The sequence below is a fragment of the Palleronia sediminis genome, from assembly GCF_004358695.1.
GTDB lineage: Bacteria > Pseudomonadota > Alphaproteobacteria > Rhodobacterales > Rhodobacteraceae > Palleronia > Palleronia sediminis.
In genome coordinates this window covers 109,304-328,792 of the sequence record NZ_SNAA01000001.1, presented here as the reverse complement: position 1 = coordinate 328,792, position 219,489 = coordinate 109,304, and the positions used below count along the sequence as shown (strand labels likewise).

The window sequence follows — 219,489 nt, the reverse complement described above, 5'->3', positions numbered from 1 at the left end:
TCTGCGTGCGGTAGCCGTCGACATAGACCAGCGTCGCCAGCACCCCCCAGATGAGAAGCGGCAGGATCAGCAACGTCTCGGCGACATAGGATCCGGCCTCGTCGCGGCGGAACCGACGCAGGCGGTGCGCGATGCGGGACGGCATGCTCATGGCTCGTTCACGTAAAAGGTCGTGGCAAAGATCGGCACGCCGCCCTTGCCGGGGCGGATCATGCCCGCGCCGATCCCCGTGCCGGGCAGGATCGGGTCATAGAGGATGCAAAACCGCAGCATCATCATGTCGTTCTTGCCGCCGCGCCGGTAGGACAGCACGGGTTGCACCTTTTCCGAGCGGTCGATGCAGGTCGGGCGCGTGGCGGGGGGGGTAAAGGTCGCGGGATCGACCACCGTCATCTCGAGCATCATGTTGTCGGCGCATCCGGGCAGAACCAGCGCCTCTCGGCAGACGGCCGCCTTGAGCTTGTCGGGCGTGTCGAGCCCGGCATAGCCCAGCCGCAGGTCGCGCCCGACCTCGTCGATCGCGCGCTCGAGCATGACCCGCCTGAGTTGCATCGACCCCGCCTCCATCCCCGTGAGGAAGGGCCACAGGATCAGCGGGAACATCAGCGCCATCTCGACGGTCGCGCTGCCGCGGCAGTCCCGCAGGAATTGGCGGAACGCGCGGATCACTGGCTCAGCCTCAGCTGGTTGACGGTCGAGGCAATGGCGCTGAAGGCGGTGACGATCTCGGTGCCCTTGGCGCGGAAGAAATGGTTCTCGGAGGTGGCGCAGTTCTTGACCTTGACGGCATGGTTGTCGGTCGTCTCGAACGCGACGCTGAAGATGATGACGCCCTTTTTCTTGATCTCGGTGCACATCTGTTCCATCCGGCTGTCCTTGGTCCCGCCGCCGATGACGACCATCGCGGCGTTCAGGAACTCGTTCTCGCGGGTGCTGTCGCCGTCGCGGTCCCACTGGCGGGCATAGCCGTAATCGGCGAACCAGTCGGTATTGGCGTGCTTCCAGAGCTCCTGCCAGGTCAGGCGGACATCGCTCCCGGCGGTCTTGACGGGGGGCAGTTCGCCGCCCGCCCAGTCGACATCCCAGTTGTCGGTCCGCGGGCCGGAGCATTGCCAGCCGCCCCACCAGGTCCACCAGCAATTCTGTTCGACCTTGCGCTCGACGAACTCGGTGCCGCCTTCGGATTTGCGGGCCCATTTCCGTTCATGGGGCAGCCACCAATGCTCGTCCGCATCGCGGTTCTCGTGATCGCTGTCGTATTGCGGGACAAAGACCGAGTGGATGCGCTTGCCGTCCACCCAACGGGCCCAGACATTCGAGAGATTGTCGCCGGCATAGGCGGGGTTCATCATGTGCTGGCTCGTATTCGCACCGTCCGTCATCAGCACGATGACCTTGACCCGCGTGTCGTCGTAATCCCATGGCCGGCCCTTGAACTTGGCGGCCACGACCTTGTCATCGACGAGGCCATCGACGACCTCCTCCATTCCGGGGTCGAGGAAGGCCGCGCCCCATTTCAAACCGATATCGCTCGAGGTGTTGCCGTCATCGGTCATGGCGTTGATATGCGCCTTGAGCACGGCCGGATCGTCACCCAGGATCAGCGCCCTGGACGCCGCGTCCGACCGGCAGCCCCAGCGCCGCGCCCTGTAATCGCCCGAGTTGTAGGCGGTCGACCAGGGGTCGAACCGCGCCGTCTGCCAGATCACGCTGTCGTCGTCGAGCGCGGGCGTCGAGAAGTCGGTGGACCGGAAATCGACGCAGGCGCTGTCGTCATGCGACTGCTGCACCTTGTTCATGTGTTTCAGGACATTGGCGCCGATATTGACCTGCTCGGCATAGGGCACGATCGAGATCGAGGTCTTGCCGCGCAGCGTGCCGTCGGTTTCGGTCGGGATCATGCGGTCCACGAAATCGACGGCGGCCTTCTTGAGGTTCTTGAGCCGCGAATTGCTGCCCATCGATCCCGACACGTCGAGCACCATCGACACCTCGATATCGCCCACATCCTCGCGCGCGGTGCCGCCCACCAGCGCGGGGATCCGGTCGATCCCCACGGCGGGCAGGAAGATTGTCGAGACATCGGTGCTGGCCTCGGCGGTGACGATCTTGGAGTTGAAATTGGTCACGACCTTCACGTCGTCGAGCCTGTCGGAGATGCCCGCCTTGGCGAAATGGTCCCGCACCACGGCCTTGGCGTCGAGCTGCTGATTGCGGTCGGCGGCGGCGAGGACGGCGGCGTCGAGCGTGTTCTGCATCATCACGCGGTTGTAGTCGTGACGCATGATGTCGACCGACAGCCCGCCGACGAGGATGATGGCGAGAAACAGAAGCAGCCCGACGATGACGAAGGATCCGTCCTCCTCGTCGCGGAACCGCGCGAGCCGCCGGGCGTACGCGGGCGCCTGTCCGGTCCGGATCGTCGGTTGCGTCGGTGTCATGTCGTACCCTTCCCGCAAGGCGCGCCGCATGGCGGCGCAACGGTCAAAGGCCGGTCTGACGCGGTTCCATGGCGGATCGGCGGCGGTTCTGCGGCGCCCGCGGGGCAGGGCCCGCAGGCGTGGCGCCAATCCGGTCGGAAGGTCGGGATCCGGCCCTTCAGTCCGCCAAGAACACCCCAGAATTGCGGCAGCTTTTCGGCGCGGGCAGGACGAGGGCGCGGCATTGGCCATGCGTGGGCGACGATTCAGGCGCCTCGCGCCGATCGTTGCCCCGCGCAAACGAAAAGGGGCCGCCCAAAGGCGACCCCCCTCCCGAGCCTCGCGGCCCGGATGCGTCGGTGATTACATGTCGCCCGAGGGCATCAGCACCGAGTCGATCCCGTGGATCACGCCGTTCGAGGCCTCGATATTGGCGATCTGCACGGTCGCGCCGCCCACCGTCACGGTGTCGCCGTCGATGCTGACCTCGAGCTGCTCGCCATTCACGGTGTCGAGCATCTGGCCATCGGACAGGTCGCCCGACATCGCGGCGCCCGGCACGACGTGATAGGTCAGGATCGAGGTGAGCTGATCCCGGTTCTCTTCCTGGAGCAGCGTGTCGACGGTGCCGTCGGGAAGCGCGGCAAAGGCGTCGTTGGTCGGGGCGAAGACGGTGAACGGGCCGTCGCCGTTCAGCGTCTCGACGAGGCCGGCGGCCTCGATCGCGGCGGCAAGCGTCGAGAAGTTCTCGTTGCCCTGCGCGGTCTCGACGACGGTCATGCCATCCTGGGCAAAGGCCATGCCCCCGGCAACGGTCAGGGCAGCGGTCGCGGCGATGAAGGTTCTGCGGATCATTGGTCTCTCCTGATGTCTGGCAAGCCCTGTCCCGGGCTGCGATCCACGACATAGCGCCGCCCGGCGGGTGTCGAGCGGGTGCGGCCAAACATCGCCGGTGGCGCTTGCCCGGAGGCGGCTTTCCGCGCATCATCGCGCCGCCGACCCCTGGAACCGGAGATTTCGCCCATGTCCCGCGTGCTGCTGCTGCTTCCGGCCCTCGCGCTCTCGGCCTGCGTGGGCACGGCCCCCGACACGCCGCCCGTCGCCGCCCCAGCGGCCCCCGGCATCGAGGATGTCGCCGCGGCGATGAACGCACGCGCGGGCACCGCCTTTACCGAGGACCTGACATTCGCCGGCGCCTCGGTGGTCGAGGGGCGGCTGCTGATGCGGATGGCCCATGGCGACGCGGCCTCCGAGTTCACCGAGGGCGAGCGGAGCGATTACGCCCGCCGCTTCGACACCGACTTCGCCGCGAGCCTCTGCGCGGCCGAGGCGACGCGGACGCTGATCGAAAGCTCGGGCGGGGTCGCGGTGCGCGTCACCTCGAGCGACGGCCAGCCGCTGGCGCAGGGCACCATCGACTCCTGCTGAGCGGCGCGCGGCGCTGGACACGGCCCCGGCGCGGGCCGATATTCGGGGCATGAGTCTGCCCCCCGGTTTCATGGACGAGCTTCGCAGCCGCACCAGCCTCGCGCAGGTGGTCGGCCGCAAGGTGACGTGGGATCAGCGCAAGTCGAACCAGTCGCGCGGCGATCTCTGGGCGCCATGCCCGTTCCACCACGAAAAGACGCCGAGCTTTCACGTCGATGACCGCAAGGGGTTCTATTACTGCTTCGGCTGTCACGAAAAGGGTGACGCGGTCAACTTCGTCATGGCGACCGAGAATGTCGAGTTCATCGAGGCCGTGCGCATCCTTGCCGACGAGGCCGGGCTCGCCATGCCCGAGCGCGACCCCCGCGCGGCCGAGAAAACCGACCGCCGCGCCCGCTTGATCGAGGTTTGCGAGGCCGCGCTGCGGTTCTTCGGGATGCAGCTTCGCGCGGGCGGGGGGGCGGCGGCGCGCGCCTATTTTTCGGGGCGGGGGCTGGACGACGCGGCCTGCGCGCGCTGGGATCTCGGCTTTGCCCCCGATGGCTGGCGCGGCCTCTACGACCACCTCACGGCCCAGGGCGTGGCCGAGGACCTGATCCTCGCCGCGGGGCTCGCCCGGCGGCCCGAACGGGGCGGCCAGCCCTATGACGTGTTCCGAAACCGCATCGTCTTTCCCATTCGCGATCCGCGCGGGCGTTGCGTGGCCTTCGGCGGGCGGGCGATGGACCCGTCCGACAACGCGAAATACCTCAATTCCCCCGAGACCGAGATCTTCGACAAGGGGCGGATGCTCTACAACCACGCCCCCGCGCGCGAGGCGGCGGGCAAGGGCGCGCCGCTGATCCTGGCCGAGGGCTACATGGACGTCATCGCGCTGTCCGAGGCGGGGTTCGGCGCGACCGTCGCGCCGCTCGGCACGGCGATCACCGAGCCGCAATTGCAGCTCCTGTGGCGCATCCATCCCGAGCCCGCGATCGCGCTCGACGGCGACACGGCTGGCCAGCGGGCGGCGCTGCGGGTGGTCGACCTGGCGCTGCCGCTGCTCGAGGCGGGGCGGTCGCTGCGGTTCTGCCTGATGCCCGCGGGGCAGGACCCCGACGACCTGTTGCGCGCCGGCGGCCCCGCCGCGATGGAAGACGTGCTGGCGGCCTCGCGCCCGATGGTCGATCTGTTGTGGCAGCGGGCGACCGAAGGCCGCGTCTTTGACAGTCCCGAACGCCGCGCCGCGCTCGACGCCGATCTGCGCGCGGTGCTGGGGCGCATCCGCGACGGCGCGGTGAAGCGGCATTACGGCGACGCCTTCAAGGAACTCCGCTGGAAGCTCTTTCGCCCCCGCGGGCCCGACCGGCCCGACGGGCGCGGGCGCGCCGCATGGCGCAAGGGCCCCGAGCCGGGAACCGGCGCGGCGCGCGTGTCCGACCTGGCGCAGGGTGGCGACGTGCAGGCCATCCGCGAGACGGTGGTTCTGGCGCTGATCCTCAAGTTTCCGGCGCTCTTGCCGCGGTTCGAGGCGGCGCTGGCCCGGATCTCCTTCGCCGAGGCCGGGCGCGACCGCGCGATGCAGGCCCTGCTGGCGGTCGCCGCCCCCGAACCCGGTGCCTGCCGCGACGCGGTGGAGCGGGCAATCGGCGTCGCCGCCCTTGAAAAGCTGCTGGCGGCGCGCCATCTGGCGATTCTGCCTGCCTTGCGGGGCGACGATCCCGATCTCGCGGCGCAGTGCCTGGCCGAAGAACTCGCCAAGCTGACCGCGCGCCACGGGGCGGAGCGGGAGCTTGTCGAGGCGCTGGAGGATATCGCGCGCGTTCCCGACGAGGCGCTGACATGGCGTCTGCGCAAGGCGCGCGAGGCCATCGCCGCGGCTGAGCGTGCCGAGTCCGAGGATCGCTCCGAGATCGAGCGCGCGGCAAACGGTGCGCGGCTGAAAAAGGACGAGAAGGACGCGCTCGACGGCCTGTTGCGGCGAATCGGCTTCGGGGGCGAATCATGATGCCGGATGGCCCGGCTTGTATGGGCCATCCCCGGCAAGTTTGTTATGGGTCGGCGAGGCCCGGTTGTGCGAATCACTGATTCGCCGCTGTGATTCGCCGGGGTCCGGGGACAGTCCCGGCGACGAAAGGGGAGTGCCGGATGGCGACCAGGGAAACCACCGAAGATCGCAAGCCCGACGAGTCCGATGGCGAGGTCATGCTCGACATGAGCCAGACCGCCGTCAAGAAGATGATCGGCGAGGCGCGCGAACGGGGCTACATCACCTATGACCAGCTCAACCAGGTGCTGCCGCCCGACCAGGTGAGCTCCGAGCAGATCGAGGACGTGATGTCGATGCTCTCGGAAATGGGCATCAACATCATCGAGGAAGAAGAGGCCGAGGACGGCACCAAGCCCTCGACCGAGATCGCGACCACCTCGGGCTCGCGCGATGTCGCCGTGTCCTCGACCGAGACCGAGAAACTCGACCGCACGGACGACCCGGTGCGCATGTACCTGCGCGAGATGGGGTCGGTCGAACTGCTCAGCCGCGAGGGCGAGATCGCCATCGCCAAGCGGATCGAGGCCGGGCGCAACACGATGATCGCGGGCCTGTGCGAAAGCCCGCTGACCTTTCACGCGATCACGATCTGGCGCGACGAGCTCCTGAACGAAGAGATCCTGCTGCGCGACGTGATCGACCTCGAGACGACCTTCGGGACCCAGATGGGCGAGGGTGACGAGGCGCCGGTGGTCGGCAATCTCGACGCGGCCGCCTCGGCGCCGGCGGGCGGGCAGGCGCGCGGCCATGCCGAGCCCGAGCTCGACGCCGACGGCAACCCCATCGCCAAGAACGACGACGACGAGGACGAGGACGAACAGGCCAACATGAGCCTCGCCGCCATGGAGGCGGCGCTGAAACCGCGCGTGCTCGAGATGCTCGACGTGATCGCGGACGACTATACCCAACTGTCCGAGATGCAGGACCTGCGCATGTCGGCCACCCTCAACGAGGATGGCCGTTTCTCGAAATCCGAAGAGGCCCGCTATCAGAAGCTGCGCGGCGAGATCGTCGTTCTGGTCAAGGAGCTGCACCTCCACAACAACCGGATCGAGGCGCTGATCGACCAGCTTTACGGCATCAACCGCAAGATCATGTCGATCGACAGCGCCATGGTGAAGCTCGCCGACCAGGCCCGCATCAACCGGCGCGAGTTCATCGACGAGTATCGCGGCGCCGAGCTCGATCCCACCTGGATCGAGCGGATGTCCGAGAAATCGGGCCGCGGCTGGCAAAGCCTGCTGGAGCGGTCGCGCGACAAGCTCGAGGAGCTGCGCGGCGAGATGGCGACCGTCGGCCAGTATGTCGGCGTCGACATCTCGGAATTCCGCCGCATCGTGCAGCAGGTCCAGAAGGGCGAGAAAGAGGCGCGTCAGGCCAAGAAGGAGATGGTCGAGGCGAATCTGAGGCTCGTCATCTCGATTGCCAAGAAATACACCAACCGCGGCCTGCAATTCCTTGATCTCATTCAAGAAGGCAATATCGGCCTGATGAAGGCCGTCGACAAGTTCGAGTATCGCCGCGGCTACAAGTTCTCGACCTACGCGACATGGTGGATCCGGCAGGCGATCACCCGCTCCATCGCCGACCAGGCGCGCACGATCCGCATCCCCGTCCACATGATCGAGACGATCAACAAGCTGGTGCGCACGGGCCGCCAGATGCTGCACGAGATCGGGCGCGAACCGACCCCCGAGGAACTGGCCGAAAAGCTCCAGATGCCGCTCGAAAAGGTCCGCAAGGTGATGAAGATCGCCAAGGAGCCGATCTCGCTCGAGACCCCCATCGGCGACGAGGAGGACAGCCAGCTCGGCGATTTCATCGAGGACAAGAACGCGGTCCTGCCGCTCGATTCGGCCATTCAGGAGAACCTGAAGGAGACGACGACCCGCGTTCTGGCCTCGCTCACCCCGCGCGAGGAACGCGTTCTGCGGATGCGGTTCGGCATCGGGATGAACACCGATCACACGCTCGAAGAGGTCGGCCAGCAGTTCAGCGTCACCCGCGAACGCATCCGCCAGATCGAGGCCAAGGCCCTGCGCAAGCTCAAGCATCCCTCGCGCTCGCGCAAGCTGCGGTCGTTTCTCGACCAGTAAAGTATGGGGTCCGGGCCGCGCGCCCGGACCCGGTTCGCCACACCGTTAAGGTGTCGTTCAGCCTGTCGGGCGAGCGTGCTTGACAGGATGGATCAAAAGGCGAACGTTCGGGGCGATCCGATTTCGCTGGAACCGCCCCGATGCCCGACATGCCCGTGACCCTGCCAGATGCGATCCTTGTGGGCGCGATCCTCGCCCTTTGCATCGCGCTTGTCGCCCTGTGGCGGCGGGGGGCAGGGATGCAGGCCCGTTGCGACGGGCTTATAGCCGATATCGCCGTGAGAGAGGCGCGGCTGCGAGACGCCGCCACCCGGTCCGAGGCGGATCGGGACCGGATCGCGCGTCTCGATCGCGACACCGCCGGGTTGTCGGCCGATCTGCGCGGGCTCGAGGCGCGGCTGAAGGATGCCGCCGCCGAACGCGACCGCGCCGCCCGCGAGGCGGCCGAGGCCCGCACCCGCGTCGAAGACGCGCTGGCCACCGCCCGCAAGCGGAACGACGATCTCGGCCGCGAGAACGAGGGGCTCAAACGCGACATGGCCGCGCGCGCGCAGGCCCACGAGAAAGAGGTCGCGTTGCTCAAGGAGTTGCGCGAGGACATGACCGGCCGCTTTGCCGCGCTGGCCGACGAATTGCTCAAGACCAACGGCGAGACCTTCGGGAAAACCAATCGCGAACGGATGGAGGCGCTGCTTGCCCCGATGCGCGAGCAGGTCGACCATTTCCAGCGCGAATTGCGCGAGGCGCATACCCACGCCGCCAAGGACCGCGAGCGCCTCAAGACCGAGATCGAACAGCTCTCGCGCCGCTCGGAACAGGTCAGCCAGGAGGCGGTCGCCCTGACCCGCGCGCTCAAGGGCGAAAAGCAGAAACAGGGGGCCTGGGGCGAAATGGTGCTCGAACGGCTTCTCGAGGATTCGGGCCTCACGCGCGGGCGCGAATACGAGACGCAGTTCCACGTCGCGGATCCCGATGGCGGACGGCGCCGGCCCGACGTGGTCGTGCGCCTGCCCGCGGGCAAATGCGTGGTGATCGACGCCAAGGTGTCGCTGGTGGCCTACGAGGCCGCCGTGAACGCGCCCGACGAAGACGAGCGTTCGCGCCAGTTACGCGCCCATGTCGCTGCCGTCCGCGCGCATATCGACGCACTGGCCGCGCGCGATTATGCCGCGATGGTCGACGGATCCGTCGATTACGTCCTGATGTTCATGCCGGTCGAGGGCGCGCTGGCCGCGGCGCTGGAACTGCAGGGCGACCTGACCGCCTATGCCATTGCGAAACGTGTCGGCATCGCCACGCCCACGACCCTGATGATGGCCCTGCGCACCATCCAGCATGTCTGGGCCGTCGAGAATCGGCAGCGTAACGCCGAGGAAATCGCGCGGCGTGCGGGCCACCTGCACGACAAGATGGCCGGCGTGATCGAGGCTTTCGACAAGGTGGGCACCCATCTCGGCCGCGCGCAGGAAGAGCATACCAAGGCGCTCGACCGGATGGCGCGGGGATCGGGCAACGTGTTGGGGCAGTTCGACAAGCTCCGCCGCCTCGGTGCCCGCACCAACAAGGAAATGGCCGTGGGCTTCGACCCCGAGGATGACGATGCGGAGGATGGCGACGATGACACCCCGCCCCGCGCCATCCCCGCCCGCACCGAGGCCGCCGAATGACCCGGCCCGCTTCGCCGGCCCTCCGGCGGGCGGCCCCCGCGATCAGGTGCGGTTCGCCTGGTTCCGGTCGGCCGTCGTCCCAGGCCCGGTCGGCTTGCCGTTATCGTCGTCATCGGGCGGGGTCGGGGCCGCGCGCACCGGCGCCTTTCGCGGCATGGGCGTATTCGTCGCCTGTTCGGGGTCGTTCGTGGTGCCGCGCGTATGCGCCGGGTGGTCGTCGTCTCTGTCGTGATTGGACATTCGCTCTCTCCTTGGGGATCACGGAACGAAACGCACACCCGCGCCCTTTCGATCCACGTTCAACGGAGATCCCCCATGCGCCCGATCCGCGTCGCCGCCGCCTTCGCCGCCCTGATCTCGACCGCGCTCCCGGCCCAGGCCTGGACCGCGCGCAACGGAATGGCGGTCGAACCGCTTTCCCCGTCGAGCTTTTCCGTCGCCTGGACGGGCCGGGCCGGGGCCCGGAATTTCTGGTGCGCGGCCGGGGATTACGTGACCCGCAACCTGACCCTGCCGCCCGCCACCAAGATCTATCGCTATTCCCCCCCGATCCGCCAAAGCGGGGAGGGCATCGTTTTCGGCCTCGATCCGGCGCGGGCCACGGCGACCGGGCTGATCCGGCTTCAGGGCGGGCTCGGCGTGACCGCTGCCCATGCGCGACTTCTTTGCGAGCGGCCGCAGGATGATTGACGAGATCCGCGTGACGACCCGCGGCCCCGGATTTTACGAGATCACCGACCGCGTCGCGGCGTCGGTTCCCCCGCGCGACGGCGTGCTTACCCTGTTCGTGCGGCACACGTCCTGTTCGCTCGTCATTCAGGAAAACGCCGACCCGGATGTGCAGCGGGACCTGATGGGATGGATCGACCGGCTGGTGCCACGCGCGGATGAGCCCGACATGCGCTGGGTGCGCCACCGCGCCGAAGGGCCCGACGACATGCCCGCCCATATCAAGGCCGCGCACCTTCCGGTCAGCCTGTCGATCCCGGTCGATGGCGGCCGGATGTGCCTCGGTACATGGCAGGGCATCTATCTATGGGAACATCGCGACGCGCCCCATGATCGCCGCATCGCCCTTGCCTTTCCCTGATGCCGCAGGCGCGTCTGCCTAGTTTTGCGGCATGAGAAAGACCTCGCGGATGGCCGCACGCTCGGGCGCGGTCAGCGCGTGCATGACGGCATCGGCGACGTCCTCGGGTTTGAGCTTGTCGGGCTGGCCTTCGTCGAAGAACGGCGTGTCGACCATTCCGGGCGCGATCACGGTACACCGCCCGCCCCATTCGCGCATCTCCTCGGCAAGGTTGCCGGCATAGCCGTGGACGAACCACTTGGTCGCGCCATAGATCGAGCCGGCGATATGGCGCCGTCCCGCCGCCGATCCGGTCAGCACCATCGTCCCGCGCGTCTTTTTCAGCTCGGGCAAGCTGGCGCGCACGGTCCAGAGCAGCCCCGTCACGTTCAGCGCGACCATGCCCGCGATGTCGTCCGCATCCCCCTCGACGATCCCCGGCCTGGCCATGCCGCGCCCGGCATTGGCAAAGGCCGCGTCGAGCCCGCCGAATTTCTCGACCGCCCGCGCCACGGCCTGCTGCTGCGCGGCGAGGTCCGTCGCATCGCCGGGCAGCGCGAGGGCCTGCGCGCCGATCTCGTCGGCCAAGGCGCGCAGCTTGTCCTCGGACCGCGCGAAAAGCGCCACGTTCCAGCCTGCGGCGGCGGCATGGCGCGCGGTTTCGGCGCCGATTCCCGACGATGCCCCGGTGATGAAAAGCGTTTTCGTCATGCGACTCAGTCCTTTCGATGATTGAGACCTCGGAACGTGGTCGCTTTGCATCGGTTCTCAAGCCCCGTATCTAGCGCGGGGGATTGCGCCCTACCCAATCGGCGGGGGGCGGCCTATGGTGATAGCGGTCGGAGGCCCGGCCGAGCCGAGGGAGGGTTCATGCGCTGCCCGTTTTGCCTGAACCAGGATACGCAGGTTAAGGATTCGCGTCCGGCCGAGGAAAACGTCGCCATTCGCCGGCGCCGTCTTTGCCCGGCCTGCGGCGGCCGGTTCACCACCTACGAAAGGGTGCAGCTTCGCGATCTCGTCGTGGTCAAGACCAGCGGCCGGCGCGAGGATTTCGACCGCGACAAGCTCGAGCGGTCGATCCGCATCGCTCTTCAGAAACGCCCGATCGAGCCCGAGCGGATGGAGCAGATGATCTCGGGCATCGTGCGTCGCCTCGAGAGCATGGGCGAGACCGACATCTCCTCCAAGCTGATCGGCGAGATCGTCATGGAAAGCCTCGCCCGGATCGACACCGTGGCCTATGTGAGATTTGCGAGTGTTTACAAGAACTTCCAGGCCGCGGACGATTTCGACCGCTTCGTGAGCGAATTGCGGCCCCTGGCCAAGCCCGAGGGGTGAGCGGCCAAGACGATGCGCGCCACATGGCCCATGCGCTGGCGCTTGGCCGTCGCGGGCTTGGGCGCGTCTGGCCCAATCCGGCCGTGGGCTGCGTCATTGTTCACGATGGCCGGATAATCGGGCGCGGCTGGACGGCCGATGGTGGCCGGCCCCATGCCGAGACCCGCGCCCTGCAGCAGGCCGGTGCCGCCGCGCGTGGCGCGACAGCCCATGTCACGCTCGAGCCCTGCGCGCATCACGGCCGCACGCCGCCCTGCGCCGAGGCACTGATCCGGGCGGGCGTCGCGCGGGTCGTCACCGCGCTCGAGGATCCGGATCCGCGCGTGTCGGGCAAGGGGCACGCGATGCTGCGCGCCGCGGGTGTCGAGGTCGCGACCGGCTGCGGCGCCGCGATCGCGCGGCGTGATCAGGCGGGGTTCTTGTCGCGCGTGACCCGAGGCCGCCCGATGCTGACGCTCAAGCTGGCCGCGACCCTGGACGGGCGCATCGCCACGGCCAGCGGGGAATCGCGCTGGATCACCGGACCGGCCGCGCGGATGCGGGTGCACGCGATGCGCGCGAGCCATGATGCGGTGCTGGTCGGCGGTGGAACGGCGCGCGCCGACGATCCGGCGCTGACCCTGCGCGGTTTCGGCGATGCGCCCCAACCCGTGAGGGTGGTGGCCGCGCGCAAGCTCGACCTCGATCCCCAAGGGCGGCTCGGCACGGGTGTGGCCCCGACCTGGCTCTGCCACGGCGCGGAGGCACCCGCGGACCGCCGCGCGGCCTGGGCCGCGAAAGGCGCGCGGCTTATCGAACTGCCCGTGCGCGGCGGGCAGCTCGACCCGGTGGCGATGCTCGAGGCGCTGGGCGCGGCCGGGCTGACGCGCGTCCTGTGCGAGGGCGGCGCCTCGTTTGCCGCCGCCTTGATCCAGGCCGATCTCGTCGATCGGCTCGCGCTGTTCTCGGCCGGCATCGCGATGGGGGCCGAGGGGTTGCCGGCGTTGGGCGCGCTCGGGCTCGGGCGCCTCGCCGATGCGCCCCGTTTCCGCCTTGCCTCGGTCGAGCAGGTGGGGCCCGATACGCTCAGCCAATGGGACCGCGCCTGATCGGCTCAGCCGCGCCGCCATAGATGCGCCTGGCCCGCAAACGCGCCTTGCAGCTTGGCCAACGCGCGGTTGCCCGGGCCGGGCCGGGGCAGGGGGCCGTGCCCCAGCCGCCGCGCCACGACCTCGACCGGGCAGGGCAGGCCCGTCACCGGATCGCGGTAGCGCGGATAGCCGATCAGCGCGGCATGGGCGAGACCTTCGAGCGTCGGGCCGGGGCCGCGACGCGGAGGCGCGGGCATCAGGTCGCGGGTCAGGCCCCAGCCGGCATAGAACGGCATCCCGAGGCATGTGACCGGGACACCGCGCAAAAGCGCCTCGAACCCTAGCGCCGAGGTCATCGTCCATACCTCCTGCACCTGTGCAAGCAGCGCCGCGGGGTCGGCTTGGGTGGCGACGATATCGGCCGCCCCCGCCGTGATCTTGCCGGGGCGCAGGCCCGCCTCGACATCCGGGTGAGGCTTGTAGATCAGCACCGCGTCGGGGTTCGCCTCGCGCGCGGCGTTTAGAAGCGCGGCGTTCGTGGCCACCGCTCCGCATCCCAGGCGGATCGATGCGTCGTCCTCGACCTGCCCGGGAACGAGGATGCGCCGCCCCGTCGGCAAAGGGGGCAGTGCGCCACGAATGTTGTATTTCGTCAAGTTTTGCGCGATCAAATAGGCAATCAGCCGTCGCCCACGTTCGATTTCGTCAATCGGTAGATCGGGGCTTTGCGCGATCAGCGTTTCGAGATCGCTTGGCGCGGCGGGGTCGTAATAGATGCCGGTCGCGTCGCGAACGAGCGAAAGCGGCGGCACCAGGTCCGCGCCCAACCCGCGTGACCGCAGAAACCCGTCCTCGACGCGAAAGACCCACGGCGCAGAGAGGTCGCCCGCCGCCTTGCCCGCCCAGACCAGAACGGGACGGTCGAGATCGGCGGCAAGCCGCGCCGCCGCCCCCGTATCGGCAAAGCGCAAAGGGCGCACGCCGCCAAAGAAGGCCTGCATCGGGCGCCGTTTCCACAGGCGCATCCCGCAGGCGACATAGCCGTGCCGATCCTCGCGCCAGGCACGGGCCTGCGCCTCGAGCGTGTCGATCACCTCCTCGAGCGCGCAAAGCCGGTCCTCGAACGGATCGTACCAGGTCGGATGCTCGATCAGCGCGGCGGCGACGAGTTGGGCGCGGGTGAGTCGCCTTTCGCGCCGCGCCACGGGCGTTTCGTCCTGCGTCAGGCCCCAGCCCGCATAAAAGGGCTGTCCGAAAATGCGCGGTCGATGCCCCGCCAGGATCGCCTCGAACCCCATCTGCGACGAGACGGCATAGACCGCGACCGCCCCTTCGAGCAGCGCCCAGGGGCTTGCGGGCGCGTCGAAAAAGATCGTTCGGGGATCCAGATCGCTTGCGCTTAAATGCCCGGCGCGATGGCCTCCGGCGGTCTCGGGATGGGTCTTGATGACGATGCGCGCGCCGGGGTTCTCGATCCGGGCAAAGGCAAGCATTTCGCGAAACCGATCCGCGTCGGCATTGCTCAGCCGAACCGACGCATCCCCCCGCGTCTGGTCGATCACCAGAACATAGCCCGGTTCGGGCATGCCGAGATCGGGCAGGACGGCGGCGTATTTCGTCAGGTGCAGGCGGCGGATCCGGTCGATGGCCGTGCGCGCGCGGTCGAGAATCGCCGTGTCGTCCAACGGATCGCGGGCCAGCATCCGCTCGAGCGTCGAGGGCCTCCGCGGGTCGTAATGCGCGCCGCCCGTGGTGTCGATCATCACCCCCAGCGGCGCCTCGCCCGCCCGGCCGGGATGCAGAGACCGCAGGAACGCATCCTCGATCCGTACCAGCGGCGCACCGCTTTGCCGCGCCACCCGCTCGCCCCGCCATGCGGTCGGCGCGTGGCCCCAGACACCCACGGCATCGCCGTCGCGGGGCCAGCCGGTGCGGATCTGCCAGCCGACAAGCTGCAGGATGCGCCGGATGCGACGACGCGCGAACCCGCCGTTATAGACCCGCAGCCGCCCCGGCGCGGTCGCCGTCACTGCCCGGCCGAGGCCAGCCCGCCCGCCGCGCCGGTGAACCCGGTCAGCGCCGAGAGCGTTTTCTGCCACTGAACGTAAGGCGCCTCGGTCACATAGACGGTGTCGCCATCGCGGATCGCGAAATCGCGCGCCTCGAACATGCCATTGGGGCGCGTCAGATCGAGCACATAAACCATGCGCTGCGCCCCGGTGAGGTCGGTGCGGCCCAGCACCTGCTCGGCGATCTCTTCGGGTTCGTTGCGGAAAACGAACACCCCCGTCGGGTCGGCAAGCACCGATGACAGCCCGCCCACCAACGCGATCGCCTCGATGGCCGAGATCGTCTGCCGGTCGAAGGGCACGAGCTGTTGCGCCCCGGTCGCGCCCAGCGCGGTGAACGACCGTTCATCCTGCTCGACGAGGATCTTGTCGCCGTCGCGCAGGGCGATGTCATAGCGGGGGTGCGAATAGAGATCCTCGAACCAGATCTTGCCGTTCTGCCCGCCGCGCGACACGGTGATCTGCGCCACGTCCTGCGGAATGGCGAGGCCCCCGGCGCGGGCCAGCATCGCCGAAAGCGTACGCGTCGGCCGCTCGATCGGATAGACGCCCTGTCCGCCGACGCCGCCCACGACCGACACCGTCGCGCCGTCGCCCGCGAGCCTGCGGACCAGCACCTGCGGGTCGGGGGTCTGGCTGCCCAGCCGGTCCGCGATCAGCCGCCGCACCGCCTCGGGCGAATTGCCCGCCGCGCGGATACGCCCGGCATAGGGCACGAAGATGAAGCCCGCACCGTCGACCTGCACCTCTTCCAGGGTGGTGGCGGGCGCGCCTTCGGGGACGAGCAGCCCGTCCTCGACATTCTCGTAGATCGTCAGCCCCAGCGTGTCGCCGGGCCGGATCGTGTCGGGCCCCAGCACGCCCGCATTCAGAAAGCTACGCGAGAACCCCAGCGTCGGAAAGATCGAGGTCGCGCGGGTGACGCGCGAATTGACCGAAACGATGAAGGCATCGCCCTGGTTCTGCACCGAGCCCGCAAAGATCTCGCGCTTGTTCGGGCCAACCCGCGGCAGGCCGCAGGCGCTGACCGTGGCGGCCACGGCCAGGATCGCGAGGCCCAGCGCCCAGCGCGATTTTTGGATGTTCACTGCCCGGTCTCCTCGACCTTGTTGCCTGCCGTTTCTTGGTTTTCTTTTGACGCTAGAGCCTGCATCGCGAAAAATCCAGTCTGGCGGGCAGGTTCGGGTCAGTTGATGGCATGAAGCTGTTGCCGTGGCGCCGCGGTTCCCAGTTCGAGCGCGCGATAGGGATCGTCGGGGGCGAGCATCATGTCGACCACCTGCCGCAGCAACTGGCGTCGACCGGGCGCCGAGTAAAAGCTGCCGGCGATCTGGCTCGTCTCGAGGAGATAGTGGCGATAATCGCGATAGGCCCGGCCGTCGGGGCGGGTCGGGGCGCGAAAGAACTCGGGCAGGGGCTGGGTCGAGACGAATTGCGGCTTGGCATAGACCGCGCGGCCGAACACCTTGAGCGGCAGGCCCCGCCACAGAACCTGCTGCGCGGCGGTGGAGTTCACCGTGACGGCCGACCGCGCCTGGTTGAGGATCTGCGCAAGCTTGCCGCCGCGAACGTAATGGACGCGGTCGGCCACCCCGTGGCTGCGCGCGAGCGCCCGGATCTGGCGGCGCTGGTCGCCGCGCCCATCCTCGAGCGGATGCGCCTTGAAGACGAGATGATGATGCCCCGGCGCGCCGCGGGCAAAGCCCTCGACCACGAGCGACAGGAACTCCGCCCCCGTGGCGAACCCGGAATGGTGCTGGAAATTGCTGTCATGTTCGAGCTGGAGCAGCGCCAGATGGTAAGGAAAGCCCCCGTTGGTGATGCGGCGCGTCGCGATCTTGCGGTCGATCCAATGGGCGGGCATCAGAAGCAGGCGTTTGAGATACAGCAGGAATTCCTCGCGCACGGTCTGCGCGCGGTGCGGGCGGAAATTGCGGAACCGCCCGTTCCCCAGCAGCACGAACGCATGGTAAAGCGCGCCGTAAAAGACGTGCTGGCGCATGTCGCCCCAATGCGCGGGCGCCACCGGCAGCTCGGCCTCCGCCCGGCGGAGCGCCTGCTGCATCCGGTCCACCCCGATCTCCATCAGGTCGGAATTCCCGTTGGAGCCGCCGCGTTCGTAGGTGACCCAATAGGGGCGGAGGTAGCCCTCTTCGAAGACATGGATACGCAGTCCCCTGGCCCGCGCGATCTCGACCGCGCGGGCATGGATGGGCCGCGTGTCGCCGTAGAGCACCAGGTCGGTGATGCCGAGCCTGTCGACAAGGCTCGAGAACCCGCGCGGCCAGGCATCGGCGGGCCCGTCATAGGGGATGAAGCTGTCTTTGCCGGGCCAGAACACCCGGTCGCCGCGGTTGAACCCCACCCGCCAGCACCGTGCGCCCGCGCGGCGCAGCATGGCGCCCAGCCGGGCGAAGAAAGGCCCGTGCGGCCCCTGGAGGAACAGGAAATGGCGGTCGGTCGTCGTCATCTGGTCGCCCGTCTGGCATCGCGCCGCTATCATTGCCCGGAAATCCGGCGATTCTTTGGCGTATTCCCGCGCCCGGTCTTGCCCGCCCGCCGCCTCTTGGCGATACCCGACCGAAATCCCCCGCACAAAGGAGTGTCGGATGTTCACCGGCTTGATAACCGATATCGGCGAAATCCTCGAGGTCGCGCAATCGGGCGATCTGCGCGCCCGGATCGGATGCGCCTATGACGTCGGGGGGATCGCGCGGGGGGCGTCGATCGCCTGCGACGGGATCTGCCTCACCGTGATCGCCACCGGCACCGAGCCGCGCAACTGGTTCGATGTCGAGATCAGCGCCGAGACGGTCGCGCGCACCGCACTTGCCACGCGGCCCTGGACCCGCGGGCGGCGGGTGAACCTCGAGCGGTCGCTGCGGGTGGGCGACGAGCTGGGCGGCCACATCGTTTCGGGCCATGTCGACGGGGTCGCGCAGGTGGTATCGCTGCGTGACGAGGGCGGATCGACGCGCTTTACCCTCGACGCGCCCGAGGCGTTCGCGCGGTTCATCGCGCCCAAGGGCTCCGTCGCGCTGAACGGGACGTCGCTGACCGTGAACGAGGTCGACGGCACGCGGTTCGGCGTGAATCTCATCCCCCATACCAAGGCCGTGACGACCTGGGGCGAGCTGGCCGAGGGCGACCCCGTGAACCTCGAGGTCGACACGATGGCGCGCTACGTCGCGCGTCTGCGCGACATGGCCTGACCCGTCGCCTGTACCCGCCCGTTCCATCCCGACCGCCCTTACCGTTTCGTCACCGTCACCCTGGCGGGCAGATGTGAATGAAAGGTGAACATTTCCTCGCTCGCGCGGAAAAGATCGCGCACCCCGTTCACCTGACGTTAAGGCGCGTCTGCGATACCGGTGTCGCGCGCAGATGACGACAGCAAGACGACGGGGGCGGTCCGGCCTGGCAATCGGTCCGTCCGCCCGAGATTTTCACCGGTGGGACGATCGGCCGGGGGTAGCGCCCCGCCACTGTTCTTGCGCCGCAGAGGTGGCGCCACCTTTCCTCGCTTACGGGCGATCCGGTCATCGGGTCGCCCGACCCGAAACGCCCCGACGACATGCGTGCCGGGGGAACGCACCGCGTCGCGGATGACCGTCGCCTCTGGCCTTCGCCGTGGCGACCGGCTATCTGCGCGCGCATGGACGATATCAGTTATACCGACGCCATTTCCTCGATCGAGGAAATCATCGAAGACGCCCGCAACGGGCGGATGTTCATCCTTGTCGACCACGAGGATCGCGAGAACGAGGGGGACCTGGTCATTCCTGCCCAGATGGCCACGCCCGATGCCGTGAACTTCATGGCGCGCGAGGGGCGGGGGCTGATCTGCCTCGCGCTGGAATCGGCGCGTTGCGATGCGCTGGGGCTGCCCCTGATGGCATCGAGCAACTCGTCGCGGCACGAGACCGCGTTCACCGTCTCGATCGAGGCGCGCGAGGGGGTGTCGACCGGCATCTCGGCGCATGACCGCGCGCGCACCGTCGCCGTCGCCATCGACGCCGCGACGCAATCGGCCGATATCGCCACGCCGGGCCATGTGTTTCCGCTGCGCGCGCGCGAGGGCGGCGTTCTCGTCCGCGCGGGCCATACCGAGGCGGCGGTCGATATCTCGCGGCTTGCCGGGCTGAACCCCTCGGGCGTGATCTGCGAGATCATGAACGAGGACGGAACGATGGCGCGGCTGCCCGATCTCGTGGCTTTCGCGCAGCGTCACGGGCTCAAGATCGGGACGATCAGCGATCTGATCGGTTATCGTCGGCGCCACGACAACCTCGTCCGGCTGAGCGCCGAGCGGCAGGTGACGTCCGCCTTTGGCGGCGACTGGTCCATGCGGATCTACACCGACACCACGCAGGGCGCCGAGCATATCGTGCTGGTCAAGGGCGATGTCTCGGGCGACGATCCCGTGCCGGTGCGGATGCACGCGATGGACCCGCTGCAGGATATCGCGGGGATCGGCCCAGCCGGCGTGGCCGATGAGTTCCGCGGCGCCATGCGCGCCATCGCCGCCGAAGGTCGCGGCGTGCTGGTGCTGCTGCGCGACCTGACGATGCGCATCGCGAATGACGATGACGTGTCGCCACAGACGCTGCGCCAATACGGGCTCGGCGCGCAGATCCTTAGCGCGCTGGGGCTCAACCGCCTGATCCTGCTCAGCAATTCGCCCAGGCCCCGCATCGTGGGGCTCGAGGCCTATGGCCTCGAGATCGTCGATACCCGCCGCATCCCGGAGGATCGCTGATGGCCGGCCAGTCGCATTACGAACTCCCGGCCCCGCGTTTCGACGAGGCGCCAAAGCTGCTGATCGTCGTTGCCCCCTACTACCGCGATATCGCCGATGCGCTGGTCGCGGGCGCGCGTCGGGCGCTCGACGCGGTCGGGGCCACGCATGAAACGGTCGAGGTGCCCGGCGCGCTCGAGATCCCGACCGCCATCCGCATCGCCCAGCGGACCGCCGATTTCGACGGTTTCGTGGCGCTGGGCTGCGTGATCCGCGGCGAGACGACGCATTACGACACGGTCTGCAACGACAGTTCCAGGGCGCTGACGCTGCTGGGGCTCGACGGGGGGTGCATCGGCAATGGCATCCTCACCGTCGAGACCTACGAGCAGGCCGAGGTGCGGGCGGGCCCGCAGGACAAGGGCGGAGGCGCGGCCAACGCGGCGCTGCACCTGATCGCGCTGTCGCGACGCTGGTCGGGCGCGCCCAAGGGCATCGGGTTCCGCACCGGCGGCGAGGGCTAGGCCATGTCGGGCGACAAGCGCCAGATGAAATCGGCGGCGCGGCTTTATGCCGTTCAGGCGCTGTTCCAGATGGAGCATTCGCAGCTTTCCATCGACCGCGTCCGGGCCGAGTTCGAGACCCACCGCTTTGGCGCCGTCTACGAAGAGGGCGAGATGGCCGAGGGCGATGTCGACCATTTCCGCGCCCTGCTCGAAGGTGCCGTGTCGCGCCAGAACCACATCGACCAGATGACCGACCGCGCGCTCGTCGCCAAGTGGCCGATCGACCGGATCGACCCGGTATTGCGCGCGCTGTTCCGCGCCGCGGGCGCCGAGATGGCGACGATGCCCACCCCGCCCAAGGTCGTGATCGTCGAGTTCGTGGGGATCGCGCAGGCCTTCTTTCCCGAGGGCAAGGAACCGAAATTCGTCAATGCCGTTCTTGATCATATGGCCCGGCAAGCACGACCCGAGGCCTTCACGACCTGATCGCCCGGAGACGTCACCATGTCACATGCTACACGAATCCTGCCCCTTCTGACCGCCGCGCTCGCCGTCATGGCCGGGCTGGCCGGTGCCACCCTGGGCTTTGCCTCCCTGCTGGTGGTGTCGTTGCTCCTCGTCGCCAATGCCGCCGCGCGGACGCCCGAGCGCAAGCCGGTGCGCATCCGCACCGACCGCAAATAACGCGGATACGGCGTCGCGGCCTTGGGCCGCGGCCTCGCTTTCAGGTTTGATCGAGAGCCAGTCGCGAGGCATTGGCCGTAACGGTTGGGATCGCCTGTAAATCTTTTCAGATCGACCTGCTCAAACCTGCCGGTGGGATGGGCAAACGGCGGGACCACGACAACCGTGGGGATCGCGAATTCCCGAGGACCTGTATATACAGGTGGGCGTCAGGTAGCCGGACCACGGCCCGACCAGAGCCAACTCCCTCGGAATTGCTTAAGGCCACCGGAATTGCTCCCTTCACGAGAAGCGCAGTGCCCGCCTGCGACCACAGGTAGACCCGCCCGTGCCCCGCGACAAGGGGTGGCGGCGCGGTCTTTGCATCGCCCCGGCCGGATCGCCCGTAGCCGCCGGACGAATTGGGTATTTATCGAAGAGAAGACGAGAAACTTGCGGCGCGTTTATGTTTCGTTCACAGTTTGCGGATGAGTATGACCCTTGAGACGGATGCGATCCGCTCGCGCCCCGGCCAGCTTTTGGCCCGTGGTGTCGTGCGCCACCTTTTCGGGCACGGCTTTGTCTGCGTGGAGGAGTTGGTGCCGTGTCCGGGGCTGCGCGTCGATGTGATGGCGCTGGGCCCGAAGGGCGAGATCTGGATCGTGGAGTGCAAGTCGTCGCGCGCGGATTTCATGGGCGACGTTAAATGGGAGGGCTATCTGCAATGGTGCGACCGGTATTTCTGGGCCGTCGATGCCGAGTTTCCCACGGATCTGCTGCCCGAAACGAGCGGGCTGATCGTCGCCGATGCCTATGATGCCGAGATCCTGCGCATGGGCTGCGAGGCGCGGCTGCCGCCCTCGCGCCGCAAGGCGATGGTGCAGCGATTCGCGACCCATGCGGCGCGGCGGCTTCAGGCGATGCGTGATCCGGGCCTGGTGCTGGGCTCGTGACGCGTCAGCGTTTCTTGCGCGCGATCGCGCGCGCCCGCGCGGCCGAGGCGCGAATCTCTTCGGCGATCTCTTCGGCCTCGTCGGGCTCGAAATCCATCGGCACTTCGAGCCCCGGCCCCTCCACGTAGATGCGCACCATGCCGGCATCGGTGGGTCCGATCTGCAGGTTCGCCTCGATGTTGCTTTCGTCGTTGATGCCCAAGGGAAACGCTCCGTTGCGGGGGATGCCGAGGGCCTAGCGCGCGGGCGCAATCGCCGCAAGTCGCGGGCGCGGACGGGGTTGCATCGTTTCGCGCGAGCGACTAGATCGGCGCCGAGTGCCGCCTTAGCTCAGTTGGTTAGAGCGCCTGATTGTGGATCAGGAGGTCCCCCGTTCGAGCCGGGGAGGTGGTACCACCCCCATCCTCGCTCACTCCCCGTCCGTCTCGATGACGATGCGTTGCGTCACGCGGCGTCCCCCAGGGTCGAGAATCAGGATCTCGCCCGCATCGGTGACGACGGCCAGGAATCCGCGGCCGCGGGTGAATGCCTCGACCCGCGTGCCATCGGGCAGCGCGATGCCGGCGGGCAGGGGGGGCGCGGGGCGCGGCAGGCGCGTCCAGAACAGCGCCACGATCGCCACGATCCCCGCGATGGAGGTTGCGATCAATACGATCACCAGCCATTTCAGCGCCACGAGGCCCCTGTCGGCCGCCGGAGGTTCGTCCATGCCCCAGACCCTCGTTCACGTCGTCATCGCGGCCGATCCACCGTCCCGCCTTGATAAGGCGCTGGCCCGCGATGTGCCAGAGGCCGCCCATCTGAGCCGCTCGCGCCTTGCCCGGCTGATCGAGTGCGGGGCGGTCAGCCGGGGCGGTGCCATGCTGACCGATCTGCGCGCGCGCGTGGCCGAGGGCGACATCATCGCCGTCGCGGTGCCCGACGAGGTCGACAGCCACATGGCGCCCGAGGCGATCGCGCTGGATGTGGTGCACGAGGATGACGACCTGATCGTGGTGAACAAGCCCGCCGGCATGGTCGTCCACCCCGCGCCCGGATCGCCCGACGGGACATTGGTGAACGCGCTGCTGCACCATTTCGGCGAGGGACTCTCGGGCGTCGGCGGCGAACGCAGGCCCGGCATCGTCCATCGTATCGACAAGGACACCAGCGGGTTGCTGGTCGTGGCCAAGACGGACCGGGCGCATCACGGGCTTGCCGCGCAATTCGCGGCCCACACGGCGCAGCGGCGCTATCTCGCGATCTGCCACGGGGTGCCGGATGCCGGATCGGCGCGTCTGCGCGGCACGCGCGGCGTTTCGGTCGAGCCGGGCGGCACGATCAAGATCACCTCGGGGCTCGACCGCCATCGCCATGACCGCCAGCGCCAGGCGGTCACGTTCACGGGGGGGCGGCATGCGGTGACGCGCCTTGTCACCGAAGAGGCGCTTGGCCCGGCCGCGCTGGTGTCCTGCCGGCTCGAGACCGGGCGCACGCATCAGATCCGGGTGCATATGCGCCATATCGGGCATCCCCTGATCGGCGATCCGGTCTATGGCGGTGCGCGCCGCGCGCCGGGTGGCCCCGAGCCGGTGCGCGCGGCCCTTGCGGGGTTCGGGCGACAGGCGCTGCATGCCGCGACGCTGGGGTTCGAACATCCCGTTACCGAAAATGCCATGCATTTCGAATGCCCCTTGCCGCCCGATATTGACGGTTTGCTAAGCCTCCTGCGTCACAACCGCGTGTAGCTGCCGACAAAGCGTCGCGCGGGCGGACCTGCCGGGGCAGGGTGCCCATTGACGGATCGAGAGGGTGAACTTGAACTGAACCGATCGGTTCACCACATAGGATGCAACGGGCCCGAATAGGCCCCGATTGGAGGGATCATGGCAAGCTACGCGAACCTACCGGCGCCGTCCCCGGAACAGGGTCTGAACAGGTACATGCAGGAAATCCGGCGTTTCCCGATGCTGGAGCCGGACGAGGAATACATGCTGGCCAAGCGCTGGGTCGAGCACGAGGATACCGAGGCCGCCCACCGGCTGGTGACGAGCCATCTGCGGCTCGCCGCCAAGATCGCGATGGGCTATCGCGGCTACGGGTTGCCGCAGGCCGAGGTGATATCCGAGGCCAATGTCGGCCTGATGCAGGCGGTCAAGCGGTTCGACCCCGAAAAGGGGTTCCGCCTAGCGACCTATGCGATGTGGTGGATCCGCGCCTCGATCCAGGAATATATCCTGCGATCCTGGTCGCTGGTGAAACTCGGCACGACCAGCGCGCAGAAAAAGCTGTTCTTCAACCTGCGCAAGGCCAAGAACCGGATCGGCGCGCTCGAAGAGGGCGACCTGCGGCCCGAGAACGTGGCCCGGATCGCGAACGATCTCGGCGTGACCGAGGACGAGGTGATCTCGATGAACCGGCGCATGGCCGGGTCGGATGCCTCGCTCAACGCGACGATCTCGAACGATGGCGAGGGGTCGGCCCAGTGGCAGGACTGGCTCGAGGACGAGGGCGCCGACCAGGCCGGCGATTATGCCGAGCGGGACGAGCTCGAGACGCGGCGTGCCCTGCTGACCGACGCGATGGATGTGCTGAACGACCGCGAAAAGGACATCCTGACGCAGCGGCGGCTGCTCGACCAGCCGATCACGCTCGAAGAGTTGTCGGGGCAATACGATGTCAGCCGCGAACGCATCCGCCAGATCGAGGTGCGCGCCTTTGACAAGCTGCAAAAGCGCATGACCGAGCTTGCAGGTCAGAAGGGGATGCTGGAAGAGACCTGACGGAAGGAGGCGCGCGCGGGTCGAGGCGCGCGTCCCCCGCCCCTGATCGCCGACGATGCCGGAGACCCGTTCGTGGAGCATCTGATCCCGCTCCTTCTGGCCGCGTTCGTCGTCGGCATGTCCAAGGGCGGGCTGGCCGCGGCCGCGGCGCTGACCGTTCCCGCGCTCGCGCTGATGATGAACCCGGTGCAGGCCGCCGCGGTCCTGCTGCCGGTCTATATCGTCACCGACTGGGTGGGGGTCTGGCTCTACCGGCGGCATTGGTCGGGGCGCAACCTTGCCATCCTCGTGCCGGGGATGCTTGCCGGGACCGTGATCGCCACGCTGGTCATCCCCTTCACCCCCGAATGGGCGCTGCTGGCGGTGACGGGGGGCATCGGGCTTTGGTATGTCGCGCGCCGCTGGACGGCCCGCGCGCCCGACGCACAGGCCGGCGCGGCCGTGGGGCCGGGGCTGTTCTGGGGGGTGCTGACGGGGATCGCGTCCTTCATCACCCATTCCGGGTCGCCGCCCGCGCAGGCCTACCTGATGCCGCAGCAACTCGGGCGGCTGACCTTCGCGGGCACCATCGCCATTGCCTTTGCCATCGGCAACCTCGCCAAGCTGCCCGGCTACTGGGCGCTGGGTCAGCTCGACGCGCTGGATCTGCGGCTGACGGCCTTGCTGGTCGTCTCGGGGATCGCGGGCACCTTTGCGGGGCGGGTGGTGACGGGCAGGCTTTCGGACGACCAGTATCGCCGCGTCATCGAGCTCTTGCTGCTGGTGCTGTCGCTGCTCTTGCTGGGCAAGGCGGGGTGGTCGCTGATCCGACCCGGCGGCTGAGGCGTCCGCCCGAAACCCCCGGCGCTAGAGGATCACCCGCGGCTCTGGGCGGCCGGGGCCCAGTCCGCGCAGTGCGAAGGTCCGGCCATGCGCCGCGTTGCGGGTCAGGTCGGGCTGCGACAGCTCGGCCGCCGCCGAGGTGACGAGCAGCGTGGTATAGCCCGGTCCGCCAAAGACCGGGCAGCTCGACTGCGCCGCGGGCAGGGGATGCGAACCGCACTGGCGCCCCTCGGACGAGAACACCGCCACCCGCCCCGAACCCCACAGCGCCAGCCACAGGTTGCCGGCCGCATCCGTCACCATGCCGTCGGGGTTCACGCCCGCCGGGCGCAGGTCGATCAGCGGCTCGGGCTCGCCCAGGGGCCAGCCCTCGGCGTCGAGCCGCCAGCGCATGACCTGCCGCGTCGGCGTATCGGTGAAATAGGCCACCCGCCCCGAAGGCGCGAAACAGATCGCGTTGGCGATGGCGATGCCATCGCGCAGCCGGGTCAGTTGCCCCCGGAAATAGCGATAGATCGCGCCCGCGCCGCCATCGTCCCCGATGCGCATGGTCGAGCACCAGAACCCGCCATGCGGATCGGCCCGCCCGTCATTGGACCGGCTTGCCGGATCGTCGGCCTCGAGCGGGCAGAGCGGTTCCTGCGTGCCTGTCTCGAGATCGAGCAGCCGCAGATCCGTCGCGGTCGCCACGATCACCCGGTCGCGATCCACCCAGCCCATGGCCGAGGCAAAGCTGTTAAAGCTCCATATCCGCGTCTGCCCCGCCTCGCGCGACATAAGCCGCATCGACAGGATGTCGAACCACATGAACCGCGCCCGGACGGGGTGCCAGAACGCGCCTTCGCCCAGCAGGCAGCGCGTCGCGTCGAAGGTGCGCGCGACGCTCACGGGGCGACCGCGTCCCAGGCGGCAACGACGCGCGCCGCGCGGGCGGCCACCGTTTCAGGCGCGTCGCCGGGCCGGTAGAGTGCGCCGCCCAGCCCGAAACCCGTGGCGCCCGCCGCGCGCCACGCGGCGAAGTCGGGCGGCTCGACCCCGCCCACCATGTAAAGCGCGGTTCCAGGCGGCAGCACCGCGCACAGGGCGCGCAGCCCGTCCTGCCCCATGCGAAAGGCGGGAAAGATCTTGAGCGCGGTGGCCCCGGCCTTGAGCGCGGCGAAACACTCGGTCGGGGTGAGCGCGCCGGGCAGGCTGACGAGCCCGGCCTCGAGCGTGGCCGCGATCACGCGGGCGTCGCAATCGGGCGACACGATCAGCCGCCCGCCCGCATCCGCGACCTGCGCGACCTGCGCGGGCGACAGGACCGTGCCCGCCCCGATCTGCGCGCGGTCGCCATGGGCCTGCGCCATGGCCGCGATGCTGTCCAGCGGGTCGGGCGAGTTCAGCGGAACCTCGATGCGGGTGATGCCGGCGGCGATCAGCGCCGCGGCCACCGGGGCCGCCTCGGCGGGCGCGATGCCGCGCAGGATGGCGATGAGCGGCCGGCTCATCCCGCCGCGGAAAGCGTGGCATAGGCCGCGGCGAGGCCCGCGCGGGTCGCGGCCTCGGCATTGACGCGCAGCGGTGCCGCGCCCTGCAGCGTGAGCGCGGCGGCGTAGGGGCCGGTCAGCCGCCCCGCCCCCAGCAGCGCGACCCGCATGCCCAGCCAATAGGGCCGCGCCGAGGCGAGTTCGGCCCCGATCAGCAGCCCCGACAGCCGCGCCCGCGCGGCCCCCGGCGCGAGCCCGTCCAGCAGCGTCTCGGCGCGGATCGCGAACAGCATCCGCGCGATGGCCTCGGGGCGCGACAGCGCCTCGGTCACGCCCTGCGCGAACCCGTCCTCGTCCCAGTCCGGGCCGCCCGCGACATGGCGCAGCACGGTATGTTCGGACAGGGCGGCAAAGAGCTCTCCGGTCATGGCGGTCTGAAAGGACACGACCTCTCCGGCGCTGATGCGGGCCCATTTCGTATGCGATCCGGGCAGGGCGATCACCCCGTCGAAATCGGGAGTCGTGGCAAGGAACCCGGCGATCTGGGTCTCTTCGCCGCGCATGACATCCGCGGGGCGGTCCTGTTTCAGGCCCGGCACGATATGCAGGGCGATCCGCGGGTCGCGCGCGGGCGCGCGCAACAGCCGGTCGGACAGCGGCGTGCAGGGAACGGCGCGGTACGGCGCCTCGGCCCAGCCCTCTCGCGCGCCCAGCATTCCGCAGGCGATGACGGGTGTGGCGGGCCCGAGGCTCCAGTCGCGCACGAGTGTCATGAGCGCGCGTTCGAACAGGTCGGGCGTCGCGAGCGGGGCCGAGGCCGCCACGGCCTCGCCCAGCACGGTGTCGTCCGCACCCATGGCCCAGGCGCGCAGGTTCGTCGTCCCCCAGTCCACCGCGATCCAGGTCGGGTCGATCAAATCGTGTTCCCCCTCGGGGCATGTCGAGCGATCCCCAGCATGGGGCCGGCCCGCGCGCGCGGCAACCCCGCGCGACCCTTTCCACGCCGCCCGGCGCCTGATTATCTGGCGTCAACATGGGGGAGGGGGACGCATGGCGCTGAAATTCGCCGAAAGCCTGTCGCGGCTCGGCACCGAATCGGCCTTCGACGTGCTGGCGCGGGCCGCGCGGCTGTCGCAGGCCGGGATCGATATCGTCAATCTGGGGATCGGCCAGCCCGATTTCCGCACGCCCGAGCATATCGTCGAGGCGGGGGTGCGGGCGCTGCGCGACGGCGCGCATGGCTATACCCCGGCCAATGGCCTGCCCGCCCTGCGCGAGGCGGTGGCTGCCGACCTGCATCGCCGCCACGGGGCCGAGGTCGATCCCGGCCATGTCGTCATCGTGCCGGGCGGCAAGCCCACGATGTTCTTCGCCATGCTGATCTTTGGCGAGCCGGGCGCCGAGATCCTCTATCCCGATCCGGGCTTTCCGATCTATGGCAGCGCCATCCGCTATAGCGGCGCGACGGCGGTGCCCTATCCGCTGAACGCGGCGGGGGGCATGTCGGCGGATGACGTGCTGTCGCGCCTGACCCCGCGCACGCGGCTTGTCGTGGTGAACTCGCCCGGCAACCCGACGGGCGGCGTCACCCCGGCGGCCGAGATCGACCGCCTCGTCGCGGGGCTGGCCGGCCGCCCCGACGTGGCGATCCTGTCCGACGAGATCTATTCGCGCATGCTCTATGACGGGCAGGCGCATGTGTCGCTGCTGAATTATCCCGAGATCCGCGACCGGCTGATCGTGCTGGACGGCTGGTCCAAGACCTATGCCATGACGGGCTGGCGGCTGGGTTTCGGCATCTGGCCCGCACCCTGTCTCGAGCCGGTGACGCGGCTCTGCATCAACGACCATTCCTGCGTGAACGCGGCGACCCAGGCCGCGGGCATCGCCGCGCTCGAGGGGCCGCAGGACGCGGTCGACGCGATGATGCGGGCCTTTGCCGCCCGGCGCCGCCTGATCGTGGACGGGCTGAACGCGATACCGGGCCTGCGCTGCGCCGAGCCGGGCGGCGCGTTCTATGCCTTTCCCGACATCACCGGTACGGGGCTGTCCTCGCGCGACTGCCAGGACCTGCTGCTTGACGGGGCGGGGGTCGCGACGGTGGCGGGCACGAGTTTCGGCGCGCGGGGCGAGGGGTTCCTGCGGCTGAGCTATGCCGCCTCTGAAGGCGCCATCGAGGATGCGCTGGAGCGGATCGCGCGGGCGCTGGCCGGGCGCGGCGGCTGAGCCGGACGCGCCCCGCGCGCGGCCGGCCCGCGGGGGCCGTGCCGGACGACATGGGTATTTGGGAAAGAGAAGATCCGGGCGGTCAGATCAGCGTGGCGAGAAATTGCAGCGCGTAGAGCGTGCCCATCCCCGCCACGATGGCCGCGACCACCGAGATGCGCCAGCCGGCGGCGAAGGCCGCGAGCGCCGCCACGAGGCGAAGCGGATCGAAGGCGCCCTGCGTCGCCTCGGGCCAGAGCACCAGCGGCGTGACCAGCGCGGGAAAGACCGCGACGCCCACGTATTTCAGATGCCCCAGCAGCCATTCGGGCAGGGGCCGGTCGCCCAGCAGGCCGAGGAACGAGAACCGGATGGCGAAGGTGCCGAGCCCCAGCAGCACGATCACCGTCCAGGCCAGCGCATCGGGAATCGCATCGGCCGCGGGCAGGGTTTCGGGCGTCATGGTGCCGCCCTTTCGCGCCGGGCGAGCCAGAGTTCGCAACGGCGGCCCGCGATCATCGCCAGCAGGGCGGCGATGATGATCCCGAGGCTCCACGGCACCCAGGCGAAGGCGATCGCGCCCAGCGCCGAGACCAGCGCCGCGAGGATATGCGGCCCCGTGCGCAGGAGCGGCGCGAGCAGCGCGATGAAGCAGACCGGCACCGCGAAATCGAGCGAGAGCGCGGCCGGCATCGCCCGCCCGATCACCGCCCCGATCAGGGTGAAGGCGTACCAGAGCGGCGCGATCAGGCTCATTCCGCCGAAATAGAAAGCGACGCGCGCCGAGGGGCCCAGCGGCGGATCCTGCTCGTATCGGCGGATCGCCACGGCAAAGGCCTGGTCGACCATGAGATAGGCCACCGCCGCGCGCACCCCGCGCGAGGCATGGCCCAGATGCGGCACCAGCGCGGCGGAATACATCGCCATGCGCAGGTTCACCGCCAGCGAGGTCAGGAGCACGATGAATACCGGGGCCTGGTCCTGCAAGAGCGCCAGCGCCGTGAACTGCGAGGCCCCCGCGATGACCAGCACCGACATGGCCATGGCCTGGAGGATGTCGAGCCCCGCCTCGCGCGCGACCACGCCGAAGAGAAGCGAGAAGGGCACGATGATGAGGATGAAGGGCGCGCAGGCCCAGAACCCCTCGATAAAGGCCGCGCGGACCCCCGTCGCGGCCGCCTCCGCGCGGGGGGCGTCGCCGCCGGGGCCGGGCGGCAGGGGGGCGAGATCGGTGCGGGACATGGGCGGGCCTCGGGCGACGCGGCGAAACAGGGGGCGGCCGCGCAGGCGCGCCGCGCGCCCCTGCTACACCCAAGCGCGCCGCCGGCTCAAGCCGCAAGGCCGATCGCGGGCCGGGGGCGCGAGGGGGGGGTTGCCCCGGCGCGGCGCGGCGGGTCAGATTGCCGCGAGTTGGAAACGGAGAGCATCGCCATGAAACTCTTGCGATACGGGCCTGTCGGCGCCGAACGTCCGGGCCTGCTGGATGCGGGCGGGCAGGTCCGCGACCTGTCCGGCGAAATCGCCGATATCGACGGCACCACCCTGTCGCCCGAAAGCCTCGAGCGGCTGCGCGGGCTCGATCCGGCGGCGCTTCCGGCGGTGCGCGATCCGGGCCGGATCGGCGCCTGCCTCGGACATGTTCCGAACTTTCTCTGCATCGGGCTGAACTATACCCGTCACGCGGCCGAGTTCGGCGCGCCGCCGCCCGACGAGCCCATCATCTTCAACAAGTCGACATCCTGCATCTCGGGCCCGCACGACCCGCTGGTGATCCCGCCCGGTGCGCGCAAGCTCGACTGGGAGGTCGAGCTTGGCATCGTGATCGGCTCGCATGCCTATAATGTGTCCGAGGAGGACGCGCTGGCCCATGTCGCGGGCTATTGCGTGGTCAACGACGTGTCCGAGCGGGATTTCCAGCTCAAGCACGGGGGGCATTGGGTCAAGGGCAAGTCGGCGCCGGGATTCGGGCCGCTGGGGCCGTGGCTCGTCACCGCCGACGAGGTGCCCGACCCGCAGAAGCTGGCGCTGTCGACCAAGGTCAATGGCGAGACGATGCAAAGCTCCAACACCGACGACATGATTTTCGGGGTGGCGCGGATCGTGTCCTACATGAGCCGTTTCATGGCGCTGCTGCCGGGCGACCTGATCGCCACCGGCACGCCCGAAGGGGTGGGCATGGGCCATCGCCCGCCCCGGTTCCTCAAGCCGGGCGACCGGATCGAGATCGCGATCGAGGGGCTGGGCACGCAGCACCAGGCGGTCGAGGCGGCGTCCTAGCGGGCGTCGAGCAGCCGGGCGAGGGCCGGGACGACCGTTTCGGCGGCCTCGGCCGACAGGTCGGCATCCATGGTCGAGACCGTGACCGTGGCGCGCGCCGCGCCGACGGTGAGGATGGCGCGTGCCATGCCGGGACGCATCACCTCGAGCGCGACGCCGGCCGCGGCGTCATCGGCATCGGTCACGGGCCGCCCCGTCTCGAGCGCGAGCGCCGCGCGGAACCTGTCGCAGAAGGCCGCCGGAAAACCCGCGGGGAGTTGGTTCGCACCATCCGAGACGGTGCAGCGCAGCGCCAGCGGATCGCCCGCGCCGGCGCCGGCCTCGCCGCAGGCGGCAAGGGCGAGCACGAGGGCAAGGGGGGCGGGGCCGCGCAGCATGGGCGCGAGGCTAGCGCGCATCGGCCGGGCCGCCAAGCCCCGCGCGCCCGCGGCGGACAGGGTTGCGTCCGGGCACGGGGGCGGGCGATGTATCGCCCGAGCGTGGCGGGGTCCGGCCCCGCGCGTGGCCATCCTGCCGACCCCGCGAGATCCGTCGACCCCAAGCCCGAAAGACCGCCCGTGCCGTTCATCCTGCGTTCGTTCCTGGTCATGGCCCTCGCCCTCGGCGCCGCTGCCGCGCGCGCCGAGACGGTGACGGTCTTCGCGGCGGCGAGCCTCAAGACCGCGCTCGACGAGATCGCGCCGGGTTTCGAGGCCGCGACGGGCCACGATCTGCGGCTGTCCTATGCCGGGTCCTCGGCGCTGGCGCGGCAGATCGAGGCGTGCGCGCCGGCCGATATCTTCATCTCGGCCAATCCCGACTGGATGGACCGGCTCGACGCGGCGGGGCTGCTGGCCGCGGGCACGCGGGCCGATCTCCTGACAAACCGTCTGGTCCTGGTGGCCCACGGGGCGGAGGCCGCGCCGCTCGCGCTCGGGCCGCGGATCGGCGCGCGGCTGGGCGAGGGGCGGCTCGCCATGGCGCTGGTCGACGCGGTGCCCGCGGGCATCTACGGGCGCGCGGCGCTGCGGTCTCTGGGGCTGTGGGACGATCTCGCGCCGCGCGTGGCGCAGGCCGACAACGTGCGCGCGGCGCTGCTGCTGGTCGCGCGGGGCGCGGCGCCGCTGGGCATCGTCTATGAAACCGATGCCCTTTCAGAGCCGCGGGTGAGCGTCGTGGCCACCTTTCCCGAGGACAGCCACCCCCCGATCCTCTACCCGGCCGCGGCGCTCGAGGGGCGCGACGGCCCCGCCGCGCGGGCCTTCCTCGCCCACCTGTCGGGCGAGCAGGCCGGCGCGGTCTTCGCGCGGCTGGGCTTCGGCCGGCCCGGAGGCTGAGCGTGCAGCCCGTCGGCCCCGAGGTCTGGGAGGCGGTGCGGCTGTCGCTGCGTGTGGCGTTCTGGGCCACGCTGTGCAGCCTGCCGCCGGGCCTGTTCGTGGCCTATGCCCTCTCGCGCTGGCGGTTTCCGGGGCGGCAGGTGCTCAACGCCGCGGTGCATCTGCCACTGATCCTGCCGCCGGTCGTGACGGGCTACGCGCTCTTGATGACGTTCGGCCCGAACGCCCCGCTGGGGGCGGCGCTGGGCGAGATCGGCATCGTCTTTGCCTTTCGCTGGACCGGGGCGGCGCTGGCCGCGGCGATCATGGCCTTCCCGCTGATGGTGCGCGCCATGCGGCTGTCGCTCGACGCGGTCGATCCCCGGCTCGAACAGGCGGCGGGCACGCTGGGCGCTTCGCGGTTCTGGGTCTTTGCCACCGTGACCCTGCCGCTCGTCGCGCCGGGCATCGTCGCGGGCGCGGTGCTGGCCTTTGCCAAGGCGATGGGCGAGTTCGGGGCCACGATCACCTTCGTGTCGAACATTCCGGGCGAGACGCAGACCCTGCCTACGGCGATCTACGCCTTCTTGCAGGTGCCGGGGGGCGAGGGCGCGGTGCTGATGCTGGTTGCGATCTCGGTCGCGGTCTCGGTCGGCGCGCTCCTCGTGGCCGAGGGCGTGTCGCGCCGCCTCGCGCAAAGGGTGGGCGGCGCATGAGCCTGTCGGTCGATGTCACCCACGCCTTCGACGGGTTCGCGATCGCGGCCCGGTTCGACGCGCCGCCGGGGATCACCGTGCTGTTCGGCCGCTCCGGTTCGGGCAAGACGACCATCGTCGACGCGGTCGCGGGGCTGCTGCGCCCGCAGGCGGGGCGGGTGACGCTCGAGGGACGGGTTCTGCTCGATACCGCGGCGGGGGTGTGCCTGCCCCCGCGCAAGCGGCGTCTCGGCTACATCTTTCAGGAGGGGCGGCTCTTTCCCCATCTCAGCGTCGCGCAGAACCTCGCCTATGGGCGCTGGTTCGCGGGCGCGCGGGCCGATGCGGGCGACGCGCGCGTGATCGAGATGCTGGGGCTGGGGCCGCTGCTCGCGCGGCGCCCCGGTGCGCTGTCGGGCGGCGAGAAGCAGCGCGTGGCCATCGGGCGGGCGCTGATGGCGCGGCCGCGGCTGATCCTCGCCGACGAGCCGCTGGCCGCGCTGGACGAGCCGCGCAAGGCCGAGATCATGCCCTATTTCGAGCGGCTGCGCGACGAGGTGGCGGTGCCGATCCTCTATGTCAGCCATTCCGGCGCCGAGGTCGCGCGGCTGGCCACGACGGTTGTGGCGCTGGGCGAGGGACGCGTGTTGCGCCAGGGCGACGCGGCCGAGGTACTGGGCGATCCGCGCGTCACGCCGCTGGGCGCGATGGCGGCGGGGGCGGTGATCGAGGCGCGGGTGATCGCCCACCACCCCGACGGGCTGAGCGAGCTCGACGCGGGCGGCAACCGGCTTTTGCTGCCGGCGGTGGCCCAGCCCCCCGGCGCGCGGCTGCGGGTGCGGATCGCCGCGACCGACGTGATCCTCGCCACGGGCCGCCCCGAGGGGCTCTCGGCGCTGAATATCCTGCCCGCGGTGGTCACGGGCCTGCGGCGCGGCACGGGGCCGGGGGTGATGGTGCAGCTGCAGGCGTGCGAGGCGGTGCTGCTGGCGCGCATCACCCGCCGCTCGGCCGAGGCGCTGGGCATCGCCGAGGGCGCCGCGGTCCATGCCGTGCTCAAGGCGATCGCGGTGGCCAAGGACGCGGTGGGCGAGCCCGGACCGGCCGGCGGGCGATAGGGGGCGGGGCGGGGCGCCTGTCGCGGCCGGGGCTTTGGGGTATTTGGAAAGAGAAGAAAAACGGGCGCGGGTGACGGGGATGTGAGCGCGCGTCCGGGCCGAACCGGTTGATCGCCGCCTCCGATGCGGTTTGGTGCGGGGACAGCATGTCAGCGAGGCCCCCCATGATCCGATCCGCCCCCATCGCCCCCGCCATCGCGCTGGCCGCTGCACTTGCCGCGCTGGCGCCCGGAGGCGCCGCCCGCGCCGCGCAGCTTTCGTTCGACGGCGACTGGGCCGAGCAGGGGCTGTTGCGGCTCAGGACGAACGAGTACGCGCCGCGCGGCGACAGCCTCGGGGTGGTCTCGGAGGGGACGGTGTCGATCCTCTATCGCCGGCTCGGTGCCGCGATGGGCGGGGCGCGCATGGCCGCCTGGGACTGGGAAGTGACGGAATCGGTTCCGCCGACCGATTTGCGGGTCAAGGGCGGGGACGACCGCAATCTCGCGATCTATTTCGTCCTCGCCACGCCCGAGGCCGCGGACGCGTTGCGCGACGCGCCCCTGCGGCGGTTGATGGGGGCCGAGGGCGTGCGGCTGCTGATCTACACATGGGGCGGGCCAGAGGACGCGCGGGGCACGTCCTTTCCCAGCCCCTATTTCGACGGGAAGGGCCAGACCGTCGTGATGGAGCCCGCGGGCACCGGGCGCGCCTCGGCCCGCGTCGATCTGCGCGCCGATCTCGACCGCGCCTTCGAGGGCGCGTTCCCGGTCCTGCTGGGGGTCGCCGTTTCGGCCGATGCCGACGATACCGACAGCCGTGTCGAGGCCGTGATCTCGAACCTGACGCTGGAGTGAGCGCGCGCGCCCGTCAGGCGCCCAGCCAGCGCCGTTCGTTGGTCTCGATCGCGGCGATCCGCTCGGCCGTCCTGGGGTGGCTGAGCAGCCAGGCGGGGGTGCCGCCGGCATTGCCGGTCAAGCCGTCGAGCTTGGTAAAGAGCGATTTCTGCGGCCCGGTGCCGATGCCCGACTTGATGAGCAGCGCCGAGGCGTATTCGTCGGCCTCGTACTCGTCCGAGCGCGACAGCCCCGCCGCCAGCATCGAGGTCAGCGCGTTGGCGATCCAGATGCCGATGCCGGGGATGATGCGGCCCAGCACCAGCATCAGCGCCGTGCGGATCGCGTTCTGTCCCGAAAAATCGATCATCCGCCGCCGCGAATGGCCCAGCGCGACATGGCCCAGCTCGTGCGCGATGACGCTGGCCAGTTCCTCGGCCGCGACCTCGCCCCGGCGATAGGCCTCGAAAAAGCCGCGGGTGATGAAGATCCGGCCGTCGGGCGCCGCCAGCCCGTTGATCGGCGCGACCTCGTAGATATGCACGCGGATGCGCGGTAGATCGAGCGCCTGCGCCATGCGGTCGGTCAGGGTCTTGAGCCTGGCGTCGGCCAGTTCGGTGCTTTGCTCGTCGAGCTGCTTTTTCGTGCGCCAGACCGAGAACCGGTAGCTGACGAGCGCATAGGCGATGGCGAGCAGGATGGGGGCGAGCTTGAGCATGACGCCAATATGGGGGCGCGCGCGGCCCGCGAAAAGCCGTGCCGCGCCCGCGGAAGGGGGGGCGGGCAATCTGCCGCCCCCCGATGCGCGGTCCGGCTCAGGCCAGCTTGGCGTCCATCGTGATCGTGGCACCGGCCAGCGCCTTGGAGACCGGGCAGCCTTCCTTGGCGGCATTGGCGGCCTCGTGGAACTTGTCCTCGGAGGCGCCGGGAACGGAGGCGGTCACGTCGAGATGGATCTTGGTGATGGCAAAGCCGCCCTCGACCTCTTCGAGCGAGACGGTGGCCTTGGTGTCGATATTCTCGGGCTCGAGGTCATGATTGCCGAGGATCATGGAGAGCGCCATCGAGAAACAGGCGGCGTGGGCCGCGCCGATCAGCTCTTCGGGGTTGGTGTTGGTGCCGTCCTCGAAGCGCGACTTGAAGCCGTAATTCTGCCGGTCGAGCACGCCCGTCTCGGTCGAGACCGTGCCTGTGCCCTGTTTCAGGCTGCCTTTCCAGTTGGCGGTTCCGTGCTTGTTGATCATCATGCGCTCCTGTCGGTGGATGGGCCGCGGATGCGGCGGGACTGGCCTGCGACCTAAGCGGGTGCGGCGCTGCGTCAATGCGCGCGGGGCCTTGCGCGAAACCCCGCCGCGCCATCTGTCAATCCGCACCGGGATCGGGCAGGATGCCGCAAAAGACGTGAACGGGGCGAGCATGATCCGCGAATTGCAGACCGGCCAGAGGCCGCGCCGGGCGGATGCCGGGCGGCCGGGCCCCGCGGCCCGTCCCTGGCGCGGCCCACAGGCGCCCGGCACGCCCCCTTTCCCGGCTGAGGACCTGCGCCCGTGAGATTTGCCGCTTTCGCCCCCGCCCTGGCGCTTGCGCTGGCCGCCTGCGCCGCGCCGCCGCCGCCCGATGGCGGGCGCCGCCCCGAGGGGCCGTCGATCCTGCCCCCGATGAAAACCTTTGCCACCCATCGCGTCACCCGGCCGCAACGGTCGAACACGGCCATCGCGCGCGATTTCCTCGATCTCAGCTTCATGCTGGAATCGGGCAAGGCGCTGCCCGTGTTCACCCGGTTCGAGGGGCCGATCACCCTGCGCGTCACCGGCCAGCCGCCGCCGACATTCGAGGCGGATCTCGCCGACCTGCTGCGGCGGTTGAGGCGCGAGGCGCGCATCGACATCCGTCGCATCGCCCCCGATGCCGAGGCGTCGCTGACCGTGGCCATCGTGCCGCGGCGCGATTTGCAGCGCGCGGTGCCGCAGGCCGCCTGTTTCGTCGTGCCGCGCATCGGCTCATGGGCCGAGTTCGCGGCGAACCGCCGGGCCGAGACCATCGACTGGACGACGCTCGAGACGCGCGAGCGGATCACGGTGTTCATCCCCGCCGACGTGCCCCCGCAAGAGCTGCGCGATTGCCTGCACGAGGAACTGGCCCAGGCACTGGGGCCGCTCAACGACCTGTATCGCTTGCCCGACAGCGTGTTCAACGACGACAATTTCCACACCGTTCTGACCGGGTTCGACATGCTGATCCTGCGCATGACCTATGCGCCCGAGCTGCGTTCGGGGATGACGCGCGACGAGGTGGCGGCGCGGCTGCCGGGGCTGCTGGCGCGGCTGAACCCCGCCGGCGCGCGCCGGGCCGAGCCGCAGCAGGCCGAGACGCGGCGCGACTGGATCACGGCCATCGAAACGGCGCTTGGCCCCGGAACCTCGGATCGCAACCGCCGCGCGGCGGCCACGCGCGCGGTCGAGATCGCGCGCGCCTCGGACTGGAACGACAACCGGCTGGCCTTCTCGCTCTTTGCGCTGGGGCGGCTGTCGCTCGGGGTCGATACCGATCTCGCCCTCGCCTCGTTCCTGCAGGCGGGCGGGATCTATGCCGCCGATCCGGCGACCGAGCTGCACGAGGCCCATATCGCGATGCAGCTTGCCGCCTTTGCCCTGTCCTCGGGGCAGGCGGGGGCGGCGCTGGCCATAGTGGACGACAATCTCGACGTGGTCATGCGCGCCGAGAACGCCGCGCTTCTGGCCACGCTGATGCTGGTCAAGGCCGAGGCGCTCGACATCATGGGGCGCACCCGCGAGGGGCTGCGCCTGCGGACAGAGGCGCTGGGCTGGGCGCGCTATGGCTTCGGCTCGGACAGGGAAGTGCTGCGCCGCATGGGCGAGATCGCCGCGATCTCGCCGCTGGCCCGCGGCATGGAGGAAGACGTATGATCGTGATCGCAGGGGCGCTGGGCGGCGCCGTGTTCGGCTGGCGCAACGCCGCGCGGCAGGGCGGCACCCGCGCCGACAAGCTGCAATACGCGGTGGCCACGGCGATCGCGGGCTCGTTGCTGGGCTTCGTGCTGACGCTGATCGTCGACCGCCTGCTCTGACCCGCGCCGCCTTTTTCGCGACGCAGCGTCATGCCCCTGCGGCACCCGGCCGCGGGCGGCGTGCGAGCGTGCCGCAGCGCGGCGGGCGGGGGGCATATCGCGCGTGACAGGACCGGTCCGGTCGGCTATGTGGACGCCACGGACAAGGGGAGTAAGGCGCATGGCCGATATGCACGGCGCCGAATGGGGAGAGTGCGACATGAAGGTGGAAACCTTCCTACGTGACGATTACCGTCCCGCCGAGGACGAGCCGTTCATGAACGAGATGCAGCTCGAGTATTTTCGCCGCAAACTGTTGAACTGGCGGGCCGATCTGCTGAACGAGAGCAAGCTGACCATCGAGGGTCTGCAAGCCGGAACCCGCAACATTCCCGATGTCGCCGATCGCGCCAGCGAAGAGACCGATCGCGCGCTCGAGCTGCGCACGCGCGACCGCCAGCGCAAGCTGGTCTCCAAGATCGACGCCGCGCTGCGCCGCATCGAGAACGGCGAATACGGGTTCTGCGAAGTGACCGGAGAGCCCATCTCGCTCAAGCGGCTGGACGCGCGGCCCATCGCCACGCTCAGCCTCGAGGCGCAGGAGCGCCATGAGCGCCGCGAGAAGGTTCATCGCGAGGACTGAGCGGCCGGGCGCGCCGGGGCTCGGGCCGCAGGCGCGCCGCTATCGCGGGGCCGGCGGCCCCGCGTTCCGCCCGCAAGGGGGCATGAGACGATGAGCGACGTCACCGTGATCGGTGCGGGCATCGCGGGGCTCGCCACGGGGCTGGCACTGGCCCGGCGCGGACTCGACGCCGAAATCCACGAACAGGCGCCCGAACTGGGCGAGGTCGGCGCGGGGCTGCAACTCAGCCCCAACGGCATGGCCGTGCTCGACGGGCTGGGCGTGGGCGAGGCGATCCGCGCCGTGTCGGTGCGCAGCCGCGCCGTGGTGCTGCGCGCGGGCGGCGACACGCTGCTCGGCATGCCCCAGCCGACCGAGTTCCGAATGATCGCGCGCCCCGCCCTGGTCGAGGTGCTGGCCGCGGCCGCGCAGGACGCCGGCGTGCGGATCGTGCTGGGCCGCCGCACCGATCCCGACGCTGTGCCCACGGGCGCGGTGGTGGCCGCCGACGGGCTGCGCTCGGGGTTGCGCGCGGCGTTGAACGGGCCGGGCGCGCCGCGCTTCAGCGGACAGGTCGCATGGCGCGCGACGGTGCCCGGCGACGCCCCGCCCGAGGCGCATGTCTTTACCGCGCCGGGCCGCCACCTCGTGCGCTATCCTCTGGCCGGGGGCCGCGTGAACCTCGTCGGCGTCGAGGAACGCGGCGCCTGGACCGAGGAGGGCTGGCGGCTCGAGGGCGATCCGGCCGCGTTCCGCGCGGGCTTTGCCGGGCTCGCCCCCGAACTCGCGCCTCTGCTCGACCGGGTCGAGACGGTGCATGTCTGGGGGCTGTTCCTGCACCCGGTGGCGCGGGTCTGGCAGGACGGCCGCCGCGCGCTGGCCGGCGACGCCGCCCACCCGACGCTGCCTTTCCTCGCGCAGGGCGCCAATCTCGCGCTCGAGGATGCGTGGTGGCTGGCCGCCGCGCTGGCCGCGCCCGACCGCGCGACGGGGCTGCGCGACTACGAGGCCGCCCGCCGCCCCCGCGCCGAGCGTGCCATCGCCGCCGCCGCGGCCAACGCGCGCAACTATCACCTGGGCGGCGCGCGCCGGGTGGCGGCCCATGCCGCGCTGCGCGCCGTGGGCGCGGTGGCCCCCGGCGCCATGCTGCGGCGTTTCGACTGGCTCTACGGGCTGGACGTGACGCGCGAACGCCCGCTCGATCACGCCTGATCGAGCGCGGCGACGATGCCGCCGAAATCCTCAGCCTTGAGCGACGCGCCCCCGACCAGCGCGCCGTCGACATCGGCAACGGCAAAGATGTCGCCCGCGTTCGCGGATTTGACCGATCCGCCATAGAGCAGCCGCATCGCCTCGCCCTCGGGGCCGAACCGGTCGGTCAGGGCGGCGCGGATATGGGCGTGAACCTCGCCGATCTGCTCGAGCGTGGGCACCTTGCCGGTGCCGATGGCCCAGACCGGCTCGTAGGCCACGACGATCGCCGCCCCGGTCGCGTCGTCGGGCAGGGACCCGGCAAGCTGCCCCGAGATCACGTCGAGCGTCTCGCCGCCCTCGCGCTGCTCCAGCGTCTCGCCCACGCAGACGATGGCGACCAGCCCCGCCGACAGCGCGGCCTGCGCCTTGGCGCGCACCGTCGCGTCATCCTCGCCGTGATCGGCCCGCCGCTCGGAATGGCCGAGGATGACATGGCTCGCCCCCGCATCGCGCAGCATCCCGGCCGAGATGTCGCCGGTATGCGCGCCCGAATCCGCGGCGTGGCAATCCTGTCCGCCGACGGCGATGGGTCCGGCGCGCTCGGCCATGCGCGCGATCAGCGTGGCGGGCGGGCAGATCAGGATCTCGCACCGCGCGTCGGCGTGATCGCGGGCGAGGGTGTCGATCTCGGCCAGCATTGCGGATGTGCCGTTCATCTTCCAGTTTCCGGCGGCGAGCTTGCGTCTGGCCATGGGTCTCTCCGATTGACAGGTGCGATTCGACACGCAACCTAAGGAGCGCGCGGCCAATGGTAAAACCCCGCGCGCACGCCCATGACCGGAGCAGGCCCCATGCGCGCCACCGATATCCCCGAGATCGATGCCCGCGACCTCGTGCCGGGGGCGCCGGGCCGCGCCGCGGCACTGGCCGACCTGGCGCGGGCGGCGCGCGTCTCGGGGTTCTTCACCGTCCATTCCACCGCGATCGACGCCGAGGAGATCGCCGGGGTGCTGGTCGAGCTGCGCGCGTTCTTTCACGCCCCCGAGGCCGAGAAGTCGCGCATCGACATGGCGGCGACGGGGTCCAACCGCGGCTGGGGCGCGCCCTTGGGCGAACGGGTCGATCCGGGCTCGAACCCCGACTACAAGGAAGTCTTCGACATGGGGTTCGAGCTTGCGCCGGGCGATCCGCTGGCCGCGCGCGGGCTCAGATACTACGCGCCCAACCGCTGGCCCGAGGGGCGCCCGCGGTTCCGCGCGACGCTCGAGCGGTATTACGCGCGCACCATGGGGGTCTCGATGACGCTCCTGCGCGCGCTGGCCGAGGCGCTGGGCGCGCCGCGCGACCATTTCGACGGCCGGTTCGACCGGCCGATGGCGCTGTTGCGGGGCAACTTTTATCCCGCACGGCCCCCCTGGGCGGGCGAGCGGGATTTCGGCATCGCGCCCCATACCGATTACGGCTGTCTGACGCTTCTGGCAGGCGACGGGGTTCCGGGGCTCGAGGTGCAGGGGCGCGCGGGCGACTGGCGGCCGGTCACCTCCCGGCCGGGCGCCTTCGTGGTCAATTTCGGCGAGATGCTCGAGATCTGGACCGCGGGCGAGGTGCGCGCGACGCCGCATCGCGTCATCGGATCGGAGGCCGAGCGGATCTCGCTGCCGCTCTTTTTCAACCCCGACTACGACACCGACATATCGCCGCCCGGATCGGTCACGCCGCGGCTCGCCGGCGAACACCTGTCGCGCCGCTTCGACGAGACCTACCTGCATCTCGATCCCACGGCCTGACGGGCGCGCCCGCGCGGTCGGTCGCGACGGGGTATTTGAGAAAGAGAAGAGACTGGCGCGGCGCGTGTCGACTCTTCTCTTTCCAAATACCCGATGGCGAGCGGGGTCGTTTCCGGCGGGGGCTCAGCCTTCCTCGCGCTGTCCTTCGGCGATATCGCGCATCACGTCGAGCGGGACGTAGCCGCGCACCATCTCGTTGCCGAAGATGAAGCTGGGGGTGCCGTTGATCTCGAGCGTCTGGCCCAGCGCGCGGTTGGCGGCGATTTCCTCGGTCACTTGCGGGGCCTCCATGCCGCTCTGGATCTCGTCCCAGTCGAGCCCCTGGTCCTCGCCGAGATCGGCGAGGTAGTCGGGCGTGATGTCGCTCGAGGTCAGCATCATCTCGTCATGGACGGCCTTGTAGGCCTCGTCTCCGGCGGCGCGGCGCACCGCGATGGCAAAGCGCGAGGCCAGCATCGACTGTTCGCCGAGGATCGGGAACTCCTTGATGATGAAGCGGATGTTGCCGTCCGAGGCCAGCAGTTCCTCGACCTCGCCGAAGGCGCGTTTGCAGTAGCCGCAGCGGTAGTCGAGGAACTCGACCACGGTCAGGTCGCCCTCGGGATTGCCGCCGACATAGGACACCCCATCCTCGAAGATGGCCGCCGAGTTCGACGCGATCATGTCGGCCCCGGCGGCGGCCTGTGCCTGCTGTTCGCGCTGTTCCAGCACGCCAAGCGCCTCGATCAGCACCTGCGGGTTTTCCAGCAGGTAGTCGCGGACCTCGGCGCCGAAGCTCTCGCGCTCGGCCTCGGTCATGGCGTCGATGTCGAAGGCGGCGGCGGGGCCGGCGGCGAGCGCGAGGCTCAGGGCGAGGGGTCTCAGCATGGGCGGCGCTCCGGTCTGGGCGGGAATGGATTCGCGGCAGAGCCTTCCCCGATCGCGGGCGCGCGATCAAGTCGTCTGTCGGGATCGTGATGGCGCGCCCGTCGGTCGCCGCGCGATTGACGGGGCCGGACAGGGCGGGCAGGGAGGCCCGCGACAGCAAGGAGCGGAGGGCGGCATGCGACAGTCGAGCCGGGGCCGGGTGGACCCCTTCATCGTCATGGACGTGATGGAGCGCGCCCGCGCCGCAGAAGCCGCGGGGCGTCACATCGTCCACATGGAGATCGGCCAGCCCGGCACGCCCGCGCCCGCGGGCGCCCGTGCGGCGCTGGTCGCCGCGATGGAGGAGGGGCCGCTGGGCTATACCGTCGCGCTGGGCCTGCCGGCGCTGCGTGCGCGGATCGCGCGCCATTACGGCGAGTGGTACGGCGTCGATCTCGACCCCGCGCGGGTCGTCGTGACGGCGGGCGCCTCGGCGGCCTTCGTGCTGGCGTTTGCGGCCCTGTTCGACGCAGGACAACGGGTCGGGCTGGGGCTGCCGGGCTACCCGTCATACCGCCATATCCTCAAGGCGATGAGCCTCGATCCCGTCTGTTTCGAGACCGCCGCCGCGGACCGGTTCCAGCCGGTGCCGGGGGGGCTGCCCGCCGATCTCGCGGGGTTGATCCTGGCCTCGCCCGGCAACCCGGCGGGCACGATGCTGTCGCGCGAGGGCCTCGGCGCGCTGCTCGAGGCGGCGCGGGCGCGCGCGATCTCGGTGGTGTCCGACGAGATCTATCACGGCATCGATTACGGCACGCGCGCGGTCAGCGCGCTTGAGCTCGGCGACGATGTCTACGTGGTCAATTCGTTCTCCAAGTATTTCTCGATGACGGGTTGGCGGATCGGTTGGCTGGTGGTGCCGCCCGATCATGTCCGCGCGGTCGAGCGGCTGGCGCAGAACATGTTCATCTGTCCAAGCCACGCGGGGCAGGTGGCGGCGCTGGCGGCCTTCGACTGCATGGCCGAGCTCGAGGCGACCCGCGCCACCTATGCCGCGAACCGCGCGCTCATGCTCGAGCGTCTGCCGGGCGCGGGCTTTCCCGATTTCGCGCCGCCCGACGGGGCCTTCTACGTCTATGCCGACGTGTCCCACCTGACCGATGACAGCCTTGCGCTGTCGGCCGAGATCCTCGACCGCGCGGGGGTCGCGGTGGCGCCCGGCGTCGATTTCGACCCGGTGCGGGGGCGGCACATGCTGCGCCTGTCCTATGCGGGCGCGCCGGACGAGATCGCGCTGGGGCTCGACCGTCTGGCGGAATGGGTCTCGACACGCGAACGACGTGGATAAACCGGGTTTCGCCATCGGCGGGTTCTTGCTAGTCTGACCGGATACGGGGCGTCAGATCCCGGTCGGGCAGATCAAGGCTTGGGCACATGTTCAGACGTTTGGCTATGGCCGCGCTGGCGAGCTTCTGGCTCGGACAGGCTGCGGCCGCGCAATCCGGGGCGCAGGACGCGGAGCGCATGACCGCGCTGGCGCGCATCGACGTGGCCGCGAGCCGAATCGAGGATTTCGGATCGAATCTGCTGGTCGACCTGGCGCTGAGCCAGCCGGTGCCCTGGCGGGTCTTTACCCTGGACGAGCCGCGCCGCCTCGTCATCGATTTCGGCGAGGTCGATTTCGCCGGCACCACCCTGACCGAGATCGTCGCCGCCGACATGGTCAGCGGCGTGACCACGGGCCGGTTCCGCGAGGGCTGGTCGCGGCTGGTGCTGGCGCTGGCCGGGCCCATGGCGGTCGAGACGGCGGGGTTGTCGACCGGGGGTCCGGGCGGAATCGCGCGGATGAAGCTGCAACTCGCCCCCGTCACCGCCGAGGCCTTTGCCCGCGACGCGGGCCCCCCCGACAGCGTGCTGTTCGGCGCCGGCGACGATGCCGAGGCCGAGGGGGCTGCGGCCCCGATCGAGCCGATGCGCCGCCAGTCGGGCGAGCGGCCGCTGCGCGTGACCATCGACCCCGGCCATGGCGGCATCGACCCCGGCGCCGAGGCCGAGGGGGTCAACGAGGCGGATATCGTGCTGGCCATCGCCAAGCAGCTTGCCGCCGCGCTCAAACGGCTGGGGATGGAGGCCACGCTGACGCGCACCGACGACGTTTTCGTACCGCTCGAGCGGCGCATGAGCATCGCGCGCGAGGCCCGGTCCGACGTGTTCCTGTCGCTGCATGCCGACGCGCTGGACGAGGGGCAGGCATCGGGGGCGACGGTCTATACGCTCAGCACCGACGGCGCCGACGAGGCCTCGCAGAAGCTGGTCGAGCGGCACGAGCCCGACGACCTGCTGACGGGGCTCGACCTGATGGCCGCGGGCGACGAGGTGGCGCTGGTGCTGATGGAGATGGCCCGCGCCGAGACGCTGCCGCGTTCGGAACGGCTGGCCGACGAGATCGTGGCGGGGCTCGCGCGCGAGACGGGCGACCTGCACAAGCGGCCGCGGCTCAGGGCCGATTTCTCGGTGCTCAAGGCCGCCGATATCCCGTCGGTGCTGATCGAGCTGGGGTTTCTCTCGAGCGCCGCGGACCGCGCGCGGCTGGCCGACCCGATGTGGCGGCAGGCGGCGGTGAACGGCATCCGCGCGGGCATCGAGAACTGGTCGCGCTATGACGCCATCCAGGGGCGCCAGCTGCGCCAGTAGGCGGCGCGCCCCTCGCGCGGCCTTCACGCGCGCGTGTCATCGGCGGTGCGCCGCCGGTTCCGGTTTTGATTTCGTAACCCCTCGCATGTATGAGGGGCCATCCCCGGCACGCGGCCCCGCCGCGCCGGCACCGGCCTCGGGAGCCCTGACTTGATCCGTTTCGTCCTTTCCATCCTCGGCGGGATCTTCACCCTTCTCACGCTCGGTGTCATGGCCGCGGCGATCGGGATCGGGGCGATCTTCTGGATCTACGGGCGCGATCTGCCCGATACCGACCAGCTTGCCCGCTATACGCCCCCGACGATCAGCCGCATCTATTCGCGCGAGGGGCGCATCATCGACGAGTTCGCCAAGGAACGCCGCCTGTTCACCCCGGCCGAGGAAATCCCCGAGCTCGTGAAAGAGGCGTTCATCTCGGCCGAGGACAAGAATTTCTACACCCATCAAGGCTACGATCCGCGCGGCATCCTCGCCGCCGCGCTGGACGCGGCGCAGGGCGGCGCCGTGCGCGGTGCCTCGACCATCACGCAGCAGGTGATGAAGAATTTCCTGCTGGGCGGCGAGCGGTCGGCCGAACGCAAGGTCAAGGAACTGATCCTCGCGGCGCGCATCGAAAAGACGCTGAGCAAGGACGATATCCTCGAGCTCTACCTCAACGAGATCTTCCTCGGGCAGAACAGCTTCGGCGTCACGGCCGCGGCGCAGACCTATTTCAACAAGCCCCTGACCGAGCTTTCCGCGCAGGAGGCCGCCTATCTCGCCGCGCTGCCCAAGGCGCCCTCGACCTATCACCCGGTGCGCGCCAAAGATCGCGCGCTCGAGCGGCGCAATTTCGTGCTGCGCGAGATGTTCGAGAACGGGTTCCTGACCGAGGACGAATACCGCACGGCACGCGAGGCGCCGCTTTTGACGGTGCAGAACGGCGATCTGCCCGGCTTCAAGGAACAGCTCCCTCCGCGCGACTATTTCACCGACGAGATCCGCCGCCAGCTCAGCCGCGATTTCGGCGAGGGCGAGTTCTTTTCGGGCGGGCTGAGCGTGCGCGCCACGCTCGACCCCGAATTGCAAAAGGTCGCCGCGGCGAGCCTGCAGCGCGCGCTCGAGCAATACGACCGCGGGCTGGGGCGCTGGCGCGGCACGGGCAAATCCATCCCCGCCGAGAAACTGGACGACTGGGAAGAGGCGCTCGGGGATGTAAATGTCGCCCGCGACATCGAGCTCGACAGCCCTTGGCGCCCCGCCGTCGTGCTGGACGTGGCCGAGAACACCCTGAGCCTCGGCATCGAGGGCGAAGGCGAGGGCACCGTGCCGCGCGACGATATCTCGTGGATCAAGGGCGATTTCTTCGACAATTTCGAACGCGGCGACGTGGTGCATGTGCGCGCGATGACCTCGGACGAGGATGGCAGCTTCATCCGCTGGACGCTGCGGCAGGTGCCCCGGGTCGAGGGCGCGTTCATGGCAATGGATGTCGATACGGGCCGCGTGCTCGCCATGCAGGGCGGGTTCAGCTACCAGCATTCGGTGTTCAACCGCGCGACCCAGGCCACGCGCCAGCCCGGATCGAGCTTCAAGCCCTTCGTCTATGCCGCGGCGCTGGATTCGGGCTTTTCGCCGGCGACGATCGTCGTCGACGCCCCGATCGAGATCAACACGCCGCAGGGGCTGTGGCGGCCCAAGAACTACTCCAACCGGTTCTACGGCCCGACGCCCCTGCGCACCGGGATCGAGCAGTCGCGCAACCTCATGACCGTGCGCCTCGCGCAGGAGGTCGGGATGGACGTGGTGGCCAGCTACGCCGAACGCTTCGGCGTCTACGACAACATGGGGCCGTTCCTCGCCAATTCGCTCGGCGCGGACGAGACGACGCTCTACAAGATGGTCGCCGCCTACGCGATGTTCGCCAATGGCGGCGAGCGGGTCGAGCCGACGCTGGTCGACCGGGTGCAGGACCGCTACGGCAAGACGGTCTATCGCCACGACCGCCGCGAGTGCCTCGATTGCGGCTCTGCGACGCTGCAGGCGGGCATGGCCCCGCGCATCGTGTCCAACCGCGAACGCGTCATGGATGCGATCACCGCCTACCAGCTCACCTCCATGATGAAGGGCGTGGTCGAACGCGGCACCGCCCGCGGCAAGGTCAATCTCGGCGTGCCGGTGGCGGGCAAGACCGGCACGACGAACGACGCCAAGGACGTGTGGTTCGTGGGCTTCACCAGCAATATCGCGGCGGGCTGCTATATCGGCTACGACCAGCCGCGTAGCCTCGGGCAGGGTGCCTCGGGCGGGGGCATGTGCGCGCCGGTCTTCGACCGCTTCATGAAGGCCGCGACCGAGAAATACGGCGGCGGTCCCTTTGCCGTGCCGCCGGGCGGCACCTTCATCAAGATCGACCGCTTCACCGGTGCGCGGCTCAGCGACGGGGCCAGCGGCAAGAACGTGGTAGCCGAGTATTTCCGCCTCGGCGAAGAGCCGGTCTTCGGCGTGGCCTTCGACGGGGGCTTTGCCATGGGGGCCAACCTGCCCCTCGTCGAAGAGGTCGGCGGCAACAGCGGGCAGGCGGTGCGCAACGCCACCGGCCAGCAGGTCGTGATCCCCAAGAAAAAGGCGACCTTCGGCACGCTCAGCTCGGGCGGGCTCTACTAGCGCCGGTTGCCGGAGCCTGCGGGCGTTGCTAGATCGTCACCACATTCAAGGAGCCCGCCCATGCGCGCAGAGACCCAGTCCGTGATCGACGCGATCGAGAATTCGCTGATGCTGCTGCGTCAGCGGATGGATTGGGAAACCGCGTCCTACCGCCTCGAAGAGTTCAACGCCCGCGTCGAGGATCCGACGCTCTGGGACGATCCCGACCGCGCGCAGGTGCTCATGCGCGACCGCCAGGCGCTGGTCGACGCGATCGAGCGCTACGAGACGATGGCGCAGGAGCTGTCGGACAACCGCGAACTGATCGAGCTGGGCGAGGCCGAGGGCGACGACGACGTGGTGTCCGAGGCCGAGGCCGCGCTCAGGGATCTGCGCGACCGCGCGGGGGCGGCCGAGATCGAGGCGCTGCTGAACGGCGAGGCCGACGGCAACGATACCTTTCTCGAGATCAACGCGGGCGCGGGCGGCACCGAAAGCTGCGACTGGGCGGCGATGCTGGCGCGGATGTATGTGCGCTGGGCCGAAAAACGCGGCTACAAGGTCGAGCTGCAATCCGAAAGCGCGGGCGACGAGGCCGGCATCCGCTCGGCCGCCTACAAGATCAGCGGGCCCAACGCCTATGGCTGGCTCAAGACCGAATCGGGCGTGCACCGCCTCGTGCGCATCTCGCCCTATGACAGCGCCGCGCGGCGCCATACCTCGTTCAGCTCGGTCTGGGTCTACCCGGTGGTCGACGACAATATCGACATAGAGGTAAACCCCGCCGATATCCGGCTCGACACCTACCGCTCGTCTGGCGCGGGCGGCCAGCACGTCAACACCACCGATTCGGCCGTGCGGATCACCCATATCCCCACCGGGATCGTCGTCACCAGTTCCGAGAAATCCCAGCACCAGAACCGCGATATCGCGATGAAGGCGCTGAAATCCAAGCTCTACCAGATGGAACTGGAACGGCGCCACGCCGCCATCAACGAGGCCCATGAACAAAAGGGCGATGCGGGCTGGGGCAACCAGATCCGGTCCTACGTGCTGCAACCCTACCAGATGGTCAAGGACCTGCGAACGGGCGTCGAGACCAGCGACACCCAAGGCGTGCTGAACGGCGCGCTCGACCAGTTCATGTCCGCGACGCTCGCGCTCGACGTGACCGGCAAGAGCCGTGCCGAGGCCGAGGCCGACGCCTGACCGCGCGACCCCGGCGCCGGTCCCGGCCGCGACCGCGGCGACCGGGTATTTGTGAAAGAGAAGAGAGAGAGAGGGGGCGGGGCCCCCGGCAGGGCCTCGCGCACGCGCGGCCCTTCTCTGTTTCCGCAAATACTCATCCCCGGCCGGCCATCCCGCGGGGCCGGGACGAAAACGGGCGCCCCGAGGGACGCCCGCCACATATCCGGCCGATGCGACGTCTCAGGCGTCGCCGCCCTCGCCGCCGCCCGAGGAGCCCGCACCCATCGGCCCGGCACCCGCGCCCTGGCTGCCCGGCGTGCTGGCCGGTCCCGCCGGCGGGGCCGAGCGGCCGGCGCTGCCGCTCGTGTTGAGCGGGTCGTCGCGCCGCGCGACCGAGCCCTCGAAATGGGCGCCGGATTCGATGGCGATGGTCTTGTGGATGATGTCGCCCTCGACCCGCGCGGTCGCGGTCAGCCGCACCTTGAGACCGCGCACCCGGCCGACGATCCGGCCGTTGATGACCACGTCATCGGCCATGACCTCGCCCTTCACGGTGGCCGATTCCCCGATCGTCAGCAGGTGGGCGCGGATATCGCCCTCGATATTGCCCTCGATCTGGATGTCGCCGGTCGTCTTGATGTTGCCCTTGATGACGAGATCGGTCGACAGGATCGACGCGGGCGGTTTCGCCTTGGAGGAAGAGGACGGCATGTCGCTGGGCGTTTTCTGCGCGGTCATGGAATTCTCGCTGGAAGGTTTGGAGACGGCCTCGCCGCCGCGTTTGGGGCCGGGCTCGTTGATCTTGCTCTTAGAAAACATCTTGCGCTGCCTTGATGTAGGTCATCGGGTTGACGGGCCTGCCGCCAACGCGGACCTCGTAATGAAGATGGGTTCCGGTCGATCGGCCGGTATTCCCCATAGCACCGATCCGGTCCCCGCGCGAGACCCTTTGGCCTTTCTCGACATGGATGGCGGACATGTGCGCATAGCGCGTCTCGATGCCGAACTCGTGCTGGATCTTGACCAGGTTGCCGTAACCCGACTGCCGCCCGGCGAAAGTCACGACCCCGTCGCCGGTGGTGTGGATGGGCGTTCCGTGGGCGCCGGCGAAGTCGGTGCCGTTATGCATCCGCCCCCAGCGGCGGCCGAATCCGCTGGTAAAGCGGAAGGACGACTGGACCGGCAGCGCGAAGGGCGCCTTTTCGGCCGCGATGCGATAGAGGTTCATGCGGTCGAGCTTTTCCAGCAGGGCGTTGGCGCGTTCCTCGTCGGGATCGGGGCCTTCGCCCTTGGTCGAAAAGCGCATCGGGGTCAGCGGGCCGCCCTGGCCCGAATAGCCGCGCCGCACCGTGTCGAGCAGCGATTGCGTGTCGAGCCCGGCATTGCGGAACATCTTGTCGAGCGGCTCGACCGAGATCGACAGCGCCTCTTCGAGCTGTTCGAAGATCTTGTCGTTGCGGTCCTGCGCCAGCCGCGCCTCGAAGACGAGATCCTGCGCGAAATCGGCGGATTCGTCGGCGTGGAGCGCCATCGCGTTCCGCTCTTCGGCGGTGCTGTCGAGGGCCGAGGCGAGGATGTCGATGGTGGCCTGGAACTCCTGCACGCGGGCCAAATCGCTCGCCCCGTCGCCCTCGCCGGCCAGCGCCGCGGCCAGTTCGCCGCGGGCGGCCCGCGCCTCGTCGCGCGCGATCACCGCGTCGCGCAGGTTGGCATAGGCGATCTCCATCCCGCGCTCGAGCTCTTCGCGCCGGGTTTCCGAGGCGAGCAGCTCCGATTGCATGGCGCTGATCCTGGTCAGCGCAGCCGAGAAACGGCCATGCGCGGCGTCGGCGGCGGCGATGGCCGCGTCGCGCTCGGTCGAGATCTCGTTGAGGCGGCTTTCATAAAGCGCCTGTTCGCGCGCGGCCTGGTCGCGGAAATGGCCGGAGCCGATCGAATCCATCAGCACCACCGCCGAGGCGATGATGGTCCAGCCGACGAGGACGGCACTGCCCGTGAGGGCGAAGAACTGGGTGGCGGGCGAGAGTCGGACGAAACGTGTTTCGGTATCGGAGCGGAGGAACAGGCGTCGTTCCGGAAAGGCGCGGAACAACGCGGCGCCAAATCGTCCAGTACCGTTCGACACGTGGCAAATCCTCTTGCTGTCCCGGTTTTCGACGGCGACCTCTGGGACGCTCGTTGGGGGCCTGACTACCGGCCCGGTCCGCGATCCGCAACGATTTTGGGCAAGAAGGGGGCCGATCACGGCCATCGGGGGGCATGTCGGCGGATATTTGCCCAAGTTCCGCCCCGTCATGCGCAAAGCCGCGCAGCGCGCGGCGGGGGCCTGCGGTCAGGTATCGCCCTCGGTTTCGATATAGATGACCGTGCCGCAATGCTTGCAATGGCTGGCGTCGCGGTCGTGCAGGCTGAGCCCGCAATTGGGGCAGGGCTGCTCGATCTTGGCGGGGCGATAGATCGCCTGGATGAGGTTGAGGAAGAACCCCACGCCGAACACCATGATGAAGATCGTCATGATCCGCCCGATCCGGTCGGTCAGGACGATATCGCCGTAGCCCGTGGTCGTCAGGGTCGTGATCGTGAAATAGGCCGCGTCCACATAGGTGTTGAGCGCCGGGTTGCGGTCATGTTCCCAAACCCAGACGAGGCTGGTCACGACAAAGACGAAGACGACGAGATTGGCCGCCGCCAGCGACACGCGCGAGTTGATCGAGACCGAGCGGAAGGCGCGGTCGATCTCGTGGGCGAGCCGGTAGCTGCGCACCAGCCGCAAGAGCCGCAGCACCCGCAAAAAGGCGAGGTTCGATCCCGCGACGATGGGCGCGGCGAGCGATATCAGCACCACGATATCGGCGAGGTTGGCCAGGTTGAGAAAGAACCTGGCCCGGTTGCCGGCGATGACGAAGCGCGCGGCGAGATCGGCGCCCACCACGATCCCGATGGCGATGTCTGCGGCAAGGATGGCCACGCCCATCTCGGCGGTCGCGGTGAACAGGAAATAGCCGACCGTCGCCACGTCGAAGATCGCCAGCGCGGCGCGGAACCGTCGCGGCCATGGGGCATCGGCCTCGTAGAGGCGGCGGATGCGGCCGCGCAGGCTCACAGGGCGCGGACGGCCTCGAGCACCTCGTCGACATGGCCCGGAACCTTGACCTTGCGCCATTCGCGCAGCACCCGCCCGTCGCGGCCGATCAGGAAGGTCGAGCGCTCGATCCCCATGAAGCTTTTCCCGTACATCTGTTTCTCGGCCCAGACGCCGTAGCGTTCGCAGACGTCGCTCTCGGCATCCGACAAAAGCGCGATCCTGAGCCCGTGCTTGTCGCGGAACTTGTCGTGTTTCGTCACCGGATCCTTGGACACGCCGAGGATCGTGGCGCCCGCGGCCGCGAAATCGTCGGCGCGCTCGGTAAAAGCGATGGCCTGCCTGGTGCAGCCCGAGGTGTCGTCCTTGGGGTAGAAATAGAGGACCACCGCACCGTCGATATCCGACAGGGCGACCTCGCCGCCGCCATCGCGGGGCAGGGTGAACTCGGGGGCGGGCTGGCCGGTCAGATCCATCTGGCATGTCCTTTCGGTGAAACGGGCGGCGCGGATACGCGCGGGCCGGAGCTTAGCGCCGCGGGGCGCCGTCGCAAACGTGTCTCGCGCAGGCAGGCGGTTTCTGCAATGCTGGCGCGCAGGGCGACCGGAACGGGCCATGCGAGCAGACCACCCCAGACCTTCCCCGCGCAGGACGTGGCGGCAGCGCCATGTCGCCGCGCTGCGCGTGACGCTGGGCCTTGCGCTGGGCATGGCGCTGGGGGTGGCGGCCATCGTCGCGGCGCTGGCGCTGAGCGAGACGCGGCTCACCGTGCCGCCGCGGCTGACCGACCGCATCGAGGCCCGGATCGACGCGCGGCTGGCCGGCATGGCGGTCGAGCTCGGTGCCATCGAGATCGGCATCGACCGCAGTTTCAAGCCGCGTCTGTGGCTGGGCGGCGTCGGCCTGCGGGCGGCGGACGGGACGCGGATTGCGGGGTTCGGCGACGTGGGCGTGGCGTTCTCGCCGCGCGCGGCGCTGTCGGGGCGGATCGCGCCGCGGGTGCTGCGCGTCAGCCGCGCCGAGCTCCTGGTGCGCCGCGATGCCGATGGCGCCTTCGAGCTGCGGTTCGGCGGGGGCGGCACGTTTCGCGCCGACAGCCCGGCCGCGATCCTCGCCGCCGCCGAGGCGCTGCTCGACCGCCCGCCGCTCGACCTGATCGACGAGATCGCGCTGGCCCACCTGGCCGTCGCCTTCGAGGACGCGGCCAGCGGCCGGGTCTGGCAGGTCACGGGCGGGGCTGCATCGCTGACGCGCGACGCGGCGGGGCTGCGGCTGGGGATGGAGGCCGAGATCTTCAACGGCTCGGACGACCTCGCCCGGCTGGATCTGTCGCTCGAGACCGCCGCACGCGACGACGGGGCGCGGTTGGGGCTGAGGCTCGAGGGGTTCGCCGCGCGCGACCTCGGCGACCTGGTGCCCGCGCTGCGCGGGCGGATGCCGCTCGACGCGCCGATCTCGGGCGCGCTCGACGCGCGGCTGGACGCGTCCGGGGCGATGGGCGCGCTGTCGGGTCGGCTCGACCTCGGGGCGGGCCGGGTGACGCCGGGCGGCGCCGCGCCCTTGCCCTTCGAGGCGGCCGACCTGGCCTTTTCCTACGATCCCGCCGCCGAGCGGATCGAGATCGAGGCGCTGCGCCTGCGCGCCCGCGCCGCCGAGGCCGATATCACGGGGCGGGTCTATCTGCGCGATCGCGTGGCGGGGGTGCCGCGCGCGGTGGTGGCGCAGATCGCGCTCGAGTGGCTGCGGCTCGCGCCCGGCCTCTTTCCCGAGGCGCTCGAGGCCGCGGGGGGGCTGGCCGACCTGCGCATCTCCTTCGATCCGTTTACCCTGACGCTGGGGCAGGCGGCGCTGCCCGATCCGGGCGGCGACCCGGCCCGAACGATCCGCGCGCGCGGCCGGGTCACCGCCGGCCCCGACGGCTGGGAAGGCGGGCTCGACCTCACCGCCGAGGCGCTGTCGGTGGCGCGGCTGCCGGGGGTGTGGCCCTTGCCAGCCGCGCCCCGCGCGCGCGACTGGGTGGCCCGGAACCTCGTCTCGGGCGAGGCGCGCGACCTGACCGTTGCATTGCGCCGCGCGCCCGGCGCGAGGGATATCGCGACCGGGATCAGCTTTGCCTTTCACGCGGCCGAGGCGCGCGCGGTGGGGTTCCTGCCGCCGATCACCGGGGGCGCGGGGTATTTCACGCTGGGCGAGGACCGGCTGGCGCTCAGGCTCGACGCGGGCACGATGACGCCGCCCGGCGGGGAACCCGTCGCCCTTGGCGGATCGACCTTTGCCATCCCCGACACCCGCGCGCGGCCCGCCCGCGGCGAGATCGCGCTGGCCGCCGCGGGGCCGGTCGGGTCGATCCTCGCGCTGCTCGACGCCGAGCCGATGTCGCTCTTGACGCGGGCCGGGCGGGGGCCGGACCTTGCCACGGGGCGGGCCGAGCTTGCCGCGACGGTGTCGGTGCCCCTGCGCCCCAACCCGCCGGGCGCGGCCATCGAGATCGCGGCCAGCGGCGACCTGTTCGACATCCGTTCGGAGCGGGCGATGCCCGGCCGCGTGCTGACGGCCGAGCGGTTGCGCCTTGCCGTGGGCGACGGGGCGCTGTCGCTCTCCGGCGCGATGGAGGTCGAGGGCGTGCCCTTTACCGGCAGTTTCCGCACCGCCTTTGCCGGGCCCGAGCGGGGGACCGGCCGGGTCGCGGGGCGGGTCGCGCTGAGCCCCGAGGGGCTGGCGCGGTTCGGGGTGGGCCTGCCGCCGGGGCTGGTCACGGGCCGGGGCGAGGGCGATCTGACCATCGAGCTGCGCCGCGACCGCCCGCCGCGCCTGACGCTCGAGACCGACCTGCGCGGGATCGGGATGCGCATCGCCGGCGTGAACTGGGCCAAGCGCCCCGACGAGGGGGGGCGGCTGAGGCTCGAGGGGCGGTTGGGCGAAAGCCCGCGCTTCGACACCTTTGCGCTGGACGCGCCGGCGCTCTCGGCGCGGGGGCGCGTGACCTTCGCGCCCGGCCCGTCCTTTCGCGCGCTGCGGCTCGACCGCGTGGTGCTGGGCGACTGGCTGGACGCGCCCGTGACCATCGAGGCCCGCGCGGGCGGGCCGCCCGCGATCCGGGTGCCGGGCGGCAGCATCGACCTGCGCCGCGCCGATCTGGGCAAGGCGGGCGGCGGCGGCGGCGGCGATGGCGGGAGCGGGCGCGGCCCGGTGGTGCTGGCGCTCGACCGGCTGCAACTGACCGATACGGTCGCGCTGACGCCCGCGCGGGTCGAGATCGCGCCGGGCGCGGCGCTGCAGGGGACGTTCCGCGGCAAGGTCAATGGCGGGGTCGAGATCGACGGGCAGCTCGAGGGCGGCGCGCAGGGCACCGCGATCCGCATCACCTCGCGAAGCGCGGGGGCGGTGCTGCGCGACGCGGGGCTTTTGAGCAACCTGCGCGGCGGCGCGATGGAGATCGTGCTGCGCCCGACCGGCATCCGCGGCGCCTACGACGGACGGGTCAGCGTGGATACCATCGTGCTGCGCGACGCCCCCGCCATCGCCGAGCTTCTGGCCGCGATCAGCGTCGTGGGGCTCGTGGACCAGTTGCAGGGGCAGGGAATCATCTTTGACCGGGTCGAGGCCGAGTTCCGCCTGACGCCCGATCTGGTGACGATCTACCGCTCGTCGGCCACGGGCCGCTCGATGGGGCTGTCGGTCGATGGCAGTTTCGATCCGCGCCGCAAGCTGATGGACCTGCAGGGGGTGCTTTCGCCGCTCTACCTCGTCAACCGGATCGGCGCGATCTTCACCCGCCGGGGCGAGGGGCTGTTCGGGGTCAATTTCACCTTGCGCGGGCCGGTCGATCGGCCGCAGGTAGCCGCCAACCCGCTCTCGATCCTGACCCCCGGCATGTTCCGCGAGATCTTTCGCCGTCCGCCGCCCGAACGTCCCGGCAACTGAAGGCCCGCCAGACCCGTGAAACTCAGCGATTTCAATTTCGACCTGCCCGAAGAGCTGATCGCCACCCGGCCCGCGCGGCCCCGGTCCTCGGCGCGGATGCTGGTGGCCGACGGCGCGCGCATCGCCGATTGCCGCGCCATCGACCTGCCCGAGTGGCTGGCCCCCGGCGATCGGCTGGTGCTCAACGATACCCGCGTCATTCCCGCGCGGCTGACGGGGCGGCGCGACCGGGCAGGGGCGGCGGGCGCGCGGATCGAGGCGACCCTGCTCGAGCCGCTGGCAGACGGGGCGTGGCGCGCGCTGCTCAAGCCGCTTCGCAAGGTGCGCGACGGCGAGACGCTGGTCTTTTCCGACGCGCTCTCGGCGGTGGTCGAGGGCCGCGAGGAGGGCACCGCGCGGCTGCGCTTCGACGCCGAGGGCGACGCCTTCGACGCGGCGCTCGAACAGGCCGGGGCGATGCCGCTGCCGCCCTATATCGCCGCCCGCCGCCCCGCCGATGCCCGAGATCACGAGGATTACCAGACGATCTGGGCGCGCCGGCGGGGCGCGGTGGCCGCCCCCACCGCGTCGCTGCATTTCGATGCCGCGCTGATGGCGGGGCTGGCCGCGCGCGGGGTCGATCTGACGCATGTGACGCTGCATGTGGGGGCGGGCACCTTTCTGCCGGTGAAGGTGGACGACATCGCGCAGCACCGGATGCATGCCGAATGGGGCGAGGTCACGCCCGAGGCGGCGGCGGCCATCGCCGCCACCCGCGCGGCGGGCGGGCGGGTGATCGCCGTGGGCACCACCGCACTGCGCCTCGTCGAGACGGCGGCGCGCGAGAATGGCGGGCGGATCGGCTCCTGGACGGGCGAGACCGACATCTTCATCACGCCGGGGTTCCGGTTCGCCGTGGCCGACGGGCTGATGACGAATTTCCACCTGCCGAAATCGACGCTGATGATGCTGGTCTCGGCCTTCATGGGGGTGGAGCCGATCCGCCGCATCTATGCCCATGCCATCGAGGAACGTTACCGGTTCTTCAGCTATGGCGACGCCTCGCTCCTGCTGCCCGGGGACAGGCCCGCGCGCTGATCCGCGGGGTCTTGTGCGGGTGCCCGGCCGGGCATGAGTATTTGTGGAAACAGAGACCGATGGGCAGGAGCGCGCCAATCGGTCCCGCCCCGCGCGCGATGAGGCTTGCCCATCGGGCGGGGGGGTGACATTGGCCGCGCGAACGACACGCGATGTCGGGAACGGGCGCGCGGCGCGCGCCCGGCCGTGCGTCATGTCCCGACCGACCGGAAGGAAGCCGCGATGATCTCAGTGCTGACGGGAACCTGGCCGCTCTTTCTCGGAATGGGGCTGCTCATGGTGGGCAACGGGATGCAGGGCACGCTGCTGGGCGTGCGCGGCGAGATCGAGGGATTCTCGACCTTCGAGATGTCGCTGGTCATGTCGGCCTATTTCGTGGGCTTTCTCGGCGGCTCGCAGCTTGCGCCGGGGGTCATCCGGCGCGTGGGCCATGTCCGCGTCTTCGCCGCGCTCGCCTCGCTGATCTCGGCGGTGCTGATCCTGTACCCGTCGCTCGATTACGCCTGGTCCTGGATCGCGCTGCGCATCGTCATCGGGTTCTGTTTCTCGGGGGTCTATGTCACCGCCGAGAGCTGGCTCAACAACTCGGTCACGAACGATAAGCGCGGACAGGCGCTGTCGGTCTACATGATCGTCCAGATGACGGGGATCGTCTCGGCGCAGGCGCTGGTCGTGACCGGCGATCCGTCGGGCTACATCCTGTTCATCGTGCCCTCGGTGCTGGTGTCGCTGTCCTTCGCGCCGATCCTTCTGTCGGCGACGCCCACGCCGGCCTTCGAGACGACCAAGCCGATGAGTTTCCGGCGGCTCTACGAGTCCTCGCCGCTGGGCTGCATCGGGATGCTGCTGTCGGGGGGGATCAACTCGTCGCAATTCGGCATGGCGGCGGTCTACGGCACGCAGATCGGGCTGAGCGTGCCGCAGGTCGCCACCTTTGTCGGCGCGATCTACCTGGGCGGGCTGCTGTTCCAGTATCCCATCGGCTGGCTGTCGGACCGGATCGACCGCCGCGCGCTCATCATGGCGTCGGGCGCGGTGGGCGGCATCGCCTGCGCGGCGGCGGTCGCCTCGGACGGCTCGCCCACCATGCTGATCGCCATGGGCTTCGTGCTGGGGGGCATGGCCAACCCGCTCTACGCGCTGCTCATCGCCTATACGAACGACTATCTCGACAACGAGGACATGTCGGCGGCCTCGGGCGGTCTGATCTTTCTCAACGGGCTGGGCGCCATCGCCGGCCCCATCGCCACCGGCGCGCTGATCGGGCTGTTCGGGCCGCCGGGGTTCTGGGTGCTGCTGGTCATCCTGTTCGGCGCCATCGCGCTTTATGCCGCGTGGCGGATGACGCGGCGCGCCGCGGCCGAGGATCCGGGCTCCTATGTCGCGATCAACCCCGGTGCGACGACCGTCGCGCTGACCGTGGCACAGGAATGGGTCGCCGATCAGCAGGAGGCCGAGGAGAGCAGCGAGGACGGCGATACTCCGCCGGCGCCGACGAATGCGGCTTGAAGCTTCACCATGCTTGCAATTCCATACGGTTGCGTCACCCTGCCGCGGGGGACGGCCATGCGAGGAGACATTGCGATGTCCACACCCGACGAGGTTCTGGGCTTCTGGCTGGACGAGGTTGGACCGTCCGGCTGGTATAACGGGTCCGAGGCGCTCGACGCCGAGATCCGCGACCGTTTTCTCGGCGACTGGGAGGCGCTGCGCGCGGGGGGGCTGTCGCTGTGGCTGACCGCGTCGCGCAGCGCGCTGGCCTATATCATCGTGGCCGACCAGTTCCCGCGCAACATGTTCCGCGACGATCCGCGGGCTTTCGCGCTGGATGCGATGGCGTTGTCGGCGGCCAAGGTCGCCATCTCGCGCCGCTGGGACCTGCGCATCGCCGAGCCGGAGCGGCAGTTCTTCTACTTGCCGTTGATGCATTCCGAGAACCTGTGCGACCAGGATCGCTGCGTGCGGCTGATGTCGATGCGCATGCCCGAGACGGGGGCCGAGAACCTGCTGCATGCGCGCGCGCATCGCGAGGTGATCCGCCGTTTCGGCCGGTTCCCGCATCGCAACGCCGCGCTCGACCGGCCGATGCAGCGCGCCGAGCGCGTCTTTCTCAATGCGGGCGGCTATGGTGCCCTGCTGCGCGACATGAAGGCCGACGCCTGAGCGAACGGCCCGCGAACCCGGCCGGGGCGACGGGGAGGCACCCGGCCGCCCCGGTCCGCGCATGAGGGGCGGCACCCGCTGGGGGCTGATCCTCGCCGTCTTCGTGGCCGGCCTGCTGGGGGCGGGGCAATTTGCCAAGATCGCGCTGGCGCTGCCCGCCACGGCCGAGGCCTACGGCCTGCCGGTGGCGGGGATCGCGTTCCTCGTGTCGATCACCGGGATCGTCGGGATCGCGGCGGGGGCGCTGGCGGGCGGGGTGGTCGCCGCGCTCGGCCCGCGCCGGGTCATGCTGGGCGCGCTCTGGTCGGGCGCGGCCCTGTCGCTGGTGCAGGTCGCGCTGCCGCCGCTCTGGCTGATGACGCTTTTGCGCATCGCCGAAGGGGTCAGCCATCTGGGCATCGTGGTCGCGGGGCCGACGCTGATCGCCGCCGCCGCGGGCGATCGCGACCGCCCGGTGGCCATGGGGATCTGGGCGATGTTCTTCGGGCTGGCCTTTGCCGCGGCGGCGATCCTCGTGCCGCCGCTGGTGGCGGCGGGTGGGCTGGCGGCGGTATTCGCGCTGCATGCCGGGGCGATGGCGCTTCTGGCCGCGATCCTCGCCGCCATGACCGCGCGGCAGGCGCGCCGCCCGCTGGTGCTGCGCCCCGTCGCGGTTCACGCGGCGATCTACGGGCGGGTCGACCGGGCGTTGCCGGGGGCGTGTTTCGTCTTTTACACCTTCCTGTTCGTCGCGCTGATCGCGCTCTTGCCGGATCTGCTCGGGCGGCCGGGCCTCGGCGCGGTGCTGCCGCTTCTCAACCTCGCGGGGACCTTCGCGGGCGGGTGGGCGTCGCGCCATCGCGCGCCCGCAGCGGTGATGGCGGTGGGGTTCGTGCTGTCGGGCGTCTCGGCCATGGCGCTCTGGGCGGGGTGGGGGCCGGCGCTGTGGGTGATGTTCGCGGCGACCGGGCTGGTGCCCGGAGGGGCCTTTGCCGCCATTCCGCATTACAACCTTTCCTCCGCCGACCGTGCGCTGGCCACGGGCGGCATCGCGCAGATGGGCAATGTCGGCACGACGCTGGGCACGCCGGTCCTGGCGATGGCGGCGATGTCGGGCGGGATGGCGGGGGTCTGGGGCGTGACGCTGGCCGTTTCGGTCGCCGGGCTCGTCGCGACGCTTGCGCTGGCCGCGCGGGCAGGGCGGGCCGGAACGACCGCCGCGCCCGCGCATTGAGCGTCGAAAGGAGATCGAACAATGCGTGCAATGCTACCCTGGGCCGCAATCCTCGTCATAGGCATCCTGATCGTGGCGCTGGTGCCCATGCTGTCGGATGCGCCGGCCGTCGATGCCGAGACGCCCGGCGTCTATCCCCAGTGGATCGTGCCGGTGGGCTATTTTACCGCGCTGATCGGCGCGGGCGGGTTGGCGGTGTCGTTCTTTCGCCGTTACGGCCGGTCCTGATCCGGCAGGGCGGCGCCGGTCCCGCCGTCTCGCGCGGGGCCGGACACAATCACCGGATCGTTCATGGATCGTTCCCGTTTTCCTGTAGAAACCCGGAGCGCCCGCGCCTATGTTCGGGCCTTGTGCCCCGGATGAGGTTCCAATGGCCGAGCTGAAGCAGATCGAGGTTCGCGGCGCGCGCGAGCACAATCTCAAGTCCATCGACGTGGATATCCCGCGCGACAGGCTGGTGGTCATCACCGGGCTGTCGGGTTCGGGCAAGTCGAGCCTCGCCTTCGACACGATCTATGCCGAGGGCCAGCGCCGCTATGTCGAATCGCTGTCGGCCTATGCGCGGCAGTTCCTCGACATGATGCAAAAGCCCGACGTGGATCACATCAGCGGCCTCTCGCCCGCGATCTCGATCGAGCAGAAGACGACGAGCAAGAACCCCCGCTCGACCGTCGGCACCGTGACCGAGATCTATGACTACATGCGGCTTCTGTTCGCGCGGGCGGGCACGCCCTATTCGCCCGCCACCGGCCTGCCCATCGAGGCGCAGCAGGTGCAGGACATGGTCGACACCGTCATGCGGATGGAGGAGGGGACGCGCGGATACCTGCTCGCGCCCATCGTGCGCGACCGCAAGGGCGAGTACCGCAAGGAGTTCCTCGAGCTGCGCAAGCAGGGGTTCCAGCGGGTCAAGGTGGATGGAGAGTTCTACGAGCTAGACGCGCCGCCCACGCTCGACAAGAAGTTCCGCCACGATATCGACGTGGTCGTGGACCGGATCGTGGTGCGCGAGGGGCTCGAGACGCGGCTGGCCGACAGTTTCCGCACGGCGCTGGACCTGGCCGACGGGATCGCCATCCTCGAGACCGCGCCGAAGGAGGGCGAGCCCGAGCGGATCACCTTCAGCGAGAATTTCGCCTGTCCCGTCTCGGGCTTCACCATTCCCGAGATCGAGCCGCGGCTGTTTTCGTTCAACGCGCCCTTCGGGGCCTGCCCGGCCTGCGACGGGCTGGGGGCCGAGCTGTTCTTCGACGAGCGGCTGGTGGTGCCCGACCAGAACCTCAAGATCACCGACGGGGCCATCGCACCCTGGCGCAAGGGCAAGTCGCCCTATTACACGCAGACGATCCAGTCGATCGCCAAGCATTACGGGTTCAAGCTGTCGACCAAGTGGAAGGATCTGCCCGAGGCGGTGCAGCAGGTGTTCCTCTTCGGCTCGGGCAAGGAGGAGATCACGTTCCGTTACGACGAGGGCGGGCGCGTCTACCATGTCGCGCGCCCCTTCGAGGGGGTCATCCCCAACATGGAGCGGCGCTATCGCGAGACCGACTCGAGCTGGATCCGCGAAGAGTTCGAGCGTTACCAGAACAACCGCCCCTGCAAGGTCTGCGACGGCTACCGGCTGCGCCCCGAGGCGCTGGCCGTCAGGATCGCGGGCAAGCATGTCGGCGAGGTGGTGCAGCAATCCATCCGCGAGGCCCATGAGTGGTGCGAAAGCGTGCCGCAAAGCCTGACCGCGCAGAAGAACGAGATCGCGCGCGCCATCCTCAAGGAGATCCGCGAGCGGCTGGGGTTCCTGAACAACGTGGGGCTCGAATACCTGACCCTGTCGCGCAACGCGGGCACCCTGTCGGGCGGCGAGAGCCAGCGCATCCGCCTTGCCAGCCAGATCGGATCGGGGCTGACGGGGGTGCTGTACGTGCTCGACGAGCCCAGCATCGGGCTGCACCAGCGCGACAACGACCGGCTGCTGACGACGCTCAAGAACCTGCGCGACCAGGGCAATACCGTGATCGTGGTCGAGCATGACGAGGAAGCCATCCGCGAGGCCGATTACGTCTTTGACATCGGCCCCGGCGCGGGCGTGCATGGCGGGCAGGTCGTGGCCTCGGGCACCCCGCAGGAAATCATGGACACCCCGGCCAGCATCACCGGCGACTACCTCGCCGGGCGGCGCGAGATCCCCGTGAACCCCGACCGCCGGCCCGGCAACGGCAAGGCGATCACGGTCGTCAAGGCCAGCGGCAACAACCTGCGCGACGTGACCGTCGATTTTCCGCTGGGCAAGTTCGTCTGCGTGACCGGCGTGTCGGGCGGCGGCAAATCCACCCTGACCATCGAGACGCTGTTCAAGACCGCGTCCATGCAGCTCAACGGCGCGCGCCAGACGCCCGCCCCCTGCGAGACGATCAAGGGGTTGCAGCATCTCGACAAGGTCATCGACATCGACCAGCGCCCGATCGGGCGCACGCCGCGGTCGAACCCGGCGACCTATACCGGGGCCTTCACGCCCATTCGCGACTGGTTCGCGGGCCTGCCCGAGGCCAAGGCGCGGGGCTACAAGCCCGGCCGCTTCAGCTTCAACGTCAAGGGCGGGCGCTGCGAGGCGTGCCAGGGCGACGGGGTCATCAAGATCGAGATGCATTTCCTGCCCGACGTCTATGTGACCTGCGAGACCTGCGGCGGCGCGCGCTACAATCGCGAGACGCTCGAGGTCAGGTTCAAGGGCAAGAGCATCGCCGACGTGCTCGACATGACGGTGGAGGATGCGCAGGAATTCTTCAGGGCGGTGCCGTCGATCCGCGAAAAGATGGATGCGCTGTGCCAGGTGGGCTTGGGCTATATCAAGGTCGGGCAGCAGGCCACGACGCTTTCGGGCGGCGAGGCGCAGCGCGTCAAGCTCAGCAAGGAGCTTGCGCGCCGCTCGACCGGGCGCACGCTCTATATCCTCGACGAGCCGACCACGGGGCTGCATTTCGAGGATGTGAAAAAGCTGCTCGAGGTGCTGCACCAGCTTGTCGACCAGGGCAACTCGGTCGTGGTGATCGAGCATAACCTCGACGTCATCAAGACCGCCGACTGGCTGATCGATATCGGCCCCGAAGGCGGCGATGGCGGCGGGCAGCTCGTCGCGACCGGCACCCCCGAAGAGGTGGCCGAGATCGCCGAAAGCCACACGGGCCATTATCTCAAGCCCATGCTCAAGCCGCGCAAACTGGCCGCCGAATAGGCGCTAGCGCAGGATCACGTCGACCAGCGCCACGATATCGAGCACCGTTCGCGTCTCGAGGTCGATGCGGAAGAAATAGGGCCCGACCTGCACGTAGCCCTCGCCCGCGGGGGCGTCGGGCAGGTCGGTGCCCGCCAGCGACACGGCGTCGCCATGCAGGGCGGGCAGCGCGTCGCCCGGATCGAAGGCCGGCGCCGGCTGCGGGGGCGGACCACAGGCGGCGGCAAGACGCACCTGCCCCAGCGGGCAAGGGGCGGGTCGTGCCTCCGTCATCCGTGCCGCGGGCGCGGAATCGGCCGCCGCCGGCCCGGCCAGCAGCCCGGCCGGCACAGATGCGGCCGCCGGGGCGGCGCAAAGCGCGAGGGCAAGGCAGATCGGGGCAGGGCAACGGGGCATGTCATCGGGTCGCTTTGCGGGGTCGGGACGCGAACGCCCCGCCCGCCGGAAAGGTCCGGCGCCGCCCCGGCCCCTCAGGCGTCGAGCTCGACCCAGACGGGAACGTGATCCGACGGCTTTTCGCGCGCGCGCAGATCGGCCTCGATCCAGCAATCATCGAGCAGATCGGCGGCCTGCGGCGTCAAAAGGTGGTGGTCGATGCGGATGCCGTCATTGCGGTCGAACGCCCCCGCCTGGTAGTCCCAGAACGAGTAATGCCCCGGTCCGCGGTGGCGCGCGCGGAACGCCTCGGTCAGGCCGAGCGACACGAGGCGGCGAAAGGCCGCGCGGGTCTCGGGGCGGGCCAGAGCATCCTCGCGCCAGGCATCGGGGCGGGCGGCATCCTCGTCCATCGGGATGACGTTGTAATCGCCGCAGAGCACCGCAGGCTCCTCGGTGGCGAGAAGCGCGCGCGCGCGGTCGTGGAGCCGCTCCATCCAGGCGAGCTTGTAGTCGTATTTCGGCCCCGGCACGGGGTTGCCGTTGGGCAGATAGAGCCCGCAGACCCGTACCGCGCGGGCGCCCATCACCGTCGCCTCGATCCAGCGGGCCTGTTCGTCGTCATCGTCGCCGGGCAGGCCGCGCGTCACGTCCTCGAGCGGCAGTTTCGACAGGATGGCCACCCCGTTGAAGCCCTTCTGGCCGTGGGTCTCGACGGTATAGCCCAGATCCTCGACCGCCTCGCGGGGGAAACCCTCGTCCACGGACTTGATCTCTTGCAGGCAGGCCACGTCGGGCCGAGCCTCGCGCAGCCAGTCCAGCAGGATCGGCAGACGTGCCTTGACGCCGTTGATGTTGAAGCTGGCGATACGCATGTCGGCCCCCGGATCGGTGTTCGGTCCGCGATCTGGTGCACCGCGGCCGCGCCCAAGTCCAGAGCGCGGGCGCTACATCGAAAAGCTGACGCCGCAGCCGCAGGAGCTCGAGGCGTTGGGATTGTCGATGGTGAACCGCGCGCCGATCAGCTCTTCGGTAAAGTCGATCACCGCCCCCGCGAGGAAAGGCAGCGACACGCTGTCGACCAGCACACGCTCGCCGTTCCTTTCGAGCACGAGATCGTCCTCGGCCGGCTCGTCGAGGCGGATATCGTACTGGAACCCCGAACACCCCCCGCCCTCGACCGCAACGCGCAGCGCGCGCCCTTCGGCGGCGGCGCCGATCTCGGCCAGGCGTTCAAAGGCGCGATCGGTGACTTTCGGGGGCATGTTCATGGGGTGTTCAGCCTGCTTTCCGGGGTCTTGCCGAATATATGGCCCCTGCGACAGGACAACAAGGACGCCGCCATGCAGGCCCCCCATGCCGCCGATCCCGACCAGAGCCGCGGGCGTCTCTATCCCGAGGACGAAAGCACCTTTCGCTCGCCGTTCCAGCGCGACCGCGACCGCATCATCCATGCCTCGGCCTTTCGGCGGCTCAAGCACAAGACGCAGGTGTTCATCGAGCACGAGGGGGATTATTTCCGCACGCGCCTGACCCATTCGATCGAGGTCGCGCAGGTCGCGCGCACCATCGCGGGCACGCTGGGGCTGAACACCGATTTGACCGAGGCGGTGGCGCTGGCCCACGATCTGGGCCATCCGCCCTTTGGCCATACCGGCGAAGAGGCGTTGCAGGCGCTGATGGCGGGCTATGGCGGGTTCGACCACAACGCGCAGGCGATCCGCATCGTCACCTCGCTGGAGCGCCATTATGCCGGGTTCGACGGGCTGAACCTGACCTGGGAAACGCTCGAGGGGATCGCCAAGCATAACGGCCCCGTGGCCCATCCGCGCCCCTATGCGCTGGCCGAATACGACGCGCGCCACGATCTCGAGCTCGACACCCATGCGGGCGCCGAAGCGCAGGTCGCGGCCATCGCCGACGATGTCGCCTATAACAGCCACGATCTGCATGACGGTCTCAGGGCCGAGCTGTTCTCGACCGACGAGCTGGCCGAGCTGCCGCTGCTGGGCGGCTGTTTCGCGCGGGTCGACCGGCTCTATCCCGGTCTGAACTACTATCGCCGCCGCCACGAGGCGCTGCGCCGGTTCTTCGGGCTGCTGGTCGAGGACGTGATCGCCGAGGCGCGGTTGCGGCTCGCCGCGCTCGATCCGCGCACGCCGCGCGACGTGCGCCTCGCGGGCCATCCGATCATCCGGTTCAGCGACCCTGTCTTTGCCGATCTCAAGGTGATCCGCGATTTCCTGTTTCACCGCATGTATCGCGCGCCCGAGGTGGTCGAGATGCGCGCCAAGGTCACGCAGGTCATCGAGGATCTCTTTCCGCTGTTCATGGAACGCACCGACCTGCTGCCCAAGCAATGGCGCAAGGATGTGGACGAGGTCGCCGACGAGACCGCGCTGGCGCGCATCGTGCTCGACTATATCGCGGGGATGACCGACCGTTTCGCCATCCAGTCCCATCGCGAGCTGATCGGCGGCACGCTGGCCGAGGCGATCTGAGGCGTCGCGCGGGACCGGCACTGTTCAAACGGCGCGCGTGCTTTATCTTCGCTTCATCGACGCCATCGGGGGAAAATCGGAATGGCCACAGGCACCGGCGCGGAGGGGCTCGACCCGGTCGCGGCCATAGCACTTGTCGGGGCGCTGGGCGTCGGCGCGCAATGGGTCGCGTGGCGGCTGCGGATGCCGGCCATCGTGCTCATGCTGCTGGTGGGCGTCATCGTCGGCCCGGCGATGGGGTTTTTCGACCCCGCGCGCGATATCGGCGACATCTACATCCCGCTGATCTCGATCGCCGTCGCGATCATCCTGTTCGAGGGGGGGCTCACGCTCAACTTCCACACGCTGCGCGATGCCGCGTCGGGCGTGCGGCGGCTGGTGGTGATCGGGGCGCCGGTGGGGTGGCTTCTGTCGACGCTCTGCCTGCGCTACGGCGCGGGGCTGAGCTGGGAAAGCTCGGCGGTGTTCGGCGGGCTGATGATCGTCACCGGCCCCACGGTGATCGCGCCGCTCCTGCGCTCGGCCCGGCTGGCGCGGCGCCCGGCGGCGCTCCTGCAATGGGAGGCGATCCTCAACGACCCCGTGGGCGCGCTGGCGGCGGTTCTGGCCTTCGAGGTGGTGGTGGTGCTGCGCACTGCCGAGACGGTCTCGACCGCGATGCTGACGCTGGTGCTGGGCATCGGGATCGCCACCGCGCTTGGCGCTGCGGCGGGCGTGCTGACGGCATGGGCGTTCAAGACCGCGCGCGTGCCCGAGTTCATGAAGGTGCCGGTGCTGTTCGTGCTGGTGCTGGCGGTATTCGCCGTCTCGGACATGGTGCTGCACGAATCCGGCCTGCTTGCGGTGACGATCATGGGGGTGGTGATCGGCAACAGCCGCATTCCGTCGTTCGAGGAACTGCGGCGGTTCAAGGAACACGCCACCATCCTGCTCGTGTCGGGGGTGTTCATCCTGCTGGCCGCCTCGCTCGATTTCTCGACGCTGGGGCAGTTGACGTGGCGGTCGCTGATCTTCGTCTTTTTGGTGCTGTCATTCGCGCGGCCGGTATCGGTGCTTCTGGCGCTGGCCACGACGAAACTGCCCTGGCGCGAACAGGTCCTTGTGGCGACCACCGGCCCGCGCGGCGTGGTGATCGTGGCGGTCGCGGGGCTGTTCGGCGGGCGGCTGGTCGAGATCGGGGTGGCCGACGGGGCGCTGATCGGCCCGCTGGCCTTTGCGCTGGTCGCGGCCTCGGTCGTGGTGCACGGATTCACGCTGGCGCCGGTCGCGCGGTTGCTCGGGGTGACGGCGTCCGAGCGGCCGGGCGTGATCCTCGTCGGCGGCAGCTACTGGACGACGGGCTTTGCCGAGGCGTTGAAACAGGCCGAGGTTCCGGTGCTCATCACCGATCCCAACCGCGGCAACCTGCGCCGCGCCCGCGAGATCGGGATCGACACGTTCTTCGGCGACATCCTGAGCGAGACGGCCGAGTTGCAGATCGAGATCGCGGGCTACAAGACCATCGTCGCGGCGACCGACAACGACGCCTACAACACGCTCGTCGCCACCGATCTCGCGCCCGAGTTCGGCCGCGAGAACGTGTTCCAGGTGGAGCGCGAGAAAAGCTCGGTGCGCCACTCGCTGCCCTCGACGCTCGGCGGGCAGAGCATCGCGGGGGGCGCCACCTATCACGAGCTCAATCGCCGGATGTGGCGCGACTGGACCTTCCGCGTCACGCGCCTGAGCGAGGAATACACCATCGAGGACTGGCGCGCGAAACGCCCCGAGGCCGAGATCCTCGCCTGGATCGACACCTCGGACGAGATCCAGTTCGTCTCGGACGACGCCGATGTGGCGGCCGGTCCGGGCGTGCGGATCGTGTCGATGCTGCCCCCCGGCGAGGCGACGCGCGAGCGCGGCCCGAACGGCGCGCGAAAGGGCGGGGACGATGCCGGTGGCGCGGCGGCCTGAGGGGGGCCGCGGCCCGCGTTGACCGGGCGCCCCGCGCGGTCTAGACCCGGATCGCCCGGACCAGGCGCCGACGCGCCGCCGGGGCCAACCAGACCGAGGCCGCGATGAACCTTTATGCCGAGATGCGGGCGCATGTGATCGACGCGCTCGAGGAAATGACCCGTGCCGGAGACCTGCCCGAGGGGCTCGATTTCGGAAATGTCGCGGTCGAGCCGCCGCGCGACGCGGCCCATGGCGACATGGCCACCAATGCCGCGATGGTGCTGGCCAAGCCCGCCGGACGCAAGCCGCGCGAGATCGCCGAGGCGCTGGCCCCGCGGCTTTCCGCGCTCGACATGGTGGACGGGGCGAGCGTGGCGGGACCGGGATTCCTGAACCTCGATCTCGCGCCCGGCACCTGGTCGACGCTGGTCGGACGTGTCCCGCAGGACGCGGAATACGGCCGCGTCGACCTGGGCCGGGGACGGCGGGTCAATGTCGAATACGTCTCGGCGAACCCGACCGGCCCGCTGCATGTCGGCCATACGCGCGGCGCGGTATTCGGCGATGCGCTGGCCAACCTGCTGGCTTTCACCGGCTGGGACGTGACGCGCGAATACTACATCAACGACGGCGGCGCGCAGGTCGATACGCTCGCCCGGTCGGCCTATCTGCGCTATCTTCAGGCCCATGGGCGCGAGGTCGATTTCGTCGACGGCACCTATCCGGGCGATTACCTGATCGCCGTGGGCGAGGCGCTCAAGGACCGTGTCGGGGATGCCTGGCTCGATCGCGGCGAGGAGGTGTGGCTCGACGAGGCGCGCAGCTTTGCCACCGATGCGATGATGGACCTCATCCGGTCCGATCTCGCGGCGCTCGGCATCGAGATGGATCGATTTTTCTCTGAAAAATCGCTCTATGGCACCGGCCGGATCGAAGAGGCCATCGCCACGCTCGACGCGCGGGGGCTGATCTATCGCGGCACGCTCGAGCCGCCCAAGGGCAAGACCCCCGAGGATTGGGAGCCGCGCGAGCAGGTCCTGTTCCGCTCGACCGATCACGGCGACGACGTGGATCGCCCGGTCCGGAAATCGGATGGGTCCTGGACCTATTTCGCCCCCGATATCGCCTATCACTGGGACAAGATCGACCGCGGCTTCGACGCGCTGATCGACGTGTTCGGCGCCGATCACGGCGGCTATGTCAAACGCATGAAAGCCGCCGTCAGCGCCCTGTCGGACGGCAAGGTGCCGCTCGACGTCAAGCTCTGCCAGCTCGTCAAGCTCAGCAAGGACGGCACGCCCGTCACCATGTCCAAGCGCGGCGGCACTTTTGTCGCGCTGCGCGACGTGGTCGACGAGGTCGGGGCGGACGTGACGCGTTTCGTCATGCTGACGCGCAAGAACGACGCGCCGCTCGAGTTCGATTTCGCCAAGGCGGTCGAGCAGACCAAGGACAACCCGGTATTCTATGTCCAGTACGCCCATGCGCGCTGCCGGTCGGTCCTGCGCAAGGCCGAAGCCGCCGGGATCGCGTCCGGCACGGCCGAAATTACGGATGCGGCCGAGATCGAGGTCGCGCGGCGCCTTGCCGAGTTCCCCCGCATCGTCGAGATCGCGGCCCGCAACCACGAGCCGCATCGAATCGCCTTTTACCTCTACGATCTCGCAGGCAGCTTTCACGCGCTCTGGAACAAGGGCAACGATGCGCCCGGCCTGCGTTTCTGGCAGGAGAGTGACCCGCGTGCGACATCGGCGAAAATTGTTCTGCCCCAGGCCGTTTCCGTTGTGATTTCGGCCGGTCTGTCTATCCTTGGCGTCACGCCTGCCGAGGAAATGCGCTGAGCCGCGCCGCGCTGCGCAGTTCGCACGATCCCGGCGGGGCCAAGGCAGCAGAAACGCAGGGGCGGTCAACGTCCCGCGGCATGAGGCAGTTATGACGGAATACTCGTATGACGAGGCGGATTACGTGGCCGCCGGCGAAGATGCGCGCGGCGCCCGTATCCAGAATCTCGTCAACCTTTCGGGGGCGCTGGTCTCGCTTGCGCTGATCGGCGGAATGGCGGTGTGGGGCTACAAGCTTCTCGTGCGCGACGTCTCGGGCATCCCGGTGATCGAGGCGATCGAGGGGGCCTTTCGCGTGGCGCCCGACGATCCGGGCGGCGACGTGGCGCCGAACCAGGGGCTCCAGGTCAACGAGATCGCCGCGCTGGGCAGCGCGGGCGAGATGGCCGACGAGTTGCGGCTCGCGCCCGCGGGGGTGGACCTCACCGACGAGGATCTGCCGGGCGACGCGCTGGCTGCGCTCGATCCGCCCGAGCCGGTCGAGACGCCGCAGGCCCCGGTGGCGGCGGAGGCCGATGCGGACGACGCGGCCGTACCCATGCTGCGCGTGCTGACCCCCGATATCGCGACGCTGGAGGCGCTGACGGGCCAGGAGGCCGAGGCGCCGCTGTCGCTCGAGGATGCGCCCGAGGACGCGCTGTCGACCGACCTCGCCGTGGCCGAAGCGCTGATGCAGGAGGCGCCGACCTCGGCCACGTCGCTTTTCCCCGAGGAAGAGGGGTTGGGCACCACGACAAGCTCGGTCCGCCCCGAACCGCGCCCCCGCGCGCCGCGCGTGGATGCCGTGGCGACCGTCTCGGCCGACCCGGCGGCGCAGATCGCCCCCGCCGCCGCATCCGTCTCTTCGGTGGCCGAGGTGTCGCCCGACGCGCTGGTGCCGGGCACGCGGCTCGTGCAGCTCGGCGCCTATGGCAGCGAGGATGTGGCGCGCGAGGAATGGGACCGGATCGGCGGCCGTTTTGCCGAATATTTCGAGGGCAAGCGCCGCGTCGTCCAGCGCTCGGTTTCGGGCGGCAAGACCTTCTTTCGTCTGCGCGTCGAGGGGTTCGCCGATCTCGCCGATGCGCGGCGGTTCTGCTCGACCCTGATGGCGGGCCGGGTGGAGTGCATCCCGGTCGAGGTCAAGTGACGCCCTCGGCCGCGATCATCGGCATCGGGGGGCTGACCCTCGGCGCGGACGAGGCGGCGTTCCTGCGCGAGGCCGACCCCTGGGGCGTGATCCTCTTTGGCCGCAATATCGACAGCCCCGACCAGGTCGCCGCGCTGACGGATGCGGTGCGCATGGCGCTGGGGCGCGAGGCGCCGATCCTCATCGACCAGGAGGGCGGGCGGGTGCAACGCCTGCGCCGCCCGCATTGGCGCGAATGGCGCACGCCGCTGGCGACGGTCGAGGCGGCGCGCGATCCGCGCCGCGCCATGTGGCTGCGCGCAAGGCTGATCGCGGACGAGCTGCGCGGCGTGGGCATCGACGTGAACTGCGTGCCGACCGCCGATGTGGCGCGCGCCGAGACGCATCCGTTCCTCAAGAGCCGCTGCTATGGCTACGACCCCGAGACGGTGATCGCGGCGGCGCGCGGCACCGCCGAGGGCTGTCTTGCGGGCGGTGTGCTGCCGGTGATGAAGCATATGCCCGGCCATGGTCGCGGACGCGCCGACAGCCACCACGAACTGCCCGTCGTGCGCGCCGCACGCGGCGAGCTCGAAACCGATTTCGCGCCGTTCCGGGCGTTGAACGACCTGCCGCTGGGGATGACCGCGCATGTCGTCTTTACCGATCTGGGCGATGGTCCGGCGACGACCGATCCGGGGCTGATCTGGACCATCCGCGAGGAAATCGGCTTTGACGGGCTGTTGATGTCGGACGATCTGGGCATGAACGCACTGGGCGGCACCATCGCCGCGCGCACCCGCGCCGCCATCGAGGCGGGCTGCGATATCGCGCTGTTCGGCAATGGCGGGCGGGACGACAATGCGGGCTGCATCGCGGCCGCGGGTCCGATGGGGGCCGACGCGCTTCGCCGGGCCGAGGCCGCGCTGGCGCGCCGCCGCCTGCCCGAGCTGGCCGATATCGACGCGCTCGAGTTCGAGCTGTCCGAAGTCGTGGATGGCGAGGTCTATGGCTGAGGTCACGCCCCTTGGCGGCGCGGTGGCCGAACGGCTTGCCGCCGAGGCGTTGATCGTCGATGTCGAGGGGTTCGAGGGGCCGCTCGACCTTCTGCTGACGCTGGCGCGCACGCAAAAGGTCGATCTGCGCCAGATCAGCGTGCTGGCGCTGGCGCGGCAATATCTCGGTTTTGTCGAGCAGGCGCGCGAACTCAGGATCGAGCTGGCGGCCGATTACCTCGTGATGGCGGCATGGCTCGCCTTTCTCAAGTCGCGGCTGCTTCTGCCGCCCGACCCGGCCGAAGAGGGGCCTTCGGGCGCCGAGATGGCGGCGCACCTGGCCTTTCAGCTCGAACGGCTCGAGGCGATGCGCGATGCCGGCGCGCGGTTGATGGCGCGCGACCGCAAGGGGCGGGATTTCTTTGCGCGCGGCCTGCCCGAACGGGTGGAGCGGGTGCGGCAGGTGCGCTGGACCGCGACGCTTCTCGACCTGATGCAGGCCTATGCCCATGTCCGCACGCGCGACGATTTCCGGCCCTACGCCATGGATCGCGAGGATGTCATGACGCTGGACCAGGCGCTGGAGCGGATGCGGGGGCTGATCGGGTTCGCGGGCGCCTGGACCGATCTGGCGAGCTACCTGCCCGGCGACTGGACGGGGGCGCCGGGGCGCCGCCGTTCGGCCATGGCGAGCCATTTCGCGGCCTCGCTCGAACTGGTCAAGGCGGGCCGCATCGAGATCCGCCAGGGCGAGAGCTTTGCCCCCATCGAGATCCGCCGCCGCGATGGCTGACGACCGCCAGAGCCCGCTTTTCGAGGCGCCGCCCCTGTCGGAGCAGGAACGGATGGTCGAGGCGATCCTCTTTGCCACGGCCGAGCCCGTCGGACTGGCCGACCTCGCCGCGCGGATGCCGCATGGCTGCGACCCGCGCGCGGCGCTGGGGCTTTTGGCGCGCCGCTACGAGGGGCGGGGGGTGCAGCTTGTCCGGGTGGGCGAGCTTTACGCCATGCGCACCGCGCCCGATCTGGGTTTCCTGATGAGCCGCGAGACCGTCGAGACCCGCAAGCTCAGCCGCGCCGCCATCGAGACGCTGGCCATCGTGGCCTATCACCAGCCCTGCACCCGCGCCGAGATCGAGGAGATCCGCGGCGTCGCGGTCAGCCGCGGCACAATCGACCAGTTGCTCGAACTGGAATGGGTGCGGTTGGGGCGGCGGCGTCAATCGCCGGGGCGGCCCGTCACCTTTGTCACGACCGAGGCGTTTCTCGACCATTTCGGCCTGTCCTCGGCGCGCGACCTGCCGGGGCTCAAGGATCTGCGCGCCGCGGGGCTGCTGGACGCGCGGCAGGCCCCCGATGCGAGCGAGGATGCGGCGGAGTCGAAATCCGACGCGCAAGCCACTATGTTCCCGCAGGACCAAGACACGTCAGATCCACGGGATGGAGACCAGACATGAACCTCGGACAGATCGGCACGATGGCCGTGCGCATGATCCTGCGCCGCCTGATGAGCCGCGGCATGAACGCGGGGATCAACCGCGCTTTCGGCGCGGCCCGCACGCCGGGCGCGGCGAAACAGGGACGCGCGGCGCAGGTCAGCGGGAAACGGACGAAACAGGCGATGCGGGTCGCCCGGAGGTTCGGGCGCTTTTAGGGGGTCGCGGGTCAGTCGGCGCGGAAATGCTTGGCGAGCTTGAGCCCTTGCCCCTGGTAGTTCGACGCGATCTCGCGCCCGTAAAGCCGGGCGGGGCGTTCATCCATCCGCTCGTAGACCAGCCGCCCCACGATCTGTCCGTGCTCCAGCACGAAGGGCGCCTCGTGGCACCGCACCTCGAGCACGCCGCGCGCGCCCGTGCCGCCCGCGGCCGCATGTCCGAAGCCCGGATCGAAGAACCCGGCGTAATGCACGCGGAACTCGCCCACCATGGCGAGATAGGGCGCCATCTCGGCGGCGTGGTCGGGCGGGATCGTGACCGCCTCGCGGCTGACGAGGATATAGAAGGCACCCGGATCGAGGATAAGCCGCGCCTCGGCGGTATGCAGCGGCTCCCAGAACTCGGAGGCGGGATAATGGCCGATCCGGTCCAGATCGACGAGCCCGGTATGCGGCTTGGCGCGCCAGCCGACATGGGTGCCCTGCGCGGGTTTCAGGTCCACCGAAAAGCCGAGGCCCCCGTCGATCACCGGCTCGCCGCCGCTGACCAGCCCCTCGGTCGCGTGCAGCGCGGTCAGCGCTGCATCGTCCAGCACCGCGCTGCCGCGCCGGAACCGGATCTGGTTGAGCCGCATCCCCGGCCGCACCAGCACCGAGAATGAGCGCGGGCAGATCTCGGCATAGAGCGGGCCGTCGTAACCTTGGGGAATGCGGTCGAACTCGGTCCCGCCATCGGTCACGACGCGGGTGAGAAGGTCGAGCCGCCCGGTCGAGCTCTTGGCATTGGCGACGGCGGCGAGGTCGGAAGGGAGGCTCAGCCGCTCCATCAGGGGCACGAGATAGACGCAGCCCTTTTCGAGCACCGCTCCGGGGGTCAGGTCGATCTCGTGCATCGAGACCTCGCCGAGCCGCTCGGCCACGCCGCGCCCGCGCCCGGCGAGGAACGAGGCACGGATGCGAAAGGCCCGCGTCCCGAGCCTCAGGTCGAGCGATGCGGGCTGCACCTGCGCGGCGTCGACGGGCGGATCGGCGACGATCCCGCCTGACGCGATCAGCGCCTCGATCTGCTGGCTGGCCAAGACGCTCATGCTGGTCTCCCGGTCGGTCGCCCCCGTTCTTAGCCGCCGGGAGGCCGGGGCGAAACGGCAAAGGCGATACCACGCCGCTGCGTTGCGGCAAAGGCATGGCGGGCTTGCGGCAATGGCCGTTCAAAGGGGCGGGGCGGGGGCTTAGATGCTGCGCAACGCCATTCCCAAAGGACAAGAAGATGGTTGCCCAGGTTCAGACATCCCCCGGCCCGTTCCGCCGCGCATTCGCGCGGATCGGCCGCATCATGACGGCCAGCATGGAGGCCGATGCGCGGCTCAAGCTGGTTCATCGCCTGCAGGACAAGAGCAATGCCGAGCTTGCCGCGATGGGGCTCAAGCGCGAGGATATCGTACGCTACGCGTTCCGCGACGTGATGTGATTTCGAGACGTCGCCGCCCGCAAGGGCGTGGACATGAAAACGCCGGCATCCGCGAGGATGCCGGCGTTTTTTATGGTCGGGCTAGCAGGACTCGAACCTGCGACCTTCCGTCCCCCAGACGGACGCGCTACCAGGCTGCGCCATAGCCCGACTGAGATGCGTTCTACCGAAACCGGCGACGGGGGCAAGGGCCGATCTGGGGGAAATCGCGCCTGCCGCGGCGTCGCGTCAATCGTCGACCGAGGCCATCGCGCGGGCGAGATCGCGTGCCCGGTCGAGAAGATGCGCCAACCGCTCGACATCCACTTCGTCGCGGGTCCGCGCGTGCGGCGCGCCCAGCCGGTCGAGCCGCACGAGGATGCCGGGCCGCGCCTTGGCGAGCGATGGATCGGGACGCAGGATCCCGGCCCCGAGCGGAACCCGCGCGGGGGTGGGGCGGGGCGGTGGCGACGGCTCCGCTTCGGGCTCGGCTGGCGAGGCGTCTGACGGGGGCCCGGATTGCGGCTCGGGCGCGGTGGCGGCGATCTCGGCAGGTTCCTGCGGGGGATCGTCGGGGGCTGCATCAGGCTGCGGCGCGTCCTCGGGCTCTGGCATTTCCCGCGGGGCAGGGGCGTCGCTTGCGTGATCGGTCGCGGTCGTCGCGTGGGGCGCCTCGCCCGGCTCGGGCGGGGCGTCCTGCGCGGACCCTGCGGGGGGCGTGATCTCGACCGACCGGGGCTTCGGCGCGTCGGGCGGGGGCGTTTCGGTCAGGCTGCGCACGGCCTCGGGCGCATCGTCGACAAAGGGCCAGCGGTCGGGCGGCGCGTCGACGCCCGCGCGGAACGCCGCCGGGGCGAGCGGCACGACATTGTCGCCCCGCGGCGACACCAGCCGCACATCGGGGCCCATCCCCGACCCGTCGAGCGGCGGCGAAAGCTGGGCGACCTGTTTCACGCCCTCTTCGCGCAGGAGTTTCTGCACCCCGCGGATGGTCAGCCCGTCATCGTGCAGCAGCCGCTTGATCCCGCCCAAAAGCTCCATGTCCGAGGGGCGGTAATAGCGGCGGCCGCCCGCGCGCTTGACCGGCTTGATCTGGGTAAAGCGCGATTCCCAGAATCGCAGCACGTGGGCGGGCACGTCGAGCCACTCGGCCACCTCGCTGATCGTGCGGAATGCATCGGGCGATTTGGCCATGGGATCAGGCCTTGTTCCCCTCGGCCACACGCTCGCGCATCAGGTGCGACGGGCGGAAGCTGAGCACGCGGCGCGGATGGATCGGCACCTCTTCGCCCGTCTTGGGATTGCGGCCGATCCGGGCGTTCTTGGACCGGACGGTGAAGGTGCCGAAGGACGAGATCTTGACCTGTTCGTCGGCGACGAGCGCATCGGCGACGTGTTGCAGGATCGATTCGACCAACTGCGCGCTTTCGTTACGGCTCAGCCCGACTTCGCGGAACACCGCTTCGCTGAGGTCCATTCGCGTGAGCGTCTTGCCTGCCATACGCATCCCCCCGGTTGCCCCGGCAGCATGACGAGGCGGACAAAACATGTCAACGTCAAGGGCTTGTGGCCCGCGCCGATCCGCCGATCACCAGCGCAGGACGACCGATCCCCAGGCGAGACCGCCGCCGATCGCCTCGGTCACGATCAGGTCGCCCTCGGCGATCTGGCCGCGCGCGTGCGCCACCGACAGCGCCAGCGGGATCGAGGCGGCCGAGGTGTTGCCATGATCGGCCACCGTGACCACGACCCGGTCCATGCCGACGCCCATGCGCTGCGCGGTGGCCTTGATGATGCGCAGATTGGCCTGGTGGGGCACGATCCAGTCGACATCGTCGGGGCCGAGCCCCGCGCGGTCGAGCGCGGAATGCGCCGTCGCGGCGAGCTTTTCGACCGCGTGGCGAAAAACCTCGCGCCCCTCCATCCTGAGATGGCCGACCGTTTGCGTCGACACGCCGCCGTCGACATAGAGGATATCGCGGTGCCGCCCGTCCGAGTTCAGATCGGCGGCGAGGATGCCGCGGTCGGCGGCATTGCCCGCGCCGTCCCCGGCCTCGAGGATCAGCGCGCCCGCGCCGTCGCCGAACAGCACGCAGGTCGCGCGGTCGGTCCAGTCCATGATGCGCGAAAACGTCTCGGCCCCGATGACCATGACCGATTTCGCCTGGCCCGCCACGATCATCGCGTTCGCCGTGGCCAGGGCAAAGACGAACCCCGCGCAGACGGCCTGGATGTCGAAGGCAAAGCCGCCGGTCATGCCAAGCCGGGCCTGCACCATGGTCGCGGCCGAGGGAAAGGTCAGGTCGGGGGTCGAGGTGGCGACGATCAGCGCGTCGATATCGCCGGCCGCCATCCCCGCATCGTCCAGCGCGGCCTGCGCCGCGCGGGTGGCAAGGTCGGACGTGGTCTGGCCGTCGGCCGCGAAATGGCGCCGCTCGATCCCCGAGCGCGAGCGGATCCATTCGTCCGTGGTGTCGAGCGTCGCCTCGAACTCGGCATTCTCGACGACGCGCTCGGGCAGGTAATGCCCGACGCCGCGCACGCGGGCGCGCAGGACGCTCATGATCCGGTTCTTTCGGCGGTCGAGGGCACAGGCCCGCCGCCGCTGGCGACGCGGGCGGCGAGGCGGTTGGTGAAATCGGCGCGGGCCAGCTCGTAGGCGAGCTTGATCGCCGACGAAACGCCCGTGGCATCGGCCGAGCCGTGGCTTTTGACGACGGTGCCGTTCAGCCCCAGGAAAACGCCGCCATTCACGCGGCGGGGGTCGATGCGCTTTTGCAGCCGCTTGAGCGAGCTCAGCGCCAGCATCGCGGCGAGGCGCGACAGGGTCGAATAGCGGAACGCGTCGCCCAGAAGCTCGCGGATGAGCAGGGCGGTGCCCTCGCCGGTCTTGAGCGCGATATTGCCGGTGAAGCCGTCGGTCACGATCACGTCGACCCGGTCCGAGGGGATATCGCTGCCCTCGACGAAGCCCACGAACTCGAACCGGTTCTCGGCGGCCGCGGCCTCGATCAGGGCATGCGCCTCTTTCAGCTCGGCGCGGCCCTTGTGTTCCTCGACCCCGTTGTTCAGCAACCCGATCCGCGGCACCTCGATCCCCTGTCCGTTGCGGGCGTAGGAGGTGCCCATCAGCGCGTATTGCAGCAGGTCCGCCGGCTCGGCGCGCACATCCGCGCCGACATCGAGCATGACGTTGAACCCCGTGGGCCCGCGCGACGGCCAGAGGCAGGCGATGGCCGGCCGCCCGACGCCCGGCAGCTTGCGCAGCCGCACGATCGACAGCAGCATCAGCGCGCCGGTATTGCCGCAGCTTACCGCAACCTCGGCCTCGCCGTCACGCACCGCGTCGATGCAGGACCACATCGAGGTGTCCTGACCGTTGCGCATGACGTGGCTCGGCTTGTCGTTCATCGACACGGTGCCGGCGGCATCGCGGATCTCGCAGCGATCCCCGATCCGGCGCTTGCGCACCAGGGGGGCCAGCACCGCCTCGGGGCCGTGCAGCAGGAAACGAAGGTCGGGATTGATCGCGGCCGATTTCGCCATGCCGGCGACGACCGACTCGGGGCCCTTGTCGCCGCCCATGGCGTCGATGGACAGGACGATGGGTCCGCGCGGCGGTTCCGTCGTCCCGAGTTCAGGCGAGCCGGCGTCGGCCATGGCGTCCGTCGTGCGCGGCCTCAGGCCGCGTCGTCGTCGAGGTCGTAGGCATCGGCAACCGCCACGACTTCGCGGGCGGCATAGTGGCCGCAGGCGCCGCAGACGTGGTGCGGGCGCTTGAGCTCGCCGCAATTGGGGCATTCGGCCGGGTTGGCAGCCGTCAGCGCGTCGTGGGCGCGGCGCATGTTGCGGCGCGATTTGGTGACTTTATTCTGAGGGACAGCCATGTGCTCGTGACCTTCAGTTGACGGGGTGCGCCGGATGCGCACCACATATGGGAGGGAGCCGTGAACCCCAAGGAACAGGCGTGAGGTCGCGCAATACGCCCTTATGTTTCGGGGATCAAGCCCGCCCCGGCGGGCGCGCGGCATATATTTCCACACCCCGCGACACAACTGCGCGCGCGATCCCGGCGCCGCTGCGTGCGGGCGAGGCTTGCGCGACCTGCTTGCCTATATATAGTCGGCCACAGGACGGGCGCGGTACCCGCTCTGTCCCATCGTGACAAGGAGCGGGCGCACCGCGGCCCGATGTCGGAATGGACGGCGATTTCAGAACGAGCTTCGTCCGCGAACCCGGTTCGCTGAAACATCACCCGGCGCTCGTCCTGAATGCAGATTATCGCCCGCTATCCTATTATCCGCTATCGCTCTGGCCGTGGCAGGACGCGATCAAGGCCGCCTTTCTCGAGCGGGTGCAGATCGTGGCGGAATACGACGCCTGGGTGCATTCGCCCACGACGCGCATCCGCATCCCGTCGGTCGTGGTGCTCAAGGATTTCGTCAAGCCTCAGAAACGCGTGGCCTTTACCCGGTTCAACCTGTTCCTGCGCGACGAGTTTCGCTGCCAGTATTGCGGATCGACGGGCGATCTGACCTTCGACCATGTCGTGCCGCGCGCCCGCGGCGGGCGCACGAGCTGGGAGAACGTGGTCGCGGCCTGTGCGCGCTGCAACCTCGCCAAGGGCTCGCGCAGCCTGCGCGACTGCGGCATGAGCCTGCGCAAGCCGCCGCGCCGCCCCGGTGCCGAAGAGCTCAAGAACATGGGCCGCAAGTTCCCCCCCAACCACCTGCACGGCACCTGGCTGGATTTCCTCTACTGGGATGCCGAGCTCGAGGATTGAGCGGGGCGCGCGGCGGGCCGGGCCGTTAGCGGTCGCGCCGGGGGTTGACCCTTCGCCGGTCTGCGGCAAGTGATCGCCGGGACAGAACGAAAGGGCTTTGCATGGTTTCGCGCGTCATTCCGGTCGATCCGTTCGACCTCGTGATCTTTGGCGGCACCGGAGACCTGGCGCGGCGCAAGATCCTGCCGGGGCTCTACCGGCGCTTCGTGGCCGGGCAGATGCCCGAGGATGCCCGCATCATCGGCGCCGCGCGCTCGGACCTGGCCGACGAAAGCTATCGCGCCGATATCCGCGAGGCGTTGGTCGAGTTCATCGGCAAGGGCAAGCTGTCCGAAGAGCAGATGGCCGCGTTCCTGTCGCGGCTGCATTACGTGGCCATCGACGCCACGGGCGAGAGCGGCTGGAAGGCGCTGGCCGCGCTGATGCGCGAGAATGTCGTGCGCGCCTTTTATTTCTCGGTCGCGCCCGGCCTCTTCGGCGAGCTGGCCGAACGGTTGCACGCCCATGGCGTGGCCAATTCCGAAAGCCGCATCGTCATCGAGAAACCGTTCGGCCGCGATCTGGAAAGCGCGCGCGAGCTCAACCGCACCCTCGCCGCGCATTTCGACGAGACGCAGATCTACCGGATCGACCACTACCTGGGCAAGGAGACGGTGCAGAACCTGATGGCGGTCCGCTTTGGCAACGTCCTGTTCGAGCCGCTGTGGAACAGCCAGTATGTCGATCACATCCAGATCACCGTGGCCGAGACCGTCGGCGTCGGCGGGCGCGGCGGCTATTACGACCGCTCGGGCGCGATGCGCGACATGGTGCAGAACCACCTCATGCAGCTTCTGTGCCTCATCGCGATGGAGCCGCCCGCGCGGTTCGAGCCCGACGAGGTGCGCGACGAGAAACTCAAGGTGATTCGCGCGCTGGAGCCGGTCGAGCGCGACGATATCGTGCGCGGCCAATATGCCGCCAAGGGCAAGATCGCGTCCTATCACGCCGATGTCGACGATGACGACAGCATCACCGAAAGCTTCATCGCGATGAAGCTGCATGTCTCGAACTGGCGCTGGGCCGGCACGCCGTTCTACGTGCGCACGGGCAAGCGGCTGCGCGCGCGCCAATCCGAGATCGCCGTGGTGTTCAAGGACGCGCCCCATTCCATCTTCGGCGCGGCGGCGGGGCGGCACCGCAATATCCTCACGATCCGGCTGCAACCCAACGAGGGGATGACGCTGGGCGTCACCATCAAGGAACCGGGGCCGGGGGGGATGCGGCTGGTCGACGTGCCCCTCGACATGAGTTTCGCCGATGCGCTGGGCCCCGATGCCGACGAGATCCCCGAGGCCTACGAGCGGCTGGTGATGGATGTCATGCGCGGCAACCAGACCCTGTTCATGCGCGGCGACGAGGTCGAGGCGGCCTGGGCCTGGACCGACCCCATCATCGAGGGATGGGAACGGCGCGAGGATGCGCCGGTGCCCTACGAGCCCGGCAGTTCCGGCCCCGAGGAATCGGCGATGCTGCTGCACCGCGAGAACCGGCGCTGGCGCGAGATCCGCGAATAGGCCCGACCCCGCCGCCGCTGGTCCAAGCCCACTGGCGAAGCTTGGCGCGACTGGCTAGGCTCCGCCCGACCTTTCCCGTCCCGCAAGGCACATTCCGATGAAGCTGATCGAATATCCCGACGCCGAAGCGATGATGATGCAGGTGGCCGACCGGCTGGCCTCCGAGATCACGATGGGGCTTTCGGGGCATGGCCATGTCTCGCTGGCGGTGCCGGGGGGCAGCACGCCCGGCCCGGTCTTCGATATCCTGTCGGGCACCGATCTCGCCTGGGACCGGGTGCATGTGCTGCTGACCGACGAGCGGCGCGTGCCGCCCGATCACGACCGCTCGAACGAACGGCTCTTGCGGGAACGCCTGCTGCGCGACCGTGCCGCGGCCGCGCAGTTCATCCGCCTCGTGCCCGACGAGGGCGCGGCGATGGACACGCTCGAGGCGCGCATCGCGCCCGAGCTTCCCCTGTCGATCCTGCTTCTGGGGATGGGCGCCGACATGCATTGCGCCTCGCTGTTTCCGGGCGCGCCCCAGCTTGCCCGCGCGCTGGCCGAGGACGCCCCCCCGGTGATGGAGGTCGATGCCGCCGAAGGGCTGGAGCCGCGGCTGACGCTGACCGGCCCGGTGCTGCGCGGGGCCATGTCGACCCATGTGCTGATTACCGGCGACGACAAACGCGCCGCGCTCGAGACGGCCCGCCGCGCCGATCCGATGGAGGCCCCGATCGCCACGGTTCTCGACCGGGCCACCGTGCACTGGGCAAGGGAGTGACGCAGATGTGGGACAAGCTGAAGGCCAGGGCCGCCGAGGTCGAGAACCGCCCGATCCTCGACCTGATGGACCAGGACCGCGCGCATGAGTTCAGCGTCGAGGCCTGCGGGTTGCTCTTCGACTATTCCAAGACGAATCTCGATGCCGAGACGCGCGACATGCTGATCGCCTTTTGCGACGAGGCGGGGCTGCGCGACCGGCGCGAGGCCATGTTCGAAGGGCGCCGCATCAACGAGACCGAGGGCCGCGCGGTGCTGCATACCGCGCTGCGCAATCTCGACGGCGGCCCGGTGCGCATCGACGAGCGCGACGTGATGCCCAAGGTCATGGGCACGCTGGCCCGGATGGAAGGTTTCGCCCGGTCGGTGCGCGAGGGCACCTTCAAGGGCCGCGGCGGGCCGATCACCGACGTGGTCAATATCGGCATCGGCGGCTCGGATCTCGGCCCGGCGATGGCGACGCAGGCGCTCGCGCCCTGGCATGACGGGCCGCGCTGTCATTTCGTCTCGAACGTGGACGGCGCGCATATCGCCGACATCCTCGCGCCGCTCGATCCCGAGACGACGCTGGTCATCGTGGCTTCCAAGACCTTCACCACGGTCGAGACGATGACCAATGCCGAGACCGCGCGCGCCTGGATGGCCGAAAAGGTGCGCGACCCGGCGGCGCAATTCGCGGCGTTGAGCTCGGCGCAGGACCGCACCTCGGCCTTCGGCATCTCGGAGACCCGCGTCTTCGGGTTCGAGGACTGGGTCGGCGGGCGCTACTCGATGTGGGGGCCCATCGGGCTGAGCCTGATGATCGCCATAGGGCCACGCGCCTTTCGCGATTTCCTGTCCGGCGCCGAGACGATGGACGGGCATTTCCGCTCCTCCGACCCGATCGAGAGCATGCCGGTGATGCTGGCGCTGGTGGGCATCTGGCACAACCAGGGCTGCGGCTATGCCACGCGCGCCGTGCTGCCCTACGAGCAGCGGCTGGCACGGCTGCCGGCCTATCTTCAGCAGCTCGAGATGGAGAGCAACGGCAAGCGCGTCTCGATGGACGGAGAGGTCTTGCCCGTCGATAGCGGGCCGGTCGTCTGGGGCGAGCCGGGCACCAACGGGCAACACGCCTTCTACCAGCTCATCCACCAGGGCACGCGCATCGTGCCCTGCGAGTTCATGGTCGGCGCGCAGGGCTTCGAAGAGGGGCTGGAACACCAGCATCGGCTACTGATGGCCAATTGCCTCGCCCAGTCCGAGGCGCTGATGCGCGGGCGCGATCTGGATGCGGCGCGGGCGTCGCTGGGCGACCGCTTCACCGGGGCCGAGCTCGAACGGCAGGCCCGCCACCGGGTCTTTCCCGGCAACCGCCCCTCGACCACGCTGCTTTACGAAAGGCTCACGCCGGCGGTGCTCGGGTCCATCGTGGCGCTTTACGAACACCGCGTCTTTGTCGAGGGCGTGCTGCTGGGCATCAACAGCTTCGATCAATGGGGGGTCGAGCTGGGCAAGGAACTGGCCAACGATCTCGCCCCGGTGCTCTCGGGCGAAAAGGACAGCGCCGGCAAGGATGCCTCGACCGCGCGGCTGGTGGACTGGCTCCGCGCAAGCGGCGCCTGAGACCTAGCGCGGCCGCGCCAGCCCCCCGGCCAGCAACCAGATGCCGGCGCCGAGGATCGCGAGCATGGCAAAGGATAACGACAGGCTGGACGCGTGGGCGACGAAACCGATGGCCGCGGGCGCGATCAGCATGCCGCCATAGCCCAGCGTGGCCACCCCGGCCATCGCCTGGCCCGCCGGGCGATCGGGATCGGAGGCCGCGCGGCTGTAGCAGAGCGGCACGATCAGCGCGACGCCGAGCCCGGTAAAGACAAAGGCCGGCAGGCTCCAGAACGGGCCGGGCGCGATCAGCAGCCCCACGATGCCGATGGAGGCCAGCATGCCCGAGATCCGCGCCACCCGCACCGGCCCCAGCCGCGCCGTCACCCGGTCCCCGGTCAGGCGCGCGGCGACCATCGTGACGGCAAAGGCGACATAGCCCAAAGGCGCCACCCCCTCCGATGCGCCCAGGGCGTCCGACAAGAACACCGCCGACCAATCGGTCATCGCCCCCTCGATCACCGACGAACACAGCGCGAGCAACCCCACCATGAGCAGCGCGCGGGCGGGCAGGGCGAACACGGTGCCGCCGCCGCTCACGGTCGAGCTCCACGGCACGCGCGCGGCCCAAAGCGCGGCGGCCCCCGAGATCAGCGCAAAAGTCGTGAAATGGGTGCCGGGCCCCATCGACAGCGCCGCCGCCCCCGCGCCGAGCAGCGCGCCGAGACCGCCGCCGAGGCTCCACATCGCGTGGAACGAGGCCATGATCGGCCGGCCGCGCGCGCGCTCGACCTCGGCCGCCCAGACATTCATCGTGACATCCATCGCCCCGTGCCCGGCCCCGAAAACGAGCAGCGCCACCGCAAGCAGCGGCACGGTCGGGGCAAGCCCGACCAATGCCAGCCCGATCGCGTAGGCCAGCGCGATCATTCGTGTCAGCCGCGCGGCCCCGATCCGGTCCGACAGCGCGCCGGCAAGCGGAAAGGACGCGATGGCGCCGGCCGCGATGCAGAGCAGCAAGAGCCCGAGCGCCTGTTCCGACAGCTCGAACCGCGCGACGATGGCGGGAATGCGCGCGGCCCAGGCGCCCAGAAGCGCGCCGTTGAAAAAGAACATCGCGATGACGGCGATGCGCGCGCGGCTGACCTGGTCCATGGAGTATCCCTGCCGGTCCACCCGGCCCCGATGCGAAAGGGGCGCGGCCTGTGACCCGCGCCCCCCGTCTTCTCTTTCTCAAATACCCACGACGCGACGGCCCCGCGGGCGGACCGCTCAGAGCAGGGATTTGACCTTGTCGACCGTCGCCCCGGCGGTGATGCCGAATTTCTCGAACAGGGTTTCGGCCGGGGCCGAGGCGCCGAAGCCCTCCATCCCGATGAATCCCGCCTTGGCCTCGCGGCCGCGCTCGCCCAGCAGCCAGCGGTCCCAGCCGTCGCGCACCGCGGCCTCGATGCCGACGCGCACGGCGCCGGCGGGCAGGACGCGGCGGCGATAGGCCTCGTCCTGGGCGGCGAAAAGCTCGAAACAGGGGATCGAGACGACGCGGGTGCCGATGCCGTCGGCCTCGAGCGCGGCCTTCGCCTCGAGCGCGACCGACACCTCCGATCCCGAGGCGATCAGCACCGCCTGCCGCTTGCCCTCGGCCTCGGCCAGCACATAGGCGCCCTGGGCGGTAAGGTTGCGCGTCTTGTGCTCGGTGCGCACGGCAGGCAGGTTCTGGCGCGTCAGCGACAGCAGCGTCGGGCGGTCGGTCGATTGCAGCGCGATTTCCCACGCCTCGGCGGTCTCGACCGTATCCGCGGGGCGGATCACCTGCAGCTTGGGGATGGCGCGCAGCGCGGCCAGGTGCTCGACCGGCTGGTGGGTCGGGCCGTCCTCGCCCAGCCCGATGCTGTCATGGGTCATGACATAGATCACGGGCGCGCCCATCAGCGCCGAAAGCCGGATCGCGGGGCGGGCATAGTCCGAAAAGGTCATGAACGTGCCGCCATAGGGGCGCACGCCGCCATGCAGCGCCATGCCGTTCATCGCCGCGGCCATGCCGTGTTCGCGGATGCCGTAATGGACATAGCGGCCCTTGCGGTCCCTGGCCGAGAACACGCCCATGTCGCCGGTCAGCGTGTTGTTCGAGCCGGTGAGATCGGCCGAGCCGCCCAGCGTCTCGGTCATGACCGGGTTCACCACTTCGAGCACCATTTCCGACGATTTCCGCGTCGCGATCTCGGGGCGGCTTTCGGCGACCTGCTTTTTCAGCGCGCGGATCGTGCCGGCGAGCTTCTTGGGGATCTCGCCCGCGACGACGCGGTCGAACTCGCGCCGCTTGCCCGCGCCCAGCTCGTCCAGACGGTTGCTCCACTCGGCAAAAGCCGTGGCGCCGCGGCGGCCGGTCTCGCGCCACCACGACAGGATATCCTCGGGGATCTCGAAAGGCCCGTGTTCCCAGCCATAGGCGCGGCGCGTCTCGGAGAGGATCTCGTCCGAGGTCAGCGCACCGTGGCCCTTGCCGGTATCCTGCGCCGAAGAGCCCAGCGCGATATGGGTCTCGCAGGCGATCAGCGACGGCTTGCCGGATTTCTTTGCGGCCTCGATCGCGGCGTCGATGGCCTCGGGGTCGTGGCCGTCGATGCGCTGGGTATGCCAGCCCGCGGCGTCGAAGCGTTTCACCTGGTCGACCGAGTCGGTCAGATCGATCGAGCCGTCGATGGTGATGCCGTTATGGTCGAAGAACACGATGAGCTTCGACAGCTCGAGATGCCCGGCCATGGCGAGGGATTCGTGGCTGATCCCCTCCATCAGGCAACCGTCGCCGGCGAAGACGTAGGTATGATGGTCGACGACCTTGCGGCCGAACCGCGCGCGCAGCGATTCCTCGGCGATGGCGAAACCCACCGCGTTGCCGAGACCCTGGCCCAGCGGGCCGGTGGTCGTCTCGATGCCCTTGGCGTGACCATGCTCGGGGTGACCGGCGGTGATCGCGTCCCACTGGCGGAAGTTCCGCAACTGGTCGAGCGTCATGTCCTCGTAGCCGGTCAGGTAGAGCAGCGCGTAAAGCAGCATCGAGCCGTGGCCGTTCGACAGGATGAACCGGTCGCGATCGGGCCAGTCGGGATTGGCCGCGTCGAACTTGAGGTGTTTCGACCACAGGACGGTCGCGATATCGGCCATGCCCATCGGCATACCGGAATGGCCGGAATTGGCGGCGGCGACGGCATCCATCGCCAGCATTCGGATCGCCGTCGAGCGGCGCCAGTGATCGGGGTTGCGGTCGCGCAGGGCTTGAATATCCACGGGGCTCCGGTCCTCTCGCAAAGGGTTCAGGCCGGAATAGCACCCCCGATAGGGGATGCAAGCTGACCTCGCCCCGTGCGCGGCGCGGAGCCGGGTCCAGATTGGGGGCTGATCTCGGGGGGGGCATGGCGCTAACCTGTGGCGAAGGCTCCGAATCACCCAAGGGGGGAAACTGCCGGATGGAGGACATCTCCGAGTTCCAGCAACGTCTTGCCCGCGCGCTCGACCGGATCGGCGCGGGGCTCGAGCATCTGCATCCCGAGCGGCCGGCCCCCGCACCGGACCCCGCGCCCGAGCCTCCGGCCGAGGCGGCCCCCGCCGAGGCGCCCGAACCGGCCGAGCCCGCCATCGACCCGGCCGAGCTGGAGGCGCTGCGCGGCGAGGTCGAGGCCGAGCGCGAGTTCGCGGCCCAGCTTCAGGAGCGGCTGACCGCGTCGAAATCGCGCTACGAGGCCCAGATCGCCGAGCTGCGCGACGAGCTGGAACGCACGCGCAAGGTGCTGGCCGACACCGATGCGGACCGTAATCGCGTCCGTGCCGTGGCCGACGACCTGCACGAGGCCTGCGAGGCGCTGCGCCATGCCAATGCCGAAGGGGTGGGCGAGGCGCATCTCATCAATTCGGCGGTGATGACCGAGCTCGAGACCGCGCGCGCCATGCGCCGCAGCGACCGCGCCGAGCTTGATGCGATCATCGAGTTGCTCGGCCGGGCGCTGCCCGAGGCGCCCGAGAAACAGCCGGAGGATGCGGATGCCTGAGGAAACCATCGTCATCGGCGGCCGCGAATTCGCCGTCGCCTGCCAGGACGGCGAAGAGCATTTCCTCAGGTCGGCGGCGGCCATGCTGGATGCCGAGGCCAAGGTGATGCTCGATCAGTTGGGGCGGATGCCGCCCGACAGGATGCTGCTCATGGCGGGGCTTCTTCTGGCCGACAAGGCCGCGGGCATCGACGAGCAGCTTCGCGCGGCGACGGCGCGCACGGCCGAGCTCGAAGCCGAGGTGGCGCGTCTGAACGCGGCCCCCACCCCCGAGCCGCGCCGCGTCGAGGTGCCGGTCATCCCGCGCAGCCTGCTCGACGCCATGGGCGAGATGGCCGCCCGCGCCGAGGCGCTGGCCGATGAGACCGAACAGAAGCTCGCCCCGTCGGAATAGGCGGGGCGCCGGAAAGAAGTGGGGGCGCGAACGGAAAAGGGGCCGTCGCCGGCCCCTCGATCCGTTCAGCGGTGGCGCAGGCCGTTCAGCCGTTGGCCTGGCGGATCTTTTCGGCGGCGTCCTTGTCGAAGGCCACGCCCTCTTTCTCGAAGAGCTGGTCGAGCTCGCCCGACAGGGTCATCTCGGTGATGATGTCGCAACCGCCCACGAACTCGCCCTTGACATAGAGCTGGGGGATGGTCGGCCAGTCCGAGTAATCCTTGACGCCCTGGCGGATATCCTCGTCGTCGAGCACGTTCACGTCGGTATAATCGACGCCCATGTAGTTCAGCACCCCGGCCACGCGGCTGGAAAAGCCGCATTGCGGCATCGACTTGGTGCCCTTCATGAACAGGACCACGTCGCTCGCGGTCACGGTCTGCTTGATCTGGTCTTCGGCGCTCATGGTTTTCTTCCTCGTTTGTCCCTCGGCACGAAAAGACGCGCATAGGCCTGCGGGTCTTTCGGAACCGTGTATTCCCTGTAATGGCCACCGCCGGTGCCGGACTGGTAGTCCGAGACGATGACGTGAACCCCGTCGCCCGGCGCGGCACCGCGCAGCGCGCCACGCTCGGCCCGGAGCACGGCGCGCACGCGCAGCGCCAGCACTACGAGGATCGCGGCCGCCAGCGCGGCCGAGACCCCCCAGGCGGTCATTCGGGCGCCCGCGTGGTCAGCGCCAGCGCGTGCAATTCGCCCGCCGAGCCGTCCATCTTGCCTTTGAGCGCGGCATAGACGGCGCGTTGCTGCTGAACGCGGTTCTTGCCGCGGAAACTCTCGTCGATCACCTCGGCGGCATAGTGATTCCCGTCGCCGGCAAGATCGGTGATCGTCACGCGGGCATTTGGGAACTCGGCCCGGATCAGCTCCTCGATGTCTCGCGCATCCATCGCCATGGGCGGCTCCTCGTCCTTCGGTCGCACGAAAGGTAAGCCCCCCGGCGCCGCGCTGCAAGGCGAGCCGGGGGCTATTCCGACCGGTTCAGCCCACCGCCGCGGCGAAGGCCCCGCGCCACAGGGCGACGAGTTCGGACAGGGGCGCGCGTTCGTCGCCCAGAACGATCTCGTCCCCGCCGAACCGCCCGACCATGACCAGCGGAACGCCGGCGCGCCCGGCCTCGATCATGAGCGTCTCGGCCGCGTCGAAGGGCGCGGCAAGCAGGTAGCGCGCCTGGTCCTCGCCGAAAAGCTCGCCCAGCCCCGAAACCCGGTCGAGCGTCAGCCCGCACCCCGCCGCGGCGGCCATCTCGAACCCGGCCAGCGCCAGCCCGCCATCGGACAGGTCCTGCGCCGCGCGGATGAGCGGCGCCTGGTCGAGTACGAAGGCGCCGTGGCGCGCCTCGGCATCCAGATCGACGGGGGGCGGGGGGCCGTCCTCGTGGCCCAGGGCCTGCATCAGCGCCGAGCGGTCGAGATGCCCGCCCGCCGCCCCTAGCAATAGCGCGAGGTCGCCCTCCTGCGCGGGGCCGAGGATGGGGGCGGAGCCCTCGGGGATCAGCCCGACGCCGCCGATGGTGGGGGTCGGCCGGATGCCGCGTCCGTCGGTCTCGTTATAGAGCGACACGTTGCCCGACACGATGGGCATGCCCAGCGCCTTGCACGCCGCGCCGATGCCGCGCAGCGCGCCGACGAGCTGGCCCATGATCCGGGGCTTTTCGGGATTGCCGAAATTGAGGTTGTCGGTCGCGGCCAGCGGCCGCGCGCCGACGGCGACCAAGTTGCGGAACGCCTCGGCCACGGCCTGCGCGCCGCCCGTTTCGGGATGCGCCTCGACATAGCGGGGCGTCACGTCCGAGGTGAAGGCGAGCATCTTGTCCGTGCCGTGCACCCGCACGATGCCCGCCCCGAGTCCCGGCGTGCGGATCGTGTCGGCCATCACCTGCGTGTCGTATTGTTCGTAGACCCAGTGCTTCGACGCGTGATCGGGGCGCCCGATGAGCGCGCGCAGACCGTCCATGGGGGCGATCCGGGGCAGGTCGGTCGCCGGGTCGGGCAGCGGGGTATCCTCGAACGGGCGGTCGTATTCGGGCGCCGAGCCCGCCAGCGTCGAGAGCGGCAGATCGGCCATGACCGCGCCGCGATGCATCACGATGAACCGGTCCTCGGGGATCGTCTCGCCGACGATGGCGAAGTCGAGATCCCACTTGTCGAACACGGCGCGGGCCGCGGCCTCGCAGGCGGGGTCGAGCACCATGAGCATGCGCTCCTGGCTTTCGGAGAGCATCATCTCGTAGGCCGTCATCGCCGTCTCGCGCACGGGCACCGCGTCGAGATCGAGCCGGACGCCAAGGCCGCCCTTGTCGCCCATCTCGACGGCCGAGCAGGTCAGACCGGCCGCGCCCATGTCCTGGATGGCGATGACGGCGCCGGTCTCCATCAGTTCGAGACAGGCCTCCATCAGGCGCTTTTCGGTGAAGGGATCGCCGACCTGGACCGTGGGGCGCTTGTCCTCGATGGTGTCGTCGAACTCGGCCGAGGCCATGGTGGCCCCGCCGACCCCGTCGCGGCCGGTGCGCGCGCCGAGATAGACGACCGGACGCCCGACGCCCGAGGCGGCCGAGTAGAAGATGCGGTCGGCGCGCGCGATCCCGGCGGCAAAGGCGTTCACCAGGCAATTGCCGTCATAGGAGGGGTCGAACCGCACCTCTCCGCCGACGGTCGGCACGCCGAAGGCGTTGGCATAGCCGCCGATACCCTCGACCACGCCATGCACGAGCCGCCGTGTCCGGGGGTGGTCGGGCCGCCCGAAGCTGAGCGCGTTCATGGCCGCGACGGGCCGCGCGCCCATGGTGAACACATCGCGCAGGATGCCGCCCATGCCGGTCGCGGCCCCCTGGTAGGGCTCGATATAGGAGGGGTGGTTATGGCTCTCCATCTTGAAAACGACCGCGTCGCCATCGCCGATATCGACCACGCCCGCGTTCTCGCCCGGCCCGCAGATGACCTGCGGCCCGTCCGTGGGCAGGGTTCTGAGCCATTTCTTGGACGACTTGTAGGAACAGTGCTCGTTCCACATCGCCGAGAAGATCCCGAGCTCGGTAAAGGTCGGCTCGCGGCCGATGATCCCGAGGATACGCTCGTATTCGTCGGGCTTGAGCCCGTGGGCTGCGACGAGATCGGGGGTGATGGCGGGCTCGGAAGGCTGGGCCATGGGGATTTCATCGGCCTTTCAGGAAAATTGCGTCTTCATTTCCGGGGGGGCTCGGCCGGTGTCAAGGCGGCATTAATCTTTCGCGCGCAGGATCGGAGTTGCGGAAAGGCATCCCGAACGCGGGTGCCGGGCTTTTCCGTTCGCGTCGCCACAGATTCACCAAGATTGAGCGATCTGGTCCCGTCGTTCAGTACCCGGAGCAACCGAGATGAGCCATTCTTCCTTTCCCCTCGACGACAATGTGCTGCCTGCCTCGTCGCATCTGCGGCGGCGGTCGCGGCTGGGCGCGTTTCTCGACGCGCAATCCAGGGCCCTGCGCGCGCTGATCGGGATCGGCGGCGGGACCGCCGGCGCGCGTCCCCCGCGCTCGGCCGGGGAGCGTTGGGGCGGAACCTATCTGCCGGTCGACGACCGGCCCCGCTGAGCGCGGGTTCCCACGCCGCCCGGGCATAAAAAAAGGCCGGGCCCAAGGCCCGGCCAGTCCAACAGGGAGGTAAAGACACGCGACCTGGTCGCCATGCCTTCGACGCCCAGATATGGGCCGGGTCGACGCTTCACAAGACGGATCGCAAACGCCCTGATGCAACCCCGCCATGACCGCCGGGCATAGCTCGGTCAGCCTTCGGCGAGTTTCGCGGTCAGCGCCAGTTCCTCGAGCACGAAATCGCGGAAGGCCATGATCCGCTGCGAGTTCCTGAGCTCTTCGGGATAGGCGAGATAGACCGGGATGCGCGACGATTCGACATCCGGCAGGACGCGCACCATCTCGGGAAAATCGACCACGAGGTAATTCGGCAGAACGCCGATGCCGAGCCCGGTCAGAACGCCTTGGAGGACGCCGAAATAGTTGTTCACCGTCAGCGTCGAGGGGATGCCCACCGACAGCAGGCTCTCGATCAGCGTCTCGCCGGCCGAGACCTGGTGCGTCGTGATGTGCTGCGAGATCAGGCGATGGGTCGAAAGATCTTCGACGGTCTGTGGCACGCCGCGCTCTTCGAGGTATTTCGGCATCGCGTAGAGCCGCATCCACACGGTGTTGAGCCGCTTGCGGATCAGGTCCGCCTGGCTCGGTTCCTTCATGCGGATGGCCACGTCGGCCTCGCGCATCGGCAGGTCGAGCACGCGTTCCTCGAGCATGAGGTCGATCTTGAGGTCGGGATACCGCTCGTAGAGCTTGGGCAGGCGCGGCACCAGCCATAGCGTGCCAAAGCCGGTGGTCGTGGTCACGCGCAGCTCGCCGAACACCTCTTCGCGGCTGTCGCGGATGCGCGCCGCCGCCGTCTCGAGCCGGCGCGACATGGCCGAGGCGGCATCGTGCAAAAGCTCGCCCTGTTCGGTCAGGATCAGCCCGCGCGCATGGCGGTGAAACAGCGTGGTATCGAGCGATTCCTCGAGCGCGCGGATCTGGCGCGACACCGCCGACTGGCTGAGATGCAGCGTCTCGCCGGCCGCCGTCAGGCTGCCCGCATCGGCCACCGCGCGGAAAATCCTCAGCTTGTCCCAATCCATCTCGTGCTCGCTTTTCATCCTGACCCTTCGTCAGGGTTTATGTCGTTTCACATGCCAAGATGGGAAGAAATCGCACGTTTCCATCGCCCCAGACAGATCGTTTCGCGAAATCTTGCCGAAAGGCGATGCGGCCCCCATGAAAACAAGGGCAAGGCGGCATCCGATCGCGGGGGCGCGGGCCGCGCTTTGCATGGACTTTGCGCCTTTCAGCGCCTAATGGCTCGGTCCGGGGCCGCCCGGATATGTTGCCGGTGGGCCGCGCGTCGCAAAGCGGGACCGGAGACACACATATGACGGTGGGGATTTTCGACAGCGGGCTCGGCGGGTTGACCGTGCTGGACGCGGTGGCCACGCGGCTGCCCGATGTGCCGTTCGTCTATTTCGCCGACAACGCGAACGCGCCCTATGGCGTGCGCACCGCCGACGATATCTACAGGCTGACGACGGCCTCGGTCGCGCGGCTCTTCGACGAGGGGTGCGACCTGGTCGTGCTGGCCTGCAACACCGCCTCGGCCGCCGCGCTGCGCCGGATGCAGGAGACCTGGGTGCCGCGCGACAAGCGGGTGCTGGGCGTCTTCGTTCCGCTGATCGAGGCATTGACCGAACGCAACTGGGGCGACAATTCGCCCCCGCGCGAGGTCGGGCTGAAGCATGTCGCGCTGTTCGCGACCCCCGCCACGGTGTCGAGCCGGGCCTTCCAGCGCGAGCTGGCTTTCCGCGCCATCGGGGTCGATGTCGAGACGCAGGCCTGCGGCGGGGTGGTCGACGCCATCGAGGAGGGCGATTTGATCCTCGCCGAGGCCCTGGTGCGCAGCCATGTCGACGCGCTCAAGCGCAAGATGCCGCATCCCCAGGCGGCCGTGCTGGGCTGTACGCATTATCCGCTGGTCGAGGATATCTTTCGCGACGCGCTGGGCGACGGGGTCGAGGTCTATTCCCAACCGCAGCTCGTCGCCGAAAGCCTCGCCGATTACCTCGAGCGCCATCCCGACATGGCAGGCGGCGGCGAGACGCGGTTCCTGACGACGGGCGACCCCAAGCGGGTGTCGAGCCGCGCGACCCAGTTCCTGCGCCGGCAGGTGACATTCCAGAAGGCCCCCGAGGCCTGAGCGCCCGGATCGACGGAGATCGCATGATGAGAAACGTCGCCATTCTCGGGGCCTCGGGCTATACCGGGGCCGAGCTTGTCCGGCTGATCGCGGGCCATCGGGGCCTGCGCATCGCCGCGCTGTCGGCCGACCGCAAGGCGGGCATGCGGATGGGCGAGGTCTTTCCCCACCTGCGCCATCTCGACCTGCCGCCGCTCGTCCGGATCGACGAGATCGACATGGGCGCCATCGACCTCGTGTTCTGCGCGCTGCCGCATGCGACCAGCCAGGCGGTGATCGCGTCGCTGCCGCGCGACATGAAGATCGTCGATCTTTCGGCCGATTTCCGTCTGCGCGACGCGGCCGAATACCGGCGCTGGTACGGCCAGCCGCATGCCGCGCCCGAGCTTCAGGCCGAGGCGGTGTACGGGCTGACCGAGTTCTACCGCGACGAGATCCGCGCAGCGCGGCTGGTGGCGGGCACGGGCTGCAACGCGGCCACGGGGCAATACGCGCTGCGGCCGCTGATCGCCGCCGGGCTGATCGATCTGGACGAGATCGTGATGGATCTCAAATGCGGCGTGTCTGGCGCGGGGCGGTCCCTCAAGGAGAATCTGCTGCATGCCGAGCTGTCGGAGGGCTGGCATCCCTATGCCGTGGGCGGCATCCATCGTCATCTTGGCGAGTTCGACCAGGAGTTCTCGGCACTGGCTGGGCGTCCGGTCGAGGTCCAGTTCACCCCGCATCTCGTTCCGGGCAATCGCGGCATCCTCGCGACCTGCTATGTCCGCGGCGCGGCGGGCGACATCCATGCCGCGCTGGCCGGGGCTTATGCCGACGAGCCATTCGTCCTGACCCTGCCCATGGGCGAGGTGCCGTCGACCCGGCATGTGCGGGGGTCGAACTATTGCCATCTCGGCGTCGTCGAGGATCGGCGCGCGGGCCGCGCCATCGTGGTCGCGGCGCTCGACAATTTGACCAAGGGATCCTCGGGACAGGCCTTGCAGAACGCCAACCTGATGCTCAGTTTAGAAGAAACCGAGGGTCTGACGATGGCCCCGCTTTTCCCGTGAGGCGCCGATGAAGGGTCTGAAAAAGAAACGTCGCATCCAGGTGCTGCTTGTCGCGGCGATCGCGCTGGCGGGCTCGACTGCTCTTGTCGGATACGCGATGCGCGACGGGATCAACTTTTTCCGCACGCCGAGCCAGGTGTCCGAACTGCCGCCCGCCCCCGACGAGGTGTTCCGCATCGGCGGTCTCGTCGAAGAGGGGACGCTGGCCCGCGGCCAGGGCGAAACGATCCGCTTCAAGGTGACGGATGGCGCGGCCTCGGTCCCGGTCAGCTATGCCGGTGTCCTGCCCGACCTGTTCGGCGAGGGCGAGGGCATGGTCGGCACGGGCCGGTTCGTCGACGGGGAGTTCCGGGCGACCGAGATCCTCGCCAAGCACGATGAAAGCTACATGCCCAAGGAAGTGGTCGACGCGCTGAAGGAACAGGGCGTTTACCAGGAACCGGACGCCGAGTTGGCCACGAATTAACGCGCCCGCGTCAGTCTTTGCATCGGTGAGGGATCGATGCGGGGGCAGACATGACGAGCGTGAGAGAGATTGCGGCCGAGATCGTCGCGCGGGAAGGCGGGTTCGTGAACGATCCCGACGATCCCGGCGGGGCCACGAAACACGGTGTCACCATCGGGACGTTGCGGGCGCTGGGGCTCGATCTCGACGGGGATGGCGATGTCGATATCGCCGATATCCACCGCATCGACGCGGCCCGCGCGGCCGATATCTTTGTGCACCATTATTTCAAGGGGCCGCGGCTGGATCTGCTGCCCGCGCCGCTGCATCCGACGGTGTTCGACATGCAGGTGAACGCCGGGGCGCAGGCGGTGCGGCTGTTGCAGGCGCTGCTGGGTCGCATGGGTTTTCCCTGCGCCATCGACGGCATCGTCGGGCCGCAAACGGCGGCCGCCGCGCATAAGGCGGCGCGCGCGGCGCCTGCCCATATCGTCGATGCCTACGGGATCGAGCGGCGCAATTTCTACTATCGCCTCGCCGATGCGCGCCCATCGCTGCGCAAGTTCGCCCGCGCGCGGGACGGCGGCAAAGGCGGGTGGATCACGCGGGCCGAGGCGTTCATCTCGCCCGCCTTTCACCTGAGCCCGGCCGAGCATCGCCGGAGGGTCGCGGCATGGGGCTGAGCAACCTGATTCCCGGCGGCCGGGTCGTTGCCGGCACCGCGCGCGCCGTGGCCGATACGGTCGGGCTGTTCCGCGAGGGGGCCGAATCGTCGGCGGCGCGCGACGCCGCGCTGGCCGAGGCGGTCCTGTCCGCCTATGCGGCCGAGTTCGCGGATCGCCCCCGCGGCCGGTTCGACCGGTTGATGGATGGCTTGAACCGCCTGCCGCGGCCCGCGATGGCGCTGGGCACGCTGACCATGATCGGGGCGGCGATGGTCGATCCGGTCTGGTTCGCCGCCCGGATGACGGGGCTGGCCGCGGTGCCCGACCCGCTCTGGTGGCTGATGGGTGCCATCGTGTCGTTCTATTTCGGCGCGCGCGTCCAGGTGAAATCGCACGAGATGCGGCGCGCGTTCCGCATGGGCGCGCCGGTGGTGCCCACCGTCCCCGAAGATCCGCGCGACGGCAACGCCGCGCTGGCCGCGTGGGAGGCGGGCCGATGAGCGAGGCGCGGCTGACCGAGCTCGAGCGACGGATCGGCGCGCTCGAGATGCGGGGCGCGGTGGACGAGGTGCATCGCGTCAATGTCGAGCAGCGGCTGGGCGCCATCGAGGATACGCTGAAGTGGCTGGTCCGGCTGGTGCTGGGCGCCGTCATCCTCGGCGGGATCGGCTATGGCCTGGGCGGCGGGCTGATGCCGCCCTGAGCGCTGCGTGGGCGACGGGCGGGGGCGCGGCGGAATGCCCCCGCCGATTTACAAAGCCGTGACTTGGGGCCGGCGTCCGGGCGCGCTATACCGTGACACATGTTGATCGAGTTCGCCCATTTCGCCCTCATCCTCGCCCTCGTCATGGCGGCCCTGCAATGCGTCCTGCCGCTGGTCGGCGCCTGGAAGGGATGGCGCGGCTACATGGAGGCCGCGGCGCCCGCCGCGACCTCGCAATTCCTGTTGCTGAGCTTTGCCTTCGCGGTGCTGACCTGGGCCTTCGTGACTTCGGATTTCTCGCTGAGGCTGGTGACGCTCAATTCGCATACCGCCAAGCCGATGATCTACAAGATCGCGGGGGTGTGGGGGAATCACGAGGGCTCGATGCTCTTGTGGTGCCTGATCCTTGCGCTTTATGCGGCACTTGCGGCGTGGTTCGGCGGCAACCTGCGCGAGACGACGCGCGCGCGGGTGCTGGGCGTGCAGGGCGCGATCAGCGTGGCTTTCGTCAGCTTTCTCGTATTCACCTCGAACCCGTTCGAGCGGCTGGCCGTTCCGCCCATGAACGGCGAGGATCTGAACCCGCTGTTGCAGGATCCGGGCCTCGCGTTCCATCCGCCGTTCCTCTATCTCGGCTATGTCGGGCTTTCGATGGCGTTTTCCTTTGCCGTCGCCGCCCTGATCGAGGGGCGGGTCGATGCCGCATGGGGCCGCTGGGTGCGGCCCTGGACGCTGGCCGCGTGGCTCTTTCTGACCATCGGCATCGCGCTGGGGTCCTGGTGGGCCTATTACGAGCTTGGCTGGGGCGGGTTCTGGTTCTGGGATCCGGTCGAAAACGCGAGCTTCATGCCCTGGCTCATCGCCGCCGCCCTGCTGCATTCGGCCATCGTCGTGGAAAAGCGTGAGGCGCTCAAGGCGTGGACGATCCTGCTGGCGATCCTCGCCTTCGGCTTTTCGCTGATCGGTGCGTTCATCGTCCGCTCGGGCGTGTTGACGAGCGTCCATGCCTTCGCCACCGATCCCGAACGCGGCGTTTACCTTCTGGCGATCACCGGGGTCTTTACCGGCGGCGCGCTGACGCTCTACGCGGCGCGGGCCGGCGGCATGCAGGCCAAGGGCGTGTTCGGGCTGGCCAGCCGCGAGACCGCGCTGGTGGCCAATAACGTGCTGCTGGCGGTATCGTGTTTCGTCGTCTTCGTCGGCACCGTCTGGCCGCTAATTGCCGAGATGGCCTTTGACCGCAAGCTGTCGGTGGGTGCGCCGTTCTTCAACGCGGCCTTCACGCCCTTCATGGTGGCGCTGGCCGCGCTGTTGCCCATCGGGGCGGTCATGCCGTGGAAACGTGCGCGGCCCGGCCGTGTCGTGGGCGAGCTCTGGGGCGCGCTCGTGCTGTCGATCGCCCTGGGCGCGTTCGTCTGGGTGATGCAGACCGGCGGCTCGATCCTTGCGCCGGTGGGCGCGGTGCTGGCGGCGTGGCTGGTTCTGGGCACCATCGCCGATCTGCGGCTTCGGGCGGGGCGGGGCGATCTGTCGTCGCGGGTCATGCGGCTGGTGCGGCTGCCGCGCGCCGATTGGGGCAAGGCCGTGGCCCATGCCGGGTTCGGGGTGACGATCTTCGGCATCGCGGCGCTTACCGCGTGGCAGGTCGAGGATATCCGCGTGGCGCAAGAGGGCGAGACCTTTACCGTCGGTCCCTATGACCTGACCTTGCAGGGGGTCCGCCAGCTCGACGGGCCGAACTATGTCACCACGCTGGGCACCATCGACATCACGCGCAACGGTCGCGCGGTCGCCACGCTTGAGCCCGAAAAGCGGTTCTACCCAGTTGCCCAGATGCCTACGACCGAGGCCGCCATCGACAACGGCGTGCTGCGCGACCTCTATGTGGTGATCGGCGATCCGCAAGATAACGGTGGCTGGGCGGTGCGCACCTATATCAAGCCCTTCGCCAACTGGATCTGGGCAGGCGCCATCATCATGGCGCTTGGCGGCGTGCTGAGCCTGTCGGACCGGCGCCACCGTGTCGCGGCCGGCGCGGCCAAGGCGCCCCGCCGCGCGGTGCCGGCGGAATGAGGCGGCTCGCGCTCATCCTGGCGCTGGTCGCCGCACCCGCATTCGCGGTGCAGCCCGACGAGATCCTCGACGATCCCGCGCTCGAGGCGCGGGCGCGCGACCTGTCCGAGGGGCTGCGCTGCCTCGTCTGCCGCAACGAGAATATCGACAACTCGAATGCCGACCTGGCGCGTGATCTGCGCCTTGCGGTGCGCGAACGCCTCGTCGCGGGCGATAGCGACGAAGAGGTGATCGCCTACCTGACCGACCGGTATGGCGAGTATATCCTGCTCAACCCGACGCTGACGGGCTCGAACCTGATCCTCTGGCTGGCGGGGCCCGCGATGCTCCTGCTCGGGGCCGGCATCGCCGTGGTCGCCACGCGGCGGCGGGCGCAGGCCGCGCCTCCAGACGATCTCGACCCCGAAGAGCGCGCCCGGCTCGACGCGATCCTCGATCGCCGGGACTGACCCGCCGCGAGAGGGGTTCCCCCGGCCGGCCAAGCCGCTAGGGTGCGGCCGACCCTGACCGGAGGCCGCGCCTTGGACTACGAGACGATCCGCTTTTCCCTGCGCGATGGCATCGCCACCGCCACGCTGAACCGCCCCGAGCGCAAGAACGCGCTGAACGCGCAGATGCGCGCCGAGCTGACCCACGCGATCCGGTCGCTCTCGGGCGAGGCCCGGGTTCTCGTCCTGACCGGCAAGGGCGACGCCTTTTGCGCGGGTCAGGATCTGGGCGATGGCGCCAATGCGGGCGCCATGGATCTCGAACGGGTGCTGCGGGACGAGTATGCACCGATGCTACGGGCCATGGGCGATTGCTCGGTGCCTATCGTCGCCGCGGTCAACGGTGCGGCGGCGGGGGCGGGGGCCAACCTGGCGCTGTCCTGCGACGTGGTCATCGCCGCCGAGGGGGCAGTGTTTCTCCAGGCCTTCACCCGGATCGGGCTGATCCCCGATGCCGGGGGCAGCTATTGGCTGCCCCGCCAGGTCGGGTTCGCGCGGGCCATGGGGGCCGCCCTGTTCGCCGAGCCGATCACGGCCCGACAGGCCGCCGATTGGGGCATGATCTGGGAGGCCGTGCCCGACGACCGCTTTGCCGACCATTGGCAGGCGCGCGTCCGGGCGCTGGCCGCTGGCCCGACCGAGGCCTATCGCGGCGTCAAGCGCACCTTGCGCGCCAGTTGGGACAATGATTTCGAGCAGCAGATCGCGCTCGAGGCCGAGGTGCAGGGGGCCTGCGGGCAGACCCGCGATTTCAAGGAGGGCGCGCTGGCCTTTGCCGAGAAACGCCCCCCGGCCTTCGAGGGGCGCTGACGCGGTTCAGGCGATCTCGTGTACCGCGACATTCTGCTGGCGCAGGGTCAGCCAGCCATAGGAGGTGAGGAACGCGATATCGGCCGCGTCCCGCCCCACGCCGATGATCGCGAGCCGGTCGGGCGTCGCCATGCCGGTCGGGTCGACGAGATGCCAGGCACCGTCCAGCCAGACCTGCGCCAGCGCGTGGAAATCCTGCGGCCGGACCTCGGGGCAGTAGCCGCTGACCATGCGGGCGGGAATGCCCTTGGCGCGGGCGAGCGAGATCAGGACATGGGCGAAATCGCGGCAGATTCCGCGCCTCTGCACGAAGGTGTCGAGCGCGGTCGTCCACGGCCCCGACGCGCCCGGCGAATAGGTATAGCGCTTGGCGATCCAGTCGGCCATGCGTGCGATGCAGGCGCCCGCCTCGATATCGCCGAACTCGGCCGCGACGAAAGACTGGAACTCGTCCGAGGGGCAATAGCGCGAGGCCATGAGATAGGGCACGGCCTCGGCGGGCAATCTCCAGACCGGGTCAGTGGGCAGGGTCGCGATGTCGATGGCGGGGCGCGCGATCTCGACATTGGCGGAATAGACGCAGCGGAACCGCCCCTCGGGGCGCAGCCAGACGCGCGACCCGATGCTGTCCTCGCCCTCGATGCGGATCGCGTGGGCGGTGCGGCCGGGGTCCAGTCGCTCTTCGGTCACGGTCTGATCCACCATCCACGCGGTTTCGATCTGCATGAGCACGTCGACCACGCCCTCGGCGTCATAGTCGAGTTCGACCTCGATCCGCATCTTCATCGGCGTGGCTCCAGCGGGTTGGGACGGTTTGCGGCGAAAGCCGGTCGCGCGGTCGGAACGAATGGCGCGGGGCGTGGTTAGCCCCGGCACGACGATATCGAACCACGCGCGCCCCGGAGGCCCCATGACCGATCTTTCCCGCCTTTTCGCCCCTGTCGCAATGGGGGCGCTCGATTTACCCAACCGGGTTCTGATGGCGCCGCTTACGCGCAACAGGTCGCAAGAGGACGGCACCCCGCGCGACTGGGCGCAGACCTACTATGCGCAGCGCGCCTCGGCCGGGCTGATCGTCAGCGAGGCGACGCAGGTCGATCCCACGGGAAAGGGCTATATCGATACGCCCGGCATCCATGCCGACAGCCATGTCGCGGCGTGGCGCAAGATCACCGAGGCGGTTCATGCCAATGGCGGGCGGATCTTTTGCCAGCTCTGGCATGTCGGGCGGATCAGCCATGTCTCGCTTCAGCCGGAGGGTGCCGCGCCGCTCGCGCCTTCGGCGATCCGGGCCGAGACCAAGACCTTTACCCGCAACGGATTCGAGGACTGTTCCGAGCCGCAGACCATGACGACGGACCAGATCGCCGCGATGGTCGATGCCTATCGCGACGGGGCGCGCCGCGCGCTCGAGGCGGGGTTCGACGGGGTCGAGATCCACGCCGCGAACGGCTATCTGATCGACCAGTTCCTGCAGGATTCCACCAACAAGCGCGAGGACGGCTATGGCGGCTCGATCGAGAACCGGCTGAGGTTCCTGCGCGAGGTGATCGGCGCCGTGGCCGAGGTCTGCCCGCGCGAACGCACCGGCATCCGGTTCTCGCCGCTGGGCCAGGCCAACGACATTTCCGACAGCGACCGGGAGGCCCTGTTCACCGAGGCCTACAAGCTCGCCGATGCCGAAAGGCTCGTCTATATCCACACGATCGAGCAGTTCCGCGGCGCCGATACGCCCGATGCCGACCGTGCCTTGTTGCGCCGTCTGCGCGGCCATTACAGCGGGCCCTATATCGCCAATGGCGACCTGAGCGCCGAGGCGGCCGCCGAGATGATCGCGCGCGGCGATTGCGAGGCGGTGACCTTCGGACGCGCCTTCATCGCCAATCCCGACCTGCCCGAGCGTTTCCGCACCGGCGCGCCGCTGAACCCGCAGGACGAGGATACGTTCTATGGCGGGGACGAGCGCGGCTATACCGACTACCCGTTCCTCGATTCGATCGGGCGCGTCTGACCCGCGAGGGCAGGGGGCGACAACCGGGTCGCCCCCCTTGCCGCGTTATCCGCGGTTCTCGACATCCACGTAATCGCGCTGCGTCTCGCCTTGGTAGAGCTGGCGGGGGCGGCCGATCTTGAGCTGCGGGTCCGAGATCTGTTCCTTCCACTGGCTGACCCAGCCCACCGTGCGCGCCAGCGCGAAGATCGGGGTGAACATGGATTGCGGAAAGCCCATCGCGTCGAGAATGATGCCGGAATAGAAATCGACGTTGGGAAAGAGCTTCTTGTCGCGGAAATAGTCGTCCTCGAGCGCGATACGCTCCAGCTCTTTCGCGGTCTGGAGGACCGGATTGTTCTCGATCCCCAAAAGATCCAGCACTTCATCCGCGGATTGTTTCATCACCGTCGCGCGCGGATCGTGGTTCTTGTAGACCCGGTGGCCAAAGCCCATCAGGCGGAACGGGTCGTTCTTGTCCTTGGCGCGGGCGATGAATTCGGGAATGCGGCCGGGCGTGCCGATCTCGCGCAGCATCTCGAGGCAGGCCTGGTTCGCGCCGCCATGCGCGGGCCCCCAGAGGCACGCGATGCCCGCCGCGATGCAGGCGAACGGGTTCGCCCCCGAGGACGAGGCCAGCCGCACGGTCGAGGTCGAGGCGTTCTGCTCGTGATCGGCATGGAGGGTGAAGATCCGGTCCATCGCGCGGCTGAGGATCGGGTTGACCACGTAATCCTCGGCCGGGACCGAGAAACACATCCGCAGGAAGTTCGACGCATAGTCGAGATCGTTGCGCGGATAGACGAAGGGCTGCCCCACGGAATACTTGTAGGCCCACGCGGCGATGGTCGGCATCTTGGCGATCAGGCGGATCGACGCGACCTCGCGCTGCCAGGGGTCCGAGATATCGGTCGAATCGTGATAGAAGGCAGACATCGCGCCGACCACGCCGACCATGACCGCCATCGGGTGCGCGTCGCGCCGGAACCCGCGGAAGAAATACTGCATCTGCTCGTGCAGCATCGTGTGATCGGTCACGCGCGATTCGAAATCCTCGAGCTGCATCGCGGTCGGCAGATCGCCGTAGAGCAGCAGGTAGCAGACCTCGAGGAAATGCGATTTCGAGGCCAGTTGCTCGATCGGGTAGCCGCGGTGCAGCAAGACACCCTTTTCGCCGTCGATGAAGGTGATCGTGCTGTCGCAGGACGCCGTCGAGGTAAAGCCCGGATCGTAGGTAAAGACGCCTGCATCGCCATAGAGCTTGCGGATGTCGATGACGTCCGGCCCGACCGTGGGGGAGTGCATCGGCAAGTCGTAGGTCTCTCCGGCGATGGAGAGCGTCGCCACTTTTCGATCCTCGGCCATGGTGGAGATCCTTCCTCTGTTGGTGGTGCGGCCTCTCTGGGCCGCCGGTATCAGGGTGCGGCCGGGCGTCGGGCCATTACGTCACCGATGCGGGCCAGGGTCTCGTCCCGGCCCAGCACGATCATCATGTCGAAGACGCTGGGCGTCGCGGTCCGGCCTGCGAGCGCCGCGCGCAGCGGGCCGGCGAGCTTGCCGAGCCCGACGTCGTTTTCCTCGGCGACATGGGCGGCGGCCGCTTCGAGAGCGTCACGCGACCAGCTAGCATTTTGCAGGTGCGGCGTCAATTTCCCGAACAGTTGCAGCGCGTTCGCATCGAGCGATTTCCCGGCCTTCGGCTCGATCTCGAGCGGGCGGTCGGCCAGCGCAAAGGCCGCCGCCTCGAGAAGCTCGGGATAGGTTTTCGCGCGCCCCGTGACATGGGGCAGGGCGGTCTCGAGCGCGCTCGTCTTCTCGGGCGGCAAGGGCGGCATCCCGGTCGCGGCGCGGAACTGCGCCAGACCCGACAGGATGTCCTCCGCGCTCATCCGCTGGAAATGCTGGCCCGAGATATGGGCGAGCTTCTTGAAGTCGAGCCGCGCGGGCGCCCGCCCGATCCCGCCTAGGTCGAACCAGTCGCGCGCCTGCGAGTCGTCGAACACCTCGTCGTCGCCATGGCTCCACCCCAGCCGCGCGAGATAGTTGCGGATCGCGGGCGCGGGATAGCCCATGTCGCGATATTCCTCGACGCCGAGCGCACCGTGCCGCTTGGACAGTTTCTTGCCGTCCTCGCCATGGATCAGCGGGATATGCGCCCAGACCGGCTGCGCCCAGCCCATCGCGCGATAGACCAGGGATTGCCGCGCCGCGTTGTTGAGATGGTCGTCGCCGCGGATGACGTGGGTCACGCCCATGTCGTGATCGTCGACCACCACGGCAAGCATGTAGGTCGGGCTGCCATCCGAGCGCAGCACCACCATGTCGTCGATCTGGTCGTTGCGGATCGTCACGCGGCCCTGAACGGCATCCTCGATCACCGTCTCGCCGTCCTGCGGCGCGCGCATGCGGATGACGAAAGGCGCGTCGGGATGATCGGCCGGGTCGGCATCGCGCCAGGGCGAGCGGAAGAGGCTCGACCGTCCCTCGGCCTGCGCGGCCTCGCGCGCGGCGGCGATCTCTTCTTGCGAGGCAAAGCATTTGTAGGCCGTCCCCGCGGCCAGCATCTCGTGCGCCACCTCGGCGTGGCGCGCGGCGCGGGCAGCCTGGCTGACGGCCTCTCCGTCCCAGTCGAGCCCGAGCCAGACGAGGCCCGAAAGGATCGCATCGGTCGCCTCCTGGGTGGAGCGCGCGCGGTCGGTATCCTCGATCCTGAGCAGGAACCTGCCCCCACGGCCCCGCGCGAACAGCCAGTTGAACAACGCCGTGCGCGCGCCCCCGATATGCAGGAACCCCGTGGGCGAGGGCGCGAAACGGGTGACGACCGGCGTGTCGGTCTGGGGCGTCGAGGCCATGCGGCATCCTTGGGCAGACAGCTTTGGCGGGGTTTAGCCGCTGGTCCGGGGCGAGACAAGACAGGCGCCCCGGTCGCACTTAACCGCCGTTTAACGCGGGGCGCGCAAAACTCGCGCTATGTCGCGCATCGCCGCCATCGCGTTCCTGCCGCGCCAGCGCGGATACCTGGCGCCCTGGGCGCCGGTTTTCCTGGCCGTGGGGATCGCGGCGTATCTCGGCCTGCGGGCCGAACCGTCGCCGCAGGCCTGGCGCGCGGTCGCGCTCGGGCTGGCCGCGGGGGCGGGCGCGCTGGCTGCGGGGCTGTGGCGGGTGCCGCTGGCCTGGGCGCTGTGGCTGGGACTCCTGGGCTTTGCGCTGGCGGGGGCGCGCACCCATGCGGTCGCGGCCCCGGTGCTGGAGTTTCGGTATTACGGCGCGGTCGAGGGGCGGGTGATCGCCATCGACCGCTCGGCCTCGGACAAGCCGCGGCTGACGCTCGACCGGGTCGTGCTCGAACGCATGCCGCCCGATGCCGTGCCAAGCCGTGTGCGGGTGTCGCTGCATGGCGATATAGGCTGGCACGCGCCCCGCATCGGCGACCGGGTAATGACCACCGCGCATCTTTCGCGCCCCGAAGGGCCGGTCGAGCCCGGCGGCTTCGATTTTCAGCGCATGGCGTGGTTTCGCGGGATCGGCGCGGTGGGCTATACCCGCACGCCGGTTCTGCTGGCCCGCGCGTCGGAAACGGGCCTCGCCGTGCAGCGATTGCGCGACAGGCTCGGCCGCGCCGTGCGCGCGCGGCTCGACGGCGAGACAGGCGCGGTCGCCGCCGCGCTGGTCGTGGGCGACCGGGGCGGGATCGGGGCCGCGACGCTCGAGACGCTGCGGGCCACGAACCTCGCGCATCTGCTGGCCATCTCGGGGCTGCATGTGGGGCTTTTGACGGGTCTCGTCTTTTGGGTGCTGAGGCTGGGGCTGGCCGCCGTGCCGGGCCTCGCGCTGTGCCATCCCACCAAGAAATGGGCCGCCGGCGGGGCGCTGGTCGCGGCGGCGGGATATCTCGCCATCTCGGGGGCGGGGGTGGCGACGCAGCGCGCCTTTGTCATGGCGGCAATCGCGCTTGTCGCGGTGATGCTCGACCGGCGGGCGTTGACCCTGCGCGCGGTGGCCATCGCGGCGCTGATCGTGCTGCTCCTGCGCCCCGAGGCATTGGCGAGCCCCGGATTCCAGATGTCCTTTGCCGCCACCGCCGCGCTGGTCGCGGTGTTTCGCGCGCTGCGCGACAGCGGCGGCCGGCGCTGGCCCCGCTGGGCCGATGGCATGGTTGCGGTCGTGATCTCGTCGACCGTGGCGGGGCTTGCCACCGCGCCGGTCGGGGCGGCGCATTTCAACGCCATGTCGCGCTGGGGCTTGGTGGCGAACCTCGCCTCGGTTCCGGTGATGGGGCTTGTCGTCATGCCGGGCGCGGTGGCCGCCGGCTTGCTGAGCCCGCTCGGCCTCGATTGGGTGGGGCTGTGGGTGATGGGGGCCGGGATCGACTGGATCCTCGGCGTCGCGGCGACGGTCGCCGCATGGCCCGGCGCGGTCGTCTCGGTGCCATCCCCGCCCAAGGCGGTCCTGCCCCTGCTGGGCGCCGGGGCGGTGACGATCCTGCTGTGGCAGGGCCGGGCGCGGTGGGCGGGGCTGGTACCGGCGATGGTGGCCTTTGCCCTGTGGGCCGGAACGCCGCGCCCCGATCTGCTGATTGCGCCCTCGGGGGGGCTGGTCGGGCTGAGGGCAGAGGGCGGGCGGGTGCTGAGCAAGCCGCGCGGGGCGGGGTTCGCCGCGCGGGTCTGGCTAGAGAATGACGGTGATCCGGTCGATCAGGAGACCGCCTTTGCCCGCGGTGCCTTGCCCGAGGGGATCGTTCACGCCTGGGGCCGCGGCGGAGAGGAGGCCGCGCGCGCGGCCTGCCGGCCCGGCCTGATCGTGGTGACGACCGCCGTGCTGGAGGATGCGGGCGGCTGCCTGCTGTTCGACTCGGCCTCGCTCGAGGAAAGCGGGTCGGTCGCCCTATGGCAGAGCGATGGCGGCTGGCGCGTCGTCACCGCGCGGCAGGCGACCGGCGAACGACCCTGGAACGCGCGGGAAGGTCGGGCAGCAGACGCCGCGCCCGCGGATCAATAGGTGCGGATCAGCCCGACCAGGCGGCCCTGCACCTTGACCTGGTCCGAGGGCAGGACCCGGGTCTCGTAGGCCGGGTTCGCCGCCTCGAGCGCGATGGAGCGGCCCTGCCGGCGGATGCGTTTCAGCGTCGCCTCGTGCCCCTCGACCAGTGCCACGACGATATCGCCGTCATCGGCGGTGGCGGTTTCGCGGATGACCACAACATCGCCATCGTTGATCCCCGCATCGATCATCGAGTCGCCCCGCACCTCGAGCGCATAGTGGTTGCCACGCCCCGAAAGCATCTGGCTGGGCACCGCGACGTTGTGCGAGACCTCGGATATCGCCTCGATCGGGACGCCGGCCGCAATCCGCCCCATGAGCGGCACGTCCACCGCGTCGACGGTCAGCGGCATGGATTGCGGCGGCGGGGGCGCGTCGGGCCGGTCGCCGTCGATCACGCGGGGCTGAAATCCCTTGCGTTCCAGCGATTCCGGCAGCTTGACGATTTCGATCGCGCGGGCACGATGGGCGAGGCGGCGGATGAAGCCGCGTTCCTCGAGCGCGGTGATGAGCCGGTGGATGCCGGATTTCGACCGCAGGTCGAGCGCATCTTTCATCTCGTCGAAAGACGGTGGCACACCCTCGGCCTGAAGGCGGCGATTGATGAAATCCAGAAGTTCCAGTTGCTTGCGCGTCAGCATGGCGGCCAGACCCTTTTCCCGTTCGGATCAGAGCCTAGCCATGTTCCCGTTTTGTGTCAATCGGCAACCTCACGCCGATGCGAGATCGACCACCTCGACCATGTCGCCCGCGTCCCTGGCCCTGTCATGCGGCGGCCGCACGATCAGCGCGTCGGCCTGGGCCAGGACCGACAAAAGCGAGCTGTCCTGCCGGTCGAAGGCGGCAACCCCCTCGGGGGTGATGCGGGCGCGCATGTAATGCTCCCGCGGGCCGTTTTGCTCGAGCGCTGCGGCAAGCGGCAACGGCCGCCGCGCGGCCGACGACGGTGCACCGCCCAGCATGACGCGGATCGCAGGAAGGATGAATACCACGCCACAAACCATTGACGAGACGGGGTTCCCGGGCAGGCCAATCATGGGAGTGCCGTCGACGCGCCCGGCCATCAGGGGCTTTCCGGGCCGCATGGCGACCTTGTAGAACGCCCGCTCCATCCCGCGGGTCTCGGCCACGCGGGCGACGAGGTCGTGATCGCCGACCGACGCCCCGCCGATGGTCACGACGAGGTCGGCCCCGCGGGCGAGATCGAAGGCCATCGAAAGCGACGCCTCGGTGTCGCGCGCGACCGGAAGCAGCCGCGCGATGCCGCCCGCCCGTTCGATCATCGCGGCGAGGCCGAACCCGTTCGAGGCCACGATCTGACCCGGCCCCGGCGTCTCGCCCGGCTGCACCAACTCGTCCCCCGTCGCGATCAGCGCGACCTCCGGGCGGCGGCGGACCGGCACGGTGGGGTGGCCCATCGAGGCGATCAGCGCGATATCGCCGGGCCTGAGCGGATGCGCGGGCGCAAAGGCGGTGCCGGCGGTGAAGTCGCAGCCCGCGGGGCGGATGAACGGCCCCGGCTCGACCCGTTCGGACAGGGTGATGCCATCGCCGTCGCGCGCCACGTCCTCCTGCATGACGACCCGCGCCGCACCGGGGGGGAGCGCCGCGCCGGTAAAGATCCGCGCGGCCTCGCCGGGGCCGATGGCGCCGTCGAAGGGATGGCCCGCCGCCGCCTCGCCGATCACGCGGAACCTGGCGCCGGGGCCGGCCGCGGCATCGGGGATCGCGTAGCCGTCCATCGTCGCCGCATCGAACGGGGGCTGGTCGCGCGTCGCACGCAGCGGCGCGGCAAGGTGGCGCCCGGCCGCGTCGCGCAGGGGCACCGTCTCGGCCCCGGTCGGGCCGACCAGCGCCAGAACGCGCGCCAGCGCATCCTCGACCGCGATCACGTCCGGGGCGCCTCGAACCGCCCGGACTTGCCGCCATCCTTCATCACGAGGTGGATGCCACCGATCTCCATGTCCTTCTGCACGGCCTTGACCATGTCGTAGACGGTGAGGCAGGCGGTCGAGACGGCGGTCAGCGCCTCCATCTCGACGCCGGTCTGGCCGGTCGTCTTAACCGTGGCGCCGATGCGCAGGCCGGGCAGGGTCGCGTCGGGCGTGATCTCGACCGCGACCTTCGTCACCGGGAGAGGGTGGCACAGCGGGATCAGCTCGGCCGTGCGCTTGGCGCCCATGATGCCGGCAAGCTGCGCCACACCCATGACATCGCCCTTTTTGGCGCGCCCTTCGGTAATCATATCAAGGGTTTCGGGCGACATCCTCACCCATCCGGCCGCGCGGGCCTCGCGCGCGGTGACGGGCTTGTCCGAGACGTCGACCATGTGGGCGTTGCCCTCGGCATCGAAATGGGTGAGCGCCATCAGAACCCTCCTGCGGTCAGGGGGTCGGCGAGAAGCGCGGCGGTCGCCGCGGCCACGTCATCGTGGCGCATCAGGCTTTCGCCGACAAGAAAGGCGCGGGCGCCGAACCGCGCGATCCCCGCCAGATCCTCGGGGGTCGACAACCCCGATTCCGAAACGATCAGACGCCCCGGCTCGACCAGCCGAGCAAGTCGGCGCGTCACATCAAGAGAGGTCTCGAAGGTATTGAGATCTCGGTTGTTTATCCCCATGAGCGGCGATGACAGACGCTGAGCGCGATCGAGCTCGGCCTCGTCATGCACCTCGATCAGCACATCCATCCCCCAGCCCGTTGCCGCATCCTCGAGTTCGGCCGCCTGCGCGTCGGACACGCTGGCCATGATGACCAGGATGCAATCGGCGCCGATGGCGCGGCTTTCGGCCACCTGCCACGGATCGTAGAGGAAATCCTTGCGCAGTACCGGCAGGTCGCAGGCCGCCCGCGCGGCGACGAGGTAATCCTCGTGCCCCTGGAAGGACGGCGCGTCGGTCAGCACGGAAAGGCAGGTCGCACCGCCCTTTTCGTAAGCCATCGCAATGGCTTCGGGGTCGAAGTTCTCGCGGATCAGCCCCTTGGACGGGCTGGCCTTCTTGATCTCGGCGATCAGCCCGTAGCCACCGCGCGTGGCGCCCCGCAGGGCGCGGGCAAAGGGCCGGACCGGGGGCGCGCTGCGCGCCGCGTTCTCGATGGTCGCGGTGTCGCGGGAGGCCTTGCGCGCTGCGATCTCGTCGAGCTTGTAGGCCCGGATGCGCTCGAGGATGGTGGCCATCAGCCGGCCACCGTGACAAGGGCGTGGCGCTTGCGCCCCGCGCTGAGCTTGACCGGATCGGCCAGTGCCGCGGCGTCGAGGATCAGGCCCGGATCGGTCAGCGGCGCGTCGTTCATGCGCGCGCCCCCTTCCGAGATCAGGCGCTTGGCCTCCTTGCCTGACCCGGCCAGCCCGGCGCGGACGATGACCTGCACGATCGAGATCCCGTCGGCAAGCTCGGCGCGGGGCAGGGCCAGCGTCGGCAACTCGGACCCGGTGCCGCCCTTTTCGAACACCTCGCGCGCCGTGGTGCGCGCAGCCTCGGCGGCGGCGCGCCCGTGGCACAGCGCCGTCACCTCGTCGGCGAGGATCACCTTGGCGTCGTTGATCTCGCTGCCCTCGAGCGCGCCCAAGCGGTCGCATTCGGCTACGGGCAGCTCGGTGAACAGCCGGGCGAAACGTCCGACATCGGCATCGGTTGTGTTGCGCCAGAACTGCCAGAACTCATAGGGGCTGAGCAGGTCGGCATTGAGCCAGACCGCACCGCCCTGGCTCTTGCCCATCTTGCGCCCGTCCGAGGTGGTCAGCAGGGGCGTCGTCAGCCCGTACACCTCGCGACCCAGCACGCGCCGCGTCAGGTCGACACCGTTGACGATGTTGCCCCATTGATCGCTGCCGCCCATCTGGAGCGCGCAACCCTCGCGGCGGTTGAGCTCGAGGAAATCGTAGGCCTGCAGGATCATGTAGTTGAACTCGAGGAACGACAGCGACTGCTCGCGGTCGAGCCGCGATTTCACGCTGTCGAAGCTGAGCATCCGGTTGACGCTGAAATGACGCCCGATATCGCGCAGGAAGGCGAGATAGTTCAGCCCGTCGAGCCATTCGGCATTGTCGAGCATGAGCGCGCCATCCCCGCCATAGGCGAGATACTTGGCAAAGACGCCCTGCATCGCGGCGATGTTCGCGGCGATCTGCTCGGGCCCCAGCAGCGGCCTTTCATCGGCGCGGAAGGACGGATCGCCCACCTTGGTCGTCCCTCCGCCCATCAGCGTGATCGGACGATGGCCCGTCTTTTGCAGCCAGCGCAGCATCATGATGTTGAGAAGGTGCCCGACATGCAGCGATTTCGCCGTGGCGTCATAGCCGATATAGGCCGTCACGGGCCCCGCCATCAGCGCCTCGTCGAGGCCCTGCAGATCGGTGCAGTCGGCGACGAAGCCACGTTCGGTCATCACCGACAGGAAATCGGATTTCGGCTGGTAGGTCATCGCATGGGCGTCCATTCTCGGGCTCGTCCCCGTCATAGCGGCGGGGGGTGCGGAGGAAAAGCCATGTTGCGGGACAGGTTGCGCGAAGGTCCGGTCTGGGCGCTGGGAACCATGTCGGGCACGTCGCTCGACGGGGTCGATGCGGCGATGGTGCTGACCGATGGCGAAGAGGTGTTCGCCTTGGGTGACACCGCCTACCGGCCCTATTCCGAGGCCGAGCGGTCGGTCCTGCGCGCGGCGCTGGGGCGGTGGGACGGGCTCGAAGACGCGGCGGCGGTGGTCGAGGGCGCCCATGCCGAGCTGCTCGCCGGTATGGGGGGCGCCGAACTGGTCGGGTTCCACGGCCAGACCACGGCACATGATCCGGGCGGGCGGGGCACCTGCCAGATCGGCGACGGGCGGCTTCTGGCCCATGCGCTCGACCTGCCGGTGGTCTGGGATTTCCGCTCGGCCGACGTGGCGCTCGGCGGGCAGGGGGCGCCGCTCGCCCCCTTCTATCACCACGCGCTCGCCCGCCGGACGGGCGCGAGCGCGCCGGTGGCCTTTCTCAACCTCGGGGGCGTCGCCAACCTGACATGGTGCGACCCGTCCATCGCCGACCCGGCCGCGCCGGGGGCCTGCCTCGCCTTCGACACCGGCCCGGCCAATGCGCCTCTAGACGATCTCGTGGCGGCGCGGCGCGGGCTCGGCCGCGACGAGGACGGGGCGCTGGCGCTGGCGGGGCGGGCCGATGCCGCCATCGTGGCGCGGGCGGCCTCGCATGGCTACGTCGCCCGTATCCCGCCCAAATCGCTCGACCGCGACGATTTCGCCTGGGCGCTCGATGCGGTGGCGGGGCTCGGGGACGAGGATGCGGCCGCCACGCTGGTCGCGATCTGCGCCGAGACGGTTTCCGCCGGGCTCGGCCATTGCCCGCACCCGCCCGCGCGCGTCCTGGTCTGCGGCGGTGGGCGGCTGAACCCCGCGATGATGCGCGCGCTCGCCCGACGCGTGCCGGACGGGATCGAGATCGCCCCGGTCGAGGATATCGGGCTCGATGGCGACATGATCGAGGCGCAGGCCTTCGCCTTTCTCGCCGTGCGCGTGGCGCGCGGCCTGCCGAGCTCGTGCCCCGGCACGACCGGGGTCGCGGCCGCCGTGGGCGGGGGCGAGATCAGCCATCCGGGCGATGCGCTCGCGCTGCTCGAAGACCGGCAGGGCTGAGCGGGGCCACAGCAGATGGGCCTAGGGCCCCGGCGCCGCCCCCGGTCCCGGCGGCCCGACATGAGTATTTCGGGAAACAGAGAAGCCATGGACGGCACGCGGGAAACGGGACGCGGGTTTGCCCTGGTACACCCGCGCCAAGGCCATCAAAGCAGGGCCGGCCTTCTCCGTTTCGCGGTCATCGGCTCTCCAGCCTGTACCGCGTTTCCATGGATACGGCCGGGATCTTGCGAAAGGGTTAAGCCTTCTCTGTTTCTGCAAATACTCACGTCGCAACGGCGGTCGCGGGCGCGGGGTCAGCCGTTCTCGCCGCCGCGGAAACGCGCTGCGTCGTCGGCGGCCCGGCGCAGCGCGCGGGCCTTGTTCACCGTTTCCTGGAACTCGGCCTCGGGGTCGCTGTCATGGACCACGCCGCCGCCCGCCTGGATGTAGAGCGTGCCGTTCTTGATGACGGCCGTGCGCAGCGCGATGCACATGTCCATGTCGCCGCCGGCGCTGAAATAGCCGAGGCCCCCGCCATAGATGCCGCGTTTCTCGGGTTCGAGCTCGTCGATGATCTCCATCGCGCGGAGCTTGGGCGCGCCCGAGACGGTGCCCGCGGGCAGACCGGCCAGCAGCGCCGAGAGCGCGTCGTGATCCTCGGACAGCTCGCCCACGACGTTCGAGACGATATGCATGACGTGGGAATAGCGCTCGATCACGAATTGCTCGGTCGGGCGCACGGTGCCGATCCTCGAGACGCGCCCGGTATCGTTGCGCCCCAGATCGAGCAGCATGAGATGCTCGGCGAGTTCCTTGGGGTCGGATAGCAGATCGGCCTCGAGCGCGCGGTCCTCGGCATCGGTCGCACCGCGCGGGCGGGTGCCGGCGATGGGGCGGATCGTGACCTCTCCGCCCATCACGCGCACGAGGATCTCGGGCGAGGCGCCGACGACGTGGAACCCGCCGAAATCGAAGTAGAACATGAAGGGCGAGGGGTTGGTGCGCCGCAGGCTGCGATAGAGCGCGAAGGGCGGCAGCGGAAAGGGCTGGCGCCAGCGTTGCGACGGCACCACCTGGAAGATATCGCCCGCCGCGATGTAGTCCTTGGCGCGGCGGACCGCGTCGAGATAGCCCTCGTGGGTGAAGTTCGAGACCGGCTCGCCCAGCGGGGCTTCGTCGCCCAGGTCGCGCGTGACCGGCGCGGGCCGGTCGAGATCGCGCAGCGCGTCCATCACCCGCTCGGCCGCCTGGGCATAGGCGGCGCGCGCCGACAGGCCCGACCCCGCCCAGGCGGGCGCCACGACCGAGACCTCGCCCTTGACCCCGTCGAGGACCGCGACGACCGAGGGGCGCATCATCCGCGCGTCGGGCAGGTCCAGCGGGTCGGGATTGGCCTGCGGCAGCCGCTCGACCAGGCGGATCATGTCGTAGCCGAGATAGCCGAACAGGCCCGCCGCCGATGCCGGTAGCCCCGCGGGCATCTCGATGCGGCTTTCGGCGAGGATGGCGCGCAGCGCGGTCAGCGGGTCCTGCGGCATCGTTTCGAAGGCGTCGGGGTCGATGCGTGCCTGCCGGTTGATCCGGGCGACGGTCCCGCGGCATTCCCAGACGAGGTCGGGCTTGAGCCCGATGATCGAATAGCGCCCGCGCGTCTCGCCGCCCGTCACCGATTCCAGCAGGAAGGTATCGCGCCCGGCGCCGCCGAGCTTGAGCATCAGCGATACCGGGGTGTCGAGATCCGCGGCGAGCCGCGCGTGTACGAGCTGGTTCTCGCCGCGGGCGTGGCGGGCGGCGAAGCTGTCGAAATCGGGTTCGAGACGCATCAGTTGAACTGCGACAGCACGGCGTTGATCGCCTGTTGGTTCACGGTGACACCCTTCTGGGCGCGCACCGCCTCGGTGAAGGCATTGGCGATATCGCCCGCGATGCCCTGTCCCGCGGCCTGGGCGACACCGGCCTTGATGGCCTGCGCCTCGGCGCTGGTGGGATCGGGCGGCGTGATCGCGTCCACCCGCACGATAAGGGCGCCGGTCCCGGTGGGCAGCACCTCGGCCGCGCCGGCCTCGAGCGCGAAGGCCGTGGGCACGAGATCCTCGGGCGCGTCCTCGATGAAGGCGTCGCGCAGCACGCCGCCGCGCTCGGTCGCGGTGCCGCCGAGCTCGGTCGGCGGGGTGCCCTCGCGCAGCCGCTCGAGCGCCTCGGAGGCCGCCGCGAGGATGCGCTGCCGGCGTTCCTCGGCGACCCAGGCTTCCGCCACCTCGTCGCGGACCGCGTCGAGGGGCTGAAGCTCGGGTTCGAGCACCTCGTCGACCCGCAGCGCGAAGAGCCCGCCATCCGACAGCTCGCCCAGTTCGGGGAAATCGCCCGGCTCGGCGGCCTCGACGGCGGCGCGGAACGCCGGGTAGGCGTCGATGGCCGCGCCGGATTCGCCGGCGTCGCCGGGGCTCCAGACGGTCTGGCCCAGCTCCAGCGGGGTCTCGGCGGCGAGATCCTCGAGCGTGGCGCCCCCCGCCAGCAGATCCTCGACCGGTTCGATCTGGTCCTGCAGCGCGCGGCGTGCGGCATCCATGGCGTATTCTGCGCGCAGGTCGTCGCGCACCTCGTCAAAGGGGGTTTCCTGCGCGGCGAGGATCGCGTTCACCCGAAAGAGCGCGGGGCCGAGCGCGGTTTCGACGGGGCCCGCGATACCCGGCCCGTCGAGCGCGAATACCGGCTCGGCGGCGGGGCCGAGATCGGCGCGCGCCACCTCGCCGAGGTCGATATCGCCAAGGGCGAGGCCGCGGTCCTCGACGAGGGTTTCGAAATCGGTCTCGCCCGCGGCGATGGCGTCGGCCGCGGTTTGCGCGGATTGCGTGTCGGGAAAGACGAGCCGCTCGACGAGGCGGCGTTCGGGCAGGTTGTAGGTCTCGGCGCGGTCGTCATAAAGACGGCGCAGCGCGTCCTCGTCGACCGACACCTCCCCGGTCATGGCCTCGGGCGTCACCCAGGCATAGGTCACGGCTTTGCGGCGGGGCAGGGTAAAGGCCTCTTCGTGGCTGGCGTGATAGGCCTCGAGCTGCGCCTCGGTCGGATCCCCGACCGGATCCTCGAGCGTTTCGGGCCCGAAGCGGATCAGCGTCAGGTCGCGCGTCTCGCGGGCGAAATCGTAGAGCGCATCGACAAAGGCCTCGGGCGGGTCGATCCCCGAGACCAGCGCGCCCTGCAGGATGGCGCGGGCGGTCTCGTCGCGAAGCTGTTCCTCGAACTCGGCGATCGAGAGCCCCGCGCGGTCGAGCGCAAAGCGGTAGGCCTCGCGGTCGAAGCTGCCGTCGAGCCCCTGGAAGCCCGAGATCGTGCTGACCTGTTCGGCCACCCGCGCGTCGCCGACCGACAGGCCGAGCGCCGCCGCCTCGTCCTCGAGCGTGGCCTCGGTCACGAGGCGGCCGAGTACGGCGCGGTCGATCCCCGCGGCGCGGGCCTCGGCGATCGAGACCGCCTGGCCGGTCTGGGCGGTGATCGCGCGGATTTCCTGTTGCAGGGCGCGGGCATATTCGTCGACCCCGATCTCGGTGTCGCCCACCGTCGCCACAACGCGGGTCGAGCCGCCGAAGCTGGTCGCGCCGAAGCCCGCAAGCCCGACGATCAGCAATAGCAGCACGATCCAGACCGCGATCCTGGTGATCGGGTTCTTGCCCTTGGCCATGAGGTGACGGCTCCCGCTTGCGTGGTTTCGCGGGGGGTGTAAGGCCTGCGCGGCGCCGTCTCAAGTCACGGAATGATCCGGGTGTATTTCGTGCCGTCGAGCGACGCCCCCGCCAGCAGCCCCGCCTGTCCGAAGATCAGGCCGATCACCGGCGAGGTCGCGGTGATGGTGGTGGCCGTCAGGTTTCCGCCGCGGTCGGAATAGGCGTATTCGATATCCGCGCCCGCTTCCCATCCGGCGGAGGTGCGGAAATTGTAGAGCGCCTCGTTCGTCATGAAGAACAGGACATGCGCATATTGCTGCGCCCCGATCTGGAACCCGACGCTGGCCTGCGCCGAGGAATAGTAATCGACCGTCGCGCCGTTCACGACCAGCGCGCCGCGCCCGTAGGCCCCGCCCGCGCCCAGCGCCGCCTTGGTGATGAGCGGCATCACCAGAAGCCCCGCGGCCTTGTCGCGCAGGTCGATGGTCGCGGGATAGGTCTGGTAGAGATAGTTGAGCGTCGCCTGGACGCGCGCGTCGATGGTCGAGGCGCCGCTCGACGCGACGCCGTTGGCGCATCCCGATGCCGCCGCGATGCTGGCCGCCGCGCCCAGAAGGACGCCCCGGCGGGTCATTTCCGTCATGGAGTCTGCCCCCGTTTTTTTGCCTGTACTCTGCTGCCGTCTTGCCCGGCGGCCTTGTTCCGGCCGCTCGCGCCCCATGGTTCTAGCCCGGCGGGCGATGCGCTGTCACCCCGTGCCGCGCGGGCGGCGGGCAATCGCGCAGCGGTTGAGTCTTTCGCGCCATAGCGCGCCGCGCCTCAGGCGTCGAGAAGCCGCGCGGCCTCGGGGGCGAAATAGGTGAGGATGCCGTCGCAGCCCGCCCGGCGAAAGGCCAGCAGCGCCTCGAGCATCGCGGTCTCGCCATCGAGCCAGCCATGGTCGAACGCGCCCCGCAGCATCGCGTATTCGCCCGAGACCTGGTAGGCGAAGGTCGGCACGCCGAAGCTGTCCTTGACCCTGCGGCAGATGTCGAGATAGGGCATCCCCGGCTTGACCATGACCATGTCGGCCCCCTCGCGCAGGTCTCGCTCGACCAGGCGCAGCGCCTCGTCGGAATTGGCCGGGTCCATCTGGTAGGTCTTCTTGTCGCCCTTGAGCGCGCCCGATGCGCCGACCGCGTCGCGGAACGGCCCGTAAAAGGCGCTCGCGTATTTGGCGGTGTAGGACATGATCGCCACGTCGCCATGCCCCCCGGTCTCGAGCGCGTCGCGGATGGCGCCGATGCGGCCGTCCATCATGTCGGACGGCCCGAGGATGTCGGCCCCCGCCCGCGCCTGCGCCAGTGCCATCTTGACCAGCGCTTCGACGCTTTCGTCGTTCACGATGATGCCGTCGCGCACGATGCCGTCATGGCCGTTCGCGTTGTAGGGGTCGAGCGCCACGTCGGTCATCACCGTCATGTCGGGCACCGCGTCCTTGATGGCGCGGGTGGCGGTGTTGGACAGGTTGCCATCGCTCCACGCCTCTTCGCAGCCTTCGGTCTTGAGCGCGGCATCGGTGTAGGGAAAGAGGCAGACCGCCGGGATGCCCAGCCCGTGCGCCTCGCGCGCGGCCTCGACGATCAGGTCGATCGAGCGCCGCTCGACGCCGGGCATCGAGGGCACGGCATCGCGTTCGCCTTTCCCGTCGCGCACGAAGAGCGGCCAGATGAAATCGGCGGGCGAGAGCGACGCCTGGCGCACCATGGCGCGCAGCCCCGGCGTGCGGCGCAGCCTGCGAAAGCGGGTGGCGGGGAAGGGGGCCTGGATGGGGCGCATGGCGATGGTCCGTTTGCAACGTTCCTTTACATGGCGACGGGGTCGCATTTATTTCCCCCCACCTCAAGTATAAGACCCGCCCGAGGCGAGGTTTCAGCCGCAAGCGGGACGCGTATATCTTGGACTGGTACGGCACGATCTTCGAACTGATCGACATGCGGTCGTTCTCGAATCTGTGGTACTGGATCGCGCTGGCGACCGTGTGGTCGACGGCGGGGCATTACGTTCTCGGCATCCCCTACGACATGGTCGGGCGCGCCGCGCGCGGGGGCGAGGGCGCGGCGCAGGCCGAGGCCGATCTTGCCGCGCTGACCGATATCCGGGTGCGCCGCATCCTCTATATCGCCGAGGTCGCGGGGCTGTGGCTCGTGGCCATCGCGGCGGCGGTGCTGACGGCGCTGCTGGTGCTGGCGACGGTCTATGGCGTCGAGTTCGCGCAGGCCGTCATCCTGATCGCGGCGCCGATGACGGGGGTGGGGGCGCTCAGCGTGCGCACCGCCGCGCGGATCGCCGATCACGGGCTCGAGGGGGCGGCGCTGCGCCGGACGCTGGGGCGGCACCGGCTGATCGTGCAGGCGATCGGGCTGGTCTCGGTCTTTGTCACGGCCATGTGGGGCATGTTCGTGAACCTCTATGTCGGCCCGTTACTCTAGGGCATTCGGCCCCGGCGCCGCGCGGGGCTTGCCCTCGGCGCGGGACGCGCGCACCCTCGCGCACAAAGACGTGCCCGACCCCGATGCTTGAAGCGGGGGGTGCGGGTTCCCAGATCATGGGGCACAAAGGAGGGCCCAACCGCGTTGCCGCATTGCGGGACCTACCGGACCCTTGCCCACCAAGGATAAGAACATGACCGAGCACAGCTATCCCGTCCTTCCCCTGCGCGACATCGTGGTGTTCCCCCACATGATCGTGCCGCTTTTCGTCGGCCGCGAGAAATCCGTCCGCGCCCTCGAAGAAGTCATGTCGGACGACAAGCAGATCCTCCTGGCCAGCCAGATCGACCCCGGCATCGACGATCCCGCCGAGGACGGCATCTATCGTCACGGCGTTCTGGCCAACGTGCTGCAACTGCTCAAGCTGCCCGACGGCACCGTCAAGGTGCTGGTCGAGGGGCGCGCGCGCGTGCGGATCGAACGCTTTGTCGAGAATGCGAGCTTTTTCGAGGCCGAGGCCGTCACGCTCGAAGAGACCGCGGGCGATCAGGCCACGGTCGACGCGCTGCTGCGCTCGGTCGGCGAAGAGTTCGAGCGCTATGCCAAGGTGAAGAAGAACATCCCCGAGGAGGCGCTGGCCGCCGTCGGCGAGACCGGCGATGCCGCCAAGCTGGCCGATCTCGTGGCCGGTCACCTGGGCGTCGATGTCGCGCAGAAGCAGGACCTGCTCGAGACCCTGACCGTCGCCGAGCGGCTGGAAAAGGTCTATGGCATGATGCAGGGCGAAATGTCGGTCCTGCAGGTCGAGAAAAAGATCAAGACCCGCGTGAAGTCCCAGATGGAGCGGACGCAGCGCGAATATTACCTCAACGAACAGATGAAGGCGATCCAGCGCGAGCTGGGCGACGGCGAGGACGGCGAGGGCGAGGTGGCCGAGCTCGAAAAGCGCGTGGCCGAAACCAAGCTGTCGAAAGAGGCGCGCGAAAAGGCCGAGGCCGAGCTCAAGAAGCTCAAGAACATGTCGCCCATGTCGGCCGAGGCCACGGTGGTGCGCAACTATCTCGACTGGATGCTGTCGATCCCGTGGGGCACGCAGTCGCGCGTCAAGAAGGATCTCAACCGCGCGCAGAAGGTGCTCGACGACGACCATTACAGCCTCGACAAGGTCAAGGAGCGGATCGTCGAATATCTCGCGGTGCAGCAGCGCAGCAAGAAGCTGAAGGGGCCGATCATGTGCCTCGTCGGCCCTCCGGGCGTGGGCAAGACCTCGCTGGGCAAATCGGTCGCGCGCGCCACGGGGCGCGAGTTCATCCGCATCTCGCTTGGCGGTGTGCGTGACGAATCCGAGATCCGCGGCCACCGCCGGACCTATATCGGCTCCATGCCCGGCAAGATCATCCAGGCGCTGAAAAAGGCCAAGACGACGAACCCGCTGATCCTGCTCGACGAGATCGACAAGATGGGACAGGATTTCCGTGGCGACCCGGCCAGCGCGATGCTCGAGGTGCTCGACCCCGAACAGAACGCGACCTTCGTCGATCATTATCTCGAGGTGGAATACGACCTCAGCAACGTGATGTTCCTGACCACGGCCAACAGCTACAACATGCCGGGGCCGCTGCTCGACCGGATGGAGATCATCCCGCTCGCGGGCTATACCGAGGACGAGAAGGCCGAGATCGCGCGCCGCCACCTGATGCCCAAGGTCATCAAGAACCACGGCCTCAAGAAGGGCGAGTTCGAGGTGACGGACGAGGCGCTGACCGCGATCATCCGCACCTACACCCGCGAGGCGGGGGTGCGGAACCTCGAGCGCGAGCTGGCCAAGCTGGCGCGCAAGTCGACGACGCGGATCGTCCGCAAGGAGACCGACAAGGTCACGGTCACGGCCGAGAACCTGTCCGATTTCCTGGGCGTGCCCAAGCATCGTTACGGGCTGGCCGAGGAAGAGGACCAGATTGGCGTCGTCACGGGGCTGGCCTATACCAGCGTCGGCGGTGAGCTCTTGCAGATCGAGGCGCTGCGCCTGCCGGGCAAGGGCCGGATGAAGACCACCGGCAAGCTCGGCGACGTGATGAAGGAATCCATCGACGCCGCGTCGTCCTTCGTGCGGTCGATCGCGCCCAGCATCGGGGTCAAGCCGCCCAAGTTCGACACGCTGGACATTCACGTCCACGTCCCCGAGGGCGCGACGCCCAAGGACGGGCCGTCGGCGGGTCTTGCGATGGTGCTGTCGATCGTGTCGGTCCTGACCCAGATCCCGGTGCGGCGCGATGTCGCCATGACCGGCGAGGTGACGCTGCGCGGCAATGCGCTGCCCATCGGCGGGCTCAAGGAAAAGCTGCTGGCGGCGCTGCGGGGCGGCATCAAGACGGTGCTGATCCCGGCCGAGAACGAGAAGGACCTGGCCGATATCCCCGACAACGTGAAGGAGGGGCTGAACATCGTGCCCGTCCGCCACGTCTCGGAGGTGCTGGAACATGCGCTGGTGCGGCGCCCCGAGCCCATCGAATGGGACGAGGCGGCGCAGGAGGCGGCCGATGCCGAACGCGCGGCCCGCATGGCCCAGGCCGAAGGCCCGTCGCCGACCGCGCATTGAACCGCGGCACCGCTTGACCGACGAGGCCTCGGCGCAGATGCGCCGGGGCTTTTTTCTTGTCCGGCCACCCCCGGCATCCGGCGACAGCCGGCGCATGGCGGCGGCATTGTCGCCGGGACGTGTTCACGCGGGACGCTATGCCCTGCGACACGTGACAAGTGCCGCAGGGCTGCTAACGATACCGGCGAGAGCAGAACGGAGGGCAGAATGGCCACGAGCTCACGCGATACCGACACCACGATCCCGCAGGCATCCACCGATGCCGCCCCGACGCCCGAGGCGGATCGGGACACCACGGACGCCCCCGCCGCCGTAGCGGTCGCCGAACTGAAGAAGAAGGACCTGATCGACCGCGTCGTCGCGGCGTCCGGCGCCAAGAAGAAGGACGCGAAGCCCGTGGTCGAGGCCACGCTCGCCGTTCTGGGCCAGGCGCTGAGCGACGGGGAGCAGCTCAATCTCCAGCCCTTTGGCAAGCTGCGCATCCAGCGCCGCAAGGATATGCCCAACGGCCAGGCGCTCACGCTCAAGCTGCGCCGCTCGGCCCCGTCACGGAACGTGACCGAAGCCCTTGCAGAGCCCGGCAAGGACGGCTAATTGCAGCGCCACCGGGCGGTTAGCTCAGCGGTAGAGCACTTCGTTCACACCGAAGGGGTCACTGGTTCGATCCCAGTACCGCCCACCATATAGTCAAGGGGACGCGCCACGCCGGTGCGTCCCTTTTTCATATGTGAAACCGACCGGCGGAGGGACCATGTATCTGACGATGAACCGTTTCCAGGTGACTGCGGGCCGCGAGGCCGAGTTCGAGGATATCTGGGCCCGGCGCGAATCGCATCTCGATGCGGTGCCCGGTTTCAAGGCGTTTCACCTGATGCGCGGGCCGCAGGGCGAGGGGTTCACGCTCTACGCCTCGCACACGGTCTGGGCCGACCGGGCGTCCTTTGAAGGCTGGACCCGGTCCGAGGCGTTCCGCGCCGCCCACAAGGGGGTGAAGCCCAATGACGGGCTCTATCTCGGGCCGCCGGTGCTGGAAATCTTCGAGACGGTCGAGGGTGTCGCCGCGTCGCAGGGCGATTGACCGCCCCCGCGCCGCGCCCGTGATACCGGGCGCGACAGGGGTATTTGAGAAAGAGAAGAAAGAAGGGCGGGGCGCGGCCCGGGTCGCGCCGCCCGCCGGGCGTCAGGCGAAGGCGAGCGTGTCGTGGGTCGGCACGATCGAGGCCGAGGGCAGGCCTATCCGGTGGCCGACACCGCGCAGCGCGCCCCAGGTGAAATCCTCGGCCGCGATGCGCTGCCCCGTGGCGTGCCAGACGACATCGCGAACGGGCGTCTGCGCCACGAAGCGGCTCGCCAGCAGATAGCACAGGCGGCGGGCGGTCGCGGGCGTGCCGCGGCGATCGACATCGCAGGCGATCTCGATCTTGGGGGTGCCGCTGGCGCGCATGGTCAGCACGACGTTCACCCGACCGTAATCCGTGCCGTAGCTGAGGCTGTCGCCGAAGAACCCGAGGTCGATATCGTGCAGCACCGCCCCGCTTTGCCGCAGCGCCTGGGCGACGATCCCGCCGATATCGCGCAGGCCGATGGAGGTGCCGAAGGCATAGTCGAGTGTCGCGCTTTCAAGGGTATGGGTTGACATGGTCAAGGCCTCAAATGGTGTTTCGCTTGTTATGCCACCTTGATCGGCGTCGAACGCGGCCAAAACGCGGCGCCCGCGGGGTGATTTTTCGAAAAGCCCCCTTTCTTGCCGGGCGTCGGAGGGGAAAAACGAGGAAGGGCGCCCCGTGAGGCGCCCTTCCGTCGTGACCTGTGCCGTTCGCGGATCGCGGATCAGCAGCTGTAATAGAGCTTGTATTCCATCGGGTGGGGCGTGTGCTCGTAGGCGTGGACCTCGTCCCACTTCAAGCCCATGTAGCCTTCGATCTGGCTTTGGGTGAAGACGTCGCCCGCAAGCAGGAACTCGTGGTCTTTCTCCAGCTCGTCCAGCGCCTCGCGCAGGCTGCCGCAGACGGTCGGGATGCCGGCCAGCTCTTCGGCGGGGAGGTCGTAGAGATCCTTGTCCATCGCCTCGCCCGGATGGATCTTGTTCCTGATCCCGTCGAGACCGGCCATCAGCAGCGCCGCAAAGCACAGGTAAGGGTTCGCCGAAGGGTCGGGGAAACGGGCCTCGACACGTTTCGCCTTGGGACTTTCGGCCCAGGGAATGCGCACGCAGCCCGAGCGGTTGCGCGCCGAATAGGCCCGCAGGACCGGCGCCTCGAAGCCGGGGATCAGCCGCTTGTAGGAGTTCGTCGAGGGGTTGGTGAAGGCGTTCAGCGCCTTGGCGTGCTTGAGGATGCCGCCGATGTAGAACAGCGCCTCGTCGCTGAGGTCGGCGTATTTGTCGCCCGCGAAAAGCGGCTTGTCGTCCTTCCAGATCGACATGTTGACATGCATCCCCGAGCCGTTGTCCCCGGCGATGGGCTTGGGCATGAATGTGGCGGACTTGCCATAGGCGTGGGCCACGTTGTGGATGACGTATTTGTGCTTTTGCACGTTGTCGGCCTGCTCGACCAGCGTGCCGAAGACCATGCCGAGCTCGTGCTGGCAGGACGCCACCTCGTGATGGTGCTTGTCGACCTTGATCCCCATACGCTTCATGGTCGACAGCATTTCCGAGCGCAGATCCTGCGCGTCGTCGATCGGGTTGACCGGGAAATACCCGCCCTTCACGCCGGGACGGTGGCCCATGTTGCCCATCTCGAACGCGGTATCGCTGTTCCAGGCGGCATCGACCGCATCGACCTCGAAGGAGACCTTGTTCATCGCCACGCTGAAGCGCACGTCGTCGAAGAGGAAGAACTCGGCCTCGGGGCCGAAATACGAGGTGTCGCCGATGCCCGAGGCGCGCAGGTAATCCTCGGCGTTGCGCGCGGTGCCGCGCGGGTCGCGGTCATAGCGCTCCATCGTGTCGGGCTCGTAGACGGTGCAGTGCACGGCCAGCGTCTTTTCGGCATAGAACGGGTCGAGATAGGCCGAGGCCGGGTCGGGCATGAGCTTCATGTCGGATTGATCGATCGACTTCCATCCGGCGATGGACGAGCCGTCGAACATGAACCCTTCCTCGAGGAAATCCTCGTCGACCTGGTCGGCCATCACCGTGACATGCTGCAGCTTGCCGCGCGGGTCGGTAAAGCGGATGTCGACATATTCGACATCCTCGTCCTTGATCGTCTTCAGCATGTCGCTCTTGCTCATGGGGGTCCCTTCCGTGGTCCGTGTTCTATGCGCCGCGCGTCAGAGCGCGTCGGGCCCGGTTTCGCCGGTGCGGATGCGTACCGCCTGCTCGACCGGGCTGACGAAGATCTTGCCGTCGCCGATCTTGTCGGTGCGTGCGGCATTGACGATCGCCTCGATGGCGGTGTCGACCTGGTCGTCCTCGAGCACGACCTCGATCTTTACCTTGGGCAGGAAATCGACGACGTATTCGGCGCCGCGGTAGAGTTCCGTATGCCCCTTCTGGCGTCCGAACCCCTTGACCTCGAGAACGCTCAGCCCCTGAACCCCGACATCCTGCAGGGCCTCTTTGACCTCGTCGAGCTTGAAGGGTTTGATGATCGCCTCGATCTTCTTCATTTCGCCGATTCCTCTGGGTTCGGTTGATACGCGGAAGACCACGTCCCGCGTCGGGTCACAATTGGTCGGACCGGCCGCCAGGGGGCGGCGGCCGCGTCTTTGGTACGATCTGACCGTTTTTTGTGCAATCTGCTTCTCGGCGCGGCGATTCTGGAACGGAGGATGGCGATGCGGGTTCTGACGGCCGACGAGATGCGCGCGATCGAGCGCGACGCGATGGAGCGGGGCCTCGCCACGGGGCGCGAGTTGATGGAGCGTGCGGGCCGCGGCGCCGTGCGGACCATCGGCGCGCATTGGCCCGATCTCGAGCCGGGCGGGGCGCGTCGGGCGGTGGTGCTGTGCGGGCCGGGCAACAATGGCGGCGACGGCTTTGTCGTGGCGCGTCACCTTCATGCGCTGGGCTGGCGATGCGATCTCTACGCGATGGAGGGGGCGGGCGGCGCCGATGCGGCCGCGATGCGCGCGGCTTGGGAGCCGCTCGGGCTCGTGCACCGGCTGGGGCCGGGGGACCGGCCATCGCTCGAAGGCGCGGCGCTGATCGTCGATGCGCTCTTCGGCACGGGGCTGTCCCGCCCGGTCGAGCTTGCCGCCATCGCCTTGCTGCGCGAGGCGGCGCGGGCGGACGGCGGCCCGCGCGTCGTCGCGCTCGACATGCCGTCGGGGCGTTGCGCCGACAGCGGCCGGCGCATCGGCCCCGACGCGGCGGAGGCGAACCTGACGCTCGCCTTTCACGCCCCCAAGCGCGGGCATTACCTCGGCGATGCGCCCGACGCCTGCGGCGCGCTGCGCGTGGTCGATATCGGCCTGCCCGACGCCGGGGCGGGCCTGCCGCTGATCGATGCGCCGCGTTGGGAGACGATCTCCAAGCGGGGCGGGCACAAGTACCGTCACGGCCATGCCGTGATCCTCGGCGGTGCTTCGGGCAAGGGCGGGGCGGCCCGGATGGCCGCGCAGGCCGCGCTGAGGATCGGCGCGGGGCTGGTGACGCTGGTCGTCCCGCCCGAGGCCATCGTCGAGAACGCGGCACGGCTCGACGCGGTGATGCTCCACGCAGCGGGCGATGCCCACGCGCTCAGGGGTTTCCTGTCGGACGCGCGGCTCAATGCCGTGGGGCTCGGCCCCGGTCTCGGGCGCGGCGCGGCGACGCGCGCGTGGGTCGAGGCGGTGCTGGACGGGCCGCGGGCGGCGGTGCTCGATGCCGATGCGCTGACCGCGTTCGAGGACCGGCCCGAGGCGCTGTTCGACCTCCTCCGACCCGGCGACGTGCTGACGCCCCATGACGGCGAGTTCGCGCGGCTCTTTCCCGACCTCGCCCTCGAGCTGTCGGGCGAGGCCGCAACGGGGCCGGCCGCCTCGCGGATCGACGCGGCGCGCGCCGCGGCGCGGCGCGCCGGCGCGGTGATCCTGCTCAAGGGCCCCGACAGCATCGTCGCCGCGCCCGACGGGCGTGCGGCCCTTCATGCGGCGGTCTATGGCCGCGCGGTGCCGTGGCTCGCGACGGCCGGGGCGGGCGATACGCTGACCGGGATGATCACGGGGCTCGTCGCGCGCGGGCTCGGTGGCTTCGAGGCGGTGTCTGCCGCCGTCTGGCTGCATGTGGAGGCGGCGCGCCGCGCGGGGCCGGGGCTGATCGCCGAAGATATCGCGTCCGCCCTGCCGGGCCTGTTCCGCGACCTCGCGGCGGCCCGACAATGAGTATTTGAGGAAACAGAGAAGGGCCGGGCGCGTCGCCCCCCATCTTCTCTTTGCCAAATACCCGCCCCGCAGGGCCGGGCTGCAAAAGGCGCCTCAGGCGCGCGCCAGCGCGCGGGCAAGATCGCCGTAGCCGGTAAAGCGCCGCTCGAAGGCGAGCCCGAGCCGGTCGGCGCAGGCGCGCGCCTTTTCGGTCAGGGCGGCGTCGTCGGTCTGGGCCTGGTAGACCAGTTTCTTGTAATGTCCGAAATACATGTCGCGCAGCTCGGGATGGCGGTCGAGCCCGAGCGGGGCGATGACGAAGGCCTCGAACTGGCGGGTGAGGAAATCGGTGAGGTAGAAGGCGCGGAACTCGTCCTCGGCGCGGGCGAGGAAGCTGTCGGTGCCCTCGAAGAACGCGTAGCAATGCGGCCCCTCGATCATCTCGACGCCCAGTCGGTCGCAGGTCGCGCGCAGCCGCCCGCCCGTTCCGCAATCGGCATAGACGACGAAGATCCGGGCATAGGCCGCGCGGTGGCGCAGCACGGCCTCTTCGACACGGGCGGGGATGGCGTCGGGGGTGTTGTGCAGGATCGCGGGCAGGCAGGCGAGGTCGAGATGGTCCCAGCCATTCGCCTCGATCAGCGCGCCGATCTCGCGCGCGAGCGCCCCGCAGGCCAGCGCCAGCACCTTTCCGCGGCCCTCGGGGGCGCGGCCCTTGCGGGTCAGGATATCGTCGGGGGTCACGCGCCGCGCGGCCGCAGACGGACCGCCGTGCCATAAGCCAGCACCTCGGAGGCGTTCTGCGCGATCTGCGAGGTCTCGAACCGGACCGACACCACCGCGTCGGCCCCGAGTTCGGCGGCCTGCGCCATCATCCGGTCGAAGGCCTGTTCACGCGCCCCCGCCAGGAGCTGCGCGTATTCGCGGACCTCGCCGCCGACGAGGTTGCGCAGGCCCGCCACGATGTCGGACCCGATATGCTTGGCACGCACGGTCGAGCCGCGCACCATCCCCAGCGTCTCGGCGATCTCGTGGCCCGCCACCGTTTCGGTCGTGGCGGCGAGCGTCACCGGTGCGGGCGACGGGCGGTCATCGGGGCGTGCGGTCATAGCGGTCGTCCTCGCGGTTGGACAGGCGTTGCGCGATCACCCGCCACACGACGTAGAGCACGAGCGACAGCGGCAGCAGCGCGGCCAGCGTCAGCGGCATCGCCACGGATGCGGCGAGGATGGCGCCGACCCAGACGGTCAGCCCGGCCGCGATCACGACGCAGACGAGGATCAGCACGAAACGGTCGAGGGGCATGGGACATTCTCCTTGCACCCATCGAGGTGGGGATTCCGCGCGCCCGTTTCCAGTGCCGTGCGCGCGGATGGCTCAGCCGGCGGCGGCCTGCTGCATCCCGGCCATGCGGTTGTGCTTGCGCGCGACCCATTCTTTCGCCGTCTCGACCGCGACGGCGGCATCGCGGCAATAGGCGTCGGCGCCGATGGCGCGGCCGAACTCCTCGTTCAGGGGGGCGCCGCCGACGAGCACGATATAGTCGTCGCGGATGCCCTTTTCGACGAGCGTGTCGATCACGACCTTCATGTAGGGCATCGTCGTGGTCAGCAGCGCCGACATGCCGAGGATGTCGGGCTGCTCGGCCTCCATCGCCTCGAGATAGGATTCGACTGCGTTGTTGATGCCGAGGTCGATCACCTCGAAACCCGCGCCTTCCATCATCATGCCGACGAGGTTCTTGCCGATATCGTGGATGTCGCCCTTGACCGTGCCGATCACCATCTTGCCCATCTTGGGCGCGCCGGTCTCGGTCAGCAGGGGCTTGAGGATCGCCATGCCGCCCTTCATCGCGTTGGCGGCCAGCAGCACCTCGGGCACGAAGAGGATGCCGTCGCGGAAATCGTGGCCGACGATGGTCATGCCCGCGACGAGCGCCTTGGTCAGGATGTCGTAAGGCGTCCAGCCGCGTTCGAGCAGGATGTTGACGCTTTCCTCGATCTCGGCCTTCATGCCGTCATAGAGGTCGTCCATCATCTGCTGGACGAGGTCGTCGTCTTCCAGTTCGGACAGGATGATCTCGTCGTCGTCTGCCATGGTGGACCCCCGGATCGTGTTTCCCCGTTCTCGGCCGTCTGGCCGAGGCGGGCTGGTGCGATTGCGACAGGGGATGACGGAATGGCGACATGGGGTCAAATCAGTGTTTCGCATGATCTCTATGCGGATCGCTGCACGGGGCTTTTGCGCGTTCGCGTTGTGTTCTAGTCTCGGCGTATGAATCACCTGTCGGAACGTGTGACCGGGCGCGTGCGGGGGCGGGGCACGGGGGCCAATCCCGCGACCCGGTTCGACGCCCATGACCGGGCTGCGGTCGATGACGGCTGGGGGCACGAGGACGATCTTCCGCCCCGCCGGACCGAGCTGCGCGACGAGCGGTCGCGCAGCATCATCGCGCGCAACACCTCGCCCGATATCGGGTTCGACCGGTCGATCAACCCCTACCGGGGCTGCGAACACGGCTGCATCTATTGCTATGCCCGGCCGTCCCACGCCTATCTGGGGCTGTCGCCGGGGCTCGATTTCGAGACGCGGCTGACAGCGCGCCCCGACGCCGCCGCCGTGCTGGAGCGTGAGCTGCGCGCGCCGCGCTACGTGCCTGCGCCCATCGCGCTGGGCACGGCGACCGACCCCTATCAGCCGGTCGAGCGGGACCGGCGCATCACCCGCGACGTGCTGGAGGTGTTGCAGCGGTTCCGCCATCCGGTGACGGTGGCCACCAAGGGCACGCTGGTCACGCGCGACGCCGATATCCTGGGCGAGATGAGCGGCGCCGGGCTGGCGCGGGTGGGGGTGTCGCTGACGACGCTCGACGCGGGGCTCGCCCGCCGGATGGAGCCGCGGGTGCCCGCGCCCGCCGCGCGGCTGCGCAGCATCGAGGCGCTGGCGCGCGCGGGGGCGGTGGTGCGCGTCATGGTGTCGCCTGTGGTGCCGGGCCTGACCGATCACGAGATCGAGGCGGTGCTGACTGCCGCGCGCGATGTGGGCGCGGTGGCGGCAAGCTGGATCATGCTGCGCCTGCCCTACGAGGTCGCCGGGCTGTTCGAGGGGTGGCTGGACACCCATGCGCCGGGGCGGCGCGACAAGGTGATGGCGCGGCTGTGCGAGATGCATGGCGGGCGCAGCTATTCGGCCGAATGGGGCAAGCGGATGCGGGGCGAGGGGCCGCATGCCCGCCTGATCTCACAGCGGTTCGAAATGGCGCGCGCGCGGCTGGGGCTGGGCTATAGGCTGGAGCCGTTGCGCTGCGACCTGTTCGAGGTGCCGCTGGCGCAGGGCGCGCAGTTGTCGCTGTTCTGAGGCGATGCCCTTCGGCCTGATCGGCCAGATCCCCGACCGCGTGACCCGCCGGTATCGGTTCCAGCCCCGACGGCATGTCCGAGGCCCAGGATACCGACCGCGCCGTGGGCTTCTTCGTCGGCCAGTCCGAGAACCGGATCACCGGTATCGCCAAGGCCGGGGCGACGAAGGGGGAAGCCGGTAACCAGAACGACAAGCAGAAAAAGCCTGAAGGGGGCAAGGGGGGTAAGAGCTGAACGGAAAGCGGGCCAGGGTGAGCGCACCCCGGCCCGCTGAACGCATTTCCCGCGGATTGCCGGCCCGGCTCAGTCCTTGGGATACTTCCCCTCGAACCCTTTCCGTATTCGCGGAAGGTTCATTATCACGTCACACATGAAACCCGCCCAGCCGCATTTGTATTCCTTGTCGTGGCTGTAGTAGTTCACCACCTTGGCGAACCGGTTGAGAAAGACGGCATCTATCTTGCTCGGCCGCTTGCCCTTGCGGGGGCCGGCCGGCATCACGAAAGGATCGTCCGCGTCATATCCGTCCTTGCGCCACGGGTTCTTTTCGGGCGTTCCGGCCAGCATGTCTATGTAATCCATCAGCGCCTCGACCTGGGCCTCGGCCGCGAAGTAATGCGCGCGGTATTGGTCCCGCTGGAGCATGAAGTTGCGAACATGTCCGTTCATCCGGTCTATCGTCGCGTTGGCATTATCGAGCGACCGGTTCAAACCCCTAACCGAGCCGTAGAGGTGGGCCTCGTAAAAACTGTCGAACATCTGCCGTCTCCTTGTCGCGGCGGGCCTGCGAGGCCCTATCCAAAAAGACATGGCACGGCGAAACGATCGACGCAACTCCTCGGCGCGGCCTATTCCCGGCGCTTGCCGCGGCGCTGGCGTTGCGGCGCGGCCGAGCGGTCGCCGGTGCCGTCGTCGGAGGACGAGAACCCGCCCAGCCGCGCCTCGATCTCGGCCAGGTCGGGCCGGGGGCCGGGCGTATGCGTCTCGAGCGCGGCGCGCATGGCGCGCAGATGCTCGGGCGTCGTGCCGCAGCAGCCGCCGATGATCGTCGCGCCGCAATCGCGGGCGAGCCGGGCGTAATCGGCCATCACCTCGGGGGTGCCGTCGTAATGGATATGCCCCTCGACATATTTCGGGATGCCCGCATTGCCCTTGGCGATCACCGGGATCGTCGGGTTCTGCGCGGTAAAGCCCAGCACCGTGCGCAAGAGGTCCGACGCGCCGACGCCGCAATTCGCCCCGAAGCCCAGCGGCGCGGGGTCGAGCCGGGCCACCATCCGCGCCATGCCCTCCGAGGTCATGCCCATCATCGTGCGTCCCGCGGTGTCGAAGCTCATCGTGCCGCACCAGGGCATGTCGGCCAGCCGCGCGGCCTCGGCCGCGGCGCGGTATTCCTCGGGGGCCGAGATCGTCTCGATCCAGAGCACGTCGACGCCGCCCTCCTTCAGCGCCTCCATCTGCTCGTGGAACATCTCGACCGCCTCGGCATGGGTCAGAACGCCCAGCGGCGCCATGACCTCGCCCGTCGGCCCGACCGAGCCCGCGACCACAACCGTGCGCCCGGCGCGGTCGGCCAGCTCGCGCCCGATTTCGGCCGCGGCGCGGTTCAGCTCGCCCACGCGGGACTGCGCGTTGTGCAGTTTCAGCCGCGCGGCATTGCCGCCGAAGCTGTTGGTCAGGAACAGGTCGCTGCCCGCGTCGATGGCGCCCTGGTAGAGGCTTTCGATCTTGGCCACCTCGGAGACGTTCCAGAGCTCGGGGCTTTCGCCCGCCTCGAGCCCGAGGTTGAACAGCGTCGTCCCCGTCGCCCCGTCGGTCAGAAGCCAGTCACGGGTCTCGAGCAGTCGGCTCAGGGCATCGGTCATTGCAATACGGTCCTTCGGGCTGTGCGGGCGCGCAGCCGCCCTGTCAGAAATGCGGGTCGGGTTCAATCGCGCAATGGGCCGCGCGGGGCCGGATCAGGAGGGCAGGTCGCTGTCGTCTTCGCCGAGATCGCGGCGCGCGGCATCCTCGAAGGCGCCCGCGCGCTCGGCGATCTCGTCGGGGCCGACATGACCCTCGAGCGCATCGGCCAGCAGCGCCAGCACGGCCTTTTCGCCCTGCGGCTCGAAATCGGCGCGCATGACCTTTTTCACGAAATCCTGCGCGGCCTTGCCGTCGAGCCCCAGAAGCCCCGCGCCCCATTCGCCCAGCAACCTGTTGCGCCGGGCGTCGCGCCGGAACCGGCGATCCGCCTCGCGGGCATAGACGGCCTCGAAGGCCTGTTCGCGTTCGTCGAAAGTGCTCATCCGCATTTGTCCCTCGCCGCCCTTGCGGCCGCGCGTATTGTGGGTCCGGCGGGCGGGCTTGCCAAGGGGGCCGCGCTTGTGACCGGGCCGCCCATGCCCTATAGGGCAAGCCATCAGAACGGGACGCGCCGCGCGCCCCGGTCAGGAGTTGTTCCGACATGGCACGTCGCAAGAAGATCTACGAAGGCAAGGCCAAGATCCTCTATGAAGGCCCCGAGCCGGGGACCTTCGTGCAGTATTTCAAGGACGATGCCACGGCCTTCAACGCCGAGAAGCGCGCGGTGATCGACGGCAAGGGCGTGCTCAACAACCGGTTGAGCGAGTTCTTCATGACCGGGCTCGCGCAGATCGGGGTGCCCACGCATTTCATCCGCCGGCTCAACATGCGCGAGCAGCTCGTCCAGCAGGTCGAGATCATCCCGCTCGAGATCGTCGTGCGCAATTTCGCGGCCGGGTCGCTGTCGACGCGGCTGGGCCTCGCCGAGGGAACGGCGCTGCCGCGCCCCATCGTGGAGTTCTGCCTCAAGGACGACAAGCTGGGCGATCCGCTCGTCTCCGAAGAGCATATCATGGCCTTCGGCTGGGCATCGCAGCAGGATCTCGACGACATGGTGGCGCTGGCTCTGCGGGTCAACGACTTCATGTCGGGGGTCATGCTGGCGGTCGGCATCAAGCTGGTGGATTTCAAGATCGAGGTCGGCCGCGTCTGGGATTCCGAGGGCGAGTTCCAGCGCCTCGTGGTCGCCGACGAGATCAGCCCCGATTCGTGCAGGCTGTGGGACATCCAGACCGGCCAGAAGCTCGACAAGGACGTGTTCCGCCGCGATCTGGGCTCGCTCGCCGATGCCTATACCGAGGTGGCGCGCCGGCTCGGGGTGCTGCCGTCCAACGTCACGCACACGACCAAGCCGACGCTCATCAACTGAGCGCGGGATCGGGTATTTCGGAAAGAGAAGACGGGGGCAGGGCGGCGCGATGAAGGCCAGGGTTCATGTCATGCTGAAGGAGGGCGTTCTCGACCCCCAGGGCGAGGCCATCCGCCATGCGCTGGGCGCCATGGGGTTCGAGGGCGTCGAGGGCGTGCGGCAGGGCAAGGTGATCGAGCTCGACCTTGCGCCCGGCACCACCGCGGCGCGGGTGGGCGAGATGTGCGAGATGCTGCTCGCCAACACGGTGATCGAAAGCTACCGGATCGAGTTCGTCTGAGATGCGCGTCGCCGTGGACATGGACGAGGTCATCGCCGACACCGCTCGCGCCAAGCGCGCGCTTTACGGCCGGCTCTTCGGCTATCGCTGGAGCGACGACGACCTGCGCGGCGTCAAGCTCGACACGCTGGTCGAGCCGGCCCATGCGGCCGCGATGGAGACCGAGCTGCACAAGGGCGGGTTCTTTGCCGCCATCGACGTGATGGAGGGCGCGCGCGAGGCGCTGGCCGAGATCGCGGAGCGCCACGAGGTCTTCATCGCGACGGCGGCGATGGAATATCCCGCGTCCTGCGTGCACAAGACCGCGTGGCTCGAGCGGCATTTCCCGTTCCTCGACCCGATGCGGTTCGTGTTCTGCGGCGACAAGAGCGTCGTGCGCGCCGATGCGCTGATCGACGACAAGTCGGGCCATTTCGAAAGCTTCGTGGGCATCGGCATCTGTTTCGACGCGCTGCACAACCAGGGCGCCGATGTGGCGCATCGCCTGACGGGCTGGGCCGAGGCGCCGGCGCTGCTCGACCGGCTGGATGCCGAGCGGGGGGCGGGCGCATGAAGGCCGCGATCTGCGTCTTTCCCGGCTCGAACTGCGATCGCGACCTGGCGGTGGCGTTCCGCGCCGCGGGGTTCAGCGTCGAGATGGTGTGGCACAAGGAAACGACCCTGCCCGAGGGGGTCGATGTCGTGGGCCTGCCGGGCGGGTTCTCGTATGGCGACTACCTGCGGGCGGGGGCCATCGCCGCGCGTTCGCCGGTGTGCCGCGCGGTGGCCGATCACGCGGTGCGGGGGGGCTATGTGCTGGGGATCTGCAACGGGTTCCAGATCCTGACCGAGACCGCGATGCTGCCCGGCGCGCTGGTGCGCAATGCCGGGATCAAGTATATCTGCCGGCCCGTCCCGCTTTTGGTGGGCGAGACCGAGAGCCCGTTCACCCGCGCCTTCGACACGGCGCGGCCCGCGACGATCCCGATCGCGCATCACGACGGCAACTATACCGCCGATGACGAGGTGCTGGGAATGCTGCGCGGCGAGGGGCGCATCGCCTTTACCTATGCCGAGAACCCCAACGGCGCGCGGCACGACATCGCCGGCATCCTGTCGGCCAATGGCCGGGTGCTGGGGATAATGCCCCATCCCGAACGCGCCGCCGATCCGGCGCTGGGCTCGACCGACGGGCTGCCGCTGTTCCAGGGGCTGGCCGGCGCCTTCGCCCCGGCCTGAGGGGCTGCGCCTTGTGGGTGGGGCGGCACCGGCATAGGATCGGACGATGATCGACGGGAACGAGATCATCCGCCGGGGCGATCTGCGTCGGCGCTGGATCGTGCGCAGCGCGGTGGCGGTGTTGTGCGTGATCGCGGTGGCGACGCTGTGGATCTCGAACGCGCTGCTGACCGAACGCTTTACCGAGAACACGCGCAATCGCGCCGAGGTGCGGCTGGCGCTCTACTCGGGCAACCTCATGTCGACGCTGCAGCGCGCGAGCGTCGTGCCGCTGCTGCTGAGCCTCGACCCGGCGTTGATCGGGGCGCTGAACGGGCAGGACTATACCTCGACCACGCAAAGGCTGATCTCGTATCTCGACGAGATCGGGGCCGCCTCGCTCACGCTTCTGGACCGCGACGGGCGGGTCGTGGCCTCGACCGAGCGGCGGACGCTGGGCGCCAACATGCGCCAGGCGCCCTATTTCGTGCAGGCCGTGCGGTCGCGCGACACGGTGTTCAACACCACGCAGGGCGATAGCGGCAGCTTCAACTTCACCTATTCGCGCAAGGTCGAGGCGCAGGGCGTGCTGTCGGGCGTCATCGTGGTCGGCGTCGATCTGCGTCAGTTCGAGCAGACCTGGGCGGGGTTCTCGGATGCCGTCATGGTCACCGACAGCGAGGGGCGGATCATCCTGTCCACCGAAAGCCGGTGGCGCGGGCTGAGCGAGCAGGCCGCGCTCCAGCGCCGTTCGCCCGTGGGGGCGATCCAGCGCGCGATCCAGGCCACGACCGACTGGACGGTGTTGCCGCCCGACGCCTACCTGGGCGGCGAGGCGGTGATGAGCCAGTCGACCCGCATCCCGTTCCAGGGGTGGCGCATGACCAGTTTCACCACCTATGCCAGCGTGCGCGAGCGGGTGAACGGGGTGCTCGCGCTCGAGATCATGGGATTCGCGCTGCTGCTGGCGGCGGTGTTCTTTCTCGTCAGTCGAAAGGCCATGTCGCGCATCACCCTGTTCCAGCGCGAATCGATGGAGCTGCGCAAGCTCAACACCGCGCTGCAACGCGAGATCGCCGGGCGTGAAAAGGCGGAAAAGAACCTCGAGGTGGCCGAGCAGACCGTGGCGCAGACCTCGAAACTGGCCGCGCTGGGCGAGATGTCGGCCGCCGTCAGCCACGAGCTGAACCAGCCGCTCGCCGCGATGAAGACCTATCTTGCCGGTGCACGCCTGCTGATCCAGCGTCGCCGCGTCGACGAGGCGCTGGCCTCGTTCCATCGCATCGACGACCTGATCGGACGGATGGGGGCGATCACGCGCCAGCTCAAGAGCTATGCGCGCAAGGGGGGCGATGCGTTCGAGCCGCTCGATTTCCGCGATTGCGTCTCGTCGGCGCTGTCGCTGATGGAGCCGACGCTGAAACAGCGCTCGGTCGAACTGGCCCGATCCATCCCCGACCGCCCCGTGCCGATCCTCGCCGATCGCATCCGGGTCGAACAAGTCATCGTGAACCTGCTGCGCAACGCCATCGACGCGGCCCGGCAGGACGAGACCCCCCGGATCGAGCTGATCCTGTCGGCAGGGGCCAATGCCGTGCTCACAGTGCGCGACAACGGCACGGGTATCGCCGATCTGGACCGCCTGTTCGAGCCGTTCTACACCACCAAGGCGCCCGGCGACGGGACGGGGTTGGGGCTTGCCATCTCGTCCGGGATCGTGGCGGATCTCGGGGGGCGGCTCACCGCGCGGAACGGCCGCGAGGGTGGGGCCGTTTTCGACATGATCCTTCCCATTCGGGAGATCGGAATGCAGGCAGCGGAGTGACGCCATGGCAACCGCCATCAAGATCGCCATCGTGGACGACGAGAAGGACATGCGCCAATCCATCGGCCAGTGGTTGCAGCTTTCCGGGTTCGAGACCGAAAGCTACCCCTCGGCCGAAGAGGCGCTGAAGGCGCTTTCGCCCGATTTTCCGGGCATCGTCATTTCGGATATCAAGATGCCGGGCATGGACGGCATGGCCTTTCTCAAGCGCCTGATGAGCGGCGACAGCTCGCTGCCGGTCATCATGATCACCGGCCATGGCGACGTGCCGATGGCCGTCGAGGCGATGCGGATGGGGGCCTTCGATTTCCTCGAAAAGCCGTTCGACCCCGAGCGCATGACCGAGCTTGCGCGCCGCGCGGTGCAGGCGCGCCGGCTGACGCTCGACAACCGCGCGCTCAGGCGCGAGCTGTCCGACGGGTCGGGCCTGATGCGCAAGCTCATCGGCACCTCGCCGGTGATGGAGCGGCTGCGCGAGGATATCCTCGATCTCGGCCAGGCCGACGGGCACGTCCTGATCGACGGCGAGACCGGCACGGGCAAGACGCTGGTGGCCCATGCGCTGCACGCGGTCGGTGCCAAGGCGGGGCGCAAGTTCGTGCTGTTTTCCTGCGCGGGGCAGGGCGAAGAGGCGCTGGAGCGCACGCTCTTCGGCCCCTCCGAGGACGAGATCCCGCTGCTCGAGCAGGCCCGCGGCGGCACGCTGGTGCTCGAGGATATCGACGCGCTGCCGGCCGCGTTGCAGGCGCGGCTGCTGGCCTGGATGAACGACCAGGGACAGCCAGCCGAGACGCGGCTGATCGCGATCTCGAACCTCAGCGAGCAGGGCAAGACCTGCGAGGACGTGCTGCGCCCCGATCTGTATTACCGGCTCGCCACGATGAAGATCACCCTGCCGCCGCTGCGCGCGCGCGGCGAGGATATCCTGACGCTGTTCTCGCATTTCGCGGGGCTTTCGGCCGAGGAATACGGCTACGACGCGCCCGAGGTCAGCGCGCAGGAGGCCGCGCAGCTGCTACAGGCGCCCTGGCCGGGAAACATCCGCCAGCTCGTCAACGTGGCCGAGCGGGCGGTGATGCAGAACCGCCGCGGCTCGGGTTCGATTTCGTCGCTGCTGATGGCCGGCGAAGAGGACAGCGTGTCGGGCATGACCACCGAGGGCAAGCCGCTCAAGGAATATGTCGAGGCGTTCGAGCGGATGCTGATCGACAACACCATGCGCCGGCACCGCGGCTCGATCGTCGCGGTCATGGACGAGCTGTGCCTGCCGCGCCGGACCCTCAACGAGAAGATGGCCAAATACGGGCTGAGCCGGTCCGACTACCTCGGCTGAGGTGGCGCCATTTGCCGGCGTCGCATGAGTATTTTCGGAAACAGAGAAACGCGGGCGATCCGGCCGGCCCGCGGCGCGAACCTTGCCGCCGCGGCAGGGTCCGCGACAGTTTGGGATTGTATTCCGCCCGGCCAAGCACCTATGCTGCGCGCAAGGCTCCGCGTGCGTTTTTGCCGGAGGAGCCGGATACCGATATCGCTGTGCGCCCGGCCCGTGTTTCGGGCGGCTGTGCAAGCCGATCATGCCCGAACCGCGATGGTTGGGGTGCCACAAGTGGCACGCGACGCCGTGCCGGAGTTAAAACCGCGATGCGCGACGCCCTCCAGTCCCTGATGCCGCCCCGACCGCCGCTATCGGCGGGGCAGGCTTGCAGGACGGATGCCCGCATCGCCGCAGACAAGCCCCCAGCATGGCAGAAGACGGCCCCAGGCCGCGATCCGACCGGATGGGTGCGGAACAAGGTTTCATGGGAAAGAAGATGCTCATCGATGCCACCCACGCGGAAGAAACCCGCGTCGTGGTGGTGGATGGAAACAAGGTCGAGGATTTCGATTTCGAATCCGAGAACAAGCGCCAGCTTGCGGGGAATATCTACCTAGCCAAGGTCACGCGGGTCGAGCCGTCGCTCCAGGCGGCTTTCGTCGATTACGGCGGCAATCGCCACGGATTCCTGGCGTTCTCCGAGATCCATCCCGACTACTACCAGATCCCGGTCGCCGACCGGCAGGCCCTCATGGCCGAGGAAGAGGAAGAGGCCCGGCGCGAGAACGAGGACCAGAACGGCCGCAAGCGTGGCCGGTCGCGCAGGTCGGATGAGGATCGCGCCGTGGCCGATACCGATACGGGCGAGGGGTCCGATGAGGACGCCGCCCCCGAGGCCGACGCCATCGCCGAGGCGCAGACCGCCGCGCTGACCGAGGGCATTCCCGGCATGGACGTGGTCGACGTGGCCCGCGGCGACGAGGGCGCGACCGCGCCCGGCGACGATGACGCCCATGACGACGACGAGGGCCCCCGGCCCTACGTCGCGGCCGACGATGCCGCCGAGCGCGACTCGACGATCGAGGCCGTTGCCGACGACGACACCCAGGAGGAGCTGCGCCGTCCCCGCAAGCCGCGGGCGAAGAAGTACAAGATCCAGGAGGTCATCAAGGTCCGCCAGATCCTGCTGGTGCAGGTCGTCAAGGAAGAGCGCGGCAACAAGGGCGCGGCGCTGACCACCTACCTGTCGCTGGCGGGGCGCTATTGCGTGCTCATGCCCAACACGGCGCGCGGCGGCGGCATCAGCCGCAAGATCACGGCGGCCGCGGATCGCAAGAAGCTCAAGGAGATCGCCGAGGAGATCGACGTGCCGCGGGGCGCGGGGCTCATCATCCGCACCGCCGGCGCCCGTCGGACCCGCACAGAGATCAAGCGCGACTACGAATACCTGCTGCGCCTGTGGGAGCAGATCCGCGAGCTCACGCTGAAATCCATCGCGCCCGCGCCGATCTACGAAGAGGGCAACCTCATCAAGCGGTCGATCCGCGATCTCTACAACCGCGAGATCGAGGAGGTCCTGGTCGAGGGCGAGCATGGCTATCGCACGGCCAAGGACTTCATGAAGATGATCATGCCGTCCCACGCCAAGAACGTGAAACACTATCACGAGGCGATGCCGCTTTTCGCGCGCCACCAAGTCGAAAGCTATCTCGCGGGGATGTTCAATCCGACCGTCCAGCTCAAGTCGGGGGGCTATATCGTCATCGGGATCACCGAGGCGCTGGTCGCCATCGACGTGAACTCGGGCAAGGCCACCAAGGAGGGCTCCATCGAGGAGACCGCCTACAAGACCAACATGGAGGCCGCCGAGGAGGTCGCCCGCCAGCTTCGCCTGCGCGACCTCGCGGGGCTGATCGTGATCGACTTCATCGACATGGAGGATCGCAAGCACAACGCCAATGTCGAGAAGCATTTCAAGGAAAAGCTCAAGAACGACAGGGCGCGCATCCAGGTCGGCCGCATCTCGGCCTTCGGACTGCTCGAAATGTCGCGCCAGCGCCTGCGGCCGGGGATGCTCGAGGCGTCGACGCAGCCTTGCCCGCATTGCCATGGCACGGGGCTTTTGCGCTCGGATGACAGCGTGGCGCTGGCCATCCTGCGCCAGCTCGAGGAAGAGGGGACGCGCAAGAAGACGCGCGAGGTGCTGGTGACGATGCCCGTCGCCATCTGCAACTACCTCATGAACCACAAGCGCGATCACGTCCTCCAGATCGAGGCGCGTTACGGCATGGTCGTCCGCATGGAGGCGAGCACCGATCTCGTCAGCCCCGATTTCCGCATCGAGAAGTTCAAGACCCAGACGACCCGCGTGGTCGAACCGGTCGAGACGATCACCGGCAGCGCCGCGCTGATGGACGATTACGACGCCGAGGCGGATAGCGACGCGGTCGATGCCGACGAGGCGCCGCCCGCGCGCGACGACGCGGCGACCGAGATCGCCGAGCGGTCCGCGGATGGCGCGCCCGAGGCGGAGGACGGGGGCGAGTCGCCCTCGAAGAAGCGCCGCCGCCGCCGCCGCCGCCGCAAGGGCCGCGACGGGGACAACGAGGGCAACGGGAACGGCAACGGAAATGACGAGGCGAATGGCGACGACGCCACCGCCGAGCAGGACGCGTCGCCCGAGACCGACACCCCCGAGGGCGAGGAAGAGGCCGCGCCCCGGAAAAAGCGCAGCCGTTCTCGCAGCCGCCGCCGCAAGAGCGACGACACCCAGGGCGACGATACCGTATCCGGGGCCCCGCAGGACACGCCCGAGCCGCAGGCCGAGGCAACCCCGGAACCGGCGCAGGCCGCATCCGAGCCGACGCCGGAACCGGCGCCCGAGCCGCAGGCCGAGCCCGCAGCGGCTGTCGCACCAGTCCGGCCCGAACCGGCAGCGCCCAAGGCGCAGGACAAGCCCGCGGACAAGGAGCTCGAACCCGCCAACGGCAATGGCGGCGACGGCGACGCGGGCAAGCCCAAGCGCCGCGGCTGGTGGTCGTTGGGACGCTAGGCAGCAGACAGCCCCGGATACGCTCCGGGGCTGTCTTCGTTCGGGCGGGGCCGTTCGGGCGACCTAGGCGGACGCCTTGCGGATGAAATAGCTCTGGGCGCCGTCGACCTCGGCCGTCCCGACAAGCTCGTGCCCCGACTCGGCGCAGTAATGCGGAATGTCGATGACCGCCGCGGGATCGTCGGCCAGCACCTTGAGAACGGTGCCGGGCGGCATCGCGCCGATGCGCTTGCGCAGTTTCAGAACGGGCAGGGGGCAGAGCAGCCCGCGGGCGTCGAGATCGGCATCGTGGTCCATGGCGCGCAGGATGGCCCCGCATCCCGCCAAGCGCAACGCGGATGTGACGAGCTGGCTGTCGACGCCGCCGCCGCCGCGCGCTAAGCCCCTGTCATGTTCGGGTTCGACCTTATCGACGCGGCGCTTTTGCCCGCCATGTTCATCGCGCTGGCCGCGGGCCTGTTATCCTTTCTCAGCCCCTGCGTCCTGCCCATCGTCCCGCCCTACCTGGCCTATATGGGCGGCATCACGATCAACGATGCCGCCGGAGAGGCGGCGGGCCGGCGGCGCGCGGCGCTGGCGGGGCTGTTCTTCGTCATGGGCCTGTCGACGGTGTTTCTGCTGCTGGGGTTCACCGCCTCGGCCTTCGGCGCGTTCTTCCTTCAGAACCAGACCCTGTTCGCGCGGATCTCGGGCGTGGTCGTGATCGTCTTCGGGCTGCATTTCCTCGGGGTGTTCCGCATCCCGATGCTCGACCGCGAGGCGCGGCTCGATGCGGGCGACCGGGGCGGCTCGGCGCTGGGGGCCTATGTTCTGGGGCTGGCATTCGCCTTTGGCTGGACCCCCTGCATCGGCCCGCAACTCGGCGCGATCCTCAGCCTTGCCGCGACCGAGGCGAACGTTGCGCGCGGCACGACGCTGCTGGCCGTCTATGCCGCCGGGCTCGGGATCCCGTTCCTGCTGGCCGCACTGTTTCTCAACCGCGCGACAGGGGTTCTCAACCGGCTCAAGCGGCATATGGGCGCGATCGAAAAGGCGATGGGGCTGCTGCTGCTGATCGTCGGCGTGGCGCTGCTGACGGGGGCGTTCTCGGCCTTTTCGTTCTGGCTGCTCGAGACCTTTCCGGCGCTCGCCCGTCTCGGCTGAGGCTTAATTCCGCCGCACTCGCGCTGTATCGTTTCCGCCATGGAGACGACCAGCCAGATCACGGGACGCGTTCGGCGCCGTCGGGTGTTCTACATCCCCGGCTACGATCCGATCCATCCGCGCCGCTATCGCGAACTCTACCGCAAGGAAAGCGCGGCGCAGGGCAGGCTCTCGGGCTATGAGATCGCCATCGCCCCGGCCAGCGGTGCGCGCTATGGCTGGACGGTCGCCGCCGGGATCGACGGTGAACCCGTGGATGCCCGAATCGAGGTTCTCGTCTGGTCCGATATCGTCCGCGCCTCGATGGCGAGCGGCATCCTTGCCACCTATGCGCAACTGGCGCAGACCGCCTGGACCTATATCGCCAGCGGCGCGCTGCGGCGGCTGATGTGGCTGCGCAAGGGGCCGGTGATCGCCGCGCTCTACCCTGTGGGGATGCTGCTGCTGCAACTCGCGGTGGCGGTGGTGCTGGGGGCCTTGGCGGGATGGGCGGTCGGCGCGCTGATCGGTGCCGCGGCGGCGGGTGGCGCGGCGGCATGGCTGGGCGGCGCGGTCGCGGCGGTCGCGATCGTCTGGGCCGTGCTGCGCTGGTTCCGCCGCAAGGACGGCAGGTTCTTTGCCTATTACCTGATGCATGATTACGCGTTTGCGGCGCGGTGGGGCGGGGCCAACCCCCCCGCGCTCGAGGCGCGGATGGCCGAGTTCGCCGACGCCATCGCCGAGGCGCTGAGATCGGAATGCGACGAGGTGCTGGTCGTCGGCCATTCGTCGGGGGCGCATCTGGGCGCGTCGGTGCTGGCCGACCTGATCCGGCAGGGTCGTGTGCCGGCGGGCGGCCCCGTGCTGTCGTTCCTGTCGCTGGGGCAGGTGATCCCGATGATGAGCTTTTTGCCGAAAGCCGACCGCCTGCGGGCCGATCTGCATCTGCTGGCGGGCACGAACCGGCTGTTCTGGCTCGACGTCACGGCGCCGGGCGACGGCTGCGCCTTTGCCCTTTGCGACCCGGTGGCGGTATCGGGCGTGGCGCCGCCCGACGCGCGCGGGCCGCTGGTCGTGTCGGCGGCCTTTACCCAGACCCTGCGCCCCGAGACATGGGCCGCGCTGCGCTGGCGGTTCTTCCGACTTCATTTCCAGTATCTTTGCGCCTTCGACAACCTGCCCGACCGGCCCGACGCCTATGACTATTTCCGCGTGACGGCCGGCCCGCGCACGCTGTCCGCGAGGTTCCGGGCGCGCGCGCGCTCGGCCAGCCGGATCGACCGGCCCGCCTCGTGCCACGTCACGATGGCGGCATGACGGGCGCCCCGCCCAAACCCGTGCCGCGCCCCGACCGCGTGTCGCTCTGGCGCTACCTGCGGCTGTTCCGCGCCGATATCCTGTCCGCCCAGCCCGAGCGGCTCTACCGCGCCTGGATGGCCGAGTTCCGCACGCCGTTCTTCCGGTCCTTCATGGTGAACGATCCCGATCTCGTGCGCGAGGTGCTGAAGGAGCGGCCGATGGCCTTTCCCAAGGCCACCCGCGTGAACGAGGGGCTGCGCCCGCTTCTGGGACGGTCGGTTTTCGTCACCAACGGGGCCGAGTGGCAGCGGCAGCGGCGCCTCATCGACCCCGCCTTCGAAGGGGGGCGGCTACGCGATACCTTTCCCGCGATGCTCGACGCCGCCCGCGCCATGTCGGCACGGCTGCGCCCCGGCGAGATCGATATCGAGCCCGAGGCGAGCCATGCCGCCGCCGACGTGATCTTTCGCACGCTGTTCTCGATCCCGATCGAGCACGAGACGGCGGCGCAGGTATTCCACGAGTTCCGCGCCTACCAGCGTAGCCAGCCGCTGCTCAACCTCGCGGCCTTCGTGCCCGTGCCGGACTGGATGCCGCGGTTCCACCGCCCCGGCACGCTGCGCGCGGCACGGCGCATCCGGCGGCTGATGACCGCGCTCGTCACGCAGCGGCAGGCCGCAATCGCCGAAGGTCGCGCGCCCGACGACCTCGCCACCAAGATCCTGACGGCCCGAGACCCCGAAACCGGAGAGAGCTTTACCGCCGACGAGATGGTCGACCAGGTGGCGATCTTTTTCCTCGCCGGGCACGAGACGAGCGCCGCGGCCTTCGGCTGGGCGATGTACCTGCTGGCCGCGCATCCCGAGACGCAGGACCGCGTGGCCGTCGAGGCCCGCGATTTCATGGCCGATCCGTCCTTTGCCAACCTGTCGCGGCTGCGTTTCACCCGCGACGTCTTTCGCGAGGCGCTGCGCCTCTATCCCCCGGTGCCGATGCTGGTGCGCGAGGCGACGGCGCCCGAGACGTTCCGCGACCGCAAGCTGCGGGCAGGCGATATCGTCGTCCTCAGCCCGTGGCACCTGCACCGCCAGACCCGCCTGTGGGACGATCCCGACGGGTTCGATCCCGGTCGCTGGCAAAGCGAGAACGGCCGCGCGCGGGCGCGCGACGCCTATATCCCGTTTTCGGCCGGTCCGCGCGTCTGCACCGGCGCGGGATTCGCGATGGCCGAGGGGGTGATCCTGCTGGCCGCGTTCCTGGCCGAATGGCGGGTCGGGACGATGGCGGGCCATGTCCCCATGCCGCAGGCGCATCTGACCGTGCGGGCGCGCGACGGCATCCGGCTGCGCCTGTCGCGGCGCTAGCGGCGCTGCGCGTCGCGCAACACGAACACCCGGATGGCCGAGGCCAGCCCCACATCGGCGTCACGGGTCGCGTCGATCTCGGCGGCGAGATCGTTGATCGGGCGCCCGTCCCGCGCCGCGATGGCGCGGAACGCCTCCCGGAAGGCGGGTTCGAGCGAGACCGAAGTGCGATGCCCCCTGAGCGTCAGGGACCGCTTGAGGGGGCGCGCGGTCATTCCTCGCGGCGATGCGCGTCGAGGCGGTCGCGCTCGGCACGGGTGCGGGCGGCCTCGGCGCGTTTCTCGGCACCGCTGCGGCCGAATTTCGCCGCGTTCGCGTCGGCCTTCCGCTTTTCGGCGTCCCGCGCGCGTGCCTTGCGCGCGCGGTTGAGGTTTACCGGCGTGCTCATTTCGGGCCGATCATGTCCTCGGGCCGCACCACGCGGTCGAACTCCTCTTCGGTGACAAAGCCCATGCCGACGGCTTCCTGGCGCAGGGTGGTGCCATTGCGATGCGCGGTCTTGGCGACCTTGGTGGCGTTGTCGTAACCGATCGTGGGCGCCAGCGCCGTGACCAGCATCAGCGACTCGCGCATCAGCTTGCCGATGCGTTCCTCGTTGGCGCGGGTGTCCCTGAGCATCCGGGTGGTGAAGCTGTCGGCCGCCTGACCCAGAAGCGTCATGGATTGCAGCAGGTTATAGGCCATCATCGGGTTGTAGACGTTCAGCTCGAACTGGCCCTGGCTGCCGGCGAAGCCGATGGCCGCATCGTTGCCCAGCACATGCGCGCAGACCTGCGTCAGCGCCTCGGCCTGTGTGGGGTTCACCTTGCCCGGCATGATCGACGAGCCGGGCTCGTTCTCGGGCAGGATCAGCTCGCCCAGGCCCGAGCGCGGCCCCGAGCCCAGCAGCCGCATGTCATTGGCGATCTTGTAGCACGACATGGCGGCGGTGCGGATGGCGCCCGACATGAACACCATGGCGTCATGGGCGGCCAGCGCCTCGAACTTGTTGGGCGCGGTGACGAAGGGCAGGCCGGTGATCTCGGCGATCTTGGCCGCGACGGTGGTATCCCAGCCCTTGTCGGTATTGAGCCCGGTGCCGACCGCCGTGCCGCCCTGGGCCAGCTCGTAGAGGCCGGGCAGGGCCATTTCGATCCGGTCAATGCCGTTGCGGACCTGCTGGGCGTAGCCCGAGAACTCCTGCCCCAGCGTCAGGGGGGTGGCGTCCTGCGTATGGGTGCGGCCGATCTTGATGATGTCGCGGAACTCGTCCGCCTTGGCCTCGAGCGCCTCGGCCAGCATCGTCAGACCGGGCAACAGCACCTCGTGCGCGGTGGTCGCGGCGGCGATATGCATGGCCGTCGGAAAGGTGTCATTGGACGACTGGCCCATGTTGCAATGATCGTTCGGATGCACCGGATCCTTGGATCCGATGGTGCCGCCGAGGATCTCGATGGCGCGGTTGGCGATGACCTCGTTCGCGTTCATGTTGGATTGCGTGCCCGACCCGGTCTGCCAGACGACCAGCGGGAAATTGTCGTCCCAGCGCCCCTCGATCACTTCGCCCGCGGCGGCGGTGATCGCCTCGGCAAGCCGGGGGTCGAGCTTGCCGCTGTCGCGATTGGCCTGCGCGCAGGCCTTTTTTATGACGCCGAGGGCGCGCACGATGGCGATGGGCTGGCGTTCCCAGCCGATGGGGAAGTTCTGGATCGAGCGTTGCGTCTGCGCGCCCCAATACTTGTCGGCAGGCACCTCGAGAGGGCCGAAGCTGTCGGTTTCGGTGCGGGTCTCGGTCATGCGGCGCTCCTGTCGATTGTCGCGACGGGGATAGCGCCGGGGTCCGGCCCCGTCCATCCCGTCAGCGCAAACGACGCGCGGGCGCCTATTTGCGGAACTTGTCCAGGCTCACGACCTCGGCCTCGCGCTTGCCGGGAGGGGGGGCGCCCTCGTCCTCGTCGCCGTCGAGCTCGATCATGTCGGCGGGCGGCAGGTCGGCATCGTCGTCGGCCGTGTCCGGCCCATCGAATCGCAGCCCGAACTCGACCGAAGGATCGACGAAGGTGCGGATCGCGAGATAGGGGATATAAAGCCGCTCGGGGCTGTCGCCGAAATTGAGCGTGACCGCGAACCCGTCCTCGGTGACGTCGAGATCGTCGAACCAATGCTGCATGACCACCGTCATCTCGCCGGGATAGCGATCCGACAGCCAGTCGGCGATCTCGACATCGGGGTGCATGGTGTCGAAGGTGATGAAGAAATGGTGCTCGCCCGGCAGGCCGGCATCGCGCACCCCTTCGAGCACCTCGCGGATCAAACCCCGCATGGCGCCGTGCATCAGCTTTCCGTAATCGATCGTCGCAGGCATCGGGGCTCCGGTTATTGGCAGGCCGCCGGGCAGGTGCCCGTCCGGCACATTCGACAATAGGCACATTCGCCCCGAGGGAAAGTGCGAAAACCCCACGATCCGCATCGCGGCGCCGGGTGTCGGAAAAGGGGGAGGGAAAGTGCAGGCTTCTGTTGCCAGGTGCCTGCGAACCCCGCCTTACGCTGCTAGGCGCAAGGGCTTAAGTTTCGATCACTCGAACCGCTTAAGCGGCCAGAGCAACCGGAGCACGATTGTCGTTGGCAATTATGCTTTTCCGGACCGATAACGGTGGTACCTCACCGAGACAAAGCAAACACCTTTAGACGTCCGTCGATCCTGTTTCGGCCCCATGATCCGCCAACGCCGGATGATTGGTGGAGCCGCCGGGTACCGCCCCCGGGTCCGATCCGCTTATTACGTGCGCGTTTATGTCCATAGTCCCTTGCGAGACAGGATGAATATGGCGCGCCCGACGGCGGGTTTCAAGCGCCCCCGACCCACCGCGCGCGTTTCGCCTGCGCTGTTGCCTTCGATCCCGGCCGCGTTACCCCTAAGGGGGAAATCCAGGTCGGAGGGGCAAGGGATGTTCAGGGCGCTTGTGGTGGAAAAGGGCGAGGATGGCGGGACGCAAGCCGGGGTCCAGACGCTCGACGAGGGGCGGCTGCCCGCGGGCGATGTGACCGTCGCGGTCGAGTATTCGACGCTGAACTACAAGGACGGGCTGTGCATGGGCTCGGGCGGCGGGTTGGTGCGCAGCTATCCGCATGTGCCGGGCATCGACTTTGCCGGCACGGTCGAGGCCTCCGATCACGAATGCTACAAGGTGGGCGACAAGGTCATCCTGACCGGCTGGCGGGTGGGCGAGGCGCATTGGGGCGGTTTCGCCGAAAAGGCCCGCGTCAAGGCCGAGTGGCTGGTGCCGCTGCCCGAGGGGCTGACGACGCGGCAGGCGATGGCCGTGGGCACCGCCGGGCTGACCGCGATGCTGGCCATCGACGCGCTCGAGGCCCATGGGCTGAGCCCCGACGCCCTCCATCCGGTGCTCGTGACGGGCGCGTCGGGCGGCGTGGGCTCGGTCGCCGTCGCCGCGCTGGCCGCGCTGGGCTACAAGGTCGCGGCCGTGACCGGGCGCCCCGAGAACGGCGACTACCTGCGCGATCTCGGCGCGACCGAGATCGTCGCGCGTGACGACCTGTCCGAGACGGTGAACCGACCGTTGGAATCGGAACGCTGGGCGGGCTGTATCGACGCGGTGGGCGGCGCGATGCTGGCGCGGGTGCTGGGCCAGCTCGCCTATGGCGGCTCGGCCGCCGCCGTGGGGCTTGCGGGCGGGTCCGAGGTTCCGGCCCGGATCATCCCGTTCCTGTTGCGGGGGGTCAACCTGCTCGGGATCGACAGCGTGCTGCAACCCTACGAGGCGCGCCATGCCGCGTGGCGCCGCATCGCCGCCGAGCTTCCGATGGACAAGCTCGAGCAGATGATCCAGACAGCCACGCTCGACGATCTGCCGCGGCTCGGGTCCGAGATCCTGAAGGGCCGGGTCAAGGGCCGCGTGCTGGTCGAGATAGGCGCCGCGGGCGGCTGAGCCGCACGAGGCGGCCGCACGGGGCGGGTGACACGCGCTCCGCCCGCGCTACCGTTAGCGTATCGCGAGCATAGCCACCGGCACGCGCACGCCCCGTCGGCGGGCACCAAATCGAGAGGGACGAGCACATGCCAAGCGACACCACGCAATCCGAGGGGATCCCGTCCCCCGAGGGCACGGTGAACACGATCGACACCGAATACGAGATCGGACAGGACAATATCGAAACCCAGATCGGGCCCTTCGGGCTCGATATCCACAACCCCGTCTTTGCCATTTCGGGCCTGTCGGTCGTGGCCTTCGTGATCTACGCGCTGCTTCTGCCCGATCAGGCGTCGAACTTCTTCGAATGGCTGCGCCCGGCCGTGACCGACACCTTCGACTGGTTCTTCATGTCGGCGGCGAATATCCTCGTGCTCTTTTGCCTCGCGCTGGTCGTGTCGCCCTATGGCAAGGTCCGTCTCGGCGGGTCCGAGGCGACGCCCGATTACAGCTATGCCGGCTGGTTCGCGATGCTGTTCGCGGCCGGAATGGGGATCGGGCTGATGTTTTTCGGCGTGCTGGAGCCGGTCTATCACATGGCGGTGTCGCAGCCGCTGAACACGCCCACGCCCTTCGGGCCCGACGGCGCCGTGATCCAGGACATGCAGTCGCAGGCGCGCGATATCGGCATGGCCGCCACGATCTATCACTGGGGCCTGCACCCTTGGGCGATCTATGCCGTGCTCGCACTGGCGCTGGCGCTGTTCAGCTACAACAAGGGGCTACCGCTCACCATCCGGTCGGCCTTCTATCCCATCCTCGGCGACCGGGTCTGGGGCTGGTGGGGTCATGTCATCGACATCACCGCCGTCTTTGCGACCCTGTTCGGTCTCGCGACGTCGCTCGGTTTCGGCGCGCAGCAGGCGGCGTCGGGGCTGGAATACGTCTACGGCATTCCCGACACCTCGACGACGCAGGTCCTGCTGATTTCGGGGATCACCGCGGTGGCGCTGGTTTCGGTGCTGCGCGGCCTCGATGGCGGGGTCAAGGTGCTGTCCGAGATCAACATGGGGCTCGCCGCGCTGCTGCTGGTATTCGTGCTGATCGTGGGGCCGACGCTCGCCATCCTCGCCGCCTTCGGGTCGGGGCTGGTCGCCTATATCGTCGACCTTCCGGCACTGTCGAACCCCATTGGGCGCACCGATGACAGCTATCGGCAGGGCTGGACGAGCTTCTATTGGGCGTGGTGGATCAGCTGGTCGCCCTTTGTCGGCATGTTCATCGCGCGGGTCAGCCGTGGCCGCACGGTGCGCGAGTTCATCGTCTGCGTGCTGCTGATCCCGAGCCTCGTCTGCGTCATGTGGATGGCCGTCTTTGGCGGGACCGCGATCGAGCAGGTCTTTGCCAACCCCGAAAGCTCGGCGGTCAAGGCGCAGGTCATCGACGCCTACAACCCGCCGCTGTCGCTGTTCGCGATGCTGTCGGAACTGCCGCTGGCGGCGATCACCTCGACGCTCGCGATCGTGCTGGTCATCGTGTTCTTCGTGACCTCGTCGGATTCGGGCAGCCTCGTGATCGACACGATCACCGCGGGCGGCAAGACCGACGCGCCGATCCCGCAGCGGGTGTTCTGGTGCATCTTCGAGGGTCTCGTGGCCGTGGTGCTGCTGATCGGCGGCGGGCTCGGGGCGCTGCAGGCGATGGTGCTGACCACCGGGTTCCCCTTTGCCATCGTGCTGCTGGCGCTTTGCGTCTGCATCTGGCTGGGTCTGCGCAGCGAGACGGCCGCGATCAAGCGCGCGAACTGATCGCGCCGCATCACCGAGAAACCCGCGCCCGCCTTTTCCCGAGGCGGGCGCGGTCGTATCCGGGGGCAGGGGAACCGCCCCCGCCGCCCAGACCGGAGGACGCCCTTGCCCGACGACAGCTCACCCATCCTGCTATGGTTTCGCCGTGACCTGCGGCTGACCGATCACCGGGCTCTAGACGCCGCCGCGCGCAGCGGCCGGCCGGTCATCCCGGTCTTTCTGTTCGACGAGGTGGTCGAGGGCTACGGCACCGCGCCGCAATGGCGCCTCGGCCTCGGGGTCGAGAGCTTTGCGAAACGCCTCGAGGGGATCGGCGCGCGGCTGATCCTGCGCCGCGGCCGCGCGAGCGAGATCCTGCCCGCCCTCGTGCGCGAGACCGGGGCGGGGGCGGTGTGGTGGACGCGCGCCTACGACCCGCCCTCGCGCGCGCGCGACAGTGCCGTGGGCGAGGCGCTCGAGCCGATGGAGGTCGAGGCCAAGGCGTTTCGCGGCCATATTCTGTTCGAGCCCTGGACGGTCGAGACCAAGACGGGCGGCTATTACAAGGTCTACACGCCCTATTGGCGCGCGGTGAAGGATTGCGGCGTCGACACGCCCCTGACCGCGCCCCCGGAACTCAAGGCGCCCGACACGTGGCCCAAAAGCGACCGGCTGGAAGACTGGCGTCTCGGCGCCGGAATGCGGCGCGGCGCGGCGGTGGTCGCGCGCCATGTCACCGTGGGCGAAGAGGCCGCGCAGACCCGGCTCGGCACCTTCATCCGCGACCGCGTGGCCGATTACGCGACGCGGCGCGATTATCCGGGGGTCAACGGCACCTCGAACCTGTCCGAGAACCTCACCTATGGCGAGATCAGCGTGCGGTCGTGCTGGCATGCGGGCCAGCGCGCGCTCGACGAGGGCAAGGACGGCGCGCATGACTGGCTCAAGGAACTCGTCTGGCGCGACTTCGCCTATCACCTGCTGTGGCACACGCCCCACCTGATGACCGAGAACTGGCGCCGCGACTGGGACGCCTTCCCGTGGAACGAGGACGAGACCCTGCCCGAGGTGGTCGCGTGGAAGCGGGGCCGCACGGGCATCCGGTTCGTCGACGCGGCCATGCGCGAGATGTACGTGACCGGCACCATGCACAACCGCGCGCGCATGGTGGTCGCAAGCTACCTGTCCAAGAACCTCATGTCGCACTGGAAGATCGGCTGCCGCTGGTTCGAGGAGTGCCTGATCGACTGGGACCCGGCCTCGAACGCGATGGGCTGGCAATGGGCCAGCGGGCCGGGGCCGGATGCCACGCCCTATTTCCGCGTGTTCAACCCGGTCACGCAGCTCGACAAGTTCGACCGCGACCGACGCTATACGCACCGCTTCATCGCCGAGCTGTCCGGCGATCCGCCGGACGAGGCCCGCGCCTATTTCGACGCCATCCCCGAAAGCTGGCCGATGGCGCCGGGCGACGACTATCCCGCCGAGCCCATCGTCGGCCCCAAGGAGGGGCGTCAACGTGCGCTCGACGCCTATGCCGCGCGCGACTTCTAGGCGCGGGCGGCGGCGACGGGTGGGCAAGCCCGTTCGATTTGCGTATCGCTGCCCGGCCCATGGCGCCGGGCGGAGGGCCGCGTCCGCGGTGCCTCGGGGACGTGAACGGGGGTGAGAGCCGCATGACGATACTGACCTCGACCGACGGGCAGGCGGGGCTTCCGCGCTATTTCGGCCGGGTCTTCGCGATGGCGAGCGGCATGGCGCGGGGGCGGCTCGATTTCCGCCTGCCCGACGGGCGGGTGTTCCGCGCCGAGGGCCGCGCGCCCGGTCCCGTGGCCGAGCTTGCGATCCACGACCCCGACATATTCGCGCGGCTCATCCGCGAGGGCGATCTGGGCTTTTGCGAGGGCTACCTCGACGAACAATGGAGCACGCCGGACCTTCAGGCCTTCATGGACCTTGTCCATGCCGATAACGACGAGATGTTCGACGGCTTTCCCGGCATGGCGCTGATGCGCCTGTTCGAACAGGCGCGGTTCCGGCTGCGCGCCAACAGCCGCCGGCAGGCCGCGCGCAACATCGCCCACCATTACGACCTCGGCAACGCGTTCTACGGGCTCTGGCTCGACGATACGATGACCTACAGCTCGGCCCTGTTTCGAACCGGGCAGGAGAGCCTCGAGGATGCGCAGCGGGCCAAATATGCGTCGATGGTCGAAGAGATGGGGGCGCAGCCCGGCGATCACGTGCTCGAGATCGGTTGCGGCTGGGGCGGGTTCGCCGAATATGCCGCGCGCGAGCGGGGGTTGCGGATCACGGGCCTGACCATCAGCCGCGCGCAGGCCGATTTCGCCCGGCAGCGGATCGCGACGGCGGGATTGTCGGACCGGGTCGAGATCCGGCTACAGGATTACCGCGACGAGCGCGGCACCTATGACGGCATCGCCTCGATCGAGATGTTCGAGGCCGTGGGCGAACGCTACTGGCCCGTCTATTTCGCCGCGGTGCGCGACAGGCTGCGGCCGGGCACGCGGGCGACGTTGCAGATCATCACCGTCCAGGAAAAGCGGTGGCAGGTCTATCGCCGCAAGCCCGATTTCATCCAGAAATACATCTTTCCGGGGGGGATGCTGCCCAGCCCCGGCGCGCTGAGGGCCGAAATCGCCCGCGCCGGCCTGCACGAGATCGGGTCGGTCGAGTTCGCCGAGAGCTATTCCCAGACGCTGCGCCGCTGGCACGAGCGGTTCAACGCCCGCTGGGACGCGGTCGCGGCGCTGGGCTTCGACGCGCGGTTCCGGCGGATGTGGAACTTTTACCTCACGTCTTGCGCCGCCACCTTTCACAGCGGTAATTGCGACGTGACCCAGATCTCGGTGACGCGGCCCGCCTGATGTTTCCCACCTTTGCCAAACTCGTCGCGGGCGTGCTCTTTGCCGCGCTTGCCTGGTGGATCTCGGCCGAGGTCGCCGCGATGCTCGAAAGCGGCCGCGCGGGCACGGTGTTCGGCGCGGTGAATGCGGGGCTGTCCTTTTTCATGGGGTGGCGCATCCTGGGGCGTCATGCGGGCGTGGACCTGATGACGGCCATCGGGTTCGGCATCACCACTGCCGTGGCCGCCGCCGTCGTCTGCATCGGGGCCTGGGCGTTTCACGAGATGATCGGCCGGTCGCTCGACCTGTTCTATGACGGCCCCGTCGAGGCACTGGAAGCCATGATCGAGATCGCGCTCTACGATGCCCGCCTGCTGGGCGCGCCGCAGATCCTCGCGGCGCTGTTCGGCGGCGGCGCCGTGATCGGGCTGGTCGCGGGGCTGGTCGGAAAGGTATCGCGATGACGCCCGTATTCCTGTTCGGCACGCTGCTGGACGACGCCCTGCGCGAAACCGTGGCCGGGCGCGCGCTAAACGGCCGCGCCGCGCAACTGCCCGGCCACCGGATCGAGCGCGCGGCGGCGGGCGATTATCCCGTCCTCGTCGCGGGCGGGGACGGCGCCGGGGGGCTGCTTTTCGAGGTGGATGACACGACGCTTGCCCGGCTCGATTTCTACGAGGCGGGGTTCGACTATGTCCGCGCCGCGCGGCAGGTCGTACAGGACGGGGCGCCGGTGACGGCACAGGTCTATGTCGCCGCCACCCCTCAGGAGCCGTCGGGCGCGGGCTGGTCGCTGAGCGACTGGGCGCGGGACTGGGGCGCGCTCACCCGCCTGGCGGCGGTCGAGGTCATGGCGGGTTTCGGCGCCATCGGCGGCGACGAGCTGCGGTTCAGGATGACGACGATCCGCCAGCGGGCGCTGGCGCGGCTGCGCGCGGCCGAGGCACCCGCGCCGCGCAGCTTGCGCAGTGACATCCACCGCGATGCGGTCGAGGTGATCGACGCGCGCGCGCCCTATGTGCATTTCTTCTCGGTGGCCGAGATCGACCTGACCCATCCACGCCATGACGGCGGGCGGAGCGCGCCGATCAATCGCGGGGCGCTGGTCAGCGGCGATGCCGTGACCGTGCTGCCCTATGACCCCGCGACCGACCGCGTCCTCGTGATCGACCAGTTCCGCTTTGCGCCTTTCGTGCGGGGCGACCTCTATCCATGGGTTCTGGAGCCCATCGCCGGCCGCATCGACCCCGGCGAGACCGCTGCCGATGCCGCGCGCCGCGAGGCGCGCGAGGAGGCCCGCGTCGAGATCGGCGCGATGCACCGCGTGGCGGGCTATTACCCCAGTCCCGGCGTGCTGACCGAGTATCTCGAGAGCTTTGTCGGGATCGCCGATCTGTCGGATGCCGCCGACCGGCTGGCCGGGCGTGCCGACGAGAACGAGGATATCCGCGCCCATGTCATCCCCTTTGCGCGGCTGATGGATCTGGTCGAAAGCGGCGAGGCCGATACCTCACCGCTTCTGCTCTCGGCCTTGTGGCTGGAACGGGCACGAAACCGCGGCACCCTCGCTTGAGTTCAACCCGGTGGCCCCCTAACCATGCAGGGCCGCCGGGAAAAGGAGCGCGCCCATGACCATCCATGCCGACCTGGCCGCCGCCGTCGGGAACACGCCGCTGATCCGCCTCAAGGGGCCGTCCGAGGCGACGGGCTGCGAGATCCTCGGCAAGGCCGAGTTCCTCAACCCCGGCCAGTCCGTCAAGGACCGCGCGGCGCTGTTCATCATCCGCGACGCCGTCGAAAAGGGCCTTCTGGAGCCGGGCGGCACCATCGTCGAGGGCACCGCCGGCAATACCGGCATCGGGCTGAGCCTCGTCGGCGCCTCGATGGGCTTCAAGAGCGTCATCGTCATCCCCGAGACCCAGTCCGAGGAAAAGAAGGACATGCTGCGGCTGGCGGGCGCGCGGCTCGTGCAGGTGCCGGCGGTGCCCTACAAGAACCCCAACAATTACGTGAAATATTCGGGGCGGCTGGCGGCCGAGCTTGCCCGGAGCGAACCCCACGGCGCCATCTGGGCCAACCAGTTCGACAACACCGCCAACCGCCGCGCCCATGTCGAGACCACCGGCCCCGAGATCTGGGACCAGACCGGCGGGCAGGTCGACGGCTTCATCTGCGCGGTGGGCTCGGGCGGGACGATCGCGGGCGTGGCCGAAGCGTTGCAGGGCAGGGGGGTCAGGATCGGCCTTGCCGACCCCGAGGGCGCCGGCCTCTTCAAGATCTACACCGGCGAGGAAAATCCCGGCAATTCCATCACCGAAGGGATCGGGCAGGGCCGCATCACCGCCAATCTCGAGGGGTTCACGCCCGATTTCTGCTACCGCATCCCCGATGACGAGGCGCTGCCCATCGTGTTCGACCTGCTGGCTCACGAGGGTCTGTGCCTCGGCGGGTCGTCGGGCACGAATGTCGCGGGCGCGATGCGGATGGCGCGCGAGATGGGGCCGGGCCACCGGATCGTGACCATCCTGTGCGACTACGGAAACCGCTACCAGTCCAAGCTCTTCAACCCCGCCTTCCTGCGTTCCCGGAACCTGCCCGTTCCCGCCTGGCTCGAGACGGCGGGCCCCGAGATGCCGACCGTCTTTCAGGACGCATGATCCGCAGGACCGGGCAGGCGCTGCGCCGCGGGCTCGCGGCGCTGATCCTGCTCTATGCGGCGGGGATCGCCGCGGCGCAAACCGTCGAGCCACCCGATTACGATGCCTGGAACCGCCTCGCCGAAGAGGTGCAGCAGGCGCTGGAGAACGGGGCCGAGGCCGAGCGGCTGGAACGGCTGCGCGCCCGCATCGCCGAAAGCCGCAATGCCTTCCTGGCCGCGCAGAGCCAGAACGCCGCCCGGATCGAGACCGTCCGCGCGCAGATCGCGGCGCTTGGCCCGCCGCCCGAGGAAGGCGCCCAGCCCGAGCCCATCCCCATCGCGCAGCGTCGCATGGAGCTCAACGCGCAGCTCGAGGAATTGCGCGCCCCCGTGGTGGCCGCCGAAGAGGTCTATACCGAGGCCGACGGGCTTGTGGCCCAGATCGACCGGACCATCCGCGAACGCTATGCGAGCCAGTTGCTCGCGCGCGAGGGCTTTCCCTTCAACCCCGCCTATTGGGTGGGGGCCGTCGATGTCGTGATCGGCGGCGCCGACGCGCTGGCCTCGGAGATCGCGGTGCGCTGGGACAATCCGCGGGTGCGCCGCCGTGCGATCGACCGCTTGCCGGTGGCCGCGCCGCTGGCCGTGATCGCGATTTTCCTGATCCTGCGCAGCCGCTTGTGGGTCTGGATGATCGAAAGCTGGGCGGTCGACAACTCGGCGCGATGGCGCGGCGTGCTGGGCTTTGTCCTGTCGCTGGGCAAGGTGGTGCTGCCGCTGACCGGGCTGTGGCTGATCGCCGTCGCGCTCGAACTGACGAATTTCGCCGGCCCCAAGCTCGCGCTTTTTGTCGACAACCTCTGGATCGTGGGCGCGCCGCCGCTGGTCGCGCATTGGCTGGCGTGGCTTTTGCTGCCCTACGATCCGACGCGGCGCGGCCCGCTCAACGTCGCGCCCGACAGGCGACAGCCGTTCCGCCGCTATACCAAGGCCGTGGGCTTTGCCACCGGGGTCATCATCCTCGTCGAGCTGCTGGCCGCCATGACCGACCGCAGCGATATCGCGGTATCGGTGTTGCTTTGGCTGCCGCGCATGGCGCTGGCGTTCTTCCTGTTCCGGCTGGGCCGGCTGGTGCAGGAACTCCAGCGTCCGGTCGAAGAGGCCGAGGAGGGCGTCGACACGACGCTCGGCGGCTCGTTCACGCGGGGGCTGGGGCGGCTCGTCTGCATTGCCGCCATCGCGGGCGCCGCGCTCGGGACGGCGGGCTATGCCAACGCGACCGACGCTCTTCTCGTGCCCACGGTCGAGACGCTGGCGCTGATCGCGCTGGTGCTGCTGCTTCAGCGCTTTGTCTCCGATCTCTACGCCGTGGCCACCGGCCGCCCCGAGGGCAGCGCCGACGCGCTGGCCCCCGTGCTGATCGGCTTTGCGCTGACGCTGGCCGCGCTGCCGGTGCTGGCGCTGGTCTGGGGGGCGCGCGTCTCCGCCCTGACCGAGATGTGGAGCCGGTTCCAGGCCGGGTTCTCGATCGGCGACACGCGGATCCTGCCCTCGGATTTCCTGACTTTCCTGCTGGTCTTTGCCGCGCTCTTCGCGCTGACCCGGTTCATCCAGGCGACACTGCGCGGGACCATCCTGCCGCGCACCCGCATCGATATCGGCGGGCGCAACGCCATCGTCTCGGGGCTGGGCTATGTCGGGGTCTTCGTCGCGGCGCTGGCCGCGATCTCGGCCGCGGGGATCGACCTGTCGTCGCTGGCCATCGTCGCGGGCGCGCTGTCGGTGGGCATCGGCTTCGGCCTGCAGAACGTGGTGTCGAACTTCGTCTCGGGCATCATCCTGCTGATCGAGCGGCCGATCTCGGAGGGCGACTGGATCGAGGTCAACGGCCAGATGGGCTATGTCCGTGACATCTCGGTGCGCTCGACCCGGATCGAGACCTTCGACCGTACCGATGTCATCGTGCCCAATGCCGACCTGATCTCGGGGACGGTGACGAACTGGACGCGCGGCAATCTCGTCGGACGCGTCATCGTCAAGGTGCGCGTGGCGCTGGGCACCGACACCCGCGAGGTCGAGCGCATCCTGCTGGGCATCGCCCGCGCGCATCCGATGGTGGTGCTGAACCCCGAGCCGTGGATCTATTTCTCGGGCTTTTCCGACAACGCCATGACCTTCGAGATCCGGGCGATCCTGCGCGACGTGAACTGGGTGCTGAACGTGCAATCCGACATGAACCACGAGATCGTCCGCGCCTTTGCCGAGGCCGGCATCGCGATTCCGGTGCCCCAACGCGACGTGCGCCTGATCGACCAGACGGCGCCCGGAGTGCCGCACTGAACGCAGAGACGCCGCGACGCCATTTGCACTCGAGCCCCCTTGCACAAGCCCCGCAAGCCCGGCTAGACCCACCCGACGGAGCGGTGGCCGAGTGGTCGAAGGCGCACGCCTGGAAAGTGTGTAGGCGGGAAACCGTCTCGAGGGTTCGAATCCCTCTCGCTCCGCCACTTGCCCCCGCGAAAGCGTTCTCCCGATCCGGCTGCGGCCGGATTTTTCCGTTGTTTTCGAGGGTTATGCGGGAGGGGCTGTTAACCGGCCCCGCTGCTAGGAGGCCCCGAAGCTGTCTCTCGGGGCCGATATTCTCCGGACCTGTTAACCGCCGCGTTTCCGGTGAATAGCCTCAAGTCTTTGCTTTCAAGTGATCTTTTGAAATCCGTGACGCAAGCGAATTGGTAAATCCATCTGGATGGCGGATGGAACAGAGATCGAACGCTGTCCGCTGCGCCGCAGTTCAGCTGCAGCTGGCGACCACTCGCCACAGCGGCCGTTCGTGCTTTGTGCTGAGTCAGCCGCGTGTTAGCATCGCGAAAAAAGCGGTGAGGCGAGCAGTTGGCCCAGAAGTCAGACATCGAATGGACGGACGCGACGTGGAACCCGGTGACGGGCTGCACCAAGGTCGGTCCTGGTTGTGACAACTGCTATGCAGAGCGGTTCGCAGAGCGCTGGCGTGGAATTGCCGGACACCCCTACGAGCAGGGCTTCGACCTGACACTCTGGCCCTCAAGGCTGAAGCAGCCCGTGCTCTGGAAGAAGCCGCGGATGATCTTCGTCAACTCGATGAGCGATCTCTTCCACAAGGACATCGACCGAACATTCATCGACGCGGTGTTCGATGCCATGGAGCAGGCGGATTGGCACGTCTACCAGGTGCTGACCAAACGCAGCTCGCTCATGCGCAACTACGTCCGGGAGCGGTATGATGGAGGGCCGGTCCCTCTCCACATCTGGCTCGGCGTTTCGGTCGAGGACGCCGCGCACACGAGTCGGATCGAGCACCTGAAGCAGATCAATTCCGACGCACGCTTCATCTCGTTCGAGCCGCTGCTCGGACCGATCGGGGATGTTGATCTGCACGGCGTAGCGTGGGCCATCGTCGGGGGGGAGAGCGGGCCTCGGGCACGACCCATGGATGAAAGCTGGGCCCGCCAGCTTCGTGACATCTGCGACCGTGACGATGTGGCGTTCTTCTTCAAGCAATGGGGCGGTGCGCGACCGAAGTCGGGCGGGCGTCTGCTCGATGGTGAAGAGTGGAATGGCTTTCCGTGGAAGATTGTTCCCGAACCCATCATCCGTGCCCTGCAACCCGAGGATGCTTGATGCCACCTCGGATCGAAAACTATCAGGGGCGTGAACAGTCGTTCATCAAGCACCTGTTTCTCAACAAGTACCTTGAATCAGCGGCGTACAAGCTGTTCCAGGGCAGATCGCCGGTCTTCAATTTCGTGGATGCATTTGCGGGTCCGTGGCGGGTCTCGGACACGGACAAATACTCAGACGCTTCGTTTTCTCAGGCGATAGAAACGCTGGATGCTGTCCGCCGGTCGCTACTAGATATGGGGCGCCCGGGGCTAAAGGTTCGTTTCCGGTTCTGCGAGCGAAACCCGGCTTCGGTCGCCAAGCTCCAACAGTTTGCCGCCCAGAAGCCCGAATTCGATATTCGGGTGTTCTCTGGTGCTTTCGAGGACAATCTCGATGACATCCGCTCCGCCTGCTGCGATGGCTTCACTTTTACTTTTATCGATCCGACCGGCTGGAATGTTGAGTCCGGCAAGATCTTCGATTTTCTCCGGAGTCTCAACGGAGAGTTCCTGTTCAATTTCATGGCCGAAGAAGTGAACCGACACGCAGGTTGGGATGGTGTGGCGCAATCGGTCGGTCGCTTCCTAGCGGACCCCGCCTGGAAGGCTGCGTTCGAGGCGCTGCCCGAGGGGGCCAACGAAGCGAAAATCCTGCATCTCTTGAAAGCCAGGATGAAGGAGGCACGGGTCGCGACGTATCTGACGGACATGGCCATCCGGAAGCCTCGTGAGGACCGGATTAAGATGCGCTTGATCCTCGGCACGCACAGTAGTTTCGGCGTGGAGGTGTTCCGAAGAGTTCAGGAAAAGGTGGAAAGGGAGGCGGTTCGCACGCGCCACGCTATCCAGACCGAGGAGAGCGGCCAGTCGCAGCTCTTTCCGGATGATCAGATCATCGCTTTCGAGACTGATCGTGATGGGGTCGGCTGTTCTGCCCACATGGGCTGGGCCACCGAACTGGTGCTTAGCATTGTTGCCGACAGACCTGGGATTGCATTCAGCACGCTTGCCGGCGAGGTTATGGAGCAGGTCCCCGTTCGGACCACGCATCTGAACAAGATCGCGGCGGCAAACAGAAAGGCCGGGTTGCTGCGGTTCAACCTTGCGAATGGCAAGAGAACCCCGAGCCCCGAGACAAAGCTCTGGCTTCCTAGTGCCAACTTTGAATCGGGTTCACCCCGATCATGCAGCTGAGCTTGCCACCTCAGACCTCGAAAATTCTGCTAGGATACGTTGCTCCGCCTCTGCGCAGTATTTTGGGTTAAGTTCAATACCGATTGCACTCCTACCGGAACGAAGCGCAGAGATTGCCGTCGTGCCAGAACCCAAGAAGGGGTCCAACACCACCCCCTCTTCCGGGCAGCCACAAGCGAGACATCGGTCGACCAGTTCAGTAGGAAATGGCGCGCAATGGCTATGTGGGTTCTCTGGGCGGGCAGCTATCCGCCAGATATCCTCCTCTCCATCAAGCGCCTCCCTGTTAAAATAGTACTTTGGCCCCTTGGAAAAGATAAAGACATTCTCGTAGGTACGGTGGGGCCTGTCGTGGGCGGTCGGCTCGCCAAGACTTCCAGGACGCTCCCAAATCACAGCGCTTCGAAGTGTCCAACCTGTTGACTGCATAGCGGTGGCCACGCGCCAAGGAAGACCAATGAGTGATTTTCTCGGTAGGCCTAGGCCGGGACCATCAACCGCGCGTAATTTCTCTCGAGCAAGCTGCCTGCCCGAGTTCTTTTTGTCTCGGCCATGCGGCTTACCCTTCGCATTATAATAGGCGTCGCCAATATTTAAGAAGAACACTCCGTCCGGCCTGAGGACTCGCCTGAGCTCTCTGAATGGCTCAACTAGTGCGCTAACATATTCGTCGATTGTTGCCTCATGCCCGATTTGTCCTTCGCACTCATAGTCCCGCTGCCAAAAATATGCCGGTGATGTTACCGCCGTGTGTACGAGATCAGATGGAAGGGACCGAAGGCCCTCTAAAACGTCGGCGTTCAGGATCTTATAACTCTGATTGCTGCCGACGTGCCCTGTCAGGCTTTGCATGTCCGAACCGGAAGTGCTTGGGACTTCAGGGCCGACCGACGACAGACAATGTCCTTCGCTGTTGTCCGTAGGCTTCGATTTGGCCAGAAAAGCATGCACTGAAGCCTCAGACACTCTAATTTGACCTTTTTTTCCGAGTCTTACATGCTGCAACTCTCCCGTTCTGATCGCCCGACGCAAAGTCGAAAGAGATAGCTTAAGCGTCTCTTCAAGCTCCTGCAGTGTGAAAAAACGCTCAAGCATTTGATACTCCAAGTTGGCCGGCTCCACGCCCAACTCTTGTCACAGATAGCCATTGGTAGTCAATGGTGATCAAGATTGCCGACGTAGCTTACAGCCCAAGGCTGGCTCGGAGGGAAGACACAAGACTTGTCCGATCAAACGCCGATGCCAGAACCACCTCTTGGTTTCCGATACTGGATTGCACTCTCGGCGCGATTCCTTCCGGGAAGAGCACCACAATCTTCGGGTTCATGGTTTCAGCCCCCCAAAGATCGCGAAAATCAGAAATGTAGCCCAACGCCTTATAAACACTGTCACTAATGTATGATCCATCTGCAGTTTTCTTAACCTCGACGAAGATCACGCGTCGACCAGCCGGGCTGTCATGAACCAACATGACGTCTGGCCGACGTCCAACGCCACGAACACCATCGTGTGCGTCAAGTATTTTGAGTTGATACGACTTGCAACCGAGCACTGATACCGGGGACTGGTCGAAGTACACTCGGATGCTTCCAGCTCCCGCTGTGAAAAGTGCGATGTGGTCGCGACCTGGAGCAGCAAGGCCATACTGAGTGGGTGCGCCTAACCCGAGCTCATGCTCTAGGAGATCAAGAACCATGACCAATGCAAATAGTTCAAAAAGATCATCATCACTGACCGGGGCAAGCCAGTTGACTGCCAAGAGCTCGAGAATGTGGCGCCAGCGACTTGTGCGATCTTTTTGTGAGTACCGCTGCCGTCGTGTCGCGAGCACAGATGCGAGCCGGTATGCCGGTAACCGTTGTCTCTGCGCGGCCAGTCGCATCGGCGAATCCAGCCAACGTGGCGGTGGCACCTCTCTAAACCACTGATGGCGCAATGCCTCTTCGCAGCCCTCACGAATGATCGAAAGCTGTGGCAACAGGGCCTTTGAGCCAATAGAGGACTCGACCAGTTTGACTGTCCGCGTGAGGTCATCGACCAACCAACGGACAAGCGCGTTCTCTGGAAGCGCAAAGCTCCGCTGCGGCAGTCTTGTGACAAATTGTGTCGGCAAGAGCCGACCCGACGTTCTGCCAATTGCAGTTAGGTCCCAGCGGGTGTTTCCCCTGAGCATAGGCCCAACAACGGCCGTTTCGCCGACCTTTTCGTTAGCCAGGGAGTCCAACAAAGGCGGAAGCTGTCGTGTGCAGAAGTCGATGTAATCGCTCGAGGTCAGGTCCACAATACTGGCGATGAGCTCTACGCTAGCGTCACTATTTGACAGACGTTCAAGAAACTCTGCTAGAACAGAAGGCTCTACGGGCGTAGCAGAAGAATGGCCAACAGATTTTCCTATATTTGAAAGATGACGTCCCGCTCTCGCAGGATCTGTCACGAAGCTGTGCCATTCTTCGCGAGCAATCACTCAACAAAACCAGTCCAAACTGCGAGGCGGCCTGCAAACGCCTTCAAATCATCTTCTCCAACGTGTTTGCTTACAAGAGCAAGAAAATTTTCGTGCTTGTCTGCACGGCCTTGAAACTGAGGCGCAACATACAAATCGAGAGTAGATGCCAACAGAGAAGCTGTTGATCGGCCTGCATCGAGGGATATTTCACTACGAGCTTGCCGCATAATTGCCTCTGGGATTGCGTAGCCCATGGCCATGTCGATCGATGCTAGCCCAGTAGGTTCCGCGAAGAGGCTTTTGAGTGCGGCGAGGAAGTCAGGACGTGTAGCTGCTAAGCCATCCGCCCCACTACCGGCGCCTGAGTCGAGCAAGTCATTGTAAATAGAGACAGCCGGAATCTCGATTGGAATAAACGCAAACCGCCGGACAAATGCATAACTGAGCCGTTTGAGGCTCGCTTTGTCTGCGTCGTTCATCGACCCGATGAGTCTCCACCAAGACGGAAGCCGAATAATTTCGGTCAGATCATCCCCTGGGGAGCTTTCCGACGCTAGGCGAATGCGGCGGCTCACAGAGTCCCCATTGGCGTTTTGGGACTTCACAAGGTACGGCAGATCGACATCATTCCCACTTAACAATGTGAAAAGTTCGCCGAATGCTTTGTCAATGTCTGCGCGATTGATCTCGTCGATAATTAATGCACGTTGTGCTGACATCGCGTTTACAACAAAACCTGGCAGAAAATCTAGCTGACCCAAAGATGTTAAGGACGGGAAGTAGCCGCCGATTGTGTCGACGGTTGTCCACTGGTCGGTTGCCGCTACCATCGTGACAGGAATTCCCGTGGCTTTGCAGAGTCGACGAGCCAGTTGTGTCTTTCCTGTGCCGGGTGGGCCAGTGAAGATGACGTGCATTCCGGCGCGTAATGCGGCCATAGCGCGGAATGCTGCTTCTTCCATCCCCCTCAGCTCTCCGAGCGCGATCCGAATTTCCTCGGCCTCTACTTCCCAGGTATATTCCGAGGCATCCTCGATGTCCGATGCAACGTTCGCTGAAGGTTGCGTCACGTTAGCGACTGCTGAAGTAGCCGTTGTTGGTATCGAAGGAGGAGGTTGAAGTAGTGAGAAAAGGTTAGCGTCGCTTATGGGGTTCGCATCGAGCGGCAAGGCGTCAAGTGCCGGATCGGGAGTGTCGTCGAAAATGCCTCCAATCAATCCATATTTGTTGAGTTCAAACTCACTGACGAACTCAGCAATCGCGTCCGCATGAGAGGGAACATCATTCGCCCGATAAAACCATGCGGCAAGATTGTGGATTGAAATCGGTACGGTTCCCACCACCTCCGCTCCGCGATTGGCTAGAACGGTTAGAAAATCCGGATGAAAAGACCACAAGTCGCTACTAGCACCACTGCCCTGCACATAGATGAAGGACTTGCCAGTACGCATACGCTGCAAGCTCGTTCCCGCGTAGGCCTTCGGCTTCCAATTCGTTGACCCCTCTTTTGGTGCGCCAAATGGCACATACCACGGTCGCTCTGTCGGTCCGCCCACCGGGTGAAAGTATTGGCGCATCAGGTCGGTTTCTTGTGCGCTACCAAATGCCTTTGATGGGGTCGCGGAAATCGGGACATCAGCCTTAACCATGCCCAAGAAACTCACCAGTGAAGGGTGTGTTCGAGACGGCAGATGTTCGAGCGCGAGGGATACGTGGGCGGCTGTAAAAAATGGCATGGACAGTCTGACCGGGATTGCTCTTGATGCAGGCCACGCCTGATGTCGCAGGATATGGCACCGTCGAGATCAGGGTAGAAGATTGATTCTGTTCGAGCAACCTGGATCATGAACCCGTGGCGATAGCTCTTACATCGACACCGGTTGGGTGTTCCGGAATGTATCCTGCAGCTGCCAGTCTGCGGGGAACGGTTCCCGAAGTGCTTCAAGTGTGGTGCGCGGTCCCTGTTGGCCGTCGAGGATCGTCTCGACGATGTCCGGGGCGAGCAGCGTCAGGCGCAGGACACGGGTCAGGTACGGTGCGGCGATCCCCTCTCGGTCGGCCAGTTCGGCGATGGTGGCGAACTCGCCTGACTCCAGCATGCGTTTCCAGCGGAAGGCGCGCGCCAGCGCCTTGACCAGCGTGTTGTCGGTTCGCCGCGGTTGCGTGGCGCCCTCGGGCAGTTGCATCTCCTTCCGCCCGCCGCGTTTCACGATGCGGAACGGAACGTGGAGGGTCACCGTCTCGGGGATCGGCGTAGCGCGCGTCACGCCGCTTCTCCGATGCTGCCGGTCAGTATCTCGCGCGCAAGGCCGCCGAGACCGTCCATGCGGAGCTGGACGTTCAACCCGTCCATGCCGATGTCCACGCGTTCGACCAGCAGCGCTACGATGCGCGCCTGCTCGGCGGGGAAGAGTTCGTCCCAGAGCGGGTCGAGCTGCTGCAAGGCCGCGCGTGCGTCGGCCTCGGAGATGTCTTCGGCGTGGGTGCGCGCCGCCTTCCAGGTCCCCGCAACAATCTCCGGCTGGCGGAACACGGCGCGGAGTTGGTCTATGACGGCGCCCTCGATCTCGCCCGCAGGCACGCGGCCGACCGGACACGAACCAGCACCATGCTTCAGCACGGTCTGACTGACATAGTAGCGGTAGAGACGATCCCCCTTCCGAGTATGCGTCGGTGAGAACGCGGCGCCATCGGGCCCGAACAGCAGCCCCTTCAACAGCGCGGGCGTGTCGGCGCGGGTGCGTGCGGCGCGCTTCCGGGGGCTCTCTTGCAGGATCGCATGGACACGGTCCCAAATCTCGCGGTCGATGATCGCGTCGTGTTCGCCGGGATAGCTGTCGCCCTTATGCACCGCTTCGCCGATGTAGGCGCGGTTCGAGAGCATCCGATACATGTATTTCTTGTCGATCCTGTTCCCGCGCGGCGTCCGGATGCCGCGCGTGCCGACCTCCCGCGCCAGTTCGGTGCACGACCCGATCTCGAGGAAGCGGGCGAAGATCCAGCGCACATGCGCAGCGGATTCATCGTCGACGACCAGCTTCCGGCTCTCGACCCGATAGCCGTAGGGCGGCACCCCGCCCATCCACATGCCCTTCTTCCGACTGGCGGCGACCTTGTCCCGGATGCGTTCAGCCGTAACCTCGCGTTCGAACTGGGCGAAGCTGAGCAGGATGTTCAGCGTCAGCCGCCCCATCGACGTGGTGGTGTTGAACGACTGCGTCACCGAGACGAACGTCACGCCGTTCCGGTCGAACACCTCGACCAGCTTGGCGAAATCGGCCAGCGAGCGGCTGAGGCGGTCGATCTTGTAGACCACGACCACGTCGACCAGCCCGTCCTCGATATCCTCTAAGAGCCGCTTCAGGCCGGGCCGTTCCAGCGTGCCGCCCGAGATGCCGCCGTCGTCATACTGATCGCGGACCAGCACCCAGCCCTCGGAGCGCTGGCTAGCAATGAATGCCTCGCAAGCCTCGCGTTGGGCGTGGAGCGAGTTGAACTCCTGCTCGAGCCCTTCCTCGGAGGACTTCCGGGTGTAGATCGCGCAGCGCAGCTTGCGGACGACCTTCGATTTTTCGATGGGGTTCGTCATGCTCTGCGACCTCGGTGATTTTTGAGGCCGAAGAACGTCCACCCGTTCCAGCGCGTGCCGGTGACGGCGCGGGCGATGGCCGACAGCGACTTGTAGGGCCGCCCCTGCCATTCGAACCCTTCGGCAGTGACGGTGACGATCTGTTCGACGCCCTGCCATTCCCGCAGCAGCCGCGTGCCCGTGATCGGGCGGTCTCGGTCGGCGCGGATGCCGCGCTTCGCGCGGTCGCCGCCGTCGAGTTCCTCGCCCAGCCGTTCCAGCCGCCGGACCGTTTCGGCCTTCAGCCCGCCATAGGCCAGTTCTTGGATGCGGTATGCCAGGCGGGACTCGAGGTATCGCCGGTTGAACGGCGGCGGCTCGCTGTCGAACAGGTCGCGCCACTGTTTCTTCAGGTCGGGCGTCGGCGTGGTCTTGAGCGCGGCCAGGCGCGCGGGGATGGGATCGGGCTTGTTCATGCATTTCTCCGGTGAGTTGGAGTTGCATGACGGCATTGGTCGGGCGGATAGTGTAGGCAACGTTCTCCAATCTCGTCAGATACTTCGCCCACCTCCCGCATCCGCAACCGAACCAGCCCGAGCGCCAGCAGGCCGCACAGATCGGCGCGGCGCTCTGCGGGCGTCATCTGGTCGGGCGGGAGGGGATTGGGGCGTTTCATGCGGGCCTCGGAGCGGTCGTCTCCTCTGGCCTCTACTCGTCGATGTCGGAAATCGTCCCAGCCGATCCCGCGCAGGTTGATGAATCACGCGAAGGAACGTATCAAGAACACTGGTTTTGCAGGAAAGGGGGATTCGTCGTGGGCGGCAATTTGAAGAAGTTCGTGAACCCCCGGTTCATCAAGACCGTCGATCTCGCCCTGATGAAGCCGCTGCTGGCGCGGCACGAGGGCAAATACAAGGGCTTCTCCGTCGATCTGCTGAACCAGGAGGAGGATGCCGCCCGCGAGGCACTGGAGAAACTGCTGACCGGCGCCCAGGACAGCTATCCCGAGGGGCTGCGCAGCGATCTGCACCGCATCGCGGAACTGGGCGACGCCCGCGGCCTCGAGATCATCCAGGGGCAGGCCGCCCGTCAGGGCGTCGATCTGTTCCCCGATATGAAGACCGGCGACGAGGACGCGCCGAACAAGGCGCATGATCCCAAGCACATCGCCGTCCGGGTGTTTCTGGAGCATCCCGATCTGTTCGACGCGGCCGCCGATCACATGGCCATGCTCACCGCCGACCGCCTCCATGAATATGCCGGGCGGGAACGTGGCGTCGCGATCGATCTGACGGCGGAGAAGGTCGAGGCGTTCCGGACGGCCGTTGCCGCGCTCTTCCGTGACGCCTTTCTCGGGGACTACTGCCGGGTGGGCGACTACGACGACGATGACGAGATCAACCTCGTGGTCAGCCACGGCTCCATGGTTTCGACCATGCCGGTCGTCGAGGGCCAGGTCGAACGGGTCATCAGCGTGCGCCAGATTTCCCACGCCGTGCTGCGATACTCCGAGAACACCGGCATGCTGCGACTGGCCCGCATCCGGAAGGCGCATAAGCCCGAGATCGCGGAACTCTTCGCCTCGATCATCCTCGAAAGGCCCGGCTTCTTCGACGGCGACGATGCGCAGGACCTCTATACCCTGCGCCCGGTCGAACTGGCCGGACCGGGCTTTACCTTCGATGCCGCCTACGATCCGCTGATCGACAAGGTGCTGATCATCGAGGCGGCGGCCGACCTGATGGCGCCCGGCAAGAAGGGGTATCCCCGCGTGGTGCGCACGCTGCGGTCGCGGGATCTCGGCGGTGACGCGCTCCAGCATTTCGGCAGCACACCGGTCTCGTTCGGCGGTGCCTGGAGGCTGGGCGAGCTCGTGTTCCGGATCCTGTTCAAGGGCGACGGCAAGCGCCAGCCGCAGGTCACGGTCAAGCTGCGGCCCCCGGGCGTCGTGCAGTTCCGGCGCACCCAGCACGAGGCGCGGGTGATGAAGCTGATCGAACGGAACGGGCTGATGAATGACCGAGACGATTTTGAGGTTGTTGACGCGGCTGAGTGAGGCTGGCGACGACGCGATCCTGCCCGGCGAGCTTGCCGCGCCGTTCTTCGGTCCGGTCTTCGACCGGCTGCTGGCGAAACGTGTCCTCGTCGAACAGGCGCCGCTTGCCGATTGGGACGTCTGTGATGCCTGCGAATGCGGGCTCCCCTGTCGGCCGATCCGGAAAGCCGGCGATGCATTTCGGGCCGAGTGCCCGCTCGATCATCGACAGGACATCGAACTCACCGAAGATGATGTGCGCGTGTTCCGCATCGGCGCTGATGGGCTGGCATCCGTGATCTGCGCCGCAGCAGGGTTCGCTGCAGCCCCGAAACGCGCCGCGGGGAAGGTCTGGCGGCTCGGCGATACGCCGTCGGGGCGCGCAGTGTTTCTTTCGCTGGAGCCGGCAGCCATGTCCGGCGACGGCATCATCGCATCGTTGCGCCAGGCGGCGCAGGGCGCGGACGTCACGATCCTCGCGCCGCAGTTGCCAGCGGAGGCTGCGCGGCGTCACCAGGATGCGGGCTTTCATCTGGTCGAAACCCTCGCGGTGCTGATGCCTGCTTCGGATGGCCTCGGCGCCGCAATCGACGTCGCGGCATTGGCGCCAATCCCGCTGGCGGAAGTGCTGCGCGTTCGGAGAACGACGGCCGAGGTTCAGTGGGGCGGTCGCTCCGTCATTCTATCGCGTCAAATTTTCCCCGTGTTCGAGCGTCTGCTGGAAAAGGCGCTGTCTCGCGATCAGGTCGCCACCGGATCCCATGTCGAAGGCACGACGGCGCGCGAGGCCAAGGATCTGATCCGCGAGTTGCGCGACGCGTTCAAGGCTGCCGGCTTCACCGATGCCGAGAGCAAGTCCCTGATCGTGACCGTGCGCAACCGGGGATACCGGCTCGGAATTCCTGCAAAAGAGATCGTGGTCGAGGGTTGAACCGGAAATCATGGCTCATCATCGTCCTTGGATGCGACTGCTTGCGAGATCTCATCGATTAGTGCGTCGAATGTCAGTGCGGGCGTCTCGTCGGGCACAAACTTCTGATGTGAAATGAATTCCTTGCGCGCCGATTGGATCAGGGTTGCCGTGATCCGTCGTCCGAGAGTCTCGTCGATTTGAAGATGATGCGGAACCACGCGCTTCTTCTCCTCGCGATCGGGCAGTGTTACGAAACAGGCATTAGGCGTCAGCGGCACAATCATGCGCAACCCGTCGCCCGCATCAGCTCGCGCTCCAAACGTGTCAGGCAGAACGAATAGCGGTGTCGTGGACTTCACGATCGCCCAACGGCTCCACATCACCGGTCGGGAAATTTGATCGTAGAAGGCGTTATTGCGGAACATCGACTCGAATGCCTTTACGGCCATTGTCGGATCATCGGCATATCCTTCGCGAGCGATTACCGGGGCAATCCCCTGCTGTACGGCCTCGATGAAAGAGGGATTTCTGAGCATTTGGACGATCAGGAATCCAACAAAGGATTCGCGCTGCGGCCCATTGAGCGGTTGAGTGTCGAGTAGCATCTCGATGGGCCGCTTCGCATCCCCTTCGAGGAGCGAAAAATAGGCCTCTAGCCAATCACTATAGAGGTTCTTGCCATAACCCCACTCTCCAAAACCGCGCGGCGCCGACATCCATCCTGCCTCGGAGTGGCGCCAACGCAGCACCTTGCCGTCCATTGCCCAGAGATCACGGATGAACCAGCGCGGGATGAAGTGGTTCTTGCCGACCGGCTTTACAGCCAAGGTCGCTGCGCGCGGGTTTTTCTCGCGCTCGATCGCCTTGGCCGATTTCGGCTTCCAACGCTCGTCCATCTTGCGCTTCCAAATTCGCTCGTAGACGAGGTGCGCAGTGCCGGTGATGGTCTTGGCTCCTTCAAGTCCAAGACAGGCATTTCGCTCCGCCACCGGATCGATATCCGAGAGCTCGCGACCTTCGGTACGTTTTTCGATGACGCGCTCGCTCAGCCACAGCAGCAGCTGAGCAAGTTCCAACGCCATATCCTCACGAATGTTGATGTGTAGAGGCTCCGCGTCATCGGATGACAGTTCCAGCATTTCGTTGATGATGCAGTGAACGACTTCGTCCCAGATCGTGCCGAGTGCGTCGACCTGCACCTCGGTGGCGCCCGGGAACCGCTTCACGATCTCGGAACTGCACATTGGAGGGCGACGGGGCTCGAAAGGCAGAGCGCCAGCAGTGGGTTGCTCGCCGCCGGGTGCTTTCATGTTGACCGCCTCATATCTGAATTCCCCATAGGCACTATCTCTACCATGCCAGCCGCCTGCAGATGATCGCTGCGCGAAGCAAGAGTGTCCGTTCTCTGACTCGGATGCCCGCAAATCTCCGGATCGGGCCAACGAAGTCGATGTCCCGCCAAACATTTGAGAGAACCGCCGTCGATAGTATTTTTCTACTGTGGTTTGAGCCGGTTTCTGAGCAAATAGATTGATTTTGGTCGGTTTGGCCAGTCCTTGCCAATGGACCCGCCCACCAAAACCCCACCTTGTTCCCACCCCGTTCCCACCTGCGCGCCGACCGCATCCGGCACCTTGGGCTCATCAGAAACGATGACCGAGGCGCACAGCGATGCAGATCGAACTCTCCCCCGACGACATTGAAACCATCATCCGTGAGGCCGATGCGGCGGCGCAACGGCTGCGGCGCAAGCTGAGCATGCCGGTCTGCGAGCGCGAGGATCTGGGCCAGGACCTCCTGGTCGATCTTCTGCGCCGCTTGCCCTCGTACGATCCCGCGCGCGGCAGCATTGGTGCCTTCGCCAACATCGTGCTGCGCAACCAGTCCTCGCGGATCGCGATGCGCCATCACCGCCAGCGCCGTGCGCAGGGTGGCTCGCTGCTCTCGCTCGAGGTGCCGCTGGGCGGAACCCGCGAGCCGGTCGGCGACACGCTGACCGAGGAGGACGGGCTTGCCGCTTGGCACGGCCAGACCTGCTGCGCCGCCGCTGTTACCGAACTTCACCACGCCCTGCAGGCTGCGCTCGCGCGGCTCCCAGCCGAGGATCGCCGGTTCTGTGCGGCGCTGGCCCATCGACCCGTCACCGCGCTCACGGCCGAGGGTTTCGGGAGCCGGTCCGCGCTCTACCGCCGCCTCGCCGATCTCCGTCACGTCCTCACCGCCCACGGTCTCGGTCCCGCCTGGGACGATCTCGCGGCGGCCTGAGTAGAGGCGAAAGGAGGAGATCATGTTCATGGGCACCACCCCCTTCATCACGGTCCGCGCCCGCCGAGCGCTCACCGAGATCGAGTTCTGCGCCTGGGTGGCGCAGGCCGTGCCGGGCGACCGGCTCGAATACCATCGCGGCTTTCTGGTTCTCGACATCTTCCCGATGTTCGCCCGGTTGCCGGATCAGCAGCGCGCGGAACTGGCACGGCTCGGGTCGCGCGCCTTCTGGGCCGCCGAACAGGGCCTCGTGCACCTGGTGCAGGAGCGCACGGGCCCCGACCAGTTCGCCTACATCGCCGTCGCCCGCCCCAAACCGAAGGCCGCAGCCGTCTCGCTGTCCGCGCTCCTGCTGGCTGAGCAGGAGGCCGCGTGATGACCGCCTTCCAATCCATTTTTCCCGATCATGGAGACCCTTACATGCCGTTCCCCGCGAACACCCCCACCGTCGACGACCTGCCGGGCCTCGGCCTGCAGGACATCGCGCAGTTGCCCGTCGAGTTGTTGGCCATCCTGCAGCGCGAGATCGACGAGCGCATGGCGCGGACCAAGGCCGCGAAGGCCCGCCTCGATGGTGCGCTGACCGTCCGCTACGCCACCCGCGCCGCCGAGGAGCGGCAGGCTGCGGGCAAGGATACTGGCACGATCCGCTTCGACGACGGCGATTTCACCGTGGTCGCCGATCTGCCGAAACGGGTCGATTGGGATCAGGATCGCCTCGCCGCCATGGTCGAGCGCATCACCGCCGCCGGGGACGATCCCGCGCAGTATGTCGACATCGCGTTCAAGGTGCCCGAGCGCAAATACGCCGCCTGGCCCGATGCGATCCGTGCCGGTTTCGAGCCCGCGCGCACCGTCCGTCCCGGCACGCTGAAGATCGAGATCGTCCCGCAGGGGGGCGATCAATGACGGCGCTCGCCCCGATATCGACCCAATCTCAGGATCTGCCCAGCCTGATCGACCGCGCGGCCAGCATGCTCTCAGGCGCGAAGACCGCCGCCGAGGTGCTCGAGGCGCGCGAGGTCGCCGGGCTGGCCTACGACGTGGCGAAACGCGCCGCCCGGCTGCAGCGCGCCAAGAGCGCCCATGACGATCTCGTCGCGGCAGCGCATCGCGCGCAGGCCCACGCGCTCGAGATCGAGGCCCGCGCCAAGCGTCGGCTGGCCGACGAATACGATGCCGCGCAGGCGCGGGGCGAGGTCATGGGGCGCTCGCGGACCTGCGTTGGAGATGACAACGCACCTGCTACCGCCGCCGACCTCGGCTTGCGCCGCGACGAGATCCACGAGGCCCGTCAGATCAGAGACGCCGAAGCCGCTGACCCCGGCGTCGTTCGTCGCGCCCTCGATGACCGCCTCGAACGCGGTGAGGAACCGACACGCGCGGCCCTGCGCAAGATGGTGGTGGACGCCGCAATGCGCGGGCTCCGCCCGCAGCGGTCCGCCAGCCGGCGAAATCCCCTCTACGTCCCGCCGACGCCCGAGCAGGCAGCGTGGCGGCATGTCACCGGCACGTTCCGCGCCTTTGCCGAATGGGCCTCGGACGAGAACCTCGCCCTTGCCCGCAAGGGCATGCGTGAGGCCAGGGACACCCCGTTTCACGACCTCGATGCCACGGCCATCGCCGAGGGGTCTGCAGCTTTCACGACAATCAAGGAGTGGTTCGATGCTCGATAGCCAGTCGGCGGCATTTGCCGAACGTGTCTGGGAGGTTGCCTCGCAGCTTGGCAACAACGCCCCGAAAATCGCCGATGACATGATGGAGGATGCCTTCCCGCTGACCTGCAGCCAGGCGCGGCAGGAAGGTGCGCTGCGGATGCTGCGGACCGGCATCATCACCGAGGTGAAGCGGATCCTGCGCACGCAGGACGATGCTGTGGGCCAGGCCGATTTCGCGGACGTGTGCGAGTCCTTCGCGCCGCTGGTGAAGGATCTGCGCTCGAAGTCCTACTTTGTCGAGTCCGCCGCGGAATACGTCGCCATCCCGCACCTCATCGCCGAGCCCGAGCTGCTCGATGACGCGCGGCGTTTCATGCGCCGCAAGGGCAAGGAATGCCTCGACGAGGCGGATCGTCTCGATGCGCTCTTCGCGGCCGTGACCAGCAACGACCCGGATGCAGCGCAGGCGCGTCAGGAGGTGCTGGCATGACCGGCGGCCTTCCGATCATCAGCGCCGACCAGCGGCTGGCCGAGCCGCGTGGGATCAAGGGCTGCATCTTCGGCAAATCCGGCATCGGGAAGACCTCGCTGCTCTGGACCCTGAACGCATCGACGACCCTGTTCATTGATCTCGAGGCGGGCGATCTCGCCATCGAGGGCTGGGCGGGCGACAGCATCCGGCCGCGAACCTGGACGGAATGCCGGGATTTCGCGGTGTTCATCGGCGGACCAAACCCGGCGCTGCGCGACGAGCAGCCCTACAGCCCGGCGCACTACAGGGCAGTCTGCGACCGCTTCGGCGATCCGGCAGCGCTCGACCGCTACGACACGATCTTCGTGGATTCGATCACCGTGGCGGGGCGGCTGTGCTTCGGCTGGTGCAAGGGCCAGCCCGAGGCGCTGTCGGAGAAGACCGGCAAGCCGGATGTGCGCGGGGCCTACGGGCTCCATGGCCGCGAAATGATCGGCTGGCTCACGCATCTCCAGCACACGCGGGCGAAGAACGTCTGGTTCGTCGGAATCCTCGACGAGAAGCTCGACGACTTCAACCGCAAGGTGTTCCAGCCGCAGATCGACGGCTCGAAGACCGGGTTGGAGCTGCCGGGGATCGTCGATGAGGTGATCACCATGGCGGAGTTGAAGGCCGACGGCGATCCCTATCGCGCCTTCGTCTGCCACACGATCAACCCCTGGGGCTTTCCGGCCAAGGACCGCTCCGGTCGGCTGGATCAGGTCGAGGAGCCTCATCTCGGCCGCCTGATGACGAAGATCCGCGCCCCTGTCGCGCCAGCGTCCAAGCGCCTGACCTACACCCCGCCACCCGCCGATCCGGCGGCTGACGCCCAATCCCAACCGCAATCCTGATCAGAAAAGGAGGTTCCCCATGGGTTCCTGGAACGATTTCAACGACGCGCAGAGCAACACCAACCTGATCCCGAAGGGCACGCTGGCCAAGGTGCGTCTGACGATCCGCCCGGGCGGTTTCGACGATGCCTCGCAGGGCTGGACCGGCGGCTATGCCACGCGCGGCTCGACCGGCGCGGTCTATCTGAACGGCGAGTTCACGGTGACCGAGGGGCAGTACGCCCGGCGCAAGATCTTCACCCTGATCGGGCTCTACAGCCCGAAGGGGCCCGACTGGGCCAACATGGGCCGCAGCCTCGTGCGCGGAATGCTGAACTCGGCCCGCGGGATTTCCGACAAGGACATGTCGGCCGAGGCGCAGGCGGCGCGGCGGATCAACGGCTTCGCCGATCTCGACGGGATCGAGTTCATCGCCCGCATCGACATCGGCACCGACGCCAGCGGCGACGACAAGAACGAGATCCGCAGCGCGGTCACGCCGGATCATCGTGACTATGCTCAGGTCATGAGGACGGCACCGCTGCAGTTCGGCGGACACGGTGCAGCCGGGCATGTCCCGCAGCAGACCGCCCCTGCGGCACCGGCACATCAGCCCGGCCAGCCCGCGTCCGCCCCCGGGTTCGCCGGTCGGCCGAGCTGGGCGCAGTAAGGGGGAGATCGGCCATGCGCCTGCGCCCCCGCCAGAAGACCTTCGTCGAGCGCAGCGTTGCTGCGCTCGCCTCCCGCGGCAACACGCTGGGCGTGGCGCCCACCGGTGCGGGCAAGACCATCATGCTCTCGGCGGTCACCGGCGAGATGATCGGCGGCATGTCAAGGAATTCGGGGGCCAAGGCCTGCGTGCTGGCGCATCGCGACGAGCTGACGGCGCAGAACCGCGCCAAGTTCCAGCGCGTGGTTCCGGGCGTCGCCACATCGGTCATCGACGCCACGGAGAAATCCTGGGGCGGCCAGGTCGCCTTCGCCATGGTGCCGACGCTGGCGCGGGCATCGAATCTGGCCGACATGCCGCGCCTCGACCTGCTGGTTGTCGACGAGGCGCACCATGCCGTCGCCGACAGCTACCGCCGCATCATCGACCGGGTGCGCGAAGCCAATCCCGACGCCCGCATCTTCGGGGTCACGGCGACGCCGAACCGTGGCGACAGGAAGGGCCTGCGCGAGGTTTTCGACAATGTCGCCGATCAGGTGCGGCTGGGCGAACTGATCGCCTCGGGCCATCTGGTGCCGCCGCGCACCTTCGTCATCGACGTGGGTGTGCAGGACGAGCTCCGCTCGGTCCGCAAGACGATGTCGGATTTCGACATGGCGGAGGTGGCGGGCATCATGGACCGCGCCCCCGTCACCGACGAGGTGATCCGCCACTGGAAGGAAAAGGCGGGCGACCGGCAGACCGTGGTGTTCTGCTCCACCGTCGCGCACGCCGAGCACGTCACCGAGGCGTTCAGGGCGGCGGGCGTTTCCGCCGCGCTGATCCACGGCGATCTGGCGGCCGAGACCCGCAAGGCGATCCTCGCCGACTATGCCGCGGGGGACATCCGCGTGGTCGTCAATGTGGCGGTGCTGACCGAAGGCTGGGACCACCCGCCCACCTCCTGCGTCGTGCTGCTGCGCCCCAGTTCCTACAAGTCCACGATGATCCAGATGGTCGGGCGCGGCCTGCGCACCGTCGATCCCGAGGAACACCCCGGCATCGTCAAGACCGACTGCGTCGTGCTGGATTTCGGCACCTCGAGCCTGCTCCACGGCACGCTGGAACAGGATGTCGATCTGGACGGCAAGACCGAAACCGGCGAGGCGCCGACCAAGACCTGTCCTGCCTGCGAGGCGGAGATCCCGCTGGCCGCCACCGAATGCCCGCTCTGCGGCGAGGCGTTCCCGCGCGAGGATCTGGATGCGGGAGAAGGCGGGGCCGCCGCGCCGCTGTCGGGCTTCATGATGACCGAGATCGACCTGCTGAAGCGGTCCAGCTTCGCGTGGGTCGATCTCTTCGGCGACGATGCGGCGCTGATGGCCAACGGGTTCAGTGCCTGGGGTGGCATCTTTTTCCTCGATGGTCGCTGGCACGCTGTTGGCGGCGGCAAGGGCCAGACGCCGCGTTTGCTGGGGGTGGGCGAACGCCCGGTCTGCCTGGCGCAGGCGGATGACTGGCTGAACACCCACGAGACCGATGAGAGCGCATTCAAGTCGAAGGGATGGCTGACACAGGCCGCCACCGAGAAGCAGCTCCAGTATCTGCCACCCGAATGCCGCCATGACTTCGGCCTGACGCGGTACCGCGCCTCCGCTCTGATGACCTTCGGCTTCAACAAGCGCGAGATTCGCCAACTTGTGGGCCGCGCCAGCCCGGACATCGGGAGGGCCGCGTGAGCCATGTCGCGCAAATCGCACCCCCGTCCGCAGCGGCTGCGGATCGACCGGGCCGTGATCGCCTCTGGCATCTGCGGCCGGTGCTCTGCGCCGTCTGCACATCCCGCGCGCGCGGCTTCGGCTGGTTCGATCCGCACCGACCGCGCCCAACCCGCAACCGCCGCTGGTTCTGCTCCATGGGCTGCCAGGCGGCCTTCACCCGCAAAGCGAAAAGAGGACTGAGCATGGTCGATTTCACCGAAGAGGAAACTCAGGCGCTGCCGGCCGTGATGCGCGCGCTTGCGCCCGAGATGGAGCGGATCGGCTGGGACCGCCCGCTGGGCCAGCTGACCCAGAACGACATGCACCGGCTGATCGTCCTGACCGTCGAGGCGTTCCGCGCCGAGATGGCGGAGATCGCCGCCGAGGCGGAGATCCCTTTCTGATGCTGGATTTCAACCCGCGCCCCTCCATGACCGAGCGGATCAACGCGCTGGTCGACGCCGCGCTGATCGCCGAGCGGGAGGCCACGCCGCCCCGGACCTATCTCGGCGCGTCCCGTCTGGGACATGCCTGCGAACGCGCGTTGCAGTTCGAGTTCGCAGGCGCGCCCAAGGACGAGGGCTCGGACTTCGGCGGGCAGACTCTGCGGATCTTCGAGATCGGTCACCAGCTCGAGGATCTGGCGATCCGCTGGCTGCGGGCGGCGGGGCTCGACCTCTACACCCGCAAGGGAAACCGGCCTGATGGAGAGCAGTTCGGTTTTTCCGTCGCGGGCGGTCGCATCCGCGGCCATGTCGACGGGATCATCGCCGGCGCCCCGGCCGCGCTCGGTCTTCGCACCCCGGCGCTCTGGGAATGCAAGACGATGAACGCGAAGAACTGGCGGGCCTGCGTCAAGGACGGGGTCGCCGTCTCCAAGCCCGTCTATGCCGCACAGATCGCGATTTATCAGGCCTACATGGAGCCCTCGGTGCCGGGCATTTCCTCGGCCCCGGCACTGTTCACGGCGATCAACAAGGACACGGCCGAACTGCATCACGAGCAGGTCGCCTTCGATGCCGATCTCGCGCAGCGCATGTCCGACCGCGCGGTGCGGATCCTGCAGGCCACCGACGCGGGCGAGCTGCTGCCCCGCATCGCCGCCAGCCGCGACTTCTTCGAATGCCGGTTCTGCGCCCATGCCGAACGGTGCTGGGGGTTGGCAGCATGAGCGACGACAAGATCATCCACTTCAATCCATGGCGGGATTTCAACGACGCGGCACCGCTGCCCGATCCCTTCGCCGTGGAACCGGATCCCGCGCAGATCGCGCGCTTCGTCGACGTGGTCTTCGGCTATTCCGAGGGACTGATCCCTGTCCGTGGCTTCGTGGACAAGGGTCAGGGCAAGGACGGTCGGCCTCACAACATCTGGATCGACGCGAACGGCGCGGCGCCCGACAAACTCGCCACCTTCGCCGCCTGGGGCGCGCGCGAGGGAGCGGCGGTCTATGTCATTCCCGGTACGGTCGCGGAAACCGGACAGGCGCGTGCCGCCGATGTCCTGCAGATGCAGAGCGTCGTCGTCGATCTGGACGCGGGCGACATCCCGGCCAAGCTCGATCACCTCGTCCTCCATCTCGGCAGGCCGACCCTGATCGTCGAGAGCGGCGGGCGGACGCCGGAGGGGGCGACGAAGCTCCATGTCTGGTGGAAGCTGACCGAGCCCGCGGAGGGCCTTGATCTCGACCGGCTCTGCCAGCTGCGCGGCGAGATCGCGCTGAAAGTGGGCGGCGACTTGCATTTCCGCTCGGCGCATCAGCCGATCCGCGTCCCCGGCACGGTCTATCACAAGGGCGGCCAGGAACGGCTCGTCCTGATCCGTGAAGGCAGCGATCTCGAGTTCGATCTGGCCGACATGCTCGAGCGCGCGGGCGAGATGCCGCCCATGCCCGGCGTCGGCATGGCGACCGCCGAGCCGCGCGAGAAACCCTGCGTGGACGCAGCCCTTACCACACCGGTCCGCGAGGGCGGCCAGGACGCCTGGACGCGGTTCGAAGGCGTTAGCATGGCCATCGGACACTATGTCCGCATGGCGCACGAGGGGCGGATGAGCCGGGAGGAAGCCTGGCGCGCGATCGGCGAATACAACGCGGCGATGATCCGGCCGAGCTGGCCGGAAGACCGTCTCTGGGTCGAATACGAGCGGCTCTGGTCGCTGCACATCGCGAGGAACGGCCCGCCGCTCATTCGGAACGACGGCGCTCCTGCGGCGAGGGAGATCGCCATCTTCACCTTGGGCGCGCTGCTGGACGACGGCACGCCGATGCCCGACGACATAATCGGCCCGCGCGTCCTCACCCCGGGCGGCATGCTGGTGCTCGGCGGCGCGCCCAAGGTCGGCAAGAGCGATCTCGTCATCAGCTGGCTCGTGCACATGGCTGCCGGTGTGCCGTTCCTTGGCTTCACGCCGCCACGGCCGCTGCGCGTGTTCTATCTGCAGGCCGAGATCCAGTACCATTATCTGCGCGAGCGCATGCAGCAGATTGGCCTGCCGCCCGAGGTGATGGCCGCCGCCCGCGAAAATCTTGTTGTCACGCCGAAGCTGAAACTGCTCCTCGATGAGGGTGGCAGCCCGCTGGTCGCGCAGGCGATCCAGCAGGCGTTCCCGGCCGAGCCCGTCGACATCCTGTGCATCGACCCGATCCGCAACCTGTTCGACGGCGGACCTGACGGCGGTGGCGAGAACGACAACGCCGCGATGATGTTCTTCCTCAAGGACCGGGTCGAGGTGCTTCGCGACCACGTGAACCCCGACTGCGGGATCATCCTGATCCACCACACCAAGAAGCTGAGCAAGCATCAGGTGAAGGAGGATCCGTTCCTCGCGCTTTCGGGCGCCAGCGCGCTGCGGGGCTTCTACACGTCCGGCCTCATCCTGCACCGCCCGGACGAGGACGCGTCAGAGCGCAAGCTGGAGATCGAACTGCGCAACGGCCCGGCGCTGCCTACGAAGCTGATCGACAAGGTGCGCGGCCAATGGGTCGAGATCAACCCGATGAACGAGCGCCTCGTGCGCGCCGAGGTGGGCGCCAAGCACGACGCCGAGCGCATGCGCAAGAACGACGTCATTCTCGGCCTGCTCTACGAGGAGGCGCGGCGCGGCAAGCTCTATACGTTCGCCCAGTTTTCCGAAGCCTTCGAGAATACCGGCGGCCTCGGCGGGCGGACCATCGTCCACGACCGGCTCAGCGTTCTCGCCACCAAGGGCAAGGTGAAGTTCATCCGCGGCCCTGCCGCCACGCGCATCGGCCTGGCCGCGGAGCGGAGCAAATACGGCTATCTCTGCGTCGAGGGAATGCTGTTCGGCACGGGCGGCGAGACCGTCGATCCCGACACGGGCGAGGTCACGCCGGAGCTGATCCCGGCGCTGCCCAGCCACTACAAATGCCCGCAGACCGGGGCCGTCCTGCCCGTCGAGAACCCCTCCGTCTGGGTCTATCAGGAGGAGGACGAGGCATGAGAATTCACGCCGTTCCCCGCCGCGAATTCTGGCTCCGCAGCCCCGGATTCTGGCCAGAATCCGCAAATTCTGCTCCCCGTGCGAATTCTGGATTCTGGCTTTTCCGCTTTGTTCTCAGCGGTTTGGAAGGTGCTTTCCAGAATCCGGAAGGGCCTTTCCGAATTCTGCTCCGGATTCTGGAAGTTCTGTTTTGGATCAATGCCTTGGAGCAGATTTCAGAATCCGGAAAACGCCCCCCTAAAGGGGTAGGTGACCTCCCCGCCAAGCGCGGGAGGGTCACCACCTACCCCTGGGCAATTTCAAAGGCTGGATGTCCCGCCCGTCACCCCATCGAGCAGCAACCCGGAAAGGAGCCGATCATGGCCCACGTATCTCTGACCCCGACACCCATGAGCGCCCCGTGCCCCGGCGTGCCGGTCGTTCTCGCCCTCGATCTCGGCACCATGACCGGGTGGGCCCTGCAGGCGGCGGACGGTCTGATCACCAGCGGCACCGTGTCCTTCCGGCCGAGCCGCTACGACGGCGGCGGCATGCGCTACCTGAGGTTCCGGGGCTGGCTCGAGCAGCTGGCGCACGACGCTGGAGCCATCACCGCCATCCATTTCGAGGAGGTGCGCAGGCACGTCGGCACCGACGCGGCGCATGTCTATGGCGGGCTGCTCGCCACGCTGACGTCATGGGCCGAGACTGCGGGCGTCGCCTATCAGGGCGTGCCGGTCGGCACTATCAAACGCCACGCCACCGGCAAGGGCAACGCGAACAAGGACGCCATGATGGCGGCCGCCCGGGCGCGCGGCTTCTCGCCCGCCGACGACAACGAGGCCGACGCCATCGCGATCCTGCTCTGGGCGCTGGAGACCCGGGGAGGTGTGCAATGAGCGGCATGCGGTTCACGCCCAAGGGCTACGGCGGTCACCGCCGCAATCCCGACGAGGTCAAGCGCGACGGCTGGAAGGACCAGGGACTACTGGCCGTCGCCATCGACGACGACCGCCTGACCTGGCCCGAGCGCGAGCTGGTCCGTCAGCTCGGCGAGCGGCTCTACGGCAAGCGGGAACGGGAGGCGCGTCATGGGTGAGTGGACCACAGCGCAGGTGCAGGACCGGCTGGAGCTCGCAGCGGGCGTGATGCGGCAGATGCCGGGCGTGATGCCGCAGGGCTTCTTCAACGCATGGCCCGAGTATTTCCACAGCTTCGCCGACAAGGTCGGTCAGGAGCCGCGGATGCGTCGCCCGAGGCCCAGCCCGCGACAGATCACGCAGGCCGAGGAGGCGATGCTCTGGCTGCGCTGGCTCGAGCCCGAGGATGGGCGCCTCGTCTGGGCCCGCGCCGACGGCATGGCGTGGAAGCCGATCTGCTGGCAGTTCGGCCTGTCGCGCACGGCCGCGACCAAGCGCTGGCAATACGGTCTGGCGGTGATCACTTGGCGGCTGAACGGTCGCGTGCCGTCGCCCCGACGCTCGCAGCAGTTCGTCATCGAAAACGCCAATCGCCTGTCAAGAAAAATCGTCCTCTGAGGAAATTTTCGGGTGTACATCGCAGGGCCTTACACATTTCGTCGAGGCCGTTAGAAAACGAATATGCTCGGGAGAGGAGCGCGCAGGCAGACGCCGCGCCGCTGGCTTCCGGGGTCCAGCGAAGGGTCCAGCCGGGGTCCAATGGGCTAACCCATTGAGTTCTTGGTTCCTTCCTGGCGATATTCGTATGCTGGCGGGCGAAGCGCGGGACATCGCCAGCGACAGGGCCGGATTTTTGGGAAGCCACCCGGAAGCCGGAGCCACGCGCGCCCCGCGCAAACACCAATGAACGCTGGCCTTCCGACCGGACACCGCTGGTGGCCGCTGGACCCTGCGTGGAGTCCGGCCCGGCATCCGGAGTCCGGAAGCCACCGGCATCCACCCGACCGAGGAACCTTTCCCACCATGACGCTGAGCTTCGCCCCTGACGCGATCGAGACGTGGCCGCTGTCGCGCCTCCAGCCCTACGCGAAGAACGCGAAGGCGCATGGCGCGGACCAGGTCGCGAAGATCGCCGCCAGCATGGCCGAGTTCGGCTGGACCGTGCCTTGCCTCGTCGGCGAGGACGGGGAACTGATCGCGGGGCACGGGCGCGTGCTGGCCGCGACGCAGCTCGGCCTGACCGAGGCGCCTGTGATCGTGCTGGGGCATCTGACCGAGGCGCAGCGGCGGGCGTACCGGATCGCGGACAACAAGCTGACGGAACTCGGCACCTGGGACGAGGCGCTGCTGTCGGCCGAACTGAACGACCTGCTGGCCGAGGATTTCGACTTGTCGCTGGTTGGCTTCTCCGACGGCGAGCTCGACAAGCTGTTGGCCTACGTCGCGGAAGACGGCGGTGAAGAAGGTGGCGCCGGGGGCTCCGTGCCACCGGTGACCATTCCCGAACCGCCCCGCAATCCGGCGTCACGGACGGGAGACCTGTGGATCCTCGGTGACCATCGCCTGCTCTGCGGCGACAGCACCAGCGCTGCCGATGTGCGCCGCCTGATGAATGGCGAGCGCGCGATCCTGTTCGCGACCGACCCGCCGTATCTGGTCGACTACGACGGCTCGAACCATCCGACCCGCAACAAGGACTGGTCCGCGTCCTACGGCACGACCTGGGACGACAGTTCGCAGGGCGCGGAGCTCTACGACGGCTTCATCGCGGCGGCTGTAGCGGAAGCCATTACCGACGATGCGGCCTGGTACTGCTGGCACGCCTCGCGCCGCCAGGCGATGCTGGAAGCCTGCTGGGAAAAGGCGGGCGCCTTCGTCCATCAGCAGATCATATGGGTGAAGGACCGCGGGGTTCTGACCCGCTCCCATTACCTCTGGAAGCACGAGCCCTGCTTCATGGGCTGGCGCCGCCCGAACCGCCCGCCGAAGGTGGCCGAGCGGACGCTGCCGTCGACTTGGGAGATGCCGTCCTTCGCCAAGGACGAGCGCCCCGACCATCCGACGCCGAAACCCCTCGACGCATTCGGGATCCCGATGCGCCAGCACATCGCCCGTGGCGGCCTCTGCTACGAGCCGTTCTCGGGCTCCGGTTCGCAGATCATGGCGGGCGAGGCCAATGGCCGCCGCGTCTTCGCGATGGAGATCAGCCCGGCCTATGTCGATGTGGCCGTGGAGCGCTGGCAGGCCGAGACAGGCCGCGACGCGATCCTTGATGGCGATGGCCGAACCTTCGCGCAGGTGAGAGCCGAGCGCTTGGGTGACAAGGCCGAAGCCGCTGCCTGATGGCCGTCTACTACAACGATGCCGATCCCGCGGCCTGCGCCTGGCTGCGGGAACTGATCGCGGCCGGGCTGCTGCCCCATGGCGAGGTGGACGAGCGGTCCATCCTGGACGTGGAGCCCGCCGACCTGCGCGGCTTCGCGCAGTGTCATTTCTTCGCCGGAATCGGCGGCTGGCCTTACGCGCTGCGACTCGCGGGCGTAGCGGAGGATCTGTCCGTCTGGACCGGTTCGCCGCCCTGCCAGCCATTCAGCCAGGCCGGGCAGCGCAAGGGACAGGACGATGACCGCCATCTCGCCCCGACCTTCCTGCAGCTCGTCGCGGCCTGCCGCCCGGAGCTCGTCTTCGGCGAGCAGGTCGCCAGCGCGGCAGTGCTCGGACCGGTTGGCGGTGCGGCTGGAACAGCAACTGAGGTCGCGGCTGGCTGGGCGTGGTTCGATGCTCTGGCGGCTGACCTGGAAGCGGCATCTTACGCCGTCGCGGCGGCCGATCTGCCGGCTGCGGGCATCGGCGCGCCGCACATCCGCCAGCGGCTGTTCTTCGGTGCCTTCGCCCTGGACGCAGTCACTCGCTGGTTGGGCGACGGCCTCGGCGCGGGATCACAAGGACGGAACGGAATGCCGGGCGGTGCCGATCAATGCGCTGCTCGGCCGGCAGGTCTGGCTGGCGGGTTGGCCGACGGCCATGGCGGGCTCGCCCGCAACGGACCGATACAATGCAGCCGGCAACACCGATGCGAGCCGCAGGACGGTGAAGCTGGTGGACTGGTCGATGGTGCCGACCCTGCCGGGGCCGATGCGACGGACGGCGTCTGGCGAGATCCGGACTGGCTCCTCTGCCGCGATGACCGCTGGCGGCCCGTTGAGCCCGGAACATTCCCGCTGGCTGATGGGATACCCGGTCGCATGGGGCTGCTGCGGGGCTACGGCAATGCGATCGTTCCGCCGCTCGCGGCGGAGTTCGTGACGGCCTTCATGGAGAGCCTGCGATGAAGCAGAGCCGGACCATGTCGATGGTCGAGGCCGCGGCAAACGTTGTCGTCGGCTACGTTTTGGCCATCGCCACGCAGATCGTCGTATTCCCGTGGTTCGGGATCGAGACGGGGCTCCCGGAGCATCTGACGATCGGCATCGCCTTCGTCGGCGTTTCGCTGGTGCGCGGCTACCTGCTGAGGCGGCTGTTCGAGGCGATCCGGATGCGGAGTGTAGAATGAAGAACCGCCGCCCGGCGATGGGCGGCGGCAACTGTCCGTTTCGGTGCGGAGTGTCAGTCACGGATGGCGTAGACACGCCCCCTTCCGTCGACCTTCTCGGAGGTGATCGTCAGGCCCAGCTTCTTCTTCAGCGCGCCAGCAAGCGCGCCTCTCACCGTGTGCGGTCTCCAGTCCAAAGCCGCGACGATCTCCTCGATGGTCGCGCCCTCTGGCGCGCGCAGCATGGCGATCAGCGTGGCTTGCTTGGTGCCCTCGCGCGGCGTGCGCGTCTTGGGCGCGGTCTCGGAGGGGGTGTTCGGTGCGGGCTCCTCGGTCGGCGCTTCCGTCGCGACCGCAGGCGCGGCGTTCGCGTCCTCGGGCTCGATCCCGATGGCTGCGAGGCCTGCGTCGGTGGCAACCAGCGTGACGCCGTGGCCGTCGCCGGTCTCGCGCCACATGGGCTCGCCCTTGCGCGTGTTGGCGTCGACCTCTTTGAGGAACCCCTTGGCGAGCATTGCACCGACCACCTTGGCGGCAGCGCCGCCGCGCAAGCTGTCGGGGAGCGGCAGGGCGATGCGGTCGTCGCGCTGTGCGGCGGCGCTGAGGATGATGGCTTGGGTATCGGAAAGCTTGGTCATGGGGTCGTCTCCGTATTCGGGCCCGCGTCATGCGGCACCTTCTACGACCCCGAGCCGCGCAGGGCGCGCGGCGGGAGTTCCGGCAGCGCCGGAGATCAGCGGGCGTGCTCGCCCTCGCCGAAAGCGCTGTCGGTGATGCGCTTCAGGAGGCTGGCGTAGTGTTCGAGGGTGCCGACCATGGCCCAGCCCACCTCGTCGGGGTGGCAGTTGAAATGGTCGTCGCTGAGGGCCTGCAGGCGGGCGAGCATCTCGTCGATTTCGGCCTTCTTGCTGATGAAGGCGGCGAGCGCGGCTTCCTTGTTCCGGCGCGCCTTCTCGGCGCGGGCCTCAAAGCGCGGGGTGGTGATCGGGTTCAGGCGGGCGGTCATCGTGGTGGCTCCGTGGTGAGTTGCATCGTCTTCGTGGGATCACGTTCCCTCTGTCCGCGACGCTTATCAACTCGATAAGCGCATGATCTTGAATGATAATCGGAGCCGTCGATGCAGGGCATGAGCGAGCGCCAGTACGCCGCGCATGTCGGGCTGTCGCGGGGCGCGATCCAGAAGGCGAAGACGGCCGAGCGGCTGGTCCTCTATCCCGACGGCAGCATCAACGCGGCCGCCAGCGACGCCCGGCGTGCCGAGACGACGGACCCGTCGAAGACGAGGAAGCCGCCCGCGCCGAAGCTGAAGCCCGTCCCCGAGGCGGCGGTGGCCGCCGTCGGCGACACGCTGCGCGAACAGGGGCTGGCGGTCCCGGCGGTCGGCGGCGGCACGACCTTCCTCCAGGCCAAGACCGCGAACGAGGTGCTGAAGGCGCAGGAGCGGCGCATCCGGCTCCAGAAGCTGAAGGGGGAGTTGATCGAGCGGGCCCGCGCGCTGGCGCTGGTGTTCCGCCTGGCGCGGGAGGAACGGGATGCATGGGTGAACTGGCCTGCACGTGCGGCGGCGCTGGTGGCGGCCGAGCTCTCGGCCTCGTGCAGCGACGCGACAGGCCAGCAGATCACCGTGGAGCCGGCCGCGATGCAGAAGGTCCTGGAGAAACATGTACGCGCCCACCTCGACGAACTCGCCGAGGTCCGGCCCGACTTCCGGTGAGAGCGGCGATGGCCTGACGGATTTCGACGGCGCGGGCGAGATCCTGCGCGCCTGGGGCAACGGGCTCCGGCCAGACCCCGACCTGACCGTTTCGGAATGGGCGGACCGGCACCGGATGCTCTCGGGCCGCGCCTCGGCCGAACCGGGGCGGTATCGCACGGTGCGCACGCCCTACATGCGCGAGATCATGGACCGGCTGAGCCCCGGCGATCCAACGCAGCGGATCGTGTTCATGAAGGCGGCGCAGGTCGGCGCGACCGAGGCCGGCAACAACTGGATCGGCTTTGCGATCCACCAGGCGCCGGGGCCGATGTTGGCGGTTCAGCCGACGGTGGAACTGGCGAAACGCAACTCACGACAGCGGATCGACCCGCTGATTGATGAGAGTCCGGAACTGCGCGAACGGGTCAAACCGGCACGATCCCGCGACGCGGGCAACACCATGCTGTCGAAGGAGTTTGCGGGCGGCATCCTGATCATGACCGGCGCGAACTCGGCGGTCGGGCTGCGCTCGACGCCAGCGCGCTACATTTTCCTCGATGAGGTCGATGCCTATCCGGCCTCGGCCGATGAGGAAGGCGATCCGGTGACGCTGGCAGAAGCCCGGTCACTGACCTTCGCGCATCGGCGCAAGGTCTTCCTGGTCTCGACGCCGACGATCCGGGGGCTGTCGCGCATCGAGCGGGAGTTCGAGGCCAGTGATCAGCGGCGGTTCTTCGTGCCATGTCCGCATTGTGGCCAGCAACAATGGCTGAAGTTCGAACGGCTGCGCTGGCAGAAAGGCCACCCCGAGACGGCGGAATATCATTGTGAGGGCTGTGAGACACCCATCGCCGAACACCACAAGACGGCGATGCTGGAGGGCGGCGAATGGCGGGCGACCGCCAAGGCCGCCGATCCGACGACGGTCGGGTATCACCTCTCAGCGCTCTATTCGCCGATCGGCTGGCTGAGCTGGGAGCGGATCGTGCGGGCCTGGGACGCGGCACAGGGGTCGGACGAGGCGATCAAGGCGTTCCGTAACACCATCCTCGGCGAGACATGGGTCGAGACCGGAGAAGCCCCCGACTGGCAGCGGCTCTACGACCGCCGCGAGCGCTGGACATCCGGCACTGTGCCCGCGGGCGGGCTGTTCCTGACCGCAGGCGCCGACGTGCAGAAGGACCGGATCGAGGTCGATGTCTGGGCCTGGGGGCGTGGACTTGAGTCGTGGCTCGTCGATCACGTCGTCATCGAGGGTGGGCCCGACCGGCACGACGCATGGTCGGAACTGACGGCGCTGCTCGACCGGTCCTGGCCGCACGAACGCGGCGCGCATCTGCGGATTGCACGGCTCGCCATCGACACCGGCTACGAGGCCCCGGCCGTCTATTCCTGGTCGCGGGCGCAGGGGTTTGGGCAGGTATCGCCGGTGAAGGGCGTCGAGGGGTTCAACCGCTCGAGCCCGGTGTCGGGCCCGACCTTCGTCGACGCCACCGAGGGCGGCAAACGCCTGCGGCGCGGTGCCCGGCTCTGGACCGTGGCGGTGTCGACCTTCAAGGCCGAGACCTACCGCTTCCTGCGGCTGGCGCGTCCGACCGATGAGGACATGGCCGACGGGGCGGCATTCCCGCCAGGCTCGGTGCACCTTCCGCACTGGGTCGAGAACGAATGGCTGAAGCAGTTCGTGGCCGAACAGCTGGTGACGGTGCGCACCAAGCGCGGCTTCGCCCGGCTGGAATGGCAGAAGCTGCGCGAGCGCAACGAGGCGCTGGACTGCCGGGTCTATGCCCGCGCCGCCGCCTGGATCGCGGGCGCGGACCGCTGGCCCGACGAGAAATGGCGCGACCTCGAGGATCAGCTCGGGGCGGCCCCCACCGACACCGATCCCGCGGGGCAGATCAACCGGCCGGGACAGACCCCGCAGGGCAAGCGCCGCTCCGACTGGCTCGGGCGGCGCGGAGGATGGTTCTGAACATGGCAGACTGGACGGAAACCGAGCTCTCGGCGCTGCGCCGGGCCTATGCCAGCGGCACGACCCGGGTGAGCTATGACGGCAAGTCGGTGGATTACGGCTCGGCCGAGGACCTGCTCGCCCGCATCCGGACCATCGAGCGCGCCATCGCGGGGGCCACGCGGCCGCTGCCGGTGGCCGGGCTTGCGGGCTTCTCGCGCGGGGATCGCTGATGTCGGCGACCTGGTTCGACCACGCCATCGCCACGGTGGCGCCGCGCATGGCGGCTCGACGCGTGATGGCGCGTCAGGCTTTCGAGAGCCTGACGCGGGGCTATGACGGGGCCGCGCGCGGGCGGCGGACGGAGGGCTGGCGCGCGCCGGGATCCTCGGCCGACACCGAGATCGGCGTGGCCGGGGCGCTGCTGCGCGACCGGATGCGGGATCTGGTGCGCAACAATCCGCATGCGGCCAAGGCCGTGGCGGTGCTGGTCAACAACATCATCGGCGCGGGCATCATGCCGCGCGCCGCCAGTGGTGACGACACGCTGGACCGCACGGTCGACGCGCTGTTCGAACGCTGGACGGCAGACTGCGACGCCGACGGCCAGCTGGACTTCTATGGGCTCCAGACCCTGATCTGCCGCGAGATGGTCGAGGCGGGCGAGGTGTTGGTGCGCCGCCGCCCGCGGCGATCCTCGGACGGCTTGCCGGTGCCGTTGCAATTGCAGGTGCTGGAGGCTGACTTCCTCGACGCCACGAAGTCCGGAGCCCTCGGCGCGGGACGCCTCGTGCAGGGGATCGAGTTCGATCCGGTCGGCAAGCGCCGAGCCTACTGGCTCCATGCCGAACACCCGGGCGATGCCTATGGCGCCTTGCAGAATGGGTTGCAGAGCCGCCCGGTCCCGGCAAGCGAGATCGCCCATGTCTACGAGAAGCAGCGCACGCAGGCGCGCGGCGTCCCGTGGGGCGCGCCGGTGATCCGCAGCTTGCGCGATCTCGACGATTACGAGGTGGCCGAGCTGGTCCGCAAGAAGACCGAGGCCTGCGTCACCGCCATCGTCTTCGGCGATGATGAGGCCCAGCAGGGCATCGCGCCCTCCGTGGTCGACGCGGATGGAAACCGCGTCGAGCAGTTCGAGCCGGGACTGATCGCCTATGCCCGCGGCGGCAAGGACATCCGCTTCAACCAGCCCTCGGCCACCGGCGGTTACGGCGAATACAAGCGGGCGAGCCTGCACACGATCTCGGCGGGCTTCCGCGTGCCCTACGAGCTGCTGACCGGCGACCTCAGCCAGGTCAACTATTCCTCGATCCGGGCGGGGCTCGTGGAGTTCCGCCGCCAGATCGACGCCGTGCAGTGGCAGCTGTTCATCCCGATGTTCTGCGCGCCGGTCTGGCGGTGGTTCACCGAGGCCGCATGGGCGGCGGGGCAGATCCCGTCACCGACCGTGCCCGTCGAGTGGTCGCCGCCAAAGTTCGAGGCGGTCGATCCGCAGAAGGACGCGATGGCGAACCTGCTTGCCATCCGCTCGGGCACCATGACGCTGGCCGAGGTGATCGCGCGGCAGGGCCGCAACCCGGACGCCGTGCTGGCCGAGATCGCCGCGACCAACGCCAAGCTCGACGCGCTGGGTCTGGTGCTCGACAGCGATCCCCGCCGCGTGACCAAGACCGGCAGCGCGCAGACCAGCGATCCGGCCACCGATCCGGATGCTGACGAACCTGCCGACGACCCCTCCGCCGACGCGGAAACCGATCCGGCACAGGCCGACCAACAGGACTGACCTTCATGGACACGATGATCGAACTGCCGGCCATGCGCCGGTCGGCGGAGCTTGCGCCGAACACGGCCGATGCCGACAGCCGCACCGTCGAGGTGGTCTGGTCGGCAGGCGCGCGCGTCCGCCGCGCGACCTTTTTCGGCGAGCCCTATGACGAGGAACTGAGCCTCGATCCGGCCCATGTCCGGCTCGACCGGCTGAACGCGGGCGCGCCCTTCCTGAAGGTGCATGAGCTTGACACGCTCGATGCAGTGATCGGCTCGGTCGTGCCGGGCTCGGCGCGGATCGAGAACGGACGCGGCATCGCGCTCGTGCGGATCAGCGAGCGCGCCGATGTCGAACCGATCTGGCGCGACATCCAGGCCGGGCACATCCGCGCGGTCTCCATCGGCTATCAGGTCCACCGCTTCGAGGTCTCGAAGCCCGAGGCCGCCCGCGAGCTTTGGCGCGCGGTGGACTGGACGCCGTTCGAGGTTTCCGCCGTCGCGGTCGGCGCCGACCCCGCCGCAGGCTTCCGCGCCCAGCACCCCCTTCACGACTGCGTCCTCCAACGCCGGGACGCCCCCACAGAGCAAGGAGCATCCCCGATGACGGACAAGACCCAGACCCCTTCGCGCGACGCCGCAACTCCCGCCACCACCCAGCTGACCGAGCCGGTCGAAACCGAGGACACCCCCATGACCGAGCCGAAACCGGCTGCGCCCGACCCGAAGGTCGCCGGAGTCGAAACCCGCACGCAGCCGAAGCTTCAGAATACCGATGCCCCCGCTGCGCCCGACACCGAAGCGGTTGCCACCCGCGCCCGCGAGGCCGAGCGCGACCGCGTCTCCACCATCTACGACCTGGCCGGGCGGCTGAACCTCGAGCGCGGCTTCGCCGAGGATCTGGTGAAACGCGGCGTCAGCGTCGACGAGTCCCGCCGCCTGATCCTCGATCAGGTCGCCGCGAAATCCGACGAGACCCGGACCTTCAGCCATGTCTCCGTCCCGCTCGGCGGTCGGGACGAACACATCACCCGCCGCGACGCGGTGGCGAACGCGCTGCTGCACCGCTACAGCCCGACGCTGTTCCAGCTGGAGGACGCCGCGCGCCAGTACCGCGGCATGACGCTGCTGGAACTGGCCCGCGAAAGCCTCGGCAATGCCGGGGTGAACACGCGCGGCCTGTCGCGCGACGAGGTGGCGACGCGGGCCCTGCACTCGACCTCGGACTTCCCCGAGATCCTGTCGGCAGTCACCAACAAGACCCTGCGTCAGGCCTACGAGGCCTATCCCCGCACCTTCATGCTGTTCTGCCGCCAGGTGCTGGCCACCGACTTCAAGGCGATGCACCGGGTGCAGCTGGGCGAGGCCCCTCAGCTTCTGGAAGTCGGCGAGAGCGGCGAGTTCAAGCGCGGGACGCTCGGCGAGAGCAAGGAGAGCTACAAGGTCAAGACCTACGGCCGGGTGGTCGCGATCACCCGCCAAACGCTGATCAACGACGATCTCGACGCCTTCACCCGGATCCCGGCGATGTACGGCAACTCCATCGCGCAGCTGGAGTCGGACGTGGTCTGGGGGATCATCACCGCCAACCCGGCGATGGCCGACGGAAACGCGCTCTTCCACACCACCCACAAGAACCTCGCGGGGACCGGGACGGCGCTGGCCGTCGAGGCGGTGGGCGCGGCCCGCGCGGCGATGGCGAAGCAGACGGGGCTCGACAAGAAGACGGTGCTGAACGTCCGACCCGCCTTCCTGATCGTGCCCGCCTCGCTGGAACTGAAGGCCGAGCAGATGGTCGCCCAGAACCTCGTCCCTGCCGCGACGTCCAGCGTGGTGCCGCAATCGATCCGGACGTTGGCGCCGATCAGCGAGCCCCGGCTCGACGCCGCCAGCGAGACCGCCTGGTATCTGGCGGCCAGCCCGAACCAGATCGACACCATCGAGTACGCCTATCTCGAAGGCCAGCAGGGCGCCTACATCGAGACGCGCAACGGCTTCGACGTCGACGGCGTCGAGATCAAGTGCCGCCTCGATTTCGGCGCCAAGGCCATCGACTGGCGCGGCCTCTACAAGAACCCGGGCGCGTAACCCGCACCCCATGCCGAACCCTGACACGCGGGCGGTCCTGACGGGCCGCCCTTCGTCTTTCCACAAGGATCCTCCCCATGAAAAACTTCGTCCAGCCCGGCAACACCATCACCCTGACCGCACCCTATGCCGTCGCCTCCGGCGATGGCCTGCTCGTCGGCTCCATCTTCGGCATCGCCGCGGGAGCGGCCGCCCTCGGCGAGCCCGTCGAGACCGCGCTCGTCGGCGTGTTCGACATCACCAAGGTCGGCTCCCAGGCCTGGACCGTCGGCGCCAAGGTCTATTGGGACGGCACCAACAAGCGCTGCACCACGGTCGCGACCGACAACACACTGATCGGCGTGGCCGTCGAGGCGGTGGCGAGCGGCGCGGGCGACACCATTGGCCGAGTGCGCCTGAACGCGACGTTCTGATGAGCGCCTTCGCTGCCGCCGTGGGCGCGCTCTTTGCCGATCCCAATATCGGCCGGGACGCAATCTACATCGCCGACGGCGGCGCGCCCGTGCTGGTGCGTGCCGTCGCCCGGCGCGCGGATGTCGTCTCCGACTTCGGCGATGCCCGGCTCTGGTCCGAGACCACCCGGATCGACCTGCGCGTCGCCGAGGTGGCGAGCCCGCGTCCGGGCGATCGCATCGAGATCGACGGCGACGCCTTCCTCATCCAGGGAGAGCCGGTTCGCGACCGCGAGCGGCTGGTCTGGACCGTGGATCTGAGGCCCGCGTGAAACTGAAGCTCGACATCGATCCAGACATCGTCGCGATGATGGCGGCGGAGGTGGCGGCGGGCGAACGCGCGGTGACAGCCGCCATGCGCGAGGCCGGGACCGGGCTGAAGACCGCGTGGAGGCTGCAGATCACCGGCGCGGGGCTCGGGCCCCGGCTGGCCAACTCGATCCGGAGCCAGAACTTCCCGAGGTCGGGCGAGAGCCTGGACGCGGCGGCGCTGGTCTGGTCGAAAGCTCCGGTCATCGTGGGCGCGCATGACACGGGGCCGCTGATCCGCTCGAAGAACGGGTTCTGGCTGGCGATCCCGCTGCCAGCTGCTGGCAAATCCCTGCGCGGCGGCCGCATCACGCCCGGCGAATGGGAACGACGGCGCGGCCTGCGCCTGCGCTTTGTCTATCGTCGCACCGGCCCGAGCCTGCTGGTGGCGGAGGGGCGGCTGAACACGAAGGGTCAGGCGGTGGTGTCGCGCTCGAAGACCGGGCGCGGAAAGGTCACCGCGCCGATCTTCCTGCTGGTGCCGCAGGTCAAACTGCCGAAGCGGCTGGACCTCGCACGAGATGCAGACCGGGCGTTGGACAGCGTGCCGGGGCTGATCGTGGGGAACTGGGTGGAAGGACACGTGTAGTCGACAAACGCGTACTTCAGCCTTTTTCGCTCTTCCGGTGGGTGGATCCCATTCGGAGGCTTTGGTTTCCCCCGGAGCCAGAGCGCCGCGATTATGAACGCTTAGTAGGCTTCGGCAAGCTACGCCAGTCGAGATACCCAGCATGCACGGGTTTGGTGAAAAAAGGTGACGAGAAATCCAAAGCGACCACACGCGACGGTCGGCCCTTCGGTGCCGTTACCTCTCGACGCTTATACTTCTCCGGATTGTTCTTGGTCTTGGTCATCAATTTTGCCTCAGAACTCCCTCTATGTCGCGACGAGTCATCCTCGGGCGGCACAGATCCCGCTTTCTGCGCGGCTGTCCACCAGCTGCCGTCGTGGTAAACTCCGTCGAACCATCTTGGTTCACCACGAAGCACTTCTGAGTTCCAGCTTCGTTCTTAGTCCACATCTTGTTAACAACGCCCTTCTCCAAACGCCAGTCTAAACTGTCATCGACGGCGGCGAGGGCATTAGCCACCGCGAGCGCGGAACTGAATCGAGCGTCAGGATCGGGTTCAAGACACTTGGTGATCACGCGTCGCAACCGCATCGGTACGTGCTCATGAAAGGCTTGCCGGTCTGGGAACGTCCCTGCCTGGATCTCTGCCGCCAAGGTGGCCACATCAAGTCCACCGCCTTGCGTGAATCGCGCGAACTGGAAATTAAACGCATCGTTGCCAATCGCCATGCGATAAAGGGTAAGGCCGACTTGATAAATATCGAACCGCAGATCGAATGGTGGTTGTCCTGTCGCTTCCGGAGGTGCCATGCGGATGTATAGTCCATTCGGAACTGCGACTCCCAGATGCACTTGCTTGGCGAGACCGAAGTCAGAAAGCATCGCCTCACCTCTATTTGAAAGCAAAATATTGTCAGGCTTTATATCGAAATGAATTAAGCCCTTGCTATGAATGTTGTGCAATCCACTTAACAACTGGCAGCCTAGGCGAATGATCTCACGTGTGGTCAAATGGGCGGCTTCCATGATACCCTTGACCGACCCTCTTCTGTAAAATGGCATCGCAATGTAGACGTTATCTGCGTCCTCGCAGGCATAGTGAATTTGCACAACATTCTGATGTGCCGTTGCATAAAGCGACTTTGCTTCATCAAAAAATTCGCTCACGTCGCGTAGTTGTGCTTTGGCTATGGTCTTCATGACGATTTCAGCGCCAAGCTGCACATCATTGACTACCCAAGTCGTTGAATTTCTACCGTCGGCGCCAATTTCACGGAGCTCCTCGAAGGCCAGTTCAGCTCTCTTGTAAGGCTTAAGCATTGACCGCCCCCTTTGCGCAAAGGACTGCTTCACGCTCCTCCTTGCTCATTTTGTCCCAATTCTCAATGTTTGGGTCTTGGTCACCGTCTACCAGTGGTTTGAATTCAGTTCGCGGAAGCCCGAGACGCGACATGATAGATGATACATGACCGATGTAATAAGACTCTAGATCACTACTTGCGAAAGACTCCTGAATGACACCTTCCATTTCGATACGGCTGATGTTCATGCGTTGCGCGCTCGGCTCGGTAGTCCGAATGCCTGCACGATGCACACCGTACTCGCGCAAAATATCTAGAAGATTGCTTCGCACGTATTTCAATGCATCAGGTGTATCGAACGCTACTGGTATTAGGATCGCGTCGAGATTAACGACTTCGTCATTATCAGAATCATAGACGGCAAATGTCACAGCGCCGGGTGATACGCGTATACCAATTGTGATCATGTAAACTCCGCAATTTTCGACCATTGGGCGGCATTTTCAGTTGTCTTGCAACCCCTTCTTGACCGAAGGCCTGGTCCAGCAGCCTTCGGGTCCCGGCTCTCCTAGGATAAATAGAGGGCATGCCTTGCGGGAAGCTCCCTCACAGTAGGACAGACCGCTCAAGACTAAGTCTTGCCCTGCGCCAGTACATCGAGGTGTTTAGGTCGCATGCCCACCCCCCGCGAAACAATCCTCACCGCGCTGCACGCGCGGCTGTCGGCGCTGCCCGCCACCGCCCTGCGCGGTGAGGTGCTGCCCGATCGCGTGCCGTCCAACGGCCTGCTGATCCTGCGCGACGGCGAGCCGGGGGATCCGGAGGTGACGCTGTCGCCGCTGGCCTACCACTACCAGCACCGCGCCGAGATCGAGGCGGTCGTGCAGAGCGCCGACCGTGACGCCGCCTTCGACACGCTGACTGCCAGTATCGGCTCGGCACTCGCTGTCGACCGAACGCTGGGCGGGCTCTGCGATTGGGTAGAGGCGCAGGCTCCGCGGTCTGTCGATCTGCCGGTCGAGGGTGCGGCCAGCCTGAAGGCCGCCGTGATCCCGGTGGTGCTGCACTATTCCACGGCCGATCCGCTCGGCTGATCCCGACAACCCGAGGAGAACACCATGGCACGAGCCCAGGGGGCGCGGGCGCAGATGGCGCTTGCGTTCGAGACGACCTATGGAACGCCGCCTGCCAGCGGCTTCACCCGCATGCCTTTTGCCAGCACCTCGCTCGGTGCCGAGCAGCCGCTGCTGAACTCGGAGTTGCTGGGCTACGGCCGCGATCCGCTGGCGCCGATCAAGGATGCCGTGACGGCCGACGGCGATGTCGTGGTGCCGCTCGACGCGGAGGCATTCGGCTTCTGGCTGAAGGCGGCTTTCGGCGCGTCCACGACCACGGGCGTAGAGGCCCCGTACACCCACGAGTTCCAATCCGGGTCCTGGACGCTACCCTCGATGTCAATCGAGACCGGAATGCCCGAGGTGCCACGCTATGCGATGTATTCCGGCTGCGTGCTCGACCAGATCACTTGGCAGATGCAGCGCTCCGGCCTGCTGACGGCAACTGCGCGGCTGGTGGCACAGGGCGAGACGGTCGGCACGACCACCAGCGCCGGGACGCCGGCCGCGCTGGAGCTGAAGCGCTTCGGCCATTTCAACGGGGCGATCACGCGCAATGGCACCGCCCTCGGCAACGTGGTCTCGGCCGAGATCACCTATGCCAACAACCTCGACCGGATCGAGACCATCCGCTCGGACGGCCGCATCGACGGCGCCGACCCGTCCATTGCCGCGCTGACCGGCCGGATCGAGGTGCGCTTCGCCGACCAGACGCTGGTGACGCAGGCGATCAATGGCGACGCCTGCGAGATGGAGTTCGCCTACGTCCTGCCGTCCGGCGAGAGCTTCACCTTCACGGTGCACGCCGTCTACCTGCCGCGCCCGCGGATCGAGATCTCCGGGCCGCAGGGCGTTCAGGCGACATTCGACTGGCAGGCCGCCCGCGACAGTGTCGTTGGCCGGATGTGCACCGCGACCCTGATCAACGAGATAGAGGTGTATTGAGGATGCTGACGCTCGACCTGACCAACGCGCCGCGCTGGCACGACCTCGCGCCCGGCGTCCGGGTGCAACTGCGCCCACTGACCACGGCGCTGATGGTGGCGACCCGCAGCGACCCGGCCGTCGAGACCGTGCCCGAGGACGCCTCGGACGAGGAGCGCGCCGTCGCCTTCGCCAAGGCGCTCGCGCGCCGCGCGGTTCTCGCCTGGGAGGGCATCGGCGATGCCGATGGCAACGCGATCGACCCGAGCCCGGAAGCCATCGATGCTCTGCTCGACGTCTGGCCGATCTTCGAGGCCTTCCAGCTGACCTACGTCTCGAAGGGCCTGCTGCTGGAACAGGAAAAAAACGCCTCCGCGCTCTCGCCGAATGGTCCTTCGGCGGGGGCGACCGATACTGCGAAGCCTGCGCGCAAACCTGCCCGGACTGCCCGGCGCGGCTGAACCGTCCGGAAACACCGGAGGGCTGGCAGGTCTGGGACCTGGTCGGTCGTCTCGGCGGCCAGTTGCGTGTCCTGCCCGGCGCCGTGATCGGCTGGGACATGTCTTCGGCGCTGGCGCTCGGGAACGCGCTCGGCGTGCCGCCGCTCGCAATGGCCGAGCTTCTTCCCGTCATCGAAGCGGTGATGGTCGCCAAGCTCAACGAACAGATGGATCACTCCCATGGCGGAAAAACGGGTTAGCGTCCGCCTCGCGGCCGTGGGCGGACGCCAGGTGCGCGCCGAGCTGGAGGGTGTCGGTGAGGCCGGGTCGCGCGGCTTCGGACGGCTCAGCCGGGAGATGGAGGCGGCCAACGCCCGGCTCGCGGCCTTCTCGCGCCGGGTTCGCGTGGCCGCCGCGGCCGCCGTCGCCGCTGCCACCGCCGCCGGGGTGGCCATGGTGCGCTCCGGACTCCAGACCGTCGATGCGCAGGCGAAGCTCGCGCAGTCGCTCGGCACTACGGTCGCCTCGATCCAGACGCTGGAGCGCGCGGGCGAACTGGCGGGCGTTTCCATGTCCGGCATTGAGCAGGCGACAAAGGATCTGACGCGCCGTCTCAGCCAGGCGGCGGCCGGGACCGGCCCCGCCGCCGATGCGCTCGACCGGCTCGGGCTTTCGGCCAACGAGCTGATCGCCCTGCCGCTGGATCAGCGCGTGGGCGCGATCAACGCCGCCATCGAGAGCTTCGTGCCTGCCGCCGAACGCGCGGCGGTCGCGGGCAAGCTCTTCGGCGAGGAAGGCTCGATCGCCATGTCGCGGATCGACACGGCGACGCTGCGCCAGGCGACCGAGGATGTGCTTGCCTTCGGCGTTGTCGTCTCCGAGCAGGATGCCGACCAGATCGAGCGGACGAACGACGCGATCTCCCGGCTGGGGCTGATCTGGCGCGGGCTGTCGAACCAGCTCGCCGTCGCCGCCGCTCCAGCGCTGGAAGCCGTCGCCAACGCCATGGCGGCGGTCGCCAGCCGCACCGGGCCGCTCGGCATCGCGATCCGCGGCCTCTTCGACAACATCGGCCGCCTGACCACCTATGCCGCCACGTTCGCGGCCTTTCTCGCGGGACGCTGGGTCGCCGGAATGGCCGCCGCCGCGCTCTCGGTCCGTGGCCTCGCCACGGCGCTGGTCGTCTTGCGCGGCGCGCTGATCCGCACCGGCATCGGGGCGCTGATCGTGGGCGCAGGCGAGCTTGTCTATCAGTTCACCCGCCTCGTCTCCGGTGCGGGCGGCTTCGGCGAGGCGATGTCGCTCCTGAAGGACCTCGCGGTCGAAGTCTGGGAGCGGATCAGGATGGGCGCTGCTGCGGCAAGCTCGGCCGTCACGGCGATGTTCTTCGATCTGAAGGCCGATGCCGCATCGGGCATGCAGAGCGCCATCGAGAGCGTCGTCGGTTTCGGGAATGCGGCGGCGAACACGTTCGAGGGGGCCTACGAGGCGATCAAGGCGATCTGGGGTCTGCTGCCCGCCGCCATCGGCGATCTGGCGTTCCAGGCGGCCAACAGCCTCGTCGACGGCGTCGAGGCGATGCTGAACGGCGTGGTCTCGCGCATCAACGGCTTCATCGGCGGTATCAACCAGGGGCTGGAAGCGCTCGGGTCGGAGCGCCGCATCTCGCTGGTGCCGGACCTCGACCTCGGCGAGATCGAGAACCGCTTCGAGGGCGCGGCCAGTGCCGCCACGACGGCGGCGCAGGCGGCGTTCGAGCGGGCTTTCGAGGACAACCCGCTCACCGCGCCCGATCTCGGGCTCACGGGCGCGGCCGCCCGGGCGCTGGAGTCCGCGAATGTCTACCGTGGCGCGGCGCGCGATCTGGCCGAAGGGGCCCGCGCGCCGCTCGAAAGCTGGCAGGCGCTCCGCGATGCCGTGCGCGGCACCGACGAGGCGAGTGCCGATGCGCTGACCGAGGCCACGGGTGCGGCCGAGCGGCTGGAGACGGCGCTCGGCGATGCCGGACGCGCCGCGACGGGCGCCGGTGCGGCGGCCGGGGCTGCTGCCGCGGCAGCAGAGCCCGCGACCGAAGCTGCCGTCACCGGTTGGCAGGCCGTCACGGCGGCGCTGTCGGACTACGCCAGCAAGGCGCGCGAAATCGGCGGCGATATCGGCCAGAGCCTCGTCGGCGCCTTCCAGTCGGCCGAGACCGCGGTGGGCCAGTTCGTGAAGACCGGCAAACTGAACTTCCGCGATCTCGTCACCTCGCTGCTGGCCGATCTCGCCCAGCTCGCGGCACGGCGGTTCATCCTCGGGCCGATCGCCAATGCGCTCTCCAGTGTCTTCTCCGGCGCGGGCGGCATCTTCGCCAACGTCCTGCATGCGGGCGGGATGGTCGGATCGGCCGGTCCCTCGCGCATGGTCCCGGCCATGGCCTTCGCCGCTGCGCCCCGGATGCATGGCGGCGGCATGGCCGGCCTCCGCCATGACGAGGTGCCCGCGATCCTCCAGCGGGGCGAGCGAGTGCTGTCGCGGCGCGAGGCGCAGAGCTACGGCGCGGGCGGCGGGGTCAACGTCACCATCTTGGCGCGCGACGCCGAGAGCTTCCGCCAGTCGCGCACGCAGGTCGCCGCCGACATCGCCCGGGCCGTGTCGCTCGGGCGGAGGGGCATGTGAGTGCGACCCCGCAAGTGGGAACCGGTTGCGGGGGCCAGAGCACGAACCATGGAGAGACTTGATGGCGTTTCACGAGGTCCGGTTTCCCGACAACATCAGCCGCGGCGCGCGGGGCGGGCCGGAGCGGCGCACCCAGATCGTCGAGCTCACCTCGGGCGACGAGGAGCGCAACGCCAGCTGGGCCAACTCGCGTCGCCGCTACGATTTGGCCTACGGCATCCGCCGCGCGGACGATCTGGCAGTGGTTGTCGCCTTCTTCGAGGCACGGAACGGTCGGCTCCATGGATTCCGCTTCAAGGACTGGGGCGACCACAAGTCCTGCCTGCCCTCGGGCACGCCATCGCCCACCGATCAGTCGATCGGCACCGGCGACGGCACGACGACCGCCTTCCAGCTGGTGAAGCGCTACGCCTCGGGCGCACAATCGTGGACGCGCGCCATCGCCAAGCCAGTGGCGGGCACCGTGCGCATCGCGCTTGGCGGGATCGAGCAGCCCTCCGGCTGGTCGGTCGACGCCACGACCGGCGTCGTCACCTTCAGCGCCGCGCCAGGCGCTGGCGTCGCGATCACCGCGGGCTTCGAGTTCGACGTGCCCGTCCGTTTCGACACCGACGCGCTCGACGTGACGCTCGACCTCGAGCGGCTCGGCTCGATCACCTCCATTCCGCTTCTGGAACTGCGCCGATGAAGACCTTCGCTCCTGCCTTGCAGGCCCATCTCGACGAGGGCACGACCACGCTCGCGTGGTGCTGGCGGATCGCGCGCGCCGATGGTTCGAGTTTCGGCTTCACCGATCACGACCGGACGCTCAGCTTCGACGGCACGGATTTCGAGCCAGAAAGCGGTCTGACCGCCTCCGAGGTCCGGTCGGGCTCGGACCTGTCGGTCGATGCCCAGGACGCCGAAGGTGTGCTGACCTCGGACCGCATTACCGAGACCGACATTCTCGATGGCCGCTGGGACAATGCGGAGGTCGAGGTGTGGCGGGTGAACTGGGCCGACACGAGCCAGCGCGTCCTCATGCGCCGAGGCGCCATCGGCCAGATTCGGCGTGGGCGACTGGCGTTCGTCGCCGAGGTGCGCTCGCTCGCCCATGTGCTGGGCCAGACGGTCGGGCGGACCTTTCAGGCGACCTGCGATGCCGCGCTTGGCGACGCGCGCTGCGGCGTCGATCTGGAGGACCCCGCCTTCAAGGGCACGGGCGCGGTGATCGACCTTCTGCGCGACCGTGCCTTCACGGCCTCGGGCCTCGGCGCCTTCGACGCCGGGTGGTTCACCTTCGGCACCATCGAATGGACCAGCGGCGCGAATGCGGGGCGTCGCGCGGAAGTGCTGGGCCACGACGTCACGGATGGCGTCGCGATCCTGACGCTGCTCGAAGCGCCGGTGCGCGCGATCGCTGAGGGAGATGCCTTCATCATCCGCGCCGGCTGCGACAAGCGCATCGAGACCTGCGGCGCGAAGTTCGCCAACACCGTCAACTTCCGCGGCTTCCCGCACATCCCCGGCCAGGACGCCGTGCTGCGCTACGCCACCAAGGATGGCGGGCACGAGGGCGGCGTGCTGTGACGCAACGCCTCGCATCAGCCGATCCCGCACGCGTCATCACCATCGCGCGGGCCTGGCTGGGCACGCCGTACCACGACCAGGCGAGCCTTCGGGGCGTCGGCTGCGACTGCCTTGGGTTGGCGCGCGGCGTCTGGCGCGAGGTGGTGGGGCCGGAACCCTTCCCAATACCGGCCTACAGCCGCGACTGGGGCGAGACCGGACCGCGCGAAGTTCTGGCCGAGGGCGCGCGGCGGATGATGATCGAGGTGGAAACGGCAGCTGCTAGGCCCGGCGCGCTGGTGCTGTTCCGCATGAAGCCCCGGGCCATCGCCAAGCATGTCGGGATCCTGACCGGTCCCGACAGCTTCCTCCACGCCTATGAGCGGCTCGGCGTGATCGAGGAACCGCTCACCCCATACTGGCTGCGGCGCATCGCCTTCGCCTTCCTGTTTCCGCAACGCTGAGACCCCGACATGGCCACCCTCGTTCTCGGCGCCGCTGGCGCCGCCATTGGCGGTTCGATCGGCGGCGCGATCCTCGGCGTCAGCGCCGCGACCATCGGCGGTTTCATCGGCTCCAGCATCGGGTCGGTGGTCGACAGCTGGATCATCTCGTCGCTGGCGCCCACCCAGCGCATCGAGGGCGCGCGGCTCGACACGCTGCGCATCACCTCGGCCACCGAGGGCGCGGTGATCCCGCGGCTCTACGGGCGCATGCGCATGGGCGGCAACATCATCTGGGCGACCGATTTTCGCGAGGAGACGAAGACAACCACGCAGGGCGGCGGCAAGGGCGGCGGGGGCGGCAAGGTCAAGACGACCGAGTATCTCTACTATGCCAGTTTCGCCGTGGCGCTTTGCGAAGGCCCGATCACCGGCATCGGCCGCATCTGGGCCGACGGCAAGCCGATGGACCTCTCCGGCGTCACCTGGCGCTGGTATCCCGGCGACGAGGCGCAGACGGCCGATCCGTTCATCGCCGCGAAGATGGGTGCGGCGAACACCCCGGCCTATCGCGGCACGGCCTATGTGGTCTTCGAGGAACTCGCGCTGTCCACCTATGGCAACCGCCTGCCGCAACTCTCCTTCGAGGTGTTCCGCCCGCTGGCCGATCCCGATACCGCCGAGGGGCTGACCCGCGCCGTCACCATGATCCCCGCCTCGGGCGAGTTCACCTACGCCACGCAGGCGATCCGGAAGACCGATGGCGGCGCGACGGTGCCCGAGAACCTGAACGCTCTGGCCGACTCCACCGACATGGTGGAGGCGCTCGACCGGCTGCAGGCCATGGCCCCGGCAGTCGAAAGCGTCAGCCTCGTCGTGGCCTGGTTCGGCGACGACCTGCGCGCAGGATCCTGCAAGGTGCGGCCCGGCGTCGAGGTCTCGGCCAAGTCGACCACGCCTGCCAGCTGGTCGGTCAACGGCGTCAGCCGCGCCAATGCCTTCCTCGTCAGCCGCGACGACCAGGACCGCCCGGTCTATGGCGGCACGCCGTCCGACTTCGCCGTGGTGCAGGCGATCCAGGAGATGAAGGCGCGCGGGCTGCGCGTGACCTTCTATCCGTTCATCCTGATGGACGTCCCGCCCGGCAACAGCCTGCCGAACCCGTATTCCGACAACGCCGCCGGGACGGGCCAGCCCGCCTTTCCCTGGCGTGGGCGGATCACCTGTTCGCCCGCGGCCGGTTTCGCCGGGACGGTGGACAAGACCGCCACGGCCGCAAGCCAGGTCGCGGCGCTGTTCGGCGCGGCCACGCCCGCCAGCTTCAACGTCTCTGGTCAGTCGGTTTCGTGGATCGGAACGCCCGGCGACTGGGGCCTGCGCCGAATGGTGCTGCACTACGCCCATCTCTGCGCGGCGGCGGGCGGGGTCGACGCGTTCCTGATCGGGACGGAGATGCCAGGGCTGACCACGATCCGCTCGGGCGCCAGCACCTATCCGGCGGTGCAGGCCTACCGGGACCTGCTCGCGGATGTCCGCTCGATCCTCGGGGCCGGGACGAAGATCGGATACGCGGCGGACTGGAGCGAGTATTTCGGGCACCAGCCGGGCGATGGCAGCGGCGACGTGTTCTTTCATCTCGACCCGCTCTGGGCCGATCCCGAGATCGATTTCGTCGGGATCGACAATTACATGCCGCTCTCCGACTGGCGGGACGGCTTCGAGCATGCCGACGCGGCCGAGGGCTGGCCCGCGATCTACGACCGGGGCTATCTACAGGCAAACATCGCGGGCGGCGAGGGCTTCGACTGGTTCTATGCCAGCGCGGCCGATCGCTCCGCGCAGGTCCGCACCCCGATCACCGATGGTGCGGCGGCCAAGCCGTGGGTCTTCCGCTACAAGGATCTGCGCGCCTGGTGGTCGAACGCGCATTACGACCGGCTCGGCGGGGTGGAGAGCGGCACGCCGACGGCATGGGTGCCGCAGTCGAAGCCCATCTGGTTCACCGAGTTGGGCTGTCCCGCCATCGACCGCGGCACCAACCAGCCCAACGTCTTCTTCGACCCGAAGTCGTCGGAAAGCTTCACGCCGCATTTCTCGCGGGGCTGGCGGGATGACGCCATCCAGCGCGCCTATCTCGAGGCGACGTACCTCTGGTGGGGCGAGGCCGCGAACAACCCGGTGTCCTCGGTCTACGGCGGCCGGATGGTGCGTGTGCCGGAATGCGCCGCCTGGACCTGGGACGCGCGACCCTATCCGTTCTTCCCGGCGCTGACCGACGTCTGGACCGACGGGGCGAACTGGCGGCTCGGGCACTGGCTGACAGGGCGGCTGGGCGCGGTGTCGCTGGCAGCGCTCGTGCGGCACCTCTGCCTGCGCGCCGGGCTACCCGAGGCGAGCATCGACGTCACCGGCCTCTGGGGTGCGGTCGAGGGCTACTCGATCACGGCGCTCGAAAGCCCGCGCGCCTCGATCACCACACTGTCGCGCCACTTCGGCTTCGACGCGATGGAGACCGAGGGAACGATCCGCTTCATCATGCGTGGCCGGGCCTCCGTCACCACCCTCGCGCCCGACGATCTGGTCGCCGCCCGCGAGGGCGACGTGCTGGAACTGACGCGCGGCCAGGAGACGGAGTTGCCGCAAGCGTTGAAGTGGCAGATCGCCCGCGCCGACGAGGATTACGACGCCGCCCTCGTCGAAGCGAGGCGCATCACCGTCGACACGACGCGGATTGCGTCCGAGTCCTTCCCGATGGCGGTGCCGCCCGAGGAGGCCGAGCGGCGCTGCCGCCGCGCGCTGATGGAGGCGTGGGTGGGGCGCGAGACAGCGGCGTTCCGTCTGCCGCCCTCGCGCCTCGCGCTCGATCCGGCCGATGCGATCCGGCTGGAGCACGACGGGCGGCTGGTCGATCTGCGGCTCGTTTCCATTGCCGACGCCGAGGCGCGCGGGATCGAGGCGGTGCGCCAGGACCGGGCGACCTACGATCTGCCGCCCGGCGATCCCCGCGCGGCGTCGCTGACGCGCGCCGTCGTGTTCGGCGCGCCCGAGGCGGTGCTGATGGACTTGCCGCAGCTGACCGAAGACCAGCCCGCGCATCGGCCGCTGGTCGCGGCGCACGCGGTTCCCTGGCCGGGCGAGATGGCGGTCTTCCGTAGCCCGTCGACCGATGGCTTCGAGTTGCTGACCACCTTCGGCAGCCGCGCCCGGATCGGGACTCTGGTCTCGGACTTCTTCGCGGGGCCCACCTCGCGCTTCGATCTCGGGAATGCGCTGGTGGTCGATCTGCTGACCGGCACGCTGGAAAGCGTCACCGACCTGATGCTGTTCGGAGGGGCCAACGCGCTGGCGGTGGAAACCGCGTCGGGCGTCTGGGAGATCGTGCAGGCGGGCGCGGCGGAACTGCTCGCGCCCGGCCGGTATCGCCTGACCCGGCTCCTGCGCGGCCAGCGCGGCACCGAAGGTGCGATGGGCAACCCGGCTCCGGCAGGCGCACGCGTGGTGGTGCTGGACGACAGCCTCGCATCGCTGCCGATCGCCGAGGCCGATCTCGGCATCCCGTGGAACTGGCGCATCGGTCCGGCCAGCCGTCCGGTCAGCGACGAGACCTACGTGGCGCAGGCCTTCATGCCCGAGGGCATCGGACTGCGGCCGTTCTCGGTCGCTCATGTCGAGCAGCCGTGGCGCACACCGCGCACGCCCGGCGATCTGACGATCCGCTGGACACGCCGGTCGCGGTCGCTCGCGGCCGACAACTGGGGCGGGCTCGAGGTGCCGCTGGCCGAGGAACTCGAAGCCTACGAGGTGGAAATCCTCGACGGCGCGACCGTGAAGCGGGTGCTGAGCGCGACCACGCCCAGCGCGGTCTACACCGCCGCACAGCAGAGCGCCGATTGGGGCACTCTGCTCGGCCCCGGCGACACGCTCGACATCCGCCTCTACCAGCTCTCCGCCCTTGTCGGGCGGGGAGCGGCCAAAACCGTCACGCTCACGTTCTGAAGGCCATCCCATGTCCGACGCGACCACCCATCTCCTGCTGCCCTACATCCTGGCGGCGCAGGCCCAGAAGCACGTCACCCACAACGAGGCGCTTCGGATCCTCGACGGTCTCGTCCAGCTCTCCGTCCTCGATCGGGACCTGGCAGCACCCCCTGCGAGCCCCGCCGATGGCGATCGCTACATTGTCGCCTCGGGCGCGACGGGCGACTGGGCGGGCTGGGATCTGAACGTGGCGCTCTGGACGGACGGCGCGTGGCTGCGTCTGCCGCCGCGGACCGGGTGGCGGGCATGGGTCGAGGACGAGGGCCTGCTGCTGGTCCATGACGGCTCGAGCTGGATCGGCACCACGCCCACGGCACTGCAGAACCTCGCGCTGCTGGGGCTCGGGACGACGGCGGATGCGTCGAACCCGTTCTCGGCCAAGCTGAACGCCGCGCTCTGGACCGCGAAGACCGTGGCCGAGGGCGGGACCGGCGATCTGTTCTACACCATGAACAAGGAGGCCGCGGGCGACGATCTCGGGCTGACGCTGCAGACCGACTTTTCTACCCGCGCGCTGGTCGGCCTCTTCGGCTCCGACCGCTTCCGCCTCGCGGTCTCCGCCGACGGCAGCACCTTCTTCGACGGACTCAGCGTCGACAACGCCAACGGCATCGTCGACCAGCCCCGGCTGCCGCGGTTCAAGGCCTATACGAACTACGACAACTATGTCGGCGTGGGAGCCTGGACGAAGATCGGCCTCAACGACACCGACTACAACGACCAGGGGGCCTTCGACGCCGCGAACAACCACTTCGTGGCGCCGGTCGACGGCACCTACCTCTTCGGCGCGACACTCCTCTACAAGATCAACGCCAGCGCCACGGCCCGCATGCGCGGACGGCTCGTGCTGAATGGCACGACCGAAATCCGCGGCTCCCTCGGCGAAATCTCCGCCACCCACGTCTCGCTCGCCACCGCGATCTGGCTGCAGACCATGGTGCCGCTGACCGCGGGCGATACCGTCGAACTGCAGGGGTATTTCCGGGTCGCGGACGGCTACTTCGCCGCCGATCACACCTCCTTCTGGGGCTGCAAGATCGGCTGAGCGGCGGAAGGAGGATCCCGATGACACCACCCCGATCCGACGGCTTCGTCCGCATCCCCGACGCCGAGTTCGAGGCGATCCTGACGCGGGCCGCAGAGGAAGGCGCGAAGCGCGCACTGGCCGATGTCGGGCTCGACGGCGACGAGGCCGCGCTCGACATCCGCGATCTGCGCTCCCTGGTCGACTGCATCCGGCTGGTCCGCCGCACCGCGATGCAGACCGCCGTCCGTATGATCACCACCGGCGTCATGCTGGCGCTGCTCGCAGGCATCGCCATCAAGCTGAAGATCTTCGGCGGCAGCCCGTAGCCGCGCACCGACCCAGTTCACCTGCCCACCCGTACCCCGCCCCTGAGGCGGGTTCTTTCGTTTCGGAGGACCCTCATGACCACGACATTCCATCGCCATTGGCGCGACGTTCCGGAGAGCGCATGGCGCTGGCGGAATTTCAGCCCCGCCGAGATCGCCTGCCGGGGCACCGGCAAGCTGCTGGTCAACGAACCCGCCCTCGACAGGCTGCAGGCGTTGCGCGACCGGCTGGGCAAGCCGCTGATCGTCCGCTCGGCCTATCGCAGCCCCGAGCACAATCGCGCCGTGGGTGGCGCCACCCGGTCGAAGCACCTCGACGGCGCCGCCTTCGACATCGCCATGGCGAACCACGACCCGGTGGCCTTCGAGGCGGCGGCCCGCGAGGTCGGGTTCCTCGGCTTCGGCTTCTACCCGCGCTCGGGCTTCATCCACGTCGACCTCGGCCCGGCGCGTCAGTGGGGCGAGCGCTTCCCGGTCCGGGCGACGGCATTTGCAGCCGAGACGCCGCCCGCGCGCGAGGCGCTGGCCGACAGCCGCACGATGAAGGGTGGCGGGGCGGCGGGTGTCGCGACGCTCGGCGCAGCCGGGGTGGAAGTCGCCCAGCAGGTGCTGGCGGAGACGCAAAGCGCCGTCCTGCCGCTGGTGCCGTATCTCGACACCCTGCGCTGGGTGTTCATCGCAGTGGCGCTCGGCGGCATCGCGGTCACGATCTACGCGCGTCTCGATGACTGGCGCCGAGGGCAGCGGTGATGGCCCCGCTCCTGATCGGGTTCGCCGCCAGCCCATGGATGCGGGCCGCTTTGCGCTACGGCGCCATCATCCTCGCCCTGCTCCTGTTCCTGCTTTCGCTTCGGCGGTCCGGCGAGCGAGCGGGACGCCTCGCTGAACGCCTTCAGACCACGGAGAAAGCCAATGATGTCCAACGCCAGATGCTCGAGGCGACGGCTCGTCGTCCTAGGTCTCGCGACGAGCTTGCTGAGCGGCTGCGCAACGGTCGGTTCTGAGCCCGGCATCGCGACCGTCTGCCCGCCCGTGGTAGAGTACAGCCGCGAGTTCCAGGCGCGCGCAGCCGAGGAGCTCGCGCGGCTGCCGCACGGGTCGGCCATCGCCGAGATGCTGAGCGACTACGCCGTGATCCGGGATCAGGTCCGTATGTGTTCTCGCCCCTGATCAAGAGCCGAATTGGAGCCTCAAGGTCAGGCAGCAGCGTAGCTGGTAAAGACCTCGTTCGATCCGTCGCGCCGGATCAGAAACACGTCGTAGGCCTCGCGCTGGCTTTCCGGTCCCATCCCGGGCGAGCCGTAGGGCATGCCTGGCACTGCGAGGCCGACCGCGTCGGGGCGTTCCAGCAGGAGACGGCGAATGTCGGCAACAGGGACGTGACCCTCGATAATGTAACCATCCACACGACCCGTATGGCAGGAGACCATCTCCTGCGGGATGCCGTTGTCCAGCTTGTAGCGCATCAGAAGCGTCCCGGCGCTCGCCTCGGTCGTGACGGCGAAGCCGTCGTTCTCGAGGATCTCGATCCAGGCCGAGCAGCAGCCGCAGTTGGGGTCCTTCATCACGTGGATCGCCGGACCGGCGCCTTGCGCCAGAGCCCTCAAGGGCGACGCAGCCGCCAGCGCAGCTGTGCCGATCAGGAGCTTGCGGCGGGAAAACATGTCTTGGGTCATCTGATGTTCCTTTCGAGGTTGGATGTGTGGGCTGGCAGATCAGAGGTCGACCCGCCTGAGCCGCAGGGCGTTGGTGATCACCGAGACCGACGACAGGCTCATCGCCGCCGCCGCGATCATCGGCGAGAGCAGAAGTCCGGTGACAGGGTAAAGCAGCCCGGCGGCGATGGGGACGCCAAGCGCGTTGTAGGCGAAGGCGAAGAACAGGTTCTGCTTGATGTTCCGCAGGGTGGCGCGGGCGAGCTTGCGCGCCCGCACGATGCCCATCAGGTCGCCGCCCAGCAGGGTGATGCCTGCGCTTTCCATCGCAACATCGGCCCCGGTGCCCATGGCGATGCCGACATCGGCGGCGGCGAGCGCGGGGGCGTCGTTCACCCCGTCGCCCGCCATGGCGATCTTGTGGCCGTCGCGGCGCAACTGGTCGATCAGGTCCTTCTTGGCCTCGGGCAGGATGCCTGCGCGCACCTCGTCGATGCCGAGCTTGCCCGCCACCGCCTGTGCCGTGCGTTCGTTGTCGCCCGTCGCCATGATCACCCTTAGCCCTTGGGCATGAAGTTCCCGAATGGCCTGCGCGGTACTCTCCTTGATCGGGTCGGCGACCGCCACGATGCCGACGAGCGCGCCGTCAAGCGCGACGAACATCGCCGTCTTGCCCTCGGCGCGCAGGGTGTCGGCCTTTGACTCGGCCTGCGCGGTGTCGAGCCCCATCTCCCGCATCATCGCCGCGTTGCCTAGCGCCACCGCGCGCCCACCGACCCGGCCCTGTACGCCCTTGCCAGTGACGGCGTCGAAGTCCGTGGCCTCCTGACGCGGCGCACCCTGCGCCTCGGCTCCCTCGACAATCGCCTCAGCCAGCGGGTGTTCCGAGCCACGCTCCAGCGCTGCGGCCAGCGACAACAGGTCGGTCTCGGTGACGTCCCCGAGCGCAACCGTATCGGTCAGCTTCGGCTTGCCCATGGTCAGCGTGCCGGTCTTGTCGACGATGAGCGTATCGACTCCTGCCATTCGCTCCAGCGCCTCGGCGTCCTTGATCAGCACGCCCGCCTGTGCGCCGCGCCCCGCCGCCGTGGTGATGGAGATCGGTGTCGCCAGCCCCAGCGCGCAGGGGCAGGCGATGATGAGGACCGACACTGCCGAGGCGATTGCGAAGACCAGCGCGGGCTCCGGGCCGAAGATCAGCCAGACCACGAAGGCGACGATGGCGATGACCACCACCGTCGGCACGAATATCGCCGACACCCGGTCGGCCAGCCCCTGGATCGGCGCGCGGGACCGCCGCGCGTTCGACACCATCGCCACGATCTGCGCCAGCACGGTATCGGACCCGACCTTGCCTGCCTCCATGACCAGAGAGCCGTTCTTGTTGATCGTGGCGCCCGTCACCTCATCCCCCGGCCCCTTTTCCACCGGCATTGACTCGCCGGTCAGCATGCTTTCGTCCAGCGACGAGCGGCCCTCGATCACCGTGCCGTCGACCGGAATGGCGTCGCCGGGACGGACCCGCAGCCGGTCGCCCTCCATGATGTTCTCCAGCGGCGCATCGTATTCAGTGCCGTCCGGCAGGATGCGCCGCGCGGTCTTCGGCGCCAGATCCAGAAGCGCGCGGATCGCATCCCCGGTGCGTTCTCGCGCTCGGAGTTCCAGCACCTGGCCCACGAAGACCAACGCGACGATCACCACCGCCGCCTCGAAATAGGTGCCGACGCCGTGGCCCATCCGGTACTGTTCCGGAAACACCCCCGGCAGGAACGTCGCGACGAGCGAGTAAAGGTAGGCCGCCGCCACGCCGATGCTGATCAGCGTCCACATGTTTGGGCTGCGGTTCACAATGGAGTCCCAGCCGCGCCGGAAGAAAGGCAAGGCGGCCCAGAGGATGATCGGCGTTGCCAGCACGAACTCGAGATAACTTGCGGTCTGATGCCCGATCCAGTCGCGCACTGGCAGCGCGACCAGTTCACCCATCGTCAGGATGATGAGCGGCACCGCCGCCGCCGCCGAAATCCACATCCGACGCGTGAAGTCGGTCAGCTCCTCGCTGGGCTCATCCGACGGCACCATCGGTTCCAGCGCCATGCCGCAGATCGGGCAGGACCCCGGCGCATCGCGGACGATCTCGGGATGCATCGGACAGGTGTACTGGACGTTGGCCGGAGCAGCCTTCTTCTGTCCGGCGGCCCGGCCCGAGGCGTAGAACCACGGATCCGCCTTGAACTTCGACTGGCATTTCTCCGAACAGAAATGAAAGGTCTCTCCCTGGAACTCGGCGTGACGCCCGTCCGGCTTGACCGCGACCGTCATCCCGCAGACCGGGTCCTTTGCGGTATTCGCCCCCGCCGGAATGTCGGGCGCCGCGTGATGGTGATCGTGCTCCATAGTCTGCCAGCCTTTCGATCTCTTGTTTCAGCTTGCCGCTTCCAGCCGTTGGAAGCTCAAGCTCTTTTCAATGGTGGTCGTGAGCGCCTTCCAGGGCGGGATTCCGTGCGAGGAAGATTCCGACGAACAGGAACACCAGCGCCATGCCGATCGCACCCAGGACGACGATCAAGGGGTCGGACTGCCATTTCATCGCGGCGAAGGCGGCCAGCACCACGGCATCAAGTGCGATTGCCGTCAGCAACACCCAGCCCCGAGCGCCGATTTCTTCGCGCAGATGCCGGAACACGCCGAAATGGATGATCATGTCCATCACCAGATAGAAGAAGGCCCCGAGCGAGGCGATGCGGCTGAGGTCGAAGAAGACCGTCAGGAAGCCTGCGATCACGACGGTGTAGACGAGTGTGTGGTCCTTGATCGTGCCTGGCATCCCGAAATGGCTGTGCGGGATCATCTTCATGTCCGTCAGCATCGCCAGCATCCGCGAGACGGCAAACACGCTGGCGATCAGGCCCGAGGCAGTTGCCACCAGCGCAAGCGCCACCGTCAGGTAGAAGCCGGTTTGCCCGAGGGCTGGTTGGGCCGCTTCAGCCAGCGCGTAGTCCTTCGCCGCCACGATGCGATCGAGCGGCAGGCTGGAGCCGACCGCGAATGCGACCAGCAGGTAGACGACGACGCAGATGGCGATGGACAGGACTATGGCCCGGCCCACGTTCCGATGCGGATTGGTCACCTCGGCGCCGCTGTTGGTGATGGTCGTGAACCCCTTGAAGGCGAGAATGGACAGCGCGACCGACGCCACGAACCCACCCGCACGAAAATCTCCGCCCGACGCTTCGAACGAAATGCCGCTGGCCCACAGACCGGCCGCCCCGAACAGCGCAATGCCGCCCACCTTGAGAATGGCCATGATAATGGACAGCAGCCCGACCGACCGGTTGCCAGAGACGTTCACGAGATAGGCGAAGACGATCAGCCCCACGCCGAGGACCGGCACGAGAATGCTGTCCGGATCGCCGCCGAAGGCTCGCAGGGTGTAGGTTCCGAAGGTGCGAGCGACGAGGCTTTCGTTGATGACCATCGACAGCGCCATCAGGAGAGCTGCGCCCGCCGCGACCGTCGTCGGTCCGTAGGCTTTCTTCAGGATCATCCCGATGCCGCCCGCAGACGGGTATGCGTTCGACATCTTGATATAGGTGTAGGCGCTGAAGGCGGTCACGATGGCGCCGACCACGAACGAGAGCGGGAAGAGAGGCCCGGCGAGTTCGGCGATCTGGCCGGTCAGCGCGAAGATGCCCGCGCCGATCATCACGCCGGTGCCCATGGCTACCGCACCGGAAAGGGTGATGCTGTTCTTCTGGTACTCGCTTCCGGTCATGGATTTCCCTTTTCAGGCTTTTGCCGCATGGCTACCCAAAGCAGTGGCAGGCCCGTCAAGAGGCCGAGGCCAAGTACTGCCCATGTCGCCCGGCCCAGATCTCCGCTCACCGCCTCGCCGCCGAAATGGGCCAGCAGGAAGCTTGCCGGAATGATCCCCGCCAGTGTTGCCAAGGCGAAACGCCAGGCGTGCAATCGGCTCAGTCCGGCCGCGTAGCTGATCATGTCGAAGGACACGAAGGGCATCAGGCGGCTGGCAAGAACCGTCGCCGTCAACGCGTTCTGCGAGCCGAGCAGCCCGGCATCGACGCGGTCCCCGAACACCCGCCGCAGGACGTCATGCCCCAGAACCCGTGCGAGACCGAAGGCGATCAGCGCCCCGAGCTCGGCGCCGATGACGACCTGCACGGTCCCCCAGAGATGTCCGTAGGCCGCTCCGGCCGCCAGTGCGATGGGTGCACTCGGGATTGGGCTGGCCACGACCGCGATGGTCATAAGCGTGACGATCAGGACCGGCCCCCAGAGACCCGCACGCGCCACCAGCGTTTCCAGACGCTCGGGCTCCAGGAGGCTGCGCGCCTCGGCGAACACCGAAGGCGCGAACTGCCAGACAGCGAGCAGTCCGATGCCGAGGATCGCAAGGCCCGCGAGAATGGTGACGCGCAGGCTCATCTCAGACCGCCGCGACGGCCTTCGCCAGGAGGTCGCGCACCTCGCCCGCCACGGCCGTCAGTTCGGCGTTCTCAATCGCCTGCATCGACGCCACAGGATCGATGGCGCTGACTTCCACGCCACCGTCGACCTCGCGCAGGATGACGTTGCATGGCAGCATCGCACCGACGCGCGGTTCGATCCCGATGGCCTGATGCGCCATCTTGGGGTTGCAGGCGCCGAGGATGCGGTAGGCGGGCATCTCGACATCTAGCTTCTTCTTCATCGTCGCCTTGACGTCGATCTCGGTCAGGATGCCGAAGCCGTGGTCGGTGAGGGCCTTCCGCGCGCGAGCGTCGACGTCGTCGATACCGGCGTCGGGGAACATTCGATTGATCGTGTAGGTCATTGCCAACTCCTTTTTTCTATTTCCGAAGATACTTGATCAGCGCTGCTATGGCCAAAACCAGCAGCACGAGGATCAGCAGGCCGAAGAGCCAGCCAAACCCCATTCCGAAACCCATTCCGGGGCCCATGTCGTTCCAGTTCATCATCTCATCCTCCTGATTTTTACCCGCAGGGTGCGTCTTTTGGCCGGCCCTCACGACAACATGGGGCAGGACAGACCAGGATCGGTGCCGGGCGGGGCGCCATGTCCGGACGACCCGCTGGGATCAGACGGACGCCGTGACCGCGAATTCGGTCATCATCCCCGTCGTAAGGTGCGGCATGTGGTGGCAATGCAGCATCCATCGGGCGGCCTCACCGACATCGAGGGCGACATCGACCATCGACATCGGTGGCACGTGAACCGTGTCGCGTAGTGCACCGGCGACCCGACGCCCGTTCAGCCCGACGACCTGGAACACATGGCCGTGCAGATGCATCGGGTGCGCCATCATCGACATGTTGTGGAACGACAGCACGACCCGCTCACCGCTGCGTGCGGTGATCGGCTGGTGCTGGCCCCAGACTGCCCCGTTTATCGTCCAGACGTACGGCTGCATCGAACCGCCCAGCATCAGCATCTGGCTGCGGTCCACGGGTCGATCCGGCAGAGCGTCCAGCGCGATGAGGCGCGCCTCCTGCGCCAGATCGGTGTCGAACGCGGGCGCTTCGGCATCCGCCATTGCATCGAGACGCCGCACTTCGGCACCCTGCGTGGCGAGGATCAGGCCGGTGCGCTCGCGCGCGCCTTCGCGCAGGGCGAGGATCGGCCAGGCGCCGCCTTCGTGCGGCAGGTCGATCTCGATGTCCAGACGCTGGCCCATTGCCAGACCGAACCGCGTGCCGGCGAGAGGTTCGACCGCGTGCCCATCTACCGCGACCAGCCGCGCCTCGGCACCGCCGGTCTCGATCCAGAATACCGTCGCCGCAGCGGCGTTGATGACCCGAAGCCGGATACGGCCACCGCGCTCGACCTGGACCACCTCCGGGTCCGACAGGGTCCGGTCATTGGCGAGATAGGCGTCCCAGTCATAGTCGTTCAGGTCCATGGCCATGCCGCCCATCTGGCCGCCCATACCCATCATCCCGCCCATTCGGGGCATGTTGCCCATCGGCATGCCGCCCGTGGCGCCATGGCCCATGGCCCCGTGATCCATGCCCTGCATCGCCCCCATGCCTCCCATGGGAGCGCCCTGATCGGGCAATGCACCGGCACCATGGCCCGCGCCGTGCCCGCCGCCATGACCTGCGCCGATCTCGGCCAGAACCTCCTCGGGGGCCTTGAAGGAGAAGTCATGAAGGAACATCACGACGTCTTGCCGGTCGGCAGCAACGTCCTCGGCCGAGCGCACGATCAGCGGCGCGGCGAGCAGCTGCATCTCCTGGGTGGGCACATGGCTGTGCATCCAGTGCGTGCCGGGCCGTGCCTCGAAGTCGTAGGATCGGGTTTCACCCGGTGCGAGGAGGGGCATCGGCATGTCCGGCACACCGTCCTGCGCGTTGGGCGGGATCTGTCCGTGCCAGTGGATGATGGTACCGACGTCCAGGTCGTTGGTCAGATCGACCCGGAACCTCTGGCCGGGGTCGAGGATCAGTCCCTGTCCGCCGGGGCCGGCAAGCCCGAAGACCGTGGCAGCGCGACCGTCGATGTCGAGCGTGCGCGTCGCAGCGGAGAGGCTGATCGGCGCCACCCCTTGCGCGAAGGCGATGCGGGGCAAGTGTGCAGCGCCAATGGCGGCCGCACTTGCGGCAAGAAAGCCGCGTCGAGAAAGCATGTTCATGGTCGTCTCCTCGGGACTTCCGTCCCGTTCATCAATACCGATGGGGCGCCTCGGGCGTCTGCCCGGGCGCGCTCAGAGGAGACGGAGCTTGGGAGGTCGTTCGTTCAGTCCCGGCGCACGGCTGACGTGGATTGCCGCGGACGGGACGTCATGACTGGCGGCGCCGTAGGCGTGCCCGGCTTCCTCGCCTGCCGACGTCAGGAAGGCAGAGAGGCCTGCGCATACGAACTCGCACATCTCGGCATCGGCCGATCCACAGTGCTCTCCAGCGTCACAGTCGAAGCCCGAAATGACCGGAGAGTGCATCATGTCGGCGACATGCATCGCGTGATCCACACCGGAATTCATGCTCATGCGTGTCGCATGCGCGGAGGTCACCGTCGTCACCACGGTGATCGCGAGTATGGCAAGCATGGTGACGACACGTTCGAGCATGCTGCAAAGATAGGCATTGCTCACGAGAATGTCCATTGTCGCAGGCGCCTCGCCGCTGGCACAACGTGGTCTCGACCAAACGCGAATGTTATTCCGCAGTGATCGGGGATAGACGTCTTGAAAAAAGCTCTCCGAAATACTGTCGTGATCGGTCTGGTCGTCGGAGGTGTGATCCTCGCGGTCTTTGCTGGCTGGCGTTATGCCGGTACCGCATCCACCGCCCTGGCGTCGGCGGACATCATCGCGCAAGGACGCCAGATCTATGCGGATCAGTGCGCCGCCTGCCACGGCGCGGAACTGGAGGGCCAGCCGGGCTGGCGCTCGCCGCTTCCGTCCGGCCGGTTGCCGGCGCCACCCCACGACGCCAGCGGCCACACCTGGCACCATCCTGACGATGTCCTGTTCCGCATCGTTAGGGAAGGCACCGCCGCCGTGGTCGGCGGCGGATACGAGAGCGACATGCCCGGCTTCGCAGACGTGCTGAGCGACGCGGACATCCGCGCCGTTCTCGACTACATCAAGAGCACATGGCCAGAGCGCGAGCGCCGATACCAAGAGAGGGTGTCGGAGGCAAACTGACATTCCCCATGGTCGTCGGCTGCTACTCGCGCCAGGCCAGTTCGCAGACCGAGTTAGAGGAACGTCGCCGACCAGGTCAGCACCATGAAGCCGCCGAGCGACTGCATCATGTTGACCATCCGTATCGGCCCGGTTGCCTCGATCTGCGTGTACCCGAGCGTGGCGAAGTTGACGCCGGAGAAGTAGATCAGGCCGCTCCAGCATGGGTCGTAGCTGCCGTCGAAGCCTCCCACGCCCCAGCCCTGCAGCGCCCTGTAGACTGCGGCGAAAGCCAGGATTTCAATCGTGTGGAGCGCGAGCAGCCCGACGAACGCCACCATGATCGCCGCCTGCGGTCTCTCTTTCGAGTTCGGCTTCACGCCCCGGACGGCCAATAGCCCCGTAGTGGTGCGCGACCAGATGGCGGCCACCAGCGCGAAACCGAGCAGAAGCCCGATTCCAGTTGCAGCATGTTGAGCACTCGCGGCGGAACAGTACCCCGAGGTTTATGTTCTCAGCGCTCGGCCCTGCGGCATGGCAGCGGAACCATCGCCCTGCCGATGATCTGATCTCAGGCCTCACGTTCCGGATCAAACGCAAGAAGCCGCAGCGCGTTCAGTGTGACGAGCACCGTCGCGCCGGTATCTGCAAGGATCGCGATCCACAGCCCGGTAATGCCGAGGATCGTCGTCACCAGAAACACCGCCTTAAGGCCGAGCGCGATCGCCACATTTTGCCTGATGTTCGCCATGGCTGCGCGAGCAAGGCGAATCTTGCCGGCCACATCGGTCACGCGATTGCGCAGGATCGCGGCGTCGGCGGTTTCAAGCGCGACGTCCGTTCCGGAGCCCATGGCAACTCCGATGTGGGCGGTGGCGAGCGCAGGGGCATCGTTGATGCCGTCGCCCACCATCATCACGCGGTCTCTGGCGGTCATCTCACGGATCGCGGCGACCTTGCCTTCGGGCATCAATTCGGCGCGATGGTCAATGCCCAGCCCAGCGGAAATGGCTGCTGCCGTGCGCCGGTTGTCGCCGGTCAGCAT

Annotated in this window: 225 protein-coding genes, 4 tRNA genes and 2 other RNA genes (2 of these 231 only partly in view); 139 read left to right on the top strand and 92 right to left on the bottom strand. The window is 68.3% G+C overall.

The genetic code is table 11. The features are described 5' to 3' along the window. The 4 genes from E2L08_RS01745 to E2L08_RS01730 all read right to left on the bottom strand — a co-directional run. A protein-coding gene (locus E2L08_RS01745) for a TadE/TadG family type IV pilus assembly protein (RefSeq protein WP_133395312.1) crosses the window boundary here: on the bottom strand, nucleotides 1-151 show its beginning. Its footprint begins 413 nt before the window's first position; the window shows 151 of its 564 coding nt (coding positions 1-151); the start codon lies at nucleotides 149-151; the stop codon falls past the left edge of the window. Next, nucleotides 148-669 carry a TadE/TadG family type IV pilus assembly protein gene (locus E2L08_RS01740; protein WP_133395311.1) on the bottom strand — a complete coding sequence of 174 codons (522 nt, stop codon included), beginning with the start codon at nucleotides 667-669 and terminating at the stop codon, nucleotides 148-150. Before E2L08_RS01740 ends, E2L08_RS01745 begins: the two co-directional genes overlap by 4 nt. Then, nucleotides 666-2,441: a TadE/TadG family type IV pilus assembly protein gene (locus tag E2L08_RS01735; RefSeq protein WP_168771018.1), complete on the bottom strand. Its 1,776-nt coding sequence runs from the start codon at nucleotides 2,439-2,441 to the stop codon at nucleotides 666-668. The genes E2L08_RS01740 and E2L08_RS01735 overlap by 4 nt, the downstream gene beginning before the upstream one ends. A gap of 342 nt (nucleotides 2,442-2,783) precedes the next feature. Next, complete coding sequence (locus tag E2L08_RS01730; protein WP_133395309.1) at nucleotides 2,784-3,275, bottom strand: fasciclin domain-containing protein; 492 nt, start codon at nucleotides 3,273-3,275, stop codon at nucleotides 2,784-2,786. A 168-nt stretch (nucleotides 3,276-3,443) separates the two neighbouring features. Here E2L08_RS01730 and E2L08_RS01725 point away from each other — a divergent pair, with 168 nt between their 5' ends. The 4 genes from E2L08_RS01725 (at nucleotide 3,444) to E2L08_RS01710 (ending at nucleotide 9,640) form a co-directional block, all read left to right on the top strand. Continuing rightward, nucleotides 3,444-3,848 carry a hypothetical protein gene (locus tag E2L08_RS01725; RefSeq protein WP_133395308.1) on the top strand — a complete coding sequence of 135 codons (405 nt, stop codon included), beginning with the start codon at nucleotides 3,444-3,446 and terminating at the stop codon, nucleotides 3,846-3,848. Between the two features lie 49 nt (nucleotides 3,849-3,897). Next, a complete protein-coding gene (gene dnaG, locus E2L08_RS01720) occupies nucleotides 3,898-5,835 on the top strand; it encodes a DNA primase (RefSeq protein ID WP_133395307.1) in 1,938 nt (645 codons plus the stop codon). A gap of 140 nt (nucleotides 5,836-5,975) precedes the next feature. After that, complete coding sequence (rpoD, locus tag E2L08_RS01715; RefSeq protein WP_133395306.1) at nucleotides 5,976-7,973, top strand: RNA polymerase sigma factor RpoD; 1,998 nt, start codon at nucleotides 5,976-5,978, stop codon at nucleotides 7,971-7,973. Between the two features lie 140 nt (nucleotides 7,974-8,113). Further along, nucleotides 8,114-9,640: a DNA recombination protein RmuC gene (locus E2L08_RS01710; RefSeq protein ID WP_133395305.1), complete on the top strand. Its 1,527-nt coding sequence runs from the start codon at nucleotides 8,114-8,116 to the stop codon at nucleotides 9,638-9,640. A 42-nt stretch (nucleotides 9,641-9,682) separates the two neighbouring features. On the opposite strand, the gene E2L08_RS01705 is transcribed toward E2L08_RS01710, so the two are convergent. Further along, nucleotides 9,683-9,880, bottom strand: coding sequence for a hypothetical protein (locus E2L08_RS01705; RefSeq protein WP_133395304.1), 198 nt, complete (start codon nucleotides 9,878-9,880; stop codon nucleotides 9,683-9,685). Nucleotides 9,881-9,955: 75 nt separating this feature from the next. Here E2L08_RS01705 and E2L08_RS01700 point away from each other — a divergent pair, with 75 nt between their 5' ends. Continuing rightward, on the top strand, nucleotides 9,956-10,330 hold the full coding sequence (locus E2L08_RS01700; protein WP_133395303.1) for a hypothetical protein: 375 nt from the start codon (nucleotides 9,956-9,958) through the stop codon (nucleotides 10,328-10,330). Next, the gene (locus E2L08_RS01695) at nucleotides 10,323-10,730 is read left to right on the top strand and encodes a secondary thiamine-phosphate synthase enzyme YjbQ (protein ID WP_133395302.1); all 408 of its coding nucleotides are present in this window, start codon (nucleotides 10,323-10,325) and stop codon (nucleotides 10,728-10,730) included. The genes E2L08_RS01700 and E2L08_RS01695 overlap by 8 nt, the downstream gene beginning before the upstream one ends. 18 nt (nucleotides 10,731-10,748) lie before the next feature. On the opposite strand, the gene E2L08_RS01690 is transcribed toward E2L08_RS01695, so the two are convergent. Further along, complete coding sequence (locus E2L08_RS01690) at nucleotides 10,749-11,420, bottom strand: SDR family oxidoreductase (protein ID WP_133395301.1); 672 nt, start codon at nucleotides 11,418-11,420, stop codon at nucleotides 10,749-10,751. Between the two features lie 159 nt (nucleotides 11,421-11,579). On the opposite strand from E2L08_RS01690, the gene nrdR reads away from it, so the two are divergent. Continuing rightward, on the top strand, nucleotides 11,580-12,047 hold the full coding sequence (nrdR, locus tag E2L08_RS01685) for a transcriptional regulator NrdR (RefSeq protein ID WP_133395300.1): 468 nt from the start codon (nucleotides 11,580-11,582) through the stop codon (nucleotides 12,045-12,047). Next, nucleotides 12,044-13,135 (top strand): bifunctional diaminohydroxyphosphoribosylaminopyrimidine deaminase/5-amino-6-(5-phosphoribosylamino)uracil reductase RibD, encoded by a 1,092-nt coding sequence (gene ribD, locus E2L08_RS01680; RefSeq protein ID WP_240757936.1) that lies wholly within the window; start codon nucleotides 12,044-12,046, stop codon nucleotides 13,133-13,135. The genes nrdR and ribD overlap by 4 nt, the downstream gene beginning before the upstream one ends. A 5-nt stretch (nucleotides 13,136-13,140) precedes the next feature. On the opposite strand, the gene E2L08_RS01675 is transcribed toward ribD, so the two are convergent. The 3 genes from E2L08_RS01675 to E2L08_RS01665 form a co-directional block, all read right to left on the bottom strand. After that, nucleotides 13,141-15,147 (bottom strand): capsule polysaccharide biogenesis protein, encoded by a 2,007-nt coding sequence (locus E2L08_RS01675; RefSeq protein WP_240757934.1) that lies wholly within the window; start codon nucleotides 15,145-15,147, stop codon nucleotides 13,141-13,143. Beyond that, nucleotides 15,144-16,274 carry a polysaccharide biosynthesis/export family protein gene (locus E2L08_RS01670; protein WP_133395298.1) on the bottom strand — a complete coding sequence of 377 codons (1,131 nt, stop codon included), beginning with the start codon at nucleotides 16,272-16,274 and terminating at the stop codon, nucleotides 15,144-15,146. Before E2L08_RS01670 ends, E2L08_RS01675 begins: the two co-directional genes overlap by 4 nt. Nucleotides 16,275-16,372: 98 nt before the next feature. After that, nucleotides 16,373-17,656: a capsule polysaccharide biogenesis protein gene (locus E2L08_RS01665; protein ID WP_133395297.1), complete on the bottom strand. Its 1,284-nt coding sequence runs from the start codon at nucleotides 17,654-17,656 to the stop codon at nucleotides 16,373-16,375. Nucleotides 17,657-17,795: 139 nt separating this feature from the next. On the opposite strand from E2L08_RS01665, the gene E2L08_RS01660 reads away from it, so the two are divergent. From E2L08_RS01660 to E2L08_RS01640, 5 genes are all read left to right on the top strand, one after another. After that, the gene (locus E2L08_RS01660) at nucleotides 17,796-18,398 is read left to right on the top strand and encodes a riboflavin synthase (protein ID WP_133395296.1); all 603 of its coding nucleotides are present in this window, start codon (nucleotides 17,796-17,798) and stop codon (nucleotides 18,396-18,398) included. Between the two features lie 443 nt (nucleotides 18,399-18,841). Then, nucleotides 18,842-19,945, top strand: a complete 1,104-nt coding sequence (ribB, locus tag E2L08_RS01655) for a 3,4-dihydroxy-2-butanone-4-phosphate synthase (RefSeq protein ID WP_133395295.1) — start codon at nucleotides 18,842-18,844, stop codon at nucleotides 19,943-19,945. Beyond that, on the top strand, nucleotides 19,945-20,448 hold the full coding sequence (locus tag E2L08_RS01650) for a 6,7-dimethyl-8-ribityllumazine synthase (protein WP_133395294.1): 504 nt from the start codon (nucleotides 19,945-19,947) through the stop codon (nucleotides 20,446-20,448). Before ribB ends, E2L08_RS01650 begins: the two co-directional genes overlap by 1 nt. Nucleotides 20,449-20,451: 3 nt before the next feature. After that, on the top strand, nucleotides 20,452-20,916 hold the full coding sequence (nusB, locus tag E2L08_RS01645; protein ID WP_133395293.1) for a transcription antitermination factor NusB: 465 nt from the start codon (nucleotides 20,452-20,454) through the stop codon (nucleotides 20,914-20,916). An 18-nt stretch (nucleotides 20,917-20,934) separates the two neighbouring features. Next, nucleotides 20,935-21,114 (top strand): hypothetical protein, encoded by a 180-nt coding sequence (locus E2L08_RS01640; protein ID WP_133395292.1) that lies wholly within the window; start codon nucleotides 20,935-20,937, stop codon nucleotides 21,112-21,114. Nucleotides 21,115-21,261: 147 nt separating this feature from the next. Here E2L08_RS01640 and ssrS read toward each other — a convergent pair. Next, nucleotides 21,262-21,417, bottom strand: a non-coding RNA gene (ssrS, locus tag E2L08_RS17470) — 6S RNA. A 170-nt stretch (nucleotides 21,418-21,587) separates the two neighbouring features. On the opposite strand from ssrS, the gene E2L08_RS01635 reads away from it, so the two are divergent. Next, nucleotides 21,588-22,046, top strand: coding sequence for an MmcB family DNA repair protein (locus tag E2L08_RS01635; RefSeq protein ID WP_133395441.1), 459 nt, complete (start codon nucleotides 21,588-21,590; stop codon nucleotides 22,044-22,046). A 4-nt stretch (nucleotides 22,047-22,050) separates the two neighbouring features. On the opposite strand, the gene E2L08_RS01630 is transcribed toward E2L08_RS01635, so the two are convergent. Then, nucleotides 22,051-22,248, bottom strand: coding sequence for a DUF6324 family protein (locus E2L08_RS01630; RefSeq protein WP_133395291.1), 198 nt, complete (start codon nucleotides 22,246-22,248; stop codon nucleotides 22,051-22,053). A 117-nt stretch (nucleotides 22,249-22,365) separates the two neighbouring features. On the opposite strand from E2L08_RS01630, the gene E2L08_RS01625 reads away from it, so the two are divergent. Further along, nucleotides 22,366-22,442, top strand: a tRNA-His gene (locus tag E2L08_RS01625). Between the two features lie 13 nt (nucleotides 22,443-22,455). Here E2L08_RS01625 and E2L08_RS01620 read toward each other — a convergent pair. Beyond that, nucleotides 22,456-22,755, bottom strand: a complete 300-nt coding sequence (locus E2L08_RS01620) for a DUF6476 family protein (RefSeq protein WP_133395290.1) — start codon at nucleotides 22,753-22,755, stop codon at nucleotides 22,456-22,458. Between E2L08_RS01620 and E2L08_RS01615 the strand changes: the two genes are divergently transcribed. The 3 genes from E2L08_RS01615 (at nucleotide 22,754) to E2L08_RS01605 (ending at nucleotide 25,630) form a co-directional block, all read left to right on the top strand. Next, entirely contained in the window at nucleotides 22,754-23,773 is a 1,020-nt protein-coding gene (locus E2L08_RS01615; protein WP_133395289.1) for an RluA family pseudouridine synthase, read from the top strand. The genes E2L08_RS01620 and E2L08_RS01615 overlap by 2 nt on opposite strands. 138 nt (nucleotides 23,774-23,911) lie before the next feature. Further along, on the top strand, nucleotides 23,912-24,808 hold the full coding sequence (rpoH, locus tag E2L08_RS01610; RefSeq protein WP_133395288.1) for an RNA polymerase sigma factor RpoH: 897 nt from the start codon (nucleotides 23,912-23,914) through the stop codon (nucleotides 24,806-24,808). Nucleotides 24,809-24,880: 72 nt separating this feature from the next. Then, entirely contained in the window at nucleotides 24,881-25,630 is a 750-nt protein-coding gene (locus E2L08_RS01605; RefSeq protein WP_133395287.1) for a sulfite exporter TauE/SafE family protein, read from the top strand. 24 nt (nucleotides 25,631-25,654) lie between these two features. Here the strand turns inward: E2L08_RS01605 and E2L08_RS01600 are convergent, their stop codons facing one another. From E2L08_RS01600 to E2L08_RS01590, 3 genes are read right to left on the bottom strand one after another with little or no spacing between them, the layout of a single operon-like run. Beyond that, entirely contained in the window at nucleotides 25,655-26,518 is an 864-nt protein-coding gene (locus tag E2L08_RS01600) for an SMP-30/gluconolactonase/LRE family protein (protein ID WP_240757932.1), read from the bottom strand. After that, the gene (locus E2L08_RS01595) at nucleotides 26,515-27,120 is read right to left on the bottom strand and encodes a 2-dehydro-3-deoxy-6-phosphogalactonate aldolase (protein WP_133395286.1); all 606 of its coding nucleotides are present in this window, start codon (nucleotides 27,118-27,120) and stop codon (nucleotides 26,515-26,517) included. Before E2L08_RS01595 ends, E2L08_RS01600 begins: the two co-directional genes overlap by 4 nt. Next, entirely contained in the window at nucleotides 27,117-28,016 is a 900-nt protein-coding gene (locus E2L08_RS01590) for a 2-dehydro-3-deoxygalactonokinase (protein WP_133395285.1), read from the bottom strand. Before E2L08_RS01590 ends, E2L08_RS01595 begins: the two co-directional genes overlap by 4 nt. A gap of 133 nt (nucleotides 28,017-28,149) precedes the next feature. On the opposite strand from E2L08_RS01590, the gene E2L08_RS01585 reads away from it, so the two are divergent. Beyond that, nucleotides 28,150-29,325, top strand: a complete 1,176-nt coding sequence (locus E2L08_RS01585; protein ID WP_133395284.1) for a pyridoxal phosphate-dependent aminotransferase — start codon at nucleotides 28,150-28,152, stop codon at nucleotides 29,323-29,325. Nucleotides 29,326-29,407: 82 nt separating this feature from the next. Here E2L08_RS01585 and E2L08_RS01580 read toward each other — a convergent pair whose 3' ends face one another. Together E2L08_RS01580 and E2L08_RS01575 are read right to left on the bottom strand one after the other, a co-directional pair. Next, a complete protein-coding gene (locus E2L08_RS01580; protein ID WP_133395283.1) occupies nucleotides 29,408-29,767 on the bottom strand; it encodes an AzlD domain-containing protein in 360 nt (119 codons plus the stop codon). After that, the gene (locus E2L08_RS01575; protein WP_133395282.1) at nucleotides 29,764-30,546 is read right to left on the bottom strand and encodes an AzlC family ABC transporter permease; all 783 of its coding nucleotides are present in this window, start codon (nucleotides 30,544-30,546) and stop codon (nucleotides 29,764-29,766) included. Before E2L08_RS01575 ends, E2L08_RS01580 begins: the two co-directional genes overlap by 4 nt. Before the next feature lie 189 nt (nucleotides 30,547-30,735). Here E2L08_RS01575 and E2L08_RS01570 point away from each other — a divergent pair, with 189 nt between their 5' ends. Beyond that, nucleotides 30,736-31,581 (top strand): fumarylacetoacetate hydrolase family protein, encoded by an 846-nt coding sequence (locus E2L08_RS01570; RefSeq protein WP_133395281.1) that lies wholly within the window; start codon nucleotides 30,736-30,738, stop codon nucleotides 31,579-31,581. Here the strand turns inward: E2L08_RS01570 and E2L08_RS16920 are convergent. Then, the gene (locus tag E2L08_RS16920; RefSeq protein WP_168771017.1) at nucleotides 31,578-31,979 is read right to left on the bottom strand and encodes a hypothetical protein; all 402 of its coding nucleotides are present in this window, start codon (nucleotides 31,977-31,979) and stop codon (nucleotides 31,578-31,580) included. The two genes, E2L08_RS01570 and E2L08_RS16920, sit on opposite strands and share 4 nt — an antisense overlap. Nucleotides 31,980-32,168: 189 nt before the next feature. On the opposite strand from E2L08_RS16920, the gene modA reads away from it, so the two are divergent. The 4 genes from modA (at nucleotide 32,169) to E2L08_RS01545 (ending at nucleotide 35,525) form a co-directional block, all read left to right on the top strand. After that, complete coding sequence (gene modA, locus E2L08_RS01560) at nucleotides 32,169-32,897, top strand: molybdate ABC transporter substrate-binding protein (protein ID WP_133395439.1); 729 nt, start codon at nucleotides 32,169-32,171, stop codon at nucleotides 32,895-32,897. A 2-nt stretch (nucleotides 32,898-32,899) separates the two neighbouring features. Then, the gene (gene modB, locus E2L08_RS01555; RefSeq protein WP_133395279.1) at nucleotides 32,900-33,592 is read left to right on the top strand and encodes a molybdate ABC transporter permease subunit; all 693 of its coding nucleotides are present in this window, start codon (nucleotides 32,900-32,902) and stop codon (nucleotides 33,590-33,592) included. Then, entirely contained in the window at nucleotides 33,589-34,689 is a 1,101-nt protein-coding gene (modC, locus tag E2L08_RS01550) for a molybdenum ABC transporter ATP-binding protein (RefSeq protein WP_133395278.1), read from the top strand. Before modB ends, modC begins: the two co-directional genes overlap by 4 nt. Before the next feature lie 164 nt (nucleotides 34,690-34,853). After that, the gene (locus E2L08_RS01545) at nucleotides 34,854-35,525 is read left to right on the top strand and encodes a DUF3047 domain-containing protein (RefSeq protein ID WP_133395277.1); all 672 of its coding nucleotides are present in this window, start codon (nucleotides 34,854-34,856) and stop codon (nucleotides 35,523-35,525) included. A gap of 13 nt (nucleotides 35,526-35,538) precedes the next feature. Here the strand turns inward: E2L08_RS01545 and E2L08_RS01540 are convergent, their stop codons facing one another. Next, on the bottom strand, nucleotides 35,539-36,222 hold the full coding sequence (locus tag E2L08_RS01540) for a M48 family metallopeptidase (RefSeq protein ID WP_133395276.1): 684 nt from the start codon (nucleotides 36,220-36,222) through the stop codon (nucleotides 35,539-35,541). Between the two features lie 97 nt (nucleotides 36,223-36,319). Next, nucleotides 36,320-36,748, bottom strand: a complete 429-nt coding sequence (locus tag E2L08_RS01535) for an OsmC family protein (protein ID WP_276321509.1) — start codon at nucleotides 36,746-36,748, stop codon at nucleotides 36,320-36,322. A gap of 303 nt (nucleotides 36,749-37,051) precedes the next feature. Between E2L08_RS01535 and E2L08_RS01530 the strand changes: the two genes are divergently transcribed. The 4 genes from E2L08_RS01530 to E2L08_RS01515 all read left to right on the top strand — a co-directional run bounded on the left by E2L08_RS01530 (nucleotide 37,052) and on the right by E2L08_RS01515 (nucleotide 40,405). Then, on the top strand, nucleotides 37,052-38,431 hold the full coding sequence (locus E2L08_RS01530; protein ID WP_240757925.1) for a DUF2927 domain-containing protein: 1,380 nt from the start codon (nucleotides 37,052-37,054) through the stop codon (nucleotides 38,429-38,431). Continuing rightward, complete coding sequence (locus tag E2L08_RS01525; RefSeq protein ID WP_133395274.1) at nucleotides 38,428-38,592, top strand: apolipoprotein acyltransferase; 165 nt, start codon at nucleotides 38,428-38,430, stop codon at nucleotides 38,590-38,592. The genes E2L08_RS01530 and E2L08_RS01525 overlap by 4 nt, the downstream gene beginning before the upstream one ends. A gap of 199 nt (nucleotides 38,593-38,791) precedes the next feature. After that, complete coding sequence (gene dksA / locus E2L08_RS01520) at nucleotides 38,792-39,214, top strand: RNA polymerase-binding protein DksA (protein WP_133395437.1); 423 nt, start codon at nucleotides 38,792-38,794, stop codon at nucleotides 39,212-39,214. 90 nt (nucleotides 39,215-39,304) lie between these two features. Continuing rightward, on the top strand, nucleotides 39,305-40,405 hold the full coding sequence (locus E2L08_RS01515) for an FAD-dependent monooxygenase (protein WP_133395273.1): 1,101 nt from the start codon (nucleotides 39,305-39,307) through the stop codon (nucleotides 40,403-40,405). Here E2L08_RS01515 and tpiA read toward each other — a convergent pair. Further along, nucleotides 40,396-41,139 (bottom strand): triose-phosphate isomerase, encoded by a 744-nt coding sequence (gene tpiA / locus E2L08_RS01510; RefSeq protein ID WP_133395272.1) that lies wholly within the window; start codon nucleotides 41,137-41,139, stop codon nucleotides 40,396-40,398. The genes E2L08_RS01515 and tpiA overlap by 10 nt on opposite strands. A 99-nt stretch (nucleotides 41,140-41,238) precedes the next feature. Here tpiA and E2L08_RS01505 point away from each other — a divergent pair, with 99 nt between their 5' ends. Beyond that, nucleotides 41,239-42,174, top strand: coding sequence for an isopenicillin N synthase family dioxygenase (locus E2L08_RS01505; RefSeq protein WP_133395271.1), 936 nt, complete (start codon nucleotides 41,239-41,241; stop codon nucleotides 42,172-42,174). A gap of 123 nt (nucleotides 42,175-42,297) precedes the next feature. Here the strand turns inward: E2L08_RS01505 and E2L08_RS01500 are convergent, their stop codons facing one another. Beyond that, nucleotides 42,298-43,041, bottom strand: a complete 744-nt coding sequence (locus tag E2L08_RS01500; protein WP_133395270.1) for a DsbA family protein — start codon at nucleotides 43,039-43,041, stop codon at nucleotides 42,298-42,300. A 175-nt stretch (nucleotides 43,042-43,216) separates the two neighbouring features. Here E2L08_RS01500 and E2L08_RS01495 point away from each other — a divergent pair, with 175 nt between their 5' ends. The 4 genes from E2L08_RS01495 (at nucleotide 43,217) to prfB (ending at nucleotide 49,548) form a co-directional block, all read left to right on the top strand. Next, on the top strand, nucleotides 43,217-44,368 hold the full coding sequence (locus E2L08_RS01495) for a pyridoxal phosphate-dependent aminotransferase (RefSeq protein WP_133395269.1): 1,152 nt from the start codon (nucleotides 43,217-43,219) through the stop codon (nucleotides 44,366-44,368). Between the two features lie 86 nt (nucleotides 44,369-44,454). Continuing rightward, nucleotides 44,455-45,714, top strand: a complete 1,260-nt coding sequence (locus E2L08_RS01490) for an N-acetylmuramoyl-L-alanine amidase (protein ID WP_240757917.1) — start codon at nucleotides 44,455-44,457, stop codon at nucleotides 45,712-45,714. 150 nt (nucleotides 45,715-45,864) lie between these two features. Beyond that, nucleotides 45,865-48,360, top strand: a complete 2,496-nt coding sequence (locus E2L08_RS01485; RefSeq protein ID WP_133395268.1) for a penicillin-binding protein 1A — start codon at nucleotides 45,865-45,867, stop codon at nucleotides 48,358-48,360. A 60-nt stretch (nucleotides 48,361-48,420) separates the two neighbouring features. Continuing rightward, nucleotides 48,421-49,548 (top strand): peptide chain release factor 2, encoded by a 1,128-nt coding sequence (gene prfB / locus E2L08_RS01480; protein WP_133395267.1) that lies wholly within the window; start codon nucleotides 48,421-48,423, stop codon nucleotides 49,546-49,548. Between the two features lie 219 nt (nucleotides 49,549-49,767). Here the strand turns inward: prfB and E2L08_RS01475 are convergent, their stop codons facing one another. The 4 genes from E2L08_RS01475 to E2L08_RS01460 form a co-directional block, all read right to left on the bottom strand. Then, on the bottom strand, nucleotides 49,768-50,346 hold the full coding sequence (locus E2L08_RS01475; RefSeq protein WP_133395266.1) for a bactofilin family protein: 579 nt from the start codon (nucleotides 50,344-50,346) through the stop codon (nucleotides 49,768-49,770). Continuing rightward, nucleotides 50,336-51,652, bottom strand: a complete 1,317-nt coding sequence (locus tag E2L08_RS01470) for a M23 family metallopeptidase (protein ID WP_240757915.1) — start codon at nucleotides 51,650-51,652, stop codon at nucleotides 50,336-50,338. Before E2L08_RS01470 ends, E2L08_RS01475 begins: the two co-directional genes overlap by 11 nt. 207 nt (nucleotides 51,653-51,859) lie before the next feature. Next, a complete protein-coding gene (locus E2L08_RS01465) occupies nucleotides 51,860-52,630 on the bottom strand; it encodes an ion channel (RefSeq protein WP_168771016.1) in 771 nt (256 codons plus the stop codon). Then, nucleotides 52,627-53,085, bottom strand: a complete 459-nt coding sequence (locus tag E2L08_RS01460; RefSeq protein WP_133395263.1) for a peroxiredoxin — start codon at nucleotides 53,083-53,085, stop codon at nucleotides 52,627-52,629. Before E2L08_RS01460 ends, E2L08_RS01465 begins: the two co-directional genes overlap by 4 nt. A 139-nt stretch (nucleotides 53,086-53,224) precedes the next feature. Here E2L08_RS01460 and E2L08_RS01455 point away from each other — a divergent pair, with 139 nt between their 5' ends. From E2L08_RS01455 to uvrA, 7 genes are all read left to right on the top strand, one after another. Continuing rightward, nucleotides 53,225-56,533, top strand: a complete 3,309-nt coding sequence (locus E2L08_RS01455) for an AsmA-like C-terminal region-containing protein (protein ID WP_133395262.1) — start codon at nucleotides 53,225-53,227, stop codon at nucleotides 56,531-56,533. Between the two features lie 15 nt (nucleotides 56,534-56,548). After that, nucleotides 56,549-57,610, top strand: a complete 1,062-nt coding sequence (queA, locus tag E2L08_RS01450; RefSeq protein ID WP_133395261.1) for a tRNA preQ1(34) S-adenosylmethionine ribosyltransferase-isomerase QueA — start codon at nucleotides 56,549-56,551, stop codon at nucleotides 57,608-57,610. Between the two features lie 222 nt (nucleotides 57,611-57,832). Next, entirely contained in the window at nucleotides 57,833-59,119 is a 1,287-nt protein-coding gene (locus E2L08_RS01445; protein WP_133395260.1) for an MFS transporter, read from the top strand. A 75-nt stretch (nucleotides 59,120-59,194) separates the two neighbouring features. Continuing rightward, nucleotides 59,195-59,773 (top strand): DUF924 family protein, encoded by a 579-nt coding sequence (locus tag E2L08_RS01440; protein ID WP_133395259.1) that lies wholly within the window; start codon nucleotides 59,195-59,197, stop codon nucleotides 59,771-59,773. A gap of 61 nt (nucleotides 59,774-59,834) precedes the next feature. Continuing rightward, on the top strand, nucleotides 59,835-60,986 hold the full coding sequence (locus E2L08_RS01435; RefSeq protein ID WP_133395258.1) for an MFS transporter: 1,152 nt from the start codon (nucleotides 59,835-59,837) through the stop codon (nucleotides 60,984-60,986). 21 nt (nucleotides 60,987-61,007) lie between these two features. Continuing rightward, nucleotides 61,008-61,214 carry a hypothetical protein gene (locus tag E2L08_RS01430; RefSeq protein WP_133395257.1) on the top strand — a complete coding sequence of 69 codons (207 nt, stop codon included), beginning with the start codon at nucleotides 61,008-61,010 and terminating at the stop codon, nucleotides 61,212-61,214. Nucleotides 61,215-61,356: 142 nt separating this feature from the next. Beyond that, on the top strand, nucleotides 61,357-64,215 hold the full coding sequence (uvrA, locus tag E2L08_RS01425; RefSeq protein WP_133395256.1) for an excinuclease ABC subunit UvrA: 2,859 nt from the start codon (nucleotides 61,357-61,359) through the stop codon (nucleotides 64,213-64,215). A 3-nt stretch (nucleotides 64,216-64,218) separates the two neighbouring features. On the opposite strand, the gene E2L08_RS01420 is transcribed toward uvrA, so the two are convergent. The 3 genes from E2L08_RS01420 to E2L08_RS01410 all read right to left on the bottom strand — a co-directional run bounded on the left by E2L08_RS01420 (nucleotide 64,219) and on the right by E2L08_RS01410 (nucleotide 65,861). After that, nucleotides 64,219-64,611 (bottom strand): hypothetical protein, encoded by a 393-nt coding sequence (locus tag E2L08_RS01420; RefSeq protein WP_168771015.1) that lies wholly within the window; start codon nucleotides 64,609-64,611, stop codon nucleotides 64,219-64,221. Nucleotides 64,612-64,685: 74 nt separating this feature from the next. Continuing rightward, nucleotides 64,686-65,465, bottom strand: coding sequence for an exodeoxyribonuclease III (gene xth / locus E2L08_RS01415; RefSeq protein WP_133395254.1), 780 nt, complete (start codon nucleotides 65,463-65,465; stop codon nucleotides 64,686-64,688). Nucleotides 65,466-65,537: 72 nt separating this feature from the next. Next, on the bottom strand, nucleotides 65,538-65,861 hold the full coding sequence (locus E2L08_RS01410) for a HesB/IscA family protein (RefSeq protein WP_133395253.1): 324 nt from the start codon (nucleotides 65,859-65,861) through the stop codon (nucleotides 65,538-65,540). Between the two features lie 72 nt (nucleotides 65,862-65,933). Here E2L08_RS01410 and E2L08_RS01405 point away from each other — a divergent pair, with 72 nt between their 5' ends. The 8 genes from E2L08_RS01405 (at nucleotide 65,934) to E2L08_RS01375 (ending at nucleotide 74,621) form a co-directional block, all read left to right on the top strand. Next, nucleotides 65,934-67,091, top strand: a complete 1,158-nt coding sequence (locus tag E2L08_RS01405; RefSeq protein WP_133395252.1) for a deoxyguanosinetriphosphate triphosphohydrolase — start codon at nucleotides 65,934-65,936, stop codon at nucleotides 67,089-67,091. An 81-nt stretch (nucleotides 67,092-67,172) separates the two neighbouring features. Further along, nucleotides 67,173-69,041, top strand: a complete 1,869-nt coding sequence (locus E2L08_RS01400; protein WP_133395251.1) for a cation:proton antiporter — start codon at nucleotides 67,173-67,175, stop codon at nucleotides 69,039-69,041. 104 nt (nucleotides 69,042-69,145) lie between these two features. Then, entirely contained in the window at nucleotides 69,146-70,864 is a 1,719-nt protein-coding gene (argS, locus tag E2L08_RS01395; RefSeq protein WP_133395250.1) for an arginine--tRNA ligase, read from the top strand. A gap of 91 nt (nucleotides 70,865-70,955) precedes the next feature. Continuing rightward, a complete protein-coding gene (locus tag E2L08_RS17180) occupies nucleotides 70,956-71,993 on the top strand; it encodes an SPOR domain-containing protein (RefSeq protein WP_240757901.1) in 1,038 nt (345 codons plus the stop codon). After that, complete coding sequence (locus E2L08_RS01390) at nucleotides 71,990-72,988, top strand: glycoside hydrolase family 3 N-terminal domain-containing protein (protein ID WP_370450544.1); 999 nt, start codon at nucleotides 71,990-71,992, stop codon at nucleotides 72,986-72,988. The genes E2L08_RS17180 and E2L08_RS01390 overlap by 4 nt, the downstream gene beginning before the upstream one ends. Then, nucleotides 72,981-73,760: a segregation and condensation protein A gene (locus E2L08_RS01385; RefSeq protein WP_133395248.1), complete on the top strand. Its 780-nt coding sequence runs from the start codon at nucleotides 72,981-72,983 to the stop codon at nucleotides 73,758-73,760. The genes E2L08_RS01390 and E2L08_RS01385 overlap by 8 nt, the downstream gene beginning before the upstream one ends. After that, on the top strand, nucleotides 73,753-74,424 hold the full coding sequence (gene scpB / locus E2L08_RS01380; protein ID WP_133395247.1) for an SMC-Scp complex subunit ScpB: 672 nt from the start codon (nucleotides 73,753-73,755) through the stop codon (nucleotides 74,422-74,424). The genes E2L08_RS01385 and scpB overlap by 8 nt, the downstream gene beginning before the upstream one ends. Further along, nucleotides 74,421-74,621: a hypothetical protein gene (locus tag E2L08_RS01375; RefSeq protein WP_133395246.1), complete on the top strand. Its 201-nt coding sequence runs from the start codon at nucleotides 74,421-74,423 to the stop codon at nucleotides 74,619-74,621. Before scpB ends, E2L08_RS01375 begins: the two co-directional genes overlap by 4 nt. An 11-nt stretch (nucleotides 74,622-74,632) precedes the next feature. On the opposite strand, the gene E2L08_RS01370 is transcribed toward E2L08_RS01375, so the two are convergent. Then, nucleotides 74,633-75,709, bottom strand: a complete 1,077-nt coding sequence (locus E2L08_RS01370; RefSeq protein ID WP_133395245.1) for a 2'-deoxycytidine 5'-triphosphate deaminase — start codon at nucleotides 75,707-75,709, stop codon at nucleotides 74,633-74,635. A gap of 179 nt (nucleotides 75,710-75,888) precedes the next feature. On the opposite strand from E2L08_RS01370, the gene E2L08_RS01365 reads away from it, so the two are divergent. Beyond that, nucleotides 75,889-76,089 carry a DUF1127 domain-containing protein gene (locus tag E2L08_RS01365; protein ID WP_133395244.1) on the top strand — a complete coding sequence of 67 codons (201 nt, stop codon included), beginning with the start codon at nucleotides 75,889-75,891 and terminating at the stop codon, nucleotides 76,087-76,089. A gap of 73 nt (nucleotides 76,090-76,162) precedes the next feature. Here the strand turns inward: E2L08_RS01365 and E2L08_RS01360 are convergent. The 6 genes from E2L08_RS01360 to rpmF form a co-directional block, all read right to left on the bottom strand. Continuing rightward, a tRNA-Pro gene (locus E2L08_RS01360) sits at nucleotides 76,163-76,239 on the bottom strand. Nucleotides 76,240-76,317: 78 nt separating this feature from the next. Further along, complete coding sequence (locus E2L08_RS17175) at nucleotides 76,318-77,262, bottom strand: MerR family transcriptional regulator (RefSeq protein WP_240757899.1); 945 nt, start codon at nucleotides 77,260-77,262, stop codon at nucleotides 76,318-76,320. 4 nt (nucleotides 77,263-77,266) lie between these two features. After that, a complete protein-coding gene (gene ihfA / locus E2L08_RS01350) occupies nucleotides 77,267-77,569 on the bottom strand; it encodes an integration host factor subunit alpha (protein WP_133395243.1) in 303 nt (100 codons plus the stop codon). Nucleotides 77,570-77,656: 87 nt separating this feature from the next. Continuing rightward, nucleotides 77,657-78,631, bottom strand: a complete 975-nt coding sequence (locus tag E2L08_RS01345; protein ID WP_133395242.1) for a beta-ketoacyl-ACP synthase III — start codon at nucleotides 78,629-78,631, stop codon at nucleotides 77,657-77,659. Next, entirely contained in the window at nucleotides 78,628-79,728 is a 1,101-nt protein-coding gene (gene plsX / locus E2L08_RS01340; protein ID WP_133395241.1) for a phosphate acyltransferase PlsX, read from the bottom strand. Before plsX ends, E2L08_RS01345 begins: the two co-directional genes overlap by 4 nt. A gap of 20 nt (nucleotides 79,729-79,748) precedes the next feature. After that, nucleotides 79,749-79,955: a 50S ribosomal protein L32 gene (gene rpmF / locus E2L08_RS01335; protein WP_133395240.1), complete on the bottom strand. Its 207-nt coding sequence runs from the start codon at nucleotides 79,953-79,955 to the stop codon at nucleotides 79,749-79,751. A gap of 311 nt (nucleotides 79,956-80,266) precedes the next feature. On the opposite strand from rpmF, the gene E2L08_RS01330 reads away from it, so the two are divergent. The 4 genes from E2L08_RS01330 (at nucleotide 80,267) to pgi (ending at nucleotide 84,774) form a co-directional block, all read left to right on the top strand. Then, nucleotides 80,267-80,851 carry an HNH endonuclease gene (locus E2L08_RS01330; protein WP_133395239.1) on the top strand — a complete coding sequence of 195 codons (585 nt, stop codon included), beginning with the start codon at nucleotides 80,267-80,269 and terminating at the stop codon, nucleotides 80,849-80,851. A gap of 101 nt (nucleotides 80,852-80,952) precedes the next feature. Beyond that, entirely contained in the window at nucleotides 80,953-82,407 is a 1,455-nt protein-coding gene (zwf, locus tag E2L08_RS01325) for a glucose-6-phosphate dehydrogenase (RefSeq protein ID WP_133395238.1), read from the top strand. Between the two features lie 97 nt (nucleotides 82,408-82,504). Next, nucleotides 82,505-83,170: a 6-phosphogluconolactonase gene (pgl, locus tag E2L08_RS01320; protein ID WP_133395237.1), complete on the top strand. Its 666-nt coding sequence runs from the start codon at nucleotides 82,505-82,507 to the stop codon at nucleotides 83,168-83,170. Nucleotides 83,171-83,175: 5 nt separating this feature from the next. After that, the gene (pgi, locus tag E2L08_RS01315; RefSeq protein ID WP_133395236.1) at nucleotides 83,176-84,774 is read left to right on the top strand and encodes a glucose-6-phosphate isomerase; all 1,599 of its coding nucleotides are present in this window, start codon (nucleotides 83,176-83,178) and stop codon (nucleotides 84,772-84,774) included. Between the two features lie 3 nt (nucleotides 84,775-84,777). Here the strand turns inward: pgi and E2L08_RS01310 are convergent, their stop codons facing one another. Then, nucleotides 84,778-85,908: an MFS transporter gene (locus E2L08_RS01310; RefSeq protein ID WP_240757883.1), complete on the bottom strand. Its 1,131-nt coding sequence runs from the start codon at nucleotides 85,906-85,908 to the stop codon at nucleotides 84,778-84,780. A 117-nt stretch (nucleotides 85,909-86,025) separates the two neighbouring features. Further along, nucleotides 86,026-88,041, bottom strand: coding sequence for a transketolase (gene tkt, locus E2L08_RS01305; RefSeq protein WP_133395235.1), 2,016 nt, complete (start codon nucleotides 88,039-88,041; stop codon nucleotides 86,026-86,028). 179 nt (nucleotides 88,042-88,220) lie between these two features. On the opposite strand from tkt, the gene E2L08_RS01300 reads away from it, so the two are divergent. Both E2L08_RS01300 and E2L08_RS01295 read left to right on the top strand, forming a co-directional pair. Beyond that, complete coding sequence (locus E2L08_RS01300; RefSeq protein ID WP_133395234.1) at nucleotides 88,221-88,799, top strand: hypothetical protein; 579 nt, start codon at nucleotides 88,221-88,223, stop codon at nucleotides 88,797-88,799. Then, nucleotides 88,792-89,193 carry a cell division protein ZapA gene (locus E2L08_RS01295; RefSeq protein ID WP_133395233.1) on the top strand — a complete coding sequence of 134 codons (402 nt, stop codon included), beginning with the start codon at nucleotides 88,792-88,794 and terminating at the stop codon, nucleotides 89,191-89,193. The genes E2L08_RS01300 and E2L08_RS01295 overlap by 8 nt, the downstream gene beginning before the upstream one ends. Before the next feature lie 85 nt (nucleotides 89,194-89,278). On the opposite strand, the gene grxD is transcribed toward E2L08_RS01295, so the two are convergent. From grxD to purL, 4 genes are all read right to left on the bottom strand, one after another. Continuing rightward, nucleotides 89,279-89,638 carry a Grx4 family monothiol glutaredoxin gene (gene grxD, locus E2L08_RS01290; RefSeq protein WP_133395232.1) on the bottom strand — a complete coding sequence of 120 codons (360 nt, stop codon included), beginning with the start codon at nucleotides 89,636-89,638 and terminating at the stop codon, nucleotides 89,279-89,281. Further along, entirely contained in the window at nucleotides 89,635-89,889 is a 255-nt protein-coding gene (locus tag E2L08_RS01285) for a hypothetical protein (RefSeq protein WP_133395231.1), read from the bottom strand. The genes grxD and E2L08_RS01285 overlap by 4 nt, the downstream gene beginning before the upstream one ends. Beyond that, complete coding sequence (locus E2L08_RS01280; protein ID WP_133395230.1) at nucleotides 89,886-90,128, bottom strand: BolA/IbaG family iron-sulfur metabolism protein; 243 nt, start codon at nucleotides 90,126-90,128, stop codon at nucleotides 89,886-89,888. The genes E2L08_RS01285 and E2L08_RS01280 overlap by 4 nt, the downstream gene beginning before the upstream one ends. 85 nt (nucleotides 90,129-90,213) lie before the next feature. Then, nucleotides 90,214-92,382, bottom strand: a complete 2,169-nt coding sequence (gene purL, locus E2L08_RS01275; protein ID WP_133395229.1) for a phosphoribosylformylglycinamidine synthase subunit PurL — start codon at nucleotides 92,380-92,382, stop codon at nucleotides 90,214-90,216. A gap of 208 nt (nucleotides 92,383-92,590) precedes the next feature. Between purL and E2L08_RS01270 the strand changes: the two genes are divergently transcribed. Then, the gene (locus tag E2L08_RS01270) at nucleotides 92,591-92,806 is read left to right on the top strand and encodes a hypothetical protein (protein WP_133395228.1); all 216 of its coding nucleotides are present in this window, start codon (nucleotides 92,591-92,593) and stop codon (nucleotides 92,804-92,806) included. A 191-nt stretch (nucleotides 92,807-92,997) separates the two neighbouring features. On the opposite strand, the gene E2L08_RS01265 is transcribed toward E2L08_RS01270, so the two are convergent. After that, nucleotides 92,998-93,891 carry a LysR family transcriptional regulator gene (locus E2L08_RS01265; protein ID WP_133395434.1) on the bottom strand — a complete coding sequence of 298 codons (894 nt, stop codon included), beginning with the start codon at nucleotides 93,889-93,891 and terminating at the stop codon, nucleotides 92,998-93,000. A gap of 290 nt (nucleotides 93,892-94,181) precedes the next feature. On the opposite strand from E2L08_RS01265, the gene E2L08_RS01260 reads away from it, so the two are divergent. From E2L08_RS01260 to E2L08_RS01220, 9 genes are all read left to right on the top strand, one after another. Then, nucleotides 94,182-95,000, top strand: a complete 819-nt coding sequence (locus E2L08_RS01260) for a glutamate racemase (RefSeq protein WP_133395227.1) — start codon at nucleotides 94,182-94,184, stop codon at nucleotides 94,998-95,000. Nucleotides 95,001-95,023: 23 nt separating this feature from the next. After that, a complete protein-coding gene (argC, locus tag E2L08_RS01255) occupies nucleotides 95,024-96,052 on the top strand; it encodes an N-acetyl-gamma-glutamyl-phosphate reductase (protein WP_133395226.1) in 1,029 nt (342 codons plus the stop codon). Nucleotides 96,053-96,059: 7 nt separating this feature from the next. Further along, nucleotides 96,060-96,518, top strand: a complete 459-nt coding sequence (ccmE, locus tag E2L08_RS01250) for a cytochrome c maturation protein CcmE (protein ID WP_133395225.1) — start codon at nucleotides 96,060-96,062, stop codon at nucleotides 96,516-96,518. A gap of 50 nt (nucleotides 96,519-96,568) precedes the next feature. Next, nucleotides 96,569-97,180: a holin-associated N-acetylmuramidase gene (locus tag E2L08_RS01245; protein WP_133395224.1), complete on the top strand. Its 612-nt coding sequence runs from the start codon at nucleotides 96,569-96,571 to the stop codon at nucleotides 97,178-97,180. Further along, nucleotides 97,171-97,662 carry a holin family protein gene (locus E2L08_RS01240; protein WP_133395223.1) on the top strand — a complete coding sequence of 164 codons (492 nt, stop codon included), beginning with the start codon at nucleotides 97,171-97,173 and terminating at the stop codon, nucleotides 97,660-97,662. Before E2L08_RS01245 ends, E2L08_RS01240 begins: the two co-directional genes overlap by 10 nt. Next, nucleotides 97,659-97,865 carry a hemolysin XhlA family protein gene (locus E2L08_RS01235; protein ID WP_133395222.1) on the top strand — a complete coding sequence of 69 codons (207 nt, stop codon included), beginning with the start codon at nucleotides 97,659-97,661 and terminating at the stop codon, nucleotides 97,863-97,865. Before E2L08_RS01240 ends, E2L08_RS01235 begins: the two co-directional genes overlap by 4 nt. A 99-nt stretch (nucleotides 97,866-97,964) precedes the next feature. After that, a complete protein-coding gene (locus tag E2L08_RS01230; RefSeq protein WP_133395221.1) occupies nucleotides 97,965-99,938 on the top strand; it encodes a heme lyase CcmF/NrfE family subunit in 1,974 nt (657 codons plus the stop codon). After that, nucleotides 99,935-100,387 (top strand): cytochrome c-type biogenesis protein, encoded by a 453-nt coding sequence (locus E2L08_RS01225; RefSeq protein ID WP_133395220.1) that lies wholly within the window; start codon nucleotides 99,935-99,937, stop codon nucleotides 100,385-100,387. The genes E2L08_RS01230 and E2L08_RS01225 overlap by 4 nt, the downstream gene beginning before the upstream one ends. A 72-nt stretch (nucleotides 100,388-100,459) precedes the next feature. After that, nucleotides 100,460-101,236, top strand: a complete 777-nt coding sequence (locus tag E2L08_RS01220) for an enoyl-CoA hydratase-related protein (RefSeq protein WP_133395219.1) — start codon at nucleotides 100,460-100,462, stop codon at nucleotides 101,234-101,236. 6 nt (nucleotides 101,237-101,242) lie between these two features. Here the strand turns inward: E2L08_RS01220 and E2L08_RS01215 are convergent, their stop codons facing one another. Continuing rightward, complete coding sequence (locus tag E2L08_RS01215) at nucleotides 101,243-102,148, bottom strand: transglutaminase-like domain-containing protein (protein WP_240757875.1); 906 nt, start codon at nucleotides 102,146-102,148, stop codon at nucleotides 101,243-101,245. Between E2L08_RS01215 and E2L08_RS01210 the strand changes: the two genes are divergently transcribed. Then, entirely contained in the window at nucleotides 102,147-103,247 is a 1,101-nt protein-coding gene (locus E2L08_RS01210; RefSeq protein ID WP_133395218.1) for an alkene reductase, read from the top strand. The genes E2L08_RS01215 and E2L08_RS01210 overlap by 2 nt on opposite strands. A 45-nt stretch (nucleotides 103,248-103,292) precedes the next feature. On the opposite strand, the gene gltA is transcribed toward E2L08_RS01210, so the two are convergent. Both gltA and gltX read right to left on the bottom strand, forming a co-directional pair. Further along, a complete protein-coding gene (gltA, locus tag E2L08_RS01205) occupies nucleotides 103,293-104,591 on the bottom strand; it encodes a citrate synthase (RefSeq protein WP_133395217.1) in 1,299 nt (432 codons plus the stop codon). 50 nt (nucleotides 104,592-104,641) lie between these two features. Then, entirely contained in the window at nucleotides 104,642-106,078 is a 1,437-nt protein-coding gene (gene gltX / locus E2L08_RS01200; protein ID WP_133395216.1) for a glutamate--tRNA ligase, read from the bottom strand. A 118-nt stretch (nucleotides 106,079-106,196) separates the two neighbouring features. On the opposite strand from gltX, the gene E2L08_RS01195 reads away from it, so the two are divergent. Next, nucleotides 106,197-108,224: a ComEC/Rec2 family competence protein gene (locus E2L08_RS01195; RefSeq protein ID WP_133395215.1), complete on the top strand. Its 2,028-nt coding sequence runs from the start codon at nucleotides 106,197-106,199 to the stop codon at nucleotides 108,222-108,224. On the opposite strand, the gene lexA is transcribed toward E2L08_RS01195, so the two are convergent. The 5 genes from lexA to tyrS all read right to left on the bottom strand — a co-directional run bounded on the left by lexA (nucleotide 108,218) and on the right by tyrS (nucleotide 112,690). Beyond that, nucleotides 108,218-108,907 (bottom strand): transcriptional repressor LexA, encoded by a 690-nt coding sequence (gene lexA / locus E2L08_RS01190; RefSeq protein WP_133395214.1) that lies wholly within the window; start codon nucleotides 108,905-108,907, stop codon nucleotides 108,218-108,220. The genes E2L08_RS01195 and lexA overlap by 7 nt on opposite strands. A gap of 69 nt (nucleotides 108,908-108,976) precedes the next feature. Next, nucleotides 108,977-110,158, bottom strand: a complete 1,182-nt coding sequence (locus E2L08_RS01185; RefSeq protein ID WP_133395213.1) for a molybdopterin molybdotransferase MoeA — start codon at nucleotides 110,156-110,158, stop codon at nucleotides 108,977-108,979. Next, a complete protein-coding gene (gene moaC / locus E2L08_RS01180; protein WP_133395212.1) occupies nucleotides 110,155-110,637 on the bottom strand; it encodes a cyclic pyranopterin monophosphate synthase MoaC in 483 nt (160 codons plus the stop codon). The genes E2L08_RS01185 and moaC overlap by 4 nt, the downstream gene beginning before the upstream one ends. Continuing rightward, the gene (gene trpC / locus E2L08_RS01175) at nucleotides 110,634-111,443 is read right to left on the bottom strand and encodes an indole-3-glycerol phosphate synthase TrpC (RefSeq protein ID WP_133395211.1); all 810 of its coding nucleotides are present in this window, start codon (nucleotides 111,441-111,443) and stop codon (nucleotides 110,634-110,636) included. The genes moaC and trpC overlap by 4 nt, the downstream gene beginning before the upstream one ends. Beyond that, entirely contained in the window at nucleotides 111,443-112,690 is a 1,248-nt protein-coding gene (gene tyrS / locus E2L08_RS01170) for a tyrosine--tRNA ligase (protein ID WP_133395432.1), read from the bottom strand. The genes trpC and tyrS overlap by 1 nt, the downstream gene beginning before the upstream one ends. A 63-nt stretch (nucleotides 112,691-112,753) precedes the next feature. On the opposite strand from tyrS, the gene E2L08_RS01165 reads away from it, so the two are divergent. Then, a complete protein-coding gene (locus E2L08_RS01165) occupies nucleotides 112,754-113,893 on the top strand; it encodes an anhydro-N-acetylmuramic acid kinase (protein ID WP_133395210.1) in 1,140 nt (379 codons plus the stop codon). A 296-nt stretch (nucleotides 113,894-114,189) separates the two neighbouring features. Here E2L08_RS01165 and trpE read toward each other — a convergent pair whose 3' ends face one another. The 4 genes from trpE to hemB all read right to left on the bottom strand — a co-directional run bounded on the left by trpE (nucleotide 114,190) and on the right by hemB (nucleotide 119,358). After that, nucleotides 114,190-115,698, bottom strand: a complete 1,509-nt coding sequence (gene trpE / locus E2L08_RS01160) for an anthranilate synthase component I (RefSeq protein WP_133395209.1) — start codon at nucleotides 115,696-115,698, stop codon at nucleotides 114,190-114,192. After that, nucleotides 115,698-117,557, bottom strand: a complete 1,860-nt coding sequence (locus E2L08_RS01155) for a peptidylprolyl isomerase (RefSeq protein ID WP_133395208.1) — start codon at nucleotides 117,555-117,557, stop codon at nucleotides 115,698-115,700. The genes trpE and E2L08_RS01155 overlap by 1 nt, the downstream gene beginning before the upstream one ends. A 65-nt stretch (nucleotides 117,558-117,622) precedes the next feature. Continuing rightward, entirely contained in the window at nucleotides 117,623-118,183 is a 561-nt protein-coding gene (locus E2L08_RS01150) for a lipid-binding SYLF domain-containing protein (RefSeq protein ID WP_133395207.1), read from the bottom strand. Between the two features lie 176 nt (nucleotides 118,184-118,359). Further along, entirely contained in the window at nucleotides 118,360-119,358 is a 999-nt protein-coding gene (hemB, locus tag E2L08_RS01145; protein WP_133395206.1) for a porphobilinogen synthase, read from the bottom strand. Nucleotides 119,359-119,477: 119 nt separating this feature from the next. Here hemB and E2L08_RS01140 point away from each other — a divergent pair, with 119 nt between their 5' ends. The 5 genes from E2L08_RS01140 (at nucleotide 119,478) to hmuQ (ending at nucleotide 123,688) form a co-directional block, all read left to right on the top strand. Beyond that, complete coding sequence (locus E2L08_RS01140; protein ID WP_133395205.1) at nucleotides 119,478-120,011, top strand: component of SufBCD complex; 534 nt, start codon at nucleotides 119,478-119,480, stop codon at nucleotides 120,009-120,011. A gap of 193 nt (nucleotides 120,012-120,204) precedes the next feature. Beyond that, nucleotides 120,205-122,610, top strand: a complete 2,406-nt coding sequence (gene lon / locus E2L08_RS01135) for an endopeptidase La (RefSeq protein ID WP_133395204.1) — start codon at nucleotides 120,205-120,207, stop codon at nucleotides 122,608-122,610. A gap of 207 nt (nucleotides 122,611-122,817) precedes the next feature. Next, nucleotides 122,818-123,204 (top strand): HU family DNA-binding protein, encoded by a 387-nt coding sequence (locus E2L08_RS01130; RefSeq protein ID WP_133395203.1) that lies wholly within the window; start codon nucleotides 122,818-122,820, stop codon nucleotides 123,202-123,204. A gap of 13 nt (nucleotides 123,205-123,217) precedes the next feature. After that, nucleotides 123,218-123,292, top strand: a tRNA-Val gene (locus tag E2L08_RS01125). Nucleotides 123,293-123,361: 69 nt separating this feature from the next. Beyond that, complete coding sequence (gene hmuQ / locus E2L08_RS01120; RefSeq protein ID WP_133395202.1) at nucleotides 123,362-123,688, top strand: heme-degrading protein HmuQ; 327 nt, start codon at nucleotides 123,362-123,364, stop codon at nucleotides 123,686-123,688. Nucleotides 123,689-123,790: 102 nt separating this feature from the next. Here hmuQ and E2L08_RS01115 read toward each other — a convergent pair whose 3' ends face one another. From E2L08_RS01115 to E2L08_RS01105, 3 genes are all read right to left on the bottom strand, one after another. After that, on the bottom strand, nucleotides 123,791-124,249 hold the full coding sequence (locus E2L08_RS01115; RefSeq protein ID WP_133395201.1) for a hypothetical protein: 459 nt from the start codon (nucleotides 124,247-124,249) through the stop codon (nucleotides 123,791-123,793). Between the two features lie 191 nt (nucleotides 124,250-124,440). Continuing rightward, nucleotides 124,441-125,847: a type I glutamate--ammonia ligase gene (glnA, locus tag E2L08_RS01110; RefSeq protein WP_133395200.1), complete on the bottom strand. Its 1,407-nt coding sequence runs from the start codon at nucleotides 125,845-125,847 to the stop codon at nucleotides 124,441-124,443. A gap of 39 nt (nucleotides 125,848-125,886) precedes the next feature. Next, nucleotides 125,887-126,225, bottom strand: a complete 339-nt coding sequence (locus E2L08_RS01105; protein ID WP_133395199.1) for a P-II family nitrogen regulator — start codon at nucleotides 126,223-126,225, stop codon at nucleotides 125,887-125,889. A 168-nt stretch (nucleotides 126,226-126,393) separates the two neighbouring features. Between E2L08_RS01105 and E2L08_RS01100 the strand changes: the two genes are divergently transcribed. After that, on the top strand, nucleotides 126,394-127,920 hold the full coding sequence (locus E2L08_RS01100; RefSeq protein ID WP_338069514.1) for an NAD(P)H-hydrate dehydratase: 1,527 nt from the start codon (nucleotides 126,394-126,396) through the stop codon (nucleotides 127,918-127,920). Nucleotides 127,921-128,013: 93 nt separating this feature from the next. Here E2L08_RS01100 and E2L08_RS01095 read toward each other — a convergent pair whose 3' ends face one another. From E2L08_RS01095 to E2L08_RS01080, 4 genes are all read right to left on the bottom strand, one after another. Further along, nucleotides 128,014-128,643, bottom strand: coding sequence for a DUF1638 domain-containing protein (locus E2L08_RS01095; RefSeq protein ID WP_133395197.1), 630 nt, complete (start codon nucleotides 128,641-128,643; stop codon nucleotides 128,014-128,016). Continuing rightward, nucleotides 128,640-129,008, bottom strand: a complete 369-nt coding sequence (locus E2L08_RS01090; protein WP_133395196.1) for a YbjQ family protein — start codon at nucleotides 129,006-129,008, stop codon at nucleotides 128,640-128,642. Before E2L08_RS01090 ends, E2L08_RS01095 begins: the two co-directional genes overlap by 4 nt. Further along, on the bottom strand, nucleotides 128,989-129,204 hold the full coding sequence (locus E2L08_RS01085; protein WP_133395195.1) for a hypothetical protein: 216 nt from the start codon (nucleotides 129,202-129,204) through the stop codon (nucleotides 128,989-128,991). Before E2L08_RS01085 ends, E2L08_RS01090 begins: the two co-directional genes overlap by 20 nt. A gap of 72 nt (nucleotides 129,205-129,276) precedes the next feature. Next, entirely contained in the window at nucleotides 129,277-129,996 is a 720-nt protein-coding gene (locus E2L08_RS01080) for a corrinoid protein (RefSeq protein ID WP_133395194.1), read from the bottom strand. A gap of 177 nt (nucleotides 129,997-130,173) precedes the next feature. Here E2L08_RS01080 and E2L08_RS01075 point away from each other — a divergent pair, with 177 nt between their 5' ends. After that, the gene (locus E2L08_RS01075) at nucleotides 130,174-131,256 is read left to right on the top strand and encodes a PA0069 family radical SAM protein (RefSeq protein ID WP_133395193.1); all 1,083 of its coding nucleotides are present in this window, start codon (nucleotides 130,174-130,176) and stop codon (nucleotides 131,254-131,256) included. Nucleotides 131,257-131,330: 74 nt separating this feature from the next. After that, nucleotides 131,331-131,492, top strand: a complete 162-nt coding sequence (locus tag E2L08_RS16915; protein WP_168771013.1) for a hypothetical protein — start codon at nucleotides 131,331-131,333, stop codon at nucleotides 131,490-131,492. A gap of 69 nt (nucleotides 131,493-131,561) precedes the next feature. On the opposite strand, the gene E2L08_RS01070 is transcribed toward E2L08_RS16915, so the two are convergent. The 3 genes from E2L08_RS01070 to E2L08_RS01060 all read right to left on the bottom strand — a co-directional run bounded on the left by E2L08_RS01070 (nucleotide 131,562) and on the right by E2L08_RS01060 (nucleotide 133,546). Continuing rightward, nucleotides 131,562-132,017, bottom strand: a complete 456-nt coding sequence (locus E2L08_RS01070) for a hypothetical protein (RefSeq protein WP_133395192.1) — start codon at nucleotides 132,015-132,017, stop codon at nucleotides 131,562-131,564. Between the two features lie 89 nt (nucleotides 132,018-132,106). Next, nucleotides 132,107-133,123, bottom strand: coding sequence for a betaine--homocysteine S-methyltransferase (gene bmt / locus E2L08_RS01065; protein ID WP_133395191.1), 1,017 nt, complete (start codon nucleotides 133,121-133,123; stop codon nucleotides 132,107-132,109). A gap of 93 nt (nucleotides 133,124-133,216) precedes the next feature. Beyond that, the gene (locus E2L08_RS01060) at nucleotides 133,217-133,546 is read right to left on the bottom strand and encodes an ATPase inhibitor subunit zeta (RefSeq protein WP_133395190.1); all 330 of its coding nucleotides are present in this window, start codon (nucleotides 133,544-133,546) and stop codon (nucleotides 133,217-133,219) included. Nucleotides 133,547-133,704: 158 nt separating this feature from the next. Between E2L08_RS01060 and purC the strand changes: the two genes are divergently transcribed. The 7 genes from purC to E2L08_RS01025 all read left to right on the top strand — a co-directional run bounded on the left by purC (nucleotide 133,705) and on the right by E2L08_RS01025 (nucleotide 142,141). Next, nucleotides 133,705-134,472 carry a phosphoribosylaminoimidazolesuccinocarboxamide synthase gene (gene purC / locus E2L08_RS01055; protein WP_133395189.1) on the top strand — a complete coding sequence of 256 codons (768 nt, stop codon included), beginning with the start codon at nucleotides 133,705-133,707 and terminating at the stop codon, nucleotides 134,470-134,472. Nucleotides 134,473-134,521: 49 nt separating this feature from the next. Further along, nucleotides 134,522-134,752, top strand: a complete 231-nt coding sequence (gene purS / locus E2L08_RS01050) for a phosphoribosylformylglycinamidine synthase subunit PurS (RefSeq protein ID WP_133395188.1) — start codon at nucleotides 134,522-134,524, stop codon at nucleotides 134,750-134,752. A 1-nt stretch (nucleotide 134,753) separates the two neighbouring features. Then, on the top strand, nucleotides 134,754-135,305 hold the full coding sequence (locus tag E2L08_RS01045) for a 5' nucleotidase, NT5C type (RefSeq protein WP_133395187.1): 552 nt from the start codon (nucleotides 134,754-134,756) through the stop codon (nucleotides 135,303-135,305). Next, a complete protein-coding gene (gene purQ, locus E2L08_RS01040) occupies nucleotides 135,302-135,970 on the top strand; it encodes a phosphoribosylformylglycinamidine synthase subunit PurQ (RefSeq protein ID WP_133395186.1) in 669 nt (222 codons plus the stop codon). Before E2L08_RS01045 ends, purQ begins: the two co-directional genes overlap by 4 nt. Nucleotides 135,971-136,016: 46 nt before the next feature. Then, nucleotides 136,017-137,774 (top strand): sensor histidine kinase, encoded by a 1,758-nt coding sequence (locus tag E2L08_RS01035; RefSeq protein ID WP_133395185.1) that lies wholly within the window; start codon nucleotides 136,017-136,019, stop codon nucleotides 137,772-137,774. Nucleotides 137,775-137,778: 4 nt separating this feature from the next. Further along, entirely contained in the window at nucleotides 137,779-139,107 is a 1,329-nt protein-coding gene (locus E2L08_RS01030; protein ID WP_133395184.1) for a sigma-54-dependent transcriptional regulator, read from the top strand. A gap of 466 nt (nucleotides 139,108-139,573) precedes the next feature. Next, nucleotides 139,574-142,141, top strand: coding sequence for an Rne/Rng family ribonuclease (locus E2L08_RS01025; RefSeq protein ID WP_133395183.1), 2,568 nt, complete (start codon nucleotides 139,574-139,576; stop codon nucleotides 142,139-142,141). Nucleotides 142,142-142,204: 63 nt separating this feature from the next. Here the strand turns inward: E2L08_RS01025 and E2L08_RS01020 are convergent, their stop codons facing one another. Continuing rightward, nucleotides 142,205-142,438, bottom strand: coding sequence for a sulfurtransferase TusA family protein (locus tag E2L08_RS01020; protein WP_133395182.1), 234 nt, complete (start codon nucleotides 142,436-142,438; stop codon nucleotides 142,205-142,207). Nucleotides 142,439-142,531: 93 nt separating this feature from the next. Between E2L08_RS01020 and E2L08_RS01015 the strand changes: the two genes are divergently transcribed. The 3 genes from E2L08_RS01015 to E2L08_RS01005 are packed head-to-tail and all read left to right on the top strand — an operon-like array spanning nucleotide 142,532 to nucleotide 145,926. Continuing rightward, nucleotides 142,532-143,284, top strand: a complete 753-nt coding sequence (locus E2L08_RS01015; RefSeq protein ID WP_133395181.1) for a cytochrome c biogenesis CcdA family protein — start codon at nucleotides 142,532-142,534, stop codon at nucleotides 143,282-143,284. Between the two features lie 39 nt (nucleotides 143,285-143,323). Next, entirely contained in the window at nucleotides 143,324-144,580 is a 1,257-nt protein-coding gene (locus E2L08_RS01010) for a hypothetical protein (protein WP_133395180.1), read from the top strand. Further along, on the top strand, nucleotides 144,577-145,926 hold the full coding sequence (locus E2L08_RS01005; RefSeq protein WP_133395431.1) for a cytochrome P450: 1,350 nt from the start codon (nucleotides 144,577-144,579) through the stop codon (nucleotides 145,924-145,926). Before E2L08_RS01010 ends, E2L08_RS01005 begins: the two co-directional genes overlap by 4 nt. Here E2L08_RS01005 and E2L08_RS01000 read toward each other — a convergent pair. The 5 genes from E2L08_RS01000 to ssrA form a co-directional block, all read right to left on the bottom strand. Next, nucleotides 145,923-146,141 carry a ribbon-helix-helix domain-containing protein gene (locus tag E2L08_RS01000; protein WP_133395179.1) on the bottom strand — a complete coding sequence of 73 codons (219 nt, stop codon included), beginning with the start codon at nucleotides 146,139-146,141 and terminating at the stop codon, nucleotides 145,923-145,925. The two genes, E2L08_RS01005 and E2L08_RS01000, sit on opposite strands and share 4 nt — an antisense overlap. Further along, complete coding sequence (locus E2L08_RS00995; protein ID WP_133395178.1) at nucleotides 146,138-146,314, bottom strand: DUF4169 family protein; 177 nt, start codon at nucleotides 146,312-146,314, stop codon at nucleotides 146,138-146,140. The genes E2L08_RS01000 and E2L08_RS00995 overlap by 4 nt, the downstream gene beginning before the upstream one ends. Beyond that, the gene (gene fumC / locus E2L08_RS00990) at nucleotides 146,311-147,702 is read right to left on the bottom strand and encodes a class II fumarate hydratase (protein WP_133395177.1); all 1,392 of its coding nucleotides are present in this window, start codon (nucleotides 147,700-147,702) and stop codon (nucleotides 146,311-146,313) included. The genes E2L08_RS00995 and fumC overlap by 4 nt, the downstream gene beginning before the upstream one ends. Nucleotides 147,703-147,787: 85 nt before the next feature. Then, entirely contained in the window at nucleotides 147,788-148,270 is a 483-nt protein-coding gene (locus E2L08_RS00985; RefSeq protein WP_133395176.1) for an SspB family protein, read from the bottom strand. A 138-nt stretch (nucleotides 148,271-148,408) separates the two neighbouring features. Further along, nucleotides 148,409-148,760: a transfer-messenger RNA gene (gene ssrA / locus E2L08_RS00980) on the bottom strand. A 93-nt stretch (nucleotides 148,761-148,853) separates the two neighbouring features. Here ssrA and E2L08_RS00975 point away from each other — a divergent pair. The 11 genes from E2L08_RS00975 to tcmP all read left to right on the top strand — a co-directional run bounded on the left by E2L08_RS00975 (nucleotide 148,854) and on the right by tcmP (nucleotide 161,961). Beyond that, entirely contained in the window at nucleotides 148,854-149,855 is a 1,002-nt protein-coding gene (locus E2L08_RS00975; protein ID WP_133395175.1) for an MDR family oxidoreductase, read from the top strand. Between the two features lie 128 nt (nucleotides 149,856-149,983). After that, a complete protein-coding gene (locus tag E2L08_RS00970) occupies nucleotides 149,984-151,645 on the top strand; it encodes a BCCT family transporter (RefSeq protein WP_133395174.1) in 1,662 nt (553 codons plus the stop codon). Nucleotides 151,646-151,750: 105 nt separating this feature from the next. Next, nucleotides 151,751-153,178 carry a cryptochrome/photolyase family protein gene (locus E2L08_RS00965; protein WP_133395173.1) on the top strand — a complete coding sequence of 476 codons (1,428 nt, stop codon included), beginning with the start codon at nucleotides 151,751-151,753 and terminating at the stop codon, nucleotides 153,176-153,178. Nucleotides 153,179-153,300: 122 nt separating this feature from the next. Next, nucleotides 153,301-154,512 (top strand): SAM-dependent methyltransferase, encoded by a 1,212-nt coding sequence (locus tag E2L08_RS00960; RefSeq protein ID WP_133395172.1) that lies wholly within the window; start codon nucleotides 153,301-153,303, stop codon nucleotides 154,510-154,512. Continuing rightward, the gene (locus E2L08_RS00955) at nucleotides 154,512-154,955 is read left to right on the top strand and encodes a TrgA family protein (protein ID WP_168771012.1); all 444 of its coding nucleotides are present in this window, start codon (nucleotides 154,512-154,514) and stop codon (nucleotides 154,953-154,955) included. The genes E2L08_RS00960 and E2L08_RS00955 overlap by 1 nt, the downstream gene beginning before the upstream one ends. Then, on the top strand, nucleotides 154,952-156,064 hold the full coding sequence (locus E2L08_RS00950; protein ID WP_133395170.1) for a gamma-glutamylcyclotransferase: 1,113 nt from the start codon (nucleotides 154,952-154,954) through the stop codon (nucleotides 156,062-156,064). The genes E2L08_RS00955 and E2L08_RS00950 overlap by 4 nt, the downstream gene beginning before the upstream one ends. A gap of 55 nt (nucleotides 156,065-156,119) precedes the next feature. Next, nucleotides 156,120-157,148 carry a cysteine synthase A gene (locus tag E2L08_RS00945; RefSeq protein ID WP_133395169.1) on the top strand — a complete coding sequence of 343 codons (1,029 nt, stop codon included), beginning with the start codon at nucleotides 156,120-156,122 and terminating at the stop codon, nucleotides 157,146-157,148. Continuing rightward, the gene (locus E2L08_RS00940) at nucleotides 157,145-159,469 is read left to right on the top strand and encodes a DUF3772 domain-containing protein (protein ID WP_133395168.1); all 2,325 of its coding nucleotides are present in this window, start codon (nucleotides 157,145-157,147) and stop codon (nucleotides 159,467-159,469) included. Before E2L08_RS00945 ends, E2L08_RS00940 begins: the two co-directional genes overlap by 4 nt. Nucleotides 159,470-159,546: 77 nt before the next feature. Continuing rightward, a tRNA-Ser gene (locus E2L08_RS00935) sits at nucleotides 159,547-159,636 on the top strand. Between the two features lie 382 nt (nucleotides 159,637-160,018). Next, nucleotides 160,019-160,786 carry a DUF5131 family protein gene (locus tag E2L08_RS00930; protein WP_133395167.1) on the top strand — a complete coding sequence of 256 codons (768 nt, stop codon included), beginning with the start codon at nucleotides 160,019-160,021 and terminating at the stop codon, nucleotides 160,784-160,786. Beyond that, a complete protein-coding gene (tcmP, locus tag E2L08_RS00925; RefSeq protein ID WP_133395166.1) occupies nucleotides 160,786-161,961 on the top strand; it encodes a three-Cys-motif partner protein TcmP in 1,176 nt (391 codons plus the stop codon). Before E2L08_RS00930 ends, tcmP begins: the two co-directional genes overlap by 1 nt. On the opposite strand, the gene E2L08_RS00920 is transcribed toward tcmP, so the two are convergent. The 6 genes from E2L08_RS00920 to E2L08_RS00895 all read right to left on the bottom strand — a co-directional run bounded on the left by E2L08_RS00920 (nucleotide 161,950) and on the right by E2L08_RS00895 (nucleotide 168,451). Continuing rightward, a complete protein-coding gene (locus tag E2L08_RS00920) occupies nucleotides 161,950-163,068 on the bottom strand; it encodes a DNA methyltransferase (RefSeq protein ID WP_133395165.1) in 1,119 nt (372 codons plus the stop codon). The genes tcmP and E2L08_RS00920 overlap by 12 nt on opposite strands. 76 nt (nucleotides 163,069-163,144) lie before the next feature. Then, the gene (locus tag E2L08_RS00915; RefSeq protein WP_133395164.1) at nucleotides 163,145-164,425 is read right to left on the bottom strand and encodes a hypothetical protein; all 1,281 of its coding nucleotides are present in this window, start codon (nucleotides 164,423-164,425) and stop codon (nucleotides 163,145-163,147) included. Beyond that, a complete protein-coding gene (locus E2L08_RS00910) occupies nucleotides 164,422-166,143 on the bottom strand; it encodes an AAA family ATPase (RefSeq protein ID WP_133395163.1) in 1,722 nt (573 codons plus the stop codon). The genes E2L08_RS00915 and E2L08_RS00910 overlap by 4 nt, the downstream gene beginning before the upstream one ends. A 129-nt stretch (nucleotides 166,144-166,272) precedes the next feature. Continuing rightward, the gene (locus E2L08_RS00905; protein WP_133395162.1) at nucleotides 166,273-166,674 is read right to left on the bottom strand and encodes a hypothetical protein; all 402 of its coding nucleotides are present in this window, start codon (nucleotides 166,672-166,674) and stop codon (nucleotides 166,273-166,275) included. Then, nucleotides 166,671-167,996 carry a recombinase family protein gene (locus tag E2L08_RS00900; RefSeq protein WP_133395161.1) on the bottom strand — a complete coding sequence of 442 codons (1,326 nt, stop codon included), beginning with the start codon at nucleotides 167,994-167,996 and terminating at the stop codon, nucleotides 166,671-166,673. Before E2L08_RS00900 ends, E2L08_RS00905 begins: the two co-directional genes overlap by 4 nt. Then, nucleotides 167,993-168,451, bottom strand: a complete 459-nt coding sequence (locus E2L08_RS00895; protein WP_133395160.1) for a DUF2924 domain-containing protein — start codon at nucleotides 168,449-168,451, stop codon at nucleotides 167,993-167,995. Before E2L08_RS00895 ends, E2L08_RS00900 begins: the two co-directional genes overlap by 4 nt. Nucleotides 168,452-168,693: 242 nt before the next feature. On the opposite strand from E2L08_RS00895, the gene E2L08_RS00885 reads away from it, so the two are divergent. Beyond that, nucleotides 168,694-170,031 carry a hypothetical protein gene (locus E2L08_RS00885; RefSeq protein ID WP_133395158.1) on the top strand — a complete coding sequence of 446 codons (1,338 nt, stop codon included), beginning with the start codon at nucleotides 168,694-168,696 and terminating at the stop codon, nucleotides 170,029-170,031. Then, complete coding sequence (locus E2L08_RS00880) at nucleotides 169,991-170,941, top strand: winged helix-turn-helix domain-containing protein (RefSeq protein ID WP_133395157.1); 951 nt, start codon at nucleotides 169,991-169,993, stop codon at nucleotides 170,939-170,941. The genes E2L08_RS00885 and E2L08_RS00880 overlap by 41 nt, the downstream gene beginning before the upstream one ends. An 8-nt stretch (nucleotides 170,942-170,949) precedes the next feature. Here E2L08_RS00880 and E2L08_RS00875 read toward each other — a convergent pair whose 3' ends face one another. Then, complete coding sequence (locus E2L08_RS00875; RefSeq protein WP_168771011.1) at nucleotides 170,950-172,233, bottom strand: DUF4238 domain-containing protein; 1,284 nt, start codon at nucleotides 172,231-172,233, stop codon at nucleotides 170,950-170,952. Between the two features lie 361 nt (nucleotides 172,234-172,594). On the opposite strand from E2L08_RS00875, the gene E2L08_RS00870 reads away from it, so the two are divergent. The 17 genes from E2L08_RS00870 to E2L08_RS00790 all read left to right on the top strand — a co-directional run bounded on the left by E2L08_RS00870 (nucleotide 172,595) and on the right by E2L08_RS00790 (nucleotide 186,513). After that, nucleotides 172,595-173,188 (top strand): sigma factor, encoded by a 594-nt coding sequence (locus E2L08_RS00870; RefSeq protein ID WP_133395155.1) that lies wholly within the window; start codon nucleotides 172,595-172,597, stop codon nucleotides 173,186-173,188. A gap of 22 nt (nucleotides 173,189-173,210) precedes the next feature. Beyond that, complete coding sequence (locus E2L08_RS00865; protein WP_206076949.1) at nucleotides 173,211-173,564, top strand: hypothetical protein; 354 nt, start codon at nucleotides 173,211-173,213, stop codon at nucleotides 173,562-173,564. Nucleotides 173,565-173,608: 44 nt separating this feature from the next. Continuing rightward, nucleotides 173,609-174,097 (top strand): hypothetical protein, encoded by a 489-nt coding sequence (locus E2L08_RS00860; RefSeq protein WP_133395154.1) that lies wholly within the window; start codon nucleotides 173,609-173,611, stop codon nucleotides 174,095-174,097. Then, on the top strand, nucleotides 174,094-174,864 hold the full coding sequence (locus E2L08_RS00855) for a hypothetical protein (protein WP_133395153.1): 771 nt from the start codon (nucleotides 174,094-174,096) through the stop codon (nucleotides 174,862-174,864). The genes E2L08_RS00860 and E2L08_RS00855 overlap by 4 nt, the downstream gene beginning before the upstream one ends. Then, complete coding sequence (locus E2L08_RS00850) at nucleotides 174,854-175,336, top strand: hypothetical protein (RefSeq protein ID WP_133395152.1); 483 nt, start codon at nucleotides 174,854-174,856, stop codon at nucleotides 175,334-175,336. The genes E2L08_RS00855 and E2L08_RS00850 overlap by 11 nt, the downstream gene beginning before the upstream one ends. Next, nucleotides 175,333-176,211 carry an ATP-binding protein gene (locus E2L08_RS00845; protein WP_133395151.1) on the top strand — a complete coding sequence of 293 codons (879 nt, stop codon included), beginning with the start codon at nucleotides 175,333-175,335 and terminating at the stop codon, nucleotides 176,209-176,211. The genes E2L08_RS00850 and E2L08_RS00845 overlap by 4 nt, the downstream gene beginning before the upstream one ends. 19 nt (nucleotides 176,212-176,230) lie before the next feature. After that, nucleotides 176,231-176,860 carry a hypothetical protein gene (locus E2L08_RS00840; RefSeq protein ID WP_133395150.1) on the top strand — a complete coding sequence of 210 codons (630 nt, stop codon included), beginning with the start codon at nucleotides 176,231-176,233 and terminating at the stop codon, nucleotides 176,858-176,860. Nucleotides 176,861-176,874: 14 nt separating this feature from the next. Next, a complete protein-coding gene (locus E2L08_RS00835; RefSeq protein ID WP_133395149.1) occupies nucleotides 176,875-178,578 on the top strand; it encodes a DEAD/DEAH box helicase in 1,704 nt (567 codons plus the stop codon). Then, complete coding sequence (locus E2L08_RS00830; protein ID WP_133395148.1) at nucleotides 178,575-179,003, top strand: DUF6511 domain-containing protein; 429 nt, start codon at nucleotides 178,575-178,577, stop codon at nucleotides 179,001-179,003. The genes E2L08_RS00835 and E2L08_RS00830 overlap by 4 nt, the downstream gene beginning before the upstream one ends. Continuing rightward, nucleotides 179,003-179,770, top strand: coding sequence for a hypothetical protein (locus tag E2L08_RS00825; protein ID WP_133395147.1), 768 nt, complete (start codon nucleotides 179,003-179,005; stop codon nucleotides 179,768-179,770). The genes E2L08_RS00830 and E2L08_RS00825 overlap by 1 nt, the downstream gene beginning before the upstream one ends. Beyond that, nucleotides 179,767-182,061, top strand: coding sequence for an AAA family ATPase (locus tag E2L08_RS00820; RefSeq protein WP_133395146.1), 2,295 nt, complete (start codon nucleotides 179,767-179,769; stop codon nucleotides 182,059-182,061). The genes E2L08_RS00825 and E2L08_RS00820 overlap by 4 nt, the downstream gene beginning before the upstream one ends. Before the next feature lie 359 nt (nucleotides 182,062-182,420). Beyond that, nucleotides 182,421-182,939, top strand: coding sequence for a hypothetical protein (locus tag E2L08_RS00815; protein ID WP_133395145.1), 519 nt, complete (start codon nucleotides 182,421-182,423; stop codon nucleotides 182,937-182,939). Continuing rightward, complete coding sequence (locus E2L08_RS00810) at nucleotides 182,936-183,139, top strand: hypothetical protein (RefSeq protein WP_133395144.1); 204 nt, start codon at nucleotides 182,936-182,938, stop codon at nucleotides 183,137-183,139. Before E2L08_RS00815 ends, E2L08_RS00810 begins: the two co-directional genes overlap by 4 nt. After that, nucleotides 183,132-183,578, top strand: a complete 447-nt coding sequence (locus E2L08_RS00805) for a DUF6362 family protein (protein WP_133395143.1) — start codon at nucleotides 183,132-183,134, stop codon at nucleotides 183,576-183,578. The genes E2L08_RS00810 and E2L08_RS00805 overlap by 8 nt, the downstream gene beginning before the upstream one ends. Nucleotides 183,579-183,983: 405 nt before the next feature. Further along, nucleotides 183,984-185,303, top strand: a complete 1,320-nt coding sequence (locus E2L08_RS00800; protein WP_133395142.1) for a site-specific DNA-methyltransferase — start codon at nucleotides 183,984-183,986, stop codon at nucleotides 185,301-185,303. After that, complete coding sequence (locus tag E2L08_RS00795; protein WP_133395141.1) at nucleotides 185,303-186,292, top strand: DNA cytosine methyltransferase; 990 nt, start codon at nucleotides 185,303-185,305, stop codon at nucleotides 186,290-186,292. The genes E2L08_RS00800 and E2L08_RS00795 overlap by 1 nt, the downstream gene beginning before the upstream one ends. Continuing rightward, nucleotides 186,289-186,513 (top strand): DUF7220 family protein, encoded by a 225-nt coding sequence (locus tag E2L08_RS00790; protein WP_133395140.1) that lies wholly within the window; start codon nucleotides 186,289-186,291, stop codon nucleotides 186,511-186,513. The genes E2L08_RS00795 and E2L08_RS00790 overlap by 4 nt, the downstream gene beginning before the upstream one ends. A 53-nt stretch (nucleotides 186,514-186,566) precedes the next feature. Here the strand turns inward: E2L08_RS00790 and E2L08_RS00785 are convergent, their stop codons facing one another. Together E2L08_RS00785 and E2L08_RS00780 are read right to left on the bottom strand one after the other, a co-directional pair. After that, nucleotides 186,567-187,130, bottom strand: a complete 564-nt coding sequence (locus E2L08_RS00785; protein ID WP_133395139.1) for a DUF3489 domain-containing protein — start codon at nucleotides 187,128-187,130, stop codon at nucleotides 186,567-186,569. A gap of 95 nt (nucleotides 187,131-187,225) precedes the next feature. After that, nucleotides 187,226-187,498, bottom strand: a complete 273-nt coding sequence (locus E2L08_RS00780; RefSeq protein ID WP_133395138.1) for a hypothetical protein — start codon at nucleotides 187,496-187,498, stop codon at nucleotides 187,226-187,228. Nucleotides 187,499-187,609: 111 nt separating this feature from the next. Between E2L08_RS00780 and E2L08_RS00775 the strand changes: the two genes are divergently transcribed. From E2L08_RS00775 to E2L08_RS00740, 8 genes are all read left to right on the top strand, one after another. Continuing rightward, nucleotides 187,610-188,206, top strand: coding sequence for a hypothetical protein (locus tag E2L08_RS00775; RefSeq protein WP_133395137.1), 597 nt, complete (start codon nucleotides 187,610-187,612; stop codon nucleotides 188,204-188,206). Further along, entirely contained in the window at nucleotides 188,154-190,160 is a 2,007-nt protein-coding gene (locus E2L08_RS00770) for a phage terminase large subunit family protein (RefSeq protein WP_206076947.1), read from the top strand. The genes E2L08_RS00775 and E2L08_RS00770 overlap by 53 nt, the downstream gene beginning before the upstream one ends. A gap of 2 nt (nucleotides 190,161-190,162) precedes the next feature. Continuing rightward, entirely contained in the window at nucleotides 190,163-190,372 is a 210-nt protein-coding gene (locus tag E2L08_RS00765) for a phage head-tail joining protein (RefSeq protein WP_133395136.1), read from the top strand. After that, nucleotides 190,372-191,925 (top strand): phage portal protein, encoded by a 1,554-nt coding sequence (locus E2L08_RS00760; protein ID WP_133395135.1) that lies wholly within the window; start codon nucleotides 190,372-190,374, stop codon nucleotides 191,923-191,925. Before E2L08_RS00765 ends, E2L08_RS00760 begins: the two co-directional genes overlap by 1 nt. A 5-nt stretch (nucleotides 191,926-191,930) precedes the next feature. Continuing rightward, complete coding sequence (locus tag E2L08_RS00755) at nucleotides 191,931-193,994, top strand: prohead protease/major capsid protein fusion protein (RefSeq protein WP_133395134.1); 2,064 nt, start codon at nucleotides 191,931-191,933, stop codon at nucleotides 193,992-193,994. A gap of 77 nt (nucleotides 193,995-194,071) precedes the next feature. Next, the gene (locus E2L08_RS00750) at nucleotides 194,072-194,407 is read left to right on the top strand and encodes a DUF2190 family protein (RefSeq protein WP_133395133.1); all 336 of its coding nucleotides are present in this window, start codon (nucleotides 194,072-194,074) and stop codon (nucleotides 194,405-194,407) included. Beyond that, complete coding sequence (locus tag E2L08_RS00745) at nucleotides 194,407-194,718, top strand: head-tail joining protein (protein WP_133395132.1); 312 nt, start codon at nucleotides 194,407-194,409, stop codon at nucleotides 194,716-194,718. The genes E2L08_RS00750 and E2L08_RS00745 overlap by 1 nt, the downstream gene beginning before the upstream one ends. Beyond that, nucleotides 194,715-195,344: a DUF6441 family protein gene (locus tag E2L08_RS00740; protein ID WP_133395131.1), complete on the top strand. Its 630-nt coding sequence runs from the start codon at nucleotides 194,715-194,717 to the stop codon at nucleotides 195,342-195,344. Before E2L08_RS00745 ends, E2L08_RS00740 begins: the two co-directional genes overlap by 4 nt. A gap of 264 nt (nucleotides 195,345-195,608) precedes the next feature. On the opposite strand, the gene E2L08_RS00735 is transcribed toward E2L08_RS00740, so the two are convergent. Together E2L08_RS00735 and E2L08_RS00730 are read right to left on the bottom strand one after the other, a co-directional pair. After that, on the bottom strand, nucleotides 195,609-196,646 hold the full coding sequence (locus E2L08_RS00735; protein ID WP_133395130.1) for a serine/threonine-protein kinase: 1,038 nt from the start codon (nucleotides 196,644-196,646) through the stop codon (nucleotides 195,609-195,611). Continuing rightward, nucleotides 196,639-197,094 carry a hypothetical protein gene (locus E2L08_RS00730; protein WP_133395129.1) on the bottom strand — a complete coding sequence of 152 codons (456 nt, stop codon included), beginning with the start codon at nucleotides 197,092-197,094 and terminating at the stop codon, nucleotides 196,639-196,641. Before E2L08_RS00730 ends, E2L08_RS00735 begins: the two co-directional genes overlap by 8 nt. Nucleotides 197,095-197,301: 207 nt before the next feature. Here E2L08_RS00730 and E2L08_RS00725 point away from each other — a divergent pair, with 207 nt between their 5' ends. The 14 genes from E2L08_RS00725 to E2L08_RS17170 all read left to right on the top strand — a co-directional run bounded on the left by E2L08_RS00725 (nucleotide 197,302) and on the right by E2L08_RS17170 (nucleotide 210,316). Continuing rightward, complete coding sequence (locus tag E2L08_RS00725) at nucleotides 197,302-197,721, top strand: acyl-CoA transferase (protein ID WP_133395128.1); 420 nt, start codon at nucleotides 197,302-197,304, stop codon at nucleotides 197,719-197,721. 24 nt (nucleotides 197,722-197,745) lie between these two features. Then, nucleotides 197,746-198,687 carry a phage tail tube protein gene (locus tag E2L08_RS00720; protein ID WP_133395127.1) on the top strand — a complete coding sequence of 314 codons (942 nt, stop codon included), beginning with the start codon at nucleotides 197,746-197,748 and terminating at the stop codon, nucleotides 198,685-198,687. 2 nt (nucleotides 198,688-198,689) lie between these two features. Continuing rightward, nucleotides 198,690-199,127, top strand: a complete 438-nt coding sequence (locus E2L08_RS00715; protein WP_133395126.1) for a phage-derived protein YdaY family protein — start codon at nucleotides 198,690-198,692, stop codon at nucleotides 199,125-199,127. Nucleotides 199,128-199,189: 62 nt separating this feature from the next. Continuing rightward, the gene (locus tag E2L08_RS16910; protein ID WP_168771002.1) at nucleotides 199,190-199,366 is read left to right on the top strand and encodes a DUF7697 family protein; all 177 of its coding nucleotides are present in this window, start codon (nucleotides 199,190-199,192) and stop codon (nucleotides 199,364-199,366) included. After that, nucleotides 199,347-201,764, top strand: a complete 2,418-nt coding sequence (locus tag E2L08_RS00710) for a phage tail tape measure C-terminal domain-containing protein (RefSeq protein ID WP_133395125.1) — start codon at nucleotides 199,347-199,349, stop codon at nucleotides 201,762-201,764. Before E2L08_RS16910 ends, E2L08_RS00710 begins: the two co-directional genes overlap by 20 nt. 61 nt (nucleotides 201,765-201,825) lie before the next feature. Beyond that, nucleotides 201,826-202,452 (top strand): DUF2460 domain-containing protein, encoded by a 627-nt coding sequence (locus tag E2L08_RS00705; protein WP_133395124.1) that lies wholly within the window; start codon nucleotides 201,826-201,828, stop codon nucleotides 202,450-202,452. Beyond that, nucleotides 202,449-203,333, top strand: coding sequence for a phage/gene transfer agent baseplate hub protein (locus E2L08_RS00700; protein WP_133395123.1), 885 nt, complete (start codon nucleotides 202,449-202,451; stop codon nucleotides 203,331-203,333). Before E2L08_RS00705 ends, E2L08_RS00700 begins: the two co-directional genes overlap by 4 nt. Further along, the gene (locus E2L08_RS00695; RefSeq protein WP_133395122.1) at nucleotides 203,330-203,776 is read left to right on the top strand and encodes an NlpC/P60 family protein; all 447 of its coding nucleotides are present in this window, start codon (nucleotides 203,330-203,332) and stop codon (nucleotides 203,774-203,776) included. Before E2L08_RS00700 ends, E2L08_RS00695 begins: the two co-directional genes overlap by 4 nt. A 9-nt stretch (nucleotides 203,777-203,785) precedes the next feature. Then, nucleotides 203,786-207,751 carry a baseplate multidomain protein megatron gene (locus E2L08_RS00690; RefSeq protein WP_133395121.1) on the top strand — a complete coding sequence of 1,322 codons (3,966 nt, stop codon included), beginning with the start codon at nucleotides 203,786-203,788 and terminating at the stop codon, nucleotides 207,749-207,751. 10 nt (nucleotides 207,752-207,761) lie between these two features. Then, nucleotides 207,762-208,838, top strand: a complete 1,077-nt coding sequence (locus E2L08_RS00685; protein ID WP_133395120.1) for a DUF2793 domain-containing protein — start codon at nucleotides 207,762-207,764, stop codon at nucleotides 208,836-208,838. Between the two features lie 20 nt (nucleotides 208,839-208,858). After that, complete coding sequence (locus E2L08_RS00680) at nucleotides 208,859-209,146, top strand: DUF6127 family protein (RefSeq protein WP_133395119.1); 288 nt, start codon at nucleotides 208,859-208,861, stop codon at nucleotides 209,144-209,146. A 75-nt stretch (nucleotides 209,147-209,221) separates the two neighbouring features. Continuing rightward, nucleotides 209,222-209,896 carry a YcbK family protein gene (locus tag E2L08_RS00675; protein ID WP_133395118.1) on the top strand — a complete coding sequence of 225 codons (675 nt, stop codon included), beginning with the start codon at nucleotides 209,222-209,224 and terminating at the stop codon, nucleotides 209,894-209,896. Continuing rightward, nucleotides 209,896-210,150 carry a hypothetical protein gene (locus E2L08_RS00670; protein WP_203561091.1) on the top strand — a complete coding sequence of 85 codons (255 nt, stop codon included), beginning with the start codon at nucleotides 209,896-209,898 and terminating at the stop codon, nucleotides 210,148-210,150. Before E2L08_RS00675 ends, E2L08_RS00670 begins: the two co-directional genes overlap by 1 nt. 28 nt (nucleotides 210,151-210,178) lie before the next feature. Continuing rightward, a complete protein-coding gene (locus E2L08_RS17170; RefSeq protein WP_208998930.1) occupies nucleotides 210,179-210,316 on the top strand; it encodes a hypothetical protein in 138 nt (45 codons plus the stop codon). 26 nt (nucleotides 210,317-210,342) lie between these two features. On the opposite strand, the gene E2L08_RS00660 is transcribed toward E2L08_RS17170, so the two are convergent. The 8 genes from E2L08_RS00660 to E2L08_RS00630 form a co-directional block, all read right to left on the bottom strand. Beyond that, the gene (locus tag E2L08_RS00660; RefSeq protein WP_045685040.1) at nucleotides 210,343-210,822 is read right to left on the bottom strand and encodes a DUF411 domain-containing protein; all 480 of its coding nucleotides are present in this window, start codon (nucleotides 210,820-210,822) and stop codon (nucleotides 210,343-210,345) included. Nucleotides 210,823-210,861: 39 nt separating this feature from the next. Continuing rightward, nucleotides 210,862-213,195 carry a heavy metal translocating P-type ATPase gene (locus E2L08_RS00655; RefSeq protein WP_062563565.1) on the bottom strand — a complete coding sequence of 778 codons (2,334 nt, stop codon included), beginning with the start codon at nucleotides 213,193-213,195 and terminating at the stop codon, nucleotides 210,862-210,864. A 67-nt stretch (nucleotides 213,196-213,262) separates the two neighbouring features. After that, a complete protein-coding gene (locus E2L08_RS00650) occupies nucleotides 213,263-214,573 on the bottom strand; it encodes an APC family permease (RefSeq protein ID WP_045681289.1) in 1,311 nt (436 codons plus the stop codon). Beyond that, a complete protein-coding gene (locus tag E2L08_RS00645; protein WP_045681287.1) occupies nucleotides 214,570-215,244 on the bottom strand; it encodes a TVP38/TMEM64 family protein in 675 nt (224 codons plus the stop codon). Before E2L08_RS00645 ends, E2L08_RS00650 begins: the two co-directional genes overlap by 4 nt. Before the next feature lies 1 nt (nucleotide 215,245). Beyond that, a complete protein-coding gene (locus tag E2L08_RS00640) occupies nucleotides 215,246-215,632 on the bottom strand; it encodes a DUF302 domain-containing protein (protein WP_045681285.1) in 387 nt (128 codons plus the stop codon). Between the two features lie 16 nt (nucleotides 215,633-215,648). After that, nucleotides 215,649-215,777, bottom strand: coding sequence for a hypothetical protein (locus tag E2L08_RS17345; RefSeq protein WP_264224588.1), 129 nt, complete (start codon nucleotides 215,775-215,777; stop codon nucleotides 215,649-215,651). Between the two features lie 120 nt (nucleotides 215,778-215,897). Continuing rightward, nucleotides 215,898-217,451: a multicopper oxidase family protein gene (locus tag E2L08_RS00635; RefSeq protein ID WP_062563567.1), complete on the bottom strand. Its 1,554-nt coding sequence runs from the start codon at nucleotides 217,449-217,451 to the stop codon at nucleotides 215,898-215,900. A 72-nt stretch (nucleotides 217,452-217,523) separates the two neighbouring features. After that, nucleotides 217,524-217,922: a hypothetical protein gene (locus E2L08_RS00630; protein WP_045681279.1), complete on the bottom strand. Its 399-nt coding sequence runs from the start codon at nucleotides 217,920-217,922 to the stop codon at nucleotides 217,524-217,526. Between the two features lie 81 nt (nucleotides 217,923-218,003). On the opposite strand from E2L08_RS00630, the gene E2L08_RS00625 reads away from it, so the two are divergent. After that, the gene (locus E2L08_RS00625; protein WP_083548846.1) at nucleotides 218,004-218,465 is read left to right on the top strand and encodes a c-type cytochrome; all 462 of its coding nucleotides are present in this window, start codon (nucleotides 218,004-218,006) and stop codon (nucleotides 218,463-218,465) included. Nucleotides 218,466-218,518: 53 nt separating this feature from the next. Here the strand turns inward: E2L08_RS00625 and E2L08_RS00620 are convergent, their stop codons facing one another. Continuing rightward, complete coding sequence (locus E2L08_RS00620) at nucleotides 218,519-218,875, bottom strand: ion channel (protein WP_208990406.1); 357 nt, start codon at nucleotides 218,873-218,875, stop codon at nucleotides 218,519-218,521. Between the two features lie 140 nt (nucleotides 218,876-219,015). Next, nucleotides 219,016-219,489, bottom strand: the end of a protein-coding gene (locus E2L08_RS00615) for a heavy metal translocating P-type ATPase (RefSeq protein WP_240757842.1). The gene runs 1,758 nt beyond the window's last position; the window shows 474 of its 2,232 coding nt (coding positions 1,759-2,232); its start codon lies off the right edge, out of view; its stop codon occupies nucleotides 219,016-219,018.

Excerpts from the sequence above, each read along its gene's own strand:
- E2L08_RS01435 (WP_133395258.1), top strand. The coding sequence starts at position 59,835 with ATGAGGGGCGGCACCCGCTGGGGGCTGATCCTCGCCGTCTTCGTGGCC.
- E2L08_RS01215 (WP_240757875.1), bottom strand. The coding sequence starts at position 102,148 with ATGGGGCCTCCGGGGCGCGCGTGGTTCGATATCGTCGTGCCGGGGCTA.
- E2L08_RS01130 (WP_133395203.1), top strand. The coding sequence starts at position 122,818 with ATGGCCACGAGCTCACGCGATACCGACACCACGATCCCGCAGGCATCC.
- lon (WP_133395204.1), top strand. The coding sequence starts at position 120,205 with ATGACCGAGCACAGCTATCCCGTCCTTCCCCTGCGCGACATCGTGGTG.
- E2L08_RS00645 (WP_045681287.1), bottom strand. The coding sequence starts at position 215,244 with ATGAGCCTGCGCGTCACCATTCTCGCGGGCCTTGCGATCCTCGGCATC.
- E2L08_RS01150 (WP_133395207.1), bottom strand. The coding sequence starts at position 118,183 with ATGACGGAAATGACCCGCCGGGGCGTCCTTCTGGGCGCGGCGGCCAGC.
- E2L08_RS01195 (WP_133395215.1), top strand. The coding sequence starts at position 106,197 with ATGTCGCGCATCGCCGCCATCGCGTTCCTGCCGCGCCAGCGCGGATAC.
- E2L08_RS00810 (WP_133395144.1), top strand. The coding sequence starts at position 182,936 with ATGAGCGGCATGCGGTTCACGCCCAAGGGCTACGGCGGTCACCGCCGC.
- E2L08_RS01025 (WP_133395183.1), top strand. The coding sequence starts at position 139,574 with ATGGGAAAGAAGATGCTCATCGATGCCACCCACGCGGAAGAAACCCGC.
- E2L08_RS16920 (WP_168771017.1), bottom strand. The coding sequence starts at position 31,979 with ATGCGCGCTAGCCTCGCGCCCATGCTGCGCGGCCCCGCCCCCCTTGCC.
- E2L08_RS01010 (WP_133395180.1), top strand. The coding sequence starts at position 143,324 with ATGGAGACGACCAGCCAGATCACGGGACGCGTTCGGCGCCGTCGGGTG.
- E2L08_RS00640 (WP_045681285.1), bottom strand. The coding sequence starts at position 215,632 with ATGACCTACACGATCAATCGAATGTTCCCCGACGCCGGTATCGACGAC.
- E2L08_RS00950 (WP_133395170.1), top strand. The coding sequence starts at position 154,952 with ATGACGCCCGTATTCCTGTTCGGCACGCTGCTGGACGACGCCCTGCGC.
- E2L08_RS01620 (WP_133395290.1), bottom strand. The coding sequence starts at position 22,755 with ATGGACGAACCTCCGGCGGCCGACAGGGGCCTCGTGGCGCTGAAATGG.
- E2L08_RS01265 (WP_133395434.1), bottom strand. The coding sequence starts at position 93,891 with ATGGATTGGGACAAGCTGAGGATTTTCCGCGCGGTGGCCGATGCGGGC.
- E2L08_RS00995 (WP_133395178.1), bottom strand. The coding sequence starts at position 146,314 with ATGAGCACGCCGGTAAACCTCAACCGCGCGCGCAAGGCACGCGCGCGG.
- E2L08_RS00985 (WP_133395176.1), bottom strand. The coding sequence starts at position 148,270 with ATGCCTGCGACGATCGATTACGGAAAGCTGATGCACGGCGCCATGCGG.
- E2L08_RS00785 (WP_133395139.1), bottom strand. The coding sequence starts at position 187,130 with ATGACCAAGCTTTCCGATACCCAAGCCATCATCCTCAGCGCCGCCGCA.
- E2L08_RS00630 (WP_045681279.1), bottom strand. The coding sequence starts at position 217,922 with ATGGACATTCTCGTGAGCAATGCCTATCTTTGCAGCATGCTCGAACGT.
- bmt (WP_133395191.1), bottom strand. The coding sequence starts at position 133,123 with ATGACCGATGCCCTGAGCCGACTGCTCGAGACCCGTGACTGGCTTCTG.
- E2L08_RS00700 (WP_133395123.1), top strand. The coding sequence starts at position 202,449 with ATGAAGACCTTCGCTCCTGCCTTGCAGGCCCATCTCGACGAGGGCACG.
- E2L08_RS01540 (WP_133395276.1), bottom strand. The coding sequence starts at position 36,222 with ATGCTCAAGCTCGCCCCCATCCTGCTCGCCATCGCCTATGCGCTCGTC.
- E2L08_RS00735 (WP_133395130.1), bottom strand. The coding sequence starts at position 196,646 with ATGCTTAAGCCTTACAAGAGAGCTGAACTGGCCTTCGAGGAGCTCCGT.
- E2L08_RS01105 (WP_133395199.1), bottom strand. The coding sequence starts at position 126,225 with ATGAAGAAGATCGAGGCGATCATCAAACCCTTCAAGCTCGACGAGGTC.
- E2L08_RS01035 (WP_133395185.1), top strand. The coding sequence starts at position 136,017 with ATGATCGACGGGAACGAGATCATCCGCCGGGGCGATCTGCGTCGGCGC.
- trpE (WP_133395209.1), bottom strand. The coding sequence starts at position 115,698 with ATGCGTCTCGAACCCGATTTCGACAGCTTCGCCGCCCGCCACGCCCGC.
- hmuQ (WP_133395202.1), top strand. The coding sequence starts at position 123,362 with ATGTATCTGACGATGAACCGTTTCCAGGTGACTGCGGGCCGCGAGGCC.
- E2L08_RS01165 (WP_133395210.1), top strand. The coding sequence starts at position 112,754 with ATGTTGCGGGACAGGTTGCGCGAAGGTCCGGTCTGGGCGCTGGGAACC.
- E2L08_RS17345 (WP_264224588.1), bottom strand. The coding sequence starts at position 215,777 with ATGATGAACTGGAACGACATGGGCCCCGGAATGGGTTTCGGAATGGGG.
- E2L08_RS01260 (WP_133395227.1), top strand. The coding sequence starts at position 94,182 with ATGACGGTGGGGATTTTCGACAGCGGGCTCGGCGGGTTGACCGTGCTG.
- tcmP (WP_133395166.1), top strand. The coding sequence starts at position 160,786 with ATGCCACCTCGGATCGAAAACTATCAGGGGCGTGAACAGTCGTTCATC.
- prfB (WP_133395267.1), top strand. The coding sequence starts at position 48,421 with ATGCGCGCAGAGACCCAGTCCGTGATCGACGCGATCGAGAATTCGCTG.
- E2L08_RS00940 (WP_133395168.1), top strand. The coding sequence starts at position 157,145 with ATGATCCGCAGGACCGGGCAGGCGCTGCGCCGCGGGCTCGCGGCGCTG.
- xth (WP_133395254.1), bottom strand. The coding sequence starts at position 65,465 with ATGCGTATCGCCAGCTTCAACATCAACGGCGTCAAGGCACGTCTGCCG.
- E2L08_RS17175 (WP_240757899.1), bottom strand. The coding sequence starts at position 77,262 with ATGGCCAAATCGCCCGATGCATTCCGCACGATCAGCGAGGTGGCCGAG.
- E2L08_RS01405 (WP_133395252.1), top strand. The coding sequence starts at position 65,934 with ATGCAGGCCCCCCATGCCGCCGATCCCGACCAGAGCCGCGGGCGTCTC.
- grxD (WP_133395232.1), bottom strand. The coding sequence starts at position 89,638 with ATGAGCGCCGAAGACCAGATCAAGCAGACCGTGACCGCGAGCGACGTG.
- gltX (WP_133395216.1), bottom strand. The coding sequence starts at position 106,078 with ATGGCCTCGACGCCCCAGACCGACACGCCGGTCGTCACCCGTTTCGCG.
- nusB (WP_133395293.1), top strand. The coding sequence starts at position 20,452 with ATGTCGGGCGACAAGCGCCAGATGAAATCGGCGGCGCGGCTTTATGCC.
- E2L08_RS01440 (WP_133395259.1), top strand. The coding sequence starts at position 59,195 with ATGTCCACACCCGACGAGGTTCTGGGCTTCTGGCTGGACGAGGTTGGA.
- E2L08_RS00650 (WP_045681289.1), bottom strand. The coding sequence starts at position 214,573 with ATGACCGGAAGCGAGTACCAGAAGAACAGCATCACCCTTTCCGGTGCG.
- E2L08_RS00745 (WP_133395132.1), top strand. The coding sequence starts at position 194,407 with ATGAGCGCCTTCGCTGCCGCCGTGGGCGCGCTCTTTGCCGATCCCAAT.
- E2L08_RS00655 (WP_062563565.1), bottom strand. The coding sequence starts at position 213,195 with ATGGAGCACGATCACCATCACGCGGCGCCCGACATTCCGGCGGGGGCG.
- E2L08_RS01535 (WP_276321509.1), bottom strand. The coding sequence starts at position 36,748 with ATGATCAACAAGCACGGAACCGCCAACTGGAAAGGCAGCCTGAAACAG.
- E2L08_RS01490 (WP_240757917.1), top strand. The coding sequence starts at position 44,455 with ATGTTCAGACGTTTGGCTATGGCCGCGCTGGCGAGCTTCTGGCTCGGA.
- E2L08_RS00670 (WP_203561091.1), top strand. The coding sequence starts at position 209,896 with ATGGCCCCGCTCCTGATCGGGTTCGCCGCCAGCCCATGGATGCGGGCC.
- purS (WP_133395188.1), top strand. The coding sequence starts at position 134,522 with ATGAAGGCCAGGGTTCATGTCATGCTGAAGGAGGGCGTTCTCGACCCC.
- E2L08_RS01115 (WP_133395201.1), bottom strand. The coding sequence starts at position 124,249 with ATGTCAACCCATACCCTTGAAAGCGCGACACTCGACTATGCCTTCGGC.
- E2L08_RS01075 (WP_133395193.1), top strand. The coding sequence starts at position 130,174 with ATGAATCACCTGTCGGAACGTGTGACCGGGCGCGTGCGGGGGCGGGGC.
- E2L08_RS01370 (WP_133395245.1), bottom strand. The coding sequence starts at position 75,709 with ATGAGCGTCTTGGCCAGCCAGCAGATCGAGGCGCTGATCGCGTCAGGC.
- E2L08_RS00765 (WP_133395136.1), top strand. The coding sequence starts at position 190,163 with ATGGCAGACTGGACGGAAACCGAGCTCTCGGCGCTGCGCCGGGCCTAT.
- E2L08_RS01310 (WP_240757883.1), bottom strand. The coding sequence starts at position 85,908 with ATGGACCAGGTCAGCCGCGCGCGCATCGCCGTCATCGCGATGTTCTTT.
- scpB (WP_133395247.1), top strand. The coding sequence starts at position 73,753 with ATGGCTGACGACCGCCAGAGCCCGCTTTTCGAGGCGCCGCCCCTGTCG.
- rpmF (WP_133395240.1), bottom strand. The coding sequence starts at position 79,955 with ATGGCTGTCCCTCAGAATAAAGTCACCAAATCGCGCCGCAACATGCGC.
- E2L08_RS01445 (WP_133395260.1), top strand. The coding sequence starts at position 57,833 with ATGATCTCAGTGCTGACGGGAACCTGGCCGCTCTTTCTCGGAATGGGG.
- E2L08_RS01410 (WP_133395253.1), bottom strand. The coding sequence starts at position 65,861 with ATGAACATGCCCCCGAAAGTCACCGATCGCGCCTTTGAACGCCTGGCC.
- trpC (WP_133395211.1), bottom strand. The coding sequence starts at position 111,443 with ATGGCCACCATCCTCGAGCGCATCCGGGCCTACAAGCTCGACGAGATC.
- E2L08_RS01060 (WP_133395190.1), bottom strand. The coding sequence starts at position 133,546 with ATGAGCACTTTCGACGAACGCGAACAGGCCTTCGAGGCCGTCTATGCC.
- E2L08_RS01070 (WP_133395192.1), bottom strand. The coding sequence starts at position 132,017 with ATGTTCGACAGTTTTTACGAGGCCCACCTCTACGGCTCGGTTAGGGGT.
- E2L08_RS01505 (WP_133395271.1), top strand. The coding sequence starts at position 41,239 with ATGCGCGCCACCGATATCCCCGAGATCGATGCCCGCGACCTCGTGCCG.
- E2L08_RS01015 (WP_133395181.1), top strand. The coding sequence starts at position 142,532 with ATGTTCGGGTTCGACCTTATCGACGCGGCGCTTTTGCCCGCCATGTTC.
- E2L08_RS01695 (WP_133395302.1), top strand. The coding sequence starts at position 10,323 with ATGATTGACGAGATCCGCGTGACGACCCGCGGCCCCGGATTTTACGAG.
- modC (WP_133395278.1), top strand. The coding sequence starts at position 33,589 with ATGAGCCTGTCGGTCGATGTCACCCACGCCTTCGACGGGTTCGCGATC.
- modA (WP_133395439.1), top strand. The coding sequence starts at position 32,169 with ATGGCCCTCGCCCTCGGCGCCGCTGCCGCGCGCGCCGAGACGGTGACG.
- E2L08_RS01045 (WP_133395187.1), top strand. The coding sequence starts at position 134,754 with ATGCGCGTCGCCGTGGACATGGACGAGGTCATCGCCGACACCGCTCGC.
- E2L08_RS00825 (WP_133395147.1), top strand. The coding sequence starts at position 179,003 with ATGCTGGATTTCAACCCGCGCCCCTCCATGACCGAGCGGATCAACGCG.
- E2L08_RS01155 (WP_133395208.1), bottom strand. The coding sequence starts at position 117,557 with ATGGCCAAGGGCAAGAACCCGATCACCAGGATCGCGGTCTGGATCGTG.
- purL (WP_133395229.1), bottom strand. The coding sequence starts at position 92,382 with ATGGCCCAGCCTTCCGAGCCCGCCATCACCCCCGATCTCGTCGCAGCC.
- pgi (WP_133395236.1), top strand. The coding sequence starts at position 83,176 with ATGTGGGACAAGCTGAAGGCCAGGGCCGCCGAGGTCGAGAACCGCCCG.
- dnaG (WP_133395307.1), top strand. The coding sequence starts at position 3,898 with ATGAGTCTGCCCCCCGGTTTCATGGACGAGCTTCGCAGCCGCACCAGC.
- E2L08_RS01375 (WP_133395246.1), top strand. The coding sequence starts at position 74,421 with ATGAACCTCGGACAGATCGGCACGATGGCCGTGCGCATGATCCTGCGC.
- E2L08_RS01635 (WP_133395441.1), top strand. The coding sequence starts at position 21,588 with ATGACCCTTGAGACGGATGCGATCCGCTCGCGCCCCGGCCAGCTTTTG.
- E2L08_RS00690 (WP_133395121.1), top strand. The coding sequence starts at position 203,786 with ATGGCCACCCTCGTTCTCGGCGCCGCTGGCGCCGCCATTGGCGGTTCG.
- argC (WP_133395226.1), top strand. The coding sequence starts at position 95,024 with ATGATGAGAAACGTCGCCATTCTCGGGGCCTCGGGCTATACCGGGGCC.
- E2L08_RS00805 (WP_133395143.1), top strand. The coding sequence starts at position 183,132 with ATGGGTGAGTGGACCACAGCGCAGGTGCAGGACCGGCTGGAGCTCGCA.
- E2L08_RS00705 (WP_133395124.1), top strand. The coding sequence starts at position 201,826 with ATGGCGTTTCACGAGGTCCGGTTTCCCGACAACATCAGCCGCGGCGCG.
- E2L08_RS00955 (WP_168771012.1), top strand. The coding sequence starts at position 154,512 with ATGTTTCCCACCTTTGCCAAACTCGTCGCGGGCGTGCTCTTTGCCGCG.
- dksA (WP_133395437.1), top strand. The coding sequence starts at position 38,792 with ATGAAGGTGGAAACCTTCCTACGTGACGATTACCGTCCCGCCGAGGAC.
- gltA (WP_133395217.1), bottom strand. The coding sequence starts at position 104,591 with ATGGCCGAGGATCGAAAAGTGGCGACGCTCTCCATCGCCGGAGAGACC.
- E2L08_RS00755 (WP_133395134.1), top strand. The coding sequence starts at position 191,931 with ATGGACACGATGATCGAACTGCCGGCCATGCGCCGGTCGGCGGAGCTT.
- E2L08_RS00975 (WP_133395175.1), top strand. The coding sequence starts at position 148,854 with ATGTTCAGGGCGCTTGTGGTGGAAAAGGGCGAGGATGGCGGGACGCAA.
- fumC (WP_133395177.1), bottom strand. The coding sequence starts at position 147,702 with ATGACCGAGACCCGCACCGAAACCGACAGCTTCGGCCCTCTCGAGGTG.
- E2L08_RS01515 (WP_133395273.1), top strand. The coding sequence starts at position 39,305 with ATGAGCGACGTCACCGTGATCGGTGCGGGCATCGCGGGGCTCGCCACG.
- E2L08_RS00945 (WP_133395169.1), top strand. The coding sequence starts at position 156,120 with ATGACCATCCATGCCGACCTGGCCGCCGCCGTCGGGAACACGCCGCTG.
- E2L08_RS00865 (WP_206076949.1), top strand. The coding sequence starts at position 173,211 with ATGTTCATGGGCACCACCCCCTTCATCACGGTCCGCGCCCGCCGAGCG.
- E2L08_RS00715 (WP_133395126.1), top strand. The coding sequence starts at position 198,690 with ATGCTGACGCTCGACCTGACCAACGCGCCGCGCTGGCACGACCTCGCG.
- E2L08_RS01240 (WP_133395223.1), top strand. The coding sequence starts at position 97,171 with ATGGGGCTGAGCAACCTGATTCCCGGCGGCCGGGTCGTTGCCGGCACC.
- rpoD (WP_133395306.1), top strand. The coding sequence starts at position 5,976 with ATGGCGACCAGGGAAACCACCGAAGATCGCAAGCCCGACGAGTCCGAT.
- E2L08_RS01735 (WP_168771018.1), bottom strand. The coding sequence starts at position 2,441 with ATGACACCGACGCAACCGACGATCCGGACCGGACAGGCGCCCGCGTAC.
- E2L08_RS00720 (WP_133395127.1), top strand. The coding sequence starts at position 197,746 with ATGGCACGAGCCCAGGGGGCGCGGGCGCAGATGGCGCTTGCGTTCGAG.
- E2L08_RS01660 (WP_133395296.1), top strand. The coding sequence starts at position 17,796 with ATGTTCACCGGCTTGATAACCGATATCGGCGAAATCCTCGAGGTCGCG.
- E2L08_RS01030 (WP_133395184.1), top strand. The coding sequence starts at position 137,779 with ATGGCAACCGCCATCAAGATCGCCATCGTGGACGACGAGAAGGACATG.
- E2L08_RS00725 (WP_133395128.1), top strand. The coding sequence starts at position 197,302 with ATGCCCACCCCCCGCGAAACAATCCTCACCGCGCTGCACGCGCGGCTG.
- E2L08_RS01230 (WP_133395221.1), top strand. The coding sequence starts at position 97,965 with ATGTTGATCGAGTTCGCCCATTTCGCCCTCATCCTCGCCCTCGTCATG.
- E2L08_RS00845 (WP_133395151.1), top strand. The coding sequence starts at position 175,333 with ATGACCGGCGGCCTTCCGATCATCAGCGCCGACCAGCGGCTGGCCGAG.
- E2L08_RS01650 (WP_133395294.1), top strand. The coding sequence starts at position 19,945 with ATGGCCGGCCAGTCGCATTACGAACTCCCGGCCCCGCGTTTCGACGAG.
- E2L08_RS01615 (WP_133395289.1), top strand. The coding sequence starts at position 22,754 with ATGCCCCAGACCCTCGTTCACGTCGTCATCGCGGCCGATCCACCGTCC.
- E2L08_RS00960 (WP_133395172.1), top strand. The coding sequence starts at position 153,301 with ATGACGATACTGACCTCGACCGACGGGCAGGCGGGGCTTCCGCGCTAT.
- ribB (WP_133395295.1), top strand. The coding sequence starts at position 18,842 with ATGGACGATATCAGTTATACCGACGCCATTTCCTCGATCGAGGAAATC.
- glnA (WP_133395200.1), bottom strand. The coding sequence starts at position 125,847 with ATGAGCAAGAGCGACATGCTGAAGACGATCAAGGACGAGGATGTCGAA.
- E2L08_RS00875 (WP_168771011.1), bottom strand. The coding sequence starts at position 172,233 with ATGAAAGCACCCGGCGGCGAGCAACCCACTGCTGGCGCTCTGCCTTTC.
- E2L08_RS01730 (WP_133395309.1), bottom strand. The coding sequence starts at position 3,275 with ATGATCCGCAGAACCTTCATCGCCGCGACCGCTGCCCTGACCGTTGCC.
- nrdR (WP_133395300.1), top strand. The coding sequence starts at position 11,580 with ATGCGCTGCCCGTTTTGCCTGAACCAGGATACGCAGGTTAAGGATTCG.
- E2L08_RS01000 (WP_133395179.1), bottom strand. The coding sequence starts at position 146,141 with ATGACCGCGCGCCCCCTCAAGCGGTCCCTGACGCTCAGGGGGCATCGC.
- E2L08_RS01100 (WP_338069514.1), top strand. The coding sequence starts at position 126,394 with ATGCGGGTTCTGACGGCCGACGAGATGCGCGCGATCGAGCGCGACGCG.
- E2L08_RS00970 (WP_133395174.1), top strand. The coding sequence starts at position 149,984 with ATGCCAAGCGACACCACGCAATCCGAGGGGATCCCGTCCCCCGAGGGC.
- E2L08_RS00840 (WP_133395150.1), top strand. The coding sequence starts at position 176,231 with ATGGGTTCCTGGAACGATTTCAACGACGCGCAGAGCAACACCAACCTG.
- ihfA (WP_133395243.1), bottom strand. The coding sequence starts at position 77,569 with ATGGCAGGCAAGACGCTCACGCGAATGGACCTCAGCGAAGCGGTGTTC.
- E2L08_RS01545 (WP_133395277.1), top strand. The coding sequence starts at position 34,854 with ATGATCCGATCCGCCCCCATCGCCCCCGCCATCGCGCTGGCCGCTGCA.
- E2L08_RS00710 (WP_133395125.1), top strand. The coding sequence starts at position 199,347 with ATGGCGGAAAAACGGGTTAGCGTCCGCCTCGCGGCCGTGGGCGGACGC.
- E2L08_RS00635 (WP_062563567.1), bottom strand. The coding sequence starts at position 217,451 with ATGAACATGCTTTCTCGACGCGGCTTTCTTGCCGCAAGTGCGGCCGCC.
- E2L08_RS00800 (WP_133395142.1), top strand. The coding sequence starts at position 183,984 with ATGACGCTGAGCTTCGCCCCTGACGCGATCGAGACGTGGCCGCTGTCG.
- E2L08_RS01345 (WP_133395242.1), bottom strand. The coding sequence starts at position 78,631 with ATGAGCGTCCTGCGCGCCCGCGTGCGCGGCGTCGGGCATTACCTGCCC.
- plsX (WP_133395241.1), bottom strand. The coding sequence starts at position 79,728 with ATGGCCGACGCCGGCTCGCCTGAACTCGGGACGACGGAACCGCCGCGC.
- E2L08_RS01080 (WP_133395194.1), bottom strand. The coding sequence starts at position 129,996 with ATGGCAGACGACGACGAGATCATCCTGTCCGAACTGGAAGACGACGAC.
- E2L08_RS01570 (WP_133395281.1), top strand. The coding sequence starts at position 30,736 with ATGAAACTCTTGCGATACGGGCCTGTCGGCGCCGAACGTCCGGGCCTG.
- E2L08_RS00770 (WP_206076947.1), top strand. The coding sequence starts at position 188,154 with ATGTACGCGCCCACCTCGACGAACTCGCCGAGGTCCGGCCCGACTTCC.
- E2L08_RS00750 (WP_133395133.1), top strand. The coding sequence starts at position 194,072 with ATGAAAAACTTCGTCCAGCCCGGCAACACCATCACCCTGACCGCACCC.
- E2L08_RS00860 (WP_133395154.1), top strand. The coding sequence starts at position 173,609 with ATGCCGTTCCCCGCGAACACCCCCACCGTCGACGACCTGCCGGGCCTC.
- E2L08_RS00680 (WP_133395119.1), top strand. The coding sequence starts at position 208,859 with ATGACACCACCCCGATCCGACGGCTTCGTCCGCATCCCCGACGCCGAG.
- E2L08_RS01085 (WP_133395195.1), bottom strand. The coding sequence starts at position 129,204 with ATGCCCCTCGACCGTTTCGTGCTGATCCTCGTCTGCGTCGTGATCGCG.
- E2L08_RS01285 (WP_133395231.1), bottom strand. The coding sequence starts at position 89,889 with ATGACCGCCTGGGGGGTCTCGGCCGCGCTGGCGGCCGCGATCCTCGTA.
- E2L08_RS00815 (WP_133395145.1), top strand. The coding sequence starts at position 182,421 with ATGGCCCACGTATCTCTGACCCCGACACCCATGAGCGCCCCGTGCCCC.
- E2L08_RS00880 (WP_133395157.1), top strand. The coding sequence starts at position 169,991 with ATGACCGAGACGATTTTGAGGTTGTTGACGCGGCTGAGTGAGGCTGGC.
- E2L08_RS01495 (WP_133395269.1), top strand. The coding sequence starts at position 43,217 with ATGCGACAGTCGAGCCGGGGCCGGGTGGACCCCTTCATCGTCATGGAC.
- lexA (WP_133395214.1), bottom strand. The coding sequence starts at position 108,907 with ATGCTGACGCGCAAGCAACTGGAACTTCTGGATTTCATCAATCGCCGC.
- E2L08_RS00885 (WP_133395158.1), top strand. The coding sequence starts at position 168,694 with ATGTCGGAAATCGTCCCAGCCGATCCCGCGCAGGTTGATGAATCACGC.
- E2L08_RS00855 (WP_133395153.1), top strand. The coding sequence starts at position 174,094 with ATGACGGCGCTCGCCCCGATATCGACCCAATCTCAGGATCTGCCCAGC.
- tyrS (WP_133395432.1), bottom strand. The coding sequence starts at position 112,690 with ATGACCTACCAGCCGAAATCCGATTTCCTGTCGGTGATGACCGAACGT.
- E2L08_RS01525 (WP_133395274.1), top strand. The coding sequence starts at position 38,428 with ATGATCGTGATCGCAGGGGCGCTGGGCGGCGCCGTGTTCGGCTGGCGC.
- E2L08_RS00760 (WP_133395135.1), top strand. The coding sequence starts at position 190,372 with ATGTCGGCGACCTGGTTCGACCACGCCATCGCCACGGTGGCGCCGCGC.
- E2L08_RS01585 (WP_133395284.1), top strand. The coding sequence starts at position 28,150 with ATGGCGCTGAAATTCGCCGAAAGCCTGTCGCGGCTCGGCACCGAATCG.
- E2L08_RS00910 (WP_133395163.1), bottom strand. The coding sequence starts at position 166,143 with ATGCCATTTTTTACAGCCGCCCACGTATCCCTCGCGCTCGAACATCTG.
- purQ (WP_133395186.1), top strand. The coding sequence starts at position 135,302 with ATGAAGGCCGCGATCTGCGTCTTTCCCGGCTCGAACTGCGATCGCGAC.
- rpoH (WP_133395288.1), top strand. The coding sequence starts at position 23,912 with ATGGCAAGCTACGCGAACCTACCGGCGCCGTCCCCGGAACAGGGTCTG.
- E2L08_RS01245 (WP_133395224.1), top strand. The coding sequence starts at position 96,569 with ATGACGAGCGTGAGAGAGATTGCGGCCGAGATCGTCGCGCGGGAAGGC.
- E2L08_RS00900 (WP_133395161.1), bottom strand. The coding sequence starts at position 167,996 with ATGACGAACCCCATCGAAAAATCGAAGGTCGTCCGCAAGCTGCGCTGC.
- E2L08_RS01580 (WP_133395283.1), bottom strand. The coding sequence starts at position 29,767 with ATGACGCCCGAAACCCTGCCCGCGGCCGATGCGATTCCCGATGCGCTG.
- E2L08_RS01365 (WP_133395244.1), top strand. The coding sequence starts at position 75,889 with ATGGTTGCCCAGGTTCAGACATCCCCCGGCCCGTTCCGCCGCGCATTC.
- E2L08_RS00850 (WP_133395152.1), top strand. The coding sequence starts at position 174,854 with ATGCTCGATAGCCAGTCGGCGGCATTTGCCGAACGTGTCTGGGAGGTT.
- E2L08_RS01700 (WP_133395303.1), top strand. The coding sequence starts at position 9,956 with ATGCGCCCGATCCGCGTCGCCGCCGCCTTCGCCGCCCTGATCTCGACC.
- E2L08_RS01295 (WP_133395233.1), top strand. The coding sequence starts at position 88,792 with ATGCCTGAGGAAACCATCGTCATCGGCGGCCGCGAATTCGCCGTCGCC.
- E2L08_RS01430 (WP_133395257.1), top strand. The coding sequence starts at position 61,008 with ATGCGTGCAATGCTACCCTGGGCCGCAATCCTCGTCATAGGCATCCTG.
- E2L08_RS00790 (WP_133395140.1), top strand. The coding sequence starts at position 186,289 with ATGAAGCAGAGCCGGACCATGTCGATGGTCGAGGCCGCGGCAAACGTT.
- E2L08_RS01005 (WP_133395431.1), top strand. The coding sequence starts at position 144,577 with ATGACGGGCGCCCCGCCCAAACCCGTGCCGCGCCCCGACCGCGTGTCG.
- E2L08_RS01725 (WP_133395308.1), top strand. The coding sequence starts at position 3,444 with ATGTCCCGCGTGCTGCTGCTGCTTCCGGCCCTCGCGCTCTCGGCCTGC.
- hemB (WP_133395206.1), bottom strand. The coding sequence starts at position 119,358 with ATGCGCCCCATCCAGGCCCCCTTCCCCGCCACCCGCTTTCGCAGGCTG.
- E2L08_RS01300 (WP_133395234.1), top strand. The coding sequence starts at position 88,221 with ATGGAGGACATCTCCGAGTTCCAGCAACGTCTTGCCCGCGCGCTCGAC.
- E2L08_RS01575 (WP_133395282.1), bottom strand. The coding sequence starts at position 30,546 with ATGTCCCGCACCGATCTCGCCCCCCTGCCGCCCGGCCCCGGCGGCGAC.
- E2L08_RS01270 (WP_133395228.1), top strand. The coding sequence starts at position 92,591 with ATGAGCCATTCTTCCTTTCCCCTCGACGACAATGTGCTGCCTGCCTCG.
- E2L08_RS01280 (WP_133395230.1), bottom strand. The coding sequence starts at position 90,128 with ATGGCGATGGATGCGCGAGACATCGAGGAGCTGATCCGGGCCGAGTTC.
- E2L08_RS01710 (WP_133395305.1), top strand. The coding sequence starts at position 8,114 with ATGCCCGACATGCCCGTGACCCTGCCAGATGCGATCCTTGTGGGCGCG.
- E2L08_RS01235 (WP_133395222.1), top strand. The coding sequence starts at position 97,659 with ATGAGCGAGGCGCGGCTGACCGAGCTCGAGCGACGGATCGGCGCGCTC.
- purC (WP_133395189.1), top strand. The coding sequence starts at position 133,705 with ATGGCACGTCGCAAGAAGATCTACGAAGGCAAGGCCAAGATCCTCTAT.
- E2L08_RS01420 (WP_168771015.1), bottom strand. The coding sequence starts at position 64,611 with ATGCCCCGTTGCCCTGCCCCGATCTGCCTTGCCCTCGCGCTTTGCGCC.
- E2L08_RS00730 (WP_133395129.1), bottom strand. The coding sequence starts at position 197,094 with ATGATCACAATTGGTATACGCGTATCACCCGGCGCTGTGACATTTGCC.
- pgl (WP_133395237.1), top strand. The coding sequence starts at position 82,505 with ATGAAGCTGATCGAATATCCCGACGCCGAAGCGATGATGATGCAGGTG.
- E2L08_RS01595 (WP_133395286.1), bottom strand. The coding sequence starts at position 27,120 with ATGAGCCGGCCGCTCATCGCCATCCTGCGCGGCATCGCGCCCGCCGAG.
- uvrA (WP_133395256.1), top strand. The coding sequence starts at position 61,357 with ATGGCCGAGCTGAAGCAGATCGAGGTTCGCGGCGCGCGCGAGCACAAT.
- E2L08_RS00685 (WP_133395120.1), top strand. The coding sequence starts at position 207,762 with ATGTCCGACGCGACCACCCATCTCCTGCTGCCCTACATCCTGGCGGCG.
- argS (WP_133395250.1), top strand. The coding sequence starts at position 69,146 with ATGAACCTTTATGCCGAGATGCGGGCGCATGTGATCGACGCGCTCGAG.
- E2L08_RS01400 (WP_133395251.1), top strand. The coding sequence starts at position 67,173 with ATGGCCACAGGCACCGGCGCGGAGGGGCTCGACCCGGTCGCGGCCATA.
- E2L08_RS01705 (WP_133395304.1), bottom strand. The coding sequence starts at position 9,880 with ATGTCCAATCACGACAGAGACGACGACCACCCGGCGCATACGCGCGGC.
- E2L08_RS00820 (WP_133395146.1), top strand. The coding sequence starts at position 179,767 with ATGAGCGACGACAAGATCATCCACTTCAATCCATGGCGGGATTTCAAC.
- E2L08_RS00895 (WP_133395160.1), bottom strand. The coding sequence starts at position 168,451 with ATGAACAAGCCCGATCCCATCCCCGCGCGCCTGGCCGCGCTCAAGACC.
- E2L08_RS01225 (WP_133395220.1), top strand. The coding sequence starts at position 99,935 with ATGAGGCGGCTCGCGCTCATCCTGGCGCTGGTCGCCGCACCCGCATTC.
- E2L08_RS00660 (WP_045685040.1), bottom strand. The coding sequence starts at position 210,822 with ATGACCCAAGACATGTTTTCCCGCCGCAAGCTCCTGATCGGCACAGCT.
- zwf (WP_133395238.1), top strand. The coding sequence starts at position 80,953 with ATGGTTTCGCGCGTCATTCCGGTCGATCCGTTCGACCTCGTGATCTTT.
- E2L08_RS01500 (WP_133395270.1), bottom strand. The coding sequence starts at position 43,041 with ATGCTGAGACCCCTCGCCCTGAGCCTCGCGCTCGCCGCCGGCCCCGCC.
- E2L08_RS01330 (WP_133395239.1), top strand. The coding sequence starts at position 80,267 with ATGGACGGCGATTTCAGAACGAGCTTCGTCCGCGAACCCGGTTCGCTG.
- ccmE (WP_133395225.1), top strand. The coding sequence starts at position 96,060 with ATGAAGGGTCTGAAAAAGAAACGTCGCATCCAGGTGCTGCTTGTCGCG.
- E2L08_RS01210 (WP_133395218.1), top strand. The coding sequence starts at position 102,147 with ATGACCGATCTTTCCCGCCTTTTCGCCCCTGTCGCAATGGGGGCGCTC.
- tpiA (WP_133395272.1), bottom strand. The coding sequence starts at position 41,139 with ATGGCCAGACGCAAGCTCGCCGCCGGAAACTGGAAGATGAACGGCACA.
- E2L08_RS00675 (WP_133395118.1), top strand. The coding sequence starts at position 209,222 with ATGACCACGACATTCCATCGCCATTGGCGCGACGTTCCGGAGAGCGCA.
- E2L08_RS00835 (WP_133395149.1), top strand. The coding sequence starts at position 176,875 with ATGCGCCTGCGCCCCCGCCAGAAGACCTTCGTCGAGCGCAGCGTTGCT.
- E2L08_RS17180 (WP_240757901.1), top strand. The coding sequence starts at position 70,956 with ATGACGGAATACTCGTATGACGAGGCGGATTACGTGGCCGCCGGCGAA.
- E2L08_RS01690 (WP_133395301.1), bottom strand. The coding sequence starts at position 11,420 with ATGACGAAAACGCTTTTCATCACCGGGGCATCGTCGGGAATCGGCGCC.
- E2L08_RS01455 (WP_133395262.1), top strand. The coding sequence starts at position 53,225 with ATGCGAGCAGACCACCCCAGACCTTCCCCGCGCAGGACGTGGCGGCAG.
- E2L08_RS01385 (WP_133395248.1), top strand. The coding sequence starts at position 72,981 with ATGGCTGAGGTCACGCCCCTTGGCGGCGCGGTGGCCGAACGGCTTGCC.
- E2L08_RS01665 (WP_133395297.1), bottom strand. The coding sequence starts at position 17,656 with ATGACGACGACCGACCGCCATTTCCTGTTCCTCCAGGGGCCGCACGGG.
- E2L08_RS01020 (WP_133395182.1), bottom strand. The coding sequence starts at position 142,438 with ATGGACCACGATGCCGATCTCGACGCCCGCGGGCTGCTCTGCCCCCTG.
- E2L08_RS01090 (WP_133395196.1), bottom strand. The coding sequence starts at position 129,008 with ATGACCGCACGCCCCGATGACCGCCCGTCGCCCGCACCGGTGACGCTC.
- E2L08_RS00870 (WP_133395155.1), top strand. The coding sequence starts at position 172,595 with ATGCAGATCGAACTCTCCCCCGACGACATTGAAACCATCATCCGTGAG.
- E2L08_RS01640 (WP_133395292.1), top strand. The coding sequence starts at position 20,935 with ATGTCACATGCTACACGAATCCTGCCCCTTCTGACCGCCGCGCTCGCC.
- E2L08_RS01475 (WP_133395266.1), bottom strand. The coding sequence starts at position 50,346 with ATGTTTTCTAAGAGCAAGATCAACGAGCCCGGCCCCAAACGCGGCGGC.
- E2L08_RS00780 (WP_133395138.1), bottom strand. The coding sequence starts at position 187,498 with ATGACCGCCCGCCTGAACCCGATCACCACCCCGCGCTTTGAGGCCCGC.
- E2L08_RS00775 (WP_133395137.1), top strand. The coding sequence starts at position 187,610 with ATGCAGGGCATGAGCGAGCGCCAGTACGCCGCGCATGTCGGGCTGTCG.
- E2L08_RS01460 (WP_133395263.1), bottom strand. The coding sequence starts at position 53,085 with ATGGATCTGACCGGCCAGCCCGCCCCCGAGTTCACCCTGCCCCGCGAT.
- E2L08_RS16915 (WP_168771013.1), top strand. The coding sequence starts at position 131,331 with ATGTCCGAGGCCCAGGATACCGACCGCGCCGTGGGCTTCTTCGTCGGC.
- E2L08_RS00795 (WP_133395141.1), top strand. The coding sequence starts at position 185,303 with ATGGCCGTCTACTACAACGATGCCGATCCCGCGGCCTGCGCCTGGCTG.